Annotated in this window: 201 protein-coding genes, 1 tRNA gene and 1 riboswitch (1 of these 203 cut by a window edge); of the genes, 87 read left to right on the plus strand and 115 right to left on the minus strand. The window is 63.9% G+C overall.

Going from position 1 to position 225,027, the window contains the following annotated elements:
* From ACGYK2_RS05160 to ACGYK2_RS05190, 7 genes are all read right to left on the minus strand, one after another.
* Positions 1 to 1,559, minus strand: the 5' portion of a protein-coding gene (locus tag ACGYK2_RS05160) for an acetyl/propionyl/methylcrotonyl-CoA carboxylase subunit alpha (RefSeq protein ID WP_271687654.1). The gene continues 382 nt to the left of window position 1, outside the view; the window shows 1,559 of its 1,941 coding nt (coding positions 1-1,559); the start codon lies at positions 1,557 to 1,559; the stop codon falls past the left edge of the window.
* A 79-nt stretch (positions 1,560 to 1,638) separates the two neighbouring features.
* Complete coding sequence (locus tag ACGYK2_RS05165) at positions 1,639 to 3,243, minus strand: carboxyl transferase domain-containing protein (protein ID WP_271687655.1); 1,605 nt, start codon at positions 3,241 to 3,243, stop codon at positions 1,639 to 1,641.
* Positions 3,240 to 4,745, minus strand: a complete 1,506-nt coding sequence (locus tag ACGYK2_RS05170) for an AMP-binding protein (RefSeq protein ID WP_271687657.1) — start codon at positions 4,743 to 4,745, stop codon at positions 3,240 to 3,242. The genes ACGYK2_RS05165 and ACGYK2_RS05170 overlap by 4 nt, the downstream gene beginning before the upstream one ends.
* 1 nt (position 4,746) lies before the next feature.
* Complete coding sequence (locus tag ACGYK2_RS05175; RefSeq protein WP_276154892.1) at positions 4,747 to 5,463, minus strand: flavodoxin family protein; 717 nt, start codon at positions 5,461 to 5,463, stop codon at positions 4,747 to 4,749.
* Positions 5,456 to 5,857 carry a DUF1622 domain-containing protein gene (locus ACGYK2_RS05180; RefSeq protein WP_271687660.1) on the minus strand — a complete coding sequence of 134 codons (402 nt, stop codon included), beginning with the start codon at positions 5,855 to 5,857 and terminating at the stop codon, positions 5,456 to 5,458. Before ACGYK2_RS05180 ends, ACGYK2_RS05175 begins: the two co-directional genes overlap by 8 nt.
* Positions 5,858 to 5,899: 42 nt before the next feature.
* Positions 5,900 to 6,385 (minus strand): lysozyme inhibitor LprI family protein, encoded by a 486-nt coding sequence (locus ACGYK2_RS05185; protein ID WP_271687662.1) that lies wholly within the window; start codon positions 6,383 to 6,385, stop codon positions 5,900 to 5,902.
* On the minus strand, positions 6,385 to 7,545 hold the full coding sequence (locus ACGYK2_RS05190) for an isovaleryl-CoA dehydrogenase (protein ID WP_271687663.1): 1,161 nt from the start codon (positions 7,543 to 7,545) through the stop codon (positions 6,385 to 6,387). Before ACGYK2_RS05190 ends, ACGYK2_RS05185 begins: the two co-directional genes overlap by 1 nt.
* 144 nt (positions 7,546 to 7,689) lie before the next feature.
* Between ACGYK2_RS05190 and ACGYK2_RS05195 the strand changes: the two genes are divergently transcribed.
* Entirely contained in the window at positions 7,690 to 8,166 is a 477-nt protein-coding gene (locus ACGYK2_RS05195; protein ID WP_271687665.1) for a pyridoxamine 5'-phosphate oxidase family protein, read from the plus strand.
* A 2-nt stretch (positions 8,167 to 8,168) separates the two neighbouring features.
* On the opposite strand, the gene ACGYK2_RS05200 is transcribed toward ACGYK2_RS05195, so the two are convergent.
* Together ACGYK2_RS05200 and ACGYK2_RS05205 are read right to left on the minus strand one after the other, a co-directional pair.
* Positions 8,169 to 9,362, minus strand: coding sequence for a DegT/DnrJ/EryC1/StrS aminotransferase family protein (locus tag ACGYK2_RS05200; RefSeq protein ID WP_271687668.1), 1,194 nt, complete (start codon positions 9,360 to 9,362; stop codon positions 8,169 to 8,171).
* Entirely contained in the window at positions 9,362 to 10,036 is a 675-nt protein-coding gene (locus ACGYK2_RS05205) for an HAD-IIIA family hydrolase (protein WP_271687669.1), read from the minus strand. The genes ACGYK2_RS05200 and ACGYK2_RS05205 overlap by 1 nt, the downstream gene beginning before the upstream one ends.
* Before the next feature lie 138 nt (positions 10,037 to 10,174).
* Here ACGYK2_RS05205 and glmU point away from each other — a divergent pair, with 138 nt between their 5' ends.
* From glmU to ACGYK2_RS05220, 3 genes are read left to right on the plus strand one after another with little or no spacing between them, the layout of a single operon-like run.
* On the plus strand, positions 10,175 to 11,527 hold the full coding sequence (glmU, locus tag ACGYK2_RS05210; RefSeq protein ID WP_271687670.1) for a bifunctional UDP-N-acetylglucosamine diphosphorylase/glucosamine-1-phosphate N-acetyltransferase GlmU: 1,353 nt from the start codon (positions 10,175 to 10,177) through the stop codon (positions 11,525 to 11,527).
* A 2-nt stretch (positions 11,528 to 11,529) separates the two neighbouring features.
* Positions 11,530 to 13,350: a glutamine--fructose-6-phosphate transaminase (isomerizing) gene (gene glmS, locus ACGYK2_RS05215; RefSeq protein WP_271687673.1), complete on the plus strand. Its 1,821-nt coding sequence runs from the start codon at positions 11,530 to 11,532 to the stop codon at positions 13,348 to 13,350.
* The gene (locus tag ACGYK2_RS05220; RefSeq protein ID WP_271687675.1) at positions 13,347 to 14,045 is read left to right on the plus strand and encodes a DNA alkylation repair protein; all 699 of its coding nucleotides are present in this window, start codon (positions 13,347 to 13,349) and stop codon (positions 14,043 to 14,045) included. The genes glmS and ACGYK2_RS05220 overlap by 4 nt, the downstream gene beginning before the upstream one ends.
* A gap of 4 nt (positions 14,046 to 14,049) precedes the next feature.
* On the opposite strand, the gene ACGYK2_RS05225 is transcribed toward ACGYK2_RS05220, so the two are convergent.
* A complete protein-coding gene (locus ACGYK2_RS05225) occupies positions 14,050 to 14,577 on the minus strand; it encodes a hypothetical protein (protein WP_271687676.1) in 528 nt (175 codons plus the stop codon).
* An 85-nt stretch (positions 14,578 to 14,662) separates the two neighbouring features.
* Between ACGYK2_RS05225 and moaA the strand changes: the two genes are divergently transcribed.
* The 3 genes from moaA to ACGYK2_RS05240 are packed head-to-tail and all read left to right on the plus strand — an operon-like array spanning position 14,663 to position 18,003.
* Complete coding sequence (moaA, locus tag ACGYK2_RS05230) at positions 14,663 to 15,670, plus strand: GTP 3',8-cyclase MoaA (protein ID WP_271687677.1); 1,008 nt, start codon at positions 14,663 to 14,665, stop codon at positions 15,668 to 15,670.
* Positions 15,671 to 15,674: 4 nt separating this feature from the next.
* The gene (locus ACGYK2_RS05235) at positions 15,675 to 16,967 is read left to right on the plus strand and encodes a 3-deoxy-D-manno-octulosonic acid transferase (RefSeq protein WP_271687679.1); all 1,293 of its coding nucleotides are present in this window, start codon (positions 15,675 to 15,677) and stop codon (positions 16,965 to 16,967) included.
* Positions 16,960 to 18,003: a glycosyltransferase family 4 protein gene (locus tag ACGYK2_RS05240; protein WP_271687681.1), complete on the plus strand. Its 1,044-nt coding sequence runs from the start codon at positions 16,960 to 16,962 to the stop codon at positions 18,001 to 18,003. Before ACGYK2_RS05235 ends, ACGYK2_RS05240 begins: the two co-directional genes overlap by 8 nt.
* 60 nt (positions 18,004 to 18,063) lie before the next feature.
* On the opposite strand, the gene ACGYK2_RS05245 is transcribed toward ACGYK2_RS05240, so the two are convergent.
* The 5 genes from ACGYK2_RS05245 to ACGYK2_RS05265 all read right to left on the minus strand — a co-directional run bounded on the left by ACGYK2_RS05245 (position 18,064) and on the right by ACGYK2_RS05265 (position 24,933).
* Complete coding sequence (locus tag ACGYK2_RS05245; RefSeq protein WP_276154301.1) at positions 18,064 to 19,227, minus strand: M20 aminoacylase family protein; 1,164 nt, start codon at positions 19,225 to 19,227, stop codon at positions 18,064 to 18,066.
* Positions 19,228 to 19,294: 67 nt separating this feature from the next.
* Positions 19,295 to 20,461, minus strand: a complete 1,167-nt coding sequence (locus ACGYK2_RS05250; protein WP_271687685.1) for a M20 aminoacylase family protein — start codon at positions 20,459 to 20,461, stop codon at positions 19,295 to 19,297.
* A gap of 23 nt (positions 20,462 to 20,484) precedes the next feature.
* Positions 20,485 to 21,831, minus strand: a complete 1,347-nt coding sequence (locus ACGYK2_RS05255) for an FAD-binding oxidoreductase (protein WP_271687686.1) — start codon at positions 21,829 to 21,831, stop codon at positions 20,485 to 20,487.
* A 95-nt stretch (positions 21,832 to 21,926) separates the two neighbouring features.
* Positions 21,927 to 23,090 (minus strand): acetylornithine deacetylase, encoded by a 1,164-nt coding sequence (argE, locus tag ACGYK2_RS05260; RefSeq protein WP_271687688.1) that lies wholly within the window; start codon positions 23,088 to 23,090, stop codon positions 21,927 to 21,929.
* A 10-nt stretch (positions 23,091 to 23,100) separates the two neighbouring features.
* Positions 23,101 to 24,933 carry an ABC transporter ATP-binding protein gene (locus ACGYK2_RS05265; RefSeq protein ID WP_271687690.1) on the minus strand — a complete coding sequence of 611 codons (1,833 nt, stop codon included), beginning with the start codon at positions 24,931 to 24,933 and terminating at the stop codon, positions 23,101 to 23,103.
* Positions 24,934 to 25,246: 313 nt separating this feature from the next.
* Here ACGYK2_RS05265 and ACGYK2_RS05270 point away from each other — a divergent pair, with 313 nt between their 5' ends.
* The 4 genes from ACGYK2_RS05270 (at position 25,247) to ACGYK2_RS05285 (ending at position 30,398) form a co-directional block, all read left to right on the plus strand.
* Positions 25,247 to 26,968, plus strand: a complete 1,722-nt coding sequence (locus ACGYK2_RS05270) for a peptide ABC transporter substrate-binding protein (RefSeq protein ID WP_168612027.1) — start codon at positions 25,247 to 25,249, stop codon at positions 26,966 to 26,968.
* A 120-nt stretch (positions 26,969 to 27,088) separates the two neighbouring features.
* Positions 27,089 to 28,126 (plus strand): ABC transporter permease, encoded by a 1,038-nt coding sequence (locus ACGYK2_RS05275; RefSeq protein ID WP_271687693.1) that lies wholly within the window; start codon positions 27,089 to 27,091, stop codon positions 28,124 to 28,126.
* The gene (locus tag ACGYK2_RS05280) at positions 28,119 to 29,117 is read left to right on the plus strand and encodes an ABC transporter permease (RefSeq protein WP_067263326.1); all 999 of its coding nucleotides are present in this window, start codon (positions 28,119 to 28,121) and stop codon (positions 29,115 to 29,117) included. Before ACGYK2_RS05275 ends, ACGYK2_RS05280 begins: the two co-directional genes overlap by 8 nt.
* A gap of 207 nt (positions 29,118 to 29,324) precedes the next feature.
* The gene (locus tag ACGYK2_RS05285; protein ID WP_271687694.1) at positions 29,325 to 30,398 is read left to right on the plus strand and encodes a YeeE/YedE family protein; all 1,074 of its coding nucleotides are present in this window, start codon (positions 29,325 to 29,327) and stop codon (positions 30,396 to 30,398) included.
* Here the strand turns inward: ACGYK2_RS05285 and ACGYK2_RS05290 are convergent.
* The 4 genes from ACGYK2_RS05290 to ACGYK2_RS05305 all read right to left on the minus strand — a co-directional run bounded on the left by ACGYK2_RS05290 (position 30,334) and on the right by ACGYK2_RS05305 (position 35,795).
* Positions 30,334 to 31,602 carry a DUF3422 family protein gene (locus ACGYK2_RS05290; RefSeq protein WP_271687695.1) on the minus strand — a complete coding sequence of 423 codons (1,269 nt, stop codon included), beginning with the start codon at positions 31,600 to 31,602 and terminating at the stop codon, positions 30,334 to 30,336. The two genes, ACGYK2_RS05285 and ACGYK2_RS05290, sit on opposite strands and share 65 nt — an antisense overlap.
* Positions 31,603 to 31,812: 210 nt before the next feature.
* Positions 31,813 to 33,246, minus strand: a complete 1,434-nt coding sequence (locus ACGYK2_RS05295; RefSeq protein WP_271687696.1) for an NAD(P)(+) transhydrogenase (Re/Si-specific) subunit beta — start codon at positions 33,244 to 33,246, stop codon at positions 31,813 to 31,815.
* Between the two features lie 13 nt (positions 33,247 to 33,259).
* Positions 33,260 to 34,834, minus strand: coding sequence for a Re/Si-specific NAD(P)(+) transhydrogenase subunit alpha (locus ACGYK2_RS05300; protein WP_271687697.1), 1,575 nt, complete (start codon positions 34,832 to 34,834; stop codon positions 33,260 to 33,262).
* Positions 34,835 to 35,078: 244 nt separating this feature from the next.
* Complete coding sequence (locus tag ACGYK2_RS05305; protein ID WP_168612021.1) at positions 35,079 to 35,795, minus strand: porin family protein; 717 nt, start codon at positions 35,793 to 35,795, stop codon at positions 35,079 to 35,081.
* 236 nt (positions 35,796 to 36,031) lie between these two features.
* Here ACGYK2_RS05305 and ACGYK2_RS05310 point away from each other — a divergent pair, with 236 nt between their 5' ends.
* On the plus strand, positions 36,032 to 36,784 hold the full coding sequence (locus ACGYK2_RS05310; RefSeq protein ID WP_271687698.1) for an SDR family NAD(P)-dependent oxidoreductase: 753 nt from the start codon (positions 36,032 to 36,034) through the stop codon (positions 36,782 to 36,784).
* Positions 36,785 to 36,828: 44 nt separating this feature from the next.
* Positions 36,829 to 37,416, plus strand: coding sequence for a transposase (locus ACGYK2_RS05315; RefSeq protein WP_271687699.1), 588 nt, complete (start codon positions 36,829 to 36,831; stop codon positions 37,414 to 37,416).
* Positions 37,417 to 37,563: 147 nt separating this feature from the next.
* On the opposite strand, the gene ACGYK2_RS05320 is transcribed toward ACGYK2_RS05315, so the two are convergent.
* From ACGYK2_RS05320 to ACGYK2_RS05330, 3 genes are all read right to left on the minus strand, one after another.
* The gene (locus tag ACGYK2_RS05320) at positions 37,564 to 38,346 is read right to left on the minus strand and encodes a gamma-glutamyl-gamma-aminobutyrate hydrolase family protein (RefSeq protein ID WP_168612018.1); all 783 of its coding nucleotides are present in this window, start codon (positions 38,344 to 38,346) and stop codon (positions 37,564 to 37,566) included.
* Positions 38,347 to 38,404: 58 nt separating this feature from the next.
* Positions 38,405 to 40,567 carry a malate synthase G gene (locus ACGYK2_RS05325; protein WP_271687700.1) on the minus strand — a complete coding sequence of 721 codons (2,163 nt, stop codon included), beginning with the start codon at positions 40,565 to 40,567 and terminating at the stop codon, positions 38,405 to 38,407.
* Positions 40,568 to 40,657: 90 nt separating this feature from the next.
* On the minus strand, positions 40,658 to 40,882 hold the full coding sequence (locus ACGYK2_RS05330) for a hypothetical protein (RefSeq protein ID WP_271687701.1): 225 nt from the start codon (positions 40,880 to 40,882) through the stop codon (positions 40,658 to 40,660).
* A 103-nt stretch (positions 40,883 to 40,985) separates the two neighbouring features.
* On the opposite strand from ACGYK2_RS05330, the gene pepN reads away from it, so the two are divergent.
* Positions 40,986 to 43,544: an aminopeptidase N gene (gene pepN, locus ACGYK2_RS05335; RefSeq protein ID WP_271687702.1), complete on the plus strand. Its 2,559-nt coding sequence runs from the start codon at positions 40,986 to 40,988 to the stop codon at positions 43,542 to 43,544.
* Positions 43,545 to 43,566: 22 nt separating this feature from the next.
* Positions 43,567 to 43,998, plus strand: coding sequence for a hypothetical protein (locus tag ACGYK2_RS05340; RefSeq protein ID WP_271687703.1), 432 nt, complete (start codon positions 43,567 to 43,569; stop codon positions 43,996 to 43,998).
* A gap of 1 nt (position 43,999) precedes the next feature.
* Here ACGYK2_RS05340 and ACGYK2_RS05345 read toward each other — a convergent pair whose 3' ends face one another.
* On the minus strand, positions 44,000 to 44,740 hold the full coding sequence (locus tag ACGYK2_RS05345) for a transglycosylase SLT domain-containing protein (RefSeq protein WP_231886321.1): 741 nt from the start codon (positions 44,738 to 44,740) through the stop codon (positions 44,000 to 44,002).
* Between the two features lie 251 nt (positions 44,741 to 44,991).
* Between ACGYK2_RS05345 and ACGYK2_RS05350 the strand changes: the two genes are divergently transcribed.
* From ACGYK2_RS05350 to ACGYK2_RS05365, 4 genes are all read left to right on the plus strand, one after another.
* The gene (locus ACGYK2_RS05350) at positions 44,992 to 46,266 is read left to right on the plus strand and encodes a hypothetical protein (protein ID WP_271687705.1); all 1,275 of its coding nucleotides are present in this window, start codon (positions 44,992 to 44,994) and stop codon (positions 46,264 to 46,266) included.
* A gap of 71 nt (positions 46,267 to 46,337) precedes the next feature.
* On the plus strand, positions 46,338 to 47,852 hold the full coding sequence (gene gatB / locus ACGYK2_RS05355) for an Asp-tRNA(Asn)/Glu-tRNA(Gln) amidotransferase subunit GatB (protein WP_168612013.1): 1,515 nt from the start codon (positions 46,338 to 46,340) through the stop codon (positions 47,850 to 47,852).
* A complete protein-coding gene (locus ACGYK2_RS05360; RefSeq protein WP_271687707.1) occupies positions 47,849 to 48,334 on the plus strand; it encodes a thioesterase family protein in 486 nt (161 codons plus the stop codon). Before gatB ends, ACGYK2_RS05360 begins: the two co-directional genes overlap by 4 nt.
* A 45-nt stretch (positions 48,335 to 48,379) precedes the next feature.
* Positions 48,380 to 48,868 carry a DUF4177 domain-containing protein gene (locus ACGYK2_RS05365; protein WP_271687708.1) on the plus strand — a complete coding sequence of 163 codons (489 nt, stop codon included), beginning with the start codon at positions 48,380 to 48,382 and terminating at the stop codon, positions 48,866 to 48,868.
* Between the two features lie 9 nt (positions 48,869 to 48,877).
* Here ACGYK2_RS05365 and ACGYK2_RS05370 read toward each other — a convergent pair whose 3' ends face one another.
* A complete protein-coding gene (locus ACGYK2_RS05370; RefSeq protein WP_067263286.1) occupies positions 48,878 to 49,135 on the minus strand; it encodes a BolA family transcriptional regulator in 258 nt (85 codons plus the stop codon).
* A 77-nt stretch (positions 49,136 to 49,212) separates the two neighbouring features.
* Between ACGYK2_RS05370 and ACGYK2_RS05375 the strand changes: the two genes are divergently transcribed.
* The 5 genes from ACGYK2_RS05375 to ACGYK2_RS05395 all read left to right on the plus strand — a co-directional run bounded on the left by ACGYK2_RS05375 (position 49,213) and on the right by ACGYK2_RS05395 (position 55,148).
* Entirely contained in the window at positions 49,213 to 49,839 is a 627-nt protein-coding gene (locus tag ACGYK2_RS05375) for a J domain-containing protein (protein ID WP_271687710.1), read from the plus strand.
* Between the two features lie 131 nt (positions 49,840 to 49,970).
* The gene (gene cobS, locus ACGYK2_RS05380; RefSeq protein ID WP_067263280.1) at positions 49,971 to 50,957 is read left to right on the plus strand and encodes a cobaltochelatase subunit CobS; all 987 of its coding nucleotides are present in this window, start codon (positions 49,971 to 49,973) and stop codon (positions 50,955 to 50,957) included.
* 105 nt (positions 50,958 to 51,062) lie between these two features.
* Positions 51,063 to 52,940: a cobaltochelatase subunit CobT gene (gene cobT / locus ACGYK2_RS05385; RefSeq protein WP_209217933.1), complete on the plus strand. Its 1,878-nt coding sequence runs from the start codon at positions 51,063 to 51,065 to the stop codon at positions 52,938 to 52,940.
* A gap of 42 nt (positions 52,941 to 52,982) precedes the next feature.
* Entirely contained in the window at positions 52,983 to 54,773 is a 1,791-nt protein-coding gene (locus ACGYK2_RS05390; RefSeq protein WP_271687711.1) for an aminopeptidase P family protein, read from the plus strand.
* A gap of 30 nt (positions 54,774 to 54,803) precedes the next feature.
* A complete protein-coding gene (locus tag ACGYK2_RS05395) occupies positions 54,804 to 55,148 on the plus strand; it encodes a DUF427 domain-containing protein (RefSeq protein ID WP_271687713.1) in 345 nt (114 codons plus the stop codon).
* Between the two features lie 7 nt (positions 55,149 to 55,155).
* On the opposite strand, the gene ACGYK2_RS05400 is transcribed toward ACGYK2_RS05395, so the two are convergent.
* The 16 genes from ACGYK2_RS05400 to ACGYK2_RS05475 all read right to left on the minus strand — a co-directional run bounded on the left by ACGYK2_RS05400 (position 55,156) and on the right by ACGYK2_RS05475 (position 72,072).
* A complete protein-coding gene (locus ACGYK2_RS05400) occupies positions 55,156 to 56,841 on the minus strand; it encodes a chloride channel protein (protein WP_271687714.1) in 1,686 nt (561 codons plus the stop codon).
* A 62-nt stretch (positions 56,842 to 56,903) separates the two neighbouring features.
* Entirely contained in the window at positions 56,904 to 58,574 is a 1,671-nt protein-coding gene (gene recN, locus ACGYK2_RS05405) for a DNA repair protein RecN (RefSeq protein ID WP_394374259.1), read from the minus strand.
* A gap of 32 nt (positions 58,575 to 58,606) precedes the next feature.
* Positions 58,607 to 59,473, minus strand: a complete 867-nt coding sequence (locus ACGYK2_RS05410) for an outer membrane protein assembly factor BamD (RefSeq protein ID WP_067263264.1) — start codon at positions 59,471 to 59,473, stop codon at positions 58,607 to 58,609.
* Positions 59,474 to 59,714: 241 nt separating this feature from the next.
* Positions 59,715 to 60,638 carry a UDP-3-O-acyl-N-acetylglucosamine deacetylase gene (gene lpxC / locus ACGYK2_RS05415; protein WP_271687716.1) on the minus strand — a complete coding sequence of 308 codons (924 nt, stop codon included), beginning with the start codon at positions 60,636 to 60,638 and terminating at the stop codon, positions 59,715 to 59,717.
* A 207-nt stretch (positions 60,639 to 60,845) separates the two neighbouring features.
* The gene (gene ftsZ, locus ACGYK2_RS05420) at positions 60,846 to 62,456 is read right to left on the minus strand and encodes a cell division protein FtsZ (protein WP_271687718.1); all 1,611 of its coding nucleotides are present in this window, start codon (positions 62,454 to 62,456) and stop codon (positions 60,846 to 60,848) included.
* Between the two features lie 173 nt (positions 62,457 to 62,629).
* Positions 62,630 to 63,964, minus strand: coding sequence for a cell division protein FtsA (gene ftsA, locus ACGYK2_RS05425; RefSeq protein WP_067263257.1), 1,335 nt, complete (start codon positions 63,962 to 63,964; stop codon positions 62,630 to 62,632).
* Between the two features lie 30 nt (positions 63,965 to 63,994).
* Positions 63,995 to 64,876 (minus strand): cell division protein FtsQ/DivIB, encoded by an 882-nt coding sequence (locus tag ACGYK2_RS05430; RefSeq protein ID WP_271687720.1) that lies wholly within the window; start codon positions 64,874 to 64,876, stop codon positions 63,995 to 63,997.
* On the minus strand, positions 64,864 to 65,787 hold the full coding sequence (locus tag ACGYK2_RS05435) for a D-alanine--D-alanine ligase (protein WP_271687722.1): 924 nt from the start codon (positions 65,785 to 65,787) through the stop codon (positions 64,864 to 64,866). The genes ACGYK2_RS05430 and ACGYK2_RS05435 overlap by 13 nt, the downstream gene beginning before the upstream one ends.
* 85 nt (positions 65,788 to 65,872) lie before the next feature.
* Entirely contained in the window at positions 65,873 to 66,820 is a 948-nt protein-coding gene (murB, locus tag ACGYK2_RS05440) for a UDP-N-acetylmuramate dehydrogenase (RefSeq protein ID WP_271687724.1), read from the minus strand.
* Between the two features lie 39 nt (positions 66,821 to 66,859).
* Positions 66,860 to 67,159, minus strand: coding sequence for a hypothetical protein (locus ACGYK2_RS05445; RefSeq protein WP_271687726.1), 300 nt, complete (start codon positions 67,157 to 67,159; stop codon positions 66,860 to 66,862).
* The gene (locus tag ACGYK2_RS05450) at positions 67,156 to 67,422 is read right to left on the minus strand and encodes a DUF2484 family protein (protein WP_067263246.1); all 267 of its coding nucleotides are present in this window, start codon (positions 67,420 to 67,422) and stop codon (positions 67,156 to 67,158) included. Before ACGYK2_RS05450 ends, ACGYK2_RS05445 begins: the two co-directional genes overlap by 4 nt.
* Positions 67,419 to 67,670 carry a DUF2484 family protein gene (locus tag ACGYK2_RS05455; protein WP_067263245.1) on the minus strand — a complete coding sequence of 84 codons (252 nt, stop codon included), beginning with the start codon at positions 67,668 to 67,670 and terminating at the stop codon, positions 67,419 to 67,421. The genes ACGYK2_RS05450 and ACGYK2_RS05455 overlap by 4 nt, the downstream gene beginning before the upstream one ends.
* Positions 67,667 to 69,085 (minus strand): UDP-N-acetylmuramate--L-alanine ligase, encoded by a 1,419-nt coding sequence (gene murC, locus ACGYK2_RS05460; protein WP_276154299.1) that lies wholly within the window; start codon positions 69,083 to 69,085, stop codon positions 67,667 to 67,669. Before murC ends, ACGYK2_RS05455 begins: the two co-directional genes overlap by 4 nt.
* Positions 69,082 to 70,206 carry a UDP-N-acetylglucosamine--N-acetylmuramyl-(pentapeptide) pyrophosphoryl-undecaprenol N-acetylglucosamine transferase gene (locus tag ACGYK2_RS05465; protein WP_271687732.1) on the minus strand — a complete coding sequence of 375 codons (1,125 nt, stop codon included), beginning with the start codon at positions 70,204 to 70,206 and terminating at the stop codon, positions 69,082 to 69,084. The genes murC and ACGYK2_RS05465 overlap by 4 nt, the downstream gene beginning before the upstream one ends.
* Positions 70,206 to 71,372 (minus strand): putative lipid II flippase FtsW, encoded by a 1,167-nt coding sequence (gene ftsW / locus ACGYK2_RS05470; RefSeq protein WP_067261784.1) that lies wholly within the window; start codon positions 71,370 to 71,372, stop codon positions 70,206 to 70,208. The genes ACGYK2_RS05465 and ftsW overlap by 1 nt, the downstream gene beginning before the upstream one ends.
* Positions 71,373 to 71,544: 172 nt before the next feature.
* On the minus strand, positions 71,545 to 72,072 hold the full coding sequence (locus ACGYK2_RS05475; RefSeq protein WP_271687734.1) for a peroxiredoxin-like family protein: 528 nt from the start codon (positions 72,070 to 72,072) through the stop codon (positions 71,545 to 71,547).
* 111 nt (positions 72,073 to 72,183) lie between these two features.
* Here ACGYK2_RS05475 and ACGYK2_RS05480 point away from each other — a divergent pair, with 111 nt between their 5' ends.
* The gene (locus ACGYK2_RS05480) at positions 72,184 to 73,359 is read left to right on the plus strand and encodes an NAD(P)/FAD-dependent oxidoreductase (RefSeq protein ID WP_271687736.1); all 1,176 of its coding nucleotides are present in this window, start codon (positions 72,184 to 72,186) and stop codon (positions 73,357 to 73,359) included.
* Between the two features lie 8 nt (positions 73,360 to 73,367).
* Here ACGYK2_RS05480 and murD read toward each other — a convergent pair whose 3' ends face one another.
* On the minus strand, positions 73,368 to 74,768 hold the full coding sequence (gene murD, locus ACGYK2_RS05485; protein ID WP_271687738.1) for a UDP-N-acetylmuramoyl-L-alanine--D-glutamate ligase: 1,401 nt from the start codon (positions 74,766 to 74,768) through the stop codon (positions 73,368 to 73,370).
* 74 nt (positions 74,769 to 74,842) lie between these two features.
* Between murD and ACGYK2_RS05490 the strand changes: the two genes are divergently transcribed.
* Positions 74,843 to 75,769 carry a glutaminase gene (locus tag ACGYK2_RS05490; RefSeq protein ID WP_271687739.1) on the plus strand — a complete coding sequence of 309 codons (927 nt, stop codon included), beginning with the start codon at positions 74,843 to 74,845 and terminating at the stop codon, positions 75,767 to 75,769.
* A 4-nt stretch (positions 75,770 to 75,773) separates the two neighbouring features.
* Here the strand turns inward: ACGYK2_RS05490 and mraY are convergent, their stop codons facing one another.
* From mraY to mraZ, 7 genes are read right to left on the minus strand one after another with little or no spacing between them, the layout of a single operon-like run.
* Positions 75,774 to 76,856: a phospho-N-acetylmuramoyl-pentapeptide-transferase gene (gene mraY / locus ACGYK2_RS05495; RefSeq protein ID WP_168611989.1), complete on the minus strand. Its 1,083-nt coding sequence runs from the start codon at positions 76,854 to 76,856 to the stop codon at positions 75,774 to 75,776.
* Between the two features lie 39 nt (positions 76,857 to 76,895).
* The gene (gene murF, locus ACGYK2_RS05500; protein WP_271687740.1) at positions 76,896 to 78,329 is read right to left on the minus strand and encodes a UDP-N-acetylmuramoyl-tripeptide--D-alanyl-D-alanine ligase; all 1,434 of its coding nucleotides are present in this window, start codon (positions 78,327 to 78,329) and stop codon (positions 76,896 to 76,898) included.
* A complete protein-coding gene (locus ACGYK2_RS05505) occupies positions 78,326 to 79,807 on the minus strand; it encodes a UDP-N-acetylmuramoyl-L-alanyl-D-glutamate--2,6-diaminopimelate ligase (RefSeq protein WP_271687741.1) in 1,482 nt (493 codons plus the stop codon). The genes murF and ACGYK2_RS05505 overlap by 4 nt, the downstream gene beginning before the upstream one ends.
* 12 nt (positions 79,808 to 79,819) lie before the next feature.
* Positions 79,820 to 81,607 (minus strand): penicillin-binding protein 2, encoded by a 1,788-nt coding sequence (locus ACGYK2_RS05510; RefSeq protein ID WP_271687742.1) that lies wholly within the window; start codon positions 81,605 to 81,607, stop codon positions 79,820 to 79,822.
* On the minus strand, positions 81,604 to 81,978 hold the full coding sequence (locus ACGYK2_RS05515) for a cell division protein FtsL (RefSeq protein WP_168611985.1): 375 nt from the start codon (positions 81,976 to 81,978) through the stop codon (positions 81,604 to 81,606). The genes ACGYK2_RS05510 and ACGYK2_RS05515 overlap by 4 nt, the downstream gene beginning before the upstream one ends.
* A gap of 3 nt (positions 81,979 to 81,981) precedes the next feature.
* The gene (gene rsmH / locus ACGYK2_RS05520) at positions 81,982 to 82,965 is read right to left on the minus strand and encodes a 16S rRNA (cytosine(1402)-N(4))-methyltransferase RsmH (RefSeq protein WP_271687743.1); all 984 of its coding nucleotides are present in this window, start codon (positions 82,963 to 82,965) and stop codon (positions 81,982 to 81,984) included.
* 4 nt (positions 82,966 to 82,969) lie between these two features.
* Complete coding sequence (mraZ, locus tag ACGYK2_RS05525) at positions 82,970 to 83,461, minus strand: division/cell wall cluster transcriptional repressor MraZ (protein WP_082851962.1); 492 nt, start codon at positions 83,459 to 83,461, stop codon at positions 82,970 to 82,972.
* A gap of 777 nt (positions 83,462 to 84,238) precedes the next feature.
* On the opposite strand from mraZ, the gene ACGYK2_RS05530 reads away from it, so the two are divergent.
* On the plus strand, positions 84,239 to 85,006 hold the full coding sequence (locus ACGYK2_RS05530) for a hypothetical protein (RefSeq protein ID WP_271687744.1): 768 nt from the start codon (positions 84,239 to 84,241) through the stop codon (positions 85,004 to 85,006).
* An 18-nt stretch (positions 85,007 to 85,024) separates the two neighbouring features.
* On the opposite strand, the gene ACGYK2_RS05535 is transcribed toward ACGYK2_RS05530, so the two are convergent.
* Positions 85,025 to 86,089 carry an Mrp/NBP35 family ATP-binding protein gene (locus ACGYK2_RS05535; protein WP_271687746.1) on the minus strand — a complete coding sequence of 355 codons (1,065 nt, stop codon included), beginning with the start codon at positions 86,087 to 86,089 and terminating at the stop codon, positions 85,025 to 85,027.
* 601 nt (positions 86,090 to 86,690) lie between these two features.
* Between ACGYK2_RS05535 and ACGYK2_RS05540 the strand changes: the two genes are divergently transcribed.
* The gene (locus ACGYK2_RS05540) at positions 86,691 to 86,903 is read left to right on the plus strand and encodes a DUF1127 domain-containing protein (RefSeq protein WP_271687748.1); all 213 of its coding nucleotides are present in this window, start codon (positions 86,691 to 86,693) and stop codon (positions 86,901 to 86,903) included.
* 237 nt (positions 86,904 to 87,140) lie between these two features.
* Here ACGYK2_RS05540 and ACGYK2_RS05545 read toward each other — a convergent pair whose 3' ends face one another.
* Positions 87,141 to 89,558 carry an ATP-dependent helicase gene (locus ACGYK2_RS05545; RefSeq protein ID WP_394374260.1) on the minus strand — a complete coding sequence of 806 codons (2,418 nt, stop codon included), beginning with the start codon at positions 89,556 to 89,558 and terminating at the stop codon, positions 87,141 to 87,143.
* Positions 89,559 to 89,752: 194 nt separating this feature from the next.
* Here ACGYK2_RS05545 and ACGYK2_RS05550 point away from each other — a divergent pair, with 194 nt between their 5' ends.
* The 5 genes from ACGYK2_RS05550 (at position 89,753) to ACGYK2_RS05570 (ending at position 96,300) form a co-directional block, all read left to right on the plus strand.
* A complete protein-coding gene (locus tag ACGYK2_RS05550) occupies positions 89,753 to 90,526 on the plus strand; it encodes a hypothetical protein (protein ID WP_271687750.1) in 774 nt (257 codons plus the stop codon).
* 96 nt (positions 90,527 to 90,622) lie between these two features.
* Entirely contained in the window at positions 90,623 to 91,771 is a 1,149-nt protein-coding gene (locus ACGYK2_RS05555; protein ID WP_271687751.1) for an alpha-hydroxy acid oxidase, read from the plus strand.
* 101 nt (positions 91,772 to 91,872) lie between these two features.
* Entirely contained in the window at positions 91,873 to 95,313 is a 3,441-nt protein-coding gene (locus ACGYK2_RS05560) for a pyruvate carboxylase (protein WP_271687752.1), read from the plus strand.
* Between the two features lie 50 nt (positions 95,314 to 95,363).
* Entirely contained in the window at positions 95,364 to 95,738 is a 375-nt protein-coding gene (locus ACGYK2_RS05565) for a VOC family protein (protein ID WP_271687753.1), read from the plus strand.
* A 79-nt stretch (positions 95,739 to 95,817) separates the two neighbouring features.
* Positions 95,818 to 96,300: a DUF2244 domain-containing protein gene (locus ACGYK2_RS05570; RefSeq protein ID WP_271687754.1), complete on the plus strand. Its 483-nt coding sequence runs from the start codon at positions 95,818 to 95,820 to the stop codon at positions 96,298 to 96,300.
* A gap of 68 nt (positions 96,301 to 96,368) precedes the next feature.
* Here the strand turns inward: ACGYK2_RS05570 and ACGYK2_RS05575 are convergent, their stop codons facing one another.
* A complete protein-coding gene (locus ACGYK2_RS05575; RefSeq protein WP_271687755.1) occupies positions 96,369 to 96,827 on the minus strand; it encodes a GatB/YqeY domain-containing protein in 459 nt (152 codons plus the stop codon).
* Positions 96,828 to 97,021: 194 nt separating this feature from the next.
* Between ACGYK2_RS05575 and carA the strand changes: the two genes are divergently transcribed.
* Together carA and ACGYK2_RS05585 are read left to right on the plus strand one after the other, a co-directional pair.
* Entirely contained in the window at positions 97,022 to 98,182 is a 1,161-nt protein-coding gene (carA, locus tag ACGYK2_RS05580; protein WP_276154298.1) for a glutamine-hydrolyzing carbamoyl-phosphate synthase small subunit, read from the plus strand.
* A 93-nt stretch (positions 98,183 to 98,275) separates the two neighbouring features.
* Entirely contained in the window at positions 98,276 to 100,219 is a 1,944-nt protein-coding gene (locus tag ACGYK2_RS05585) for a glycosyltransferase family 2 protein (protein ID WP_276154297.1), read from the plus strand.
* On the opposite strand, the gene ACGYK2_RS05590 is transcribed toward ACGYK2_RS05585, so the two are convergent.
* The gene (locus ACGYK2_RS05590; protein WP_209217897.1) at positions 100,170 to 100,823 is read right to left on the minus strand and encodes a GntR family transcriptional regulator; all 654 of its coding nucleotides are present in this window, start codon (positions 100,821 to 100,823) and stop codon (positions 100,170 to 100,172) included. The two genes, ACGYK2_RS05585 and ACGYK2_RS05590, sit on opposite strands and share 50 nt — an antisense overlap.
* Positions 100,824 to 100,924: 101 nt before the next feature.
* Between ACGYK2_RS05590 and ACGYK2_RS05595 the strand changes: the two genes are divergently transcribed.
* Together ACGYK2_RS05595 and ACGYK2_RS05600 are read left to right on the plus strand one after the other, a co-directional pair.
* The gene (locus tag ACGYK2_RS05595; RefSeq protein ID WP_209218181.1) at positions 100,925 to 101,572 is read left to right on the plus strand and encodes a pyrimidine 5'-nucleotidase; all 648 of its coding nucleotides are present in this window, start codon (positions 100,925 to 100,927) and stop codon (positions 101,570 to 101,572) included.
* Positions 101,572 to 102,771, plus strand: a complete 1,200-nt coding sequence (locus ACGYK2_RS05600; RefSeq protein WP_271687759.1) for a UbiH/UbiF family hydroxylase — start codon at positions 101,572 to 101,574, stop codon at positions 102,769 to 102,771. The genes ACGYK2_RS05595 and ACGYK2_RS05600 overlap by 1 nt, the downstream gene beginning before the upstream one ends.
* A 17-nt stretch (positions 102,772 to 102,788) precedes the next feature.
* On the opposite strand, the gene ACGYK2_RS05605 is transcribed toward ACGYK2_RS05600, so the two are convergent.
* The 3 genes from ACGYK2_RS05605 to ACGYK2_RS05615 form a co-directional block, all read right to left on the minus strand.
* A complete protein-coding gene (locus tag ACGYK2_RS05605; protein WP_271687760.1) occupies positions 102,789 to 103,913 on the minus strand; it encodes an aminotransferase class V-fold PLP-dependent enzyme in 1,125 nt (374 codons plus the stop codon).
* A gap of 62 nt (positions 103,914 to 103,975) precedes the next feature.
* Positions 103,976 to 104,431, minus strand: a complete 456-nt coding sequence (locus ACGYK2_RS05610; protein ID WP_271687762.1) for an Lrp/AsnC family transcriptional regulator — start codon at positions 104,429 to 104,431, stop codon at positions 103,976 to 103,978.
* Positions 104,428 to 104,883: an Lrp/AsnC family transcriptional regulator gene (locus ACGYK2_RS05615; protein ID WP_271687765.1), complete on the minus strand. Its 456-nt coding sequence runs from the start codon at positions 104,881 to 104,883 to the stop codon at positions 104,428 to 104,430. The genes ACGYK2_RS05610 and ACGYK2_RS05615 overlap by 4 nt, the downstream gene beginning before the upstream one ends.
* A gap of 134 nt (positions 104,884 to 105,017) precedes the next feature.
* Here ACGYK2_RS05615 and ilvC point away from each other — a divergent pair, with 134 nt between their 5' ends.
* On the plus strand, positions 105,018 to 106,040 hold the full coding sequence (gene ilvC / locus ACGYK2_RS05620; protein WP_168611968.1) for a ketol-acid reductoisomerase: 1,023 nt from the start codon (positions 105,018 to 105,020) through the stop codon (positions 106,038 to 106,040).
* A gap of 76 nt (positions 106,041 to 106,116) precedes the next feature.
* Positions 106,117 to 107,037, plus strand: a complete 921-nt coding sequence (locus ACGYK2_RS05625) for a DMT family transporter (protein ID WP_271687766.1) — start codon at positions 106,117 to 106,119, stop codon at positions 107,035 to 107,037.
* Between the two features lie 6 nt (positions 107,038 to 107,043).
* On the opposite strand, the gene glmM is transcribed toward ACGYK2_RS05625, so the two are convergent.
* From glmM to ACGYK2_RS05670, 9 genes are all read right to left on the minus strand, one after another.
* Positions 107,044 to 108,390 (minus strand): phosphoglucosamine mutase, encoded by a 1,347-nt coding sequence (glmM, locus tag ACGYK2_RS05630; RefSeq protein ID WP_271687767.1) that lies wholly within the window; start codon positions 108,388 to 108,390, stop codon positions 107,044 to 107,046.
* On the minus strand, positions 108,387 to 109,400 hold the full coding sequence (folP, locus tag ACGYK2_RS05635; protein ID WP_271687768.1) for a dihydropteroate synthase: 1,014 nt from the start codon (positions 109,398 to 109,400) through the stop codon (positions 108,387 to 108,389). Before folP ends, glmM begins: the two co-directional genes overlap by 4 nt.
* Complete coding sequence (locus ACGYK2_RS05640; protein ID WP_271687769.1) at positions 109,400 to 110,326, minus strand: dihydroneopterin aldolase; 927 nt, start codon at positions 110,324 to 110,326, stop codon at positions 109,400 to 109,402. The genes folP and ACGYK2_RS05640 overlap by 1 nt, the downstream gene beginning before the upstream one ends.
* A 107-nt stretch (positions 110,327 to 110,433) precedes the next feature.
* On the minus strand, positions 110,434 to 111,075 hold the full coding sequence (locus ACGYK2_RS05645) for a cell wall hydrolase (RefSeq protein WP_271687770.1): 642 nt from the start codon (positions 111,073 to 111,075) through the stop codon (positions 110,434 to 110,436).
* Between the two features lie 129 nt (positions 111,076 to 111,204).
* On the minus strand, positions 111,205 to 113,742 hold the full coding sequence (locus ACGYK2_RS05650) for a putative PEP-binding protein (protein WP_271687771.1): 2,538 nt from the start codon (positions 113,740 to 113,742) through the stop codon (positions 111,205 to 111,207).
* Between the two features lie 74 nt (positions 113,743 to 113,816).
* A complete protein-coding gene (gene glyS, locus ACGYK2_RS05655; protein WP_271687772.1) occupies positions 113,817 to 115,904 on the minus strand; it encodes a glycine--tRNA ligase subunit beta in 2,088 nt (695 codons plus the stop codon).
* 92 nt (positions 115,905 to 115,996) lie between these two features.
* Positions 115,997 to 116,812 carry a DUF1206 domain-containing protein gene (locus ACGYK2_RS05660; RefSeq protein ID WP_271687773.1) on the minus strand — a complete coding sequence of 272 codons (816 nt, stop codon included), beginning with the start codon at positions 116,810 to 116,812 and terminating at the stop codon, positions 115,997 to 115,999.
* An 81-nt stretch (positions 116,813 to 116,893) separates the two neighbouring features.
* Positions 116,894 to 117,409 (minus strand): DUF6446 family protein, encoded by a 516-nt coding sequence (locus tag ACGYK2_RS05665; RefSeq protein ID WP_271687774.1) that lies wholly within the window; start codon positions 117,407 to 117,409, stop codon positions 116,894 to 116,896.
* On the minus strand, positions 117,406 to 118,353 hold the full coding sequence (locus tag ACGYK2_RS05670) for a glycine--tRNA ligase subunit alpha (RefSeq protein ID WP_271687775.1): 948 nt from the start codon (positions 118,351 to 118,353) through the stop codon (positions 117,406 to 117,408). Before ACGYK2_RS05670 ends, ACGYK2_RS05665 begins: the two co-directional genes overlap by 4 nt.
* A gap of 155 nt (positions 118,354 to 118,508) precedes the next feature.
* Between ACGYK2_RS05670 and ACGYK2_RS05675 the strand changes: the two genes are divergently transcribed.
* Positions 118,509 to 120,359, plus strand: a complete 1,851-nt coding sequence (locus ACGYK2_RS05675; RefSeq protein ID WP_271687776.1) for a serine protease — start codon at positions 118,509 to 118,511, stop codon at positions 120,357 to 120,359.
* A 66-nt stretch (positions 120,360 to 120,425) separates the two neighbouring features.
* Here ACGYK2_RS05675 and ACGYK2_RS05680 read toward each other — a convergent pair whose 3' ends face one another.
* The 6 genes from ACGYK2_RS05680 to ACGYK2_RS05705 form a co-directional block, all read right to left on the minus strand.
* The gene (locus ACGYK2_RS05680; RefSeq protein WP_271687777.1) at positions 120,426 to 121,874 is read right to left on the minus strand and encodes a TrkH family potassium uptake protein; all 1,449 of its coding nucleotides are present in this window, start codon (positions 121,872 to 121,874) and stop codon (positions 120,426 to 120,428) included.
* Positions 121,875 to 121,955: 81 nt separating this feature from the next.
* Positions 121,956 to 122,204: a hypothetical protein gene (locus ACGYK2_RS05685; RefSeq protein WP_271687778.1), complete on the minus strand. Its 249-nt coding sequence runs from the start codon at positions 122,202 to 122,204 to the stop codon at positions 121,956 to 121,958.
* A 215-nt stretch (positions 122,205 to 122,419) separates the two neighbouring features.
* Positions 122,420 to 123,511 carry a GTP cyclohydrolase FolE2 gene (folE2, locus tag ACGYK2_RS05690; RefSeq protein ID WP_168611956.1) on the minus strand — a complete coding sequence of 364 codons (1,092 nt, stop codon included), beginning with the start codon at positions 123,509 to 123,511 and terminating at the stop codon, positions 122,420 to 122,422.
* Positions 123,512 to 123,588: 77 nt separating this feature from the next.
* Positions 123,589 to 124,779, minus strand: coding sequence for an O-succinylhomoserine sulfhydrylase (gene metZ, locus ACGYK2_RS05695; protein WP_271687780.1), 1,191 nt, complete (start codon positions 124,777 to 124,779; stop codon positions 123,589 to 123,591).
* A gap of 64 nt (positions 124,780 to 124,843) precedes the next feature.
* Positions 124,844 to 124,920, minus strand: a riboswitch (SAM riboswitch).
* Between the two features lie 62 nt (positions 124,921 to 124,982).
* Positions 124,983 to 125,588: an inner membrane-spanning protein YciB gene (locus ACGYK2_RS05700; protein WP_271687781.1), complete on the minus strand. Its 606-nt coding sequence runs from the start codon at positions 125,586 to 125,588 to the stop codon at positions 124,983 to 124,985.
* A gap of 10 nt (positions 125,589 to 125,598) precedes the next feature.
* On the minus strand, positions 125,599 to 126,501 hold the full coding sequence (locus ACGYK2_RS05705; RefSeq protein ID WP_271687782.1) for a DMT family transporter: 903 nt from the start codon (positions 126,499 to 126,501) through the stop codon (positions 125,599 to 125,601).
* Between the two features lie 63 nt (positions 126,502 to 126,564).
* Between ACGYK2_RS05705 and ACGYK2_RS05710 the strand changes: the two genes are divergently transcribed.
* A complete protein-coding gene (locus ACGYK2_RS05710) occupies positions 126,565 to 127,050 on the plus strand; it encodes an MgtC/SapB family protein (RefSeq protein WP_168611952.1) in 486 nt (161 codons plus the stop codon).
* 33 nt (positions 127,051 to 127,083) lie between these two features.
* On the opposite strand, the gene ftsY is transcribed toward ACGYK2_RS05710, so the two are convergent.
* Both ftsY and ACGYK2_RS05720 read right to left on the minus strand, forming a co-directional pair.
* On the minus strand, positions 127,084 to 128,436 hold the full coding sequence (gene ftsY, locus ACGYK2_RS05715; RefSeq protein WP_271687783.1) for a signal recognition particle-docking protein FtsY: 1,353 nt from the start codon (positions 128,434 to 128,436) through the stop codon (positions 127,084 to 127,086).
* 95 nt (positions 128,437 to 128,531) lie between these two features.
* Positions 128,532 to 130,244, minus strand: a complete 1,713-nt coding sequence (locus ACGYK2_RS05720; RefSeq protein WP_276154888.1) for an NAD(P)H-dependent oxidoreductase subunit E — start codon at positions 130,242 to 130,244, stop codon at positions 128,532 to 128,534.
* Between the two features lie 160 nt (positions 130,245 to 130,404).
* Here ACGYK2_RS05720 and ACGYK2_RS05725 point away from each other — a divergent pair, with 160 nt between their 5' ends.
* On the plus strand, positions 130,405 to 131,403 hold the full coding sequence (locus ACGYK2_RS05725; protein WP_271687786.1) for an alkane 1-monooxygenase: 999 nt from the start codon (positions 130,405 to 130,407) through the stop codon (positions 131,401 to 131,403).
* A 41-nt stretch (positions 131,404 to 131,444) separates the two neighbouring features.
* The gene (locus tag ACGYK2_RS05730; RefSeq protein ID WP_271687787.1) at positions 131,445 to 131,834 is read left to right on the plus strand and encodes a hypothetical protein; all 390 of its coding nucleotides are present in this window, start codon (positions 131,445 to 131,447) and stop codon (positions 131,832 to 131,834) included.
* 6 nt (positions 131,835 to 131,840) lie between these two features.
* Here the strand turns inward: ACGYK2_RS05730 and xseA are convergent, their stop codons facing one another.
* A complete protein-coding gene (xseA, locus tag ACGYK2_RS05735) occupies positions 131,841 to 133,403 on the minus strand; it encodes an exodeoxyribonuclease VII large subunit (RefSeq protein ID WP_271687789.1) in 1,563 nt (520 codons plus the stop codon).
* A gap of 70 nt (positions 133,404 to 133,473) precedes the next feature.
* On the opposite strand from xseA, the gene purD reads away from it, so the two are divergent.
* Entirely contained in the window at positions 133,474 to 134,739 is a 1,266-nt protein-coding gene (gene purD / locus ACGYK2_RS05740; protein WP_271687790.1) for a phosphoribosylamine--glycine ligase, read from the plus strand.
* A 34-nt stretch (positions 134,740 to 134,773) separates the two neighbouring features.
* Here the strand turns inward: purD and ACGYK2_RS05745 are convergent, their stop codons facing one another.
* Together ACGYK2_RS05745 and ACGYK2_RS05750 are read right to left on the minus strand one after the other, a co-directional pair.
* Entirely contained in the window at positions 134,774 to 135,469 is a 696-nt protein-coding gene (locus tag ACGYK2_RS05745) for a VCBS repeat-containing protein (RefSeq protein WP_271687791.1), read from the minus strand.
* Positions 135,469 to 135,792, minus strand: a complete 324-nt coding sequence (locus ACGYK2_RS05750; RefSeq protein ID WP_067266186.1) for a 2Fe-2S iron-sulfur cluster-binding protein — start codon at positions 135,790 to 135,792, stop codon at positions 135,469 to 135,471. The genes ACGYK2_RS05745 and ACGYK2_RS05750 overlap by 1 nt, the downstream gene beginning before the upstream one ends.
* Before the next feature lie 164 nt (positions 135,793 to 135,956).
* Between ACGYK2_RS05750 and ACGYK2_RS05755 the strand changes: the two genes are divergently transcribed.
* Positions 135,957 to 136,508 (plus strand): peptidoglycan-binding domain-containing protein, encoded by a 552-nt coding sequence (locus tag ACGYK2_RS05755; protein WP_271687792.1) that lies wholly within the window; start codon positions 135,957 to 135,959, stop codon positions 136,506 to 136,508.
* 57 nt (positions 136,509 to 136,565) lie between these two features.
* On the opposite strand, the gene ACGYK2_RS05760 is transcribed toward ACGYK2_RS05755, so the two are convergent.
* The 6 genes from ACGYK2_RS05760 to rpiA all read right to left on the minus strand — a co-directional run bounded on the left by ACGYK2_RS05760 (position 136,566) and on the right by rpiA (position 143,043).
* Positions 136,566 to 137,990, minus strand: coding sequence for a Do family serine endopeptidase (locus ACGYK2_RS05760; RefSeq protein WP_394374261.1), 1,425 nt, complete (start codon positions 137,988 to 137,990; stop codon positions 136,566 to 136,568).
* Positions 137,991 to 138,234: 244 nt separating this feature from the next.
* On the minus strand, positions 138,235 to 138,429 hold the full coding sequence (locus ACGYK2_RS05765) for a DUF2065 domain-containing protein (protein ID WP_271687794.1): 195 nt from the start codon (positions 138,427 to 138,429) through the stop codon (positions 138,235 to 138,237).
* Positions 138,426 to 139,493: a protease modulator HflC gene (hflC, locus tag ACGYK2_RS05770; protein ID WP_271687795.1), complete on the minus strand. Its 1,068-nt coding sequence runs from the start codon at positions 139,491 to 139,493 to the stop codon at positions 138,426 to 138,428. Before hflC ends, ACGYK2_RS05765 begins: the two co-directional genes overlap by 4 nt.
* On the minus strand, positions 139,493 to 140,716 hold the full coding sequence (gene hflK / locus ACGYK2_RS05775) for an FtsH protease activity modulator HflK (RefSeq protein ID WP_271687796.1): 1,224 nt from the start codon (positions 140,714 to 140,716) through the stop codon (positions 139,493 to 139,495). The genes hflC and hflK overlap by 1 nt, the downstream gene beginning before the upstream one ends.
* A gap of 68 nt (positions 140,717 to 140,784) precedes the next feature.
* Complete coding sequence (gene gorA / locus ACGYK2_RS05780; RefSeq protein ID WP_168612717.1) at positions 140,785 to 142,164, minus strand: glutathione-disulfide reductase; 1,380 nt, start codon at positions 142,162 to 142,164, stop codon at positions 140,785 to 140,787.
* A 90-nt stretch (positions 142,165 to 142,254) separates the two neighbouring features.
* On the minus strand, positions 142,255 to 143,043 hold the full coding sequence (rpiA, locus tag ACGYK2_RS05785; RefSeq protein ID WP_067266197.1) for a ribose-5-phosphate isomerase RpiA: 789 nt from the start codon (positions 143,041 to 143,043) through the stop codon (positions 142,255 to 142,257).
* A gap of 253 nt (positions 143,044 to 143,296) precedes the next feature.
* On the opposite strand from rpiA, the gene ACGYK2_RS05790 reads away from it, so the two are divergent.
* Both ACGYK2_RS05790 and ACGYK2_RS05795 read left to right on the plus strand, forming a co-directional pair.
* Positions 143,297 to 144,670 (plus strand): L-serine ammonia-lyase, encoded by a 1,374-nt coding sequence (locus ACGYK2_RS05790; RefSeq protein WP_276154295.1) that lies wholly within the window; start codon positions 143,297 to 143,299, stop codon positions 144,668 to 144,670.
* A gap of 94 nt (positions 144,671 to 144,764) precedes the next feature.
* On the plus strand, positions 144,765 to 145,676 hold the full coding sequence (locus ACGYK2_RS05795) for a pirin family protein (protein WP_271687799.1): 912 nt from the start codon (positions 144,765 to 144,767) through the stop codon (positions 145,674 to 145,676).
* Positions 145,677 to 145,695: 19 nt separating this feature from the next.
* Here the strand turns inward: ACGYK2_RS05795 and ACGYK2_RS05800 are convergent, their stop codons facing one another.
* On the minus strand, positions 145,696 to 146,280 hold the full coding sequence (locus tag ACGYK2_RS05800; RefSeq protein WP_271687801.1) for a TetR/AcrR family transcriptional regulator: 585 nt from the start codon (positions 146,278 to 146,280) through the stop codon (positions 145,696 to 145,698).
* 75 nt (positions 146,281 to 146,355) lie between these two features.
* Between ACGYK2_RS05800 and ACGYK2_RS05805 the strand changes: the two genes are divergently transcribed.
* The 8 genes from ACGYK2_RS05805 (at position 146,356) to ACGYK2_RS05840 (ending at position 155,126) form a co-directional block, all read left to right on the plus strand.
* Positions 146,356 to 146,724, plus strand: a complete 369-nt coding sequence (locus tag ACGYK2_RS05805; protein WP_271687802.1) for a hypothetical protein — start codon at positions 146,356 to 146,358, stop codon at positions 146,722 to 146,724.
* Between the two features lie 116 nt (positions 146,725 to 146,840).
* Positions 146,841 to 148,127: a homoserine dehydrogenase gene (locus ACGYK2_RS05810; protein ID WP_271687804.1), complete on the plus strand. Its 1,287-nt coding sequence runs from the start codon at positions 146,841 to 146,843 to the stop codon at positions 148,125 to 148,127.
* A gap of 321 nt (positions 148,128 to 148,448) precedes the next feature.
* Entirely contained in the window at positions 148,449 to 149,411 is a 963-nt protein-coding gene (gene glpX / locus ACGYK2_RS05815; RefSeq protein WP_067266210.1) for a class II fructose-bisphosphatase, read from the plus strand.
* A 52-nt stretch (positions 149,412 to 149,463) separates the two neighbouring features.
* Entirely contained in the window at positions 149,464 to 151,203 is a 1,740-nt protein-coding gene (gene recJ / locus ACGYK2_RS05820) for a single-stranded-DNA-specific exonuclease RecJ (RefSeq protein WP_271687805.1), read from the plus strand.
* Positions 151,204 to 151,320: 117 nt separating this feature from the next.
* Positions 151,321 to 151,395 (plus strand) — tRNA-Glu (locus ACGYK2_RS05825).
* 615 nt (positions 151,396 to 152,010) lie between these two features.
* Positions 152,011 to 152,727 (plus strand): sugar transferase, encoded by a 717-nt coding sequence (locus tag ACGYK2_RS05830; protein ID WP_394374278.1) that lies wholly within the window; start codon positions 152,011 to 152,013, stop codon positions 152,725 to 152,727.
* Positions 152,728 to 152,798: 71 nt separating this feature from the next.
* Positions 152,799 to 153,710 (plus strand): CpsD/CapB family tyrosine-protein kinase, encoded by a 912-nt coding sequence (locus ACGYK2_RS05835; RefSeq protein WP_271687830.1) that lies wholly within the window; start codon positions 152,799 to 152,801, stop codon positions 153,708 to 153,710.
* 114 nt (positions 153,711 to 153,824) lie between these two features.
* Positions 153,825 to 155,126 carry a DUF874 domain-containing protein gene (locus ACGYK2_RS05840; protein WP_271687831.1) on the plus strand — a complete coding sequence of 434 codons (1,302 nt, stop codon included), beginning with the start codon at positions 153,825 to 153,827 and terminating at the stop codon, positions 155,124 to 155,126.
* Between the two features lie 5 nt (positions 155,127 to 155,131).
* Here ACGYK2_RS05840 and ACGYK2_RS05845 read toward each other — a convergent pair whose 3' ends face one another.
* Positions 155,132 to 156,442, minus strand: a complete 1,311-nt coding sequence (locus ACGYK2_RS05845; protein ID WP_271687832.1) for an oligosaccharide flippase family protein — start codon at positions 156,440 to 156,442, stop codon at positions 155,132 to 155,134.
* Between the two features lie 159 nt (positions 156,443 to 156,601).
* On the opposite strand from ACGYK2_RS05845, the gene ACGYK2_RS05850 reads away from it, so the two are divergent.
* Positions 156,602 to 157,807 carry a glycosyltransferase gene (locus ACGYK2_RS05850; protein WP_271687834.1) on the plus strand — a complete coding sequence of 402 codons (1,206 nt, stop codon included), beginning with the start codon at positions 156,602 to 156,604 and terminating at the stop codon, positions 157,805 to 157,807.
* Here the strand turns inward: ACGYK2_RS05850 and ACGYK2_RS05855 are convergent.
* From ACGYK2_RS05855 to ACGYK2_RS05890, 8 genes are all read right to left on the minus strand, one after another.
* On the minus strand, positions 157,804 to 158,658 hold the full coding sequence (locus tag ACGYK2_RS05855) for a glycosyltransferase family 2 protein (RefSeq protein WP_271689981.1): 855 nt from the start codon (positions 158,656 to 158,658) through the stop codon (positions 157,804 to 157,806). The genes ACGYK2_RS05850 and ACGYK2_RS05855 overlap by 4 nt on opposite strands.
* Entirely contained in the window at positions 158,649 to 161,231 is a 2,583-nt protein-coding gene (locus ACGYK2_RS05860; RefSeq protein ID WP_276154887.1) for a hypothetical protein, read from the minus strand. The genes ACGYK2_RS05855 and ACGYK2_RS05860 overlap by 10 nt, the downstream gene beginning before the upstream one ends.
* A complete protein-coding gene (locus tag ACGYK2_RS05865) occupies positions 161,228 to 162,172 on the minus strand; it encodes a hypothetical protein (RefSeq protein WP_271687836.1) in 945 nt (314 codons plus the stop codon). Before ACGYK2_RS05865 ends, ACGYK2_RS05860 begins: the two co-directional genes overlap by 4 nt.
* 4 nt (positions 162,173 to 162,176) lie before the next feature.
* The gene (locus ACGYK2_RS05870; protein ID WP_271687837.1) at positions 162,177 to 162,878 is read right to left on the minus strand and encodes a 4'-phosphopantetheinyl transferase; all 702 of its coding nucleotides are present in this window, start codon (positions 162,876 to 162,878) and stop codon (positions 162,177 to 162,179) included.
* A complete protein-coding gene (locus ACGYK2_RS05875) occupies positions 162,859 to 167,442 on the minus strand; it encodes a MupA/Atu3671 family FMN-dependent luciferase-like monooxygenase (RefSeq protein ID WP_271687838.1) in 4,584 nt (1,527 codons plus the stop codon). Before ACGYK2_RS05875 ends, ACGYK2_RS05870 begins: the two co-directional genes overlap by 20 nt.
* Positions 167,442 to 168,449, minus strand: a complete 1,008-nt coding sequence (locus ACGYK2_RS05880; RefSeq protein ID WP_271687839.1) for a glycosyltransferase family 2 protein — start codon at positions 168,447 to 168,449, stop codon at positions 167,442 to 167,444. The genes ACGYK2_RS05875 and ACGYK2_RS05880 overlap by 1 nt, the downstream gene beginning before the upstream one ends.
* Positions 168,449 to 174,883 (minus strand): type I polyketide synthase, encoded by a 6,435-nt coding sequence (locus ACGYK2_RS05885; RefSeq protein ID WP_271687840.1) that lies wholly within the window; start codon positions 174,881 to 174,883, stop codon positions 168,449 to 168,451. Before ACGYK2_RS05885 ends, ACGYK2_RS05880 begins: the two co-directional genes overlap by 1 nt.
* 169 nt (positions 174,884 to 175,052) lie before the next feature.
* A complete protein-coding gene (locus ACGYK2_RS05890; RefSeq protein WP_271687841.1) occupies positions 175,053 to 176,546 on the minus strand; it encodes a hypothetical protein in 1,494 nt (497 codons plus the stop codon).
* A 150-nt stretch (positions 176,547 to 176,696) separates the two neighbouring features.
* Here ACGYK2_RS05890 and ACGYK2_RS05895 point away from each other — a divergent pair, with 150 nt between their 5' ends.
* Positions 176,697 to 177,443 (plus strand): WecB/TagA/CpsF family glycosyltransferase, encoded by a 747-nt coding sequence (locus ACGYK2_RS05895; protein WP_271687842.1) that lies wholly within the window; start codon positions 176,697 to 176,699, stop codon positions 177,441 to 177,443.
* Between the two features lie 3 nt (positions 177,444 to 177,446).
* Here the strand turns inward: ACGYK2_RS05895 and ACGYK2_RS05900 are convergent, their stop codons facing one another.
* Genes ACGYK2_RS05900 through ACGYK2_RS05915 form a run of 4 tightly spaced genes read right to left on the minus strand, consistent with a single transcriptional unit; the run spans position 177,447 to position 181,118 of the window.
* Complete coding sequence (locus tag ACGYK2_RS05900) at positions 177,447 to 178,379, minus strand: glycosyltransferase family 2 protein (RefSeq protein ID WP_271687843.1); 933 nt, start codon at positions 178,377 to 178,379, stop codon at positions 177,447 to 177,449.
* Positions 178,376 to 179,467, minus strand: coding sequence for a glycosyltransferase family 2 protein (locus tag ACGYK2_RS05905; RefSeq protein ID WP_271687844.1), 1,092 nt, complete (start codon positions 179,465 to 179,467; stop codon positions 178,376 to 178,378). Before ACGYK2_RS05905 ends, ACGYK2_RS05900 begins: the two co-directional genes overlap by 4 nt.
* A 44-nt stretch (positions 179,468 to 179,511) precedes the next feature.
* Positions 179,512 to 180,537 carry a GGDEF domain-containing protein gene (locus tag ACGYK2_RS05910; RefSeq protein WP_271687846.1) on the minus strand — a complete coding sequence of 342 codons (1,026 nt, stop codon included), beginning with the start codon at positions 180,535 to 180,537 and terminating at the stop codon, positions 179,512 to 179,514.
* Entirely contained in the window at positions 180,534 to 181,118 is a 585-nt protein-coding gene (locus ACGYK2_RS05915) for a heme NO-binding domain-containing protein (protein WP_271687847.1), read from the minus strand. The genes ACGYK2_RS05910 and ACGYK2_RS05915 overlap by 4 nt, the downstream gene beginning before the upstream one ends.
* Positions 181,119 to 181,315: 197 nt before the next feature.
* Between ACGYK2_RS05915 and ACGYK2_RS05920 the strand changes: the two genes are divergently transcribed.
* The 3 genes from ACGYK2_RS05920 to ACGYK2_RS05930 all read left to right on the plus strand — a co-directional run bounded on the left by ACGYK2_RS05920 (position 181,316) and on the right by ACGYK2_RS05930 (position 182,697).
* Positions 181,316 to 181,462 carry a hypothetical protein gene (locus ACGYK2_RS05920; RefSeq protein ID WP_271687849.1) on the plus strand — a complete coding sequence of 49 codons (147 nt, stop codon included), beginning with the start codon at positions 181,316 to 181,318 and terminating at the stop codon, positions 181,460 to 181,462.
* 66 nt (positions 181,463 to 181,528) lie between these two features.
* Entirely contained in the window at positions 181,529 to 182,176 is a 648-nt protein-coding gene (locus ACGYK2_RS05925; protein WP_394374262.1) for a DUF998 domain-containing protein, read from the plus strand.
* A complete protein-coding gene (locus ACGYK2_RS05930; RefSeq protein WP_271687850.1) occupies positions 182,176 to 182,697 on the plus strand; it encodes a DUF421 domain-containing protein in 522 nt (173 codons plus the stop codon). The genes ACGYK2_RS05925 and ACGYK2_RS05930 overlap by 1 nt, the downstream gene beginning before the upstream one ends.
* A 7-nt stretch (positions 182,698 to 182,704) precedes the next feature.
* Here the strand turns inward: ACGYK2_RS05930 and ACGYK2_RS05935 are convergent, their stop codons facing one another.
* Both ACGYK2_RS05935 and ACGYK2_RS05940 read right to left on the minus strand, forming a co-directional pair.
* Positions 182,705 to 183,400, minus strand: a complete 696-nt coding sequence (locus ACGYK2_RS05935) for an HAD family hydrolase (protein ID WP_271687851.1) — start codon at positions 183,398 to 183,400, stop codon at positions 182,705 to 182,707.
* Positions 183,391 to 183,675, minus strand: a complete 285-nt coding sequence (locus ACGYK2_RS05940; protein WP_271687853.1) for a DUF3572 domain-containing protein — start codon at positions 183,673 to 183,675, stop codon at positions 183,391 to 183,393. The genes ACGYK2_RS05935 and ACGYK2_RS05940 overlap by 10 nt, the downstream gene beginning before the upstream one ends.
* A 98-nt stretch (positions 183,676 to 183,773) precedes the next feature.
* Here ACGYK2_RS05940 and ACGYK2_RS05945 point away from each other — a divergent pair, with 98 nt between their 5' ends.
* Together ACGYK2_RS05945 and ACGYK2_RS05950 are read left to right on the plus strand one after the other, a co-directional pair.
* Positions 183,774 to 185,168 (plus strand): diguanylate cyclase, encoded by a 1,395-nt coding sequence (locus ACGYK2_RS05945; protein WP_271687854.1) that lies wholly within the window; start codon positions 183,774 to 183,776, stop codon positions 185,166 to 185,168.
* A gap of 243 nt (positions 185,169 to 185,411) precedes the next feature.
* On the plus strand, positions 185,412 to 186,338 hold the full coding sequence (locus tag ACGYK2_RS05950; protein ID WP_271687855.1) for a DMT family transporter: 927 nt from the start codon (positions 185,412 to 185,414) through the stop codon (positions 186,336 to 186,338).
* Here the strand turns inward: ACGYK2_RS05950 and ACGYK2_RS05955 are convergent.
* Positions 186,274 to 186,969, minus strand: a complete 696-nt coding sequence (locus tag ACGYK2_RS05955; protein WP_295037277.1) for a thiamine pyrophosphokinase — start codon at positions 186,967 to 186,969, stop codon at positions 186,274 to 186,276. The two genes, ACGYK2_RS05950 and ACGYK2_RS05955, sit on opposite strands and share 65 nt — an antisense overlap.
* A 53-nt stretch (positions 186,970 to 187,022) precedes the next feature.
* On the opposite strand from ACGYK2_RS05955, the gene ACGYK2_RS05960 reads away from it, so the two are divergent.
* Positions 187,023 to 189,188, plus strand: a complete 2,166-nt coding sequence (locus ACGYK2_RS05960) for a hypothetical protein (RefSeq protein WP_276154885.1) — start codon at positions 187,023 to 187,025, stop codon at positions 189,186 to 189,188.
* Positions 189,189 to 189,245: 57 nt separating this feature from the next.
* Here the strand turns inward: ACGYK2_RS05960 and ACGYK2_RS05965 are convergent, their stop codons facing one another.
* The 5 genes from ACGYK2_RS05965 to nthA all read right to left on the minus strand — a co-directional run bounded on the left by ACGYK2_RS05965 (position 189,246) and on the right by nthA (position 192,465).
* Positions 189,246 to 189,473 carry a DUF2842 domain-containing protein gene (locus ACGYK2_RS05965; protein ID WP_067626583.1) on the minus strand — a complete coding sequence of 76 codons (228 nt, stop codon included), beginning with the start codon at positions 189,471 to 189,473 and terminating at the stop codon, positions 189,246 to 189,248.
* A gap of 4 nt (positions 189,474 to 189,477) precedes the next feature.
* Positions 189,478 to 190,773 carry an adenylosuccinate synthase gene (locus ACGYK2_RS05970; protein ID WP_271687860.1) on the minus strand — a complete coding sequence of 432 codons (1,296 nt, stop codon included), beginning with the start codon at positions 190,771 to 190,773 and terminating at the stop codon, positions 189,478 to 189,480.
* Positions 190,774 to 190,853: 80 nt separating this feature from the next.
* Positions 190,854 to 191,180 (minus strand): nitrile hydratase accessory protein, encoded by a 327-nt coding sequence (locus tag ACGYK2_RS05975; RefSeq protein ID WP_271687861.1) that lies wholly within the window; start codon positions 191,178 to 191,180, stop codon positions 190,854 to 190,856.
* Positions 191,177 to 191,851, minus strand: a complete 675-nt coding sequence (gene nthB, locus ACGYK2_RS05980; RefSeq protein WP_271687862.1) for a nitrile hydratase subunit beta — start codon at positions 191,849 to 191,851, stop codon at positions 191,177 to 191,179. Before nthB ends, ACGYK2_RS05975 begins: the two co-directional genes overlap by 4 nt.
* A complete protein-coding gene (gene nthA, locus ACGYK2_RS05985) occupies positions 191,848 to 192,465 on the minus strand; it encodes a nitrile hydratase subunit alpha (protein WP_271687863.1) in 618 nt (205 codons plus the stop codon). Before nthA ends, nthB begins: the two co-directional genes overlap by 4 nt.
* A gap of 341 nt (positions 192,466 to 192,806) precedes the next feature.
* Here nthA and secG point away from each other — a divergent pair, with 341 nt between their 5' ends.
* The 15 genes from secG to ACGYK2_RS06060 all read left to right on the plus strand — a co-directional run bounded on the left by secG (position 192,807) and on the right by ACGYK2_RS06060 (position 207,014).
* On the plus strand, positions 192,807 to 193,172 hold the full coding sequence (gene secG, locus ACGYK2_RS05990; RefSeq protein WP_067262351.1) for a preprotein translocase subunit SecG: 366 nt from the start codon (positions 192,807 to 192,809) through the stop codon (positions 193,170 to 193,172).
* Positions 193,173 to 193,351: 179 nt separating this feature from the next.
* Positions 193,352 to 194,995, plus strand: a complete 1,644-nt coding sequence (locus ACGYK2_RS05995) for a CTP synthase (RefSeq protein ID WP_067262354.1) — start codon at positions 193,352 to 193,354, stop codon at positions 194,993 to 194,995.
* A gap of 314 nt (positions 194,996 to 195,309) precedes the next feature.
* Positions 195,310 to 196,101: a 23S rRNA (adenine(2030)-N(6))-methyltransferase RlmJ gene (locus ACGYK2_RS06000; RefSeq protein WP_271687865.1), complete on the plus strand. Its 792-nt coding sequence runs from the start codon at positions 195,310 to 195,312 to the stop codon at positions 196,099 to 196,101.
* A gap of 3 nt (positions 196,102 to 196,104) precedes the next feature.
* Positions 196,105 to 196,398 carry a DUF1330 domain-containing protein gene (locus ACGYK2_RS06005; RefSeq protein WP_067261008.1) on the plus strand — a complete coding sequence of 98 codons (294 nt, stop codon included), beginning with the start codon at positions 196,105 to 196,107 and terminating at the stop codon, positions 196,396 to 196,398.
* Positions 196,399 to 196,483: 85 nt separating this feature from the next.
* Entirely contained in the window at positions 196,484 to 196,921 is a 438-nt protein-coding gene (locus tag ACGYK2_RS06010) for a TerB family tellurite resistance protein (RefSeq protein ID WP_271687867.1), read from the plus strand.
* A gap of 36 nt (positions 196,922 to 196,957) precedes the next feature.
* The gene (locus tag ACGYK2_RS06015) at positions 196,958 to 197,398 is read left to right on the plus strand and encodes a TerB family tellurite resistance protein (protein ID WP_209219001.1); all 441 of its coding nucleotides are present in this window, start codon (positions 196,958 to 196,960) and stop codon (positions 197,396 to 197,398) included.
* Between the two features lie 111 nt (positions 197,399 to 197,509).
* On the plus strand, positions 197,510 to 198,286 hold the full coding sequence (locus tag ACGYK2_RS06020) for an ABC transporter ATP-binding protein (RefSeq protein ID WP_209219002.1): 777 nt from the start codon (positions 197,510 to 197,512) through the stop codon (positions 198,284 to 198,286).
* Positions 198,287 to 198,310: 24 nt separating this feature from the next.
* Complete coding sequence (locus ACGYK2_RS06025; RefSeq protein ID WP_271687868.1) at positions 198,311 to 199,048, plus strand: transporter substrate-binding domain-containing protein; 738 nt, start codon at positions 198,311 to 198,313, stop codon at positions 199,046 to 199,048.
* An 80-nt stretch (positions 199,049 to 199,128) separates the two neighbouring features.
* Entirely contained in the window at positions 199,129 to 200,013 is an 885-nt protein-coding gene (locus ACGYK2_RS06030) for an ABC transporter permease (protein WP_271687870.1), read from the plus strand.
* Positions 200,010 to 200,816 (plus strand): ABC transporter permease, encoded by an 807-nt coding sequence (locus ACGYK2_RS06035; RefSeq protein ID WP_067260997.1) that lies wholly within the window; start codon positions 200,010 to 200,012, stop codon positions 200,814 to 200,816. Before ACGYK2_RS06030 ends, ACGYK2_RS06035 begins: the two co-directional genes overlap by 4 nt.
* A 100-nt stretch (positions 200,817 to 200,916) precedes the next feature.
* The gene (locus ACGYK2_RS06040; protein ID WP_209219006.1) at positions 200,917 to 202,251 is read left to right on the plus strand and encodes a glutamine synthetase family protein; all 1,335 of its coding nucleotides are present in this window, start codon (positions 200,917 to 200,919) and stop codon (positions 202,249 to 202,251) included.
* 10 nt (positions 202,252 to 202,261) lie between these two features.
* Complete coding sequence (locus ACGYK2_RS06045) at positions 202,262 to 202,951, plus strand: type 1 glutamine amidotransferase (RefSeq protein WP_271687872.1); 690 nt, start codon at positions 202,262 to 202,264, stop codon at positions 202,949 to 202,951.
* On the plus strand, positions 202,951 to 204,312 hold the full coding sequence (locus tag ACGYK2_RS06050) for a glutamine synthetase family protein (protein ID WP_067260991.1): 1,362 nt from the start codon (positions 202,951 to 202,953) through the stop codon (positions 204,310 to 204,312). Before ACGYK2_RS06045 ends, ACGYK2_RS06050 begins: the two co-directional genes overlap by 1 nt.
* Before the next feature lie 14 nt (positions 204,313 to 204,326).
* A complete protein-coding gene (locus tag ACGYK2_RS06055) occupies positions 204,327 to 205,631 on the plus strand; it encodes an FAD-binding oxidoreductase (protein ID WP_271687873.1) in 1,305 nt (434 codons plus the stop codon).
* 204 nt (positions 205,632 to 205,835) lie between these two features.
* Positions 205,836 to 207,014, plus strand: coding sequence for a DegT/DnrJ/EryC1/StrS aminotransferase family protein (locus ACGYK2_RS06060; RefSeq protein WP_271687874.1), 1,179 nt, complete (start codon positions 205,836 to 205,838; stop codon positions 207,012 to 207,014).
* A 31-nt stretch (positions 207,015 to 207,045) separates the two neighbouring features.
* Here ACGYK2_RS06060 and phaR read toward each other — a convergent pair whose 3' ends face one another.
* The 3 genes from phaR to ACGYK2_RS06075 all read right to left on the minus strand — a co-directional run bounded on the left by phaR (position 207,046) and on the right by ACGYK2_RS06075 (position 210,138).
* Entirely contained in the window at positions 207,046 to 207,594 is a 549-nt protein-coding gene (gene phaR / locus ACGYK2_RS06065) for a polyhydroxyalkanoate synthesis repressor PhaR (protein ID WP_271687875.1), read from the minus strand.
* A 143-nt stretch (positions 207,595 to 207,737) separates the two neighbouring features.
* Entirely contained in the window at positions 207,738 to 208,181 is a 444-nt protein-coding gene (locus ACGYK2_RS06070; protein ID WP_067260985.1) for a phasin family protein, read from the minus strand.
* 151 nt (positions 208,182 to 208,332) lie between these two features.
* Complete coding sequence (locus tag ACGYK2_RS06075; RefSeq protein ID WP_271687877.1) at positions 208,333 to 210,138, minus strand: alpha/beta hydrolase; 1,806 nt, start codon at positions 210,136 to 210,138, stop codon at positions 208,333 to 208,335.
* Positions 210,139 to 210,188: 50 nt separating this feature from the next.
* On the opposite strand from ACGYK2_RS06075, the gene phaZ reads away from it, so the two are divergent.
* Positions 210,189 to 211,520, plus strand: a complete 1,332-nt coding sequence (gene phaZ / locus ACGYK2_RS06080) for a polyhydroxyalkanoate depolymerase (protein ID WP_271687879.1) — start codon at positions 210,189 to 210,191, stop codon at positions 211,518 to 211,520.
* 9 nt (positions 211,521 to 211,529) lie between these two features.
* Here phaZ and ACGYK2_RS06085 read toward each other — a convergent pair whose 3' ends face one another.
* From ACGYK2_RS06085 to ACGYK2_RS06095, 3 genes are all read right to left on the minus strand, one after another.
* On the minus strand, positions 211,530 to 212,240 hold the full coding sequence (locus ACGYK2_RS06085) for an alpha/beta fold hydrolase (RefSeq protein WP_271687880.1): 711 nt from the start codon (positions 212,238 to 212,240) through the stop codon (positions 211,530 to 211,532).
* A gap of 141 nt (positions 212,241 to 212,381) precedes the next feature.
* On the minus strand, positions 212,382 to 213,134 hold the full coding sequence (locus tag ACGYK2_RS06090; protein WP_271687881.1) for an alpha/beta fold hydrolase: 753 nt from the start codon (positions 213,132 to 213,134) through the stop codon (positions 212,382 to 212,384).
* Between the two features lie 51 nt (positions 213,135 to 213,185).
* On the minus strand, positions 213,186 to 214,472 hold the full coding sequence (locus ACGYK2_RS06095) for an MFS transporter (RefSeq protein WP_271687882.1): 1,287 nt from the start codon (positions 214,470 to 214,472) through the stop codon (positions 213,186 to 213,188).
* Between the two features lie 172 nt (positions 214,473 to 214,644).
* On the opposite strand from ACGYK2_RS06095, the gene thrS reads away from it, so the two are divergent.
* From thrS to ACGYK2_RS06120, 5 genes are all read left to right on the plus strand, one after another.
* Positions 214,645 to 216,591: a threonine--tRNA ligase gene (gene thrS, locus ACGYK2_RS06100; RefSeq protein WP_271687883.1), complete on the plus strand. Its 1,947-nt coding sequence runs from the start codon at positions 214,645 to 214,647 to the stop codon at positions 216,589 to 216,591.
* Positions 216,592 to 216,816: 225 nt separating this feature from the next.
* On the plus strand, positions 216,817 to 217,119 hold the full coding sequence (locus ACGYK2_RS06105; RefSeq protein WP_271687884.1) for a DUF2282 domain-containing protein: 303 nt from the start codon (positions 216,817 to 216,819) through the stop codon (positions 217,117 to 217,119).
* A gap of 59 nt (positions 217,120 to 217,178) precedes the next feature.
* On the plus strand, positions 217,179 to 218,024 hold the full coding sequence (locus tag ACGYK2_RS06110; RefSeq protein WP_271687885.1) for a DUF692 domain-containing protein: 846 nt from the start codon (positions 217,179 to 217,181) through the stop codon (positions 218,022 to 218,024).
* The gene (locus tag ACGYK2_RS06115; protein ID WP_271687886.1) at positions 218,021 to 218,779 is read left to right on the plus strand and encodes a DNA-binding domain-containing protein; all 759 of its coding nucleotides are present in this window, start codon (positions 218,021 to 218,023) and stop codon (positions 218,777 to 218,779) included. Before ACGYK2_RS06110 ends, ACGYK2_RS06115 begins: the two co-directional genes overlap by 4 nt.
* Positions 218,776 to 219,309, plus strand: a complete 534-nt coding sequence (locus tag ACGYK2_RS06120; protein ID WP_271687887.1) for a DoxX family protein — start codon at positions 218,776 to 218,778, stop codon at positions 219,307 to 219,309. Before ACGYK2_RS06115 ends, ACGYK2_RS06120 begins: the two co-directional genes overlap by 4 nt.
* Here ACGYK2_RS06120 and ACGYK2_RS06125 read toward each other — a convergent pair.
* Entirely contained in the window at positions 219,306 to 219,626 is a 321-nt protein-coding gene (locus tag ACGYK2_RS06125) for an arsenate reductase family protein (protein WP_271687888.1), read from the minus strand. The genes ACGYK2_RS06120 and ACGYK2_RS06125 overlap by 4 nt on opposite strands.
* Before the next feature lie 168 nt (positions 219,627 to 219,794).
* Here ACGYK2_RS06125 and ACGYK2_RS06130 point away from each other — a divergent pair, with 168 nt between their 5' ends.
* Positions 219,795 to 220,001 (plus strand): cold-shock protein, encoded by a 207-nt coding sequence (locus tag ACGYK2_RS06130; protein WP_271687890.1) that lies wholly within the window; start codon positions 219,795 to 219,797, stop codon positions 219,999 to 220,001.
* Positions 220,002 to 220,055: 54 nt separating this feature from the next.
* On the opposite strand, the gene ACGYK2_RS06135 is transcribed toward ACGYK2_RS06130, so the two are convergent.
* From ACGYK2_RS06135 to ACGYK2_RS06150, 4 genes are all read right to left on the minus strand, one after another.
* Positions 220,056 to 220,349, minus strand: coding sequence for a hypothetical protein (locus ACGYK2_RS06135; RefSeq protein WP_271687891.1), 294 nt, complete (start codon positions 220,347 to 220,349; stop codon positions 220,056 to 220,058).
* 83 nt (positions 220,350 to 220,432) lie between these two features.
* Positions 220,433 to 221,617: a cytochrome P450 gene (locus ACGYK2_RS06140; RefSeq protein ID WP_271687893.1), complete on the minus strand. Its 1,185-nt coding sequence runs from the start codon at positions 221,615 to 221,617 to the stop codon at positions 220,433 to 220,435.
* 43 nt (positions 221,618 to 221,660) lie between these two features.
* Positions 221,661 to 222,140, minus strand: coding sequence for a dihydrofolate reductase (locus ACGYK2_RS06145; protein ID WP_271687895.1), 480 nt, complete (start codon positions 222,138 to 222,140; stop codon positions 221,661 to 221,663).
* Complete coding sequence (locus tag ACGYK2_RS06150) at positions 222,140 to 222,973, minus strand: thymidylate synthase (RefSeq protein ID WP_271689985.1); 834 nt, start codon at positions 222,971 to 222,973, stop codon at positions 222,140 to 222,142. Before ACGYK2_RS06150 ends, ACGYK2_RS06145 begins: the two co-directional genes overlap by 1 nt.
* Before the next feature lie 223 nt (positions 222,974 to 223,196).
* Here ACGYK2_RS06150 and ACGYK2_RS06155 point away from each other — a divergent pair, with 223 nt between their 5' ends.
* Together ACGYK2_RS06155 and ACGYK2_RS06160 are read left to right on the plus strand one after the other, a co-directional pair.
* Positions 223,197 to 223,631: a VOC family protein gene (locus ACGYK2_RS06155; RefSeq protein ID WP_067262125.1), complete on the plus strand. Its 435-nt coding sequence runs from the start codon at positions 223,197 to 223,199 to the stop codon at positions 223,629 to 223,631.
* 106 nt (positions 223,632 to 223,737) lie between these two features.
* The gene (locus tag ACGYK2_RS06160; RefSeq protein ID WP_271687898.1) at positions 223,738 to 224,481 is read left to right on the plus strand and encodes a DUF1194 domain-containing protein; all 744 of its coding nucleotides are present in this window, start codon (positions 223,738 to 223,740) and stop codon (positions 224,479 to 224,481) included.
* Here ACGYK2_RS06160 and ACGYK2_RS06165 read toward each other — a convergent pair.
* Positions 224,475 to 224,975 carry a MarR family winged helix-turn-helix transcriptional regulator gene (locus ACGYK2_RS06165; RefSeq protein WP_271687900.1) on the minus strand — a complete coding sequence of 167 codons (501 nt, stop codon included), beginning with the start codon at positions 224,973 to 224,975 and terminating at the stop codon, positions 224,475 to 224,477. The two genes, ACGYK2_RS06160 and ACGYK2_RS06165, sit on opposite strands and share 7 nt — an antisense overlap.
* Positions 224,976 to 225,027: the final 52 nt, after the last annotated feature.

Below are 225,027 nucleotides of genomic sequence, written 5' to 3' on the forward strand. Positions count from 1 at the left end.
ACCTCGTGATCGCCCACGGTCCAAAGCTGCACATCCTCCGAAAGCACCCGCACCTTCAGCAAATGCTCCTCGCCATCGCGGCCCAGCATCACCTGAAGCCGCAGCGGCCGCCAAAGGTTGAACCCGGCCTCGGCCTGCGGCTGGTCCAGCCCCAAGGCCGCCATCCCCGCCAGCGCAAAATGCCGCCCCGGCACCTCGGGCTGCGCTGTCAGCGCCTCGATGTCGCGCGCGATCAGGCCCGTATCCACGTCGCCCTTGGCAAAACCCTCATGCTCGGCCAGCGCGCCGAGGAAGGCGAGGTTGGTGACCGTGCCACCGACCTCGCACCCCTTGAGCGCCGCGCGCAGCCGCGACAGCGCCACGTCCCGCGTGGGCCCATGCACGATGACCTTGGCGATCATCGGGTCGTAGAAGGGGCTGATCGTATCGCCCGCCCGCACACCGCTGTCGGCGCGGGTCTGGGGCGTAAAGGACAGATGCGTGAGCGTGCCGGTGGCGGGCAGAAAGCCCTTCGGTACGTCCTCGGCATAGAGCCGCGCCTCGAAAGCATGGCCGTCGATCGTGAGTTCATCCTGCGCTTTCGGCAAGGCCTCGCCCGCCGCGACCCGCAGCTGCCATTCCACCAGATCAACCCCGGTGACCAGCTCGGTTACGGGATGCTCCACCTGCAGGCGCGTGTTCATCTCCATGAAGAAGAACCCGTCGGTCGAAAGCCCGCCCGAACCGTCGACGATGAATTCCACCGTCCCCGCCCCGGCATAGCCGATGGCCTCGGCCGCGCGCACCGCCGCCTGACCCATGGCCGCGCGCATCTCTTCCGTCATGCCCGGCGCGGGCGCCTCCTCGATCACCTTCTGGTGGCGGCGCTGGAGCGAACAGTCGCGTTCGAACAGATGCACCGCATGGGTCCCGTCGCCGAAGACCTGCACTTCGATGTGGCGCGGCTTGGTGACAAATTTCTCGACCAAAACGTCCGCATTGCCGAAGGCGGTCTTGGCCTCGGAGCGCGCAGACTCCAGCGCCGCCTGAAAGCCTCCGGCCTCCTCGACCAGACGCATTCCCTTGCCGCCGCCACCCGCAACCGCCTTGATCAGCACCGGATAGCCGATCTTCTCGGCCTCACGCGCCAGCAGCGCATCGTCCTGATCCGCGCCGTGATAGCCCGGGACCACGGGCACGCCCGCCTCGACCATCAACGCCTTGGCCGCGTCCTTCAGCCCCATGGCGCGGATAGCCTTGGCCGAAGGCCCGATGAAGGTCAGCCCGGCGGCCTCGACCGCCTCCACGAAATCGGGGTTCTCGCTGAGAAACCCGTAGCCCGGATGGATCGCCTGCGCGCCGGTATCGCGCGCGGCTTGGATGATCACATCGCCCTTCAGATAACTCTCCGCCGGCGCCGAGCCGCCGATATGCACCGCGGCATCCGCCATGGCGACATGTTTCGCGCCCGCATCCGCGTCCGAGTACACCGCCACGCAGCGCACCCCCATGGCTTGCGCCGTTTCCATCACCCGGCAAGCAATCTCACCCCGGTTCGCAATCAGGATCGTGTCAAACATGCCCTACCCTTTTCATCTCTTTCTGCTCCAAATATTTCGGGGGGTCCGGGGGGCTGCCCCCCCGGTTCCCTCGGCCCGATCACATCCGGAACAATCCAAATTTCGTCGGCTCGATCGGCGCGTTCAGGCTGGCCGAGAGGCTCAGGTAGAGCACGTCGCGGCTCTTGCGCGGATCGATGATCCCGTCGTCCCACAGGCGCGCGGAGGCATAGAGCGGGTGGCTCTGCTCCTCGAACATATCGATCGTGGGCTGTTTGAAGGCGGTCTCTTCCTCCTCGGTCCAAGTCTCGCCCGCGCGTTCCATCGCGTCGCGCTTGACTGTGGCCAAGACCCCCGCCGCCTGTGCGCCGCCCATCACGGAGATGCGGCTGTTGGGCCATGTCCAGAGGAACCGCGGCCGGTAGGCCCGGCCCGACATGCCGTAGTTGCCCGCGCCAAAGGAGCCGCCCACCAGCATGGTGATCTTGGGCACATTGGTGGTGGCCACCGCCGTCACCATCTTGGCGCCGTGGCGGGCGATGCCCTCGTTCTCGTATTTGCGGCCGACCATGAAGCCGGTGATGTTCTGCAAGAACACCAGCGGGATGTTGCGCTGGCTGCAAAGCTCCACGAAATGCGCGCCCTTCTGGGCCGCTTCTGAGAAGAGTACGCCGTTGTTGGCGATGATGCCGATGGGACAGCCTTTGACATGGGCAAAGCCGCAGACCAGCGTCTCGCCGAAGCGCGCCTTGAACTCCTCAAAGCGGCTGCCATCCACCAGCCGCATGATGACCTCGCGGATGTCGTAGGGCGTGCGCAGGTCGGCGGGCACTACGCCCAGCATCTCGGCGGGGTCGTAAGCCGGTTCCTCCGGGCTGGCCCAGTCCACCGTCTTGGGCTTGCTCTTGTTAAGCTGCCCAACCGCGCGGCGCGCCAGTGCCAGCGCATGGGCGTCGTCCTCGGCCAGATAATCCGCCACGCCCGACAGGCGCGTGTGCACGTCGCCACCGCCGAGGTCTTCGGCCGAGACGACCTCGCCCGTCGCGGCCTTCACCAGCGGCGGGCCGGCGAGGAAGATCGTGCCCTGTTCCTTCACGATGATGGTCACGTCCGACATCGCGGGCACGTAAGCACCGCCCGCGGTGCAGGAGCCCATGACCACGGCGATCTGGGCGATGCCCTTGGCGCTCATCCGCGCCTGATTGTAGAAGATTGCGCCGAAATGGTCGCGGTCGGGGAAAACCTCGTCCTGGTTGGGCAGGTTCGCACCGCCGGAGTCCACCAGATAGATGCAGGGCAGATGGTTCGCCTCGGCAATCTCCTGCGCGCGGAGGTGTTTCTTCACCGTCATCGGGTAGTAGGTGCCGCCCTTCACGGTGGCGTCGTTGCAGACCACCATGACCTCATGGCCCTGCACCCGACCAATGCCCGCGATCACCCCCGCACAGGGTGCCGCGCCGCCATAAAGCCCATGCGCTGCTGTGGCGCCGATCTCCAGAAACGGGCTGCCGGGGTCGAGAAGGTTCGCCACCCGCTCGCGGGGCAGCATCTTGCCGCGGCTTTCATGCCGGGCGCGGGATTTTTCGCCGCCGCCTAGGGCGGCGGCCTCGGCGGCCTCGCGGACCTCGCTGAGCGCTTTCAGATGCGCCATCTCGTTGGCCTTATAGGCATCCGAGGATGGCAGGGCTTGCGATGTCAGTTTCATGTTACGTCCTCATTCTCTCGCGCCGCCAGACGCTTCAATTCCTTGCGGATCACCTTGCCGGTGACGGTCATGGGCAAGTCTTCCACGAATGCAATCTCGCGCGGGTAGGAATAGCTGGCGAGCCGGTCCTTCACCCAGTCCTGCAATTCCTTCGCATCGACCACGGCACCCGGTTTCAGCACCACATAGGCCTTCACGATCTCGGTGCGGAGCGCATCGGGCTTGCCGACCACGCCACAGGTCGCCACGGCGGGATGGGTGAGCAGGCAATCCTCGATTTCCGCCGGGCCGATGCGGTAGCCCGCGGAGGTAATCACGTCATCCTCGCGCCCCACGAAGCGCAGGTAGTCGCCCTCCCAGATGCCGCGGTCGCCGGTCAGCAGCCAGTCGCCGTGGAACTTCGCCGCCGTCTCCTCGGGCCGGTTCCAGTAGCGCAGCATCATCGAAGGCGCGCCTTTGCGCACCGCCACGTCGCCCTCCGCATCGGTGGGCTTACCGTTCTCGTCCAGCACAGCCAGTTCGAAGCCGGGGACCGGCTTGCCGATACAGCCGGGCTGCGCGGGAAAATCGACGCCACAGCTCGAGGCGACCATGTTGCATTCGGTCTGGCCGTAGAACTCGTTGATCTCAAGCCCAAACGCCTCGCTGCCCCATGCCAGCATCTCGGCTCCCAGAGGCTCACCGCCGCTGGCGACCGCGCGCAGGCCCGGCAGCGCGACATCCGCCGCTTTCAGCATCCGCAGCGCGGTCGGCGGAAAGAACACGTTGCGCACCTCGCCTTTCGCGATCACCTCGGCGCAGCCCTCGACGGTGAACTTGGGCATCCGGGTGGCCACCACCGGCACGCCGAGCGCCAGCGCGGGCATCGCCACGTCGAATAGCCCGCCGATCCACGCCCAATCCGCCGGGGTCCAAAGGCAATCGCCCGTCTGCCCCAGATGGTCATGGCTGATAGACACGCCCGGCAGATGGCCCGAGAGCACCCGGTGCCCGTGCAACGCGCCTTTCGGCGTGCCGGTGGTGCCGGAGGTGTAGATCAGCACGGCGGGGTCTTCGGGGCCGACCTCGGCGAATTCCACCGCCTCACCGTCCACGCCAGCCTCCGCCGCGATCCACGGGGTGGCCAGATCGCCGAGCAGTTCCGCGCCTTCCGCATCGGTCAGCACGATTTCGCAGCCCGCGTCACCCACCCGGCTGGCCAGCGCGTCATGTTTGAACAGTTTGAACAGCGGCACAGAGATCGCGCCGATCTTCCAGATCGCCAAATGCGCGGCTGCGCACCACGGCGACTGACTGAGCAAAACACCCACGCGGTCGCCGGGGCGCACTTCGGCCTGCAGCGCTCGTGCCAGACCGTTGACCATCTCGTGCAGCGCACCATAGCTCACGTCGCGCCGATCCGGGCCAGTCAGGTCGATGATCGCCACGGCGTCCTCGGGCTGTGCCAGACATTGCGCCGCCATGTTGCCCTGCCAGATGGGCCAGTCGCCTTCGTTCTTCATATCAGCTTCGGTACTCCGGATTTTCGAAATCGAACCGCGCGCCCGCGTCCCAGGCCTCGCGGTCGTTGCCCTCGCGCGGGTAGCCGCCCGCGTGTTTCAGCATCCGTGCCAGATGCAGGGCGTTCCATGTCATGATGGTGGTGTTGCGCTGCGTGAATTCATTGTCGAAACCCGCGCGTTTGCCGTCCACCTCATCGCCGTAAGACGGCCCCGGCCCGGCCTCGCCAATCCAGCCACAATCGGCCTGCGGAGGGATCGTGTAGCCCAGATGGTTCATCGCGAAACCGGTGGTCATGGCGACATGTTTGATGCCGTCCTCGTTACCGGTGACCACCGTGCCGCCGACCTTGCCGTAAAAGACCGACTGGCCTTTGTCGTTGAGCTCACCGCTCATGGCATAGAGCCGCTCGATCAGCACGCGGCAGACACTGCTCTCCTCGCCCAGCCACAAAGGCGTGCCGATGATCAGAATGTCGGCGGCCAGCACCTTCTCCCAGATCGCGGGCCAGTCGTCGCGGTCCCAGCCGTGTTCGGTCATGTCCGGATAGACGCCCGGCGGCACTTGGTGATCCAGCAGGTAGAGATGCTCCACCCCCACCCCCTGCGTCTCCATTATGCCTGCGCTGGCGTTCATCAAAAGCTGGGTGTGGCTGTCGCCGGGGGTCTTCTTGAGCGAGCAATTGACGTAGAGCGCCTTGAGATCGGAATAGTCAGTCACGGCCGAGTTCCTTCTTCAGTTGCTCCAACTCCCGATCAAGGAAGAAAGAGGTGATGGAGCGGATGATGACCAGCATCAGCAAGAAGAGCAGGTCGGCAAACCGCAGGCTGATCGCGGTGTGGATCACGTCCGAGACGATGAAAAGCTCCAGCCCCGCGAGGATGTAGCGCCCCAGTTCGATCCGCTCGCGGTTGGTGCGGCGGACGCGCTCTGGCCCCTTCTGGGCGATCTCGGCGATCGTCACCCCGGTCAGGAAACGTGCCGCACCGATCAGCAGCAGAATGATGGCCGCGATGTCGATGACCGCGGCGAGAATCTCGAAACCTTCGATCAGCCAAGGCAGAAAGTGGTGCAGGACACCGCCTTCTGTCTCCAGTTCTATCAGGTTTTCCATCCTGATCCCTCCGTCCTGTTTGGCCGACACAGCGAGACGCGGTTAATAGGCCGCCCCCAAACGCAGCGCCTGTTCCCCCGTCATCTGCATCAGGCAGGCCAAGGTTGCAGGCCCGCCGCCTGTGCCACCGCCCCATTGGCTGCGTTCATAATCGCAGGCGGCATCACGAAAGGTAATCCACGCGCGCTGCATGTCACGCAGCGCCTCGGCCTGCGAAGGCAGTTGCGGCTGGTAGAGGGCATTCTCCTCATCGGCGGATTTCGCCTGCACCATGCGGGCGCGGTAATTCTCGTTCAGCAGGCCGTCCCAAAAGGTCAACTCAGCATCAAGACACGCGCCCATGCCGACGGTCGAATAGCCGCCCGGCCCTTCCATACAGAGGTTGGCCGACAGGCCAATGCAGGCGCGCTGGTCTGCAAACTCTTCGGCCCCGGCCAGACAGTCAGCCGTGGCGGCATCGGAATAGGTGATGTCCTGCGCGGCCACCGGCCCCGCCAGAAACGCGCAGGCCAGCAGGAGGGCGCGCATCACATTGCCCCCATCATCTCACGGCCCACCAGCATGCGACGAATTTCCGAGGTGCCCGCGCCGATCTCCATCAGCTTGGCATCGCGGAAGATGCGGCCCACCGGATTGTCGCTGAGGTACCCCGCGCCGCCCATCGCCTGCACCGCCTGATGCGCCTGCACCATGGCCTGCTCCGAGGCATAGAGACAGCAGGCCGCCGCGTCCTGACGGGTCACGTCGCCCCGGTCGCAGGCCTGCGCCACGCTGTAGACATAGGCCCGCGCCGAGTTCATCGCGGTGTACATATCCGCCATCTTGCCCTGCATCAGTTGGAAATCCCCGATGCGCTGGCCGAACTGCTTGCGCTCGGCCATGTAGGGCATGATCTCATCGAGACAGGCGGCCATGATGCCAAGGCCGATGCCCGCCAGCACGACGCGCTCGTAATCGAGGCCCGACATCAGCACGCGCACGCCCTTGCCCTCTTCGCCGAGGATATTCTCGAAGGGCACTTCGCAATCCTCGAAAATCAACTCGGCGGTGTTCGAGCCGCGCATGCCGAGCTTGTCGAAATGCTTGGAGGTCGAGAACCCCTTCATCGACTTCTCGATTAAAAAGGCGGTGATACCCTTGGAGCCCGCCTCGGGGTCGGTCTTGGCATAGACCACCAGCGTCTCGGCGTCGGGGCCGTTGGTGATCCAATACTTGTTGCCGTTGAGGCGGAAGTGGTCGTTCCGCTTCTCGGCATGCAGCTTCATGCTGACCACGTCACTGCCCGCGCCCACTTCGGACATCGCCAGCGCGCCGACATGCTCGCCCGAGCAGAGTTTGGGCAGGAACTGCGCCTTCTGCTCCGGGGTGCCGTTCAACTTGATCTGGTTCACGCAAAGATTGGAATGCGCGCCGTAAGACAGCGAGACCGAGGCCGAGGCCCGGGCGATTTCCTCGACCGCGACGGTATGGGCAACATAGCCCAACCCCGATCCGCCGAACTCTTCTTCGACAGTCATGCCCAGAAGGCCCAACTCGCCCATCTCCTGCCAAAGCTCAGCGGGGAATTCGTTCTTGCTGTCGATCTCGGCGGCCATCGGCTTGACGCGCTCTTGCGCCCAGCGGTGCACCATCTCCCGCATGGCCGCGACGTCTTCTCCCAGATCAAACTGCATACTTGCGTTGAACACGGCTTCTCCCCCCGATTTATTGAACGCTTGTTCATTACCTACCGCCCCACCCGCTTTGCGTCAAGCGGCGCGATGTGGAACCGCCCCGCGCCGCGGCGGGTTGGCCCTGCGACCAAGCGAACACTACAACAAAGCGAGATGCAAATGAGCGATGATCTGAAAAAAGAGTTTTGGGACCGTCTGGACGACACCCGCGCCGGGATGCTGATGACCAAGACCGCCCGCGCGATCCCAATGACACACTACATCGACGAAGACGACCGCGCCGCCGTGCTGTGGTTCATCACCGCCAAAGGCACCGATCTGGCGCAATCCGCCGAAGGACGCGCCGCCGCCCAATACCTGATCGCCAGCAAGGACGAATCCCTCTGGGCGCGGATCGACGGCCATGTTTCCGCCGTGACCAACCCGACCGAGCTGGACAAGATTTGGAACGCCATCGCGGGCGCATGGTTCGAGGACGGCAAGCAAGACCCGGATGTGCAATTGATCCGCTTTGACCTCACCGAAGCCGAGGTTTGGGCGACCGATGGTGGGTTCAAGTTCCTCTATGAGATCGGCAAGGCGCAGATGACCGGCCAAAAGCCCGACATGGGCAAACATGGCACCATCCGATTCTAAGCCTACCCTCCCTGAAAAACGGCGCTGACCTCGGCCCGGATGATCCGCGCGATCAGGGCGCAGTCCTCCAGTGAGAAGGTCAGCGGCACACGCATGTCGATCAGCCCCGCCAGCACCGCATCGCTGGCGGGCATTTTCTCAGCCCGCACATAGCGCCACGTGTCGTAGCGGCTGGTGAAGCCCATAGGCTCGGCCCTGCCGAACCATTTCAACTCCACCCCGCGTGCAGCGCAGCGCGCCAGCACTGCCTCGACATCCTCCGGCGACCAACCTTTCAACAGGAATTGGATTGACGAGCCGACGATGCTCTCTGCCTCGGGCCGGTCGATGACCGTGAGCCCCGGCGTGTCGCGCAGCCCCGCCTCGATCACCCGATAACGCTCATTCCAGCGGGCCACCTGTTCCGGCAGCCGTCGCAACTGCGGGCGCAGGACCGCAGCGCGCAGGTTGTCCATCCGGCCCGAGATATTGGGGGTCTCATAGCGGATCGTCTCAAAAGCCTCCGGCCCCGGCGCGGCGGCGTGGCGGTCATAGAGCATGTAAGACCCCGACAACATAATCGCCCGCGCCGCGACCTCGGCATCATCGGTGATCAGCAGCCCACCCTCACCCGCGTTCACATGTTTATAGGTCTGGCAGGAAAAACACCCGATCTTTCCCTGTGTGCCCGATGGTTTGCCGTTCCACGCCGCCCCCATCGTATGGGCGCAATCTTCGATCACCGTGACGCCGCGCGCATCGCAAAGCGCCATTAGGGCGTCCATGTCCACCAGATGACCGCGCATATGGCTGAGCAGCAGCACATCGGCCTGATCCGCCTTGGCGGCGAGGTCATCAAGGTCAATCACCAGTTGCTCCGTCACGCCGACGAAAACCGGGACCGCGCCCAATGCCGCAATCGCCCCCGGCACCGGGGCGAGCGTGAAGGCGTTGGTCAGCACCCGGTCGCCCGGTTTCACCCCCACCGCGCGCAGCGCCGTGGCCATGGCATAGCCGCCCGAGGCCACAGCGAGACAATATTTCGCCCCCGTCATCGCGGCGAATTCCTGCTCCAGCAGGGCAACCTCGGCCACCTCCCCCGGGGCTGTGTTGTAGCGGTGCAACCGTCCGTGACGCATCACCGCCACTGCCGCCTCGATCGCATCTTCGGGGATCGGCTCTTGCTGCGTGAAACTACCGGTAAACCGCTCGGCCATCAGGCGGCTTTGCCGATCAAACGTTCGATGACCTCCGGCAGGTCGGCGAAATCGTCCAACAGCGCTTCGGGCTCCAGCGCAGCCATGTCTTCGCCCGAGGGGCCGAAGGTCACCAGCACGCAAGGAACCCCTGCGGCCTTGGCGGTCTTGCGGTCGGTGTCGCTGTCGCCAATCAACACGCATTGCGCCGGATCGCCCCCGGCACGGCGGGCGGTTTCGAACAGGTGTTCCGGGTCAGGTTTGCGCACGGCCAGCGTATCAGCCCCCAGCATCGCGCCGAATGCATCGCGCACGCCAAGACGGGTCAGCAGCAACTCCGCCAAAGCCTCGGGTTTGTTGGTGCAGATCGCCACGCGGTAGCCCGCGGCTTTGAGCGCGGCCACAGCCTCCATCGCGCCGGGGTACATGATGGTATGGGTGTCGATGTCCCGCCCATAGGCTTCAAGCAGCATCGGGTAATAGCGGTCGATCGTCGCCGCGTCATCGGCACGGCCCAGCTTTTGCATCCCCAAGGTCAGCATCGCCCGCCCGCCGCGCAGCGCGGTGCCCGCATCCTCGGCATGGACCAGCACATCGCCCTCGCCCATGTCACGGAAACAGGCATTGGCGGCGGCGATCAAATCGCCCGAGGTATCGGCCAAGGTGCCGTCGAGATCGAAAACCACTGTCTTCACTGGATACTCCTTGGGCGGAACCCCGCCTTGCAAAATGGCATCGTGTTGCAGTCCGCAACCTAGTTTGATGGGCCGCAACCTTGCGCCTTTGTGCGAAGCGCGTAAAGAGAATGCAAGCTGAAGGACAAAGAGATTTACATGGAAACTGCATTGATCATCCTCGCCGCGGGCAAGGGGACACGGATGAACTCGGACCTGCCAAAGGTGCTGCACCGCGTGGCCTCCGCCCCGATGCTGGAACACGCCATGGCCGCAGGCGCCATGCTCGGCCCGCGCCATACGGTCGTGGTGGCAGGCCACGGCGCCGATCAGGTCCGCGCCGCCGCCACGCTTTTTGACGAAGACGCGCAGGTCGTCGAACAGACCGAGCAATTGGGCACGGCCCATGCGGTGGCACAAGCCCGCCCGGCGCTGGACGGGTTCGATGGCATGGCGCTGGTGCTCTACGGTGACACGCCCTTCGTCCAGCCTGAGACACTTGAAAAGATGCAGGAAGCGCTGGCGACACATGACGTGGTGGTTCTGGGGTTTGAGGCTGCCGATCCCGCCCGATATGGCCGTTTGGTGATGCAGGGCGACGCCTTGGAACGGATCGTCGAGTTCAAAGACGCCTCCGCCGAAGAGCGCGCCATTACCCTGTGCAACTCCGGCGTGGTGGCCTGCAAATCCGAACTGCTCTTCGACTTGATCGACAAGGTCGGCAACGACAACGCTTCGGAAGAATACTACCTCACCGATATCATCGGCATCGCCCGCGCCGAGGGCCGCAGCGCCACGGTTGTTACCTGCGACGAGGCCGAGACCATGGGCGTCAACTCCCGCGCCGATCTGGCGAGGGCCGAGGCCGCGTTCCAATCCCGCGCCCGCGATCTGTTGATGGAAGACGGCGTGACCTTGGTCGCCCCCGAAACCGTCTTCCTGTCGCGCGACACTTTCATCGGGCGCGATACGGTGGTGGAGCCGAATGTCGTCTTCGGCCCGAATGTCACCGTGGAATCCGGCAGCACCATCCGCGCCTTCTCGCATCTCGAAGGCTGCCATGTCTCACGCGGCGGGGTCGTCGGCCCCTACGCCCGGCTGCGCCCCGGCGCGGAACTGGCCGAAGACGTGCGCATCGGCAATTTCGTCGAGGTGAAGAACGCGCAAATCGCCGAAGGGGCCAAGGTCAACCACCTAAGCTATATCGGCGACGCCACCGTCGGCGCGCGAAGCAACATCGGCGCGGGCACGATCACCTGCAATTATGACGGGGTGATGAAGCATCACACGACCATCGGCGCTGGCGCTTTCATCGGGTCCAACACCATGCTCGTGGCCCCGGTGACCATCGGCGAGGGTGCTATGACCGGCTCGGGCTCGGTCATCACTTCGGACGTGGAGCCCGAAGCGCTGGCCCTGTCACGCGCACCGCAGGTCGAGAAGCCCGGCATGGCGCGCAAAATGTTCGAAATTTTAAAGGCCAAAAAGGCAAAAATGCAGAGGGGCAGCTAATAATGTGTGGAATTGTTGGGGTGCTTGGCACCCATGAAGTCGCCCCGATCTTGGTAGAAGCACTGAAAAGGCTGGAATATCGCGGCTATGACAGCGCGGGCATCGCGACCCTGAACGAAGGCAAGCTTGAGCGCCGTCGCGCCTTGGGCAAGCTGGTAAACCTCTCGGACGCGCTGGTGCATGAGCCGCTGGCGGGGAAGTCAGGCATCGGCCACACCCGCTGGGCCACCCATGGCGCGCCGAGCGTCACCAATGCCCACCCGCATCAGGCGGGACCAGTGGCCGTGGTGCATAACGGGATCATCGAAAACTTCCGTGAATTGCGGGCCGAACTGGCCGAACATGGCGCGCAATTCGTGTCTGAGACCGATACCGAGACCGTTGCCCTCCTGACCCAGCATCACATGGCGCAGGGCGCAGGCCCGGTGGAGGCCGCCAACCAGACGCTTGCCCGCCTCGAAGGCGCTTTCGCGCTGGCCTTTCTCTTTGACGGGCACGACGACCTGATGATTGCGGCGCGCAAGGGCTCGCCCTTGGCCATCGGCTATGGCGAGGGTGAAATGTATGTGGGCAGTGACGCCATCGCGCTTGCCCCGCTGACCCACCAGATCGCCTACCTCGAAGAAGGGGATTGTGCGGTCATCACCCGGACCTCGGTCGAGGTCACCGACCGCAACGGGGCGCTCGCCAACCGCGCGATCAAATCCGTGCAGATCGACAATACCCGCATCGACAAGGCGGGGCACAAACACTTCATGGCCAAGGAAATCGCCGAGCAACCCGGCGTGATCGGCGCGGCCATCGGCCATTACCTCACCCCCGAAGGCGAGATCAACATCAGCGCGCAGGACATTGATTTCACGCAATTTGACCGGATCCTCATGGTGGCCTGCGGCACGGCCTCCTACGCCTGTTTTACCGCGAAATACTGGTTTGAGCAGATCGCCCGCCTGCCGGTCGAGATCGATGTTGCCTCGGAATTCCGCTACCGTGAACCGCCGATCCCGCCCCGCACATTGGCGGTTTTCGTCAGCCAATCGGGTGAGACCGCCGACACGCTGGCCGCCCTACGCTATTGCGAGGGCAAGGCCGCGCGTATCCTGTCAGTCGTCAACGTGCCCGAAAGCTCCATCGCCCGCGAAAGCGATCTGGCGCTGCCGATCCACGCCGGTGTCGAAGTCGGCGTGGCCTCAACCAAGGCCTTCACCTGCCAGTTGGTCGTCCTTTTCGCGCTGGTGCTCAAAGCCGCGCGGGACCGCGAGGTGATCAGCACCGATGCCTTCGCCGATCACATCTCAGCCCTGCGGGGGCTACCCGCGACCATCAGCACCGCGCTTGAACAGAACGACGCGATGCAAGAGGCCGCGCTCAAGCTTTCCCATGCCCGCGACGTGCTGTTCCTTGGCCGGGGCCAGATGTACCCCCTCGCCCTTGAAGGCGCGTTGAAACTCAAGGAAATCAGCTACATCCACGCCGAAGCTTATGCATCGGGTGAGCTGAAACACGGCCCCATCGCGCTGGTGGATGAGCATGTGCCGGTGGTCGTCATGGCCCCGCGCGACGCGCTCTTCGACAAGACCGTCAGCAACATGCAAGAGGTCATGGCGCGCAAGGGCAAGGTGATCTTGATCTCCGATGCCAAAGGTCAGGCCGAGGCCAATGACGGCGTCTGGTTCAGCATCGAGATGCCCCCGGTGCCGGATGCGCTGGCGCCGATCCTCTATGCGGTTCCGGCGCAGTTGCTGGCCTACCACACCGCCGTGGCGAAGGGCACGGATGTGGACCAGCCGCGCAACCTGGCGAAATCGGTGACGGTGGAATGACCCCCGAAACCGCTTTGCAGGAGCTCGAAGCGCAGGCCAACCCGGCCCGCGCGGAAGAGATGCGCGCCTATCACAAGGTTGACCGGCGCTATCTCGGCCTGACCAACCCACAGATCGCAGCGCTTGCGCAAAACTGGCGCGCGGCGCTTGACATCGAAGGGCGTGTCGCTCTCTCCTATGGGCTCTGGCAGTCCGACATTTTCGAGGCGCGTGTGGCGGCGGCCAAATTGCTGACCCAAGCGCGGCTGCGCCCCGATGATCAGGCCGCTTGGGCGTTGATTGCAAGTTGGACCGCGGATTTCGACAGTTGGGCGATTGCCGATCATGCCAGCATGGCGGCGCAGAAACGTTTGGTGGCCGACCCCACCCGTTTGGACGAGGTGGAAGATTGGGTCGCCTCAGATCACCTTTGGACCCGGCGCGCCGCGCTCGTCTCTACCCTGCCATGGACCAAACAGAACAATCCTAAGCCTGAGGAACTGGCCGCCCGCGACCGTATCCTCGGCTGGGCCGCGACGATGGTGCCGGATCACCGCTGGTTCATTCAGAAGGCAATCGGCTGGTGGCTGCGCGACCTGTCAAAACACGACGCTGACCGCACCCGCGCTTTCATCGCCACCCATGGGGAGGCGATGAAACCTTTCGCGGTGAAAGAAGCGCTGCGCCTGCTGAAAAAGTCAGAAGGCGCAGGCTGACCCCCTACCCCTCGGTCGAGACTTCGACCGTGGTGAGGTCGGTCAGCGACGCCCCGATTAAACGCAAGGCGGGCAGCGACATGCGGCTGCCTGCGGTTGCGGGCCCCTCCAGCGGGATCAGCGTCACGGCGGCGGATTTGCCCGTCGCGGGGTTGGTCACCCGCCCCGGCTGTTCCGCGTCGACCAGAGGTGTTTTCAACCACAGCCCCGGCTCCGTCGCGCTGCCCAAGCTGACCACGGTCGACCCCAAGGCGGCACCGGCACTGGCAGGCGCGCGGGCGGCCGCTTCGCGCTCTGCCGCCGTGGTGGTATCCAGCGCCTCGGCGCTGCTGCCCGCGGTGGCGATGGGAGAGGCGGCGGGCGGCGATGCAGGGGCCGGTCCGCTCGGCGTTGCAACCTCAGCCGTGGCATCGACCGATGCGGATGCGGGTGCAGGCTCAGCCTGGCTAGCATCCATCCCGAGGCGTTCCGTCAGGTTGCTGCAACCGGCGGTGGCGGCGGCAATGAAAAGCGGTAAGATTATACGTGTCATCCACGCAGCCTATCCGCGCCCTGCCCCCTTATCAATCGCCCAAATGGCGCTTGCCCCGGGTTGGGCGGGGCATTACCTATGAAGCATGACAGCACCCCTCATTGACCCTTTCATGCGCGCGATCACCTATCTGCGCGTCTCCGTCACCGACCGCTGCGATTTTCGCTGCGTCTACTGCATGTCGGAGAACATGACCTTCCTGCCTAAGAAGGAATTGCTGACGCTGGAGGAGCTCGACCGCCTGTGTAGCAATTTTATCGACCTCGGCGTCGAGAAGCTGCGCATCACCGGGGGTGAGCCGCTGGTCCGGCGCGGCATCATGACTTTCTTCGACGGCATGAAACGGCATCTCGACAGCGGCAAGCTGAAGGAGCTGACGCTGACCACCAACGGCAGCCAGTTGGAGCGTTTCGCCGACGATCTCTATGCCGCCGGGGTGCGCCGGGTGAATGTCTCGCTCGACACGCTGGACGAGCAGAAATTCGCGGATATCACCCGCTGGGGCCGGTTGCCGCAGGTGCTGCGCGGAATCGACGCAGCGCAGCGCGCGGGCCTCAAGATCAAGATCAACGCCGTGGCGCTCAAGGGCTTCAACGAGCCGGAACTGCTGCATATCACCGAATGGTGCGCCGAGCGGGGCATTGACCTCACATGGATCGAGGTCATGCCGATGGGCGACTTGGGCAACGAGGATCGTTTCGGCCAATACTGGTCGCTGCGCGCCGTGCGCGCCCGTTATGCCGAGCATTACACCGTCACCGATCTGGCCGAGCGCACCGGCGGCCCCGCGCGCTACGTGCGGCTGGAGGAGACCGGGCAAAAGATCGGCTTCATCACGCCTCTGAGCCACAACTTCTGCGAAAGCTGTAACCGCGTGCGGGTCACCTGCACCGGCGAAATTTTCATGTGTCTGGGCCAAGAGGATGTGGCCGACCTGCGCAAGCCTCTGCGCGATCACCCGGACACGGATCTGCCGTTGCAGGAGGCCATTCGCGCGGCCATCGACCGCAAGCCCAAAGGCCATGATTTCGACTATTCGCGGCAGCGTGTTGACGGGCAGATGCCCCGCCACATGAGCCACACGGGCGGCTGAGCCCTTGGCTGTGCCGTTTCTCTACCGGGCATGGGTCGCGGCGAGCCGTATGATCTTGCCCGTGGCCGGGCGGCGCTCCATGGCCAAACTGCGCCGCGCCGAGGTCACACCGGAACGCGCGCGCGAAAAGCTGGGCCATGCCAGCCAACCCCGCCCCGGGGGGCAGCTAATCTGGTTTCACGCAGCCTCGGTTGGGGAGAGCCTGTCGGTTCTGGCGCTGATCGACCGGATGGGGCGCGCTTTGCCGCAGGCGCATTTCCTCATCACCTCCGGCACCGCCACCTCGGCCCGTTTGGTGGGCAGCCGCCTGCCCCCGCGCACGCGGCATCAGTTCGCCCCGCTCGACGCCCCCGGCCCGCTGAAGCGGTTCCTTGACCATTGGCGGCCCGATGCGGCGCTCTTTGTGGAAAGCGAACTTTGGCCGCAGATGCTGCGGCGGACCCATGCGCGGGGCACGGCGATGGCGCTGATCAACGCCCGCCTCTCGCAACGCTCAATCGAAAGCTGGCAGAAACGGCCCGCGCTGGCGGGGTTCCTCTTTGGCGTGTTCGACCTGATCCTGACGCAGAATGACGCGATGGCCCGGGCCATGGCCACGATCAACGCCCCGGCTGACCGGGTCACGCCGGGGATCAACCTCAAGTCCATGGCAGGCCCCCTGCCGCAGGACGAGGGGACCATTGCCGAAGCGCGGGAGGCCTTGGAGGGCCGCCCTGTCTGGATCGCTTCCTCAACCCACCCGGGCGAGGAGAAAGCGGTGTTAGAGGCGCATCGCCAACTGCTGGAGCGCATCCCCGAGCTGTGCTTGATCCTTGCCCCCCGCCACCCCGAGAGGGGTGACGAAGTCGCCGGTCTCATCGCCAGCTACGGTCTGACGCATGGGCGTAGAACACGGGGCGACATGCCGCGCGAACAGGTCTATCTGGCCGACACTCTGGGCGAGTTGGGCACATGGTACGCGCTATCCGACATCGTCTTTCTGGGCGGGTCGCTGCACCCGATTGGGGGGCACAACCCCTATGAGGTCGCGCAGGCCGGGGCGATGGTGCTCTCGGGCACCCATGTCGCCAATTTTGCCGAGACCTATGCAGAGATGGAAGCCGAGGGCGCCGCGCGTCTGGTAGCGGGCACGCAGGATTTGGCGGACCGTGTGGGGGCTCTGCTGCGCAACGATGTCGCCCGCGCCTCTGGCGTGGCCGCGGCCAAGGCCTATGCCGCCGGGCAGACCGACAAGCTCGACAGTATTGCCGAGCGGCTGATCACGGCCCTGCGCCTGCGAGGGGACAGCGATGCCTGAGCTTTTCGTCACCAACTACAACCGTAATTTCACCGGGGTCTCGGCCACGGCGGCCAATGTGGTCCGGCAACAGGTCGACCGGCATGACTTGACGCTGGTGGGCCAGCCCCTGCCCGGCTGTCCGGTGCCGCTGACCCGCGTCGCGGCGGGGCGGATCACCCGCAAACATCCCCCCCAAGAGCGCCCCTTCGCCATTTGGCATGTGCGCCGCAACACGGAAATGCGCAGCGCGCTTTGGCTGCGCGATGTGCGTGGGGCAAATATCCGGATCGTCTTTACCTCTGCCGCGCAGCGGCTGCATTCGGCCTATCCGCGTTGGTTGATCCGGCAGATGGACGCGGTAATCGCCACGACCGAACGCGCGGCGGAGTTTGTGCCCCATGTCCGCGCCGTGGTGCCGCATGGGGTGGATACCGATGTCTTCTCCCCCGCCACCAACCGGGCGAACGCTTGGGAGCAATTGGGCTTTGGCGGCACCCATGGCATCGCCACCGTGGGGCGCATCCGGCCTGAGAAAGGCACCGACCTTTTCGTCGAGGCCATGCTGCGCCTGCTGCCCCAACGCCCCGGCGCGGTGGCGCTGGTGATTGGCCGGGCGGGCGGCAAACATGAGGCGTTTTTGACCAAGCTCAAGGCGCAGGTCGAGGCCGCGGGCCTTGCCAACCGGCTGCTTTTCATCGGCGAATATCCCGCCGCCGATCTACCGAAACTGATGCGCGCCCTGTCGCTGGTGGTGCAACTGCCACGCTACGAGGGCTATGGCATGGTCCCGCTCGAAGCGCTGGCCTCGGGCGTGCCTTTCGTGGGCAGCGATGCGGGCTATTACGGCGCTTTCTCGAACGGGGGCCGCGTGGGCAAGGTCGTGCCACTGGGTGCGGCAGAGGCTGCGGCCCAAGCCGCGCTCTCCTTGCTAGAGCGCGAGGATCAAGCCGCCCTCTCCGAGGCCGCGCGCCACTGGGCCGAACAGCGTTTCAGCGCCCGGGCCGAGGCTGATGGGATCGAAGCCGTCTACAACGCGCTTTGGGAGCGCGGCTAGCCCCCAAAGCAAAACGCGCCCCCCAAGGGAGGCGCGCTCTAGTCATTACTGAAGGTAGGATCAGGCCGCAGGCATCCGTTGCTCGACGATGCCTGCCCACCAGCTACACCCCGCCGGAATGGCTTCGTCGTTGAAATTATACTCCGGGTGGTGCACCGCCGCCGTGTCGCCGTTGCCGACAAGGATATAGGCGCCCGGGCGCTCCTCCAGCATGAAGGCAAAGTCTTCGCCCCCCATCACGAGCGGCGCTTCCTCGCATTGGCCCGAGATCGAGCGTGCCACGTCGGCAGCAAACTCGGTCTGCTCCTCGTGGTTCACCATGACCGGGTAGCCGCGATGGTAGGTCACATCGGCGCTACCGCCGAAAGTGCCTGCGATGCCGGTGCAGATCTCGTTGATCCGCTTTTCGGCCAGTTCCCGCATCTCGGCGGACATGGTGCGCACGGTGCCTTTGATCTGCACCTTCTGCGGGATCACGTTGAAGGCTTTCGAGGAGGTCTCGAAAGAGGTGACGGAGACCACGATCTGCTCCACCGGGTCGGCGTTGCGCGCGGTGATGGTCTGCAGCGCCAGCACGGCCTGAGCGGACATCACGGTGGTGTCGACGGTCTCATGCGGCTTGGCGGCATGGCCGCCGCGGCCTTCGAAGGTGATGTCGAACTGATCGGTCGCGGCAAAGAAGGAGCCTGCGCGGATGCCGAAGGAGCCGGTGGGCATGCCCGGCCAGTTGTGCATCCCGTAGACTTCCTGGATGCCCCAACGCTCCATCATGCCGTCTTCGCACATTTCGCGACCACCGCCGCCGCCTTCTTCGGCGGGCTGGAAGATCACCACGACAGTGCCGTCAAAGTTGCGGGTCTCGGCAAGGTATTGCGCGGCACCCAAGAGCATGGCGGTGTGGCCGTCATGGCCGCAGGCATGCATCGCGCCGTCGGTCTTGGAGGCATAGTCCAGCCCGGTCTGTTCGTGGATCGGCAGCGCGTCCATGTCGGCGCGCAACCCGATGACCTTGCCCGAGCCGGTCTCCTTACCCTTGATCACGCCAACGACACCGGTGCGGCCGATGCCCTCGACGACTTCGTCGCAGCCGAAGCTGCGCAGCTTTTCGGCCACGGTGGCCGAGGTGCGGTGGGTCTCGAACAGGATCTCGGGGTTTTCATGCAGGTCGCGGCGCCATGCGGTGATGTCGGCGTGCAGCTCGGCAAATCGGTTCTTAACGGGCATTTAGGAAGTATCCTCCGGAGTTGGGTTGGGCGCTGTTTTCATGCAGTCGCATTTATCTGCCATATGCTTACGCCCTTGCCAGCCGGTCCTCAACCACCTGCGCGAACCATGAGCAGCCCGCCGGGATCGCGGCATCGTCAAAGTCATATTCTGGGTGATGGACCGTCGCCCCTTCGCCGTTGCCGATCATAATATAGGCACCCGGTCGCGCATTGAGCATATAGGAAAAATCCTCTCCGGCCATGATCGGCGGCGTGTCCCGGTCGGTGCCGGGAGTGACCTTGTCGGCGGCCTCAGCGGCAAAGCGGGTTTGATCGGCGTGGTTGCGGGTGACCGGGTAACCGCGCTGGTAGTCGATCTCGGCCCGGCATTGATGTGCCTCCGCCGTCAGACGTGTGAGGTCGTGCAGCCGACGCTCGGCCAAATCCTGAACCTCCGGATCCAGCGTCCGCACCGTGCCGCGCAACAGCACCTGATGCGGCAATACGTTGTGGCTGTCGGTGTCGCTGCGCAGGGTGCAGACCGAGACGACGACCTGTTTCAGCGGATCGGTGTTGCGGCTGGCGATGGATTGCAGCGCGATCATCACATGCGCGGCGGCGAGGTTCGTGTCCACCGCCTCATGCGGGGCCGCGGCATGGCCGCCTTGGCCCGTCAGCGTGATGGCAAACTCGTCCGCCGCCGCCAGCAGCGCGCCCTCGCGGATGGCGAACTGCCCGGTCGGGTGGCCGGGCATGTTGTGCATGCCGTAAACCTCATCGATGCCCCAGCGGTCCATCAGCCCCTCCTGCACCATGACGTTGCCGCCACCGCCGCCCTCCTCGGCGGGCTGGAAGATCAGCACCACGCGCCCGTCGAAATTGCGCGTCTCGGCGAGGTATTGCGCCGCCCCCAGCAGCATCGCCGTATGACCGTCGTGGCCGCAGGCATGCATCTTGCCGGGGTTCTTCGAGGCATGCGGCAGCCCCGTCGCCTCGGTGATCGGCAGGGCATCCATGTCCGCCCGCAGCCCGATGGTGCGGCCCGAGGTGTTGCTCTGCCCCTCGATCACCGCGACCACGCCGGTCTCGGCGATGCCGGTGGTGATGTCGGTGATGCCGAAGCTGCGCAGCTTCTCCTCGACAAATTTCGAGGTCTCGGGCAGGTCGAACATCAGTTCCGGATGCTGGTGCAGATGGCGGCGCCAGGCGGTGATCTCGGCGTGGGTCTCGGCAAAGCGGTTCTTGATCGGCATGGAATGTCCTTCTCGAAATATGCTCAGAGCGTCGGACCGAGGCGGATGGCACTGCCATCGCTGAAACGGTCGGCGCGGAATCTGTTCAGATCATGGCCCGGCGCGTCGCCCATGACCAGTGCCGCCAACACCCGCCCCATCGCCGGGCCGATGCCGAAGCCGTGGCCGGACATGCCGGTGCCGATGACAAGGCCGGGGATCTGCGCGCAGGTGTCCACTACCGGCACCATATCGGGCATCACATCGATCATCCCGGCCCATGAGGCGCGGGCGGTGACGGGCGGCAGATCGGGATAAAGCGCGGCAAAACGTTTGCGCGCCCGGCGCAGCGCGCGGTGGTCCGGCATGGGGTCGAGGATGCGCATCGCCTCGAAGGGGCTGTGCGCGTCAGCCGCCCAGTTCCGGGGCGTGCGCCACGCATCGGGAAAGCCGCGCGGGGCCGCGGCACGCAGACGCTGACCGAAGGGGCTTTGGCGCAGTTGCGGCAGGTAGTGCCGCAGCGCGCGGAAGGCATCGGGGCCGACATAGAGATCGGGACGCCCGCCGGGCGCCAGCGTATAGCCGCCATCGGCGCGGCGGCGGAAGGCAAGACCCGCCTCGGCGGCGGCCCCGGCGTGGACCTCGGGCAGCACATTGGTGGCCAGCACGCTCTCGCGCACCGAAAGCTGCGGCAGGCTGACGCCATGGGCGCGCAGGAACAGCGCCGACCACGCCCCGCCCGCCAGCACGACCGATGTCGTGCGGATCGCGCCCGCTTCGGTCACCACCCCCGCAACCCGTCCGGCGGCAAGGTCGAGCTTGCGGACCGCGCAGTTCTCGATAATGCGCACGCCTTCCTTGGCCGCTAAGGCGGCCAGCGCTGGCACCGCCACCCAAGGTTCGGCGCGCATGTCGGAAGGGGTCACCAGCGCCCCGGCGTAGCTTTTGCTCAGCCCCGGAAAGGCGGCGGCGACCTCGCCCGCGTCCATCAACCGGCTGTCGACACCATTGGCCTTGGCATGGGGCAACCAGTCAGCGTAGCCCGGCATTTTGGCGTCCGAGCCTGCCAGATAGGTCACGCCGGTCTGTTGTAAGCCGATATCGCGGTCGAGTTTCGGGGCCAGTTCGCGCCACAGCCGCGCGGCCTCGACCATGATCGGCAGTTCATCCGGGTCGCGCCCCTGCTGCCGTATCCAACCCCAGTTGCGGCTGGATTGTTCGGCGGCAATGCGGCCCTTTTCAAGCAGGGTCACCTGTTTGCCCGCGCGGGCCAGAAACAGCGCAGTGCACACGCCGATCACGCCGCCGCCGATGACGACGACCTCGCTCTCGCGCGGCGGGGTGCGCGGGTAGCTGGCGGGGGTGGCAAGGGTGATAGGAAAGGCGGACATGCGGACCCCGGTGGCTGACGCCGCGCGGCTGCACCGGGCGGCCGTGAAAAGGACTGGCCCCGCCCGGGGCCAGCCACAGGTCTGTCAGGGAAAGCTCAGCCCTGCAAGCGGGTCAGCAGACGGCGCATGAAGTCGTGGCCGGCGTCGAATTGCGCCACCTCGATGAACTCATTAGGCTGATGCGCCTGCGCGATGTCGCCGGGGCCGCAGATCACGGCGGAATAGCCCGCCTCCTGGAACTGCCCGGCCTCGGTGCCGTAGCTCACTTTGTGGCTGGCGTTGTCGCCGGTGATCTGGCGCACAATCTGCTCGGCCTCGCCGTCCTTCTCGGGCTGCAGCGCGGGCACGTCGAAGCGGGTCGAGGTCTCGATATAGGTCTCGGGCACCACGTCCTGCATCTGCTTTTCGACCTCGCGCACCTTTTTGAGGTAGGCGGTGCCCCATTTGTCTTTGTCCTCGCCCGGGACCACGCGGAAATCCATCGCGAACTTGCAGTCCTTGGCGGTGATGTTGTGAGCCGTGCCGCCCTCGATCACGCCGACATGGGCGGTGGTGAAGGGCGGATCGAACATCGCCGCCGTCTCGGTCGGTTTGGCGGCCATGTTGTCGCTGTTCACGTCATTGGCCCATTCGATAAGCTTCGCGCCCGCCATGATCGCATTGACCCCGGTGTGCAGCAACGAGGAATGCACCTCGAAACCCACCAGATGGGTGTTGAAGCCGATGCCGCCCTTGTGGCCGGTCACCGCCTGCATGGTCGAGGGCTCGCCCACGATCACCGCCGAGCCCTTGGGCACCACGCCCTGCATCGCTTGGATCATAGGCGGCGCGCCGGTGCAGCCGATCTCCTCATCGAAGCTGAGTGCGATCTGCAGCGGGCGTTTGACTTCTGCATAATGCGCCTCGACCAGCGCCCAGATCGCCAACGCGTCGAAGCCCTTCATGTCGCAGGTGCCGCGCCCGTAGTAGCGGCCTTCCTTCTCGGTCACGGTGAAGGGATCGGTGTCCCAAGCCTGACCGTCGACCGGCACCACATCCGTGTGCCCCGAGAGCACCACGGCCCCCTCCTCCCACGGGCCCGCATGGGCAAAAAGCGCATGTTTCGGCTGGTCGGGATCGATGTAGCGGTGGCTCTCGATCCCGTGCGAGGCGAGGTAGTCGGCCACCCAGTCGATCAGCGGGATATTGGTGTCGCGCGACACGGTGGGAAAGCTGATGAGTTTGGTCATCAACTCGAGCGGGGTCAGGCGTTCGGTCATGGGTCTTCTTTCAATAGCCGCTGTCGGTGGTCAGCACATGGTGCCCCGGCTCCACCTCACGGTAGACCGAAGGCTCGGGCCGGTAACTGACCGGGTGGATTGGCGAGGGGATCGGCTTGAAGTTCAAATCCTTCTCGGACTTGCGGCGGCGCGGATCGGCAATCGGCACGGCCTTCATCAGCGCCTGCGTATAGGGGTGCTGCGGGTTCTCGAAGACCCGCTGGCGCGAGCCCATCTCGACGATGCGACCCAGATACATGACGCCGACATAGTGGCTGACGCGTTCGACCACGGCCATGTCGTGGCTGATGAAGAGGAAAGACAGTTCCATCTCGGCCTGAAGCTCCATCATCAGGTTCAGCACCTGCGCCTGCACAGACACGTCCAGCGCCGAGACCGCTTCGTCCGCGATGATGAGCTTAGGGTTCAGCGCGAGCGCGCGGGCGATGGCCACGCGCTGGCGCTGGCCGCCCGAAAGCTCATGCGGGAAGCGGCGCATGAAGCTGCGCGGCAGTTCCACGCGGTCAAACAGCATCTCGATCCGCTTGTTGATCTCCCCGCCCTTGAGCGTGCCGAAGTTGTGGATCGGTTCGGCCACCTGATCGGCTAGCTGCATCTGCGGGTTGAGCGAGGCGAAGGGGTCTTGGAAGATCATCTGCATGTCGAGCCGCGCGGTGCGCAGCGCCGATTGGTCCAGCGACATGATGTCGACGCCGTCAAGCTTCACCTCCCCCGACATCGGCTCTACCAGCCGCAGGATCGAGCGCCCTGCGGTAGATTTGCCGCAGCCCGATTCGCCGACGAGGCTGAGCGTCTGGCCCTTGTTGAGCGAAAACGACAGGTCCTCGACCGCATGCACATTGGCCACGGTGCGGCGCAGGAAACCGCCCTGCACCGGGAAGCGCGTGGTGAGGTTCTTGACCGAGAGAAGCGTCTCTTCGCGGCCCTTGATCGGCACGATCTCCTTGTCGGGTGTGCCCAAGAGTTTCATCGGCTCGGGGTATGGCTTGCCCGTCATCTCGCCGAGCTTCGGCACCGCGGCCAGCAGCGCCTTGGTATAGGGGTGCTGCGGGTTCTCGAAGATCTCCTCGACGGTGCCTTCCTCGACCTTCTTGCCGCGGAACATCACGACCACCCGGTCGGCCATCTGCGCCACCACGGCCATGTCATGGGTGATGAACATCACCGCCGTGCCGGTCTCGCGCTTAAGCCGGTCCATCAGGGCGAGGATCTCGGCCTGAATGGTCACGTCGAGCGCGGTGGTGGGCTCGTCCGCGATCAGGAGACGCGGCTCGCAGGCCAGTGCCATGGCGATTACCACGCGCTGGCGCATGCCGCCTGAAAGTTCGTGGGGGTACTGCTTGAGGCGCCGCTCCGGCTCGGGGATGCGGACCTGTTTCATCAGTTCCAGCGCGCGGGCCTCGGCCTGTTTGCGGGTCATGTTCAGATGCAGGCGCAGACCTTCGGTCATCTGCTTGCCGATGGTGAACACGGGGTTCAGCGCGGTCATCGGCTCTTGGAAGATCATGCCGATCTCATTGCCGCGAATCTTGCGCATCAGATTGCCGCCGCTGGCCGCGAGATCAACCTGGCCTTCTTCACCGCGCTCAAAAAGCAGGCGACCGCCTGCAATTTCACCGCCGCCATACTCAACCAGTCGCATCAGCGACAGGGAGGACACCGATTTGCCCGATCCTGATTCTCCGACCACGCAAACCGTCTCACCGGGATTGATGTCGAAACTGACATCCTCAACACCGACCACGGGGCCATCTTTGGTTTGAAATTCGACGCGCAGGCCCTGAATTTGGGCGATTGGCGCCCCATTGGTGTGATCCAGCATCTGTTTCCCTGTTGTTTTTATTGGCGCAGATTTTGCCCGACGCTACGGCGAATGTCACGAGACTGTCAAACCTGACGCGCAGAGTTCGAGCTTTGTCATAATTGCGCCACGTCCGCCCTTGCAATTTCCGGCAAACCTGTTTCGATATAGCCCATGCGGTTTGGAAAGAGCGCTTCGATCACAGGTTGAATATTGCTTGTTTTGTTATGTTTAGCTGGCGAAGCTCATGTTCTTTCCGGGGCGACAACAACAAGGCGGGGAACATCCCGTCGACAATAAGCGGCACGCCCACGTGTCCAACATGGAGTAAGATATGAAATTGAAGACCCTATTGATGGGGGCTGTCGCATCGACGGCGCTTGCCCCTATGGCCTTTGCCGAAGCCCATGAGGGCGAGCGGGGCCGCGACGGCGAAGTCAAGATCATCTATTGGCAGGCGCCTTCGATCCTGAACCCCTATCTGTCGAGCGGCACAAAAGACGTGGAAGCCTCCTCGCTGGTTCTCGAACCGCTGGGCCGCTACGACCAGAACGGCGCGCTGGTGCCCTATCTGGCGACCGAGATTCCGACGCTGGAAAACGGCGGCGTGAGCGAAGACCTCAAGACCATCACATGGAAGCTGAAAGACGGGCTGATGTGGTCCGACGGCACCCCCGTCACCGCCAATGACGTCAAGTTCACCGCCGATTACTGCATGAACCCCGAAGGCGGCTGTGCGCAGCTGGCCAAATTCGAAGGTGTCTCCTCGGTTGACGTGGTCGATGACCAGACAGTCAAAGTTACCTTCTCCGAGCCGATGCCGAACCCTTACGGCCCCTTCATGGGCGGCCAATCCCCGATCATTCAGGCGGCACAGTTTGCCGACTGCACCGGCGCCAAAGCGCCTGAGTGCACCGAGGCCAACTTCAACCCCATCGGCACCGGCCCCTTCACCGTCACCGAGTTCCGCCCGAACGACGTGATCACCATGGCCGCGAACGAGAACTACCGCGACCCGAGCAAACCTGCCTTCGCCACGCTGACCTTCAAAGGCGGCGGTGACGCGACAGCGGCGGGCCGTGCCGTGATGGAAACGGGTGAGTTCGACTACGCCTGGAACCTGCAGCTGGCCCCCGATGTCATCGCCAAGATGGCCGAAGGCGGCAAAGGCAAGCCCATGTCGGCATTCGGCACGTTGGTTGAGCGTCTTGAGCTGAACATGACCGATGCCTCGCCAGACCTTCCCGAAGGTGAACGCGCCACAGCTAAACATCCGCACCCGATCCTGAGCGATGAGAAAGTCCGCCGGGCGCTCTCCATGGCGATCGACCGCGAACTGCTGGTCGAGGTCGGCTACGGCCAAGCGGGCCGCGCCACCTGCAACATGGTGCCTGCGCCTGAGCTCTACGCCTCGGACAACACCGACTGTCTGACCCAAGACATCGAAGGCGCCAAGGCGCTATTGGACGAAGCGGGCTGGGTCGACAGCGATGGCGACGGTGTGCGCGAGAAGGACGGCGAGAAACTGTCCCTGCTCTACCAGACCTCGACCAACGCCGTGCGTCAGGATTTCCAAGCGCTGATCAAGGATTGGTGGAGCCAGATCGGTGTTGAAACCGAATTGCGCAACATCGACTCTTCGGTCTTCTTCGGTGGCGACCCCGGTTCGACCGACACGTTCCAGCGTTTCTATGCAGACGTTGAAATGTACGCCAACAACTTCGACGGCACCGACCCGCAAAGCTATCTGGCTCAGCGGACCTGCGCCAAGTTCCCCAGCCCCGAGACACAGTGGCAGGGCGAGAACATCAACCGCTTCTGTAACGAAGAGTATGATGCGATGGTGGCCGAACTGGGCCGCACCGGCGAAATGGAAAAGCGTGGCGAACTGGCCAAAAAGCTGAACGACATGCTGACCAAAGACAGCTACTCGATCCTGCCGCTGGTTGACCGTGGTCGCGTCTCGGCTGCTTCCAACACCCTTGGTGGCGTTGTGCTGAACACATGGGACTCCGAACTGTGGAATGCCGCCGATTGGTACCGCATGGAAGAGTGATCTAGGACGGAGGCGCGGCTGGCCCGCGCCTCCCTTCAACGACCTTCGGGGGTGTGCGTCATCCGCGCGCCCCCGTCTCGCCCCCACCCCCTCACAGACTGACCTACAAAGGCGACGCCCATGTTGACCTTCACCATCCGACGACTTCTTTTGTCGATCCCGACGCTTTTGTTTATCAGCCTGGTGATTTTCCTGCTGCTGCAACTCGCCCCCGGCGACCCGATGGCCCAAGTGCCGCTGACGGTCCCGCCCGAGGTGAAAGAGAAGATGCGCGAGGCGCTTGGCCTCGGCCAGCCGATCTATATCCAATATTGGAAATGGCTTGTGCAGGTCTTTTGGATCGAGCCGCAGGTTTTCATCGACTACCTGACCAACCGCTCTGCCCTGTTTAGCTGGCTGCCCGACACCAACCTGTCGGACGGCAAGCTGCGCGTGATCTCTTGGCAGACCCGTTCGCCCGTGATGGACATCGTGATCCAGCGCATGCCGCAGACCCTCTGGGTCGTGGGGCTGGCCTATATCGTGGGCATCGTCATCGCCATTCCGATCGGCATCTACTCGGCCTACCGGCACTATTCGGTCTTCGATCAGGCCGGGACGTTCATCACCATGATCGGCTTTTCGATCCCGCCCTTCTTCACCGGTCCACTGCTCATCGTGATCTTCTCGGTCTCTTTGGGCTGGCTGCCGTCGATCTATGATACGACACATGTCGTGAACGATTGGGAGAGCTTCAAGGTGCAGTTCTTCCAGATGATCATGCCGGTGATGGTGCTGGCGCTGCAAACTACGGCGCAGATCAGCCGCTACATGCGCGGTGCCATGCTCGACAACCTCAACCAAGACTACGTGCGCACCGCCCGCGCCAAGGGTCTGAAGGAAAGCGTCGTGGTCATGGTGCATGTGCTGCGCAACTCGATGATCCCGGTGGTCACCGTCATCGCGCTTGGCATGCCCGCGATCTTCGGCGGCGCCATCATCACCGAGAACGTCTTCAAGGTGAACGGCATCGGCCAACTGCTGCTGACCGCGCTACGCGCCAACGACCTGCCGATGGTGATGACCCTAACCTTCATCTTCGCAGTGTTGATCGTGCTGTTCAACCTGATCGCAGATATCCTCTACGGCCTGCTTGACCCAAGGATCCGTTATGACTGAGCAACCCATTCCCGCAAGCCCGGTCGAAGCCGACCTCGAGTTCATGAAGGCCCTGCAAGACAAGGGCCCGCAAAAGCCGCCGCGCAGCCAATGGCGCGATGTTTGGGACCAGTTCCGCAAGCACAAAGGCGCGCTTTTTGGCGGAGGTTTCCTGATCTTCATCACGCTGGCCGTGATCTTTGGCCCCTATCTGTGGGACATTGACGCCAAGAAGCTGGACATCCGCAACAAGAATTGGCGGCCGATCTATACCCTGCTGTGGGATGGCGATGCCAAGGCGGGCTGGGCCCATCCCTTCGGCACCGACCAGTTGGGCCGCGACATCCTTGCGCAGATGCTCTTTGGCGGGCGCGTGTCGATGGCCGTGGGCTGGATGGCAATGGCGCTGGCGCTGATCATCGGCACCGCCGTGGGCGTGCTCTCGGGCTTTTTCAAACGTATGGATTTCTGGCTGATGCGCTTCACGGACCTGATCCTCAGCCTGCCGATCCTGCCTCTGGTCCTGCTCGCCGTGACGCTCTTTGGCCAACCGCTGCGGGCGCAGTTCGGGCCGGAGGGTGGCATGTTCATCCTCATCGTCTCGGTCATCAGCCTGACCTCATGGATGCAGACCGCGCGGATCGTGCGCGGCGATATTCTGGCGCTGAAAGAGCGTGAGTTCATCCTCGCCGCGCGCTCCATCGGCACCACGCCGGGCAAGATCATCCGCCGCCACCTGCTGCCCAACGTGATCTCGCCCATCATGGTCTCGGCGACCTTGGGCCTCGCCACGGCAATCATCACCGAAAGCGCGCTGAGCTTCCTTGGCGTCGGCTTTCCCTCGGACTTCCCCACATGGGGCAAGCAACTGGCCGATGCCGTTGACCGCATGCAGGAGTTCCCCGAGCGGGTGATGCTGCCCGGCATCGCCATCTCGCTGACGGTGCTTGCGGTGAACTACCTCGGCGACGGTCTGCGCGACGCGCTCGACCCGCGCATTCGCGGACGCTGAGCAAAATAAGAACCGACCGGCCCCTGCCCCCTGAGGCGGGGGCCGATTGTTTTGCGCCCCTTGACGCAGGGTGGACAGCGTCGCCCCTTTTCTCATCAATACGGAATTTAATTCACCCCTCTGGGGGTCGGCCCTGTGCGCTTTCACTTGATTGTGACCCGCACCCGCTCCAAATGGGAAATAATTCCGTTTTCGAGGGTTTTCGCGATGTTTGAGTCTTTCGGCTTTGAAGAGACGACAGCAAAAGAGGCGTCCGTTCTGCTGGCGGCCCTCATCGGGCTGGCGTTCGGCGTGCTGGCGCAGCGCACGCGGTTTTGCTTTCGCCGCAGCCTCGTGGGAGAAGACCGGCGCCAAGCGCTTGGCATCTGGCTGACCGCACTGGCGCTGGCCGTGATCGGCACGCAGGCCGCCGTGGCCGCCGGATGGATCAATTTTGACGCGCATCGCTTCATGGCCAGCGACGTGCCGCTTTTGGCGATTGCTGTGGGCGGGCTGCTCTTTGGCGCGGGCATGGTGCTGACACGCGGCTGCATCTCGCGCCTCACGGTGCTGACAGGCGGCGGCAACCTGCGGGCGGCGCTGGTGGTGCTGGTCTTTGCCGTGGTGGCCCATGCGACGCTGAAAGGCGTCTTGGCACCGCTGCGCGTGGCGCTCGGCTCCGTCACCGTAAATATGGGAGAGAACGTGAGCCTCGCCGCCCTGCCCGGCGGTGCGCTGCTCTGGGCTGGTGTGATCGCCGTGGCGGCGCTGGCCTATGCGCTGCGCTCGGGCAACCGTCCGGGGCAATTGGCGATGGCTGCGCTGATCGGACTTTTGGTCCCTGCCGCATGGGTCGGCACCGGGTTCATCCTGCTTGATGAATTCGACCCGATCGCGATGGAAAGCCTCAGCTTCACCTCCCCCTCCGCCGATACGCTGTTCTGGACCATTGCCAGCAGTTCGATCCCCGCGGGCTTTGGCACCGGACTTCTGGGCGGCGTCTTTGTCGGTGCGCTGATTGCCAGCCTTTTCGCGCGGGAGTTCCGGTGGCAGAGCTTTGACGCCCCCCGCCAGACCGGGCGCTACCTGACCGGGGCCGCCATGATGGGCGTGGGCGGGGTGCTGGCCGGGGGCTGCACCTTGGGCGCGGGGCTCTCCGGGGTGCCGACGCTTTCGGTCGCAGCCATCGAGGCCATCGTGATGATCGCTTTGGGCGGCTTGGCCATGCAGGCGCTGCTCAACCGATCTTCCGCCGCAGACGGCGCAGCGTCCACCACACGCCAAGCACAACCGGCAGAGTGACGGCGGCGGTCAGCAGCCCCTTGCTGACCCCCAATGGCCCAGCAAGCGGGTAGAGCAAATAGCCTGCCAGCGACACCGCGTAATAGCTGATCGCCACGACCGACAGCCCCTCTACAGTATGTTGCAGGCGCAGTTGCAGGTCGGCGCGGCGGTCCATACTGGCAAGGATCGCTTGGTTCTGGGCCGAGCGTTCGACATCCACCCGCGTCCGCAAAAGATCCGCTGCCCGCAGTGCCCGCGCGGCGAGGGTGTGCAAGCGCGTCTCGGTCGATTTCACCGTGCGCATCGCGGGCGCATAGCGGCGCATCATGAACTCGCCAAAGCCCTGCCGCCCCAGAAAACGCGCCTCACGCAGGGCCGAGATACGTTCATAGACGATGGCCTCATAGGCCCCCGTGGCGGCGAAACGATAGGCAGTCTCCGCCGTTAGCGCCTCCAGCGCGACCGACACGTCCAAAAGCGCGTGCAGCGTTTCCTCAGCCGCCGTGCCCGCCCCGCTGCGCATCGCTCCCATGAGCGTCGAGAGCTGCCCGTCCAGATCGTTCAACGCCCCGGCCATGTCGCGGGCCTGCATGAACCCCAGCATCGACATCGCCTTATAGGTCTCGATCTCGCAGAGCCGCTGCACGATCCGCCCAATCCGCCGCTGGCCGGTCGTCGCATCGGTGAAAAGCGCGAGGCGCAGATGGCCGGCGGGATCAATCCGAAAGTCACTGGCCACCACCGCCGCCCCGTCCAGCACCTCCGCCACGGCGAGGCTTTCGGGCACGAACCAGTCTTGCAAATGCGCGGCGATCTCATCGTCGGCTTCCGGCTTCGGCAGCACCGCAAGCAGGGCCGAGGTGATCCGCTCCCCCTGCACCTCGGCCAGCCAATCCTCTGGGAAGGCGTCGAAATCCGTGGCGGCGAAGGGCAGGCTCCGCCCTGAGGGGGCGATGACCGTATAGGTGACGAACTCGGTATGCTGCTCCCATTTCAGGGTGAAGCGGCCCATCTCTCCGTAATAATGCGTGGCCGCCGCATCGGCGCTCGGGGCGCCGTAATGGGCCAGCAGCGCGTTCAACTCGGCTTGCGGCACGGCATCGGGCGCGGGTTTCACCGCGAGAAAGGCAACCCGCGAGGGCGCGGCAAGCTGCGGAAACGGGCGCGCGTGCATTTCGCCGGTAAGGGCAAGCCGCTGCGGGTGGTCTTTGATCGGGGCCATGACGGGGTCCGCTGTTGGGTGTATTTCACCGAGAATAGCGCCATTGCCGCCGATGAACAGTGAAAAATCACGCCTTTTCAACGGGTTGATGCATACAGAGGTATACCGCAAGACCATAACGGAAAACGCCCCACCGTTTCCGGCGGGGCGTTCATGGGATGGGCCGGGAATTTTTCAAAAATTCCCGGCCGTTTTCTTTAAAAGAAAACGTTAGTCGATCAGCGGCAGCAGCTTGTCGAGGCTAGCCTTCGCGTCACCGTAGAACATGCGCGTGTTCTCCTTGAAGAACAGCGGGTTCTCAATGCCGGAATAGCCCGTGCCCTGCCCGCGCTTGGAGACGATGACGGTCTTCGCCTTCCAGCATTCCAGCACCGGCATCCCGGCGATGGGGCTGTTGGGATCGTCCTGTGCAGCGGGGTTCACAATGTCGTTGGAGCCGATGACAATGGCGACGTCGGTCTCGGGGAAGTCTTCGTTGATCTCCTCCATCTCCATCACGATGTCATAGGGCACCTTGGCCTCGGCCAGAAGCACGTTCATATGCCCAGGCAGACGGCCCGCCACCGGGTGGATAGCAAAACGCACGTTCTTGCCCTTGGCGCGCAGTTTCTTGACCAGATCGCTGACAGCACCTTGGGCCTGTGCCACCGCCATGCCGTAGCCGGGGATGATGATGACGCTGTCGGCTTCGTTGAGCGCCTGCGCCACACCGTCGGCCTCAATCGCCACCTGCTCACCCTCGACCTCCATCGCGGGGCCAGCGCTGCCGCCGAAGCCGCCGAGGATGACCGAGATGAAGCTGCGGTTCATCGCCTTGCACATGATGTAGCTGAGGATCGCACCCGAGGAGCCGACCAGCGCGCCGACCACGATCAGAAGATCGTTGCCGAGCGAGAAGCCGATCGCCGCCGCGGCCCAGCCGGAGTAGCTGTTCAGCATCGAGACAACCACCGGCATGTCCGCGCCGCCGATGCCCATGATCAGGTGATACCCGATGAAGAGCGCCGCCAGCGTCATGAGGAACAGCGGCAGGAAGCCCCCGGTGTTGAAGTACCAGATCAGGCAGAGCAGCGAGATCACCGCCGCGCCCGCGTTGAGCAGGTGACCACCCGGCAGCTTGGTGGCCGCAGAGCTGACGCGGCCCGCGAGCTTGCCATAGGCGATGACAGAGCCGGTGAAGGTCACCGCACCGATGAAGACGCCGAGAAACAGCTCAACCCGCAGGATCGCGATCTCGACGCTGTCCTTCTTGGCCAGCAGCGCGGCAAAGCCCTCGGTCGCCTTGCGCGCCACATCGTCCATCGCCAGCACGTTGCCCAGTTCGATATGGGCGTTGTAGCCCACGAAGACGGCGGCGAGGCCCACGAGGCTGTGCATCGCCGCGACCAGCTCGGGCATCTGCGTCATCTGCACGCGGGTGGCCAGTTGGTAACCGATGGCCCCGCCCGCGGCGATCAGGATCAGCGAGAGGAGCCACAGCCCCGCCCCCGGCCCGATCAGCGTGGCGATAACCGCCAGCGCCATGCCGGCGATCCCGTACCACACCGCGCGTTTTGCGCTTTCCTGCCCCGACAGACCGCCGAGCGACAGGATGAAGAGAACCGCTGCGACCACATAGGCCGCTGTCGTGAATCCGTATTCCATGATGCTCGCTCCTTCAGGATTTCTGGAACATGGCGAGCATGCGCCGTGTCACGAGGAAGCCGCCGAAAATGTTGATCCCACACATGAAGACCGACAGGGCAGCAAGAAGGATCACCAGCCAAGAGCCCGAGCCGATCTGCATCAGCGCGCCCAGAATGATGATCGAGGAGATCGCGTTGGTCACCGCCATCAGCGGCGTGTGCAGGCTGTGCGCCACGCCCCAGATCACTTGGAAACCGACGAAGACCGCCAGAACGAAGACGATGAAGTGCTGCATGAAGCTGGCGGGGGCCACGAGGCCCACACCCAGCAGCAGTGCCGCACCCACGGCCAGCAGCGTGACCTGGTTCTTGGTCTGCTGCTTGAAGGCCGCCAATTCCTCGGCGCGTTTTTCCTCCGCCGTCTTCTCCTTCGGCTTTTCCTTCTTCGGCGCCGCCGCAATGGCCGCGACCTTGGGCGGTGGCGGCGGGAAGGTCACTTCCTTCTCGTGGGTGATGGTGGCGCCGCGGATGACATCATCTTCCATGTCGTGGTTGATGACCCCGTCCTTCTCGGGCGTGAGGTCCGCCATCAGGTGACGAATGTTGGTGGCGTAAAGCGTCGAGGCCTGCGTCGCCATGCGCGAGGGGAAGTCGGTGTAACCGATGATGGTCACGCCGTTGTCGGTGACGATCTTCTCGTCCATCTTGGTGAGCTTGCAGTTGCCGCCCTTCTCGGCGGCGAGGTCCACGATCACCGAGCCGGGCTTCATCGCCTGCACCATGTCCTCGGTCCAAAGCTCCGGCGCCTCGCGGTTGGGGATCAGCGCCGTGGTAATGACGATGTCCACATCCGGCGCCAACTCGCGGAACTTGGCGAGCTGTGCTTCACGGAATTCGGGAGAGGAAACAGAGGCATAGCCGCCCGAGGCGGAGCCGTCCTGCTGCTCTTCCTCGAAGTCGAGATAGACGAATTCCGCGCCCATCGATTCGACCTGTTCGGCCACTTCGGGGCGCACGTCGAAAGCTAGCGTGATCGCGCCGAGCGAGGTTGACGTGCCGATCGCGGCAAGCCCCGCGACACCCGCGCCGACGACCAGCACCTTGGCCGGGGGCACCTTGCCCGCCGCGGTGATCTGACCGGTGAAGAAACGGCCGAAATTGTTGCCCGCCTCGATCACCGCGCGGTAGCCCGCGATGTTCGCCATCGACGAAAGCGCGTCCATCTTCTGCGCACGGCTGATGCGCGGCACCATGTCCATCGCCATGACGGTCGCGCCCTTCTCGGCAGCGGCCTCCATCAACGCGGTGTTGCCGGCGGGATTGAACATGGAGATCAGCGTCTGGCCTTCGCGCAGGTGCTTGACCTCATCCTCGGAGGGCGGGCGCACCTTGGCGACCACATCGGCAGTCTCGTAAAGCGCGGCGGCGGATTGCACCACCTCGACATCCGCGGCTTCATAGGCGGCATCGTCAAAGCCCGCAGCCGCCCCGGCGCCCCTCTCGATGACGCAGCTATGCCCGAGCTTTTGCAGTTGCAGCGCGCTTTCCGGGGTCATCGCGACCCGGTTCTCGCCCTCAAATATTTCTTTTGGTGTCCCGATCTTCAAACCAAGAGTCCCCCTTTGCTGGCCCGTCGCGCCGCTCTGGCGCAACTTTGTTAGTCAGAGCGATAGCGCGCGCGCAGCAATAGTACAAGCAAACCGCGGGGTGAAACGGTGCAAAATTGCTGCACCGCGACATCGGAAGAACGGTTTGCTGTTTTCGGCGCAGAGATGGAACAGCCGTTCCACCCTGCGCCAATGGCATGGCCCGAGGGCCATGCCGAAGTGTCAAACGACGGCTAAGTCGTGATCAAAGACCGGGGATCAGACGCGCCAAGCCGCGCTGGTCAAAGGTGGTGCCACGATCCGCGCCGAAGTTGATCTCACCGCCCAGACCGACGAAGGGCTCGGACTCGCTGATGCTGCCCACGTCCACCTTGGCAGACCCGACTTCCAAGAACAGATTGGTGGTCGGGGAAACCTCACGATCGAGCCGCATGGCAAAACGCGACAGGTCGTCTCCATCGCTGCCTAGCCGATCATAGGAGCCGCTGATGCCAAAGCCTTCCGCCAGCGCATAACGCGCCTTGATACCGCCAAGCGTGCCGTCACCTGCATCGGTATCGACATGGGCCAGATAGCCTTCGAAGTCCCAATCCAGCATTTCATAGCCTGCTTCGAGACCCAAGATATCCGCATCTCCGCCCAAGGCTTCCTCCCGGGTGTAGAAGGCCCCGAAAGAGGTTGCTTCATCCCAGTGGTAAATGCCGTGCAGGCCCAGCAAATGGCTGTCTTCATCGACAAAGTCGAAGTCGCTGTAACCGGCGTCGAACTGCAAGCTAAGGTTGCGGTTAAAGCCAAGCTCTACCGACCCATCAAGGCCAAGCCGGCTGAAATCGGTGTCGTCCGCGAATGCGGAATAGGAAAGGCCGACCGATCCACCCGTCACTTCGACCGCCTGCGCTGTGGTTGCCCCAAAAGCGAGGGCTGCGGAAAGGGCGAGAACTGAAAATTCTATGTGTTTCATTTTACTGCTCCAATGGTTCTGGCAAGGCCCTGTCATCAGGTTACCCATCCGACCAGTGCGCCAAGGCGGCGAGCGCTGCAATAGTCAGGCGTAAGGCTTCCGCAAATGTGATCGGCGGGCGGCAAGATTTGGCCTATCGCCGTGCCAGCCGCCCCGCACATAACGCCCCGTCATCACAAGCTGCCTATTGTACTGCCGCCCCCTCCGCGCCACCCTGCCCGCAAAGGGGAGGCATTATGACACTAAAAGACAAACACGCATTCATCACCGGCGGCGGCACAGGCATCGGCCTTGCCATCGCGCAGGACTTGGCCGCCAAGGGCGCGAAGGTCACCATCACCGGGCGGCGGCAGGAGGTGCTCGACGCCGTGTCAGGCGATGGCATCAGCGGCATGGCGATCGACGTGCGCGACGAGGCGCAGGTCACCGAGACCATCGCCCGCGTGGTCGAGGCCAATGGCCCGGTGCAAATCTGCGTGGCCAATGCGGGCGTGGCCGAAGGCCGGTCCCTGCATAAAACCGACCTCGATTTCTGGCGTGACATGATGGCGACCAATCTCGACGGGGCCTTTCTCACCATCCGCGAGAGCCTGAAATCCATGCGCCAGACCGATTGGGGCCGGGTCATCGCCGTGTCCTCCATGGCCGGGCTGCGCGGCCTGCCGGGGGCGGCCTGCTACTCGGCCTCGAAACACGGGATGATCGGGCTGATCCGCTCGCTCAGCGAAGATTACATGGGCCAGCCGTTTACCTTCAACGCGCTCTGCCCCGGTTACGTCGATACCGAGATCATCGCGCGCAATACGCAGGCGATCTCCAAACGCGCCGGGCTGTCCGAGGCAAAGGCCCGCGATGTCATGGTTAATGCCAACCGCCACAAACGTCTGATCGCGCCCTCGGAAGTGGCTGCTGCGGCGGCATGGCTGGTTGGCGAAGGCTCCGAAAGCATCAACGGCCAGTCGATCGAAATCGCTGGCGGGCAAATGTAGCGCCGTTAAGGTTGCTTTAACCAAGCTGCGCCAAGCTCAGGGCCATGAGAGACAGCCCTTCACCCCATGGCCCGAACAGCTATTTCTTTACCCTGCGCCTCTCGCGGCGCGATGATGATGCGCTGCTGCGGCATATCACGGCCCTGCGCCAAGCGATGCGTGAGACTTTGGCGCGCAAACCCTTCCGGATCGATGCCATCGCCATCTTGCCAGATGTGCTCCATACGGTCTGGACCCTGCCGCCCGACGATACCGATTACGGCAATCGGATCGGCATGTGGAAGGGGCGGTTTTCCCGCCATCTCCCCCCGGCCCCGCATCGCAGTCTGCGGCAGATCAAACGGGGCGAGAAAGGGATTTGGCAGCGGCGATTCTGGGAGCATCGGATCCGCGACCCCGCGGATTTCGAACGGCATTGCAGTTTGGTGCACCTCAGCCCGGTGCACGCGGGCTATTGTGATCGTCCTGAGGCTTGGCCCTATAGCTCCTATCGCCGCGCCTGCTCAGGTCCGGCAGCGCTTCAGGGCGCAGAGGCGGGGCCGCTAGAGGAGGACGCGGTCTTGGATGATGATGTGACGCCGCTGAACCATGCGGCCCAAGCTGTTGCGCCATTGAGCGGGCTGCACAGTTGAGAGGCGTTGAGATAAGGCACTTGTTGACGGCGCGATCGGGGTCGCGGGGGGCCGACAGAACGACTGCATCGCGATGCAGGTTGCCGCGCCCCGAGAAGCGCGGCGCGCGGTCATCGAGAGTGCAACGCGCGCGCCCTGTGGCCGGCCCTATTGCGCGGCGGTCATCACCGGCATGGCCGATCCATCTGCCGCCCAAGCCCGCACCGCCGCGCCGAAATGTTCGAACAGCGGGCGCGAGACGGGGTCATTGGCCGCGTTCCACTCGGGATGCCACTGCACGGCGAGGGTAAAGCCCGGCGCGTCTTTGATATAGATCGCCTCGGGCGTGCCATCATCCGCGTGCCCGTCGATCACCACGCGCGGGCCGGGTTCCTTGATCCCCTGCCCGTGCAGCGTGTTGGTCAGCACCTTGGACGCGCCCATCACACGGTGGAACACGCCGCCTTCGGTAAAGCTCACGTCATGGCGCAGTTCGAATTTCTCTTCGATGGTGCCATCGGGGGGCATCCGGTGGTTCATTCGCCCCGGCAGATCGCGAATCTCAGGATAGAGCGACCCACCCATGGCGACGTTCACTTCCTGAAACCCGCGGCAAAGGCCGAGGAAGGGTTGGCCCCGCGCCACACAGGCCCGTACCAGCGCCAGCGCGACGGCGTCGCGCGCGCGGTCAAAGGCACCGTGGGCCTCCGTCTCAGGCTCACCATATTCTTCGGGATGCACATTGGGGCGCCCGCCGGTCAGCAGGAAACCGTCGCAGACCTCCAGCAATTCCTCGACCGAGACAAAGCGCGGATCGCTCGGCACGATAAGCGGCAGACAGCCCGAAACCTCGGCAATCGCTTCGGTGTTCATCTGCCCGCCTGCGTGGACGGGGTATTGATCGTTCAGCAGGTAGGAATTGCCAATGATACCAACGACGGGTCGGGCCATGAGTTACCTCTTATTCACCATGGCCCGAACATAGGCGCTTCGCGCCGCGGTCTCAACCTCAGCTCTGCGCCTTCAGCTCCAACCGGCGCGCATGCAGCACTGGTTCGGTATAGCCCGAGGGCTGTTCGCGCCCCTTCAGCACCAGATCGCAGGCGGCCTGAAAGGCCACCCCGTCAAAGCCCGGGGCCATGGGGCGGTAGCTGGGATCGTCGGCGTTTTGACGGTCCACCACGGCTGCCATTTTTTTAAGCGCGGCCTCGACTTCCTCGCGGCTGATGACGCCGTGATGCAGCCAATTCGCCAGCGCTTGGGCCGAGATGCGGCAGGTCGCGCGGTCTTCCATCAGGCCCACATCGTTGATGTCCGGCACTTTGGAGCAGCCGACGCCCTGATCGATCCAGCGGACCACATAGCCCAGAATGCCCTGCGCGTTATTCTCGATCTCGCGGGTGATTTCCTCGGTGCTGAGGTTGCGACCTTCCATCACCGGGATGGTCAGCAGCGCGTCAAGCGTGGCGCGTGCGCCGCCCTCTTTAATCTCCTCCTGCCGCGCCAAGACGTTAACCTTGTGGTAATGGGTGGCGTGCAGGGTAGCCGCGGTGGGCGATGGCACCCATGCGCAATTGGCCCCGGATTGGGGATGGCCGATCTTGGCCTCCAGCATCTCGGCCATACGGTCGGGCATGGCCCACATGCCCTTGCCGATCTGCGCGCGGCCCTGCAAGCCGCAGGCGAGGCCGATATCGACGTTGCGGTCCTCATAGGCGGCGATCCAAGCGCTGTTCTTCATCTCGCCCTTGGGCACCATCGGACCGGCTTCCATACTGGTATGGATCTCGTCCCCCGTACGGTCGAGGAAACCGGTATTGATAAAGGCCACACGGTGTTTGGCTGCACGGATACATTCCATGAGGTTGGCGCTGGTGCGGCGCTCTTCGTCCATGATGCCGAGCTTCACGGTATATTGCGGCAGGCCGAGTGTCTTTTCCACATGGGTAAAAATCTCATCGGCAAAGGCCACTTCCTCGGGCCCGTGCATCTTGGGCTTCACCACATAGACGCTGCCGGTGACCGAGTTGCCGCCCGCGCGTTTGAGATCATGAATGGCGATCAGCGTGGTCACCATGGCATCCATCAGCCCTTCGCCAATCTCGCGCCCTTCGCGGTCGAGTACGGCGGGGTTGGTCATCAGATGGCCGACATTGCGCACCAGCATCAGCGAACGGCCCTTCAGCGTGACCTCCGCCTCCCCATCGGGCGCGGTGTAGCGACGGTCTTCGGCCATACGCCGAGTGACGGTCTCGCCGCCCTTTTCAAATGTTTCCGACAGGTCGCCTTTCATCAGGCCCAACCAGTTGCCATAGGCCAGCACTTTGTCCTCGGCATCCACCGCCGCGACACTGTCTTCACAATCCATGATGGTCGAAAGAGCGGATTCGATGATCACATCCGCAACGCTGGCGGGGTCGTCCTCGCCGATGGCGTGATCGGGGTCGATCCTGATCTCGATATGCAACCCGTTGTTGCGCAAAAGCACCGCGTCGGGCGCCTCTGCCGCGCCCCGGTAGCCCGCAAACTGCGCCGGATCAGCCAAGCCGCAGGGCGCGGCATCCTGCGCCATCACAGCTTCTAGGTGCCCGTCCACAACGCGATACCCCGCCAAATCTGCATGGCTGCCGGCCGAGAGCGGCACGGCGTCATCCAAAAAGGCTTTTGCCCGCGCCACCACCCGCGCGCCGCGCGCGGCGTCATAGCCCTTACCCACCGGCAGATCGCCCAGCGCATCGGTGCCATAGAATGCATCATAAAGGCTGCCCCAGCGCGCATTGGCGGCGTTGAGCGCGAAGCGTGCGTTGGTGATCGGGACCACAAGCTGCGGCCCGGGCACCTGCGCGATTTCGGGGTCTACGTTTTGCGTCTCAATCTGGAACGCCGGCCCTTCGGGCAGAAGATAGCCAATCTCGCGCAGGAAGGCGGTGTAGCTTTCCGCGTCATGGGGCTGGCCTGCGCGCGCGCGATGCCACTCATCAATCTTGGCCTGAATTTCTGCCCGCTTTTCAAGAAGCGCACGGTTCTTCGGCCCGAGGTCATGCACAAGGTCCGACAGCCCCGCCCAAAAGACATCCGCGTCTACACCCGTGCCCGGCAGCGCCGATCCTTCGATGAAGTCGACCAGCGCAGGCTCTACCTGCAAACCGTTCTTGTCAATTCTACCCGTCATTCTCCGCCCTCTCCCGCGCTGGATACCTTGGTGAAAGGTCTAGCAGAAAGGCAAAGCGGCGCAAGCGCGGGCAGGCAGGCGGTAGCGCCGCTAGTCGGCCACCGGCTCCGGGGTGGCGATCGCAGGCTCGGCGTCCGCCGGGGCATCGACGGGCTGAACCTCACCTTCCGGCGAGGGGTCGGTGGCCTGCAACACCGCGTAGACGATGCCGGCAATCATCAAGAGCGCCCCTGCGATGATCGCGGTTTTGATACCGATCAAAGCGGGACGATGACGTTTCTTCTGCGTTTCGGTATCGGTGTCGGGGGCGGACATGGATACACCTCATTGCTCGAAGTTGGGGCAGCTCGGCTTGCAGGCCGCCTTCTGGAGACATAACATTTCCCAGACCAATTACGTTCCCGCGACTGGAGGCCCAATGCGCGACGCCACCCCCCAAACGATCTATCTCAGTGACTACCAGCCCTTCGGCTTTCTGGTGGATGAGGTGGCCCTGACCTTTGACCTCGATCCCCATAAGACGCGGGTTAAAAGCCGCATCGCCTTTCGCCCCAACCCGGCGGCGCAGGAGGCTGACTTTTTCTTGCATGGTGAACAACTCAAGCTTGTCTCTGCGCAGATCGACGGCAAGCCGGTCACCCCGAAGGTGACAGAACGCGGTCTGACCTGCGATGTGCCCGACTGCCCCTTTATCTGGGAGGCCGAGGTTGAGATAGACCCCAAGGGCAACACCGCCCTCGAAGGGCTTTATATGTCGGGCGGCATGTATTGCACCCAATGCGAGGCAGAAGGCTTTCGCAAAATCACCTATTATCCCGACCGCCCCGATGTGATGAGCGTCTTCACCGTGACCATCAACGGCCCGCATCCCGTTCTGCTGTCCAACGGCAATCCCGTGGCGCAGGGGCAGAACCATGCCGAGTGGCATGACCCATGGCCCAAGCCTGCCTATCTTTTCGCGCTGGTGGCGGGCGATCTGGTCGCCCATTCCGACCGTTTCACCACCATGTCGGGCCGCGAGGTCGATCTGAACCTCTATGTCCGCCCCGGCGACGAAGGCAAATGCGCCTTCGGGATGGAGGCGCTCAAAGCCTCGATGAAATGGGACGAAGAGGTTTACGGTCGTGAATACGACCTCGACATCTTCAACATCGTTGCGGTCGATGATTTCAACATGGGCGCGATGGAGAACAAGGGGCTGAACATCTTCAACTCCGCCGCCGTTCTCGCCTCGCCCGAAACCTCGACGGATGATAATTTCGAGCGGATCGAAGCGATCATCGCTCATGAGTATTTCCACAATTGGACCGGCAACCGCATCACTTGTCGCGATTGGTTTCAACTCTGTCTCAAGGAAGGGCTGACCGTCTACCGCGACGCGCAGTTCACCTCCGACATGCGCTCTCCGGCGGTGAAACGCATCGGCGATGTGATCGACCTGCGCGCACGCCAATTCGCCGAGGATCAAGGCCCGTTGGCCCATCCGGTGCGGCCCGAAAGCTTTCAAGAGATCAACAACTTCTACACCGCCACCGTCTATGAGAAGGGCGCCGAGGTGATCGGCATGCTCAAGACCTTGGTGGGCGATGACGCCTATGCCAAAGCGCTGAACCTTTATTTCGAGCGTCACGACGGTGATGCGGCGACGATCGAAGATTGGCTGAAGGTCTTCGAAGACACCACGGGCCGTGATCTGACCCAGTTCGAACGCTGGTATTCGCAGGCGGGCACGCCGCGCCTCTCGGTGGTGGAGGCTTGGGATGCGGGTAAAGGCATCTTCACGCTGACCTTCACACAGCACACCCCGCCCAGCACCGCAACGCCCCAGCCGAAACCGCAGGTTCTGCCGATCACCGTGGGGCTGATCGGCGCGGATGGAGCCGAAGTGGCCCCCTCTCGCGTGTTGGAGATGACCGAGGCCGAACAGAGCTTTACCTTCGACGGGTTGGATGCGCGCCCCGTAGCCTCGGTGCTGCGCGGCTTCTCCGCCCCGGTGGTGCTGGAGCAAGACCGTTCGAAAGAAGAGCGCCTGCTGCTGCTCGCCCATGACAGCGATCCCTTCAACCGGTGGGAGGCCGGGCGCACCTTGGCGCGGCAATCCTTGCTGGCCGTGATCACCGAAGGCAGCGCGCCGGATGACGCATGGCTCGAAGCCCTGCGGGCCGTGTTGGAGGATGAGACCCTTGAGCCTGCCTACCGCGCGTTGATGCTGGGGCTGCCCAGCCATGCCGATCTGGCCAGCACCCTGCATGACGCAGGCAAAACGCCGGATCCGGCGGCGATCCATCAGGCGGTGGAGGCCACCCGCAATGCCATGGCCGAGCGTTTTGCCGCGCTGCTGGGCGATCTTTATGACCGCCACAGGGTCGACGCCCCCTATCAGCCCAATGCGGCGCAAGCGGGCAAACGCGCCTTGACCAATGCAGCACTTGCCCTGCTGACCCGGGTTGAGGGACCGGCGCGCGCGCAGGCGCAGTTCGACGATGCCGACAATATGACCCAACAGCTCAGCGCCCTCGCCGCCCTGCTGCGCGCGGGCCAAGGCGACAAGGCGCTGGCCGCCTTTGAGGCGCTGTGGCGGGAGGACCGTCTGGTGATGGACAAATGGTTCGGGCTGCAAGTCAGCCAAGCCGCGCCGGAAGAGGCGGCCGAAGTGGCGCGCCGGCTTACCGAGCATGCCGATTTCAACTGGAAGAACCCCAACCGCTTCCGCGCGGTCTTTGGCAGCCTTGCCATGCATCACGCAGGGTTCCACCATGAGAGCGGCAAGGGCTACGCCCTGCTGGCCGACTGGCTGATCAAGCTAGACCCGGTCAACCCACAGACAACGGCGCGGATGTGCTCGGCCTTCCAGACATGGCGGCGCTATGACATGGCGCGGCAAGAGATGATTGAGAAGCAGCTCGACCGCATCCTCGCCAGCCCCGACCTCAGCCGGGACACGTCGGAGATGCTCAGCCGCATTCGCGGTGCCTGACGCGCCTGCTCAAACAGAGGGCATGGCGGCCTTCACTTACCGCCGCCGTGCCCGCAGCCGAACGGCCCTGTTGCTGTTGCCCATGATCTGGGCGGCCCTCACGGCGGCGTGGCTCTGGCTCGACGCCTCGGGCTGGATCATCGGGCTGCTGGGGCTTTTTACCCTGCCCGCGCTATGGGAGGTTTTTAGCAATCCGGCCAGCGGCTTGACGCTCGATCAGAACAGCCTGTCGTGGTTCACCGGCAAACGGGATGCGAAAATCGCGCTGGCGCAGGTCGACCGGGTTCGGCTCGATACGCGCCTGGATATGTCCGTGCGCGCCGCGGTCATTCTCCGCACCGGGCGCAAGATCAAACTGCCTTTCGAGGCCACCCCACCGCACCGCGCATTGGAAGCCGCGCTTCAGGCGCGCGGCATCACGACGGAACGGCATCACTTCACGCTGATCCAGTAATCTAGGGACGGCTGCGGGGTCGAGTCGCGTTCAACGGTTTGCAATAGGACTGCCGCCGGAGCCAGCGAGACATATCCGCCCGTTTGGACGCGCTGCGCATCGGCCCCCAATCGGCCCCGACGCCGCGCCGCCCGTTTCCGGCGATCACCCCGTCGCGCGGCACGGTCGTCGCCATGATCCGCACGGCACAACTCAGGTTCGCGGCGCCGTTCTTGAGCGCATCACCGCTGCCGACATTGCATTTGTAGCCCCGCGCGGTGCCCGGCAGGATTTGCAACAACCCGTACCAGCGGCCCCCGCCACCCACGGCCCAAGACCGATAGGTGCTTTCATGTTTTGCCAGCGCCGACATGAAGCCGACCCAAAAAGCGCGGCGCTGGCTGTCGGATGCCGTGGGATAGGCCGGGCACCACTCCGCCACATCGGCGGGCACCATATCCACCAAGGGCTTGCCATGGGATTTCAGCGCCGAGATCGCCGCGCGGGTCCAAAGCGAATGCCCCCGCATATGCTGCCAGCGTGTGCGCGGCAGGTTGCCCGGACGCGCGGGCGGGCGCAGCGTTGTGGTGAAGGGCGCAGTCTCAAGCGCGGGCGGTTCGTCCTCGGCCTCGACCTCATCGGGGAAGGACAAAGACGTGGCGGCGGTCTGCACCACATTATCCACCTCCACCACCGGGGCGGGCTGTTTGGGCAGTTCGGCCCAAATCATGGTGGGGCTGGCGCAGAGCAAGAGGGCAATCATGGCAGGTTTCATGGCGCGTATAAGACCGCCCCAAAACGCGCTTGGCAAGCGCGGCGGGGGCGCGGGGTCGGCAGATTTCCTCTGATCGGGAAACAGCGCCCGCCGCGCCGCCGGATTGTCGCGATGGATCGCACCCGCCTGCCCGACTGCGCTGCAGAATTTTCCCGAAAGCTCCGCACGCCGGACACGGTTCCGCCCCATTGCCCGGTCAAACCTAAATCATCGACAAACAGCAGGCAGGACCGGCCCCGATGAAGAAACTCTCGCATATGATCCCGTCCGCCTTGCAAGGGTTCTTTGCCAAGCCCGCACCGCAAGCGCCCGAGTTCGAGCCGCTGGAAATGCCGCTCCTGCGCCGCCGTGCGCCGCGCGACGCGCTGCTGCGCATTTCCTGCCCCGACCCCACCGCCGAAGAGATGCAGCGCGACCGTCACCAGTACCGCGCGCAATGGCTGGTGCGCCAAGAACGTTGGGAGGAGATGGCAGAGCTTTTGCAGGAGGCCGACGAGAACCGCGAGATGACACCGGGCGCCATGCCGGTGGCCGAGCTGATGGCCTTTGGCGCGCGGGCGGATGTGATTCTCGCCGCGGAACATGCGCTTTACGACGGCAAACCGGCGAGTGACGCGCCCCTCATGGCCGGGATCGAAGCGCTGGAACATGTGCTGGCCGATCACGCCGGGAGCGCCATGATCGCCGCCATCGTAGCGCAGGCGCATATGGACATCGGCTGGGCCTGGCGCGGCACGGGCTGGGACAGCGACGTGCCCGCCCGCAACCATGCGGCCTTCGCCGCGCATTTTGAACGCGCCGAGCAAATCCTCGCGCCATTCGACAAGGACACAGCCGCCTCGCCCCTGCTCGCGGCGACGCACTGTGCCCTGCTTGGGGGAACCGGCGGTGACGCCCGCGCCGTGGCAGACCGCTACGCCCGGCTCATCGACCTGAACCCCGCAAACCCGCGCCCCATGCGGGCCATGGGCAACCACCTTCTGCCGCGGTGGCATGGCTCATATGACCAGTTGGAACTCGAGGCCCGCCGCACCGCCGCGCGGACCCAAGAGACATGGGGCGCGGGCGGCTACACTTGGGTGCAATTCGACGCGATCAGCTGCGATGCGCAGGCCTGTGCCAACCTTGATGTGCCGTTTTTCATCGAAGGGCTGCACGACATCCTCGCCCGCCGCCCCGATCCGCATACCGCCAACCTGCTGGCCGCCTATTGCGCCAGCGCCATCGGTCAGGCCCCAGAGACAGAGGATGCCGCCGGGGCCGTGCGGGCCGAGATTGCCGATTGCGCGCGTTGGATCGTGCGGGATCACATGACCGAACTGCACCCGATGCTCTGGGCCCATGCCGCGCGCGGCTTTGACAACAACCTGCGCGTCCGCTCTGCCCGGCGTTTCGCCGCCTCGGGCCGGGACGAGGCCATGCGCATCATCACCGGCCTGTTCCAACGCGAGATCGAAGCGGGCAAACGGGTCATTTTCACCGAAGGCCGCCGCCAGATTGCCGTGCCGGGCTAAGCCTGCCTCTTGAAGCGCGTGGTGCGCTCCAGTATGACCGGCCAAGTTCCAATTGACCGAAGGCGGCCGCGATGCTTGATCTGAGTTACGACACCCCGAAACCGCGCGTGATTGCCGGTGCCAAACATGACTGGGAACTGGTCATCGGGATGGAGGTGCACGCGCAGGTCGCGTCGAACGCCAAGCTCTTCTCGGGCGCCTCGACCAAGTTCGGCGCCGAGCCCAACAGCAACGTGGCCTTTGTCGATGCCGCGATGCCCGGGATGCTGCCGGTGATCAACGAATATTGCGTCGAACAGGCGGTGCGCACGGGGCTGGGCCTCAAGGCCGAAATCAACCTCAAGTCCGCCTTTGACCGCAAGAACTACTTCTACCCCGACCTGCCGCAGGGCTACCAGATCAGCCAGCTTTATGAGCCCATCGTGGGCGAAGGCGAAGTGCTGGTGGAACTGGGCGACGGCACCGCGCGGCTGGTACGGATCGAGCGCATCCACATGGAGCAGGACGCGGGCAAGTCGATCCACGACATGGACCCGAACATGTCCTTCGTCGACCTGAACCGCACCGGCGTCTGCCTGATGGAGATCGTCTCTCGCCCCGACATTCGCGGGCCGGAGGAGGCCGCCGCCTATCTCGCCAAACTGCGCCAGATCATGCGCTACCTTGGCACCTGCAACGGCGACATGCAGTCGGGCGCGATGCGCGCGGACGTCAACGTCTCGGTCTGCCGTGTGGGTCAGTATGAGAAGTATCAGGAAACGCAGGACTTCTCGCATCTCGGCACCCGCTGCGAGATCAAGAACATGAACTCCATGCGTTTTATCCAGCAGGCCATCGAAGTCGAAGCCAAACGCCAGATCGCGATTGTCGAAGCCGGTGGCGAGGTGGTGCAGGAAACCCGCCTTTTCGACCCCGACAAGCAGGAAACACGCTCCATGCGCTCCAAAGAAGAGGCGCATGACTACCGCTATTTCCCAGATCCCGACCTGCTGCCGCTGGAAATCGAACAGGCATGGGTGGACGACATCAAGGCCAACCTGCCGGAACTGCCGGACGAAAAGAAATCCCGTTTCATCAATGACTTCGGCCTGTCGGACTATGACGCCTCTGTGCTGACCGCCGATCTCGACAGCGCGGGCTATTTCGAAGCCGTGGCGAAGGGCCGCGACGGCAAGATGGCCGCGAACTGGGTCATCAACGAACTCTTCGGGCGTCTGAAGAAAGACGACAAGGGCATCACCGAAAGCCCGGTCACCCCGGCGCAATTGGGCAGCATTGTCGATCTGATCGCCTCGGATGCGATTTCCGGCAAGATCGCCAAGGAAGTCTTTGAAATCGCCTATACAACCGGGCGCGAGCCGGAAGAGATCGTGGAGACCGAGGGCCTCAAGCAGGTGACCGATACCGGCGCCATTGAGACGGCAGTGGACGAGATCATCGCCGCCAACCCCGCGCAGGTCGAAAAGGCCCAGCAGAACCCGAAGCTCGCGGGCTGGTTCGTCGGTCAGGTGATGAAGGCCACGGGCGGCAAAGCCAACCCCAAGGCCGTCAACGAAATCGTGTCGCGCAAGCTCGCCCAGCAATGAGCGACACCCCGGCCCCCTTCCGTTCGGGCGAGATGACGGTTCTCCCCGAATGGATCGACTTCAACGGCCATTTGAACATGGCCTATTACAACGTCCTGTTCGATCAGGGCGTTGACCAAGCCTATAGCGAAATCGGTCTGGGGCCGGAGTATCAACGCACGGGTTGCACCACCTATGTGGCTGAATTCCACGTCTGCTACCTGCGCGAACTGCATAAGGGTGACCGCGTCTATACCACCTTCCAATTGCTCGACCATGACGAGAAGCGGTTTCACAGCTTTCAGGAGCTGTGGCACGTCGACGGCTGGCTTGCCGCCACCGCCGAGGGGCTGACGCTGCATGTGGACCAGTCCGGCCCGCGTGTGGCCCCCATGCCGGAGCACATCCTGACCCGTCTTGACGCGATGCGGCAAAACCATGCCAAACTGCCCAAACCGGCGCAGGCCGGTCGCAGCATCGGCATCCGCCGCAAATCCGTCTGAAACTCACCTGACGCGGCTCATGTCGCCAACCCAGCCGAGGCCCCTATGCGCTACGAATACAAGATCCTTCCCGCCCCCAGCAAAGGGCAGAAAGCCAAAGGTCTGAAGGCCCCCGAAGCGCGTTTCGCCAAAACCTTGGAAGAATGCCTCAACGAACAGGCCGCCGAGGGCTGGGAATACCAGCGGGCCGAGACCTTGCCTTCGCAAGAGCGTTCGGGTCTGACCTCGACCACCACGGAATGGCGCAATGTGCTCGTGTTCCGCCGCTTGGCGACTGCTGCGGGTCCGCAGGAGGATGGCGATCTGCTGCCGCCCGCCACTGCTGCCGCAACGCCCGCCTTGGCCGCCACGATCGAAGGCGAAGATACCGCGCTTCAGGCCGATGCGCCCGCCTCCATCACGCCCGAGGATGACGCGCCCGCGAAAGAGGACCCCGCCAAAGCGGCGACGCCGCCTGCGTTTCTGTCCGGCCCCTCAGCGGATGAAGCTTCGCCGCAAGGCAGCGACGAAGACGACGATAAAACAAAGCCCTAAACGCGGCGCTTATTCGTCCAGGTCAAGCGCCAGCGCGTGAATGCGCCCCATCAGGTCCGGCCCCAACGCGCTGTGCACCGCCCGGTGCCGCGCCAGCCGGTTCTGGCCCTTGAAACGCTCTGACCGGATGCGCACGTTAAAGTGGCTTTCGCCCCCCTCCTGAAATCCGGCATGACCGCGATGGCTTTCGCTGTCATCCACCACCTCCAGTTCACGCGGCGCAAAAGCGGCTTCCAGCCGATCCGAAATCTCTTGTGTTGTGGACATGTTTTTACCCCCGGCCCCCTTCAATCCTGCGACGCAGGGTATATGGTGACCGGCCTGAGTCGGAAAGGTCTATCCACATGCCAAAACCTGATCCCTTCGGATTCGACATGTCCGTGTCGTCCTCCAAAAAGAAAAACCCCCGCGGCCGCCGCGGCATGTCCGGTGCGTCGGAAACCTCGACCCGGATTTGCGACCACGAAGGCTGCGACGAGCCGGGCAAGTTCCGCGCGCCCAAAGCGCCCGATGTGCTGGATGACTACTTCTGGTTCTGCCAGAAACACGTGCGCGAATATAACGCGAAGTGGAGCTTTTTCGACGGTACCACAGAGGCCGAGTTGAACGCGCAGATGTCCAAGGACAAGGTCTGGGAGCGCAGCACCAAACCACTGGGCGACCCCGAGCAGCGCGCATGGGCGCGTCTTGGCATCGAAGACCCCCATCAGGTGCTGGGCAAGAACGCAACCCAGAACCCCGGCAAGGGCCAGCAAGCGGGCCGCCGCCTGCCGCCCACCGAACGCCGCGCGATCGAGATTCTCGAGGCCAAGGACACTTGGACAAAGCCCGAGGTCCGCAAAGCCTACAAAGCGCTGATCAAGGTGCTGCACCCCGATATGAACGGCGGTGACCGCAGTCAGGAAGAGCAGTTGCAACTGGTCGTCTGGGCATGGGACCAGATCAAAGGCAGCCGCAACTTCAAGGACTGATCCCGCGACCGGACCAGCGGCCGGTTGCGGATAATGCCAGTTGCCCCCTTCCCCTTGCGGATATGCACGATATGTTGCACCAGATACGCGCGCGGCCCCGACCGCGCGCCTAAGGAAAAGGATGACGAGCGATGGCCGACGGTGCACTGGAACATGACATGAAACCCACCGAAGAGGTCTCGGTGCGCGATGTCTTTGGCATCGACACCGATATGGTCGTCAAGGGTTTCCCGCAGCGCACCTCTCGCGTGCCGGACATCGACAGCACCTATAAGTTCGACCCTGACACCACGCTGGCGATCCTCGCAGGCTTTAGCCACAACCGCCGCGTCATGATTCAAGGCTATCACGGCACGGGCAAATCGACCCATATCGAACAGGTCGCCGCCCTGCTGAACTGGCCCACCGTGCGCGTCAACCTCGACAGCCACATCAGCCGGATCGACCTCATCGGCAAAGACGCGATCAAGCTGCGCGACGGCAAACAGGTCACCGAATTCCACGAAGGCATCCTGCCTTGGGCGCTGCGCAACCCGACCGCGATTGTCTTCGACGAATACGACGCGGGCCGCGCCGATGTGATGTTCGTGATCCAGCGCGTGCTGGAGCATGACGGCAAGCTCACGCTGATGGATCAGAACGAGATCATCACCCCGCACCCCTATTTCCGCCTCTTCGCCACGGCCAACACCGTGGGCTTGGGCGACACCACCGGGCTTTACCACGGCACACAGCAGATCAACCAAGCGCAGATGGACCGTTGGAGCCTTGTCGCCACGTTGAACTACCTCAGCATCGACGCCGAGACCGCCATCGTGCTGGCCAAGAACCCACATTACAACACCGAGAAGGGCCGCAAGACCCTCAAGCAGATGGTCACCGTGGCCGACCTCACCCGCACCGCCTTCATGAACGGCGAGCTGTCGACCGTGATGAGCCCGCGCACCGTGATCGCTTGGGCGCAGAACGCCGAGATCTTCCGCAATGTGGGCTATGCCTTCCGGCTGTCCTTTCTCAACAAATGCGATGAGCTGGAGCGTCAGACCGTGGCCGAGTTCTATCAGCGTTTGTTCGACGAGGAACTGCCCGAAAGCGCGGCCAGCCTGAGCTTGGGCTAAGCCGCCCCGGCGGGTTCGCCCGCCGCCCTGCAGGACGCGTTTCGGCACGCAAAGGCGCCCTGCCCTTCCCAGACGCGCGCCTGCCTGACAGACAAGGGGACCGGCATGAGTAAACAAAGCGACAACCCCGCTGACGCGTTCAAAAAGGCGCTGGCCGAGGCGACCAAGGTCATGGCCGATGACGCCGAACTGACGGTCAGCTACTCGGTCGACCCTTCGGGGCTTTCGGGCGATGCGATGCGCCTGCCGCAAGTGAGCCGCCGGATGACCCGCGAAGAGGTGCTGCTGGCGCGCGGCACCGCCGATGCGCTGGCGCTGAACCGCCGCTACCACGATGCCGCGACCCACGCCCGTTATGCGCCCCAAGGCGACATGGCGCGCGAGCTTTACGAGGCGATGGAGACGGCGCGTTGCGAGGCCATGGGCGCACGCGACATGCCCGGCACCGCCGGCAACATCGACGTCAAGATCAAGCACGAGGCCCTGCGCCGCGGCTACGATCAGGCCAAACAGGCCAGCGACGTGCCGCTCTCGGTCGCGGCGGGCTATATGGTGCGCCATCTGGCCACCGGGCGGGACCTGCCCGCGGGGGCCGAGAACGCCATGGAACTCTGGCGCGGCTTTATCGAAGATCAGGCGGGCGGCACGCTCGAAGGGATCGACGGCAGCCTTGCCGATCAGGCGGATTTCGCGCGGCTGGCCCGCAAGATGATCTCGGACCTCGGCTATGGCGATCAGTTGGGCGACGATCCCGACAGCCAAGACGAGGATCAAGAGGATCAGGCCGAAGAGGGCACCGAAGAGGAGCAGGATCCCGACAGCACCGGCCAAGACGATCAGGACGAGGAAGAGGCCGAAGGCACCCCCGAAAACAGCCAAGAGCAGCAGCAGGACGAAAGTCAGGCGCAGGTCTCGATGGATGACGAGGCCGATCAGGAGCTAGGCGACGAGGCGGAGATGCCCGAGGGCGACGCGCCGATGGACCCGCCGCCCCCGCCGCCCGTCTCGGACGCCGACCCGGAATACCGTGTCTATCAGGGCGAGCATGACGAGGTGATCGGGGCCGAGGAACTGGCCGAGCCGATCGAATTGGAACGCCTGCGCGCCTATCTGGACCAGCAGCTCGAGCCGCTGAAAGGCGCTGTGGGCCGTCTGGCGAATAAATTGCAGCGCCGCTTGCAGGCGCAGCAAAACCGCTCGTGGGAATTTGACCTTGAAGAGGGCACGTTGGACGCGGGCCGTCTGGCGCGGGTGGTGGCCAACCCCACGACGCCGCTAAGCTTCAAGATCGAAAAGGACACCGAGTTCCGCGACACCGTGGTGACGCTGCTCTTGGACAACTCCGGCTCCATGCGGGGCCGCCCGATCTCCATCGCCGCGATCTGCGCCGACGTGCTGGCCCGCACGCTGGAGCGCTGCAACGTGAAGGTCGAGATCCTCGGCTTTACCACCCGCGCGTGGAAGGGTGGACAGGCCCGCGAGGCTTGGCTGAACGATGGCCGCCCCGCGCAGCCCGGTCGGCTGAACGATCTGCGCCACATCATCTACAAAAGCGCCGACGCCCCGTGGCGCCGGACGCGCGACCACTTGGGTCTGATGATGAAAGAGGGTCTGCTGAAAGAGAATATCGACGGCGAGGCGCTGGAATGGGCGCACCGGCGGATGCTGGCCCGGCATGAGGCGCGCAAGATCCTCATGGTGATTTCCGACGGCGCGCCGGTGGATGACAGCACCCTGTCGGTGAACCCGGCCAACTATCTGGAAAAACACCTGCGCGACGTGATCGCAATGGTCGAGAAACGCCGCGCGGTCGAGCTTTTGGCGATCGGGATTGGCCATGATGTGACGCGTTATTACGACCGCGCCGTCACGATCACGGATGTGGATCAGCTTGCCGGGGCGATGACGGAACAGCTTGCAGCGCTGTTTGACAGCGATCCGCGGAAACGGGCGCGTGTCATGGGCATGCGCCGCGTCGGCTGAACCGTCGGATCGGTATTTGAAAAAGGATGAAGGAGGGGCCGCGTGTTCCAGAGTTTCGAGGTCACCGCGCGTCCGGAACAGGGTCCCCCGCGTTTGGCGGCGCTGCGGGCGGAGTTGCAGGCGGCGGGGTTGGATGGGTTTCTCGTGCCGCGCGCCGATGCGCATCAGGGTGAGTATGTCGCTCCGCGGGATGATCGGCTGGCTTGGCTGACGGGGTTCACCGGCTCTGCCGGGTTCTGTGCGGCGCTGCGCGATGTGGCCGGGGTTTTCATCGACGGGCGCTATCGGACGCAGGTCAAAGCGCAGGTGGCGGATGTCTTTACCCCGGTGCCTTGGCCCGAGGTGTCTTTGGCCGATTGGTTGAAAGATCAATTGCCCGCGGGCGGTGTGGTTGGTTTTGATCCGATGTTGCATACGCCCGCGCAGATGGATCTTTTGTTCGAGGCCTTGGCGGGGTCTGGTATCGAGATGCGGCGCGTCTCGAATATGGTCGACCGTATTTGGGAAGACCAGCCCGATGCCCCGATGGGCAAGGTGGCGGCGCATCCTGAGCGTTTTGCCGGCGAAAGCCATGAGGCCAAGCGCCGGCGTTTGGCCGCGGATTTGCGCGCGGCTGGGCAGAAGGCGGCATTGATCACCCTGCCCGACAGCCACAACTGGCTGCTGAACATTCGCGGGCAAGACATTCCGCGCAACCCGGTCGCGCATGGGTTTGCCGTATTGCATGACGATGCGCGGGTCGATCTTTTCATGGCGGCTGAGAAACTGGTAGATGTGGAAGAGCATCTGGGGCCAGAGGTGGTGCAGCGGGATCCTGAGGGGCTGCCCGATTACCTGCGCGCGCTTGAGGGGCCGGTGCGGCTTGATCGGCAGTCGGCCCCGCTGTTGTTCGCGGATTTGCTGGGGGATCGGGCGCAGGCTGGTGAAGACCCCTGCGCCTTGCCCAAAGCCTGCAAGAATGACGCCGAGATTGCCGGGGCGGCAGAGGCGCATTTGCGCGATGGTGCCGCGATGGTCGAGCTGCTCGCTTGGCTGGATGCACAGGCGCCCGGCACGGTCACTGAGACGGAGGTGGTGCAGCAGTTGGAAGGCCTGCGCCGCCGCGATCCCGCCCTGCGTGACATCAGTTTCGAGACGATTTCGGGCACCGGGCCCAACGGGGCGATCATCCATTACCGGGTGAATGAAGAGACCGACAGCGTGTTGCAGGAGGGGCATCTTTTGGTGCTCGACAGCGGCGGTCAGTATCTGGACGGCACCACCGATGTCACCCGCACCATCGCCATCGGCAGCCCCGATCCGGAGGCGCGCGCGGCTTTCACGCGGGTGCTTTCAGGGATGATCGCCATGAGCCGCCTGCGCTGGCCGCGCGGGCTCGCAGGGCGGGATATCGAGATGCTGGGCCGTTTGCCGCTTTGGATGGCGGGGCAGGATTTCGATCACGGTTTGGGCCATGGGGTGGGCGCCTATCTGTCGGTTCATGAGGGGCCGCAGCGGTTGAGCCGGATGAGCCATGTGCCGCTGGAGCCGGGTATGATCCTCAGCAACGAGCCGGGCTATTACCGCGAGGGGGCTTTTGGCATTCGGATCGAGAACCTGTTGGTGGTGCAAGAAGCCCCCGCCCTGCCCGGCGGTGATGCGCATCGCAAGATGCTTGATTGGCGCACGCTGACGCTGGTGCCGATCGATCGGCGTTTGATTGATGTGGAGGCGCTCAGCCCCGAGGCGCGGGACTGGCTGAACGCCTATCACCGCGACGTGGCGGAAAAGATCGGGCCGCGGGTATCACCTGTTACAAAACTGTGGTTGGATGCGGCAACGGCGCCCCTGTGAGCGTCCGATTTAAGTAAAGGGGGGTACGGCATGGCCGACCATATCAAGATTACTCCGGCTGAGGGCACATGGGTTGTTCGCGCTGGCGGGGCCGTATTGGGCGAGTCCACGGGCGCGCTGGAACTGCGCGAGGGGGACTATCCGCCGGTGATCTATTTCCCGCGTGGCGACATCGCCATGGCTTTCCTCGATGGCACTGAGAAGACCAGCCATTGCCCGCATAAGGGCGATGCGACCTATTTCTCGGTGGTGACCAAGAGCCGGACCTTGCAAGACGCCGTCTGGTCTTATGAAGACCCGAAGGCGGATGTGGCCGAGATCAAGGGCTATCTGGCCTTCACCCCGATGGAGGAAATCGCCATCGAACGGATCTGAGCGCGGCTCAGGAATGCTCCTCAGCTGCCGTGGCGGCGAGGGCGCGGTTATAGGCTTTCAGCGCATCGACGTGGAACAGCGCGCCCAGCAATTCGGGCGGCGCATCCGCGCTGAGGGTGACCACCGGGATAAAGTCGGAATGGGTCTGGTCGAACAGCGGCAAAGCGGCCTCTAGCGTAGCGCTGCCGTCGATATAGGTACCCTTGTCGATCAAATCCCAACAGGCGTCTTCCGAGGCCGCGTCTTCATCATCGGGGCGGCGCATGATGCGGCCCACCATGAACATCGAGAGCAGATAGGCCTGCGGACCTGCGGCCAGATGGATGCCGCGCCGCTCCATCTGGGTGAGGAAGAAGGACCGGTCGACCAGCCGGGAGGCCAGCGCGGTCGACATGCTGACGGCGACCATCACGGCCAGACCGGTCTGCCAGTCGCCCGTCATCTCAAATACGATGAGTGTGGTTGAAATCGGCGCGCCCAGCACGGCGGCGGCCACCGCGCCCATCCCCGCCAGAGCGTAGAGCGAGGAAGAGCCCGAAATCTCGGGGAAGACACCGGTGGCGATGATCCCGAAGCCAAGCCCGGTCAAAGCGCCCAGCATCAGCGAGGGCGAGAACACCCCGCCGCCCATCCGCCCGCCAAGCGTGATCGCCACGGCGGCGACCTTGAGCACGGCAAAGATGATCGCCTCATGCAGCACCAGTTCGCCGACCAGCGCACGGGAAGTCGTCTCATAGCCCACGCCGATGATATGCGGGAACCAGAGCGCGATGACGCCAAGGATCGCCCCCGCCACCGCCGGGCGCAGCCAGCGGGCAAGGCCGGTGCGGGCTTGCAAGTAGTTGCCGAAATCCTCGGCCCAGAAGATCGCGCGCATCAGCACGACCGAGACCAGACCGCAGGTCAGCCCCAAAAGCAGGAAGGCGGGCAGTTCGACGTAGAATTGCACGTCGCCAAGGCCCGGTAGGACGAATTCCGTGAGCCCACCGAACTCCAGCCGGTTAATGACCGTGCCCGCGGCGGAGGCGATGACGATGGGGGCAAAGGCATGGACGGCGAAATGGCGCAGCACCACTTCGAGGGCGAAAAGCGCGCCAGCGATGGGGGCGTTGAAGCTGGCCGAGACTGCCGCCGCCACGGCGCAGCCCAAAAGATCCCGCCCGGTGATCCCATCGGCCTTGATAAAGCGGCTAATCTTGGTCGAGATCACGGCGGCGAGATGCACCACCGGCCCTTCGCGCCCCGATGAGCCGCCCGTGGACAAGGTGATGAGCGAGGCCAGCGCCGAGGCCACCCCGGCCCGCGTCTCGACCCGACCGTCGTGCATGGCAGCGCCGAGGATCACATCGCCCACGCTGCGCGCGCGCCCGTCGCGGGTGAAACGGTGCAGGATCAATCCCACAAGCAACCCACCCAAGGTGGGGATCAGCACCACCCAATACCACGGCAGCCCGGCAAGGAAGCTGTGCAGGAATTGCACATCGTCCGTGCCATAAAGCGTGGCCTGCAACCAGTTGATCCCCTTGCGAAAGAACAGGGCGGCAAAGCCCGCGGCGATGCCCGCCAGCAGCGCGATAAACCAGAATGTGACCTTCCCCGGCCCGCGGGTGCGCAGCACCGTCCAGCCCTGTTTGCAGCCGCCGAGCGCCTGCTGAAGTTGTTGGGAAAAGAATGCGTTATCTTGCAGGGGCATGGGACTAAGACCAGTTGAACCCTTTCTGTCTAGGGCAAGCTGACCTTGGGTAAAACCGCCATTTAAGAAGTCGTCGCGCCCTGTTGCCCGTTAAGCAATGCCTCCGCCGCCGCGCGGGCCGCATCGGTGATCGTATCGCCCGCGAGCATTCGTGCGACTTCATCAACGCGCTCTTCGGCGGCAAGGGGGGTGACGGTGGAGGTGGTCATGCCCTTAGTCACCGATTTCGCCACACGCCAGTGATGCGCGCCAAGGGCTGCGACCTGCGGCGAATGGGTGACGACCAAGACCTGCCCCTCGGCGGCCAGCGCCTTCAGGCGGCGGCCCACGGCGTCGGCGGTCGCGCCCCCTACCCCGCGGTCGATCTCGTCAAAGATCAGGGTGAGGCCGGATTGGGTCTGGGTCAGGCAAACCTTTAGCGCCAAAAGGAAACGGCTGAGTTCACCGCCCGAGGCGATCTTGCCCAAGGGCCCGGCAGGCGCGCCGGGGTTTGTGGCGACGGTGAAAGAGACCGCATCGCGCCCCTCGGGGCCTGCGGGTTCTTCGGTCAATTGCGTCTGGAACACTGCGCGTTCCATCTTGAGCGGGGCAAGCTCTGCCGCCACGGACTTGTCGAGCTTGGCCGCTGCCTTGCGGCGCTTCTCGGTCAGCGCAGTGGCCCGTTCGTCGTAAAGCGCCTGCGCGTCGCGAACCGCTTTCTCCAGCCCCTCCTGCGCCGCTTCGCCTGCATCGAGCGCGTCGAGCTTGGCGCGCAGCATGTCGGCGAAACCGGCCAGTTCATCGGGCTGCACGTCATGTTTGCGCGCCAAGCCGCGGATTGCAAAGAGCCGCTCTTCGCAGGCTTCCAACTCATAGGGGTCGAACGACATGCCGTCGATCGCATCGGCCACGCCAGACATCGCTTCGTCCAGCTCCACCATGGCGCGGTTGAGCGCGGCGAGCGGGCCCTCCAGCGCGCCTTCGGCCTTGTCGGCCACCCCGTCGAGCCAGCGCAGCGCGTCGCCCATGGCGGTCTCTGCCCCGCCTTGGCCCAACAACTCATAAGCGTTGACCACGTCACGGCGGATTTTCTCGGCCCCCTGCATCTGGCGGCGGCGGGTGTCGAGGGTGGCCTCCTCCCCCGCTTCGGGGTTGAGCTTGTCCAACTCGGCCACGGCGTGGCGCAGGAACTCTTCCTCAGCGGCGATGGCCTCGCGTTCGGCGGCAGCGGCGGCGGCGGCTTTGCGGGCGGCGCCGAGGGCGTTCCACGCCTCGCGCACCTTGGCAATCGCAGCGGCATTTCCGGCGTAGTCGTCTAAAATGGCACGGTGGCCGCGTGGGTTCAGCAGGCCGCGGTCATCATGCTGGCCGTGCAGTTCCACCAATGTCTCCGACAGGCGGCGCAGCACCTCGCCCGAGCAGCGGCGGTCATTGACCCAAGCGGTCTTACGCCCGTCGGAAGTGTTGATGCGCCGCAGGATCAACTCATCCCCGGCGGGCAGCCCCGCATCTTCGAGCACCGCATGGGCCGGATGGTCGGGCGCCAGATCGAACCATGCGGTCACCTCGCCCTGTTCGGCCCCTTGACGCACCAGATCGGCACGACCGCGCCAGCCCAGAACAAAGCCGAGCGAATCCAAAAGGATGGACTTGCCCGCGCCGGTCTCACCGGTCAGCACGTTCAGCCCCGGCTGGAAGCCAAGCTCCAGCCGGTCGATGATCAGCATGTCTGAAATATCAAGTCCGCGCAGCATCTAGAACCGTTGGATGGGCGACCCCACCCCCCTTAAAGCCACTCGCCCTTGATGGTCTGGCGATAGGCTGCACCCAGCCAATTGTCTTTGTAGAAGGCAGGCTCAAGGCCGCGCCCGGTCAGCAGTTTGTAGCTGTCCTCATACCACTCAGACCCCCGGTAGTTGTGGCCAAGGATGGCCCCCGCCGTCTGCGCCTCATGGTTCAGGCCGAGCGAAAGATAGGCTTCGACAAGACGGTGCAGCGCTTCGGCAGTGTGTGTCGTGGTCTGGAAATCCTCGACCACGACGCGGAAGCGATTGATCGCGGCGGTATAGTGATCGCGGCGCAGGTAGTAGCGGCCGATCTCCATCTCCTTGCCCGCCAGATGGTCGAAGGCGAGGTCGAATTTCAGGATCGCAGAGCGGGCATATTCGCTGTCCGGGTAGCCTTCGATCACGGCGCGCAGGGATTGCAACGCTTGGAAGGTCAGCCCCTGATCGCGGCCCACTTCGTCGATCTGATCGTAATAACTCAGCGCCAAGAGGTACTGCGCATAGGCGGCATCGTCATCGGCGGGGTAGAAATCAATGAAGCGCTGCGCGGCGGAGCGGCTATTGGGATAGTCCTGATCCTTGTGATAGGCGAAAGCCTGCATGATCAGGGCGCGTTTGGCCCATTCGGAATAGGGATAGAGACGCTCGATCTCGGCGAAATAAAATGCCGCTTCGCCGGGGTTGTTGTTGGTCAGCTCATATTCGCCACGCTCGAAAATCTGCTCAGCCGAATAGGTTTCAAGCGGGATTTCCTGCGGGTTAAAGAAGTTCCCGTCAGAGCGTCCGTCACCACCGCCGCAGGCTGCCAATGTCGCGACCAGAAGCACCGCACTGATCGTCCGCTTGCGCGATCCCGCTACCGTCATGCCCGCACCCCTTGCATCGTCCAACCCATGGTCTTTGACCCTCTTGCGCATGTGACTAGCACAATAAACTGCGTTGCAAAACGCCCATTCCGCCCCCGCCCGCAGGCGGCTGCGCGGCGGCGCATCGCTGGGTCAGGCTTGTCACTTCGGCTTAGTGAATACAAGGCATTGGCAGGGCGTTCAATGGCACTTCGCCGCCTAAGCGCCCTGCGCTTCGCGGTGCTGTTCCCCTTCCCCGGGATCAGGCAACCTGCGGGATTTCATCCCAGATCAGGCCGGAGCCGGGCAGCCGCGCCGTTTGCGCCGCATCGCAGGCCACCAGACGCACGGCGTCCGGCGTGGCAAAGAGCGCGCGCAGCAGCGTGTTGGTCAGCGAATGGCCCGCGCGTTTGCCTTCGTAATGGCCCAAGAGCGGTGCCCCGGCCAACGCCAGATCGCCGAGCGCATCGAGCATCTTGTGGCGCACAGGTTCGTCCGCGTGGCGCAGGCCGCCGGGGCTGACGACGGCATCGCCGTCAAAAACCACCGCGTTCTCACCCGCTTCGCCACCAAGCGCCAGACCATTGGCCTGCATGGCCTCGACATCCGCCTGACGGCAGAAGGTGCGGCTGTCGCAGAGTTCGCGCGCGAAAGAGCCATTGTTCATCACCAGCGACTTGCGCTGCTGGCCGATGGCGGCATCGGCAAAGTCGATCTCAAAGTCGATGCGCAGCGTATCGGCGGGCGAGATCGTCGCAACCGCGTCGCCATCCTGCACGGTGACGGTTTTCAGCACTTCGAAGGCCATCACGGGGGCTGCAAGCTGGCGCAGACCGCGCTGCATGATGCCGCGCACGAAAGGCACGGAGGAACCATCGAGGATCGGCACTTCGGGGCCGTCGATCTCAATCAAAAGGTTGTGGATGCCGCAGCCCGCCACGGCGGCCATCAGATGCTCGACGGTCGAGATCGACAGGCCGGTGGGGTTTTCCAGCTTGGTGCAGAGCGGCGAGCGGTTCACCGCGTCCCAGCGGGCGGGGATCAGACGGTCACCGACCGCCACATCGCTGCGCGAGAACCAGATGCCGTGATGGGCCGACGCCGGGCGCAGTGTCACCGTCGCAGGCAGACCGGAGTGCAGGCCTGTGCCAGTAAAACTTACCGCTGATTTGATCGTTGTCTGCACCGGGTCATCCTCAAGCTTCGAACATCTTCTTGTGTGTTGAACTCTGGATTAAGGGGCGGGTTCGTTTTGCTCAACTCAATCTTTGCAACGGTCTGAAACATCACTGCAACATTTGAGCGCGGCTGCGCTTATCCGGGAGCAAGGCGTTGTTCTAAAAAGAAAAAGGGCCGCCCTAAGGCAGCCCTTTCGTCATCTATCGTGATCAGTTCAGTTGGCCTGACGGCGCAGGAACGCGGGGATTTCGATGCGTTCTTGATCGGGATCGTTGTTTTCCTGCGGCTGCGGCGCGGCGGCAGAGGCGCGGGTTTGCACCGGCGGCTGCTGACGCGCGGGGCGGGCTTGCGCCTCGCCTTCGGCGTGGCCGGTCATCCGGTTGATCAGGGAGTTGATGCCGAAACGGCCCTTGTCGCCCTGCTCACCCTGCTGCTGCTGGGCCTGACGGTGCTGCTCAGGCGCGGCCTTCTGAGCGGCGGCGCGCAGACGGGCCAGCGCTTCGGGGGACGGTGTGCCGGGGGTCGGCGCACGCGGTGCGACGAAGGCTTCAGGCTCCGCTTCGATGTTCTCTTCCTGACGCGGCTCGAATGCGGCCACTTCGGGCTGGTAGGCCGGTGCGGGCAGACCGTCGTCATCTTCGACAACGTTCTCGTCCTCATACTGGTCCTGCTCACGCTGTGTCGGCTGGAGGTCTTGGAACAGGGCAGCCTGTTCAACTTCCTGCGGCGCTTCGGCAGTAACTGATGCGGCAACCGGTGCCTGCGCGGCGGAAACCTGTGCCACATCGTCAACCGATACGTTCTGACGCAAAGGCTGGCTCATGGAGCGGCGCGGGACCGGGATTTCGGTGTTCACATCGGTGGCGTCGATGCCAGTGGCGACAACGCTGACGCGCATCAGGCCACCAAGGCTTTCGTCCAGCGTGGAGCCGACGATGATATTCGCTTCGGGGTCCACTTCCTCGCGAATGCGGTTGGCCGCTTCGTCGAGTTCGAACAGGGTAAGGTCCTGACCGCCGGTGATGTTGATGAGCACGCCCTTGGCACCGCGCAGGCTAATTTCGTCCAGCAGCGGGTTGGCGATGGCTTTCTCGGCAGCTTGGATGGCGCGATCTTCGCCCTCGGCCTCGCCCGTTCCCATCATCGCCTTGCCCATCTCGTCCATCACGGCGCGGACATCGGCGAAGTCGAGGTTGATGAGACCCGGACGGACCATCAGGTCGGTCACGCCCTTCACACCTTGGTACAGCACGTCATCGGCAAGCGAGAAGGCTTCGGTGAAAGTGGTCTTTTCGTTCGCCAGACGGAAGAGGTTCTGGTTCGGAATGATGATCAGCGTGTCGACGACCTTTTGCAGCGTCTCGACGCCGTCTTCGGCTTGACGCATGCGCTTGGCGCCTTCGAATTGGAAGGGCTTGGTCACGACGCCGACGGTCAGCACGCCCAGTTCACGCGCGGCCTGCGCGATGATCGGAGCCGCCCCGGTGCCGGTGCCGCCGCCCATGCCAGCGGTGATGAAGCACATATGCGCGCCCGCAAGGTGGTCGACGATCTGCTCGATGCTCTCTTCGGCAGCGGCGGCGCCGACAGAGGCGCGCGCGCCTGCGCCCAAACCTTCGGTCACTTTGATGCCCAGTTGCACGCGGTTCTCGGCCTGCGCCTGTTGCAGCGCCTGCGCGTCGGTGTTGGCCACGACGAAATCAACACCGTCAAGTTGCTTTTCGATCATGTTGTTGACCGCGTTGCCGCCTGCCCCGCCAACACCGAAGACGGTGATACGGGGTTTCAGATCATCATGTCCTGGCATTGAAAGGTTGAGTGTCATGTGCTGTCCGCCTGTCCAGTTATCCGCGTTCTGCGGGAGTTTTTCGACCAAATTTACCCGACCCTACCGGGCTAGGGCCGCATCGTCACCTAAAAAACATCGTTTTGACGCTAAATATGGGCAGAAACTTGCCAGTTTCCGCCTTATCTCGGGCTTCTCACCCGATATTGGGGTCACCAGTTGTCTCTAAACCATTTCACCGCGCGTTTGAGCGAGCGGGACGGGTAGCGATCGGCGGGAATGTCGAAATCCCACCATTCGTCCTGCGGATGCGCCGCGAAAAGCGCAAGCCCCACGGCAGAGGCGAAGCCCGGCCCCGTCGCGGCCTGCGGCAGACCATGCACGCGCAGCGGGCGCCCCAGACGAACCTGCTGGCCCAGGATCTTGCTGGCCAGCCCGTCAAGGCCCGGTATCTGACTGCCCGCCCCGGTAAGCACAATCTGTTGGCTTGGCAAGTGGTCGAAACCGGCGGCATCCAGCCGAACGCGGACCTCTTCAAGGATCTCTTCGACCCGGGGGCGCATGATGCCGATCAACTCCGCCCGGCTGGCGGTGCGGCGGTCGTGTTCGTAATCACCAGTCTCGCCGCCGATCTCGATCATGTCGCGGTCGTCCATGCCGGTGGCATGCACCCCGCCGTAGAAGGTCTTGATCCGCTCGGCATTGGCCATCGGCACTTGCAGGCCCATGGAGATGTCGGAAGTGACGTGATCCCCGCCCATCCGCACCGTATCGGCATAGATCATATGTTTCTTGATAAAGATCGACAGGCCGGTGGTGCCACCGCCAAAGTCGATACAGGCGGCACCGAGCTCCTGCTCATCCTCGACCAGCGCCGAGATGCCCGAGGCATAGGATGATGAGGCGATCCCGGCAAGTTCCAGATCACAGCGCTTGATGCAATGGGCCAGATGCTGCACCGTATCGGCGTCGACGGTGAGCATATGCATGTCCACCGAGAGGCTGTTGCCCAACTGGCCGCGCGGGTCGGCCAAACCGCTGCGGTGATCCAGCGCGAAGTTCACCGGCTGGGCGTGCAGCACCTCGCGGCCCTCGCCATATTCCGGCACGTCGCAGCCCGCCAGCACCCGCGCCACGTCTTGCTCCGAGACCGATTGCCCCTCCAACTCGACCGAGGCGTCGAGCCCATAGCTGCGCGGCTCCCCGCCCGAGAAACAGGCGATGACGTGATCGACGCGGATGCCAGCCATTTTCTGTGCGGCCTGAAGCGCGGTGCGGATCGCGCGCTCGGTCTCGCCCATGGCGCAAATTTCACCAAAACGGACCCCGCGTGAGCGGGTGGTGGCCGCCCCGATAACCCGGAACCCCGACTGCCCGGCCAAGGACCCGATGTCGCCGCTGTCGCTATCAAGCCCCGCACCGTCAAAGCGCAGCACCAAACAGGCGATCTTGGAGCTGCCCACATCCAAAATGGCGACCACCCCGCGTTGGATCGCCAATTTGCGCATGTGCCGCATCGAACGCTGACTGTCGTATAGGTCCATCATTTCGTTACTGTCCCGAGTCCAATGGCCATCTTACTGGCCGGAAAGCTGCCTGATGTGCCACCATTCGCGGGTGGCATCTTCGTTCATTCTAAGGGTCGGTCTTGCCGCCAACCGCATGTCCACACGCGCCACATCCCGCGTAAGAACCTCTTGTGCGCCTTCCAGCGCGATCACCCGTTCCAGCGCTTGCAGCGCGTTTTCTTCGGGCAACATGATCGTTTGATCGCGGTCCAGCACCACGTCCCAGCGGCGCTGGCCGACGCGGACCAAGCCGCGCAGCCGGTCGCCCAAGACATTCGCGGCCCCGATCAGCTTGAGCGCCTCGGGCACCGCTTTGTCGGCCCCTGCCCCGGCGATCAGCGGCAGGTTGGCATGATCGCGCCGCGCCTCGATCCGTGCCACATGGGCACCGGTATTGTCCACCAACGCCAGCCCCGTTTCACTGCGCCATACGGCTACGGGCACGCGCGGGGTCACGTCGATTTGCAGCACGCCGCCGGGGCGGATGCGCACATTGGCCTGTTTTACCCCGTCGATGCCGGTGATCTTCTCGCGTATCTGCGGCAGGTCGAGATCGAAGGAGGACAGCGGAAATTCCAGCGGCAGCGCGGTGCGGATTTCGGACGAGAGCATGTCGCTCGCCCCGTCGATGGCCATGAGTTTGACCATGAACTCGGGCCGCTCTTCGATGCTGGCGCGCACGTCGGCGATGGCCTGCACCACGGTGCCGCGCCGCTCTTCGTCCGCCATATAGATCGTGCCCGCCAGCAGGCTCAGCGTGAAGGGCAGCCCCACGCGGAGGGCAAAGCGGAAACCCGGCGTCAGCATCAACCGCTGCATGCGCCATGACCACCGCGATGGGGCGGGATCGGCCTTGACCGTTTCCGGGCGGCGGCGGATCAGCGATCGCATGTAGCATCCTCCACCATCCAAGCGCATAGCTCAGGGAATGAAATGCCGCAGGCTGCGGCCTGCTCGGGCGAGAGCGAAGTGGCGGTCATGCCGGGCTGGGTGTTGGTCTCCAACAGGATCAGCCCCTCGGGCCCGCGCGCTTCGTCCCAGCGAAAATCGGTGCGGCTGATGCCCCTGCAGCCAAGCGCCGCATGGGCGCGGCGGGCATAATCGAAACACAGATCGGTGATCTCTTGCGGCAGATCGGCGGGCACCACATGGCGCGAGCCGCCGGGCTTGTATTTCGCGTCATAGTCATACCAGCCGGTGGTGATGATATCCGTCACCGCCAACGCCCGGTCGCCCATCACGGTGGTGGTCAGCTCACGCCCCGGCGCGAAAGTCTCGACCATCACCTCGGCGGGCATGTCTTCGGACAGTTGCGGCGGGCCGTTGTTTTCCTCAGCCACGAGGTACACCCCGACCGAAGAGCCTTCGTTATTGGGCTTCACCACATAGGGCGGCGCCATGACATGGGCGGCCATCACATCGGCCTTGGGCGCGATGACGCTTTCCAACACAGGCAGCCCCGCGTGGCGGAAGACATCTTTGGAGCGCTGTTTGTCCATCGCAAGCGCCGAGGCCAGCACGCCGGAATGTGTGTAGGGCAGCTTGAGCCATTCCAGCAGCCCCTGCACGCAGCCATCTTCGCCCCAACGGCCATGCAGGCAATTCAGAACGGCATAGGGGTTGAGATCGGCCAGAACGGCTGGAAGATCGCGGTCGGCTTCGACCTCGATCACGTTATATCCGCCATGTTCCCGCAAGGCAGCGGCGCATGCACGCCCACTGGACAGGGACACCTCACGCTCGGCCGAGGGGCCACCCATCAATACCGCCACTGTCGGGGTCTGTCCGCTCGACTTACCCACCAAAGTGCCTCTTCGCCTCGGACCGTTTGCGGCCCCTATCGTTGTTTTCTTTGCTTCTGCCGTGGCTTAGCTGCTGCGCCGCGGCTTAGCTTTGCGGCGCCGGATCGCCCAATTTCTCACCGACGCGCTTAATTTCCCATTCTAGCCTTATACCGCTTGAAGCGTAAACCTTTTTTCGCACCTCTTCGCCCAATGTCTCAAGATCATGGGCCGTAGCGCCGCCGGTGTTGATCAGGAAGTTTGAGTGTTTCGGGCTCATCTGCGCGCCGCCTACGGTGGCCCCACGCATCCCGGCGTCGTCGATCACTTTCCACGCCTTCAGATCATGCACATCATCCGCCTTCCCGGTCGAAGAGAAGCCCGCCGGGTTGCGGAAGGTGGATCCGGCGCTGCGGTCTTTCGTGGGCTGGCTCTCATCCCGTTTGGCAAGCTGCTGCTCCATCCGGGCGTGCAACTCCTCCGGCTCTCCCTTAAGCGGCGCAAATGTTGCCCCGATCAGCACCGCGCCGGGCGACAGATCGCTCTGCCGGTAGCGGAAGTTGAGGTCATCCGCCGTAAGGGTCACCACCTCGCCCGCGCGGGTCACAGCCTGAGCCGAGACGAAGTGATCCGCCGTGTAGCTGCCGTAACAACCCGCATTCATGCGCAACGCGCCGCCGATGCTGCCGGGAATGGTGCGCAGAAAGGTCAGGTTCAGCCCCGCATCCGCCGCCTTGCGTGCCACATGGGCATCGAGTGCCGCCGCCCCCGCCGTCACCTGATCGCCGTTAATCTCAATCCCGTTGAAACCGCGGCCCAGCCGGATCACCACCGCCCGAAGCCCGCCATCGCGCACGATGAGGTTGCTGCCCACCCCCATGGGGAAAACCGTCACCCCTTGCGGCAAACGCCGCATGAAAAGGCACAGGTCCTCCACATCGGCGGGTTGGAACAGGTAATCCGCAGGGCCGCCGACGCGTAGCCATGTCAGGTCGCTCAGGGCGCGATTTGGGGTCAGCCTGCCGCGCAGGTCGGGAATGTTCAGCTTAATCATGGCGCCGGACTTAGCGCATTTATAAGGCAGGGCAAACCATCAAGAAGACGGCGGATCGACACGGCTCTCGCGCCAGCGTTTCGCCACCCGTCCGGCGAGCCAGCCCAGACCGAAACCGCCCACGGCATAGAACAGGACGGAAAGCTGCGCCAAAAGCGCATGGGGCTCGAACACCCGTGCGTTCAGCCCGAAGACCATCCATGTGGCATTCAGCGCAAGACCGATCGCCAGCACGAGAAAGAACCACAGCACACGGGCGCGAAAACCGGTCCAGATACAGGCGATCATCCAGACGGCAAAGACCGACAGCAGCGCCACAAGGGTTGGCGTCAGGGTCATTCCGCCGGGCCTTTGACCCGGCCTGCCCCGCGGCGCAGCCAGCGCACGAAATAGACCACGGGCCAGCGCAGCACCGAACAGCCCCCCGCCAGCACCAATAGGCCCAGCCACGGGCCGTGCTGCGCAGTGACGAAACCGACGATCGGTATGCCCACGGCGATCAGCAGATAGGCGCTGCGCCAATGGGAATCCTTGCTGGGCGTCATGGCAAGGATGTTCGCGATCACGAACCAGAAACAGGCGAGGATGAGAGAGAGGCTCATTTCGGCAGCTCCGGCTTTTGGCCCCGCAGCCGCGCCCAGAGATAGCGCAGCGGGTTGCGGAACATCGACAGGAACGCCAGCAGCGCCAAAAGCGCATAGGCCCAAGACTGGGTCACACCGATGGCGATGATCAGCAAGGGCGCGGCAATCAGCAGAACCACCCCCGGCAGGTATTGAGAGCGCAGCGGCAGCATGGCCACGGTCACGGCGGCGAAGACCCAGAGGATCGACAGCCAGACGAGGGTCACGCAGCCGCCCCCTTGGCCGCGCGCAGCGCCTCGGGCAGGTCATTGGCCCAGCCGCTGATCGTACCCGCCCCAAGGCAGACCACCATATCGCCCGGGCGCGCCTCGCGCAGGACGAGCTGCGTCAGCGCCTCGGCATCCTCGACCGCATAGGCATGGCGATGGCCGTGCTGGATCAATCCTGCGACCAGCCCGTCACGGTCGGCACCGGGAATGGGCTCTTCGCCCGCGGCATAGACATCGGCAATGCCCACGACATCGGCATCGTTGAAACAGGCGCAGAACTCGTCAAAGTGATGCGACAGTCGAGAGTAACGGTGCGGCTGGTGAACGGCGATCACGCGGCCCGCGCTGGCCTGCCGCGCGGCTTTCAGCACGGCGGCGATCTCAACCGGGTGGTGGCCGTAGTCATCAATGATGGTCACGCCGTCCACCTCGCCCACGCGGGTAAAGCGGCGGTTCACCCCGCCAAAGCTGCCCAAAGCGTCGCGGATTTGCTCAAGCTTCATCCCAAGGTGCCGCGCCACGGTCACCGCCGCCAGCGCGTTCGATACGTTGTGATCGCCGGGCATCGGCAGGGCGCAGTTTTCGATCACCTTGTCTTCGGACTGAAGATGCACGTCGAAATGCGCCACCCCGTCTTTGTAATGCAGCCCCACGGCGCGCACATCGGCCTGCGCGTTGAACCCATAGGTCATCACGCGGCGGTCAGTGAGCTTGCCCACAAGCGACTGCACCTCCGGGTGATCGGTGCAACAGACCGCCAGCCCGTAAAAGGGGATGTTCGAGACGAAGTTCAAGAACCCCTGCCGCAGCGTGTCGAAGTCGCCCCAATGCTCCATATGCTCGGGGTCGATATTGGTGACGATGGCGATGGTGGCGGGCAAGCGGTTGAAACTGCCGTCGCTTTCATCCGCCTCAACCACCATCCAGTCGCCCTGCCCCATGCGCGCGTTGGAGCCGTAAGCGTGGATGATGCCGCCGTTGACGACGGTGGGGTCAATGCCGCCCGCGACCAGCAGTTCTGCGACCAGCGTGGTGGTCGTCGTCTTGCCATGGGTCCCCGCCACCGCGATGTTGGACTTGAGCCGCATCAGCTCGGCCAGCATCTCGGCCCGGCGGACGACGGGCAAGCCACGGCGACGGGCCTCGTCTAACTCAGCATTGCCCGGCTTGATCGCCGAGGAGATCACGACCACAGCCGCGCCTTCGATATTCTCAGCCGCCTGCCCCTCGAAGATGCGCCCACCCAATTCGGCCAGCCGCACGGTGATCTTGGTGGTTTTGAGGTCCGACCCCTGCACCTTGTAGCCGTGGTTCAAAAGCACTTCGGCGATGCCGGACATGCCGATGCCGCCGATGCCGACGAAATGGATCGGGCCAACATCGGTCGGCAGTTTGGTGGCGGCGGCGTTCATTGCGGGTGTTCCTCTTCTGCGGGGGTGAGCGTGCCTTGGGCGGCAAGCTGCTCAACCATATCGGCCAATGTCTCGGCCGCGTCGGGTTTGCCGACCGAAAGCGCGGCGCGCGCCATCTGCATCGCCCCTTCGGGCATCTCAAGCACGGCGAGGATCTGGTCGGTCATGATATCTGGATTGGCTTTGCGTTCGGGCACCATGATCGCTGCCCCGGCCTCAACCAAGCCGCGGGCATTGGCGCTTTGGTGATCCCCCGCCGCGGCGGCAAAGGGGATCAGGATCGACGGACGCCCGATCACCGATAGGTCGGCCACGCTGGAGGCCCCGGAGCGGCTGATCACCAGCTGCGCCTCGGACATGCGGCGGGGCACATCGTCAAAGAAGGGGCGCACATCGGCGCTGATGCCGGATTCGGCGTAGTAGTCCGCCACCCGCTGGCCGTCTTCGTCGCGGGCCTGATGGCTGACACGGATGTTGCGGATCATGTTCATCGGCAGGGCTGCAAGCGCCGGGGGCACCACGTCCGAAAGGATGCGCGCGCCTTGGCTGCCGCCCATGACCAAAACCTCCATTGGGTAGTCACCCGGCGGGATATAGGCGGCACCGGCGCGGTCCAGCACGGCGGCGCGAACCGGATTGCCCACATGCCAGCCCTGCACGCCCTCGGGCAGTTTCGTGGGCCAGATGCCACAGGCCACGGCGTGGACCCGTTTGGCAAAAATCTCATTCACGCGGCCCAGAATGCCGTTCTGCTCATGGATCATCCGCGGCATGCGCAACGCCCAAGCGGCGCCGAGTGCGGGGATCGACGGGTAGCCCCCAAAACCCACCACAGCCGAAGGCCGGTCGCGCAGCATGTTGAGGCCCGAGCGGACCACACCGGCGGCGATGCGGAAGGGCACCAGCGCCTTGGCCACCACCCCGCCCCGGGCAAAGGTGGCGCTGCTGATCTGGGTGATCTCGACCGCTTCGGGAAAGCCGCCGGTATAGCGCGCGCCGCGCGCATCGGTGCTGAGCTTCACCCGCCAGCCGCGCTTCAACATCACCTCGGCCAAGGCCTGCGCAGGAAACATATGCCCACCGGTCCCCCCGGCGGCGATGATCAACAGTGGGGCGGCCATCAGCGGCGGCCCCGGCCCAGAATATCGCTGATCTCACCCTGCGGGCGGGTCCGGGTAAAGGCCAACAACATGCCCACGGCGATGCCGCTGGCGATCACCGAAGAGCCGCCGTAGCTCACGAAAGGTAGGGTCATGCCCTTGGCAGGCAAAAGCCGCACTGCCACACCCATGTTGATCATTGCCTGTACTCCGAATGTGCAGGCCAGCCCGGTTCCAGCCAGCCGGATGAAGGGGTCACGCTCGCGCACCAGACGCAGCAGCGACCGGACGACCACGACAGTATATAGGGCGATAATGCAGACGACCATGATCAGGCCATATTCCTCGGCGGCGACGGCGATGATGAAGTCGGTATGCGCATCGGGCAGCGACCATTTTACCTCACCCTCGCCGACGCCAACGCCGAAAAGCCCGCCCTCGCGGATGGCATTGGTGGCATAGCCAAGCTGGGTGGTCGGATCGACATCGACGCTGAGAAAACCGTCGATGCGCCGCGCGAAGTGTTCGGAATTGGAATAGGCGAATGTGCCCGCCAGAACCACCAGCCCCGCCATGCCGACCAGCAGCACCATCGGCGCACCGGCGACGAAATACATCACGCCCCAGCCGAACAGCACGAGGCAAGCCTGCCCGAAGTCGGGCTGCATCGCCAGCATCAGCACGATGGAGATACACAGCGCGAAGGACCAAGATTTGCCCGGAGGGCCATTAATCTCGGTCGCAGCAGCCATCATCCATGCGGCGGCGACCATGAAACCGGGTTTCAGGAATTCGGAAGGCTGGAACGAGGCGAAGCCCAGCGAATACCAGCGCGTCGCCCCCTTGCCGAAATCGGTGCCGAAGAAAGGCAGCAACGCCAACGCCACAAAGGCCACCACAAAGCCCAGCACGGCCAGACGCCGCACCAGCACCGGGGACATCATCGAAGTCAGCAGCATCGCGATCAGCGCCAATCCGCCGAAGAACGCCTGCCGCTGCACATAGTGGAAAGCATCAAAGCCGTTTTTCGCAGCCAAGGGCGGGGATGCGGCCAGCCCCAAAAGCATGCCGACGGCAAAAAGGATCAACACGCAGGACAAAGCCCAACGGTCGACCGTGCGCCACCATTTTGGAAGGATCGGTTCACCATCCCGCACCGGGACCGCGCCATAGACCATCTCTGTCATGGGTATCTGCCTTAACTGCCTCAACGGCCCCTTTGCGGGGTCTCATCCGGGCAGAATAGCCCGAATTGTCATATGAAGCTAGTGCATTTCACCCCGCTAAGGCGGGCGGGGTCAGCGGGGCTTTGCCAAGCCCCGCTGACGGGCGATCAGCTCGCCCCTTCAACGCGCGCGATCAGGCGGCCTTATGGGTGCCGCGCACCGGGTAGCCCTTGTCGCGGACGAATTTGAGGCCGTTCAGCAGACCTTCCAACTCAGGCCGCGCGAAGGGCGCGTTGGAAATGTCGATGATCTGCACCTTGCCTTTGTCGTTGATGACAAAGGTCGCAGGTTCGGCGAAGGGCCGGTCGGTCTCCTGCGGGCTGCGCGGGTCAGAAATGTAGAGCCCCAGGTCCGCCATCTGGTCGAGGCTCAGATCATAGCCGATGGGCAGGGTCAGGCTGTCTTCCTCGGCCATGGCCTTGGCCTTCTCTTCGGGGTCGCCGGAAACGGCGATCACATCGACGCCGATCTCATGGAACTGGCTTTGCAGCTTTTCCAATTGCGCGAGGTATTTCTTGCAAATCGGGCAGTGCAGGCCGCGGTAGACCACCACCAACTGCCAATCGCGCCCCTCTTGTGGCTGGCCCAAGGTCAGCGTGCCGCCGCCGAGCTTGCTCACGTCCATCTTCGGAAAATCCTGTTCTGCGGTCAGTTTGGTCATTCTCTGCTCCTTTCGTCAGTTGCGTTGCACCCCAGCTATGGCGCCTTGGCAAAGCGGCAACCGGTCTCACGTCTTCTTGACCGGGGCGGCACATTGAGGCAGAGCGCGCCCATGCAAGTCGATACAGCCATTATCGGAGCCGGTGCCGCGGGCATGATGTGCGCTGCCCATGCGGGCGGGCGGGTGCTGGTGGTGGACCATGCCAAAGCCGCGGGCGAGAAAATCCGCATCTCTGGCGGCGGGCGCTGCAATTTCACCAATATGTATTGCGAGCCGCAGGCGTTTCTGAGCCAGAACCCGCATTTCGCCAAATCCGCTTTGGCCCGCTATACGCAGTGGGATTTCATTGAGTTGGTCGACCGTCACGGCATCGCGTGGCATGAGAAAACCCTAGGCCAGCTTTTCTGCGACACCAGCGCGAAAGAGATCATCGCCATGCTGCGCGGGTTGATGCAGCAGGCCGGGGTCGATCTGCAACTGAAGAGCAGTGCCAGCAATTTCACGAAGGTCGATGGGCAGTTCAGCTTCGACCTGCAAACGCCTGATAAGTCGGTGAAAGTCACGGCCCGAAACCTCGTGATCGCCACCGGGGGCAAGTCGATCCCCAAGATGGGCGCGACCGGGGTCGCCTATGACATCGCGCGCCAATTTGGGCTGAGCGTCACCGATACGCGGGCCGGGCTGGTGCCCTTTACCTTTGCTGAAGGCCGCTTCGCGCCGCTGGCCGGTGTGGCCACCCCGGCGCGTATCACCGCCGGAGAGGCCGCGTTTGACGAGGCACTGCTCTTCACCCATCGCGGCCTCTCTGGCCCCGCCGTCTTGCAGGCGTCCTCCTACTGGCGCGAAGGCGAGGCAATCACCGTGAACCTTGCCCCCGAAGGCACCCTGCTGGACGCGCTCCGCGACCAGCGGCAACGCGCGGGGCGGCGGAACTTCACCACCGTGCTCGCCCAACATCTGCCCGCGCGGCTGGTGGAACATCTGGGGCAGACGTTCGACCTGTCGGGCAATCTGGCGGATTGGTCCGACGCACGGCTTTCCGCATTCATTACAGGCATCGAGAACTGGCAGCTTCACCCCGGCGGGACCGAAGGGTATCGCACGGCAGAGGTCACACTGGGCGGGGTCGATACCGACGGGCTATCTTCCAAGACCCTGGCGGCGAAAGGGGTGCCGGGGCTCTATTTTATCGGCGAGGCCGTGGATGTGACCGGTTGGCTCGGCGGCTATAACTTTCAGTGGGCGTGGTCTTCGGGCATGGCCGCCGCGCGGGCGATTGCGGGCTAGGCACCGCCCTACTCCGCCAGCACCTTCTGCACCTGCGCCACGAAATCCTCACCGCGGCGCTCGAAACTGTCGTATTGATCGAAACTCGCCGCCGCCGGGGCCAGCAGGACCACATCGCCCTCTTCGGCCTCTGCCGCCGCCCGCGCCACGGCCTGTTCCATCGTGCCGCAGACTTCGGTCTCTGCGGTGAGTTGCATGGCGAAATGCGCGGCTTCGCGCCCGATCACATAGGCTTTGCGGACCGATCCTTGCGCCTCTGCCAACCCTTTCAGACCGCCCTCTTTCTCAAGCCCGCCGCAGATCCAGCGGATGTTCTTGAACGCCGCCAGCGCCTTGGCCGCACTGTCGACATTGGTGGCCTTGCTGTCATTGACGTAGCGGACGCCATGCGCCTCGGCCACGGTCTGGCTGCGGTGCGGCAGGCCACCGAAACTGTGAAACGCCGCCTCGATCACCCGCGGGGCAAGGCCAAGCGCGCGGCAGGCGGCATAGGCGGCGCAGGCGTTCTGGTGGTTATGCGCGCCCGGCAGCCCTTGGATGCCGCGCAGGTCGATCGCGCCGACCTGCTTGCCGCGCCGATATTCGCTCAAGAACCCTTTGCGGGCAAAGACATGCCAGCCGGGGCCGGAAAGCTTGGTCTCGGCGCTGATGCGGATCACACGGTCGTCGCTCGGCCCCTCGCTGAGTTGCCCGGCAAGGAAGCGGCCCTCGGCCTCATCCACGCCGATCACCGCGCGGTCCGGGCCACCTTCGGCAAAGAGGCGACGCTTCGCGGCATAGTAGCCCCCCATGCCCGCATGGCGGTCCAGATGGTCGGGGCTGAGATTGGTGAAGACCGCCACATCGGGTGTCAGCGCGCGCGCCAGTTCGGTCTGGTAGCTGCTAAGCTCCAGCACCACGACCTCCCCATCCACGGCGGGGTCGAGGTCCAGCACCCCGCGCCCGATGTTGCCCGCCAATTGGCAAGGCCGCCCGACATGCTCAAGGATATGATGGATCAGCGCCGAAGTCGTCGATTTCCCGTTCGAGCCGGTCACCGCCACCACACGCGGGGCCACGTCGTAATGATCCCATGCCAGCGTGGCGAAGCTTTGGAAGAAAAGGCCGATGTCATTGTCCACCGGCACCCCTGCGGCAAGCGCCGATGCCACCACCGGGTTCGGCGCGGGGTAGAGATGTGGGATGCCGGGGCTGACAATCAGCCGGGCGATCTTGTCCAAGGCACCGGGGGCGTTCAGATCAACACAGGCGAAGCCTTCCCGCTCGGCCCGTGCTCGTGCGGCGGGGTTGTCGTCCCAGCAGCTGACCTTGGCCCCGCCCGCTTGCAACGCGCGCGCCGCACTCAGGCCCGAGCGGCCCAATCCCAGCACCGCCACGCGTGTGCCTTCCAAGCCCTGTACTGGAATCATCTGCAATCCCCTGCTACCCGTTGACCCCAGAATGGGGGCATGATGCGCCCATCACAAGCCAGAGGCCGCCGAAGATGTCCAGCCCCGCCAAACCTGACCTTGACGATGTGTTGCCGCGCCTCAATGCCATGATGCGCGAGGATGACCGCTGGGGTGACGTGGCGGCCTATATTCCGCAACTGGCCAAGGTGGACCCGGCGCAATTCGGCATCGCCGTGGTGACGGCGGATGGCAAATGTCATGTGGCGGGCGACACGCAGGTGCCCTTTTCGGTCCAGTCCATCACCAAAGTCTTTACGCTGGCCATTGCGCTTGGCCGCTCGGGCGACCAACTGTGGCACCGCGTCGGGCGCGAGCCTTCGGGGCGGGCCTTCAACTCCATCGTGCAGTTGGAGCAGGAACAGGGCCGCCCGCGCAATCCCTTCATCAACGCAGGTGCGATCGTCACCACGGATGAAGTCTTGGGCAACCGCGAGCCGCGCGAGGCGCTGGCCGAGATCCTGCGTTTCGTGCGCGAAGCGGCGGGGACCGACGACATCCACATCAATGACACCGTCGCCGCGTCAGAGACCGATTTTGGCCACCGCAATTTTGCACTGGCGCATTTTCTGGCGAGCTACGGGAACCTCATCAACGCGCCGGAACGGACGCTTGGCACCTATTTCCACCATTGCGCGATGGAGATGACGGTGGAGCAACTGGCCATGGCAGGCCGTTTCTTGATCGAAGCGCCGGACGTGCCGCGCTTGGTGGCCCCCAGCCGCATCCGACGGCTCAACGCGCTGATGCTGACCTGCGGGCATTACGATGGCTCAGGCGATTTCGCCTATCGCGTTGGCCTGCCGGGGAAGTCAGGTGTGGGCGGCGGTATTCTGGCGATCGTGCCGGGGCGCGCCAGCATCGCGGTCTGGTCACCGGGGTTGAACCGCTATGGCAACAGCCAAAAGGGCACCGAAGCACTGGCCCTTTTGGCGCGTCACATGGATTGGTCGATTTTCTAAGGGCTTAGCGCACCTTCAGCGTCGCCAGACCCAGCAGGGCGAGGATCAGTGAGATGATCCAGAAACGGATCACGATCTGCGGTTCGGCCCAGCCCTTTTTCTCGTAATGGTGGTGGATCGGCGCCATCAGGAAGACCCGTTTGCCGGTGCGTTTGAAGTAGAGCACTTGCACAATCACCGAAAGCGCCTCAACCACGAAGAGCCCGCCAACGACCGCCAGCACCAGCTCGTGCTTGGTGGCCACAGCGATGGCGCCCAAGGCCCCGCCAAGCGCCAGCGAGCCGGTGTCGCCCATGAAGACGGCGGCGGGCGGCGCGTTGTACCACAGGAACCCGAGGCCCCCGCCAAAGAGACCGGCGGTGAAGATCAGGATCTCGCCCGTGCCCGGAACGTAATGCACGTCAAGATAATCGGTGAAATCAACCCGTCCCACGGCATAGGCGATGACGCCAAGCGCTCCGGCGGCGATCATCACCGGCATGATGGCCAGACCATCAAGCCCGTCGGTCAGGTTTACCGCATTGGCGGAGCCGACGATCACGATGATGGCGAACGGCACGAAGAGCACGCCGAGGTTGATCAGCGTGTCTTTGAACACCGGCAGCGCCAGCTGGTACTGCAACTCTGCCGGATGGTATTGCGCGGCCCAATAGCCCGCGATACCCGCGATCAGAAAACCTAGCAAAAGCCGCAGCTTACCCGGCACGCCATCGGTGTTTTGCTTGCTGACCTTGGCGTGGTCGTCGGCATAGCCGATGGCGGCGAAACTCATGGTGACGAAAAGCACCAGCCAGACAAAGGGATTGTCGAGCCGCGCCCAAAGCAGGGTCGAGGTCAGCAAGGCCCCCACGATCAGCAGCCCGCCCATGGTGGGCGTGCCCGCCTTGGCGAAATGCCCCTCTGGCCCGTCATCGCGGATCGGCTGGCCCTTGCCCTGCCGCTTGCGCAGCACTTCGATCAGCGGTTTGCCGAAGATAAAGCCGAACACCAATGCCGTCAGAAACGCCCCGCCCGCGCGGAAGGTGATATAGCGAAACAGGTTAAAAAAATCGCCGCCATCCGACAGCAGCGTCAACCAATAGAGCATATATCGCGTCCTAACTCATCATGTGGGGTGAATCGCCGATCAGGCGGTCGGGACCGGATGGCCCATTTTGCGGATGGCGTCAACAATACCGCCCAGCTTCATCGAAAGCGACCCTTTGATCAGCACGACATCGCCGGAATCGAGCCTTGCGCGGAGTCCTTGCAACATCTCTTCGGCGGTTTCCGTCCAATCGCCGCGCTGATGTTCGGGTAGATTGTCGTAAAAGGCTTTCATCAACGGGCCGACGCAATGCACCACGTCAAGCGCGCGGGTGGCTTCGAGATCGGCGAGACCGGCGTGCAGCGCCACAGCCTCGGGGCCGAGTTCTTTCATATCGCCGACAAAGGCAATCCGCCGCCCCTTGCTGACGCGCCCAATGTCATGTGTCACTTCCGAGGCGGCCAGCACCTCAAGCGCGGCGGCCATGGAGGTCGGGTTGGCGTTATAGCTGTCGTCGATCAATTCCAGCGCCAGATAGGTGTCTACGGGGTCGAACTGGATACGCTCGCGCACCCCGCGCCCGGCATAGGGCGACCAGCGGCCCAGCGATTGTACGGCCAGCGCCCGATCCGCGCCAAGCGCCTCGGCCACTGCCAGTGCGCCAAGCGCGTTCATCGCGAAATGCCGCCCCGGCGTGGCGATCTTGAAGATCAGCGGTGCGCCTTCGACCTCGGCCTGTGCCACGGTGGCATCGCCCTGAACCTTGACCTCGCCCAGCTTGTAGTGATGCCCTGCCTGCCCAAAGGTCGTCTCGCGCAGGCCGCGCTCCAGCGCTTTGGCCAAGACGATATCGCTGTGCTCGTGGTCCGCGTTGATCACCGCCACGCCACCCGGCTCCATCCCGTCAAAGATGCTGGCTTTTTCAACCGCAATGGCGGCGACATCCTTAAAGGCTTCGAGGTGGACGGCGGCGACATTGGTCACCATCGCCGCATCGGGCCGCGCCTGTTTGGCGAGGGGGGCAATCTCGCCGGGGTGGTTCATGCCGATCTCGATCACCGCGTAATCGGTATCGCGCGGCATCCGCGCTAAGGTCAGCGGCACGCCCCAGTGGTTGTTATAGCTGTCGACGCTGGCATGGGCCCGGCCTTGATCGCCAAAGATCGCCAGCAGCATTTCCTTGGTCGAGGTCTTGCCGACGCTGCCTGTCACCGCCGCCACCTTTGCCTGTGGGCCGAGGCGGGCGCGCCCTGCCCGGCCAAGCGCTTCCAGCGCCTGTTGCACATCCTCAACGATCAGCAGCGGCGCATCAGTGGCCACGCCTTCTGGGATATGGGTCACGAGCGCGGCAGCGGCCCCTTTGCTGAGCGCTTGGGCCACAAATTCATGCCCGTCCCGCGCGGCCTTGAGTGCGACGAAGAGATCGCCGGGCTGCAAGGTCCGCGTGTCGATCGAGACACCGTTGCAAGCCCAATCGCCCTGCGCCTGCCCGCCCGTGGCCTCCGCCGCTTCGCTCGCTGTCCAAAGGCTCATGCCAATCTCCCGTCCAGTGCCGCCACGGCCACGCTGGCCTGTTCCACATCGTCGAAAGGCAGCACGTCGTCGCCCACGGTCTGCCCGGTCTCATGCCCCTTGCCCGCGATGAGCAGCGCGTCGCCCGGCTCCAGCGCGTCCACCCCACGCAGGATGGCTTCGGCCCGGTCGCCGACTTCCCAAGCCTCGGGTGCGCCGCCCAGCACGGCGGCACGGATGCTGGCCGGGTCTTCGCTGCGCGGGTTGTCGTCGGTGACGATGACCATATCCGCATGTTGCGCCGCCGCCTGCCCCATCAAGGGGCGCTTGGCCCGGTCCCTATCACCGCCCGCGCCGACGATGGCGACAAGCCGGCCCATGACATGCGGGCGCATGGCGGCGAGTGCGGTGGCCACTGCATCGGGCGTATGGGCGTAATCGACGAAAACCGCAGCGCCATTGTCGCGGGTGGCGGCAAGCTGCATCCGGCCCCGGACGGTGGTGAGATGCGGCAGCGTGTCAAAAACCTCCTGCGGGTCGGCGCCGCAGGCGATGACCAGCCCTGCGGCCAGCAAGACGTTATCGCCCTGAAAACCGCCGATCAGGTTGAGCCGCTTTTGATAGGTCTTGCCGCGCCAGCTAAAGCGCAGGTCTTGGCCCGTCGCATCGAACCGCTGGCCTTGCAGATGCAGATCGCCCCCGTCGCGGCCCACGGTGATCACCTCACAGCCCCGCGCGCGGGCGATGGCCGCGATGTCGACGCCTTTTTCATCGTCGATATTGACCACAGCCGTGCCATCTTCAGGCAGGACACGGGCGAAAAGCGCGGCTTTGGCGGCGAAATAGGCCTCGAATGTCTCGTGATAGTCCAGATGGTCTTGGGTGAAGTTGGTAAAGCCCGCCGCCTTGAGCGTCACCCCATCCAGCCGCCGCTGGTCGAGCCCATGGCTGGACGCTTCCATCGCGGCATGGGTGATCCCATTCGCCGCCGCCTCGGCCAGCGTGCGGTGCAGGGTGATCGGCTCGGGCGTAGTATGGGTCAAGGGGGCGGCCCATGCGCCTTCGACCCCGGTGGTGCCAAGGTTCACGGCAGGCAATCCCATCTCAACCCAAATCTGGCGCACGAAGGTCGAGACCGAGGTTTTCCCATTGGTGCCCGTGACCGCGATCATCGTGGCGGGCTGGCCGCCGAACCAAAGCGCCGCCGTGCGCGTCAGCGCCTCACGCGGGAGGTCGGAGACCACCAGCGCGGCATCCGAGCCTGCCAGTTCCTCGGCGGCGAGTTTGGCGCCCGCCGCATCGGTCAGCACCGCCGCCGCGCCCATGCGCAGGGCGTATTGAATGAACTCGGCCCCATGCACACGGCTGCCGGGCAGAGCCGCAAAGAGCGTGCCCTCGCGCACCTCACGGCTGTCGACCGCGATGCCGGTGATCATAGGGTTGGCCCCCGCCCGCGCGGTCAGCCCGAGAGAGGAAAGCGGTACGGCCCGGTCGGTCATAGAAATGTCTTTTCAGTTGCTGCTGGTCAGCGTTAGCACAGCGTCGCTCACCGGTTCAACAGCGGGGCGCAGCCCCAGCAAAGGCGCGATGCGGCGCACCATCTCGGCGGCCACGGGCACGGCGGTCCACCCCGCCGTGCGGCGCGGTTTCGGGCCCGAGGTCTCGACCGGTTCGTCCAGCGTGACGATCAGCACATATTTCGGATCGTTGATCGGAAAGATGCTGGCGAAAGTGTTGATCACCTTGTCGTCGTAATAGCCGCCCGTGGGCTTGGGCTTGTCAGCGGTGCCGGTCTTGCCCGCGATTTGATAGCCCGGCACCTCGGCAAAGCTGGCCGTGCCATCGGTCACCACCTTGCGCAGCATCATCCGGGCCTGCGCGGCGGTCTCTTCGGACATGACGCGGGGGCCGAGTTGGGGGGCGGATTGCTTCAGCAGCGTGGGCTTTACCGCCCGCCCGCCATTGGCGATGGCGGCATAGCCCGCGGCAAGGTGCATCGGCGTGCTCGACAGCCCGTGGCCGTAGGAGATCGTCACGCTGGACAATTCAGTCCAACGGCTCGGCAAGAGCGGCTTGCCGCCCGAGGCTTCGACGATCTCAAAGGGGGTCGGCTCGAAGAAACCGAGGCTTTTGAGGAACTCTTGCTGCCGTTCGATACCGATTTCCAGCGCCATCCGGCCCGTGCCCCGGTTCGAGGAATGCACGATGATGTCGGCGACGCTCAGCTTGCCGTAGTTCTTGTTCCGGAACTCACCGATGCGGAAGCCACCAACCTTCATCGGGCCGGAGGTGTCGATGATCGTGTCGGCGTTGAACAGCCCCAGTTCCACCGCCTGTGCAGCGGCGAAAATCTTGAAGGTGGAGCCCAGTTCATAGACCCCCTGCACCGCGCGGTTGAACAGCGGGCTGTCGGAGGCATCGCCTTGGGTCAAGGGCCGGGGCCGGTTGTTGGGGTCGAAATCCGGCAGCGAGGCGACCGAGATCACCTCGCCCGTGTGCACATCCATCAGAATGCTGGTGGCCCCTTTGGCGTTCATCAGCTTCATGCCGCCATAAAGCACCCGCTCCGCCGCGGCCTGCACGGTGAGGTCGAGCGACAGCTCTAGAGGTTTGTTGCCATTGGCCGGGTCGCGCAGATAATCGTCGAAATACTTCTCGGCCCCCGCCACGCCGATCACCTCGGCGGCATGGACGCCTTCCTTGCCATAACTCGCTCCGCCCAGCACATGGGCTGCAAGCGAGCCGTTGGGGTAAAGACGCATGTCGCGCGGCGCGAACAAAAGCCCCGGATCGCCGATATCATGCACGGCCTGCATCTGTTCGGGGCTGATTTTCTTCTTGATCCACAGGAACTTGCGCTTGCCTGTGAAATCCTTAATCAGGCGCTCTTCTTTCAGATCGGGAAAAATTTTGACCAGCTTTTTCGCGGCCATCTCCGGGTCGATCATGTGGCGCGGCTGCGCATAGAGCGCGTGGGTCTCGAAATTGGTGGCCAGAAGGTTGCCGTTCCGGTCCGTGATATCGGCACGCGAGGCCGAGATCACGGCCCCCGGCGCATGGCCGCGCGGCTCAGACGGTTCCGACATCGCCAGCAGCCCCATGCGTCCGCCAATCACGGTAAAGGCACAAAGAAAACAAACCCCCAGCACCAGAAGCCGCCCCTCGGCGCGCATCCGCGCCTTGTCGCGCATCTGCTCGTGGCGGATGCGCTTGTTCTCACGTTCGATCGCATCGGGGTTTTCCCCCTTCTCGCGGGCCTCGAGGATGCGGGCCAGCGGGCGCAGCGGGGTGCGGATCATTCAACCTTCTCCTCGGAAAGACCGTTCAGCGCCTCGTAATTCATCGTCGAGACATCCACAGGATCGGTGATCGGCAGCATGGGCTGGGGCGGATAGGCGACTTGATCGACCTGACCAAACTGGCCGGGATGCAGCGGCAACAGGCCCAGACGGTCAAAGTTCAGATCCGCCAGATCGCGCAGCCGGTCCGGGCGGTTCTGAAAGGCCCATTCGGCGCGCAGGACGGCCAGACGGGCATGGGCCGCGCGGATATTGGCATGCAGCCTGTCGGCATCGCTCAGCGCCTGCTGGGTCGCGTAATTCTCGCGGTAGGCCCAGAAGGCCAATCCAACCACGGCAATGGTGGTGAGGATATACATCACCGTGCGCATCACTCAGATCCCCCTGACCATCGGCATGCCGATGGTTTTCGCGTCAATCTCACCACTGGGCGCATCGGTGCGCGTGGCGACCCGCAGCTTGGCCGACCGGCTGCGCGGGTTCTCTTCCAATTCCTGCGCGTCAGGGCCAATCGCCTTGCGGGATTTCAGGGTGAACTGCGGCGGCGCTTGCTCAAGCGCGGGGGCGAAACGGTTGGCATTGCCCCCGGCCCCGGCACGCGCGGTGAGGAAGCGTTTGACCATGCGGTCCTCGACCGAATGGAAGGTTACCACGGCCAGCTTCCCGCCCGGCTTCAACGCCCGCTCGGCGGCCATAAGACCCTGAAAGAGTTCGCCATATTCATTGTTCACCGCAATCCGAAGCGCTTGGAAACTGCGGGTTGCCGGATGGCTCTGACCGGGCTTAGCGCGCGGCAGGCAGCCTTCGACCAGCTTTGCCAATTCCAACGTGGTGGTGATCGGCGCTTCTTCCCGGGCACGGACAATCGCCTTGGCGATCCGGCGCGAGGCGCGCTCTTCACCGTATTGAAAGAGGATATTGGCGATTACCTCTTCCTCGGCCTCGTTGACCAGATTGGCAGCCGAGGGGCCATCTTGGCTCATCCGCATGTCGAGCGGGCCATCTTTCATGAAGGAAAAGCCACGCTCCGCCTGATCGAGCTGCATGGAGGAAACGCCGAGGTCCAGCACCACACCATCGAGGTCTTGGGCATATTCATCCATGCGCGAGAAGACGCCCTGCTGCATGGTGATCCGATCGCCATAGTCACCGGCCCATGCCGCCGCCATCTCAAAGGCCAGTGGATCGCGGTCGACGGCCACCACACGCGCGGCACCGGCCTCAAGCAAGCCACGGGTGTAGCCGCCCGCGCCAAAGGTGCCATCCAGCCAAACCCCCTCCACGGGCGCCACGGCAGATAGGATCGGGCGCAGCAGAACGGGGGTGTGAGGGGCGGAAGGGTCAGAGGCAGCAACCATTCCCTCAGATCTCCATATCACCATCAAGGAACGAGAGCGGATCGACATCGTCGGGCAGTTCTTGCTGCCACGCCTCTTCCTCGGTCTCGTAGGTTTCGGGCTTCCAGATTTGGAAGGTGTCACCGGCGGCGATAAAGAACGCCTCGCCGTTGAGTTCAATCTTGTTGCGCAGCTTGGCGGGCAGCACCAAACGGCCTGTCTCATCTACCGTCGTGGGGAAAGACTGACCATGGAACAGACGCTGAAGCGCCTTGCGCTGCATGGAGCCACGCGGCATGCGGTCGATCTTGGCGTCAACCTCTTCGATGGCTTCCATGGTATAGCATTCAAGGTAGTTCCGGCGGTGGTCGCCATAGACGATGACCAGTTCGGGATTGTCGCCGTTCTTCCAGTTCGGGTCGCCAGCCTCCAACACACGCCGAAAAGAGGCTGGGATAGACACCCGCCCCTTCGTATCGACCTTGTGGTGGCTTTCGCCTCTGAACCTGCGGCTCACTTGTTGTCCCTGCCTCTTGCGCCTTTGCGCTTAAACTCGTTGTCCGCCTCAATCCCCTGCCCCGGAAATGGAAACGGCGGGTTGATCTGCTGCCACTGATCAACCCGCCGCCCACGTCCCGCAGCTTGGCGGGGGAAGTCCGACTGCGCGCGCCACCTGGGGGGATGTCTGCTCGCTCGCGCGCCGGATCTCTTTGGTCTGATGAAAGCGAGGTGCCTGTATGAAACCTGCTAGGTTTTGATTTATTTTGGGGTCGTTTGCTGCCCCGTGTCCCGTTCTCATCCGATGCATTAGGGATGCCATGGGAATTGATGGGCGTCTAGATATTTTTTGGATTTCCGCCCAATATTTTGTTTTGCACAGGCTGTGAGAACAACATCTGGTATAACTTTTCGGGCGCAGCGTGGCTTAATTTGGGATCGCTTAAGCCTGAAACACTATATCTTGTTAACGAATTGCGACCTGCACAATATCCCACAGTTTCCCACTAAAATTTGCTCACATAGTTATCCACAGGACGTGTTCGTTGCCTGTTCCGCAGAATGCGTCCAGGGCGTTCGAATTGCACGCCAATTCCCGTGGCTGCGAATCGGGCAAGCCCCCCAATGGCGCAAGGGGCGCCCATGATTTCCCAGACGTCCCATGCATTCCCGCGACTTTTCCCATGGCCTCCCAGCGGCCCATGCCTTCCCAGCCGCATAGCCCCTCCTGACAGCGGTATCTTGTCCTTTCGGCCCACGCACGGCATGTAATGGCGCGAAACGGAGGGAGTGCTTCATGATCCAAGCCACGGCTCTATTTACCCACGCGCTGAACATGCTTTTTCACGCGCCCTCAACCACGCTGCGGGTGATCCTGCCTGCCGTGCTTTGGGTGATGGGGGCCGCCGCTGCCGCGGGCCTGCTGGCGGGGGATGCGCTTGGGGCCATGGATCAGGTGATCGAGAACGCCGCCCCGCCGCCTGCGGGTCAACTTCTGATCCTGATCGCCTGCGGGCTGGCGGGCATCCTTGGCTATGCGCTGATGGCCATCCTCTGGCACCGCTATGTCTTGCTTGATCACGACGGGAGCGCCCTGCGCCCGGGCATGGGGCTGTTCTGGGCCTATGTCTGGCGGGCTATCGTTCTGGGCTTCGCGCAGTTTCTCGCGGCCATTCCCATCGGCCTTGCCATGCTACTCTTGGGCGGGCTGACCGGGTCGAGCCCGGCGGCACTGCTGTTGATCGGGCTGGTGGCGGGGGTGGCCTTCCTTTGGCTGGCGCTGCGGCTCAGCCTCGTGCTGCCCGCCGCCGCTCTGGGCCACGTCATGTCGGTCCGCGACAGCTGGCGCGCGACCGAGCCTTTGGCCGGCACGCTTTGGGCGCTGGCCGTATTGCTGGCGGTGGTGAATACGTTGCTCGGCGTGATCGCCAGCATGTTGCTGCCCGCCGACCCCGGCCTGCGGCTGATGCTGGATTCCCTGCTCTACCTTATAGAGGGGCTGGTTTTCGTCTCGATGCTGACCACACTTTACGGCCACCTGATCGAAGGGCGCGAGCTGGGTTAACCGCCCGCGCCGCCCTCCTCAGGCCATGCCACCCTCGATCAAGCCCTTCGCGAGCCGGGCATAGGCATCGGCCATCGGCCCCTCGCCCGTGGCGACCGGCGTGCCGCTGTCCCCGGCCAAACGGGTATCGAGATCAATCGGCAGACTGCCCAAAAGCGGCACGCCCATCTTCTCGGCCTCCGCCGCCACACCGCCTTGGCCAAAGATCTCATGCTGAGAGCCACAATCGGGGCAGACGAATGTCGACATATTCTCGATCAGTCCCAGCACCGGGGTTTTTAATGTGGCGAACATGTCGAGCGCCTTGCGCGCGTCGATCAAGGCCACGTCTTGCGGAGTGCTGACCACGATGGCGCCCGAAAGCTCGGACTTGGTACAGAGCGTCAGTTGCACATCGCCGGTGCCGGGGGGCAGATCGACGAGCAGCACGTCAAGCTCACCCCATTCCACTTGCCCGAGCATCTGCTGCAGCGCGCCCATCAGCATTGGCCCACGCCAGACGACGGCCTTGCCCTCTTCCAACATGAAGCCGATCGACATCATGGTGACGCCATGGGCCTGCAAGGGAATGATCGTCTTGCCGTCGGGGCTGGCGGGGCGCTTGTTGACCCCCATCATGCGCGGCTGGCTGGGCCCATAGATATCGGCGTCGAGCAGCCCCACCTTGCGCCCGGCCCGCGCCAGCGCCACGGCAAGGTTGGAACTGACGGTGGATTTACCCACACCACCCTTGCCAGAGCCGATGGCGAGGATGCGCTTCACGCCGCTGGGTTTCATCGGCCCCTCTTGCGGCTTGGGATGCCCACCGACCTTGAGACTGGGCGCTTTCGGTGCGGGGCCATGCGCGGTCAACGCGACCGACACATCACCCACCCCCGGCAGATCGCGCACCACCTGCTCTGCCGCGTCGCGCAACGGTGCCATCTGCCGCGCCACATCGGCATTGGGCGCTTCGATGACGAATCGCACCTTATCACCTTCGACCACCAGCGCGCGGACCAGATCATGGGACAGCAGGCTTTTGCCGTCGGGCAGTTGCACCCGCGCCAGCGCCGCTTCGACTTCTGCTTTGGTCACAGACATGCGCAAATTCTCCTCTATTACGGCTTCTGAAATGGCAGGTTCTGCGCCAAGCGCAAGGGGACGGCCCTTTTTGCATAGGAAAGAGGCGCAATGCCCAAGGATTACGCAGGGGTACCATGTTTTTGCCGCATAGCAGCATTGCAAAAAGAAATATTGTGCACGCGCAGCAATTAGCGCTAACTTGGGTTCATAGGCAGGGCCAAGCGCCCCGCTTTCGGAAAGACCAGACACATTCTTCCTCCTCCCGAATGTGTCTGATTTTACCAAGACTTGGATGCATCCACTCCTCCTCCCGGATGCAGGCAAGTTTGGAAAGACCAGACGCGTCCATCCTCCTCCCGGATGTGTCTGTTATTGGCGGCGACATCTACCTCCTCCCAGATGTTGTCGCCCCCTTTCCCCCCTCCCCATATATGACAGCTTTATGACCCTGCGCCCTTTTGCCGCGCGGGCAAAACCGTTTTTTATCAACAAGTTGCGCCACTCAGAACCTATGCGCTTTCTGCATAGCGGCATTGACTTTATGCCCGTTGTGCAAATGCAGAAAGGGCGTAAATAGCAGGCAACGAGATGATCCACAGATGAAAAAAGAGGCGCCGAAATGGCTTACATGAACACAACCACTGCAAACACAACTTCCGTCTTTGCCCGTATCGGCGGCGTATTCGAAGCACTGGCAACCCGCTACAAACAGCACCGTCTTTACCGTGAAACTTTCGACGGTCTGAGCGCGTTGAGCAACCGCGAACTGGCCGACCTTGGCCTGAGCCGTTCCGAACTGCGCCGCGTCGCGTGGGAATCTTCCCGCGGCTAAGCAGAGATAGAGATCGGACGTCAGAACCCCTCCCTGTTCTGCCGTCTGAAAGCCGGGGTGCGCGTCACTTTCCTCCTCCCTGAATGAGGCGGACCCCGCAAGGAGACCCGAAGCCGACCCTCCCTCGACGCTTCGGGCCGACATAGAAACGGCGGCACCTTCCTCCCAAGGTGTCGTCGTTTTTGTTTGTAAGGTCCTGTGCAGGCAGGCTTTTGGCAGCCCGCCACAGGGTGCAATTTAGAAGGGCACGTCTTTCCCGCCGGTCAAAAAACGTGAGACGACCTTTTTGGTCCCGGCCTTCTCAAAGGCGACTTCCATCTTGTCACCTTCGATGCCAATCACTTCGCCATAGCCGAATTTATCGTGGAAAACGCGCTCGCCCATCTCAAACGCGGCGACCGCCTGCATATCGATCGTGACATTGCGGCTTTCGCGCGGCTGGCTGGTGCCCCGCGCCCCGCTGCGTGATTGCAGGCGTTTCCAACCCGGTGAATTATAGACATTCGCGCTTGCGACACGGTCATGTAGGTCCGATTGCGGCATGGCCGCGCCAAAGCCACCGCCGTAAAGCCCCGGCGGAGTCAGCACATCCACATGTTCTTCGGGCAGCTCATCAATGAAACGCGACGGCATCGCATTCTGCCATTGGCCAAAGACCCGGCGATTGGCGGCGAAAGAGATGGTGCAAATCTGCTCCGCCCGGGTGATGCCGACATAGGCCAGCCGCCGCTCCTCTTCGAGCCCCTTCATCCCGCTTTCATCCATCGAACGCTGCGAGGGGAACAGCCCATCTTCCCAGCCTGGCAGGAAAACCATGGGGAATTCCAAGCCCTTGGCCGCGTGCAGCGTCATGATCGAGACCTTCTCGCCATCGCCTTCCTGCTCATTATCCATGATCAGGCTAACATGTTCGAGGAAGCCCTGCAGGTTCTCGAACCCCTCCAAGGCTTTGACGAGTTCCTTAAGGTTTTCCAGCCGCCCCGGCGCTTCGGGCGTTTTGTCATTCTGCCACATGCCGGTATAGCCGCTTTCGTCGAGAATCATCTCGGCCAGTTCGACATGAGACACTTCAGGCGGGCCGTAATCCACCCGCAGCGGTGCGGCACCATCATCGAGCACCGAGTCGTCCTCGCTGATCTCAATCCGAGGACCTTGCAGCATGGACGACCAACGGTCGATCCCGTCGATCAAAAGCCGCAGTTGCGCCGCCCCTTTGCCGCTGATCCCGCCATGGGCGAGAAGGATTCGCGCACCTTCGACAAGGTTCACCCCATGATCCCGCGCCGTGCGCTGGATTTTCTGCTGCGCCTTTTCGCCCAAACCCCGCTTGGGCGTGTTCACAATCCGCTCGAAAGCCAGATCATCATCGGGGCTGGTGACCACGCGGAAATAGGCCATGGCGTCGCGGATTTCCAAACGCTCATAGAATCGCGGGCCGCCAATCACCTTATAAGGCAGGCCGATGGTCAAAAACCGGTCCTCAAAGGCGCGCATCTGGTGGCTCGCCCGGACGAGAATCGCCATATCGTCAAGCGAGAAGGGGTCGAGCCCTCTTGTGCCGCGCTGCGCGGATTCAATCTCATCCCCGATCCAACGCGCCTCTTCCTCGCCATCCCAATGGCCGATCAGGCGGACCTTTTCGCCCTCGGTCTCTTCGGTCCAGAGCGTCTTGCCCAAGCGCCCCTCATTGCCCGCGATCACGCCCGAGGCGGCGGCGAGGATATGGGGGGTGGAGCGGTAATTCTGCTCAAGCTTGACCACATGGGCGCCGGGGAAATCCGTTTCAAACCGCAGGATGTTGCCCACTTCAGCCCCGCGCCAGCCATAGATCGACTGGTCGTCGTCGCCCACGCAGCAGATGTTCTTGTGCCCCTGTGCCAAGAGCCGCAGCCACAGGTATTGGGCCACGTTGGTATCCTGATATTCGTCAACGAGGATGTATTTGAACCAACGCTGATACTGCGCCAACACATCCGGGTGCGCCTGGAAAATCGTCACCATATTGAGCAGCAGATCGCCGAAATCGGTCGCGTTCAATTCGATCAGACGGCGTTGATATTGCGCGTAAATCTCCGGCCCGCGGTGGTTGTATGCCCCGGCATCCGCGCTCGGAATCTTGTCCGGGGTCAGCGCGCGGTTCTTCCAGCCGTCGATGATCCCCGCCAGCATCCGCGCGGGCCAGCGCTTGTCGTCAATCCCTTCGGCGGCGACCAATTGTTTGAGCAGGCGCAACTGGTCATCCGTATCGAGAATCGTGAAGTTGCTTTTCAGCCCCACCAATTCCGCATGCCGCCGCAGCAGTTTGACGCAAATCGCGTGAAAGGTGCCGAGCCATGGCATCCCCTCAACCTGCTGGCCCAGCATCTGGCCCACGCGGGTTTTCATTTCCCGCGCGGCCTTGTTGGTGAAGGTGACCGCCAGAACCTCATGCGGGCGCGCGCGCCCGGTGTTAAGCAGATGCACGATTCGCGCCGTCAACGCCCGCGTTTTGCCGGTGCCCGCCCCGGCGAGCATCAGCACGGGGCCATCCAACGTCTCGACCGCGGCCCGTTGGGCGGGGTTCAACCCCTCCAGATAAGGCTGCGGACGCGCGGCCATGGCGCGGGCGGACAGGGAGGCGCCCTCAAAGGCGTGCATTTCGTCAAAATCACTCATGCCCGCAATCTAGCGCGTCCGGGGTACGAGATAAAGAGACGTTCCTCAAATGTTCTTTCGAAAGATATTCAAGTCCCGATTTGGCGTCGCTGCGGGCAAAACCGGGTGAATTTAAAATGCGGGGGAAATCTTTACCCGTTGATAATGCTTTGGCGGCAATGTGCTGACACAACGATAAACGAGAGGAACCGCTCATGTTCAGAAACGATGATACTTCGGTACTGCGCCGAGAGATTGACCGGTTCAAACTGCCGATGTTCATTGCGGAATTGAACGCCGACAGCGGGCATTTCGAACTTTTGGCCCTCAACACCGCCCATGAGGCGCATAGCGGCATGGTGATGAGTGAGGTGATAAACCGCCCCCTGCACAGTTTCATGCCCCATGAAGAGGCTGAGGCGGTCAATGAACGCTATGCGCGCTGCGTCTCGAACGCGGGGCAAATCCGCTATCGCGAGATGCTGCATATGCCCCGCGGGCCGCTCATTTGGGACACCACGTTGCATCATGTGCAATCCTACCGCGGTCTTGACCGGGTGGTGGGCAGCGCCATCGTTGTGGAGCGGGTGCAGCGGGACAACCGCGATACCCTCGCTTTTGAAGATGTCCGCTATTTCGCGGCGACATCCTCGTTCAAACTCGAACAAATCTCGACGGTGCTGGATGCCGCCGAAAAAGGGCTGATCGATCCGGCGAAGCTTACCGGGTCGGCAGGGATGCTGGCCGGGCTCTGCCGCGCCATCGACAGCACCATGCAAGAGCTACGCTCCATCGCGCAGGAACGGCTGGATGCCGAGGCCAATCCGACCGTCCACCTGATCGACATGGAAGGCGCCGCCGCCAGCGAAGGTGACGAAATCGAAGCAGCCATCGCGGCGCTTGTGGATATGGCCGACAACCTACCGACACCGCCGGGCCGCAAGGTAAGCGAGGCCGCACCGCTCGCCCGGTCCATTTTCCGACAGTAACTGGTTGCGCCCCACCCGGACGGCAGCACCCTCACCCCGGCTCCGACGCAGCCACGCCATCTGGACAATCCGTAACCCTTTGGCGCAAATGCCGCCATGGACCTACATGCAACCTACCCCGCCCTTTCGGACCTTCGCAGCCGCGCGCAGTCGCGCCTGCCTAAATTCGTTTGGGAATACCTTGATTCCGCCACCGGGACGGAGGCCACCAAACACCGCAACCGCGCGGCCCTAGACCGCGTCGGGTTGATGCCCTCGGTGTTGCACGGCGAATTCACGCCTGACCTCAGCGTTAATCTGATGGGGCAAAAACTCCCCCTGCCCTTCGGCATGTCCCCCTTGGGCATGTCCGGCCTGATCTGGCCCGATGCCGAAGCCCATCTTGCCCGCGCGGCGGATCGCGCCGGCATTCCTTTTGGCCTTTCCACCGTGGCCGCGACCTGCCCGGAAGATGTAGCGCCCCATTTGGGCGCGCATGGTTGGTTCCAACTCTACCCCCCGCGCGACCCGGAAATTCGGACCGATATGCTGGCGCGGGCCAAGGCTGCGGGTTTCACGACTTTGGTCCTGACCGTCGACGTGCCGGTCGCCTCGCGCCGTGAGCGGCAGACCCGTTCGGGCCTGACCAGCCCGCCCAAATTGACCCCACGGCTGATGGCGCAGGTTGCGATGCGCCCGGCTTGGGCAATGGGCATGGCCCGCCGGGGTCTGCCGCATATGAAAATGCTCGACAAATACACCGACGGCACGGCCACCGCGAACCTGCCGCCCACCGCCCATGTGGGCTATCTGCTGCGCACCGCGCCCGATTGGGATTATCTGCATTGGCTGCGCGACCACTGGCAGGGTCCGCTGGTGATCAAAGGCGTGCTGCGCCCCGAAGACGCCACGAAAATGGAAAAGGCCGGGGCCGATGCGATCTGGGTCTCGAACCACGCGGGCCGTCAGTTCGACGCGGCCCCCGCCAGCGCCGAGGCGCTGCCCGCCATTCGTGCCGCCACGAAACTGCCGGTGATCTTTGACAGCGGCGTGGAATCGGGCCTTGATATCCTGCGTGCCTTCGCGCTCGGCGCGGATTTTATCATGCTGGGCCGGGCCTTCCACTTTGCCCTCGCCGCCCTTGGGCCGCGCGGGGTCGATCACCTGATTGATGTGCTTGCCCGCGACCTGACCGCCAATATGGGACAGCTGGGCGCGCAGAACCTGCGCGACCTCCCTCCCCCCTTTGATCTGTCGCCGCTCTGATCGGAAAGCTTGCAGAAATGTGACAAAGACGGCCACAGCCCTCTTGCGCTGCACCGCAGCATCCCTAAGCTGCCTTTAAAACCAGCAGGGGAGACCAGCCAGTGACCGATTTTAAAAAGATCCTGATCGCGAACCGTGGTGAGATCGCGATCCGCATCATGCGCGCCGCCAATGAGATGGGCAAGAAAACGGTCGCGGTCTACGCCGAGGAGGACAAGCTGGGCCTGCACCGTTTCAAAGCGGATGAGGCCTATCGCATCGGTGAAGGCCTCGGCCCCGTCGCGGCCTATCTCAGCATTGACGAGATGATCCGCGTGGCCAAGGCGGCGGGTGCCGATGCCATCCACCCGGGCTATGGCCTGCTGTCGGAAAACCCGGAATTCGTCGATGCCTGCGAGAAGAACGGCATCACCTTCATCGGCCCGCGGGCCGAGACGATGCGCGCCTTGGGGGACAAAGCCTCTGCCCGCCGCGTCGCGATGGAGGCGGGCGTGCCGGTCATCCCCGCCACCGAAGTACTGGGCGAAGACATGGACGCGATCCGCGCCGAGGCGGCCGAGGTCGGCTACCCGCTGATGCTCAAAGCCTCTTGGGGCGGCGGCGGGCGCGGGATGCGACCGATCATGTCCGAAAAGGAACTGGAGGAGAAAGTGCGCGAAGGGCGCCGCGAGGCCGAAGCCGCTTTCGGCAATGGCGAGGGCTATCTGGAGAAGATGATCCTGCGCGCCCGCCATGTCGAAGTGCAGATCCTCGGCGATAAACAGGGCGACATTTACCATCTGTACGAGCGCGACTGCTCGGTCCAGCGCCGCAACCAAAAGGTCGTCGAACGCGCCCCCGCCCCCTATCTGAGCGAGGAGCAACGCGCCGAAATCTGCGAATTGGGCCGCAAAATCTGCGCCCATGTGAACTATGAATGCGCGGGCACCGTCGAATTCCTGATGGATATGGAAACCGGCAATTTCTACTTCATCGAAGTAAACCCCCGCGTGCAGGTCGAACATACCGTCACCGAAGAGGTCACCGGCATCGACATCGTCCGCGCCCAGATCCTCATCGCCGAGGGAAAACCGCTGGCCGAAGCGACGGGCAAGGCGCGGCAGGAGGACATCACCCTCACCGGCCACGCCCTGCAAACCCGCGTCACCACCGAAGACCCGCAGAACAATTTTATCCCCGACTATGGCCGCATCACCGCCTACCGCTCGGCCACCGGCATGGGCATCCGCCTCGACGGTGGCACTGCTTACGCGGGCGGGGTCATCACGCGCTATTACGACAGCCTGCTGACCAAGGTCACCGCCAAGGCGCCGACGCCCGAGATGGCCATCGCCCGGATGGACCGCGCTCTGCGCGAGTTCCGGGTGCGCGGGGTCAGCACCAACATCGCCTTCGTCGAGAACCTGCTGAAACATCCGACGTTTCTGAGCAATGAATACACCACCAAATTCATCGACGAGACGCCCGAGCTGTTCCAGTTCGAGCAACGCCGCGACCGTGCGACCAAGGTGCTGACCTATATCGCCGACATCACCGTAAACGGCCATCCAGAGACCAAGGGCCACGCCCTGCCCGCCGCCCATGTCCGTGACCCGAGGCCGCCCGCGCTGCGCGGCGAGCCGCAGATGGGCACGCGTAACCTCTTGGAACAAAAGGGCCCCGAGGCGGTGGCCGAGTGGATGGGCCAACAGCGTCAACTGCTCATCACCGACACTACCATGCGCGATGCGCATCAGTCGCTCTTGGCCACGCGGATGCGCAGCCTCGATATGATTAAGGTGGCCCCCGCCTATGCCGCCAATCTGCCGCAGCTCTTCTCGGTCGAATGCTGGGGCGGGGCGACTTTCGATGTGGCCTATCGCTTCTTGCAGGAATGCCCGTGGCAACGCTTGCGCGACCTGCGCGCGGCCCTGCCCAATGTGATGACCCAAATGCTGCTGCGCGCCTCCAACGGGGTGGGCTATACCAATTACCCCGACAACGTGGTGCAGAAATTCGTGGCCACGGCGGCCAATACCGGCGTCGATGTGTTCCGCGTGTTCGACAGTCTCAACTGGGTTGAGAACATGCGCGTGGCGATGGATGCGGTCGTCGAATCCGGCAAGATTTGCGAGGGCACGATCTGCTACACGGGCGACATCTTTGACCCGGACCGCGCGAAATACGACCTTCAGTATTACGTCAACATGGGCAAGGATCTGAAAGCCGCCGGCGCGCATGTGCTGGGGCTGAAAGACATGGCAGGCCTGTTGAAACCCGCCCAAGCCCGCGCGCTCGTCAAGGCGTTGAAATCCGAGGTTGGTCTGCCAATCCATTTTCACACCCATGACACGGCAGGCAGTGCCACGGCCACCATCCTCGCCGCCTCCGAGGCGGGCGTCGATGCGGTCGACTGCGCGATGGATGCGCTTTCGGGCAACACCTCTCAGGCGACGCTCGGCACAGTGGTTTCGGCCCTGCAACATACCGACCGCGACACCGGGATCGACATGAAAGCCGTGCGCGAAATCTCTGATTACTGGGAAGAAGTGCGCGGCCATTATGCCGCCTTTGAGACCGGGATGCAGGCGCCCTCCTCCGAGGTTTACCTGCACGAGATGCCCGGCGGCCAGTTCACCAACCTCAAGGCGCAGGCCGCCTCTATGGGGCTGGAGGACCGCTGGCCCGAGGTGGCGCGCACCTATGCGGACGTGAATCAGATGTTCGGCGACATCGTGAAGGTCACGCCCTCGTCCAAAGTCGTAGGCGACATGGCGTTGATGATGGTCTCCCAAGGGCTGACCCGGGCGCAGGTCGAAGACCCGAATGTCGATGTCTCCTTCCCCGACAGCGTGATCGACATGATGCGCGGCAACCTCGGCCAGCCGCCGAATGGCTTCCCGGAGGGCATCGTCAAGAAGGTGCTGAAAGGCGAGACGCCGAACACCGAACGCCCCGGCAAACATCTGGAACCCGTCGATCTTGAGGCCGTTCGCAAGGAACTGTCCGAGCAGTTGGACGGCATGCAGATCGACGACGAAGACCTTTGCGGCTACCTGATGTATCCCAAGGTGTTCCTCGACTACATGGGCCGCCACCGCATCTATGGCCCGGTGCGCACCCTGCCCACGCATACCTTCTTCTACGGCATGGAACCGGGGGCGGAGATCTCGGCCGAGATCGACCCCGGCAAAACCTTGGAAATCCGTCTTCAGGCCGAATCCGAGGCCGGAGAGGATGGCGAGGTGAAGGTCTTCTTTGAACTCAACGGCCAGCCGCGGGTGATCCGCGTGGCGAACCGGCTGGTCAAGGATGCCACGGTGCAGCGCCCCAAGGCCGAGGCGGGCAATCCCGACCACATCGGCGCGCCAATGCCGGGGGTTGTGGCCTCCGTCGGGGTGAAGGCGGGCCAGCCGGTCAAGGCGGGCGACCTGATATTGACCATCGAGGCGATGAAGATGGAGACGGGCCTCCACGCGGAACGCGATGCAGTGGTAAAGGCTGTGCATGTGCAGGCCGGTGGCCAGATCGATGCGAAGGACCTGCTCGTCGAGTTAGAGTAAATCACCCCCCGGGCGCGGTCCCTTGCCGCGCCCCCACCAGGAGCGAGCCGATGCACCTCTCTGCGATAACCCTGATCGTCCCCGACTATGACGCCGGCATCGCCTTTTACTGCGGCGTCATGGGGTTCGAACTGACCGAGGACGTCGACCAAGGCCGCAAACGCTGGGTCCGCGTCACCCCGCCCGGCGGCGAGACGGGGTTCGTTCTGGCCCGGGCGGACGGAGAGGCGCAGCGCGCCGCCATCGGCAATCAGGGCGCGGGGCGTGTTTGGCTGTTCTTGAAGGTTAAGGATTTCGCGGCGGAATTCGACCGTCTGACCGCTGCGGGCGTGACCTTCGAAGAAGAACCGCGTCATGAGCCCTATGGCAAAGTGGCCGTTTTTCGCGATCCTTTCGGAAACCGCTGGGATTTGCTGGGTGATTGACCCCGCCCGCGGCTCCGCGCCGCATTGCCATTGCCCGCCCGACCGCTATCTTGGCCCTTGACTGAGCCTGAGCGATCCCATGCCCTACGAATGGACCACCCCGCCCCGCGCCACTCCGCAGCAGATGCGCCTTTGGCCGCATCAATCCCTGCCTGCGCGCGGTTTTGCGGCCTTCATGCTGGCCACTTTTACGCTGGCGATGATTCCGTTTTTTGCCATGCTCGGCACCGCCCTGCTCTGGGGGCTGCTGCCCTTCGTGCTTCTGGCCTTGGGGGCGGTCTATTGGGCCTTGCAACACAATCACCGCGCCCGCCAGATCGAAGAGGTGCTGACCCTCGACGACACCACGGCGCGGCTGGTGCACACCACCGCCAAGGGCGAGGTCAAGGATTGGGACTGTAACCGCTACTGGACCCAAGTGAAGAAATACGACGATGACGGCCCCGTGCCGCATTACGTCACCCTACGCGGCGAGGGCCGCGAGGTTGAGATCGGCGCCTTTCTCAGCGAAGAAGAGCGCATCGCGCTCTACGACGATCTGGCGCGTCATCTGCAAAACTGAAAAGGGCCAGACACTAAAAAGGGTCAGACCTTGCGGCCCAGCCCTCTGTTTTTCAACTCAAGCGCGGCTCAGCTCAGGCGGTCTTTAATGACCGGGCCCACTGAGCCGAAATCCATCTGGCCGGTATACCGCTCTTTCAACAGCCCCATGACCTTGCCCATGTCGCGGATCGAGGTCGCACCGACATCGGCCACGGCCTTATCCACGGCGGCGGCGGTTTCGGTGACGCTGAGCTGCCTTGGCAGGAATTCTTCGATCACCTCGACCTCTTCGCGCTCGCGCTCCGCAAGGTCCAGCCGTCCGCCCTCTTCATAGGCGCGCGCCGATTCCTGACGCTGTTTGGCCATTTTGCTGAGGATGCCCAGCACCTCGGCATCCGACACGCCCTCATCCTTGCCGTTGGCCCGGGCGGCGATGTCCTTGTCCTTGATCGCGGCATTGATCAGCCGCAGCGTCGAAAGCCGGTCCGCCGCCTTGTCTTTCATGGCCTGTTTCAAAGCATCCGAGATGCGCATCCGCAATGACATGGTGGTTTCCTGTGTTTCGCTAAATCCAAGGGTCGCAGCTTAGCGGCTCTCTGGCTGCGGAGCAATGGGGGGCGACCACAGGTAAACCCCTGTTCTGAAACGATATCTCATTTCCCTCCGCCTATTGACCCCGCGCCCGCGCGGGATTAGGTTGCCACCCGTTTACCCGCCCCTTTCTGCCCGGAGACTGCCCCATGTCCGCGCCCGCTCGCCCACGCCCAACCGCCTGCCTTGCCCTTGCGGATGGATCGATTTTCTACGGCATGGGGTTTGGCGCGACCGGCCAGACCGTGGCGGAGTTGTGCTTCAACACCGCGATGACCGGCTACCAAGAGATCATGACCGACCCGTCCTATGCGGGCCAGATCGTGACCTTCACCTTCCCGCATATCGGCAATGTCGGCACCAACCCCGAAGATGATGAGACCGGCGATCCGGTCGCCGCGGGCATGGTCGTCAAATGGATGCCCACTACGCCCAGCAGCTGGCGCAACATTCAGCCGCTGTCGGATTGGCTGGCATCGCGCGGCCGCATCGCCATCGGCGGTGTCGACACCCGCCGCCTGACCCGCGCAATTCGCCAGCAAGGTGCGCCGCACGCCGCCCTCGCCCACGACCCGGATGGCAACTTCGACATCGAAGCGCTGGTCGCCGCCGCGCGCGATTTTGCCGGGCTCGAAGGGATGGATCTGGCCAAGGACGTGACCTGCGCCCAGACCTATCGCTGGAATGAGATGCGGTGGGCATGGCCCGACGGCTACGCGCCACAGACCGAAGCCAAGCACAAGGTCGTCGCCGTGGACTATGGCGCGAAACGCAACATCCTGCGCTGCCTCGCCTCTGCGGGCTGCGATGTGACCGTTCTGCCCGCCACCGCGACCTATGAGGACATCATGGCCCATGAGCCCGATGGCGTCTTCCTCTCCAACGGTCCCGGCGATCCGGCGGCGACGGGCGCCTATGCCGTGCCGATGATCCGCGAGGTTCTGGACAAAACCGATCTGCCGGTCTTTGGCATTTGCCTTGGCCACCAGATGCTTGCGCTAGCGCTTGGGGCGACCACCGTTAAGATGAGCCACGGCCATCACGGCGCCAACCACCCGGTCAAGGATTACGACACCGGCAAGGTCGAGATTACCTCGATGAACCACGGTTTCGCTGTCGACGGGCAATCCCTGCCCGAGGGCGTGCGCGAGACGCATGTCTCGCTCTTTGACGGGTCGAACTGTGGCATCCGCGTCGATGGCCGCCCGATCTGGTCGGTCCAGCACCACCCCGAAGCCAGCCCCGGCCCGCAAGACAGCTACTACCTGTTCGAACGGTTTAGCGAGGCGATGGCTGAGCGCGGCGCGTAAAATTCTCTACATGCACTGATTGCACAGGCGACTTTTAACTCTCGATTAACGGTCGCCTGCCAGTCTCAATCCGGAACCTCGACGGGGCACGGAATGAGCAACCTTCGCCTGAAACTCTCAGCGCCGCGGATGGCCACCGCGCCCGCCCGCCGGATGCGGTTGGGCCAACATTTGATCGCCGCAGGGGTCATTGGCCCGCGCGATCTGCTGCACGGGCTTGACCTACAGCGCCGCATCGACGCCCCTCTTGGCGAAGTTCTGGCCACCGAAGGCTTGGTCGCCCCCGATGACATCGTCAAAGCGCTTGCCCGGCAGTATGGCGCCCAACCTGTCGACCTGTCCCGCAGCCCCTGCGATCAACGCCTTGCGGCTCGGATACCCGCGCGTCTCTGTCTGCAATACGGCGCCGTGCCATGGCTGGAACTTGGGGACCGGCTTTTCGTGGCCAGCGGTCGCCCCGGGGAATTTCCTCGGCTTTGCAAGGCTTTGGGGGAGCGTGGGAAAACCTTGGTGTTGGTCGTCGCCGACCCCCGGCAGGTGCGGACCCAGATCGGCAGGCTCTATGCCGCGGAACTGGCGGAACATGCCGTCACCCGCGTCACGGATGCGGAAAGCTGTCGGAACTGGGGCGTGCGCAGCTGGAAACGACGGTTTGCGCTGCGAGCTGTTTTGCTGTCGCTCTTTGCGCTACTGATGTTCTCCCCCTCCGCCGTTCTTATCCTCGCTCTCCTCTGTGGCGCGCTCACTCTGCTGCTAACCAGCGGGCTCAAAGCCGCGGCCCTTTGGGCCTCACTCACCCGGCCCAAGCCCCCACGGTCGCCGCCGAATGCCGCAGAGATTAAGGGATTTCGCCTGCCCCGTGTCTCGGTCCTCGTGCCCTTGCTGCATGAGGAAGAGATCGCGCAGGCGCTGATCGCGCGGCTTTCGCGGCTCACCTACCCGAAATCGCTGCTGGAGGTGGTTCTGGTCCTCGAAGCGAGCGATAAGCTCACCCGTGCGACCATCGCACGCACGCCCTTGCCGCCATGGATCAGCGTGATCGAAGTGCCCGATGCCGGCGCGCTCAAAACCAAACCCCGCGCCCTGAACTACGCACTCGATTTCTGCCGCGGCAGCATCATCGGCGTTTGGGATGCGGAGGATGCGCCGGAGCCCGACCAGATCGAACAGATTGTCACCCGCTTTCACAATGCACCCGAAAATACCGCTTGTTTGCAGGGGGTTCTGGATTTCTACAACGGCCGCGGCAATTGGATGGCCCGCTGTTTTTCGATCGAATATGCGACTTGGTGGCGGGTGGTCCTACCGGGCGTGGCCCGGCTGGGGCTGGTCGTCCCGCTGGGCGGCACCACGCTGTTTTTCCGGCGCGACATCCTCGAACGGATCGGGGCTTGGGACGCCCATAACGTGACCGAGGATGCCGATCTGGGCCTCCGGCTGGCGCGGCGCGGCTATGTGACCGAACTGATGCGCACCACCACTTATGAAGAGGCCAATTGCCGCCCCTGGCCTTGGGTGCGGCAACGATCCCGTTGGCTGAAGGGCTATCTCATCACCTGGGCGGTCCATATGCAAAGACCGCGCGCCCTGCTGAAAGACCTCGGCCCCCTGCGGTTCATCGGCGTACAGGCGATCTTTCTCGCCACGGTTTCGCAATTCGCCCTCGCGCCACTTCTCTGGTCGCTGTGGCTGAGTTTTTTCGGGCTGTATCACCCGGTCACGGACTGCCTTGCGCCACCCGTCCTGACGGCGATCTTCGCGCTGTTCATTATGGCGGAATTGCTGAACTTCTGCGCCGCCACCATCGCGGTCTCAAACCGGGGTCAACGGCATCTGCTGCCTTGGGTCATCACCTGCCCGCTCTACTTCGCATTAGGCGCCTTAGCCGCCGCCAAAGCACTGTTTGAGCTCTATCGCAGCCCACATTTCTGGGACAAAACTGCCCATGGTCACACCCTGCCGCGCTATGTGAAACCGCGCAAAAGGCTCAAAAATCATCCTCGCGCCGGGCCGCTTCCTGCTTCAACCGGGTCATGAAAGCGACGGAGATATGCGTGCGCAGCGCCTCATCCGCGCCATCCTCATCCCGGGCTTCGATCATCTCCACGATGCGGTTATGTTCGGCCTGCGCAATCTCCCCCCGCCCCTCCACCGCGAGCGATGAGGTCGCCATCAGGGCCATGGAGCGATGCACAAGGTCAAGCTGCTGCACCAAATAGCGGTTGTGCGACGCCAGATGGATCTGCTTGTGAAACCGTTTGTTCGCCCGTGCCAGCGCATTGGGATTGCCCGCCAGCGCATTGTCGGCATCCACCATCTCACGCAGCACGCGCACCTCTTCGGCGGTGGCATGGCGCGCGGCCAGACGCGCGGCCAGCCCCTCCAGCTCGCCCCGGACGACGTAAAGCTCGGCCATCTGGTTGTGATCCAGCGAGGCCACGATCAGGCTACGCCCGTCCCGCATGAGCAGAGACTGCGTCTCAAGCCGTTGTAATGCCTCACGGATCGGCGTGCGCGAGACGCCGAAACGCTCGGCCAATTCGCTTTCCACCAAGCGGTCACCGGGGCGATAGGTGCCAATGTCGATGGCCTCCAGAATCATCGAATAGGCGTCGGTCGGGCCGGTCTTGGGGTCGGGCATCAGCTATCAGTCCTTGAAAGTTGCGCCACCTTACTCACCGCGACCATTTGCGCAACCCGGCAGGGCTTGCGCGGCTGCGCGTCTCGGCCTACCTCTGCGCCATGCCGCGCGATGCTTTTTCTCATGTCACCACCTGGGTCTTCGACCTCGACCAAACGCTTTACCCGCCCGAGGCGCGGCTTTTCGACCTGATCGAAGCCCGTATGGTCGATTGGGTGATGCGCGCGATCAAGGTCGACCGCGCCGAGGCCAACCACCTGCGCCAGCATTATTGGCAGACCTATGGCACCACGCTGGCCGGCTTGATGCGCGAACACGGCGTCGACCCCGGCCCCTACCTGACCGAGGTGCACGACATCCCGATGGATCGGCTCACCCCCGACCCGCTGCTCGCTCAGGCCATTCGCGTGCTGCCGGGGCGGCGGATCGTCTACACCAACGGCTGCGCGCCTTACGCCGAACGGGTGCTTGAGGCCCGCGGCCTTTCGGGGCTTTTCGACGCGGTCTATGGTGTCGAACACGCCGATTTCCTGCCCAAACCCGAAGCCGCCGCCTATGACAAGGTCTTTGGCATCGACGGGTTCCAGACCGCATCCGCCGCCATGTTCGAGGATGATCCGCGCAACCTCGCCGCGCCCCACGCTTTGGGGATGCGCACGGTGCATGTGGCCCCGGAACGTGGCGAAGGCGATCACATCCACTACCATACGCAAGACCTTTGCGAATTCTTAACACGGGTGGCGGGCTGATGACCTTCGATTGCGATATCCTGATTTCCGGCGGCGGCATCGCCGGGCTGACCGCGGCGGCTGCCTTTGGCGCGGCGGGCTTCGATGTGATCTGCGTCGACCCCACCCCGCCCGTCACCGATGGCGCCGCCAAGGGGGCCGACATGCGCTCCACCGCGCTGCTGCAACCGGCGCGGCGCCTGCTGGAGGACGCGGGTCTTTGGGACCGTCTTGCCCCCCATGCCGCCGCGCTGCAAATCATGCGGATCGTCGATGCGGGCGGCGAAGACCCGACGCCGCGGGTCACGCGCGAGTTCGACGCCGCCGATATCTCAGATGCACCCTTCGGCTGGAACTTCCCAAATTGGCTGCTGCGCCGTGAACTTCTCACCCGCCTAAACGAGCTGCCCAACGTCGATTTTCGCCCCGGCACCGGCACCACGACACTTTTCACCCGGCAAAGCGAGGCCCGCGTGGGCCTGAGCGACGGCAGCCGGATCAGAACACGCTTGGTGATCGCCGCCGACGGACGCAACAGCCCGATGCGCGAGGCCGCCGGGATCGAGGTCACCACCCGCCGCTACGGGCAAAAGGCGCTGGCCTTCTGCGTGACCCACCCGATCCCGCATGAAAATGTCTCGACCGAGGTACACCGCTCGGGCGGGCCCTTCACCCTCGTACCCCTGCCGGATCGCGACGGGATGCCCTGTTCCGCCGTGGTCTGGATGGACGATGGGCCCGCAACCCAAGCCCGCGCCACGCTCGATCCCGCCGCCTTTGAGGCCGAGGCGACCGCCCGGTCGGCCAATCTCTTCGGCCCGCTCACCCTCGCCAGCCCCCGTGCCCTCTGGCCCATCATCAGCCAAGAGGCCAAACGTCTTTCTGCCGAACGGCTGGCTCTCGTGGCGGAAGCCGCCCATGTGCTGCCCCCCATCGGGGCACAGGGGTTGAACATGTCGCTGACCGATATGGCGACTCTGCTGGAGCTCGCCCGCGCCGCGCCCGAACGCCTCGGCGATGCCGAGATGCTGGAGGCCTATCACAAGGCCCGCCACGCCGATATCGCGCTCAGGGTCCGGGGCATCGACCTGCTGAACCGCGCCAGCCAAGCCAGCAGCCCGCTCGCCCGAGACGCGCGCGCGGCGGGGCTCAACGCGCTCTACGCCCTGCCCCCGGTGCGTAAGATGTTGATGCAAATGGGGCTTGGCCTGCGCCGCTGACCGCGGCGCAGAGGGTCTTACAGAACCTCGTCCAACACCGCTGTCAGCCGAGCCACGGTCGCGTCGACGTCATAGAGCTTGTCCAATCCGAACAGCCCCAGACGGAAGGTTCGGAAATCATCCGGCTCCCCCACCTGCAACGGCACCCCGGCGGCGATCTGCATGCCATGGGCGGCGAAAGCCTTGCCGTTTTGCACATCGGGATCAGCAGTATAGCACACGACCACCCCCGGCGCGGCGAACCCCTCTCCGGCGACGGATGTCACACCGCGGTCGGCCAAGGCCTGACGCACCGCTTCGCCCAAACGCCACTGCGCCTCTTTCAGCCGGTCGAACCCATAGTCCCGCGTCTCTTTCACCGTATCGCGGAAAACGCGCAGCGCGTCCGTCGGCATGGTGGCGTGATAGGCATGACCGCCCGCCTCATATGCCTTCATGATGTCGCGCCATTTGCGCAGGTCGATGGCAAAACTGTCCGACGTGGTCTCATTCAGCCGCGCCTCGGCACGCGCCGACATCATCACCAAACCGGCCGAGGGCGAGGCGCTCCACCCCTTCTGCGGGGCCGAGATCAGCACATCGACCCCAAGCGCCTTCATATCCACCCAGACACAGCCCGAGGCGATGCAATCCAACACCATCAGCGCGCCCACCTCATGGGCCGCCGTGGCCATTTCCTTGATATAGTCATCCGGCAGGATCATGCCCGAGCTTGTCTCCACATGCGGGGCGAACACCACCTGTGGCTTCTGCGTGCGGATCGCGGCGGTGACCTCGTCGATCGGGGCGGGCGCGAAGGGCGCGGGGCTGGCATTGCCCTGCATCCGCGCCTTCATCACCTCGGCACTATTGGTCAGATCGGCACTCTCGATGATCTGGCTCCAGCGGTAAGAAAACCAGCCGTTGCGCACCACCAGCACATCCTGCCCCCGCGCGAACTGCCGCGCCACGGCCTCCATCGCATAGGTGCCGCCACCGGGCACCAGCGCCACGGCATCGGCGTTATAGACCTCACCCAGCCAGGTCGAGAGGTCGCGCATGACCTGCTGAAACTCCGCCGACATGTGGTTGAGCGATCGGTCGGTAAAGACCACGCTGAATTCATCAAGCCCCGAAGGGTCTACCGTGTCGAGCAATGCCATTGTTCTTCCTCCATCATTCGAAGCAAAGGCATATGGCCCGCCACGGCAAAAGGCAAATACGGCTAGAGCGGCCCCGGCAGGCGCTCTTCGCTCAACAGCACATTGGCCTCCACCTCGCCCGCGCCGGGCAGGGTCATGATCCGCCGCCTGAGAACACGTTCGAAATCCGGCAGGTCTCGCGCCACGACCCGCAGACGATAGTCGAACAGCCCCAAAACATGCTCCACCGTCTGCACCTCGGGAATGGCCGAAACCGCCCGCTCGAAATCCTCCAAGCTGACCCGCCCGCGCGTGGCCAGCTTGATCCCCAGAAACACCGTAACGCCAAAGCCCAAAGCCTCGGCATTCAAGCGCAACCGCCGCCCGGCAATCGCGCCGCCCTCCTCCAGCCGTTTGATCCGCCGCCATGTCGCAGGCTGCGACAGGCCCAAACGGCGCCCCAAGGCACTGGCACTTTGATTGGCGTCCCGCGCCAGCGCCCGCAGCAAGGCGCGGTCAATATCATCAAGATCGATCACAGCGGCAGCCCCTCCTGCGTCTTGATCCGCGCGACATGCATCAGCGCCTCGATCTCGGCGATATGCGGCAGGGTCAGGATGCGACTGCGGTAAATCTGCTGATAATGTCCCATGTCCCGCGCAATGATCGACAGCCGCAGATCGACCCGCCCCAAAAAGGTCTGCAACTCGATCACCTCAGGCACCTGTCGCGCCTCGGCCATGAAAACATCAAAAGCATTCGCCTGCGTCTTGTCCAAGGTCACCCGCAAGGACACCTCCAAAGCATAGCCAAGCGCCGCCCAATCAATCACCACCCCGCTGCCCTGCACGATCCCCTGATCTTGGACCCGCGCAATCCGCCGCGCCGCTTTGCCGGAGGTGATATTGCACCGCTCCGCCAACTCCCCGGGGCTGAGACTCGGCTCCGCCTGCCAATAGCGCAGAATACGGCGATCCAGATCATCAAGCATGATTTTTCCGTTTTATAGCGATACCACGAATAACTATCTTCATCCTTTCACAAATACCTCTGCGATGACAATGGCCACTAAGCACAACTTCGCTATGGTGAGACCCAGAAAGAGACAAACCAAAGGACAAGATCATGCGCGTTTACTACGACCGCGACTGCGACGTGAACCTCATCAAGGACAAGAAGGTGGCGATCCTCGGCTACGGCTCCCAAGGCCACGCCCACGCGCTGAACCTGCGCGATTCGGGTGCCAAGAACCTCGTCGTGGCCCTGCGCGAAGGCTCCGCGTCCGCCGCCAAAGCCGAGGGCGAAGGCCTCAAGGTCATGGGCATCGCCGAAGCCGCCGCTTGGGCCGACCTGATCATGTTCACCATGCCCGATGAACTTCAGGCCGAAACTTACAAGAAATACGTGCATGACAACATCCGCGAGGGTGCCGCCATTGCCTTTGCCCACGGTCTGAACGTCCACTTCGGCCTGATTGAGCCGAAAGAAGGCGTGGACGTGATCATGATGGCCCCCAAAGGCCCCGGCCACACCGTGCGCGGCGAATACACCAAAGGCGGCGGCGTGCCCTGCCTTGTGGCCGTCGACAAAGACGCCTCCGGCAAGGCGCTGGAAATCGGCCTCTCCTATTGCTCCGCCATCGGCGGCGGCCGCTCCGGCATCATCGAGACCAACTTCCGCGAGGAATGCGAGACCGACCTCTTCGGCGAACAGGCCGTGCTCTGCGGTGGTCTGGTCGAACTGATCCGCATGGGCTTCGAGACACTGGTCGAGGCGGGCTACGCCCCCGAGATGGCCTATTTCGAATGCCTGCACGAGGTGAAGCTGATCGTGGACCTGATCTACGAAGGCGGCATCGCCAACATGAACTACTCGATCTCGAACACCGCGGAATACGGCGAATATGTCTCCGGCCCCCGCATTCTGCCCTACGACGAGACCAAGAAGCGCATGAAAGACGTGCTGACCGACATCCAGAACGGCAAATTCGTGCGTGACTTCATGCAGGAAAACGCTGTGGGCCAGCCTTCGTTCAAAGCGACCCGTCGCATCAACGACGAGCACCGCATCGAACAGGTCGGCGAGAAGCTGCGTGAGATGATGCCGTGGATTTCCGCAGGCAAGATGGTGGACAAGGCCAAGAACTGAGCCAAATCTCCCCAAAGATAAGACGACATCGACCCCGGCCTCGCGCCGGGGTCTTTGCCTTTACGCCGGAGCCCCGATGAACACCACGCCTCAAATCACGCTGACAAGCTGGCTGCTGATCGCCCTTTTGGGGTTTGTTTGGGGGGGCACCTTTCTTTTTACCGAAGTGGCGCTCACCGGGATCACGCCCTTCTGGCTCGCCGCCTCGCGGATCGGGTTGGCGGCGGTGGTGATGCTGGCGCTCTGGGCCCTGCGGGGGTTCGCGCTTTTCACCGCGCGCCCCTCGGCCTCCGACATCCTCGTGCTGGTGACGATCGGCATCATCAGCTCGGCCCTGCCCTTTTCGCTGCTGGCATGGGGGCAGCAATATGTGACCTCGGGCTTTGCCGGGGTGACCATGGCTTCTGTCGCACTGATCGTCCTACCCATGGCCCATTTCCTGCTGCCGGGAGAGCGCATGACCCCGTGCAAAGTCGGCGGCTTCGTCATCGGTTTTGTCGGTGTCGTCGTGTTGATCGGCGGGCAAGCCTTTGAAAGCACTGGCGCTGCGATGGAAACGGCGGGGCGGATGGCCTGCGTCGCCGCGGCCTCTTGCTATGCGGTCAGCTCGATCCTCATGCGCCGGCTGCCTTCTGTGGATCCGATTGGGCTGGGGACGGTGCTGATGCTGATCGGCGCCGCGGTGATGCTGCCCGCAGCCTTCCTCAGCGAGGGTCCGCCGCCCCTGCCCACGCCCAAGATACTGGCCGTGCTGGCCTTTCTCGGCCTCATCCCCACCGCAGGCGCGGCGTTTTTGCGGGTCTATGTGGTGCGCACCGCGGGGCCGGTCTTCATGTCACTGGTGAACTACCAAGTGCCGGTCTGGTCGGTCCTTCTGGGTGCGCTGGTCCTGTCAGAGCCGCTGCCAATGTCGCTGCTTTACGCGATGGCGCTGATCCTTGCGGGGGTCGGGCTCAGCCAATACGGCGCGCTGAAACGGTTGTTCCAGCGCGGGTAGAACAGCTTAGCTGCCCACCGCCGTATTCACCGCTTCGACCACGCTATCGACCGCACGCTCCATCAGTGCCGCGTCCTCATGTTCGGCCATGACGCGCACCAAGGGTTCCGTGCCCGATTTGCGGATCAACAGCCGCCCACCCTGCGCCAGATCGGCTTCGGCCTGCGCGATGGCGGCTTTGACCTGCGCGTCTTCCAGCGGGGTCTGCCCGGCGGAGAAGCGCACGTTTTTCAGCAGCTGCGGCACCGGGTCGAATTGGTAGAGCAGTTCCGAAGCAGGTTTGCCCGAGCGGACCATCTCGGCCAGAAACTGCATTCCAGCCATCAGCCCGTCGCCCGTGGTCGCATAGTCGGTCATCACGATATGGCCCGACTGCTCCCCCCCGAGGTTAAAGCCTCCTTCGCGCATCCGCTCCACCACATAGCGGTCGCCGACTCCGGTCCGCTCCAGCCGCACACCACGGTCGTTCAGGAAACGCTCCAGCCCCAGATTGCTCATCACCGTGGCGACAAGCGCCTTGCCCGCAAGACGCTCCTCCTCGGCCCAACGCGCGGCCATCAGCGCCATGAACTGATCGCCGTCGCCGATGCGGCCATTCTGATCAATCAGGATCACCCGGTCAGCGTCGCCGTCAAGGCAGATGCCCACGTCGGCGCCATTGGCCACCACAGCCTCAGCCGCCGATTGCGGCTGGGTGGAACCGCAGCCGTCGTTGATGTTGAACCCGTTCGGGTCCACGCCCACGGGGATCACATTCGCGCCCAATTCCCACAGCGCCATCGGCGCCACATGGTAGGCCGCGCCATGGGCGCAGTCGATCACCACCTTGAGCCCATCAAGACGCATCTGCCGCGGGAAAGAGGATTTCACCCGTTCGATATAGCGAAAGCGGCTGTCGTCGATCCGCTTAGCCCGGCCAATCTGATCCGGTGCCGATGGCTCGACCCCTTCGGCAACCAGCGCTTCGATTTCCTGCTCGACCTGATCGGAGAGTTTGAACCCATCCGGGCCGAAGAACTTGATGCCATTGTCGCTGGCCGGGTTGTGACTGGCTGAGATCATCACCCCCAGATCGGCCCGCATGGAGCGCGTCAAAAGCCCCACCGCCGGTGTCGGCACCGGCCCCAGCAGCAACACGTTCATGCCGGTGCTGGTGAGGCCCGCAGTCAGCGCGTTCTCGAACATATAGCCCGACAGCCGCGTGTCTTTGCCGATAACCACACGGTGCACGCCGCGTTTCTCACGCCGGAAATAGCGCCCGACGGCGGCACCGATGCGCAGCGCCATGTCGGCGGACATGGGGTGAATATTGGCGGTGCCGCGCACGCCGTCTGTACCAAAGAGCTTTGTCATATCTCTTTTCCTGCCAATGCCGAACGATAAAGTAAAATGGATTGAATGGTTTGCGCCACATCGTGGACGCGCAAGACATGGACCCCGTGGTTCAGTGCCGCCAGGGCCACCGCGATAGAGCCGGGCGCGCGATCTTCCCCCGCCGCGCCGCCGCCGATCGTGCCGATGAAACGTTTACGCGACGCACCGAGCAAGATCGGCACCCCGAGGCTGTGGAACAGGCTCAGCCGCGCGAGCAGCGCAAGGTTGTGCTCCAGCGTCTTGCCAAAGCCGATGCCCGGATCGGCGATGATATTTGCGCGCGGGATGCCCTGCGCCTCAAGCGCCGCGATCCGCTCGACCAGATAGTCATAGACGTCGAGCAGCACGTCATCATAGCGCGGGTCGCGCTGCATCGTGGCCGGGTCGCCTTGGGCGTGCATCACACAGACCGGCAGCCCCCGCGCCGCGCAGAAGGGCGCAAGCGCCGGGTCGAAGGTCAGCCCTGCCACGTCATTGACCAGATCCGCCCCCGCCGCCACGGCGGCTTCGGCCACGGCAGCTTTGCGGGTGTCGATGCTGATCGCCCCTTCCCCGGCCGCCCGCAGCCCTTCGATCACCGGCCGGACACGCGCGATTTCTTCCTCCTCCGGCACGGTCTCCGCGCCCGGGCGGGTGGATTCCCCGCCGATGTCGAGCATATCGACCCCCGCCGCCCGCATCGCCACCCCCGCGGCGACCGCGACCTGCGGGTCGACATGGCGGCCCCCGTCGGAGAAACTGTCAGGCGTGGCATTGAGGATGCCCATCACGCGGGGGCGGTCGAAACTTAACCCCGCGATGGCCGGGCGCGGCGCGGTTAGGGCATCGCGCGCGGCGGAGGGGAGCGCATCTGCCGGGATCACGCGCGGCGCCTGCCCCCGCGACAGGACTTCAACATGGGTGAACCAGCCCCAACCGCCCGCGAGGGTCAGCGCGCCTTCGGGCCGTGCGGGGCCGATCTGAACCAAGGGGCGATGGTACTCGGTCATCAAACGATCTCCGCGCTGTCGACGTCAATCAGGCGCATAGGCAGCGCCGTGCCCTCGGGCCGCTCCGCGCCAATCAGCACCAATTCGCAGGCCGATGAACTCTCCGCGAACCATGCGGCCAAGGCGGGTGCCGCGCTTGGCGGGGCGGCGGGGCCGTCCACTGCGTCGAGCACGATCCGCGCAGGCGCCCAGATGCTGATCTGGCCGTTTTTCGTCGCCCAATCCAACTCCGTCCGGCTGCCGACCACCGCGCCGCGCGGATCGCGGGTTGAAAGCATCCAAGCGTTCTGTTCGATGGCTAAGAGGTCAATGTGGCGCTGCGCTTTCTCATCCTCGGCCTGTGGCAAAGGGGTGTCGGGGGGGCCGACACAGAGGATTACCGGCTCCGCCGCCCCTTCCAATTGATCCAGCCATTCCGCCAAACGCGTCGAGGCAATCGCCGCATTGGAGAGGTATACCACGCGCGGCTGCGGGGACTTTTGGGCTGCGTCATGCGCTGCCGCCTCCTCCCGCGCGCGGACGATCTCGACGCCAAGCGCACCGGGGCCCCGGTCGAGCTTTTCGATCCGCACGAAAACCCGCATCGCTTGCGGCTCGATCAGAATACGGTCGGCCACCCGTTCGGCCAGCGTTTCCAAAAGGTTGAGCCGTTCGGCGGCAAGCTCGGCGGCGATGGCTTCGGTCACGCGGTCGTAGGACAGGATACGGTCGACATCGTCGTCCACCACACCCGTCAGGGGGGCCACCTCGACCACCACGTTGAAACAGACCCGCTGGGTGACGTCCCGCTCGGCCTGAAAGGCACCGATCTCAACCTCGACGATATGATCGCGCAGGGAGATACGATCACGCGGCTCGGGGCCGGCCATCGTCTCTGCCCGCTCGGAAGGGTGGGCAAAGGCAAGTCGAATTTCGTCGTCGGACATCGGCAGCGCCTATCGGATCAGGGTAACGGGCCCCGTCGGGGGCGCTTCGTTGCACATTTAGCAGGCCCACCGGCGGCAGGCCAGCACCCGAAGGCACATCCCGGACCTTAGTTCGAAGCGGTCTTCCATGTGTGGCGATAGAAAAGATGCTGCCCGATCCGCGCGGTCTTGGTATAGACCCGCGCCCAGTTGGGGTTCACTGCGGTGGTGTGGTAGTGGGTCGCGCCATTGGTCAGCTTCGGCGCGCTGCCGTCGATGATCGCACGCGCGACTTTTGAGACACGGGCAAAGGCACGCGGCTCATTGATGACCTCTTTGTGGCCGTCGCAGGTGTAGGTGAACTGGCACTGATACTTGCGCCCCGTCCCTTGATTGATCACGCCACAGAGCGTGCCGGGGAAACGGGCGGATTTCACCCGGTTCATGATCACTTCGGCCACGGCGAACTGGCCTTTGACCGTCTCACCGCGCGCCTCGAAGTAAAGCGCTTCGGCAAGGCACTGCAATTCGGCGTTGCCTTCGGCCTTGGGCTGGCTGTCGATCCAAGCCGTGGAGAATTTCACATCTGTCTCGCTGGCCGACACGGGCTGTGCGACCATCTCCTGAAGCCGCGCCGCACCGGCGGACTTCAGACCTTGAATTTCAATCTGCGCAAGATCGCTCGCACTTTCAGAGCTGGCCTGAACCGCCAGCGGGCTGCTGCACAGCGCCACGGAAAGAGCAAAAGAGATCGACCGGATAAAACGCATTATGCGCCTCGCATCATTGTTAGGGCTGCGGGGCGGATAGCCAAAAGGTTCCCGGCGGTAAACCCAATCAGACGTTATGTGCAGAAACTCGCCGAATTATGGTATAAATTGGGCTGGCGCCCGCCGCCCCTACCCGATCTTGTGGGCAATGGCGAGCTGGGCGGCGGCCAAACGTGCAACTGGCACGCGAAATGGCGAACAGGAAACATAATCGAACCCCGATTCGCGACAAAAGGCAATGGATTCGGGGTTGCCGCCATGCTCCCCACAGATGGAAAGGGTGATTCCGGGCTGCGCCCTGCGCCCTCTTTCCGCCCCGAGTTGCAGCAATTCGCCGACCCCATCGGTGTCGAGCACATGGAACGGATCCTCCGGGTAGACCCCCTGTTGCACGTAGTTCGACATGAAGCGCCCCGCATCGTCGCGCGAGAGTCCGTAGGTCATCTGCGTCAGGTCGTTGGTCCCGAAGCTGAGGAAGGCGCAATGCGGCGCGATATCATCGGCGCGCAGGCAGGCGCGCGGGGTCTCCACCATGACCCCAAGGCGGTAGGTAAAGCTCGCGTCACGCTCGCTGCGCACTGCGGCGGCCACGGCATCAACGCTGGCTTTGACCAGTTCCACCTCGCGCCGGGCGCTGACCAGCGGGATCATGATCTCGGGCACCACCGGCTCGCCATCGCGGCTGGCCTCAATCGTGGCCTCGAAAATGGCGCGGGCCTGCATCTCGTAGATCTCGGGCACCGTGACCCCTAAGCGCACGCCGCGCAGGCCCAGCATCGGGTTATACTCCGTCATCGCCGCCACACGCCGCGTCACGTCGGACATCTGAAGGCCAAGCGCCTCGGCCAATTCGCGCTGCCCGGCTTTGTCGGAGGGCAGGAACTCATGCAGCGGCGGGTCGAACAGGCGGATGCAGACCGGCTGACCCTGCATGATGCGGAAAAGCTGGGTAAAATCCTCGCGCTGCATGGGCAGCAGACGTTCCAGCACCGCGCGGCGGTCTTCGCCGCTTTCGGCAAAGATCATCTCGCGCATCACGGTGAGGCGGCCCGGCTCGAAGAACATATGCTCGGTCCGGCACAGGCCGATGCCATGGGCATTGAAGTTGCGCGCGGTCTGCGCATCGGTCGGCGTGTCGGCATTGGCGCGGATGCCGATGTCGGCCACATCCTCCGCCCAGCCCATCAGCCGGTTAAAGGTATCGTCAAGCGCGGCCTCCTGCATCTTGGCCACCCCCGCCAGCACCTGCCCGGTGGAGCCATCGACAGTGACCTGATCGCCTTCGACAAAGACCCGCCCGTCGGGGGCAATGATCTGCCGTTGGGTCACCACAAAGCGCATGTTCGAGGCACCAACCACGCAAGGCAGCCCCATGCCGCGCCCGATCACCGCCGCATGGCTGGTGATGCCGCCGCGTTCGGTCAGCACGGCGGCGGCGGCATGCATGCCGCGAATATCCTCGGGCGACGTCTCACGCCGGACGAGGATGCAAGGCTCACCGCGTGCAGCACTTGCCTGCGCGTCGCTGGCGGAAAAGACGATCCGCCCGGTGGCCGCGCCGGGGCTGGCGGCGATGCCGCGCCCGATCACGTCCCGCTTGGCACTTGGGTCGACTTGGCGGTGCAGCAGTTCCGACAGCGTGCGCGGCTGCACCCGCATGAGCGCTTCCTCGCGGCTGATGATCCCCTCATCGGCCAGCGCCACGGCGATGCGCACGGCAGCCCGAGAGGAACGCGCAACCTTCACACCGTCCAAGATATGCAGCTTGCCCTGATCGATCACAAACTCGACCTGCATCTCGGCCCGCAGCCTCTTGCGCATCAGCGCCGCGTGATCCTTCAACTCGGCAAAGGCTTCGGGCACCAATTCTTCAAGCGATGGCCCGCGCGGATCACGGGTGAGATACATCGCCGCCGCATCGCCTTCGAGCGCATCGCGCCCTTGGCTTTGGCTGAGGTATCGCCCGGTGATCTGCGGCAGGCCGGTATCGCTATCGACCAGTTGCAACACGCCCGAACCGCACTGCCCCTGCCCCACGCCAAAGGCCATTTCCTGAACCACCAGCCCCAGCCCCGCATCCGCAGGCGCGCCCTTAGCCTGCCGGAGCAGCCGCGCCGAGGTGCCGTTCCACGCCCGCGCCATGGAGCGCAGCACAGCAGCAAGCTGGGTCGCCGGGTCTTGGGGAAAACGCTCTTCGGTCTCGGCCTCATAGGCGCGTAGTGATTCCATCAGCGCCGCGCGACCATCGCCGTTCACCTCGTCGAACATATCGGGATCCAGCCGCGCGACATTGACCGCATAGGACTGCACGAAACGCGAATAAAGCGCCGCCGCCGGCCCTTCGCCGATGGTGCCAGCATAGCTTTCAAACAGCGCGTCGTTGATCCCGATGTTCAGCACCGCCCCCGGCCCGCCCCAATCGGGGTCTTGGCTGGAGGGTCGCACGCAAAGCAGCGCACCCTTGGGAAACTGATCGACCACCGCTTGCACGTCGGGCATCTGGCCCCGCGCGATCTGCTGCACCGCGTCAAAGGACAGCGCAATGGTGCGCGGCACCGGCAGGTCGAGCCGCACGAGACGTTGCAAACATTTGGCCCGCCCGCCGTGGGTGGTATTGGCAATCGGCGCGGTGGGGGTCACCAGCGTGGTATGGGGATCGTTCTGCACTGCAGCACCTTAATCGTTCCGATGCAGCATAGGGGTTGAGGCAGAAGGGGCAAGGGATCTCGCCCCCTCTGGGGTCAGCCGTCCAGTTTGGTCAAGTCCGCCACGGCGCTACAGATCGTGCGGATGCGGCTCAGCAGATTAAGCCGGTTGCGCCGCACCGTGGGGTTCTCGGCGTTGACCTGTACCGCCTCAAAGAAGGCATCGATCGGCCCGCGCAATTCCGCCATGGCCGCCATCGCGGTCGAGAAATCCTGCGCCGCCATTGCCGGGGTGATCTTGGCCTCTGCCTTGTCGAGTGCGGCGAAGAGGTCTTTTTCGGCCTCCGTCTCGGCAAACTTCGGATCGGCGCCAAAGGAGTATTCCACGCCATCGGCCTCTTCGGCTTGGCTGAGGATGTTGTTGGCTCGTTTGAAGCCTTGGATCAGGTTTTCGCCATCGTCGGTTTTGAGCGTGTCCGACAAGGCGCGGGCGCGTTTTACCAAGAGGGTCAGGTCGTCGCTGCCGTCCATGGCGATGCAGGCGTCGATGACGTCGTGACGGATGCCTTGGTCGCGGAGGTAGACTTTGAGGCGGTCGTGGATGAAGCCCAGAATGTCGGCAGTGTCAGCCCGGCCCGCGTCACGGTCGCCGACGATCTCGGCGCTTTGGCCCAGTACGTCGTTCAGTGACAGCGACACATCATTCTCCACCAAAATCCGGATCACGCCCAAGGCCGCCCGGCGCAGCGCGAAGGGGTCCTTGCTACCGGTCGGCTTCTCGTCGATGGCCCAAAAGCCGGTAAGCTTGTCGATCTTCTCGGCCAGCGCCACGGCGATGGAGATCGGCGCGGTCGGCACGTCGTCGGACGGCCCCAACGGCGCGTAGTGGTCCTTGGCCGCATCGGCCACGGCATCCGACATCCCCGCCTTGCGCGCGTAGTAGCTGCCCATTAGGCCCTGCAACTCGGGGAATTCGTAGACCATCTCGGAGCTGAGGTCGGCCTTGGCGACGCGGGCGGCCTTCTCGGCCTCGTCAGCGTCAGCACCTACCAGCGGCGCCAATTCGCGCGAGAGCGTCGCCATGCGGTCGATCAACTCGGCCTGCGTGCCGAGTTTGTTGTGGAAGGTCACGTTTTCCAGCGCTTTGACCCAAGTCTCCATCCCGCCCCCGGCGGTGACGGTGCGCAGGTCGTTGTCCCAGAAGAATTTCGCATCCGAGAGCCGCGCGCCCAACACCTTCTCGTTCCCGGCAAGGATCGTGGCGCCCTCGTCGGCGGTGGTGCGGTTGGCGACGGTGATGAACCGCTCGATCTGCCCCGACTTCGGGTTGCGGACCGAGAAGAACTTCTGATGCTCTTTCATCGAGGTTTGCAGCACCTCTGGCGGCAGGCCAAGGAAATCCTCGCCGATCCGGCCCATCAGCACGACGGGGTATTCGACCAGTCCCGCGACCTCGGCCAGAAGCCCTGCGTCCTCAACGACTTCGAGCCCGGCGGCGAAGGCCATGTTGGTGGCGTCATGCCAGATCGTATTGGCGCGCGCGGCGGGGTTGAGCACGACGAAGGCGCGGCTGAGCTTGTCCTGATAATCCTCGAAGCCCGCGACTTCGATCTCGGCGGGGGCGAGGAAACGGTGCCCGCGCGTGGTGTTCCCGGCGGTGATCCCGTCGATGGTCAGCGGCACCACCTCGGCCCCGGCCTCGTCGCTGATCACGCAGAGGATGGAATGCAGCGGGCGGACCCATTTCAGGCTACCACTGCCCCACCGCATGGACTTGGGCCAGGGGAAGTTGCGGATGGTCTGTTCCAGCACCTCGGCCACGATCTCGGCGGCGGGGCGGCCCGGTTTCTCGATCTTGGCAAAAAGCACTTTGCCCTTGGGTGTCTCGCGTTCCTCAAGCTGGTCGCGCGTCAGACCCGCGCCGCGCAAAAAGCCTTCGATGGCTTTCTCGGGCGCGTCCGCCTTGGGGCCCTTGCGCTCTTCCACCTGTCGGGGGCTGGCGGCGAGCATGTCGCCAAGCGCCAGCGTCAGGCGGCGCGGGGTGGTGAAGACGGCGGCGGAGCCATAGGTCAGACCGGCCTCGACCAAACCATTGGTCACTAGCTTTTGCAGGTCTTCGCCCGCGCGTTTCTGCATCCGCGCGGGAATTTCTTCGGAAAAAAGTTCAATCAGCAGATCTGGCACGGGGGGCCCCCAATTCTTGCCGCGACGGCGGCGTCTCATCGGGCGCTTGGATAACGAGTGCTAGGCGGAGGGTCTAGCCCCCCGCCCCGCGTTTAATCCAACAAGGTGCGGATATCCGGGTCGGAGAATTTCGGCACCACGCGGTAGCCCGCCTCGACGAAGTTATAGACCGCGAAACCGATCAGCCCCAGCCCGGCCCCGCCCAGAAGGAAGCGCCCAAAGGCCATGCCGCGCAGGTCTTGCAACGCCTCGCCCAGACCGCCCGCCTGTTCGGGGTTGGCCGTGAGCGCCGCATAGCCCAGCGAAAAGGCGACGAGCGCGAGAATGCCGCCATAGATGACAAGGCCGATTTTCACGATGGGGTCGATGCTTTCGGTGAAATGGGTGCGGGCCAGATGGCCCTTATACTTCCCGCTCAGCCCTTTGTAGGCGTAGTAAATCCCTGCGCCCAGCAGGATCAACGCCCCCGCGGCCACGATATAGCGCCCGGCGGGCATGGCCATCAGCTTTTGCGTCCAGTCCTGCGCGGAACTGCCGCCGGAGTTCTTGCCGCTCAGCGCCAGAGCGAGAACCGAGACGCCGATACCGCCGTGGATCAGCCCGGTCGTGATCTGCCCCAGCCGCGCGATCAGCCCCTTGGCGTCGGTGCCGTGGTCTTCGACATCCTTCACACCCGCGGCCACACGCCAGACCAGATAGGCCAGCAGCCCGATGCCGATGGCAAATAGCGCGGGGATGCCATAGGGCTCATCCCGCAGTGCCGCGAGGGCGTCTTTCGTACCCGAGGCTTGGGTGCGTTTCAGGGCGGCCAAAAGCGCCAGCCCCCCGATGATCGTATAGATCACCCCGCGCGCGCCATAGCCTGCGCGCATCACCCATTTCAGCCCCTCATGTGTTTTCTCTGACATTTTCGCCCCCGTTCTATGTGGGGACAAGCGTTCGGCAGCGTCAAAAGGTTCCGCCGAAAGGGTCCGCGCGCGGGGATAAGATCAGTCGGCGGGGCGTTCCGGGCAGGCCTCGCCCACCACGGTGCCGTCATAGGACTTCTCACCACAGTCGTTCAGCTCATGCCAGATATAGCCGCGCCCGTCGTCGGTCAGTGCCACGATCCGGTCGACGCCGTAGTGCACGTTTTTGCCGCCGAGGAAGGTCAGCGCGCTGCCCGCCTCGATCTCAGCCGCGATGGCGGGGGCGTCGAAACAATCGAACCAGCCCGGCGCGTTGCGCGGATCGGTATGGTCGGTCATCTCATAGGTCTCGGTCGCCATGGCGAGACTGATGTCATGCTCGAAACAGGCGCGAAACCGGATCGGGGAACTGTCGGCGTCGATGGCCTGTAGGTTCTCCGCCGCGATCTCCTCCGGCTCCTCCGTCGTCAGAGAGACGAGTTCAACCTTGGCCTCGGGCACATCGTGGTAAAAGCCGTAGATCTGAAGGTAATAGAGCGCCGCACCGGCGATCACTGCGGAGACGAGGATCACGATGCCAACAATCTTGCCGCTCATGCCGCGCTGTCCGCCTCGGGCGTCCAGCCGCCCGCACGTGTTTGCACGAAGGCATCCGCGCATTGCTTGGCCAGCGCCCGCACCCGCCCGATATAGGCCTGCCGCTCGGTGACCGAGATCACGCCGCGCGCATCCAGCAGGTTGAAGATATGGCTCGCCTTGATGCATTGGTCATAGGCCGGATGCGCCATGACGATGCGCTTGCCGGTCTTGGGGTCTTCGGCGGGCTGTTCGAGGATGAATTTGCAATGCGCCTCAGCCTCATTGAACTGATCGAGCAGCACCTCGGTGTTGGCCGTATCGAAGTTCCAGCGCGCGAACTCCTCTTCGGTCTGTTTGAAAACATCGCCGTAGGTCAGCGGGATCGGCGCGTCGGGGCTGTTGAAGGGCATGTCCATGACGTGATCGACACCCAGCACATACATCGCCAGACGTTCCAGCCCATAGGTCAGCTCGCCCGAAACCGGGTGGCAGTCATGGCCGCCGACCTGCTGGAAATAGGTGAACTGCGAGACTTCCATGCCGTCGCACCAGACCTCCCAACCCAGCCCCCAAGCGCCGAGCGTCGGGCTTTCCCAGTCGTCCTCGACAAAGCGGATGTCATGCAGCGCCATGTCGATGCCGATGGCTTCGAGCGAGCCGAGGTACAGGTCTTGCAAATTGGGGGGGCTGGGTTTGATCAGCACCTGATACTGGTAGTAATGCTGCAAACGGTTCGGGTTCTCACCATAGCGCCCATCCGTGGGGCGGCGCGAGGGCTGGACATAGGCTGCGGCCCAAGGCTGCGTGCCAAGGCTGCGCAGCGTGGTGGCCGGGTGAAAGGTGCCCGCGCCCACTTCCATGTCGTAGGGTTGCAGCACCGCGCAGCCCTGCCGCGCCCAATAGCTCTGCAAAGCAAGGATGATCTCTTGGAAAGAGCGTGGTTTCTGCGCTGCGTCAGACATGGTGATTGCCCCTTAATGATGCGCGCCTTTCCTACGTCTGCAAACCATGGGGGTCAATCACAGCTTTATCAGAATTTCGCCCCCTTTGGCATGGCATTTGCGCCGCTTTCCGGCGTAATCTGGCTCGGATTTGGTTTTGCGAGAGTTGAGTGACGATGAAGCGAATTCTACCTGCCCCCGTGGCGATCTTCTTGGCCCTGAGCCTGACCTGGGCGGGCCTTGCGCGGGCGCAATCGGCAGAGGATGTCGTTTGGGTTCAGATCGAGGCGCAGCCGTCCTTGGCCGAAGCCACGGACCGGGCGCGCGCCTATGAGACCCTGTTGGATGACGTGAATGGCTTTGCCTTGGGCGGTGGCTGGTACGGCATCGCCGTGGGCCCCTACCGGCGCGAGGATGCGGAACTGGTGCTGCGCAGCTATGTGCGCGACGGTCTGGTGCCGCGCGACAGCTTCATCCAGCAATCCAACCGTTTCCAGCAGCAGTTCTGGCCCGTTGGTGACAACGTTCTGGAAACCGGCGTGATCGACGCCCCCGTGGGCGTGGATGGCATTGCGCCAGAGGAAGCCGCCGCGGGCAGCAGCACCCCCGATGTCACGACAACCCCGCTTGATCCGGCAGGGACGGAGGGTGAAACCCAAGCCGCAGAGGCCGAGACCGCACCGGCCCCCACCCCGCCCGAACCGGATGAAACCCCAGCAGAGGCGCGCCGCTCGGAACGCGCCCTTTCGGCGCAGGAGCGCAAGGACCTGCAAATCGCCCTGCAATGGGCGGGCTTTTACGATGCCGCGATTGACGGTGCCTTTGGCCGGGGCACCCGTGCCTCCATGCGCGCGTGGCAAGGGGCCAACAGCTATGAGCCGACCGGTGTGCTGACCACGCGCCAGCGCGCCGCGCTGATGGCGCAGTATAACGCCGTGCTCGACGGGCTGGGGCTGCAACTGGTGCGCGACGAAAAGGCCGGGATCGAGATCATGATGCCCACCGCCGAGGTCGACTTCGCCCGCTACGAGCCGCCCTTTGCCCATTACGACAGCAGTGGCAACATCGGCGCGCGGGTCTTGTTGATCAGCCAGCCGGGCAATCAAGATACGCTCTATGGCCTTTATGACATCATGCAAACGCTTGAGATCGTCCCCTTGGATGGCCCGCGCGAGCGCAAGCGCAATTCCTTTGAGTTGATCGGCGAGAACGGCAGCATCATCAGCCAGACGCAGGTCTCGCTGGAGAACGGTCAGATCAAGGGCTTCACGCTGATCTGGCCCGCCGGGGACGAAGACCGCCGCCGCCGCGTGGTGGCCGAGATGTCGAAAAGCCTCACGCGCCTGCCCGGCGTGCTCGACGCCGGCGCAGGCAACAGCGACGCGCAGGCGATTGATCTGGTCGCCGGTCTGCAAATCCGCCAGCCCAAGATCGCCCGCAGCGGCTTTTTCATCGATGGCAATGGCGCAGTGGTCACCACCAGCGAAGTCGTGGCCTCTTGCGGGCGGGTGACGCTGGACGCCGATACCGATGCCACGGTGGTCGCCACCGATGAGGCGCGCGGCCTTGCCCTGCTCAAGCCCGAAAGCCGCCTCGCCCCGCTGGCGGTGGCCGAGTTCAGCAACGCGGCCCCGCGCCTGCAATCGGAAATCTCCGTCGCGGGCTACTCCTACGAGGGCGTGCTGAGCGCCGCGACACTGACATTTGGCGCGCTGTCGGACCTCAAGGGGCTGAACGGGGATGAGACCCTCAAGCGCCTGTCGGTCAAGGCCCAGCCCGGCGATGCCGGGGGTCCGGTATTCGACGAGAATGGCCATGTCGTGGGCATGTTGCTGCCCCAGACGGAAGCGGACCGCAAACTGCCCGAAGACGTTAGCTTTGCCCTTGATGGCGATGTGATCCTAAAGGCAGCGCAGGATGCCGGGTTGGGCAGCAAACAGGCGCAGGGGGCCACAGGCCCGATCGCGCCGCGCGACCTGACGCTGCGCGCGCAGGGCATGACCGTCTTGGTCAGCTGCTGGGAATAACGCGGGGGGCTCAGCCCCTAGCGACAAAGACAAAGGGCGGTGCCATCAGCGCCGCCCTTTTACGTTTCAAGCGCGCCAGAACTTGGCGGTGAACATGACGTAGACCGCCATCAGCTCCAGCCGCCCGATCCACATGGCGATGATCAAAATCCACTTCGCCGTGTCGTTGAGGCTGCTGAAGTTCCCCGCCGGGCCGATGATCTCTCCCAAGCCCGGGCCGATGTTCGCCAGCGCCGCCGCCGCCCCCGAAACCGAGGTGACGAAATCCAACCCCGTCAGGCTCAGCGCGACCGAGATCAGGCCGAGCGATACGACGAAGAACATAAAAAAGGACATCACCGAGCTTAGCACGTCCGCCCCCACCGGGCGGCCATCGTAGCGCGGGGTAAAGACACCGTGGGGCGAACGGATCCGCCGCAGCTGCGCGCGGATCGACGCAAAGAGCAGTTGATAGCGGAAGATTTTGATCGAACAGGTAGTCGAGCCCGCGCAGCCGCCGATCAGGCCGATAAAAAAGAACAGCGCCACGGCAAAGCTGCCCCATTGCATATAGTCCGCCGAGGCATAGCCGGTGCCCGAAATGATCGAGGTGATGTTGAACAGCGCTTCGCGCAAGACCCGCTCGGATTCATAGGTCGTGCCGCTGCGCAGAACGAAAAAGACGATCACCACCAGAAAGGTCATCGTCATGAAAAAGCCGCGCACCTGCGGGTCGCGGTGCAGGGCCACGGGGTTGCCGTTGATCAGCTGCACATAGCGTACGAAGGGCAGCGCGGAGAGGATCATGAAAATCACGGCGACATATTCGGCGGGGCCGGAAAAGGTGCTGAAGGAGGCGTCGTAGTTAGAAAACCCACCTGTTGAGACCGTGGTCAGCGCATGCACCGTCGCGTCAAAGGTAGACATCCCAAGGGCCAGATAGCTCAGCATGCAGGCCAGCGTGAGCCAGAGGTAGATCACCGAAATCTGCGTTGCGATCTGCCCCGCGCGGGGCAGGATTTTCCCGAAAGTGTCGAAGGATTCGGATTTGAAGATCTGCATACCACCGACCCGCAGCTCGGGCAGAAAGACCATGGCGACAACGACGATACCGATGCCGCCCAGCCATTGCAGGATCCCACGCCAGATCAGCAGACCTTTGGGCAGGTCTTCCAACCCGGTCAGCACCGTGGCCCCGGTGGTCGTCAGCCCCGACATCGCCTCGAACATCGCGTCGGTCACGCTGGCCTCGGTCGCGCCCAGCACGAAAGGCAAAGCCCCGAACAGCGGCAGCATCAGCCAGACGCCGGTGGTCAGCATGAATGTCTGTTGAATGGTGAGCCCTTCGCGGACTCCATTGGCGCTAGCGAGGGCGATCATACCGCCACCCAGCGTCGTGATCAGCGCGCTTTCGACAAAGACCCACCACTGGCCCCGGCCTTCGGCCAGATCGACCAAGATCGGGATGATCATGGCAAGGCCGAGCACGGCCACCAAAAGGCCCACGACATATCCGACAGGTCGTATATCCAACATGCGCGCAGCGTTGGCTTGGCCGCTCGTCGCTGTCAAGCCGAGACGGGACCGGGGCGCGATTTGGCCCCGGTCCGTGTCGTCTTAGATGTAGTAGAGGTCTTTGAAAACGTGGTGAACGATGTCGTCACGCTTGATGCCCATGGCGGCCAGTTCTTCGTCGCTTTTCACTTGCAGGCCTTGGACCTGCTCAAAACGGCGTTGGGCGGTGGAGCCCATCATGATGCCATGGCCGATCCCCGCGAAAAAGCGGCGCAGACCGGCGCCGGCGCGCCGCAGCCCTTCGAGGGGAGAGACGGAGTGGGCGGGGTGAGCAGTGCTCTGGTAGGTCATCTGATTGCCTTTGCAATTTCCAGTATTTCGATGACCGTTAGATAGGCAATGCTGCGCCGCAGCAGAACCGACGTTTTCGCATAGCCGCTGGTCGGGAGTTGCAGGGCTGACAGGGCGACATTCGCAGATTGTGCGCTAAGACAGGCGGAATACCCCGCAAAGAGGCGCGGCGCGGGCTGCGAACAACCGTCGCGCGATTGCCGCGCCGTGCGGGGTCAGCCGACGTGGAAGAGGGTGTTGAAAAGCTTGGGGTCGATGCTCTGCGCGGCAAAGGTCTCACCTTGGGTCAGCACGCTGATCGCATCGTGGCTGTGCAGGCTTTCTTGATGGCTGGCGACGATGCGGAAATCGCCCACCCGGTCATCGGCCAAAAGCTGTTCGCAAAACAGCCGCGCGGCATCCTCGACAAAGATCGGATTGGCGGCGTTAAGCTCTGCAAACGCCTGTTCGTCTTCGCGTTTGACCATGACCTGCGTCTCGGTCGGCACGGCGCGGCGGCAAATCTCGATCAGGTCTTCGAACCACAGGCAATCGCCCTCGTCCCGCGTCTCGACCGATATCCGCGCGACGGAGCGTTGCGAATGCGGCGTCGCCAATTGCCCGCGGGTCTGGCGCGCGTGTTCGCTCAGTTCCAGCGAACAGGGGCAGGTGCTGGAATAGACATAGTCGAGATGCACGATCTTCTTGCGCTCGCCGTTCTGTTCGACCAACTCCAGCGCGATGTCGTAATACTGATAGCCCGTGAGGCCCGAGCGCAGGCTACCGATCTTCATCGGGAAGGAAAAGCGCATCTGAATTCGCGCGTCCAAGCTCTCAAGATCGGCCTTGTAATCGTCCAGCGCCGCTTCGATCACCTCGAAGCTGAAGGTCGCCTCGGCATGGCGGTAGAAACTGCGCATGATGCGGGACATGTTGATGCCCTTCTTCTCCGCATCGAGCGAGACCGAGCCGGTCACGGAAGTCTCAAGCCGCAGATCCCCGCCCTCTCGGCTGCGATAGCGGATCGGCAGGCGAAAGTTCGAGATACCGACATGCTGGATCAACTGCTGCGCGCCGCGGATCAGGCTGGAGGGGCCGTTTTGCAGATCCGGCAGGCTGGCGCGGTAGTTGTCGCCCGCCGTGAAATCTTCGGGATAGGCGCGGCTAAGGGCGGGATATTCGGCGGGCGCGAGCATCCGGGCCATGGCCGGGTCCAGCGCCGCAATCTCAGCCGGGGTGGCCGTTTCGGCCCAAGCGCGCAGCGTGGCGAGCGCGGATTGCGCCGCCTCCCGGTCCGGTGTCTCGGACATCTCAGTCACGATGTTCATTGCGCGGCCCTCCGGTCTGTCGCTCTCAATGTATGATGCGCGGGGCCAAAATGCCACCGCGCCCGCGACACATCAGGTCAGGCTTGCGCCGCCGCATCCAAGGCTTGCAGCAAATCGGCCTTGAGATCGCCGCTATATTCCAGCCCTACGCTGATCCGCACCAGCCCCGGCGTGATGCCCAAAAGGTCTTTGGTGTCCTGCGGCAGACGCTGGTGGGTGGTGGTGGCCGGATGGGTGACGATGGTCTTGGCGTCGCCAAGGTTGTTTGAGATTACCCCCACCTGCAACGCATTCAGGAAAGCGAAAGCCGCCGCCTTGCCGCCCTTGAGGTCAATGGACAGCACCGTGCCCCCTGCCCCCATCTGGCGCATCGCCAGTGCGTTCTGCGCATGGCCCGCAAGGCCCGGGTAAAGCACCCGCGCCAATGCCGCGTGACCTTCCAGCGCCTCGGCCAATTCCTGTGCGCTGGCCGCCTGCGCCCGCACCCGCAGGTCAATGGTCTCCAACCCCTTAAGCATGATCCAAGCCGTGAAGGGGCTCATCGAGCCGCCGGTATGTTTCATGTAAGGCTCAAGCGTGCCGCGGATGAACTCGCGGCTGCCCAGCACCACACCGCCAAGCGCACGGCCCTGCCCGTCGATATGTTTAGTCGCGGAATAGACGACCACATCCGCGCCCTGCGAGATCGCGCGCGAAAAGACCGGCGTGGCAAAGACATTGTCGACCACCACCAGCGCGCCCTTGGCATGGGCGAGTTTGGCAACGGCCTCGATGTCGATCACTTCAAGCGTGGGGTTGGCGACGGATTCGAAGAAGACCGCGCGGGTGTCCTCGCGAATCGCGGCCTCCCAAGCGGAAAGGTCGCTGCCGTCGACGAAAGTGACCTCTACCCCGTAGCGGCCAAGGATCTCTTCCAGCACATAGATACAAGACCCGAATAGCGCCCGGGCCGAGACGACATGATCGCCCGCCTTCAGCATCGAGATCAGCGCACCCGAGACAGCTGCCATGCCGCTGGCCGTGGCAAAAGCATCCTCGGCGCCTTCCAGCGTGGCGATACGGTCTTCGAACATCGCCACCGTCGGGTTGCCGTAGCGGGCATAGATGAACTCATCCGGGCCGATCTCTTCAAACCGGGCTTCGGCCTGTTCGGCGCTGTCGTAAACGAAACCTTGGGTCAGGTAGATCGCCTCGCTGACCTCGCCATATTGGCTGCGGCGGGTGCCTGCGTGGATCGCTTGGGTGCGCGCGTGACGGTCGTTGTTCATCAATCTCATCCTTCCGGCCCGGACTCGCGGGCATAAAAAAACCCCAGACGCGGCCAAGCGAAAGGGGTCTTTCATCCTGACCTTTTAGCGGCATGTTTAACGTGGCCCACAATCCGGTAACAAATCGCCACGCGGGGTGGATTACGCCGCGCGACGCTACAGGTCAACAGTTTCGCGCGGGGCCTTCGTTAAATTTGCGCGGATCAGCCTTGGTCTTTCTTTTCGCCGTAGGCTTCGAACAGCTTGCCCTGCGCCATGAAGAAAACGAAAATCGCCGCCGTCAGGCCGAAGGTTTTGAAGTAGACCCATGTGTCGGTCGAAAAGAACCGCCAAATCACCTCATTCGCCAGTGCCAGCCCAAAGAAGAAATACATCAGCCGTTTGGTCAGCAGCATCCAGCCCTCATCGCGCAGGGGCATCATCTCTTCCATGACGTATTTCAGGTAGGACTGCCCGCGCAGCAGGCCGACGGCCAAAAGGCCGCCGAAGAGCACATAGATCAGCGTCGGCTTCATCTTGAAGAAGCGGTCATCGTTCAGCCAGACCGACAACCCGCCAAAGATCACCACCAGCACCACGGTGGCGACCTGCATCCGGCTAAGCTTGCCCGTCAGCGCCCAAAGCGCGCCGGTCGAGAGCACCAGCAGCGGCACAAACATCGCGGTGACGACGATAAAGCCGTCATACTCCGTCCCGCCGAAAGTGTAGGTGTTATCCTTGAGCCACAGATAGGCCACGAGGAAGGCCAAGACCGGCCCGTATTCCAAGCCTGCCCGCAGCACTGGGTTGATCTCTCTTGGTTCTGACATGCCTGTTCCTTCAGCCGCCCATTTCAACAATCACCGCCCCGGCTGCGATCAGCGCCATCAGCGCGATGCGGCGCGGGCCGACGGTTTCTTTCAGCACCAGCACCCCGATCAGCGCGGCAAAGACGGTCGAGGTCTCACGCAGCACCGCCGCCTCGCCCACCTTGTCGAGCCGCGTGGCCAGCATGACCGACCCAAAGCTCGCGAATGCGATGATCCCGCCAATAAAGCCGCGCAGCATCAGCGGGGCAACTTCGGGCGGGTTCTCCATCCTATGCCAGCGCCGCCATGCGATCACCGGCATCACCAGCCCGTCGATCATGAAAAACCATGCAAGGAAGGTGAAAGGATCCGCCGTGGCGCGAATGCCGTAAGCGTCATATGTGGTGTAAAGCGCCACGAACAAGCCCGTCAGCACCGCCAGCCCGAGCGCTGCGTGCAGCGTGTCGCGCGCGGCGACCAGATTGCGCAGGTTATAAAGAGCAAGGCCAAAGATGCCGCTTAGCAGCACCGCCACGCCAAGCCATTGCACCGCGTTGAACCGCTCACCAAAAATCAAATATGCGCCGACCACGGCAAAGAGCGGCCCCGTGCCGCGCACCACCGGGTAGACCACCGTATAGGCGCCCTTGGTATAGGCCCATGCCTGCAACAGCTTGTAGATCACATGGATCACGAAAGCGCCGAGGAAGATCACCCACATATGCGGTTCGGGCCATGGCACGACGAAAAGCGCAAAGGGGGCCGCCATCACGCCATAAGAGACATCGATCGCCCCGCGCGTGAGCCAAGGATCATGCCGCCCCTTTTGCAGCGCGCCGAAAACCGCGTGCAGGAAGGCTGCGGAAAGCGCCAGCCACAGGGCCGCGGTATGGCCCGCGGGGGTGCCTTCGATCGACAGGATCCAATCGGTCATCGCGGAACCACCACCGCGGCGAGAGGTTTATACTTCAAAGCCTTTATAACCAACGGAAATTCCATGTTTGAAAGCCTGATCGCGGATCTCACCCACAGTTTTTCCAAAGTGCCGGTTACCGTGGCCGCGGCGCGGCTGCTCATGGCGGCCTTTCTGGCGGGTATCGTCGGGTATGAACGCGAGCGGCGCGACAAACCTGCGGGTCTGCGAACGCACATCATGGTGGCCATCGCCGCCTGTCTCTTCATCATCATCGGACAAGAGCTGGGCAGTTTGGAGTTCGGCGAAGGTGACCAGATGCGCTTTGATCCGCTGCGTCTGATCGAAGCGGTGACCGCAGGTGTCGCCTTCCTCGCGGCGGGGATCATTTTTACCTCTAACGGCGAGGTGCGCAACATCACCACCGGCGCGTCGATGTGGCTGGCCGGGGCCATCGGCCTGTCCTGCGGCGCGGGGCAAATCCTGCTGGCCTGTCTGACCGCAGGGGTCGTGGTGCTGGTTCTGACCGTTCTGCGCTGGATCGAACGAAAGCTTGGCACCCATGACTGAACAGGGCCGCCACTCTCGGCGGCCAGTGTACTCTCAGCCATCCGTGCCCACCAAGGCGGCGGCGAATTCATCCGGGTCAAAGGGCGACAGATCGTCAATCTGCTCACCCACACCCACGGCATGAATCGGCAGGCCAAAGCGGTCCGCCAGCGCCACCAGCACCCCGCCCTTGGCGGTGCCGTCGAGCTTGGTCATCACCAGACCGCTGACATCGGAGATCTCTTGGAAAACCTTCACCTGATTGACCGCATTCTGCCCCGTCGTCGCATCCAGCACCAATAGGGTGTTATGCGGCGCTGTCTCATCCTTCTTGCGGATGACGCGGACGATCTTGGCCAATTCCTCCATCAGGTCGCCCCGGTTTTGCAAGCGGCCTGCCGTGTCGATCAGCAGCAGATCGGCCCCCTCTTCCTGCGCGCGGCCCATGGCATCAAAGGCAAGGCTCGCCGGGTCGCTGCCCTCAGGCGCGGTGAGTACTGGCACGCCTGCGCGTTCGCCCCAGACCTGCAATTGCTCCACCGCGGCGGCGCGGAAGGTATCCCCCGCGGCGATCACGACCTTCTTACCCGCCGTACGAAATTGCGAGGCCAATTTGCCGATGGTCGTCGTCTTGCCCGAGCCGTTCACGCCGACCACCAGCACCACTTGCGGGGTCTTGGCATAGAGCGGCAGGGGCCGCGCTACAGGCTCCATGATGCGGCTGACTTCGCTGGCGAGCAGCTGTTTGATCTCTGCCACCGAGAGTTTTTTGCCAAAGCGCCCCTCGGCCATATTCGCGGTGACCCGCAGCGCCGTGTCGACGCCCATGTCGGCGCTGATCAGCAACTCTTCGAGCTGTTCGAGCATCTCGTCATCCAGCGTCCGGCGCACCACGGGCTGCGCGGCGCCGCGCCCCATGAGACGGCCCAAAAGGCCCGGTTTGGCGGGGGCGGCCTCGGCTGGGGTTTCGTCCAGCGCCGGGGCGACGGGTGTCATCGCTTGGCGCAGGTCGGTCGCCGCGGGAACTTCCTCCGTGGCCGGGGCGGGCTCAGGATCAGCGGCGGGTGGTTCCTGCGCGGGTGTGGGGTCCGGCTGGGGCTCAGTCGGTTCGGGCTGCGGTTCAGGCGCAGGCTGCGGCTCGGGCTCTGGGAGCGTCTCGGGTTCCGGGGCGGGTTCAGGCGCGGGGGTCGGCTCTTCCGCCTCCCGCTCTGCCGCCAACATTGGGCCGCTGTCCTCCTGCCTATCGGGCATCACGTCAGAGGCCGCGCCGGGCTGGTCCATCACCGCATCCACGGGGCCCGCTTCGGCCTCCGCCTCCCCGCCATCGCTGACGATTGCCTCCAACCCCTCGTCGAGTTTGGACGAGGATTTGAACAAGCGGTCCTTGAGCTTCGTGAAGAAGGCCATCGGCGTCTCCCATGCAGTTTCGTCTTGATCTATAGGCTTGCCCGCGCAGATGGAAGGGCGCCCGGGCAGATCAAGCCCGCCGGGAGGGGGCGGGGTCAGATTTCATCGGGGAAATGCTGCATCACCAGCCGGATCGGGTTCGGCGCCGCCTGCCCCAGCCCGCAAATCGAAGCATCGACCATGGCGGTCGACAACTCTTCCAGCAGAGCTTGGTCCCAGCGGTCCTCCTGCATCAGCTTCACCGCCTTTTCACAGCCGACCCGACAGGGCGTGCATTGGCCACAGCTTTCATCCTCGAAAAACCGCAGCATGTTGAGGGCGGCGGCCCGTGCGCTGTCGTGTTCCGACAGGACAACCACCGCCGCCGAGCCGATGAAAGACCCATGCGGCTGCAACGTGTCAAAGTCCAGCGGCAGATCCGCCATCGACGCGGGCAACAGCCCCGAGGACGGGCCACCCGGTTGATAGGCTTTGAACAGATGGCCCTCTGCCATGCCCCCCGCCGTGGCGATGATATCGGTGATGGTCGAGCCTGCGGGCAGCAGATACATCCCCGGGCGCGCCACACGGCCCGAAACGGAATAGCTCCGCAGCCCCTTGCGTCCATTCTTTTCGACCCCGTTCAACACCTGCGGCCCCTCGCGGAAAATGCGGGCGATCCAATGCAGAGTCTCCACGTTATGCACCAAGGTCGGGCGGCCAAAGACACCGACCTGCGCCACATAGGGCGGGCGGTGGCGCGGCAAGCCGCGCTTGCCTTCGATGCTTTCGATCATGGCGCTTTCCTCGCCGCAGATATAGGCGCCCGCCCCGCGGCGCAGATCGACATAGCCGGGCGCGATGAGGCCCGCGCTTTCCAGAGCGGCGATCTCACGGCGCAGGCTCTCCAGCACCGCCGGGTATTCATCGCGCATGTAGAGAAAGACCTTCTCCGCCTCCACCGCCCAAGCGGCGATCAACATACCTTCGAGGAAGAGATGCGGCCTGCGTTCGAGATACCAGCGGTCCTTGAAGGTGCCCGGCTCGCCCTCATCGCCATTCACCGCCAGATAGCGCGGGCCGGGATTGCCGCGCACGAAGCCCCATTTCTTGCCCGAGGGGAAACCCGCTCCGCCAAGACCGCGCAGCCCGGCCTCTAACAATTGCTCCTGCACCGCTTCCCAATCGCCCCCCTGACGCAGGTTCAACAGCGCGTCGTAACCCCCTGATGCCGCGTAGGTTTCGTAAGCCTCATAGTCGGGCAGCTGGGCATGGGTATCTCCGGCGCCAATTGCCGCGAGGACTTTCTCGGGCGTCGCGTGGTCGATATGGTTATGCCCCAGTTCCAGCACCGGCGCCGTGTCGCAGCGCCCCATGCAGGGCGCGCGCAGGACGCGCACTTCGGTCGGGTCCAGCCCCTCTTCCAACGCGGTTTTCAAGGCCTGCGCCCCGGCCAACTCGCAAGACAGCGAATCGCAGACCCGGATGGTCAGCGCGGGCGGCGGGGTCTCGCCCTCTTTCACCACGTCGAAATGGGCGTAGAAACTGGCGACCTCATAGACTTCGGCCATCGACAGGCGCATCTCTTCGGCCAAGGCGCGCAGATGCGCGGCCGACAGATGGCCAAAGCGGTCTTGGATCAGATGCAGAAACTCGATCAGCAGATCGCGGGCGCGCGGACGGTCGCCCAACAGCGCGCGGACCTCCTCCCACGCCGTATCCTGCAACTGCCGCCCCTTGGGGTGATGACGCCCCTTGCCCTTGCCGGATTTCCAAACGCCCTTTCGCGGCGCCCCCGCCGCAGCCTTGCCGTGATCGTCCAGCGCCATGTCTCTCCCCCCCGCCTTGCTTTCCGCCTTGGTAACAAATCCAAAGCCCGAGGCGCGATCAAAAAGCGACAATCGCGCGGGTGTTTGCGTTGTGCACGGCCCCTGCGGCGGGCAGAATACGGGTGCCGAGCCGATTGGCCGGGGTCGCAGGGGAAAACGCATGCTGTGGTATGTGATCGCAAGTCTGACACCGGCGGTGCTGATCGCCGCCGCCCTCTGGGGCGGGGTCTGGCCCGTGCTGGCACTGTTGTCGATCACGGTGCATGTGGTCTTCATGGACCGATTGGGCCGCGCGCTGCGCCTTTCCGACAGTTCAGGCCGCGCCCTGACGCTGACCTTGGCCGCCGCGCATTTCCTGCTGCTGCCGCTCGGGGTCTGGGCGATTGGCGCAGCCCCGCATCTTGAGGGGTTGGACCGCGCCCTGATCTTTGCCGCCCTTGGCCTGTTTCTGGGCCAGATCAGCAATTCCAACGCCCATGAGTTGATCCACGCCAGCCGCCGCCTGCCCCGGCGGATCGGCACGGCGATCTATATCTCATTGCTGCACGGGCATCACGTCTCGGCCCATCTGCGGGTGCATCATCCCGCCGCCGCCACCCCGGCTGACCCCAACTCCGCACCCAGGGGCATGGGGTTCTGGCGGTTTCTGCTGAGCGCAAGCTGGGGGGAGTTTCGCGCCGGGTGGCAGGCCGACAGCGCGCAGCGGGCGCGCAAGAGGGGGGCGCAGGGGCTGCACCCTTACACGCTCTACCTCGGGGGTGCGGCGCTGGCGCTGCACACGGCGCTGCTGCTGGGCGGGGTCGCCGTGCTGCTCGCCTATATCGGGCTGGCGGCCTATGCGCAGATGCAACTGCTGCTGTCGGACTATGTGCAACACTATGGGCTGCGACGAGAGCAGCGCCCCGATGGCCGGCTTGAGCCGATGGGCCCGCAGCACAGTTGGAACGCGCCCAAATGGTACTCCGCCGCGATGATGCTGAACGCCCCGCGCCATTCGGATCACCACATGCGCCCCGCCCGCGCTTTTCCAGCGCTGGAAGTGACGCAGGAGATGCCGAAACTGCCCTATTCCCTGCCTGTCATGGCGGTGATCGCCCTCGTCCCCCCGCTCTGGCGGCGGGTGATGGACCGCCGCCTCGCCCGGTGGGGCCAGCATTGATCCCACTGGCGCGGCGCGCGGGCTTCTGGCAGGCTGAGAGTATGAGACATGCCCTCGCCCTGATCTGCGTCTTCCTTCCGCTGCCTGCCTTGGCAGAGATGTCGGCGGCGGAGTTCGAAGCCTATACTGAGGGCAAAACCCTCTACTTCGGCCAATCCGGCGCGCCTTATGGGGCGGAAATCTACCACGAGGACCGGCGCGTGCAGTGGTCCTTTCTCGATGGCCACTGCAAAGAGGGGCGCTGGTATGAGGCCGATGGGCTGATCTGCTTTGTCTACGAAGACGACCCCACCCCGCAATGCTGGAGCTTTACCGAAAGCCCGACCGGGCTGGTCGCGCGGTTCGAGAATGACCCGACCGAGACCGCGCTCTATGAGGCGCGGGAAATGACCGAGCCGCTGCTGTGCCTTGGGCCGCAGGTCGGGGTCTAGGCCAGTTCAGCCCTCGCCTTTGACGGGCAGCCGACCGTCGGCGAATTCGATCTCCAGATGCGCCGCCTTCTTGGCAGCCTCCGCACTGGTCACCACATCCCCATCGCCCCGCACCACGGCGAAACCACGGGCCAGCGTTTCGCGATAGCCGAGCGTGCCGAGCGTGCGGCCCATCGCGTCGATCTGGCGGCGGCGGCGGTCCTGATCGGCGCGGCCTGCGCGCGCCAGCCGGGCCAACACCTCTTTCAACCGTTGGTCTTGGCGCGACAGGTCGCGGCGCAAAACCTCGGGGCGGAAGGTTTGCGTGCGATCGACCAACCGCTCGCGCCGGCGGAGGATCTGACGGTGCAGCACCTCGGGGTGGAACCGGTCAATCCGCGCGGCCAGCCGCTCGCGCTGCCCGGCCAAATTGCGTTGCCACGCAGGGTCGATCCGTGCCGAGAGCTGCGCCAGACGTTGGCGATCCGCCTCTAACTGGCGGCGCAGGGTGCCGGGGCGCAGAGCGCCAGACATATCAGCCAGCTTGACGCGGCGGCCTTGGACGCCCGCAATCAGCGCGGGGGCCAGTTTCTCCCCCCCGCGATCAAGACGCTGGCGCGGCCCCTCCAGCAGCGTGTCGGCCCGGGGCAAGGCCCGCGCCAGATCCCGCATCCGCTGGCTGCGACGGGTCAATCCTTGGCTCAGCGCCTGACGCATCCTTGCACCCTGCCCCTCCAGCCATGCCGCCAATTCATGCCGCACGGGCACCGCCAATTCCGCCGCCGCTGTCGGCGTGGGCGCGCGTTTGTCCGAGACGAAGTCGATCAGCGTCGTGTCGGTCTCATGCCCCACGGCAGAGATCAGCGGAATGTCCGAAGCCGCCGCCGCGCGGGCGACGCTTTCCTCGTTAAAGCCCCAGAGGTCTTCGACCGAGCCACCGCCACGGGCCACGATGATCAACTCGGGCCGGGGCAACGCGCCACCGGGGGTGAGCCGGTTGAACCCTTGGATGGCGCGCACCACCTCGGGCGCGCATTTCGCGCCCTGAACGGCGACCGGCCAGACCAACACCTTGCGCGGGAAACGATCCCGCAGCCGGTGCAGAATGTCACGGATCACCGCCCCCGAGGGCGAGGTCACAACGCCGATGATCTCAGGCAGATAGGGCAGCGGGCGTTTGCGTTCGGGGGCGAACAGCCCCTCCGCCGCCAGCGCCGCCTTTCGTTTCTCCAACAGCGCCATCAGCGCGCCCATGCCCGCCGGTTTAATGTCCTCAATGACGATCTGATATTTCGACTGACCGCCAAAGGTGGTGATGCGCCCGGTGGCGATGACCTCCATCCCCTCTTCGGGCTGAGTCTCAAGCCGCGCGGTCACGCCTTTCCAGATCACGCCCGAGATGACCGAGCGGTCATCCTTGAGGTCGAGATAGACATGCCCCGAGCGCGGGCGGCTGACGCGGCCCACTTCACCGCGAATCCGCACATGGCCGAACTCCCCCTCGATCACCCGTTTAATCGCGCCCGAAAGCTCGGTCACCGTGAATTCGGGGCTGTTGCCACCGGGGGCGGGGTCGTCGAACAGATCCATCTGGGCACCTTGTGTCTGTGGGCCCCCCAGCTTAGAACGCGGAGCAACGAAGTCCAAGGGAGTGCGCGGCATGAATATCCTGATCCTCGGCAGCGGTGGCCGCGAACATTCACTTGCTTGGGCGGTCATGCAGAACCCCAAATGCGACAAGCTGATCGTGGCACCGGGCAATGCGGGGATCGCGGCCATCGCGCAATGCGCCAAGCTCGACATCATGGATGGCGCGGCGGTTGTGGCCTTTTGCGAGGGCAATAACATCGATTTCGTCATCATCGGCCCCGAAGCGCCCCTTGCCGCGGGTGTGGGCGACGATCTGCGCGCGGCGGGTTTCGATGTCTTTGGCCCCTCCAAAGCAGCGGCGGCACTGGAGGCTTCCAAAGCCTTCACCAAGGAAATCTGCGACGCCTGCAATGCACCCACGGCGGGCTATGGCCATTTCACCGATGCCGCCAGCGCCCGCGCCTATGTCGAAAAGCAAGGCGCGCCGATTGTGATCAAGGCCGACGGTCTGGCGGCGGGCAAGGGTGTCATCATCGCCATGAGTGACGCCGAAGCGCTGGCCGCCGTGGATGAGATGTTCGACGGTGCCTTTGGCGAGGCAGGCGCGGAAGTGGTGATCGAAGAGTTCATGGAGGGCGAAGAGGCGTCCTTCTTCGTGCTCTGCGACGGGGAGACGGTGCTGCCTATCGGCACGGCCCAAGACCATAAGCGCGTCGGCGACGGCGACAGCGGCCCCAACACCGGCGGCATGGGCGCCTACTCCCCCGCCCCAGTGCTGAGCGACAAGATCGCCAAACGCGCGCTAGATCAGATCATCCGCCCCTGTATGGCCGAGATGGCCAAGCGCGGAATGCCCTATCAGGGCGTGCTCTATGCCGGTTTGATGATCAAAGACGGCCAGCCGCGTCTGGTGGAATACAATGTCCGTTTCGGTGATCCGGAATGCCAAGTGCTGATGATGCGCCTCGGCGCGCAAGCGTTCGACCTGATGCAGGCCACGGCCAAGGGGGCGCTTGCCGATATGCAGGTGAACTGGGCCGAAGATCACGCGCTGACCGTGGTGATGGCCGCCAAAGGCTACCCCGGTGACTATGAAAAGGGCAGTGAGATCAAGGGCCTCTCCGCCCTCCCAGAGGACAGCGCGAATATGGTGTTCCACGCAGGCACCAAGGCGCAGGACGGGGCGATCTTGGCCAATGGCGGGCGCGTGCTGAACGTCACCGCGCGCGGGGCCACGCTGGCCGAGGCGCAGGAACGTGCCTATGCGATGGTCGATGGGATCGATTGGCCCGAAGGGTTCTGCCGCCGCGACATCGGCTGGCGCGCGCTGAGCTGACGGGTGGCGGCTCTACCAGAGCCGCAGCCGCCCCTCATTCACAGGCCAGCGCCTTGGCAAAGCTCTCGGCCCACGCGAAGGGGCCGATATCGCGCCTCGTCAGCTGTCCGCCTGTCAGGCGCACCCCCACCACACGTTCCCAATCGGCATCCGCCAGCACCATCTCCGGCCCTGCCCCACAATCGCGCAGACCGCCTGAGATATGCCGCTCTCCGATGCGATGATTGGTCAGCCCCGTCATTTGCGCGACTTCGCTGAGATGCCCATCGGCAAAGCGCCAGACCCGCAGCACCCGCGCCAGATGCGGCCGGTCGACATAGGCGATCTCAATCGCGCCATCGCCATCCAGATCAGCGGCACCTATGGGGGCGAGCCACCGGTTGCTTTGGCCGATATGCGGGGTCTCGGTGATCTTGCCCTCGGGGCCGTAGATCGCCAGCGCCGCGCCACGATTCACGTCCGTCTCGACCACCAGAACCTCGGGCGCGCCATCGCCGGTCACATCTACAAGCCGGGGGGCGATATCCTCGAAAACATGGTCGCGCGGCAGATGGAAGCGCCGCGCACCGCCATTTGCCAGAGAGACCTGCAAGCCGCCCCATTCCAGCGCGTCGCCAAGAATGCCGTGGGCGTAGCGCCCCGTGGGCGCGATGTAATGCGCGGCGGTGATCGTCTCCGCCGCCGCGCCCGTTGCGATCAGCGCCAGCAGTGCCGCGCCGACCGCTCGCATCAGATTTGCTTTTCCGGCATCTGCACGCGCAGACCGTCCAGCGCATCGGTGACCTTGATCTGGCAGGTCAGACGCGAGCGCGCGGGATCGGGCTCAAAGGCGAAGTCGAGCATGTCTTCTTCCATGTCGTCCATCGGCGGCAGTTTTTCGGCCCAAGCCGGATCGACATAGACATGGCAGGTGGAGCAGGCGCAGGCCCCGCCACAGTCGGCTTCGATGCCGGGAATGTTATTGTCCCGCGCGCCTTCCATGACGGTGAGACCATTGGCCACCTCGACCACATGTTCGGTGCCGGAGTGTTCGACATAGGTGATTTTGGCCATGATGATGCCCTTTCGTCCTAAAAGTTCGGCCTTGTTTAACGGGCTATTGCAGCCGGTTCCAGCCCCCTTTTCGCAAGGTCACGGCGCGCCCGACATTGCGGTGGGCAAGGCCTGCGCATCCGGCTAGTCTGCCCGCGAACAACAGGCGAGCCCGAGAGACCGGCATGACACAGCCCCTCCCCCCCAGAACCGCGCGGCGCTGCGCCGCTTTGCTGCTGACCGTCGCGGCCTTGACGGGTTGCGAGACAGCGGCACCGGCTACGCCCCGCCCCGAGCCGGGGGTGCTAGAGGCCACCCGCAACGGCCCCGCAGGCGCGCCGGAGGGAAGCTGCTGGGGCCGCACGGTCAGCCCTGCAGTGATCGAGACGGTGACCGAACAGGTCGAAGTGACCCCGGCCAAGATGAACCCCGATGGCAGCATCGCCAAACCGCCCGTCTATAAGACAGAAACCCGGCAAGAGATTGTGCGCGCGCGGGTCGACAATTGGTTCGAAACCCCCTGCCCCGATGTGCTGACGCCCGAGTTCAACAGCAGCCTGCAACGGGCGCTAGAGGCGCGCGGGTTCTACGCGGGACCGATCACGGGTGAAATGGACGCGGCCACGCGGCAAGCGGTGCGGCGCTATCAGGCGCGGCAAGGGCCGAACAGCGAGGTGCTGTCGCTCAACACCGCCCGCGCGCTTGGACTTGTGGCGGTGCCGCGTCAGGGCGGCTGAACCCGCAACAAAAAAGGGCGCCCCGTAGGCGCCCCTTCCCCAAACCTTGATGCAAGGTCACTCTGCCAGTGAGAGTGCCACAAAGCGCGGGTCGCCTCCGCGGCGGACCAACAGCAGCAGAGACCGGCGGCCCGCCTCTTTTGCCGCCTCGATCCGGGCTTCGAGATCGGCAATGCTCGACACCTGCTCCTGCCCCGCTTCGGTGATGATATCGCCCATGCGCAGGCCCTTCTCGAAGGCCTCCGATGTTTGATCCACATCCGTCACGGCAAGACCGGTCATATCGTCATCGGCCCCGAGTTCTGCGCGCAGCTCGTCTGTCAGCGGCATCAGGGTCAGGCCCATCAGCATAGTCGACTGCGGCTCGGCCTCGGCCCCCTCATCGGCGTTGTCATCCATACCGGCAGGAACCGCGCCATCAGCCTCTTCGCGGCGGCCAAGTACGACCTTGATGGTCTGGGTCTTGCCGTCACGCAGCACGGTCACGCGCACCGTCGCGCCCACGGGGCTGTTGCCCACCTGACGGACGAGACCACGGGTATCGACCACTTCGACACCGTCGAAGGATTTGATCACGTCGCCGGTTTTGAGCCCCGCTTCACGCGCAGGCCCCTCGGGCACATCGGTGATCAGGGCGCCGACGGCTTTCTTGAGGCCCATGGCATCGGCCACGTCATCGGTCACGTCCTGAATGCGCACGCCCAGCCAGCCGCGGCGGGTCTCGCCGTATTCCTGCAACTGGTCGATCACGCGGGTGACCACATTCGACGCCATCGAAAAGCCGATGCCGATAGAGCCGCCGTTGGGCGACAGGATCGCGGTGTTCACCCCGATCACCTCGCCATCCATGTTGAACAGCGGCCCGCCGGAGTTGCCGCGGTTGATCGCGGCGTCGGTCTGAATGTAATCGTCATAGGTGCCCGACAGCGCCCGGTTGCGCGCTGACACGATGCCAGCCGAGACCGAAAAGCCCTGCCCAAGCGGGTTGCCCATGGCAATCACCCAGTCCCCCACCCGCGCGGCGTTGCTGTCACCGAAAGAGACGAAGGGCAACGGCGCGTCCGCTTCGACCTTCAAAAGCGCGATGTCGGTCTTGGGGTCGGTGCCTATGACCTCGGCGACCAATTCCTCGCCTGAGAAGAATTCGATGGTGATCTCATCCGCGCTTTCGATGACGTGGTTATTGGTCACCACATAGCCGTCTTCGGAAATCACGAAACCCGAGCCAAGGGCCGAGGAACGGCGGGGCCGGTTGCCCTCACCATTGTTGCGGTCCTGAAACTCGCGAAAGAAGTCTTCGAAGGGCGAGCCTTCGGGCACGATGCCCTGCGGCCCGGTGCGGCCCTCAACCGTGGTGGAGGTGGTGATATTGACCACCGAGGGGCTGATTTTCTCGGCCAGCGGGGCGAGGCTTTCGGGTTTGGCCAGCGCCATGCTGGCTTGCAGGATCAGGAGGGTCAGCGCCATCACCCCCATTGCCATCGCTCGCATCCATTGGGTGTGTTGTGCTGTTGTGGACAGGGAAACCGCCTTGGCCTGCATTCATCGTCTCCTGATTGTTCCTGTTGTTGCCAACGTGGGCAGAGTGCATTCCGAAAGGACGCGCTGCAACAGCAAAGATGGGGCCGATCACGGGCATTTCAACGGGTGGGCGTGTGACGATTTGCGACCCCGCCCTGCGAGGTCGTGGGCAAAACGGACGCCGTTTCACCCCGCCCGCGCGGCGTCAAAACCCCAGTTGAAAGGCGAGCCAAACCAAGATCAACCCGACCACCACCGCCAGCGCGCCAAGCTGGCGCAGCGCGGCCTCTGGGATGCGGCGGAGCATTTCGAGCATCTGTTCCAAAAACGAAGGGGCCAGTGCGTACACCAGCCCCTCGAAAATCAGAACCGACCCTAAAGCCAGTAGAACCAGCGTCATTCTTCTAGTGCCGCTGGCAGATCAGTCTCAGCCTCCGGTGCGGCGGGGGCTGGCGTGGAAGGGGCCGCGGGGGTAGCCTCCTCCTGCGTATCCTCTGCCGCGGTGGTGTTATCTGCCTCCGGCGCAGGATCAGCCGCGGGCGCATCGGCGGCGGGGGTCTGCGGTGGTGCAACCGCATCGACCGAGGTCGTGGCGCTGCGATCCGACCGCAGGTAGTTAAAGAACTCACTATCCGGCGACATCACCATAGTGGAGTTCTGCCCCTGCAAAGCCTGCTCATAGGCGCTGAGCGAGCGGTAGAATTCAAAGAATTCCTGATCCTTGCCATAGGCCTGCGCGAAGATGTTGTTCCGCTGCGCGTCCGCCTCACCTTCGATGATCCGCGCGTCACGACGGGCCTCCGAGAGGATCTCTTCGTAGGTACGATCAGCAAGGGCGATGACACGCTGCGCGGCTTCGCGGCCACGGGCGCGTTCGTCGGTCGCTTCACGCTCACGCTCGGCGATCATCCGCTGCAGGGTCGCGTCGAAGTTCTGCTCGGGCAGGTTTGTCTGACGCAGACGCACATCCACAACCTTGAGGCCAAGCGCCTGCGCGCGGGCATCAGCACGGACGCGGATCTGCTCCATCAGGTCGGCCCGTTCGGGCGACAGGATGGTGTTTGAGGTCACGCCCTGCGAGCCGAGCACGGCACGAATTTGGCTTTCCATGATGCCGCCCATCTCGCTTTCGGCCTGACGTTCGCCGCCCGCACCCAAAGCTTGCCGGTACTGCACCATATCGTCGATGCGGTAGAGCACGAAGGCGTCTATCTCAAGGCGCCGGTCATCGGCGGGGGTGACTTCGATCACCGGGGTTTCCAGCGACAGAATGCGGTCTTCGTAGCGCACGACTTCATCCAAAAGCGGAACTTTGAACCCGATGCCCGGCTCGTTGCGGACCTGTTTGATCTGGCCAAAACGCAGCACCAGCGCTTTTTCACGCTCGTCCACGACAAAGACAGCCGACAGGATTCCCACGATGGCGATCACCACGATGGGGATGATAAGACTTGTTTTCCGCATCAGTTCGACCCTCCGCCGCGCCGCAATTCATTGAGTGGCAGATAGGGAACGACGCCCTGCCCACCTTGGCCGCTGCCGTTTTCGAGGATGATTTTATCCACGTCGCCCAGCACCTTTTCCATGGTCTCAAGATACAGACGTTTGCGCGTCACATCGGGGGCGTTGCGGTATTCTTCCAACACGGCTTCAAAGCGGCTGGCCTCACCCACAGCGTCGTTCACGACGCGGGCGCGGTAACCTTCGGCTGCTTCCAGAAGCTGCGCGGATTCACCGCGCGCCTCGGCAGTGCGCCGGTTGGCATAGGCGTCGGCCTGACGCTCCACCCGGTCACGCTCCTGCTCGGCGGCTTGCACGTCGCGGAAAGCATCGACGACCGACTGCGTGGTGGTGTTGCCATTGGCATCGGTGACCTGCACGGTCTGGCTGGGCGGGTCGACCTTGTTCACGTTGACACGCAGCACGTTGATGCCGGTATTGCGATTGTCGAGGGTGTTCTGGATCAACTCCTTCACCCGATCCGCCACCGCGCCACGATCCCGGTTGAGGATCGGCGCCAGTTCGGATTGCGCAATGACTTCACGCATGGCGGATTCCGAGATCGCCCTGACCGAGGCTTCGGGATCGCGCAGCGAAAATTTGAAGTCGCGCGCGTTCTTGATGTTCCAGACCACTTGGAAGTCGATGTCGACGATGTTCTCGTCCGTGGTCAGCATCAAGCCTTCGTTGCCGCCGCCGCCGCGCCGCACGCCCAACTCCTCGGTGCGGTTGGTGGTGACGTCGAATACCTCTGCCGTGACCAGCGGCCATGGGGCAAAGTTCAGACCCTCGGTGCCGATGCCGGAAAATTCACCCAAGAACAGTTCGATCGACTGCTGTTCGGGCCGCACGGTGTAAAAGCTGGCAAAGCCCCAAAGCGCCACACCGGCCAAAAGCGCGATGCCAATGGTCGAACGTGTCACGCCCGGCCCACCAGTGCCGCGGCCGCCGCCGCCGGTGCCATTGCCCCGGTCGCCGCCACGGCCCCCCATCAGAACGCGCAGCTGCTCTTGGCCCTTGCGCACCAAATCGTCGATCTCGGGCATCTGCGGGCGGTCACCGCCCTGCCCGCGTGGACCCTGCGGGCCCTGCGGCCCGTCGTTGCGGCCCCCGTTGCCCCGGTCTCCGCCGTTGCCCCGGTTGCCGCCTCCGCCGCCCCCCCAGGGGCCTTGCGAATTTCCTGCCATTGATATGTTCCCCTCTGGGCCGCCCATGCGGCCTATCGTTCCAAAAATTGTACGCTTTCGCGTGATATTCAAGCCGTGCGAGTCGGATTACGCATGGTCACCAGTTCTTCGGACATGGTCGGGTGCACCGCACAGGTGGCGTCGAACTGCTCTTTCGTGGCGCCCATCTTGACCGCGATGCCGACCATCTGGATCAATTCGCCCGCATTGGGTGCGACGATATGACAGCCCAGCACCACCCGCGTGTCGGCGCAGACGATGAGCTTCATCAGCACCCGGTCAGCCTTGCCCGCAAAAGCGCCCTGCATCGGTTTGAAAGAGGTCGCATAGACCTCGATCGGCCCCGCCTCCCGCGCGGCCTCCTCGCTCAGCCCTACGGTGCCCATCTCGGGTTGGGTGAAGATCGCCGAAGGCACCAGATCATGATCCACCGGCGTCGGGTTGCCGCCAAAGACGGTCTCGACAAAGGCCATGCCCTCGCGGATCGCCACCGGCGTGAGGTTGATGCGGTTGGTCACGTCGCCGATGGCATAGACGGAAGGCACCGCCGTCTGGCTGTATTCATCCACCTCGATCTCACCGCTGCGGCCCAGTTTCACGCCCAAGTCTTCCAGCCCCATGTCATCGCTGTTGGGGCGACGGCCTGTGGCAAAGAGCACCTGGTCGAACATCTTTTCGGTGCCGTTGGTCGGCTTGACCTTCATCGGGCCGCTGCCGTCTTCGTGGCTCGGCGTCATCTCCAGAATGTTGGTGCCCAGATGCAGGTCGATCCCCTTTTCCTGCATCATCTCGGCCACCATGCCGCGGGCTTCGTCGTCAAAGCCGCGCAGGATCTGCGCGCCGCGGTAGTATTGCGTCACTTCGACACCCAAACCATTGAGGATACAGGCGAATTCACAGGCGATATAGCCGCCGCCGATGATCAGGATCGACTTGGGCAGTTTTTCTAGATGGAACAGATCGTCAGAGACCAGCCCCAGTTCCGCATTCTCGATCTCGGGGCGCACGGGGCGGCCGCCGCTGGCGATAAGGATGTGTTTCGCGGTCTTCTCGGTCCCGTCGGACAGGGCCACGGTATGGGGGTCTTTGATCCGCGCGCGGGCGTCGAATGTGTCAACGCCGGAGTTCTTCAGAAGCTTGCGATAGACCCCTTCGAGACGGTCCAACTCGGTGTTCAAACGGCCCTTGAAGTCATGCCAGTCAAACGGCCCAGCCTTGAGATCCCAGCCAAAGCATTTCGCCTCATCCACCACATCGGCATAGCCCGAGGCGAAGACCATCAGCTTTTTCGGCACGCAGCCCCGGATCACGCAAGTGCCGCCATAGCGGTCTTCCTCGGCCAGACCGACCTTGGCATCATGCTCGCCCGCCGCGACACGCGCCGCGCGCACACCGCCCGAGCCGCCACCGATCACAAACAGGTCGTAGTCGAATTCATTCTTGGCCATTTGGCGCCTCTCTTAGTCGTTTTGGGTCTTGCGCGGGATCGCGCATATTTCGGTGTTGCGCGGGGTCGCGCGTGTCTCGCTTTGTCGGCGTTAATCGCTCAGGTCGGAAAACAGGTTGTCGGTCTCGACGAATTCCAAACGGTCGGTCGCCACGGTGCCTTCATTTATGTCGCGCACCTCTACCCTGCCATCCCCGTAACCGATCACAACCGCGTCACAGATATCTATGAACAGGCCGTTTTCCACCACGCCGGGCATCTGGTTCAGCACCAGCGCCAATTGCCGTGCGTTGCCGATGCGCCCCAGCCGCAGGTCTAGGATATAGTTCCCCTCGTCGGTGATAAAAGGCACCTCGCCATTCATCCGCAGGGTCGAGCTTTGGCCAAGCACATCCATCGAGATCAGCGTCTCTTCGACCAGCGCCTGCGTGGTCTGCCAGCCAAAGGGAATCACCTCGATCGGCAGGGGGAATGCGCCCAGATGATGCACCTCTTTGCCGATATCGGCGATCACCACCATCTGATCGCTGGCCGTCGCCACGATCTTTTCTTGCAGCAGGGCCCCACCGCCGCCCTTGATGAGGTTCAGGTCACCGTCAAATTCATCTGCCCCGTCAATCGTCAGATCGAGCCATTTCGCCTCATCGAGGGAGATCACCTCGATCCCCACATCCCGCGCCAGTTGCGCGGTGCGCGAGGAGGTCGGCACGCCTTTGATCCGCAGCCCATCGTCGCGCACCATCTCACCCAGACAGCGCACCAGCCACGCCGCCGTCGATCCGGTGCCAAGCCCCACGCGCATCCCGTCTTCCACGAATTCGCACGCCCGTTTCGCGGCCACGAATTTGGCCTTGTCGATCGGTGATAGGTCTCCGGACATCGGGTGCTCCCTTGCAGGCGTTTGCCGCGTTATAGGGCGAATTGGCATAGGGTGCGAGGGGCAAGTCGGCGGTTTTTGGCGGTGCCGCACGCCGACAGGACGGGCAGAGCGCACGGCCTGTCGCTTTCGGCGCGCCGCGGGGCGGCGGGAAATGGTTGGATCGGGCCCAGGCCGCTTGCAATGCGCCAAAGGTCTGGGCGATACCCGTCCCACCGCGCCCGCCACCCGCAACCATAAAAGGGTCCGCCACCTGATGTTTCTTTCGGTTTTCGACATGTTCAAAGTGGGCATCGGCCCTTCGTCTTCGCATACCATGGGGCCGATGGTGGCGGCGGGGCGTTTCCTTGACCAGATGCGCGCATCGCCCTTCCAATTCGCCGGGCTGCGCGCCTCGCTGCACGGCAGCCTCGCCTTTACCGGCGTCGGCCATGCGACCGACCGCGCCACGATCCTCGGCCTCGCCGGGTTCACGCCCGAGGACTATGACGCCGATGCCGCCGAAAAGGTGTTGGAAGAGATCAAACAGACCCGCCGCATCAGCGTCGACGGCCTGCCCGAACTGCGCTTTGACCCTCAGCGCGACATGATCTTTGACTACGACACCAAGCTTGCGGGCCATGCCAACGGCATGATGCTGATGGCCACCGATGCCCAAGGCGACGTGACACTGCGCGAGACCTATTATTCCATCGGCGGCGGCTTCGTGATGACCGAAAAGGAACTCGCCGCAGGCAAGGACACGGATGAGGGCGCGCCGGTGCCCTTCCCCTTCAAGTCCGCCGCGGAAATGCTTGAGATGTCGGCCAAATCCGGCAAAACCATCGCGGGCATGAAACGCGCCAATGAAGAGGCGCGTGGCGGGGCCGAGAACCTGCGCGCCGGGTCGAAACGGCTGTGGCAGGTCATGCGCGACTGCATCGACCGGGGCCTAACCTCCGAGGGCACTCTGCCCGGCGGGTTGCAGGTGAAACGCCGCGCGAAGGGCATCTACGACGCGCTGATGGCGGAGCGCGGACAGAACCAATCCGCCCCGCATACGATCAACGATTGGATGAGCGTCTATGCCATGGCCGTCAACGAGGAGAACGCCGCCGGCGGGCAGGTCGTGACCGCGCCGACCAACGGGGCCGCAGGCGTGATGCCGGCGACCTTGCGCTATTACCTCGACCATGTCCCCGGCGCGTCTGAGGCGCATATCGAAGACTTCCTGCTCACCGCCGCCGCGATTGGCGGGCTGGTGAAATACAACGCCTCGATCTCAGGCGCCGAAGCAGGCTGTCAGGCCGAAGTCGGCAGCGCCGCCGCCATGTCCGCCGCCGGGCTCTGCGCCGTGATGGGCGGCACCCCGCAGCAGATCGAAAACGCCGCCGAAATCGCGCTGGAGCATCACCTCGGCATGACCTGCGACCCCGTCAAAGGGCTGGTGCAGGTGCCTTGTATCGAGCGCAACGGCCTGGGCGCGATCAAGGCGGTCTCGGCGGCCTCTCTGGCGCTGCGCGGCGACGGCACGCATCTTGTGCCGCTCGATGCCTGTATTGAGACCATGCGCCAGACCGGCGCGGACATGAGCGAGAAATACAAGGAAACTTCCCTCGGCGGGTTGGCGGTGAATGTGCCGAACTGCTGAAGCTGCGCAAATTTGCACAGGCCCCGTTCGCCGGGGCGAATTGTTGAGGTGACCGCCGCCCCCTATCTTCTGAGCAACTGCAAAGGAGAGCATCATGTCCCTCAGACCCACATTGGAAACCCGCCGCGCCACGCCCACGATGGAAGGCGCCGGGGTGAAACTGCACCGCGCTTTCGGCTTCCACGACCCGTCGGAGCTTGACCCCTTTCTGCTGTTCGACGACTTCCGCAACGAGCATCCGCGCGACTTCGAGAAGGGCTTCCCTTGGCACCCGCACCGCGGGATCGAGACGATCACCTATGTGCTCGAAGGCACTGTGGCCCATGCGGATTCGCTCGGCAATACCGGTGATCTGAACGCGGGCGACGTGCAGTGGATGACCGCCGGATCGGGCATCCTGCACCAAGAAATGCCGCGCGGGAATGCCAACGGGCAGATGCACGGCTTCCAGCTTTGGGGCAACCTGCCCTCGGCCCAGAAGATGACCGCGCCGCGCTATCAGGATATGAAATCCGCCGACATCCCGGTGGTGACCGATGACGACGGCACGAGGGTCAAAATCATCACCGGCGAGTTCTGGGGCAAACGCGGCCCCGTCGATGGCATCGCCGCCGATCCGCAGTATCTGGATATCTTCGTGCCTGCGGGCGTGAAAAAGACCTTTCGCATCGACACCTACCGCCGGGCCTTTGCCTATGTCTTCCAAGGCGCGGGCGCTTTCGCCGATGCTTCCGCCCCGTCGGGCGTGCTGCTGGAGAAAGAGGTCGCCGGCGAGGAGGTCAACATCCGCGACATGTCCGGGGACCGCACGCTCATCCGCTTTGGCACCGGCGATGAGGTCACGGTGCAGGCCGGTGAAGAGGGGGTGCGTTTCCTGCTGATCTCGGGCGCGCCGATTGAAGAGCCGGTGGCGTGGCACGGGCCGATCGTGATGAACACCCGCGCCGAGATACAACAGGCAATGCGCGACCTCAACAACGGGACCTTCATCCGCCCCGCCCATTGACCCAAAGGGCCGTGGCCGCTCAGACGGTCACGGCCTTGCGCACCATGTCCCAATACTGTGCGACGACCTCGTCAAGCGAGAGCCGTCCGCCCGCGCGGTACCAAGTGTTCACCCCGGTCAGCATGGCGATGATCGCCAGCGTCACGATCTTGGTGTCGGCGACGGCGAAATCGCCGCTCGCCACCCCGGCGCGCAGGATCGTCTCCAACCGGTCCTCATAGTCGCGGCGCAGCCGCTCGATCACGGCGAAATTCTCCTCCGTCAGATTGCGCAACTCCATATAGGCGATGAAAACCTCATCGGGCCGATCCGCGTGAAAACGGATATGGAAGGCCACGAAATCCTGCAACTGCTGCATTGCGGGGCGGCTCGGATTATGGGGCGTTTCGGCCAGCAGGTCGGTCATATGCGCCTGCATCAGGTCGAACAGCAGGCTCTGCTTGTCGGGCGTGTAGTTATAGAGCGCCCCGGCCTGCACGCCGACTTCGGCGGCAATGGCGCGCATCGACACGGCGGCATAGCCGCCCCGCGCAAAAAGCCGCAGCGCGGCTGCGCGGACACGCGGGCCGGTGATATCGGAGTGGGAGCCTGTGGTTCTTGCCATGGCGGCAATTTAATGAACAAGCGTTCAAAAGCAAACCCCGCTTGCGCGAAGATCACGGCTGGGGCAGAACGAGGCATGACCCAAGCGCGCCCGCCCCGCCCCCTCTCGACCATCGCCCTGCTTCTGGGCGTCTCGCTGCTGGCGGGCTGCACGCAGTTTCCCGAACTCGACCGCACCATCACACCCGCGTTGGAGGCCGCCCCCTACCCCGATCTGGTCCCGATCGACCCGCTTCTGGCCAAGGCCACCGCCGGGCGGATCGACCCGGCGCGGACCGAAGCGGCCCTCACGGGGCGTGCGGCCAATCTTGAAGCCCGCGCGGCGCGCGTCAGCCGCACAAGCGCCCAATCCGCCAGTGCCGCGCGGGTGGCGCGGCTCAGGGCGCGTGCTGCCGAACTCCAGCGCGCCCGCCAAGCCGCCGAGGACAGCGAAAGCGCTGAATAAACGGGCATCCCCGTGATGCGTATGCGCGTTGCACGCAGGCGCCGAACCCGCTACATCGCGGCTATGCCCGGCCTCGCCTGCCGGGCCTTTCGGATCAGACCAGAAGGACCACCGCCATGTCTAAGCCGCTTCGCCTCGGGATTGCCGGATTGGGAACCGTGGGCGTGGGTGTGCTGCGCATTCTGCGCCAGCAGGCCGCCCTATTAGAGGCCCGCACCGGCTGCGCGATGACGGTTTCTGCGGTCTCGGCCCGCACCCGGAACAAGGACCGCGGGCTGTCACTCTCTTCCTATGATTGGGAGGATGACCCCGTCAAATTGGCCACCCGCGATGACGTGGATGTGTTCGTCGAACTCATGGGCGGCGCGGACGGCCCCGCCAAGGCCGCGACCGAAGCCGCACTAGCGGCCGGCAAACATGTGGTCACCGCCAACAAGGCAATGCTGGCGATCCATGGCCAAGCGCTGGCCGAACAGGCCGAGGGCGCGGGCGTAGCCCTGCGCTATGAGGCGGCTGTGGCGGGCGGCATCCCGGTCATCAAGACGCTGATGGAGGGGCTTGCCGGGAATGAGATCACCCGGATCATGGGGGTGATGAACGGCTCGTGCAATTACATCCTGACGCGGATGGAGGACTCGGGCAAAACCTATCAAGAGATTTTCGCCGAGGCCGATGGGCTGGGCTATCTCGAAGCCGATCCGCAATTGGATGTGGGCGGCATCGACGCGGCGCATAAGCTGGCGATCTTGTCCTCCATCGCCTTTGGCACCAAGATCGACTTTGACGGCATCCAGCTTGAGGGGATCGAGCGGGTCGCCATCGAAGACATCCGCGCCGCCGCTGACATGGGCTACAAGATCAAACTGCTGGGCGTGACCCAGAAAACCGGCCGCGGGCTGGAGCAGCGGATGATGCCCTGCCTCGTGCCGCATACCTCGCCTTTGGGGCAACTTGATGGCGGCACCAATATGGTGGTGATCGAAGGCGATGCCGTGGGCCAGATCGTGTTGCGCGGTGCCGGTGCGGGCGAAGGGCCGACGGCCAGCGCCGTGATGGCCGATGTCTGCGACATCGCGCGCGGGTTGCGCGGGCCGGTCTTTGGCCAGTCTGCCGGAACGCTTGAGCAAACCACCCCCGCCAGCAGTCAGCGCCCTGCCCCCTACTACCTGCGCATGGCGCTGGTCGACAAACCCGGCGCTTTGGCGAAAATCGCCACGGTGCTGGGCGAAGCGGGTGTGAGCATCTACCGGATGCGCCAGTATGAGCATTCCGACACTTCTGCCCCGGTTTTGATCGTGACGCATAAGACCAGCCGCAATGCGCTGCTGGAGGCACTGGCGAATATGGACAAGACGGGCGTGCTGGCCGGTGAACCGGTGGCGCTGCGGATCGAAGAGGTCTGAGGCTGAGGGCCATCTCCTGCCCGCGGGTCGGCGATGAGACGGTGCTTCGTGCCACGTTATGGCTTAACCATGGTGTGCGCCCGCGGGGGCGCACCCAGCCCCACCAAATCGCCTACCCGGTCGCACCAAAGGTGCACCTAGATAGACCGGCACGCCTTCGGCGTGACGAGGCGGGCAGCCGATGGCCCGGCGCCTACGGCTTGATTCCGGGCCGGGGTGGCAGTTTCGGCCGAAGGGGCAGCCGCTCCCCCAACCCAAAACTTGCCCCGAGGCCCGCGCGAGGGTACAGGACAGGAAACACATTGCACCCAAGGATACTCCATGACCGCTTCCGCCGAATTCCAAGACCGCATGCTCTCTCTGGGCCTCGCCCGCGTATCCGAAGCCGCCGCGCTGGCCTCGGCCAAGCTGATCGGCAAGGGTGACGAGAAAGCCGCCGACCAAGCCGCCGTGAACGCCATGCGCGAACAGCTCAACATGCTCGACATCGCGGGCGTCGTGGTCATCGGCGAAGGCGAGCGGGACGAGGCCCCGATGCTCTATATCGGCGAAGAGGTCGGCACCGGCAAAGGCCCCGGCGTAGACATCGCACTGGACCCGCTCGAAGGCACCACGCTGACCGCCAAAGACATGCCCAACGCACTGACCGTGATCGCCATGGGCCCGCGCGGCTCCATGCTGCACGCGCCCGACACCTATATGGACAAGCTCGCCATCGGGCCGGGCTTTGAGACCGATGTCGTCACCCTCGACATGAGCCCCGGTGAGCGTGTCGAAGCGCTGGCCCGCGCCAAGGGCTGCGCGGCGTCCGACATCACCGTTTGCATCCTCGAACGCCCCCGCCACGCCGACATGATCGCCGAGGTCCGCGCAACTGGTGCGGCCATCCGTCTGATCACCGATGGGGACGTGGCGGGCGTGATGCATTGCGCCGACCCCGAAACCGGCATCGACATGTATATGGGCCAAGGCGGCGCGCCCGAAGGCGTGCTGGCCGCCGCGGCGCTGAAATGCATGGGCGGGCAGATGTATGGCCGCCTGCTGTTCCGCAACGAAGACGAAAAGGGCCGCGCCGCCAAGGCCGGGATCACCGAATTCGACCGCGTCTATTCGCGCGACGAGATGGTCACCCAGGACGTGATCTTTGCCGCGACAGGCGTCACCGGCGGCAACATCCTTCCGGGCGTGAAACGAGAGCCGGGCTGGCTGACCACCGAGACGCTGATCATGCGCTCGCGCACCGGTTCGGTCCGCCGCATCAACTACCGCACCCCGGCGGAATGAGGGCCAGACTGGCCCTTCCCACCCTATTCCATAACGGCCAAATGAGGTCCGCATGAGCTTTCTCGGTGTCGAAACATCTTTGACCGGGCGGCGCTGGATCGGTCCTGACGTGGAACTGACCCGCGCGGCGGAACTGCTGGTGCAGCGCGCGGGCCTGCCCGATCCGGTGTGCCAAGTGCTGGCGCGCCGCGGCGTGGTCGATACCCAAGCGGCGGGCTTTCTGGCCCCCGCCCTGCGCGACCTGCTGCCCGATCCCCGATCCCTGCGCGATATGGAGGCGGCAGCGACGCGGTTTCTTTCGGCCCTGCAAAACCGCGAACGCATCGCGATTTTCGCGGACTATGACGTGGACGGCGGCTCTTCCGCCGCGCTGCTGCTGGTCTGGCTGCGCGACATGGGCCACCGTGCGACGCTCTATATCCCCGACCGTATCGACGAGGGCTATGGCCCGAATGACGAGGCGATGTCGGCCCTCGCCGCCGAGCATGACCTGATCGTCTGCGTCGACTGCGGCACGCTGTCCCATGGCCCCATCGCCGCCGCCAAGGGCGCGGATGTCATCGTGTTGGACCACCACCTTGGCGGCGAAACGCTGCCCGATGCGCTGGCCGTGGTGAACCCCAACAGACAGGACGAAGACGGCACGCTGGCGCATCTCTGCGCCGCTGCCGTCGTGTTCTTGATGCTCGTCGAAGTGGGGCGGCAATTGCGCGAAGCGGGGCGCAAGGGGCCGGATCTGATGACGATGCTTGATCTGGTGGCGCTGGCCACCGTCGCCGATGTGGCCCCACTCACCGGCGTCAACCGTGCTTTCGTGCGTCAGGGGCTCAAGGTCATGGCTCGGCGCGCGCGGCCCGGCCTTGCCGCCCTGTCGGATGTGGCGCGGATGGACACGGCCCCCACGGCCTATCACTTGGGCTTTCTGCTTGGCCCCCGCATCAACGCGGGCGGGCGCATTGGCCAAGCCGACCTTGGCGCACGGCTTTTGGCCACCGCCGACCCGCATGAGGCCGCCGCATTGGCCGAACGCCTCGACCAGCTCAACACCGACCGCCGCGAGGTTGAGGCCGCCGTGCGCGCCAGCGCCATGGCACAGGCCGAAGAGCGCGGCTTTGACGGGCCGCTGGCATGGGCCGCTGGCCCCGGCTGGCATCCCGGCGTGGTGGGCATCGTCGCCTCACGCCTGAAGGAAGCCGCCAACCGCCCCTCTATCGTTATCGGCGTCGAAGACGGCATCGGCAAAGGCTCAGGCCGCTCGATCAGCGGCATCGACCTCGGCGCGCCGATTCAGCGTCTGGCTGCCGAAGGGCTGCTGATCAAGGGTGGCGGGCACAAGATGGCAGCCGGCCTGACCGTGGCGGAAGACAAGATCGACGCGGCGATGGCGCGCTTGGGCGAATTACTCACCAAACAGGGCGCGCATTTGGCAGGCCCCGCCGACCTCAACCTCTGCGGCATGATGATGCCCGGCGCAGCCACCGTGGAGCTGGCCGAGATGGTCGACCAAGCCGGCCCCTTCGGCGCCGGCGCCCCTGCCCCGCGCTATGCCTTTGCGGACATGCAAATCCGCTTTGCCAAACGCGTGGGCGAGAACCACCTCAAAGTAAGTTTCGGCGACGGGCTGGGCGCGAACCTCGAGGCGATTTCATTTGGCGCTTACGACGGCCCCCTCGGCCCCGCGCTGGAAAACCACGGCGGCGCGCGTTTCCACCTCGCGGGCCGTCTCGACATTAACAATTTCCGCGGTCGGCGCACCGTTCAACTGCGTTTGGAGGACGCCGCGCGGGCCTGAAAACTTTTTCTGAAGAAACTTCATTTTTCCGCTTGCAGCCCCCCGCAGTATTACTTAAACGTCCGCTCACAGACAGAGCAGCACACACCAAACGCTGCACTGGACTGACAAAAGAGTGGCCCGTTCGTCTATCGGTTAGGACGCCAGGTTTTCAACCTGGAAAGAGGGGTTCGATTCCCCTACGGGCTGCCACTTTTCTTCTCCAGAATACATAGACAAGCCTTTAGAGGCACCGAAGAATATCCCCGGAATTGCGCTGCCGATCCGGGGTTTCTGGCGTTCGCCCACCTGCGCCCTGCGCCCAACTGTCGCCCATTTATCGCCCTGACATTATTGTGAGAATTGCGCGACGGGTGGTGGCTTGCGCCTAGATACCCTCGCTATCCGAAGGCGCACAGGCTTAGCGGCCGAGACCTGAGGCAGATGATCATCCGGAACTCCAGCGCCCCATAAGACCCTTTTTATCAATGACTTGACACCCGATCTACGCCTGCGCACGCCCTCCCCTCCACCATCGAACGCCACACATCTGCACCCCATGGCGCCCCCATAACGCCCTCAACTCACTCCTAAATCTCCACCTGCCCGCCGCCCCGCGAAACAGTCTGTTTCTGAGAAAAAGGATCGAATAAGGCGAAAAGGTGGTAACAAATGATACATATCCTACCTGAACGTATAGGCCGGATAGGTCGTTGAGACGGAGCGGTGCGAAGGCGCCGTGGGCCGAAACGGTCCGAATGAATGCGATTCAACCCTGGGGGGTTTGGAATGAAGTACTTTGACGCACACAGCCATGCCTATGGCTCGATGGAAGTGATCGCCGGTCCTGTGCTGGGCCGTGCACAGCCTGTCATGGCGGGGACTGCGGTGCTGCCCGCGCCGCGCGCGCTGGCGGCCCTTCGTCTGCGTCCGACCGGCCTTTATGGCCGCTACGCGAAACCGCTTCTCGACCGGCTGCTGATCCTCGCGTCCCTGCCCATCGCCCTGCCGATCATCGCGCTTTGCGCGCTGGCGCTGTGGATCGAAAGCGGTCAGCCCTTCTATACGCAAAAGCGCCTTGGCCGGAGCGGCAAAGGATTCTCCATCCTGAAGCTGCGCACCATGGTGCGCGATGCCGACGCGGTGCTGGAGAGCTACCTTGCCGCGAACCCGGCAATGCGGGCGGAATGGGATGAGATGCAAAAGCTGAAGGACGATCCGCGCATCACGCGGGTGGGCGCTTTCCTGCGGGCAACCTCGCTGGATGAGCTGCCGCAGCTTTGGAACGTGTTCAAGGGTGACATGAGCCTGATCGGCCCGCGCCCCATGATGCCCGACCAGCTTAAGATGTACGGCGATGCGAAAGCCTATTTCGCGCTGCGCCCTGGCATCACTGGGCTGTGGCAGGTCTCGGCCCGTAACAACAGCCGTTTCACCTATCGCAATGAGGTCGACGCCGCCTATCGCCGCAATCTGTCGCTGCCGATGGACCTGACCATTTTGCTGAAAACCGTCGGCGTCGTCTTGCGCCGGACCGGGTGCTGAGCGATGCTCGCCGCGCCCGGCAATAACGAGAAATTCAGCGCCTTATGTTCAAGAAATCGAAAGGGAAGACGATGAGAGACCTCTACGCATCCGATGCCCTCGGCGCGGACAACAGCGATGTGACGGCGCAGTTCGGCGGCCCGGGGATGCGCCACAGCATCCGCCCGCGCCGCACCGTGATCGACCATGAAGATGAGTTCGACGGCGATTTCTCCGAAGGCGACCTGACCGTTGAAGACAGCCTGCCCGCCGCCCCTGCCGTTTCCCGCTACATCGGTGACGACCGCGCGCCGCGCTGGCAAGATCTGCCCATCGCCACACCCGGCCCCGGCGGAGACATGCCGCTGGTCGACGATCACCGCAACAGCGCCGCCGCGCGGGCCTTTGACCTGCTGCGTACGCGCCTGCGTCAAACCACGTTAGAGCATCGCTGGGTCAATATCGCAATCACCGCCCCCACCTCGGGCTGCGGTAACAGCTTTTCCGCGACCAATCTGGCGCTGAGCCTGTCGCGTGTGCCGGGATCGCGCACCGTGCTAATGGACATGAACATGCGCAGCCCCGGTCTGGCCCGTGCGTTCGACATGCAGGCCCCCGGCGCGATGAGCGATTTGCTGAGCGGTCGCGCCGACCTTGGCAAAGGCATGCTGCGGGTGAGCGACACGTTGGCCCTCGGTCTGAATGACCGGGCCGAGGTGAATGCCGCCGAAATCCTGCAAGACAGTGCCACGGCGGAAACCCTGCTGCGCCTGCGTGCTTCGCTCCAGCCTGAAATCGTCCTCTACGACATGCCGCCGATGCTTGAGCATGACGATCTCTCGGCCTTCTTGCCGCAATTGGACGGGGTCTTGCTGATCTCAGACGGCAGCCAAACCATGGCGCGTCACCTGCGCGAATGCGAACGGATGCTCGAAGGTCAGGTGCCGCTCTTGGGCATCGTGCTGAACCGGGCGCGGGCCTCTAGCCTGCCGAAATATGCCTGACACCCCCTGTCGCCGTCCTTGCTTGCGCCCTATTATCGCCCAAGTCATCTGATCTAGGCAGGGAAACTCCGCCGGGCAACGGTCGGGGGCTTTGGGCAGGTTGGAAAGAGGCACATGGGACCGATCTATACATTCGATGACTTCATCGACATGATCCGCCGCCGCGCGGGCGTGATCATTTTGATCACGCTTCTGGGCTGTATCGCCTCGGTCTACTGGGCGCTTGCGACCCCGCATGTCTACCAATCCTCCGAAGTCATCCAGATCGAGCAGCCCAAGATCGCCAATGATCTGGCCCCCTCCACGGTCGAAGGGTCTTCGGCGCGGCGTTTGCAATTGATCGAACAGCAGTTGATGGCGCGCGGCACCTTGGTCGATATCATTCAACGCTTTGATCTTTATGACGATCTGACCGCGCTGCGCATGTCCGAGAAAGTCGATCTGCTGCGCCGTTCGGTCACCATCACCGGCGTCGCCGCCCCGCGCGAAGGCTATGCGGATGACGGGACCATCTCGGTCATGACCTTCACCGCCGAGATGGACAACCCCGCCGATGCGCAGGCCGTGGCCCGCGAATTCGCCGACCGCACGCGCCAGATGTCCGCCGCCCGACGCCAGAGCCAGACGCAAGAAACCTTGGAGTTTTTCCAGCGCCAAGAGCAGAACCTGATCCGCGACATTTCGGAGCTTGAGGCCGAACTGGCCGATTACCGGGCCGAAAACGACCTGTCGCTCGAAGGCAGTCTTGAGTTTCGCCGCGGCGAGATCAGCAGCCTCAATGACGCCATTCTTGAACTTGACCGTGAAATCATCGCCACGCGGCTGGCGCGCGATCGGGTCAACCCCGATGCCCGCGCCGCCACCATCGCCCGCGAACAGGCCGAGTTGGATGCCACGCTCGAAAGCCTGACCACGCAGCGCGACCTGCTGCAAGAACAGCGCGAAACCCTGACCGCCAGCCTGCAAACCTCGCCCGAGGTCGAGCGGGAGCTGGCCCGGTTCGAACGCCGTCTGACCCAGTTGCAAGACCAGTTGGAGGTGATCACCGCCCGCCGGAATGAGGCGGAGGTGGGATTCTCTCTCGAATCCGATCAGCGGGGCGAGAAGCTGATCACCTTGGAGCAGGCCGAACTGCCTGATTACCCCGTATCGCTCAGCCGCAAGAAACGCGCGGCGGTGGGCGGGATGGCCAGCTTGGCGCTGGCGCTGATCGTGGCCTTCCTGCTGGAACTGCGCCGCCCGGTGATCCGCTCGGCCCGGCAGATGACGCGCGAGACGGGGTTGATCCCAGTCGTGTCGATCCCCGACCTCAGCCCGCGCGAAAAGCGCCGGACCTTGGGCAAGGTTTGGCAGGAGCGCTTGAAGGCCGGGAAAGAAGGCCGCGCCGCGCGGATGGCCCGCAAGCAAAAGAGCTGAACCGCTCAGACCGTGGCACTCAGCCCCAGCACCCGGTCCCAATGCAACCAAAGCGCCAGCGCGCCGAGCGCCAGCCCCAAGAGGGCGAAGGTCAGATCATGCCGCGCGTCCCAGACGCCATGCGCCCTTGCGAGCCAGATCAGCACCAGATGCGACAGCACCATCGCAGCCCCCAACCCGATCAGCGCCCCCGGCAAACCGGCGGTGACCACCCCCGCCAGCAGCAGCCCCACTTGCAGGCTGGCCCTTGAGGCAGAAGAGATGAAGAACCGCCGCGAATCCCCCGCGGCAAGGGCCGCTTGGTCATAGGTCATCCCGATCACCTGCGGCATCAGCGCCAGCGCCAGCATCACCAGAATCGCGCCGCTTTGCAGATAGCGCGGGTCATAGAGGACCGAGACCAACCACGGCCCCGCCAGCGCCATGACCACCAAAAGTGCCAGCAGCCCGCCGCTCAGCCCATAGCGCATCCGCTTGAGCTTGGGATGGTCGCCGCCCCCCGCCTCTCGGTAGATCGGGATCATCACCCGCCCGGTGACATTCTGCCCCAGCAGCAGCGGGAAACTCGCCAGGAAATAACCGATGTTGTAGATGCCCAACCCTTCGAGCGATAGGAACTTGCCCAAGATCGCCTTGTCACCCTGACTGGCAAAGAACCAGAACATGGTCGACAGGAAGATCCATTTGCCGAAATGAACCAACTCGCGCACCGCCGGACGCTCCCAACGAAAGCGGTTGCCCGGCCCCGGCAGGAAAGCATGGGTCAGCGCCAGTTTCGCCAAGGCGCCCACGACGCCGCCGACCACCAGCGCCGCCACCGATTGATACAGAGCCGCGCCCAGAATCATCACCACGATGCCGATCACCTGCGATGTCAGGTCCAGTAGCGTCAGCCGCCCCATTTGCAAATGCCGATGCGCCGTCTCGATCCGCGTCGGATTGAACCCGGCGACCACGAGGCTTAGCGCGGCGATGGGCAGATAGGTCAGCAGGAGCGGCTCGCCGTAAAACGCCGCCACCGGCCATGCCAATGCAGAGGCGACGAGCCACAGACACGCCCCCCGGATCGCTTGGATTGTCCAAGCGGTGTTCAGAAAGTCCGGATCATCGCCACGCTTGCTCTGCGCGATGGAGGGGGCGATGCCCACGTCCGAGAACAGCGTCAGCCCGACAATCACCACCTGTATTAACGCCATCAGACCAAAGGCTTCGGGAAAGAGCAGCCGCGTCAGGATCAGGTTCGACGCCAGCCGGATCGCCTGCGACCCGCCATAACCCAAGACGATCCAAGAGGTCGAGCGCAGCGCCCGTGCCATCAGGCGATTGCCCGTTACCGCTTGGGAAAGCTTGGAAAACACCCGTTGCTGCGCCTCTGCCAGTTCTCTGTGAAAGCCTAAAGCCTTGCCCGCCCTTGTGCCAGTGGCAAGCGGGCGGGTAACAAGGTTTATCAGCCCCAAGCCAAGGCCGCACCGCCCGTGAAGATCGCCTATATTCTCAACACCTATCCGCAGCCCTCGCATTCCTTCATCCGGCGCGAGATCGCGGCGCTAGAGGCGGCGGGCCATGAGGTGGACCGTTTCGCCATGCGTGGCCCCGATGTGCCGCTGGTTGATCCACAAGACAAGGCCGAGGCGGCAGCGACCCAGTATGTGCTGGCCGCCGGTGGCAGCGCCCTCGCCCGTGCCAGTCTGCGCATGATGCTGCGCGCGCCGCGGCGGTTCGGCCAAGCGCTGCGCGATGTCCGGCAAGCCGCCCGCCGGGCCGAGACGGGACTGGCCCGCCATCTGATCTATCTGGCCGAGGCCTGTTATCTGCGCGCCCGGCTTGAGGGGAGTGGCATCCAACATCTGCACGCCCATTTCGGCACAAACGCCGCGATGGTCGCGATGCTTTGCCACAGGTTGGGCGGGCCGCGCTATAGTTTCACCACCCACGGGCCCGAGGAATTCGACAGCCCGCGCGCCCTTTCGCTCGGTGCGAAAACCCACCACGCGGCCTTTGCCGTGGCGATCAGCCAGTTCGGGCGCAGCCAGCTGTGCCGTTGGGCCGCCCCGGCGGATTGGCCGCGCATCAAGGTCGTGCATTGCGGCATCGAGCTTGCCAAATTCCCGGCCCCCGCCCCCCTGCCCGATGGCCCGCGCCGCCTCGTCTCCATCGGACGGTTTGTAGAGCAGAAAGGCCAGCTTGCCCTGATCGACGCCATGGCCCGGCTGCGCGAGAGCCACCCCGATCTGCATCTCACCCTGATCGGCGACGGCCCCCTGCGCGGCGCGATCGATGCCGAGATCGCCCGCCACGGCCTGCAAGAACGCATCACCCTGACCGGCTGGGTCGATGAGGCCCGCGTGACGGCGGAACTTGGCGCCGCCCATGCACTTGTGATGCCCAGTTTCGCCGAAGGTCTGCCCATGGTGGTGATGGAGGCGATGGCCGCCGCCCGCCCCGTGATCGCCACCTATATCGCAGGCACGCCGGAATTGGTGCAGCCGGGCGAGACCGGATGGCTGGTGCCCGCAGGCGATGTGGCGGCCTTGGCCGAGGCGATGGCCGCCCTGCACGACGCCCCCCTCCCCGCGTTAGAGGAAATGGGCACGAAAGCCCGGACGCGGGTCTTTGCACGCCATGATGTCGCCCGCGAGGCGGCGAAACTGGCCCAGCACATGCAAGAGGCCGCCCGCTAGCGCCCCCGCACCCAGCGGTTGGCGCTGCGCAAAACCGGCGCATGGATCGTAAGCCGCACGGCAACAAAGACTAGCGCGCCCAAGGGATCGGCCAGCGCCCGCCGCCAAAAGGGGCGCAGTCGGTCATGGGGGTCGTCATTGCGCATCAATTCGGGGAACAGCCGCGCCACCTCGGCCACGCCTGCGTCCTGCCGCCGGCGCACCCGCACCAACGGCGCGAAACCTTCGATCATCGGCCAGTCATAGCGGGCGGGCACGGCGATGCGCTCCTCGGGGCGAAAGTTCAGCCGCGCGAAAGTGTCGTCCGAGATGATATCGGGCCACGCCCCCCACCGCGCCCGCCCGGCGCGGTTCATCGCAAAGGCCCCAAAGCCCGGGACGCCATGGGTCATGAAACCGGTCGTCCGCCAGAACCGCGTGTAATGGCGCGTCACCCAATCGCCCGAGGTCGTCACCCGTGGCACCCCGCTGCCATAGCGCGGCGCGTCCCCCGCCAGCGCCTCTTGCAACTGGCTCAGCAAGGGCGGTGAGACCAGCACATCGGCGTCGAGATAGACCAACACGCCCCCCCGCGCCGCCGCCTCGCCTGCGTTCCACGCGCCCAGCTTGCTGCCTTGGGCCAGTTCCAGCACCCGCAAGACCCAGCCCCGCGCCTCGAATGAGGGGATCGCTGCACGGGCGCGTTCGGCGGTGTTGTCCGAACAGCCATTGGCCACGACGATCACCTCGACCGGCCCCGCCAGCGGCGCGGAGGCGCAGAGCGCATCAAGGCAGGCGGGCAGCCAGTCGGCTTCATCATGGGCGGGGATCAACACGCTCACCCCTTGGAACGCGCCATTGGTCACTTCCATGCGGTCAAAGCGTCCCACCGCGGATTGTCGTCCGCCAGATAGCGCAGCGCCCCCCAAGAGCCCCATTTCGTCGGGGCGTAGACGTCGGCGTAATGGGTGAAAAGCTGCCCGCCCACGGCCAACCAGCCCGCCATCAGATCGGTATAGAGCGCGCCCATCTCGGGGGCGTAGTTCAGATGGTGAAAGAACTCGGTCAGTCCTTCGTCATTCACCTGCGCCCCAAGCCCGACCACATGGCTGCCGCCTTCGTACATCACCAGATCGAGGTCATGCGCCCGCGCCACGGCGGCGTGATGGGGCCAAACCCGGCCAATGAGATCGGCCAGCGTGTCAGTCTCCAAACCGCTGGTGCCACCGTGGCGCAGGTCCTGCGCCGCAAGGGCTGTGGCCGCATCGAAGCGGTGGGCCGCGATATAATCGGCCAAAGCGCCGCCGCTCAGCCCCAGCGCCTCCCCCTCGGCGCGAGCCTCAGCAAGGCTGTCCGACAGCCAGCCGCTGACCAACTCGGCATTCTCCTCCAACCCCAGCACGCCGCCGAAATACCCGGTGATCGCATAGGCATCGAAGGCCGTGGCGGGGGCGCTGTTGCCCGCCTGCTCGGCCACGTAAAGCGGCGCGTCCAAGGCTTCGCGCTCAAGCCCCAGCCACCCCGTTTGGCTCGCGATCACATTGCGCAACCGCGCCTCGGCCTCTCCGCCGAAAACATCCGTCCAGATGCGCGCCACTTCAGCGGCCCGCAGACCGTAGAACTGCATCCCCTTCTCGGCCTCATCCCAGCGGGCCTGCGCCATCTCATCGGCCCATTGGGTCTGGGCGAATTGCCAGTTCCACACCTCGTTCGAGAACTCCACATAGGCTTTGCGCTCGCCCTCCAACGCCTCTTCGACATAGGTCGCAAAGGCGGTCACATAGCCATCATCCGCCAGATGCGGCATGTTGAACCATGGGTCGATCCCCAGTTCATTGGCCAATGCGACCATCACCTCCACCGGGACGCCGCGCAGGGCATAGGTCACGTCCTCGGGGCGCGGGCGGTCTTCCCAACTGGCGATGGGGCTGTCGTTGGTGGCCATCCAATCCATGAAGCGCAGTACCTTCATCCCCGTCAGATGCCGCGTCCAATCGGGGTTGAAACGCGCCCCGGCGTCGTAATCGGCCACGCGGTCTTCGCGGACCACGGTGATCTCACGCGGCGGGTCGCTGCGGTGCATGCGTTGAATGCGAATGTCGACACTGCCCGGCCCCGGCGCATAGTCGAACCGCACCTCGTTCTTGCCATAGCGCACATTCTCGGCCCGGCCCGTGACCTCAATCACGCCCTGCCCTTTGAAGCGGAGCAGATAGCGGCCTTTAAGCGTCGCCGCCTGCGCCGGCATATCGGTCAGGATCAGCGTGCCAATGCTGCCAAGTTCGCGCGGCATCTTCACCGGCCAGCCCTCGGCATTGAGATAGCCGCCTTGGACCAGCTGCGCATATTCCATCCCGCCAAAGCGCCCGGCCACATGGCCAAGCCACGGGCGGGCGGTTTTCATCAAGTCGAGGAAGGGCGCTTGCACGCTCCAATCCGCGATGGCGGCGAGGCCGATGCCCATGTCGCGGGTGCCCGCAACGGCCTCCTCGGGGGCGGTAATCTTAAATGGGGCTGGCGGATCGAGAGGTTTCGCCGCCTCGGGCGCATCGCTGTCCGGGCTGGGCGCGGGCGGGCCGGTCGGGGCTATCGGCGCGGTCTGGGCGTTGTCCTCGGCCACGGGCCGCGTCGCGAGGGGCGCCGGCATCACGGCACCGCCCTGATAGTCCTGCACCGCCTCCCAGGCCACCCGCTGCAGGGCGCGGGCAAGATCAGGCTGGGGCGTGTCGAAAGCCTTGCCCCAGCGATCGTTAAAATCCGTCGGCAGCCCCAGCGGGTCTTTGCCCGTCAGCGTGGCATATTGTACCATGGCGACGAAGTAGTGGCCGAGGTCGTTCAAATGGATGTCATCCGCGAAGAGCGCGTCGATCCCGGTCAGCCCGGAAAGGTTCTCGGCAGCGATTTCATCATAGAGCCGGGCCATCGCTTGCCCGGCTGGGATCACCTCGATCGTCGCGTTCTCCGAACTGCGCACCGCCGATGCGATCCCCTCCCACGCGGGCAGATCGCTCTCCAACCTCTCGCGCCACGGGATATGGGCGTGATCGTCATAGGCCACCGCCTCCCCGCTGCCGCTTTTCAGCGAATGCCAAGTCTCTTGCAGATAGACTTTCACTTCCGGATTGGCCGCCGCAGCAAGCCCAAAGAAGGCCTGCGCATAGACTTCGGTGTCCGACCAACGGGTATGATTGGCCAGCGGGATCGCCTCGGTCAGGATGAGATGGGTGATGTCCCCCTCGGGCAGCAGCGCACGGGCATCCACGCCCTCGGCCCGGTCCGATTCATCCCAATTGTAGCGCAGGGGCGCGCCGTTGATGATCTGCGCGCGCACCTCGCCTTGGCCCACCCCGGCGCGCAGCGCCTCTTGCAGCATATCCGGCCCGTCGGCCCCAAAAAGACTGTGGCCCACCATCAGGACCGAGAACAGCCCGCCCAGACCGCTCATGCCGCGACCCCGCTGTCGGGATGGGCGCGGACCACGTCCCAGACCACCCGCTGCATCAGCCGCGCGGCCTCCGCGCTTGGCGCCTGCGCCGGGGTGCCGTCGGCGCGCAGCAATTCGTGCGGCAGCCCTGCCGGGTCGCGGTGATAGAGGGTCGCGTAATGGGTCAGTGCCACGAGGTAAGCCCCCTGATCGTTAAAGTGGATCGTATCGGGGCGGCCATTCTCATCGCGCGAAAAGAGGTCATGCAGGCTGATGATACCGCCCACCCCGCCAGCGGCGTCGACCGCCCGGACAAAGGCCGCCATGACCTGCCCCGCGGGGATCAGATGAATGGGCACCTCCGCTTCCTGCAAGGCGGGGTAGATCACCTGCCGCCGCCAGTATTTATCCAAGTCCCGGTCGATGCGCTTCAGCCAGCCTTGGCCGTCATCCGTATGGTGCCAAGTCTCATAGAGGTAGACGCGGGTGTCGGGCCGGGCGGCATGGGCCAGCCGCGCCCAATGGGCAAGGTAGTCAGGGCTGTCGTGATAGCGGATGGCATCGGCGATCTCGACCATTTCGGTCAGCACCACCGCGTCGTAATCGCCCGAGCCGATGGCCGCCCGGGCGGGCCGGTGCTGCGCGTGATCGTTGGACCGCTCGAACCCGTTCACCGGCACATCCGGCTCCCAATGGTCGCGCAGCGAACTGCCCCAGCCGGTCTGGCTGTGATAGCTATGCCCCGCCCCTGCCAACTGCGCCAACATCGCGGGCATGTCGCGGCCCACCAGTGAATGCCCCAGATGATAGACCTGCATCGGCCCCGAAGGCGCGCTCAGCGGCGTGGCATAGAGTTCCTCCGCCCGGTCCTGCAACTGCGCCCGGCGAAAGACCCAAGACCCGCCGCCGAGGCTGGCAAGCGCGGCGCCCCCCAGAAAGAGACGGCGTGAGAGTGCGACCATGAGATCAAGCTCCTTTGCGATCAATCTGCCCAATCGCCACCCCGCTGACAAGGTGGCCCGCCACCGACGCGATCCGCCCCGGCAGCTTATCGCCGCGGCTAAAGCCCTCTGTGTCTTGGGTAAATCGCGCGTCGAAGGTGGTATTACCGCCAGATAGGGTGACCTCAAGCCGATCAAAGCCAAAAAGCGCCTTGGTCGCTGGGTACTGCGCCTTATAGGCCGCCTCCTTGGCGCAAAAGATGCGTTTCGCAGCCGCTAGGTCCGCGCCGCCGAGGCGGGTGATTTCCGCCGGAAGGCAGATTTCGGTGAGCAGGTCTGCGGGCAGTGGGCTGTCGTCTTCGATGTCGACGCCGAGGGTCTCCACCTCTGCCCTGCGCGCCAGAACCGCGATGCACCAGTCGTCACAGTGGCTGATTGAGCCGGTCAGGGCGGGTGGCCAAATCGGCGCGCGGTCGGCGCTGGCCAGCACCGGCGCGGGCGGATGGCCAAGCGCCTGCATCGCCTCCCGCGCGGCGTGGCGTCCGGCGGTAAACTCGGCGACCCGTTTTGGCTGTGCCCGTGCGATGAGGGCGGCTTCGCCCGCCAGCAAGGGCGGATAGGCTCTGCCGGGGCGGGTCACAGCGACGGCGACCGGCAGATCGAAAATAGCCTGAACAGCCGCCCTGATCTCGCCCTCCGTCGTCACCTCACCCCCGCCCGCGGCCACGCGCGGCCCGCATGAGGCGACGTTTCGACATGGTCTCGGACCGTGCGGGCGTCTCGGCGGCGGAGGGTGCCTTGGCCGGTGCGGCGGTCTTGCCCCCCAGCCCGTCGATATGTGCCGCCAGTCCGGCAAGGGTAGGGAAACGGAAGATATCGGTGATCGACAGCGCGCTGACGTCCAAAGCCGCCTTGATGTCGCGATGCGCCTGTACCGCCAGCAGCGAGTGGCCGCCGAGGGCAAAGAAGTTATCCTCGCCGCGAATGTCCCCTAGCCCCAAAAGCGCGCTCCAGACCTGCGCGATCGCCGCTTGGCTGCCGCCCGCGGGCGTCTCGGCCTGCGGCGCGGCAGGGGTCGGCGCGCTTTGTCGGATCGGGGCGGGCAGCGCCTTGCGGTCGATTTTCTTGTTCGGCGTCAGCGGCATGGCAGAGAGGGTGACGATGGCCTGCGGCACCATGATATCGGGCAGATGCGCGGCCAATTGCCGCCGCGCGGCGTCGCTATCAACCGTCTTTTCCGCGACCACATAGCCGATCAACTGCGCGCCACCCTGCCCGGCATCCTCGCGCAGCACCGCCACGGCTTGGCGCACGCCCGGCAATTCGGCGAGACGCGCCTCAACCTCGCCCAGCTCAATCCGATGGCCGCGTATCTTGACCTGCGCATCGGCGCGGCCCTCGAAATGCAGCACGCCCTCGGCGTCCATCCGCACCAGATCGCCCGTGCCGTAAAGGTGGCCCCTGCCGGTGAAAGGATCGTCGATGAAACGCGCCGCTGTCATCTCGGCCCGTTGCCAATAGCCCTGCGTGACGCCATCGCCCCCGATCCAAAGCTCCCCCGAAGCACCGATGGGCAGCGGCTGCCGCGCGGGGTCGAGGATATGAACCTGCGTATTGGCAATTGGCCTGCCGATGGGCGCGGTGGTGGCCTCGGCACTGTCGAGCATATGGGTCGTGGACCAGATCGTCGTCTCGGTCGGGCCATACATGTTCTGGATCTGCGCCGAGGTCGCACCGCGCAGGGTGCGCAGCAGGGTGCCGGGCAGCGCCTCCCCCCCGATCATCAGCGATTTGATCCGCGCCAAAGCGCCGCGCGCCTCGTCGTTCATCACCATCATCTGCGCCATCGAAGGCGTGCATTGCAGATGGGTCACCCCGTGGCGGATGATCTGCGCGGCGATGGAGTGGTCATCCGCCGCCGGTTGCCCGCCCGCATTGGCGCGGTGCAACACCTCGGCCAAGGGGGCAAGCCCCGCCATCACCTTGTCGGTCGGAATGCCATAGTCGATCAGACAGGCGATCTCATCCACGCCGATCCGCTTGAGCTGCTCGGCTCGCGCCAGACCATCGGCCACGGTGCCGAACATGCCGCTGTCGTTGAAATAGCGCTGAAAGGCAAACTCAAGGATCGCATCCATTTCCTCGGGCGAGAGACCTTCGAGGTCGATCTCAAACGGGTTCGTCGTCCCCGCCGGTTTCTTGAAGGCCGGGAAGGCCCATGCGTATTGTTTGATCAACCCCGCCGCCGAGCGCAGGTAGTCCTTCATCGGCCCGCGCGCCGTCTCTTCGGCCTCGGCCCGGGTGGCGGCGAGATAGCTGTGCAGCATGACGGTAACCCGATGGCCCGCCGGATCATGGCCCGCCGCGCGCAGGGCGTCATGGTAAATCTTGATCTTCTCGGCAACCTCCTCCACCGACTGCCCCAGTAGGTGGGTCAGCACGTTCGCCCCGATCTCCCCCGCTTCCTTCCAAGTCTGCGGATTGCCCGCCGTGGTCACCCAGATCGGCAGTTTGTCAGAGACGGGGCGCGGCTGGGTCACCACCGCGTGGGGCATGCCATCGGCGCGGGGGAACTCTACCGGCTCCCCGGCCCAGAGCCTGCGCAGCTGGTCGATGGCGTCATACATCGCGGGCTTGTTTTCGGGCGGCGTGTTCTCGGGGCGCAGCACGAAATCGTCGGGCTGCCAGCCGCTGGCAATGGCGAGACCGACGCGCCCATTGGTCAGATTGTCGATCACCGCCCATTCCTCGGCAATCCGTGCGGGATGGTGCAGCGGCGCCACGCAAGACCCTGCCCGCACGTCGAGGTTCTGCGTCACCGCCGCCACCGCCGCGCCGGTGACGGAGGGGTTGGGGTAAGGGCCGCCAAAGGCATGAAAGTGCCGCTCGGGCGTCCAGACCGCGTTGAACCCGTGGGCGTCGGCGAATTTCGCCCCTTCAAGAAGCAGTTCGTATTTCTTGGGGCCGACACCATCGTCATTGCCCCAATAGAACAGGTTAAAGTCGATCCTGCGGTCGCTCGTGGCAATTGGGCCGTTCGACATGAGCGCCCGGCTGTCATCGCCCGCCAGCACCAGTTTGAACCCCCGCGCGAGGGTCCAAAACAGTTCCAACACCGAAATGTCGAAGCTGAGGCTTGTCACGGCAAGCCAGACCGCCCCCGCCTCATGGTCGATCCGGTCGTCCATCCCGGCAAAGAAATTCGCCACATTGCCATGGCTGACCATCACCCCCTTGGGCGTCCCGGTCGAGCCGGAGGTGTAGATCAGATAGGCGAGGTCATCCGGCCCGGCGCTGGCGGCGGGGTTCGCCCTCGGTGCCGTGGCAAGGCGCGGGTCGCGGTCGATCTCAACCACCTGCGCGCCATGCGCGGGCAGGCTGGCGGTGAGGGCCGATTGCGCGACCACAATAGATGCGCCGCTGTCTGAGAGGTAGTGCGCCAGACGGTCTGCCGGATAGGCCGGATCAAGCGGCACATAGGCGGCCCCGGCTTTCAAAATGCCAAGCGTGCCGACCAGCAGGTCTACGCCCCGTGCGACGCAAAGCGCCACCGGCATCCCCGGCCCCGCCCCCCTATCGCGCAGCAGATGCGCCAATTGGTTGGCGCGGGTGTTCAATGCGGCGTAGCTCAGCGTCTCACCTTCAAAGACCAGCGCGGGCGCGTCGGGGGTGCGCTCCACCTGCGCCTCGAAAGCGGCGTGGATGGTGTGGGGGTCATAGGCGCGCGTCGTCGCGTTGACGCGGGCCAAGGTCTGCGCCTCAGTCTCTGGGAGCGCCCAGACGGTGCCGCAGTCCGAGGCCTCGATGATCTTGGCAAAGGCCGCCTCAAGGCGTGCGGCGAGGAGGTCGACCGCGGCGTCGGACAGCCGCGCACCGTCGGCAAAAAGCCGCGCGCCCTGTGGTGTGAGGCAGAGGGTCAGCGCCGACCCCGCAAGCGGTTCATCGTCAAAGGAGATCGCGAACTCCGGAGTGGCAGCCACATCAATCGCCGGATCGCGCAGCGGCAGGTCGCGGGCGAAACCGACGGCATCTTTCGCGCGGGTAAGTTGCGGGTCCAACTGAGCCAGCAGTTCCGCCACCGGTGTCTCCGCCTCTGCCGAGATGGTGATCGGCAGCCAATCGGCGATGAGCAGCGCGGGCGCGCCTTTACGCCGCATGGCGATGCCGCCTTCGGTGGCCCCGGCGCTGCGCAGCGCGACGAGGGCGGCGGCGGCGACTTGGTGCAACGGGTCGCTTCCCTGCGGCAAGGTGATCTCCCGCGCCACCCATGCCTCCGGCGTTTCGGTTGCGGTGGCCAAGGGGACCGGCAGCGCGTCGAAGCTGGTCAGAGCGCGCCGCCAATATACCTCATCAGCCGGAGCGGGAACCGGGCCTGCCGTCTGGGGCAACATATCCCCGGGGGCGAAAAACTGCGCAGGTGCAACGCTTTCGCCCGCCATATCGCGCAGGTCATGGAGGGCGATATGCCCGTCCTGCGCCGCCACGATCACCCGCGCCTCGTCGACCTCGACAACCTCGCCGGGCGTGCCGCCCTGCCCCGCCGCGCGTTCCACGCGGGACACGGCCAGCACCGCGCCATCCGCGCCTAGGATTTTCGCCGTGGTCAGCGGGTTCCAATAGCTTCCGAAATCAAGGCCGCGGGCCAGCGCACCGATCTCCTCCGCCGTTTTGGTAAAATCGATCAGCCCGCCGTTTTCGGGCCGTTTGTCCTTCGCGAAATAGCTGCGCTGGCTCAGGTCTTGGGCGGTGCCTTGCAGGCTGCCGCTTTCCAACTGGGCCAGAACCTCGCCAAAGCTTTCCATCCCGGCGGCGTAGCATTTGGAGTTGAGGCTAAAGGCCGTCTCATCGGCTGCGATATCAACCTTGCGCTGCGCCAGTAGGTCGCCGGTATCGACGCCGGTCTCGATCAGATGCCAACTGACCCCATGCCGCGCCTCGCCATTGATGATTGCCCAAGCGGGTGTGTTGAGCCCGGCATAGCGCGGCAGCGGACCATCGTGAAAGTTGACCGCCCCGCGTTTGGGCAGCGCCAGAACCGTGTCGGGGATCAGCCGCAGGTTGGCGATGCTTAACAGCCAGTCGGCGGACAGCCCCATCGGCAAGAGTTCCTCGGCATCGCGGCAAAGCGCCAGCCCCTGCCCCTCGGCCCAAGCGCGCACCGCGTCGTCGCGGGTGATCACGGCAGCGATCCGGTGCCCGCCCGCCAGCAGCATGTCGCCGCAGGCGATGGTCAGGGATTCGTCGCCCATCAGGAAGGCGGTGAACGGGTCTGTCTTGAAGCTGACGGTCATCAACGGTCCTCCGTGGCGGGGCTACGGCTTGGGTCTTGAACGGCGGGGGCCGCGCGCCGCGCGGTGCGCGCATGGGCCGCAAGGTCGCGATAGAAACCCGGCGCGTCTTCCGGGCGGCGCCCGGTGAGCAGGCAGCGCAGATGGTGCAACCCGCCCCCGGCAAGCCGGGCGAGCGTGGCCAGTGCCGCATAGGCGCGGCCATGGTTCTTGGCGAAATAGCGGTGGCGGCTGTCGAACCAATAGCGCGGCATGCGCCGCCATTCCTTCATCCCGGTGGAGACCGAGCCGACATGCACGCAGCGCGCCTGCGGGACATACCAGCAGTCCCAACCCGCCCGCGCGGCCCGAAGGCAAAGGTCGGTTTCTTCGTAATAGAGGAAATAGGCTTCGTCGAAGAGGCCGATCTCGGCCAGCATGTCCCACCGCATCATGACGCTGGCACCGGCCACCCAATCGACCTGCGCCGCCTTTTCAGGCAGGGGCGGCGCCACGACCGAGGCAGAGAGCAGCCGCGTCAGCGGGCCAAAGCGCGCAGCGGCCTCCAACTCTCCGGCGGCTGAGGGGAAACGAAAGGCAGTCGCATGAGGCACATCATCCTCCCCGCGCACATGGCTTCCGGCCAATCCGGCGCGGGGGTGGTTTTGCAGGTGGTCCAAGAGCGCCCCGATACAGCCGCGATCGAGGAAGGCATCCGAGTTCACCACATGCACGAAATCCGGCGCGGACCCGTCCGACATTCCCGCCCGCATGGCCAAGTTGTTGCCCGCGCCAAAGCCGCCGTTGCGGGGCGATGCGATCAGCCGCACCCGGTTGCCCGCGCCCCAGCCCCGCGCGGCGATCTCCTGCGCCAGTAGCGCGGCAGAGCCATCGCCGCTGTCATTGTCGACGATCACCAATTCGGCACCCGCATCGGGCATATCGGCCAATGCGGCCTCAGCCGCGCGCAGGGTCATCTCTGCGGTGCGGTAATTGAGGATGACGACCAGAAGGCGGGGCGGTTTTTGCATCATTCCGCCGCCGTGGCTTGGGTGTGGTCTTGGCCTGCGCCTTCGGGCAGGGCTGCCACAATCACCTCGGCCAGTTCTTGGGCCAGCACGGTCACATTCGGGGCCAGCACCATGCTGACGTGATCGCCCGGCACTTCGATCACCTGCAAGCGCGGCGCGTATTGCCGCCACTGGTTGTCCTCATAGACATATTCCTTTTCCGCCGTGACATACTGCCCGTCAGAGACCGCCCAATGCCGATCCAGCGGCGGGCGGAACAGGGTCATCGGCCCGTCCCACTGCGGGGTTTCATACCGTCCCACCGCGCGGAGGAACGCCGCCTGAATGCGCAGGCTGTTAAAGGAAACCCCCTCGCCCTCGCCGCTCGTCTCTTGCGGCGCCCGGCGCCGCTCACGCTCCCACGCCCAGCGGTTGCGCGCCCATTCCAGCAGATAGACCGGGCCTTTGCGCCGCAGTTCGGCCAGCTTGATATGCGCCTTGTCGATCTTGCTGAGCGACGGGCGTACGGGCAACGGCGTGTCGAGCATCGCAAGAACGGCCACCTCCTGCCCCGCGGCTTTCAACTGCTGCGCCATCTCATAGGCCGTGATCCCGCCGCCGGAGTATCCGGCCAGCAAATAAGGCCCTTGGGGCTGCAAGGCGCGGATTTCGGCGATGTAATCCGCCGCGGCGGCTTGCACCTCTTCATGGGGGGCCGCGTCCCCGATCAGCCCACGGGCCTGCACCCCATAGACCGGGCGCTCATTGCTAAACGGCAAGGCAAGGTGGCGCAGGTTCAGCACATTGCCGAACATCCCTGCGACCACGAACAGCGGCGTCGCGTTCTGCGAGGACTGGTTGAGCGGCACCAGGTAGTCAAAGCGCTGTTGCGAGCCCGCCGCGTCTGTCTCGACCGCCTCCGCCTGCGCCAGATCCCCGCGTTCCGCCGCGATCAGGGCTGCGCATTTGGCGATGGTCGGCGCTTCGAAAAGGACGGAGATCGGGAACTCCACCTTGAACTCACGTTTGACCGCCGCGAAGAGGCGCACCGCGATCAGGGAATGGCCGCCGAGGTCAAAGAAACTGTCCTCGACCCCCACGGGGCTGACACCCAAAAGGTTCGACCAAATCTCGGCCAATCTCTCTTCGATCCCATTGCGCGGGGCCACGAAGGAGCCGTCGAGATCGGGCCGCTCAAAGCTCTGCCCTTGGGCGGCGGCATCGGTCAGCGGCGCATCGGCCTGCGCGATCAGCCCTTGCAAGGGCAGCGGAGAGACCATGACCTGCGGTGCCTCCAGCGCCAGCGCGCGGCGCAGCGCCTCTGGCCCCTCCTGCGCGCGGATGCCTTGGCGCACCAGACGGGCCAGACGCTCTTCGGCGGGGCTGAGGCTCTCGCTGTTGTCGGCATCCTCAAAGATCACTTCGCGGGCGTCGGGCGGGGGCACATCGGCAAAGGCCCCTTCGAGCCGCTTCATCGCGAAATCGCGAACCTCGACCAGAACCATGCCCTGCGGATCGGTGATCGTCACGTCGAAACGGGCCAAACCCTCGGCCCCCGTGCCCTCGGCCAGCCGGACATGCGAGCGGACTTCGGCAGGCAGCGGGGCGTGGAGCGTGATCTCCCCATAGGACAGCGGCACCCAAAGGTGGCGCGCGGCATAGCTGGGGATCAGCGCCATGGCCCAGCCGGTGGCGATATCCATCAGACCGGGGTGCATCAGGTAGCCATCGGTCAGATCACCCTGTGCTGCCTCGGGCAGGTGCAACGTGGCGATGCCCTCACCCTGCCCGAGGGCGGTGCATTGCAGCACATGCCAGCGCGGGCCGAACTTCAAATGCGCTTCTTGAACCGCGGGCAGATGGCGCCCGGGGGCGGCCTCGGCCACATCCTCGCAACGGGCGGCGATGGCCGCGAGGTCAAGCGATTCGGCACTGTCGCCCGCCCGAGACAGCCGCGCTTGGACATGCAACTGCCACGCAGGCTTGCCGTTGACCACGCAAGCGCTGTGCAACTCGGCGGCGAAACCTTTGCCCTCCGGGGTCAGGGTGATCTTGATCCTGCGCCGCGCCCCATCGGCCAGCGGCAGGGGGCGCAGGAAATAGAGGTCTTGCAGGGTGAAGCCGCCTAGCCCTTGGGCCGCCGCCGCTTCGGCCAAAAGCTCGATATAGCCCGTGCCGGGCATGATCGCGCGGCCATCCAAGGTGCGGTGTTGGTCAAGCAGCCAATGCGAGGCTGCAACCTCGGTCGTGAATTCGGGCGCGCCGCTCTCGCCCGACCCGGCGGTTTCCAGCAGCGCCGCCTTGATCGGGCGGGCCGGCAGCGCCACGGCACCGCCGCCGCCAAGGCTTTCTGCCGCCATGCCGACATCGGCCCAAACGCCCCAGTTCACCGCCACCACGCGGGTCTGCGCCGCGCGCCGCGATTGGGCAAAGGCGTTGAGCCAGGCATTGGCCGCCACATAATCCACCTGCCCCGCCGCGCGGGTCGCGGTGGAGGTCGAGGAAAAGAGCACCATGAGGTCGAGCGTGCCATCGGGCAGCAGTTGATCCAAGACCCGCAGCCCCTGCACCTTGGGCGCAAGCACCGCGTCGATATTCGCATCCGTTTTGGCCAAAAGCGGCGCGTCATCCAGCACCCCCGCGGCATGGATCACCCCCGTCAGCCCGCCGTGGCGCGCGGCCAGGTCGTCGATCACCCGGCGCATCTGCGCAAGGTTGGCGACATCCGCGCGGGCCACTTCGACCGCGCCGCCCGATTGCGCCGCCTTGGCCTCAAGCCGCAGGACAGCCCGCAGGCGGCGCGCTGTGGCATCAGCCGGGCCGTGGCTGGCAAGGTAGCTTTCCCATTCATGGCGCATCGGGAGGGCCGCGCGGCTCAGCAGGATCACGCGGGTGCCGGGCGTGTCAAGAATATCCGCCGCGAGGGTCATGCCGATGCCCCCGAAACCGCCGGTGATGAGGTAGCTTCCCTGTGACTTCCAGCCCGGCAGATCAGCCTCGGGCAGCGCGGCGGCGCGGTAGCCCAACTCATAGCGGCGGCCAGCACGATGGGCGACTTGGGGGTTGGCGGGGGTCGCCAAAAGCTCTTCGATTAGGTCCGAGGGGTCAATCACCGGCGCGGGCGTCACCGGCTTCGCGAACCACCCGGAAAGCGCGACAGGGGCGGCCTCGGGCAGGTCAATCTGCGCCGCCGTCAGCCCCGGCACCTCGCGCGCCATGACCCCGACGGGGCCGGAAATGAGCGTTTTTTCGGGGTAGGCCAGCCCCTCCTCTGCCACCTGCGCGGCACCGGTTGTGAAGACGCTGAGGTGCATCGGCGCGGGGTTCTCGGCTTCGGCCAAGGACTGGGCGAGCCACGTCAGGCTCCAGAACCCCTGTTCGACGTTGCGGTCAAACCGGCTGGAGCCGGGGCGCGGGGCGGCCTGATCATCGGTCAGCCAGAAATGCGCGATCCGGTCGGGCCTCCGCCCATCGGCCTCAAGCGCTGCGATCAACTGGTCATAGCCTGACCGCCCCTGTTCGGCGGCAAGCGTGAAATGATCGGCGCTGACGCGGTCAAAGGCATCCCCCGCCGTGACCTCTGCCACCCGGTGCCCTTCGGCCCGCAACCGTGCCGCCGCCTCGGCCCCCAGCCCCGCCGTATCGGCAAAGACAAGCCAGTTCAGCGGGCCGGACAGGTCCAAATCCCGTTCGGCATAGCGCGGTTGCCAATGCGGCAGCGCGCCCCAGTCGCCGATATCCTCCAGCCGTTGCAGCGGTTGCTCGGCAGGGCGCGCCGCCGCCTCACCCGGCGCGATGAAATAGCGCGCGCGTTGGAATTGATAGGTCGGCAGCACCACGCGGTTGCGCCGTGCCTCGCCCCAAATCTGCGCCCAATCAGCCTCGACCCCGCAGGCCCAGAGCCGCCCGATCACCCCGAGGAAATAGGCATCATCCGCGATCTCTTGCTCGGGGTGGCGCAGCGAAGACATCACCTGCCCCGGGGCCACATCCGCGTGCATCTGCGCCAAGGCGGAAAGCGCCTTGCCCGGCCCGACCTCAAGGAAAACCCGCGGCGCATCGCGGCTCAAAGTGTTGATGCAATTCGCGAAATTCACCGTGTGACGGAGCTGTTCGACCCAATAATCGGGGTCCGTCGCCATCTGCGCCGTGATCACCTCGCCGCTGCGGTTCGACAGGAAGGGCATCTGCGGCGCGCGCAGGTCAAGCGTGGCGAGGAAGGCGCGGTATCGGTCAAGGATCGGGTCCAACATCCGCGAGTGCGCGGCGATGTCGATGGCGATGCGCTGATGGTCAAGACCGGCGGCGTCGAGCCGCTCTTGCAGCGCCTTTAGCGCGTCTTCGGGGCCGGAAACGGCGATCAGTTCCGGGCCGTTCACGCTGGCGATATCAAGGGCCTCGCCCAGAAGCGGCGTGATCCGGTCCAGCGGCGCGGCAATGCTGATCATCCCGCCCGACGGCACCTCGTCAAACAACTGCCCGCGCAGCAGCACAAGGTCGATACAGTCCTCAAAGCGCATCACCCCGGTAAGGCAGGCGGCGACATTCTCGCCCATGGAATGCCCGACCATTGCGGCGGGTTTCACGCCCCAAGACAGCCAAAGCTGCGCCAGCGCATATTCAACGATCATGATCAGCGGCAGTTGCACCGAGGGGCGTTTCAGCTTGGCCTCGGCTGCTGCGCGGCCCTCAGCCTCCGGCAGCCAGATCGCGCGAATGTCGTAGTCGAGTTGCGGGGCCAGATGGTCCAGCCCCCGGTCCATCCATTCGGCAAAGACCGGCTCGGTCTCGTAAAGATCGCGGGCCATATCGGCATATTGCGCGCCGCCGCCGGGGAACATGAAAACGACTTCGGGATCAGGGCCGAGGTGGTCATGGGTAAAGACACGGCGGCTGTCGCCCGCCTCCAGCAGGGCCGCGGCTTCCTCATGGCTTTCGGCCACCAAGACGCGGCGTTTGTCAAAACCGCGACGGCCCTCTTTCAGGGTGAAAGCCACATCGGCCAAAGGCTGTTCGGGATGGGCGCGCAGATGTGCCGCGAGCGCGGCGCTATTGGCGTCCAAGGCCGCTTTGCTGCGCCCCGAAAGGCAGAGCACATGGAAAGGGAAATCGCTGTCTTCCGAGGCCGCGCGGGCCGGTGCCTCTTCCAAGATCATATGCGCATTGGTGCCGCCCACGCCAAGCGCATTGACGGCAGCGCGGCGCGGGGTGTTTTGCCCGGGCCAGTCATAGAGCCGGTCATTGACGCGGAAGGGCGAGCCCTCAAAAGGGATCGCCGGGTTCGGCGCTTCATAGCCTAGCGAGGGCGGGATCTGCTGGTGGTGCAGCGACAGCGCCGCCTTGGCCAGCCCCGCCACCCCCGCCGCGGTGTCGAGATGGCCGATGTTGGTCTTGACCGATCCGATGCGGCAGAAATCTTCGGCCTGCGTCTCGGCGCGGTAGGCTTGGGTCAGCGCGGCCACCTCGATCGGGTCGCCCAGATAGGTGCCGGTGCCGTGGCATTCGACCATGCCGATGCTCTGCGCCGCCACGCCCGCATCATCGAGCGCGCGGGCAATGGCGGCGGTCTGCCCGTCCACCGAAGGTGCCAGATAGCCCGCCTTTGCCGCCCCGTCGTTGTTCACCGCCGAGCCTTTGATGACCGCCCAGATGTGGTCACCATCGGCGATGGCATCCTCCAACCGTCTGAGCGCCACGGCGCCCGCGCCGGAGCCAAAGACGGTGCCCTGCGCGCGGTGGTCGAAAGCGTGGCATTCGCCGTCGGGCGAAAGGATCTCGTTTTCCTTGAATTCATAGCCGCGCCCCTGCGGCAGTTCGATCGTCACCCCGCCTGCGAGCGCCATGTCGATCTCACCCGCGCGCAGCGCTTGGGCCGCGTAGTGGATCGCCACCAGCGAGGTCGAACAGGCGGTTTGCAGGTTGATCGACGGACCTTTGAGGTCAAGCACATGGCTCACCCGGGTCGAGAGGAAATCCTTGTCGTTCCCGGTATGGCGCAGCAGGAACATGCCCACATCGTCGACGAGGTCTGGGTTCGAGCAGATGTTGAAATAAAAATAGCTCCCCATGCCGCAGCCGGCATAGACGCCCACCGGGCCGGAGAGGCTTTCGGGCATATGCCCCGCCTGTTCCATCGCCTCCCAAGCGATCTCAAGAAACTTGCGGTGCTGCGGGTCGAGGATGGCGGCGTCTTTTGGCGAAAAGCCAAAGAACTCCGCATCGAACATGTCATAGCCGGGCATATCGGCGGTGACGGGCACATAGTTTGGCCGGGCCATCCGCTCGGCGCTCTCTCCGGCGGCGCGCAGCTCTGCCGCCTCGCGGCGCTTGAGCGCGCTCACCCCGTCGCGCAGGTTCGCCCAATAGGCGTCTATCCCTTCGGCGCCCGGCACCGTCACCGACATGCCGACGATCGCGATGTCACCGCGCGAAAGAGTGTTGTCCGTGCTATTCATTGCGACACATGTCCCACCGCCCGCTTGGCCAGAGTGCGGCACCCTTGAGGTTCAATTTAAGCTTCGGGTGAAGCATACAACAGGCAAATCTGGCGAAAATGAGCCGATAACGTGCCCTAGGGTCACTTTCGGCCCAAATCACTTCACAGCGCCGTGAATGGGACGCGGTTTAGAAAACCGTCCGCTTTGCGTTCAACGCGGGGGCGTCGATCCTGTTCCGCCCCTTGCGCGCCGCCGCCAACCCTTCGGCATGGCCAAGGATCGCCCCAGCCGTGAGCCAAGTAAGCGGCGTCAGCGTGGCATTAAGCAACATGTCCATCATGGTAATGCCAAGGATCAAAAGCAGCGGTGCGAGCCATGGGGATAGGCCCGCATCGCCCATCCGGTAGAGGTGCAGCCCCACGAGGATGATCGGCAGCGCCAGAAGGCCCATCTCGCATAGGTAGCCCAGCCAGCCGAAAGTGCCGAAAACGATGATCCAGCGGCCATCGGGGATCGACAGGATATTGCCGTTCGTCGCATCGCGGATCAGGTTGCGCCCCCATCCGCCCCAGCCGAACCACGGTTTCTCGGCGGCCCGTGCCAACAGTTGCTCTTCGTTCATAAAGCGGTAGCCAAGCGATTGCGCCCGGTCCGCGCTGATCGCCTCGGCCTGTGCAAGGATCGCATCGAGCGGCACCAGACCGGCATTGCGCAGCATCGGATAGATCACCGCCACGATGGCAAAGACCACCGCCAGACGGATCTGCCACCGCGCCGGGGTCAGCAGCACCATCGGCACCAAAAGCAGCGCATAGGCCAGCGAGGCAAGGCTTTTGCACAGCAGCAGAACCACGGCGAGATAGGCCGCCAGCAAGAGCATCTTCCAGCGGTCGATCACCGGGGTCTGCCGCGCCAGCGCCACCGCCGACAGCAGCGCGATACACATAAACAGCGCCAGCCACAGCGCATGGGGCAGAAACACGATGGGGCGAAAGCCCCCATTGCGCATCATCTGTTCAAAGGAGTGCTGGAAGAACCCGTAGATCCATGTGTTGAGCTGCGGTGAAAAACGGATCTCGAACAGCGAAGGCACGGAGTAGATCACCCCGCCTACCATGAAGGCCAAGAGCAATTCCCGCAGCCCCTTTTCATCCGCAAGGAACTGCCGCGCCAGCAGGAAGGGCACCAGCATCAGCACCTGCCCGATCAACACCGACCCGATGTCCCGGATCGAAAGCCCCGGCAGCGTGTCGACGGGGAAAAGGATCGGCTCAAAGCCGCGGATCGACTGAAACAGGATCGGATCGCCATTGGTCAGCACCGTGGGCACCGCCGAAAAGACCAGCCCCAGCACCAAAAGCCCCGCCACACGGGAGGCGGGCCAAAGCTGCAATTTCTCCTGCCTGCCCAGCCAGATGATCAGCAAAACGCTCAGGTTCGGGATCGACACTTTGTCGAGCCCCGGCACCAGCGGCAGGTTGAACTCCGCCAGCGGGGGCAGGAACAGATAGCCGCCGAGGATCGACCAGATCAGCGCCCGCTGGAGCGGCAGGTTGCGAAACAGGGCCAGACAGACGAAGGGCCAGATCAGCAACATCAGATAGGCGACGGGATTTGGCATGACGTCCTTCGCGAAAGCCGCGTCGGGGCGCGGCAGGATGGGGCCGGGCGAAAATACCATCTGGCCCCAGCCCTGTCATCCCGCTAGTTTTGCCGCAGGTTCACTTTGGTGCGGGCGTGGCTGACAGATGGCACATGAAATCAATGGAATAGATCGCGCAGTTTATGCTCATTCGCCTGCCCGTGGTGGTGCGACAGCGGAAGGCGCGGCATGAAGTATGGCACGGGCACTGCCGCCGTGGAGGTCAATGTGGCGACGCGGGCCGCATTGTTTCAGGCCCTGCGCGCCCGCTTTGCCACGGGTCAGGGATTCGCCCTTGCCACGCTTAACCTCGACCATCTGACCAAATTGCCCCGCGATGCGGGCTTCGCCGCCGCCTATCGCGCGCAGGATTTCATCGTGGCCGATGGCCGCCCCGTGGTCTGGCTCTCGCAACTCGCCAAACAGCCGGTCGAGCTGATGCCCGGCTCCGATCTGATCCTTCCGCTTTGCGAATTGGCCGCCGCACACTCGCTGCCTGTCGCCTTTTTCGGCAGCGATAAAGACGCGCTGCAAGGGGCCGCAGTGGCCCTGCGGACCCGCCTGCCGGGGTTGGAGATATGCCATATCGCCGCCCCGCCCATGGGCTTTGACCCCGAAAGTGCCGAGGCGGATACCGCCCTGCGGGAGATCGCCCAAAGCGGCGCGCGCCTGTGTTTTCTGGCCCTTGGCGCGCCTAAGCAAGAAATCCTTGCCGCTCGCGGGCGCGACATAGCGCCGGGGGTTGGCTTTGCCTCGATCGGGGCGGGGTTGGACTTCCTCGCCGGGCGGCAGCGCCGCGCGCCGAAATGGATGCGGATGCTGGCTTTGGAGTGGCTTTGGCGGGCTATGCAAAGCCCGGCGCGGATGGTGCCGCGCTATGCCCGTTGTTTCGCGATCCTGCCGCGGTTGACTCTTGCAGCATGGCGGGCGCGCTAGCCCTCAGCGGTATTCGATGATCCGCCCGTCGCGGCGCATGTGGTATTTGAGCACGCCCAAGGCTTCGGGAAATTTGCCCAGCAGGGTGAAGAAGCCCCAAGCCGCCCCGCCCCGCCGCATCAACCGCAACAGTTGCAGCGGATAGATCAGAGCCAGCCCAAGCCCGGCCCAAGGGAGCATCAGCGCCAAGAGCAGGATCACGGCGGGCAGAAGCGCCCCCCAGAGCAGCGCGCGGCGCGTTTCGGCCACCCAATGCCGATCCGGCCCGCGGCCATGCAGCGCGGCTCCTTCGGCAAAGGCATGGCCCGCACGCAGGCTGCGCCACCACCACTGGCCAACCTTTGTGATCTGCGCGTCGTGCCATGTCATCTCGGCGTCGAGCCGCCATATCTGCCAGCCCGCGCGGCGCAGCCTTTGGCAAAGCTCCGGCTCTTCCCCGGCGATCATCTCGGCCCGGTAGCCGCCCAGGGCGCGCAGCGCCTCCAACCGCATCAGCGCGTCACCGCCACAGGCGCGCGCCTCGCCCACGGGCGTATCCCATTCGCGGTCGATCAGCCTGTTGTAGACAGAGGTCTCGGGGTTTTCCTCACGCCGCCTGCCGCAGACCACGGCAACCTGCGGATGAGCGCTCAGATGGGCCTCCGCCACCGCCAGCCAACCGTCTCGAAGGATGCAATCCCCGTCAAGGAACTGCACCAGCGTGATCCCCTCACCCAATGCCGCCATGCCCGCATTGCGCGCCCGCGCGGCGGTGAAGGGCTGCTGCATGTCAAGCTCGATCACCTCGGCCCCCAGCCCCCGCGCCATGGCGACCGAGCCATCGGTCGAGCCGCTGTCGACATAGACGATCTGCGTCACCTGCCCTGCCAGTCCTTGCAAGGACCGCTCCAACCGCGCGCCCTCATTCCGGCCGATGACGACAGCACCGATGCTCATGCGGCATGCTCTTCACGCCAAGCGGCGACATGGGCGCTATAGGCCTCCGACGGCACCAGAAAGCCCGCGCGATAGAGAAGTTCGACCCGGTTCCAGCGCCGCGCGTCCAGCGAGAAGAGCGAGACATCGGGGTTCTGCCCGATCACCGCCATCCGCCGCGCATCCTCGCCGTGAGACAGGTTGCCCGCGCCCAGCGTCTCGGCATCCCGCGCGGCGGCGTCATTGGCGAATTTATAGTGTTTGATCACCGCCGTCATATCCGCCACCCGCACCCCCGAAGAGAGATGCGGATGCGGCGCGGGCGTGACCTCTGTCCCATTGAAAATCAGCGGATGTTTCGTCAGGCAGCAGTCTTCGCCAAAGACCTTGCCACGCACGCCGCCGAAGGCGAATTTCACTGCGTCGTTGGAAAGTTCGTTGTCTGCCAGCAGGGCGGAAAACGGAATCTCTGGGCTGTGGTAATCGATTTTGCGCACCGCGCTGATGTCGTAATAAAGGAAGGATTGCAGCGCCTGTTTGTAGGGCATCCCCGCCGCCGCCGCGAGGCTGGTTTTGGGAAACATCTCAAGCATTTGCGCGGCCAAGGCGGTATAGCCCTGTCGGTCGAGATAGGCGGTCAGCCCCTTGATGCCGATCTGGCTGCGCCCTTCGAAATCGAAAATCTCGTCCATATCGACATAGAGACACCAGCGGTCCTTACCATAGGTCTGCGCGGGGTATTGGCGGATCAGGTCTTCGTATTCGGCCAATGGCAGGGTGCAACGGTCGATCACCGTGCCCTTTTGGGCCTTGATCCGGGCGATGGTGTCATCGCGTGAGCCGTTGTCGATAAAGACGAAATGCTGCACCCCCATCGCGCGGTAATGGCGAAAGAAAGCGTCGAGGTAATAGCTGCCGTCGCGCACCAAGGCGATCAGCACCACCTCGCCCGGGGCGGTGTCGAGTTTGCTCGGCCCATGCAGATGCTGCAAGGAAGCGGCAAAGCGCGCGCGACGGCGGGCGTTGATCAGGCGTTGGCGCAGGCGGCGGAACAGATGCAGGGGCGATTTCATGCCCTTGTGATACGCCAGCCGCTCTGCGCGGTCCACTGTCCCCGTGCCCTTCCGCCCTGCCCCGCAGCGCCCCCGAGCGATTAGCCGCCGCCCTTTTCGACAGGTGCGGCGACCATCCCGCCCCTCGCACGCAGGGCCGGGTCAAAGAAGGTATGCCGCGCCCGGCCTGCGTGTTTCGAGGCATAGAGCGCGGCATCGGCATTGGCCAAGACCACGTCGCGCGATCGCCGGTCCCCCCGCTGAATCCAGACCGTGCCGATGCTGGCGGAGACTTTGCAGACCTCGCCCTTGAAATGAATGGGCTCTTCCAGCCGGTCGATGATCCGCTGGCCGATCCCGCGCAGGATGCCCTCGCTGCGCACATCGGGTAGAACCACGGTGAACTCATCCCCGCCCAAACGCACCACCATGTCAGAGCTGCGCGTCTCTTGCTGCATGATCCGGGCGACGACTTGCAGCACATGATCGCCCGCCGCATGGCCCAAACGGTCGTTCACCGCTTTGAAATAGTCGAGATCGACATGCATCACGGCAAACCCCTCACCGGCGGTGATCAACCGCTCCAGCACCGCGTTGAGCGCGCGCCGGTTTTTCAGCCCCGTCAGCGTATCGGTAAAGGCCTGTTCCTCCGCCGCGATCCGCGCCTCTTGCAGACGCAGGTTCAAACGGCGCGAGGCTTCCATCGCGGCGGATTTCGCCTCCATCAGGTACAACATCTCGATCGCCAGATCGGTGGCGGCGAAATCCGCATTGGTCAGCGCATAGTCCTGCACCCCGTCGAAAATCGAAATCCCGAAAGAGAGGTTCACGATCAACCGCCGATCCCCCAGCGGCACCAGCAGGCCCTTCAACTCGGTTCGCGGCGCATCGCGAAAGGCGAGGTGTAGTTTGACCCCGGCGGCCCGGCGCAGGTCTTCCATTCCCGCTATGCCACGGGGCCGTTTGACGGTGACCGTATCCAGAAACCGCCGCCCCGCCAGCGGCGCCTGCGGGCGCAACTTCTGGATCGTGGGCCCAGCGTGGCGAATTCTGCCGCTGGCCGAGAGCAGCAGATGCATCGGGCAGAGCTTGTCCAGAACCGCCGGATCGTGGCCTGCGCCACTCATGCCCGCGCCCCAAGCTCAAACCGGCGCCCTTCGGAGAATTCGGCTTCGACCAGAATGATCTTCAACGCCTCGGCGCCTTCGGATCGCCCGCAATGTTCCAGCAGCACCAGCGCGCCATAGTCGTCGGCCATGGCCCGCAGAACGCCCATCATCAGATAGCCGTATCCCACCAGCGGCGCCTCACAGATCAGGGAATATTGGCCATCAGGGTCTTCGCGCAGTTCGACCGGGGGCAGATGCAGTTCCGATAGGGCAAGGCGGGTCCGGTCCGGCAGATCGTCGAGCGATTGCAGGAAATCGCTGAAGCTGACCCCGCCGAACCGTAGCAAGCGCCGCACAGCCTCATAGCCCGGCTGCGCCACGAGAAAGGTGCCGACATCCTCCATCACCTCGGCCAGGGGCCGGTCCAGCACGGCACAGACCGCTTCGAGCACCGCCGGGGTGACGTGATCCGGATAGGTCAGCATCGCCTCGAATTCGGTGAAATCCAACCCGGCCCGCGCGGCCACATCGGCCCAGAGCCTCTGCCCGTAGTTCGCGCAAAAGTAGTTTTGTATGCTGCGGTTGATAAGCCCGTGCATGATTGCCTCATTCCCATTTTCCCAACCCCAGATTGCGGGGGCAGTGGTTAAGATTGACCTGATGAATACAGTTGTCGGGAAATTGCCTTGGCCCCGCCCCGCCCCGCGCCGCGCGCGGAACCGCCGCTATATGCTGCGCGTTCGGTAAAGGAAGAAGAGGCGATGCCCCGCCTCTCCCCAGCCTGAGGAGACTTTTCATGAGCGATGATCCCAAACACCCCAAGCACGAGAACAAGACACCGCCCAAGAAACCTCAAGAAGACCTGCACCGCCCCGAGGCCACATTGGACGAAGCCCCCGCCGGCAGCCCCAACGCCGAAGAACGCTCGCGGCTTTCGGATTGATGCATTGGGTCCGACCAAGGGGTCGGACCTTTGACCGACCAAGGCGGCCAAGAAGGGTTACGCAACATGAACAATGACGTCACAGCACCCCGGCAGCACAGCGCGCCGGGGTTTATGGTCTGTCTGGGCTGGGTGGCCATCCTTGGCTGTGTGATATTCGCCATATCGATCCTGATCGCGGATTTCGTCGTGCCGGATCACGATTGGATCGCCGACACGATCAGCGATCTGGGCGCGGGACGGTATGAGTTCATCGTCGACATCGGCATCTATGCCTTCTCCGCCGCGCTCATCGCCTGCGCCCTGCTTTGCGCTCACGTACATTTTGGCGACCGTTGGTGGAGCATCGCCACCATCGGGCTCGCCCTGTTGGGGCTCATCGTCTTTCTCGTCGGCGCGCGCAACGAGTACGGAGACCGCGATTCCGACGGTGTGGTGATCCATATCTATCTGGTCTACGCGCTCGGCCTGATCATGCTCACCGTGCCTTGGCTGCTGTCGAAGGGGTTCGCCGATACATCAAGCTTCCTTGCCAAATCGCTCAAGGTGATCTCGCTCCTCTGGCTGGTCTCGGCCCCGCCGTTCTTTTTTCTGCCCACCGGCATTGATGGCGTCTATGAGCGCTATCTGGGCCTGATTGCCATGGCGATGGTGGTGCTGCTGGGGCGGTTCTTTATCCAACGGGGCCGGGCATTGAACGGGGGGCACGGCTGATGTTCTTTGATCACGTCCCGCTGGACATCCTCGCCCGGGCGCTGCTGCTTTCGGCCATTGCGCTGACTTGGGTGATCATCGTGGTCCGGGTCATCGGGCTGCGCACCTTCTCAAAAATGACCGCTTTTGACTTTGTCGCCACGGTCGCCACCGGCTCGCTGCTTGCCGGCGCCTGTCAGGCCACCACTTGGCCGGAATTCGCCCAGCCGACCTTGGCCATCTCCGCCCTGCTCGGCGCGCAATTCGTCATCGCGAAGATACGGCAGGCTTCCGACAGCTTTGAGCAGGCCGTGCAGAACGAACCCGTGATCCTGATGCGAGAGGGTGAGATTTTCGATGCCGCCCTCAGCGAGACCCGCGTCGCGCGCGCCGACCTGATCGCCAAGTTGCGAGAGGCCAATGCACTGCGCTTCTCTGATGTGCGCGCCGTGGTGTTGGAGACCACGGGCGATATCTCGGTCCTCCATGGCGATACTCTTGAAGAGGGGCTGCTCGAAGGCGCGCGCATGGTCGAAAAATAAAGCGCCCTCAAGCCAAGCGCTGCGCCAAATGGCCGATATCCGGCAAGACCAGATCGGCGTATGGGGCGAGGTCTTCCGCCGTGGCGGGGCCGGTCAGCACCGCGACCCGCAGCATCCCCGCCACCCGCGCGGCTTCCAGATCGTGAACACTGTCTCCAATCATCGCGACATAGGCGGCCGGAAGGTTCACATGGGCGGCAAAGGCGTGCAACTGCCCCGGCGAAGGCTTGCCCCCATGGCCGCTGTCAAATCCTGCCATAAAGTCGAACATATCGACCACCCCCGCCGCCAGCAGATGGGCCCGCGCGGGGTGTTCGGCATCGTTCGTCGCCACGCCAAGGCGCAGACCCCGGTCGCGGAGCCCTTGCAGAAACGGTCTTAGCGGCACCGCCTCGCGCTGTGGCGCGGCGCTGGCTTCGGCATTGATGATGTCCAACAGGTCCGCTGGCAGGCGGTCAGGAAAATGCGGGGCCAAGGCATCGACCACCTGCTGCGGCGTGCCGGCGATGGCGATACTGTCCGGGGCGAAACGGCGCGTGGCGAGGTCAAAGCCGATGCCCGCGCCCACCCGTGCGGCCAGCCCGCGATCCCCCTCACAGACCCGCAGCAAGAAGGCCTCGGCCCAAGGCTCCCAAGTCGCGGCAAAGTCGAAAAGCGTGCCATCCTTGTCGAACAGCAGCGCTTTAACATTTCTTAAGTCCAATGCACCTGCTCCCCCCCGGGCAGCGCCGCGCGGGCTTGCATGATCCGCTCATAGGGGATCGCCAGATGGTCGCAAAACCCGATCACCCACGCGTCGTCCATCATCAGGAAATCCAGCACAGCGCCCAGAAAAATAGGGTCGCTGGCCTGTGTTTTGAGGTCCGCTTCGGAGGCACCGGTGCTGCCCAGAAACACCGGCAACAGATCATCATTCGCCGCCAGCCAGCCCAGCGCCTGAAGCGCCAAAGTCTCAGCGGTGTCTTGGGTATAGGACATTGGAAAACCGTCTTTTGCTGAAGGTTGGAAACCCTTTGTTAACCATTAGGGGGCAAAGACTCTCGCATCAAACTGATTTGTACGGTGAAGGAGTTGTCGTGCAAGGGACCATCCTTATTGCAGATGCGATCGCGACCAATCGCATCGCCCTCAAGGTCAAGCTTTGTGCGGCATACTATCACGTCGTTCAGGCCGAAGACATGGAAGAGGCTTTGGCCTGCCTGGGGGAAAACCCGCCGGATCTGGTGATCTGCGCGCTGACATTGCCGGGTGGCGGGGCGGCGGACCTCTGTCGCGTGCTCAAAGCCACTCCCGATACCGCGCAGCTCCCGGTTTTGGCCATCGGGAATAGCGATCAGGCCGTGGATCGGTTCACCGCGCTCGAAGCGGGAGCGAGCGATGTGTTGCTGAAACCGCTCGATTGCACGTTGCTGTTGGGCCGGACCCGCAGCCTTATCCGCGCCCGCAACGCGGCGGACGAATGGGAAATGCGCGAGGATACGTCCCGCGCGCTCGGGCTGGCGGAGCCTGCGGCGGAATTCACCGCCCGCAGTCACTGTGTGATCATCCATTCCGACAGCGCGGTAAGCGTGAATTGGGCGAAACAACTCCGCCCTCAATTGCGCGCGCGCCTCACCCTCGCCAATCCGGAGGAGGCCATTCGCGCCGCCGCCGCCAATGGACCGCCCGACGCTTTCGTTTTGGTTCTGCCAAAAGACCCCGTGCCCGCCACGGCAGCCTTGCGTCTGATCTCGACGCTCCGGGCCAACGCCCAGACCCGCCATACCGGGCTGCTGGTGGTGCAACTGGCCCCGGATGCGGCGCTTGCCGCCACCGCCCTTGATCTGGGGGCGGATGATTTGATGACCGAAGGTTTCAACCCGGCGGAAATGGCGCTGCGCCTGCATGCGATCTTGCGGCGCAAGCGGATGACGGACCAACTGCGCGACACGGTGCGCACGGGGCTGAAGGCCGCCGTTTTCGACCCGCTGACAGGGCTGCACAACCGCCGCTATGCCCTGCCCCATCTGGACCATATCGCGGAACATGCCGTCGCGACTGCCCGCCCCTTTTCGGTAATGGTCGCCGATCTGGACCACTTCAAAGGCATCAATGACCGTTACGGCCATGCCGCGGGGGATTCCGTTCTGGTGCAAACGGCGGAACGGCTGCGCAATAACCTGCGCGGCATGGACCTCGTCGCCCGGATCGGGGGGGAGGAATTTCTGATCGTCATGCCCGGCACCGGCCTTGCGGATGCAGAGAAGACGGCGGCGGCCATCTGTGCCGATATCGGCAACCGCGGCTTTGTCGTCCCCGACACGCCCCAGCCGATCCATGTGACCATCAGCATCGGCCTTTCCGTCGGCCCTATGGAAGAGGAAGGCCACCCGCTTTCGGCCGAGGCCCTGATGGCGCGAGCGGATCGTGCGCTTTACACGGCGAAAACCCATGGCCGGAATCGGGTGAACCTGAGCCGCCCCGCGGCCTGAGGTTCGGATAGGCGGGGCGCGTTGCCGCTGGAAGGTGCACAGCGTTGACTGCCTTCAAGAGCGGGTGCTGATCGGACCCTTGCCTCTGCCTCTGCCTCTGCCTCTGCCTCTGCCTCTGCCTCTGCCTCTGCCTCTGCCTCTGCCTCTGCCTCTGCCTCTGCCTCTGAGAACAAACACGAGACAACAGCAATCAAACTTCAACCAAAGATTGCATTTGCAACAAAGCTTCCTTAGCGTAACGCAATGCAACAGGATCGGCCCCTCATTGGAATAGCCCTCATGATGGGCTTCTGCATCGTCGCCCCCGTGGGCGATGCGGTGGCCAAATTACTGGGCGCTTCGGTCCCCTTGGGGCAGGTGGTGCTGCTCCGCTTTGCCATTCAGGCGCTGATCCTGATCCCCATCGTCTGGTACTCCGGGCGCATCTGGCGGATGCGGGGCCGGGTGTTACGGCTGACCTTTCTACGCACCCTTTTGCATATGGCGGGCATCGCGGCGATGTTTACCGCGCTGAAATACCTGCCCCTCGCCGATGCGGTCGCCATCGCATTCGTCATGCCTTTTTTCATGCTGCTGCTCGGCAAGTTCATCCTGAACGAAGAGGTCGGCCCCAGACGTTTGGGCGCGAGCATCGTGGGCTTTCTCGGCACGCTTTTGATCGTGCAGCCGAGCTTTGCCAATGTCGGCTGGCCCGCGCTGCTGCCCGTCGTCGTGGCGGTCGTCTTTTCTTTCTTCATGCTGGTGACGCGCCAGATCGCGAAAGAAACCGATCCGATCAGCCTGCAAGCCGTCAGCGGGGTCATGGCGGTGGTGATGATCCTGCCGCTCCTCGCGCTTGGCACCATGACACAGATCGCGCCGCTTCGGCTCATCCAACCCGATGCGCTCGACTGGACCCTCCTGCTCGGCATCGGGGTGCTCGGCACGGTGGCGCATCTTTTGATGACCTGGTCCCTGCGCTTTGCCCCCTCGGCCACTTTGGCGCCGATGCAATATCTGGAAATTCCCTTTGCCACGCTGCTTGGGCTGTTGATCTTCTCCGACTTGCCCAACCCATTGGCGGGCCTCGGCATTCTGATCACCGTGGGCGCGGGGCTTTACATCGTCATGCGCGAGCGGGCCACGGCGCGTGCTCTGGCCGCAGCAGTTGCGCCGCCAGTGGCGCCATAAGACGGCGCGGCAGAATCAGCAGCATATCAGGGCCATCGATCTCAAGCGTGACCGGCCCCAAGGCGCGGTTCGACGTGCCGGTCCGGCCACCCGGCGCGAAATCCAGCCCGTCGATCGACCATTCCAACCCTTGGCTGCGCCCCGTCACCGGGGCCAGAGGCATGAGAGAGACGACATCCCCCGCCGTCGTCGGCAGCGTGATCCGCGGCGGGGCCAGCAGCACGATCTCATGCGCGCCCAACAGGATGCAGGAGCGATGCGGATGGGTGGCGAGCGTGTTGAAAGCCGCAAGCTGATGATCCAACCGCGCCCCGGTAAAACCGACCCCGAGCACCAGCGGCGCGTCGATCCGCGTCAGCGCCTTGTCGAAATCGGTGCTCTCTTGCTCGGTGATGCGGTGGCGTCGCGCGGCCGGGATCTGGGCCAAGACCTCTGCCGGGGCGGAATCAAGATCGCCGATGACCGCAGCCAGTTCCACCCCCGCCGCCACGCCCACCGCAACCCCGCTGTCTGCCGCCACGCAGGTCGGGGCCAACGCCAGCGCCGCTTCAATGTCCCCTGCAAAGACCTCTCCGCCGCCGAGCAGCGTGACTGGCCCCTCCTCCCTTACGATATGCTCTGAAGTGGTCAATTAATGCCCCTTTTGGAAATCTGCCTTAATCTTGCCTTGAAATCATACGTTGAATGGCACAGATTCGAGCCGCTTTGGTCTTGGACATCGTGGTAAACGATACCTGCAACACCGCAGAGGACGAGCATCCGATGATGAACAGCAACAAAATCTTGACGGTCTCCTATGGCACTTTTTCGTGCACGCTGGAAGGCTTCGACGATTCCTTCGGCACGATGAAGGCCATTGCCGAGTATTTCCGCGATCTGGCCTCGGATGACCGCTACTTCGGTGCCGAACCACCGCAACCCGATGCCGAGATGCTCGCCCGGATCGCGCAGCGCGAAGTTTCCCGCCGGGTGCAAGCCCGTGAGCAGGAAGGCAAGATCGTACTGAGTGCGCTGGAGAACCAAAGCGCCGAAGCTCCAACCCAAGCGCCCCCAGCGGCGGCCCCCGCCGCCGCGCCGGCTCAAACCGAGGCCGCAGCGCCGCAAGCCCCCGTCGCAGCACAGCCTGCGCCGGTAGAGGAAGAGGCCCCCGCCCCCCTCAAGGCCGAGATCGCCGACACCGCCGCGGTGGAAGCGCCCGCCACGCCGGAACCCCAGATCGCAGAGACCGCTGAAGAGCCCGCGCCTGCCGAAGAGCCCGCGCCTGCCCCAAAGCCTGCACCGGCTGCCGAAGCCGGGGACACCAGCGAAGCCGAAGCCTTCTTTGCCGCCAGCCCGCAGCCGCAGACTCATTTCGAGGACGAAGCGCAGGATGCCAGCGTCGAAGAGCTGCCCGCCGCAAGCGCCGCCCCTGCCGACAGCATCGCCGCGAAGCTGCAGCGCATCCGCGCCGTCGTCGCCCAGCAGGACGAAGACGAAGCGGCTGGCTATGACGAGGAAGAAGCCGCGCCCGTGGCCCGCGCCACCGCCGAAACGCAAGCAACGCCGGAAGAGAGCCATGCCGCCATCGCCGCCGCCCGCCGTGACATCGTAGACGCGCTGGAGGCCGATGAAGCGACCGAAATGACGCAGGAGGCTGCGGAGGATGAGGACGACGATCTCGCCGATATCCTCAACCGGCTTGAGGCCGAAGAGGAGTATGAGGCGGAAAGCGCCGAGACCGACGAGAGCCTGTTCGACGCCGAGGCCGATGAACAGCCTGAGGCCGAAGCCCAAGCCGAAGCCGCACCCGAAATCGACGCTGCCGACCTGCCGCGCAAAGGGCGCGTGATCAAGGTCAAGCGCGCGCATCTCGAAGCCGCCGTGGCGCGGGGCGATCTCGAAGAAGTCTCGGACCCGGCACCGCAAGAGGCACCTGCCGCGAAGACAGAGGAAAAGCGCAGCTCTTCCCTGTCGCCCGAGGATGAAGACGAGCTGGCCCGCGAATTGGCCGCTTTGGAAGCCGAACTCGGTGCCGCCGCCCCGGAAGAGGCTGAAGAGACGCCTGCGCCTGCGGTTGAGATGGCCGAGGCGGAAGCGGCGCCCGCTCAGGAAGAGCCCGAAGAGGTCGAAGCCGCAGCGGAGCCGGTCGAAGAGCAGCCCGAGCCAGCTCAAGCGGCCCGCCACAGCCTGCCCACCATCGACGATGAGACCGGCCCCGACATGTCGCGCCTGATGGCGGAAACCGACAGCAAGATGGACGAGGCCGAAAGCACCACGCGCCGCGATGCCTTTGCCCATCTGCGCGCCGCCGTAGCCGCCAAGAAAGCCGACGAAGCGATGGGGGGCCGCGCCACCACCGCGACCTCGGATGACGCCTACCGCGAAGACTTGGCCGATGTGGTCCGCCCGCGCCGCCCCGTCACCCGCCCGGCCCGGACCGAGCGGCCCAAGGCCGATGCCCGCTCCGCGCCGCTGAAATTGGTGGCCGAGCAGCGCATCGACGTCGACAAGCTGCGCAGCGCGGGCCCCGTGCGTCCGCGCCGGGTGGCCGCCGTGGTAGAGCCGGTCAAAACCAACCCCGACGCGGAAAGCTTTGCCGATTTCGCCGCCGACATGGGCGCCACCAAACTGCCCGAACTGCTTGAGGCGGCGGCGTCTTACATGTCCTTTGTCGAGGGGCGCGACCAGTTCTCCCGCCCGCAGTTGATGGGCAAGGTCCGCTCGATCGGGCTGCCGGACTTCACCCGCGAAGACGGGCTGCGCTCCTTCGGTCAACTGCTGCGCGCAGGTAAGATCGAGAAAATCAAAGGCGGGCGGTTCACCGTTTCGGATGAAATCGGCTACCGCCCCGATCACCGCGCCGTGGGTTAAACCCAGCCACAGTGCTGATACGAAAAAGCGCCCCACGGGGCGCTTTTTTATTGCGTGTTACTGGTCGTCGTCCGCGTCCGGGTCCGCCTGTCCGATGCCTTTAAAGACAAATTTGAACGGCAGTGCCCAGACGATGCCAAGGGCGACATAGATGCCAAGCTCAAGCAGCACCGGCGGGCGGTCGAATTGGGCCACCGTCCAGACCGCCACCGCGATATAGCTCGGCAGCCCGATCAGCAGGATCACCAGCGCCCAACGGCGACGTGCTTTGTAGCTCAGCGCCATCAGATCAGTCCGCGAAAGGGTCGGTCACCAGAATGGTGTCCTCCCGCTCCGGCGAGGTCGAGACGAGGGCCACGGGGCATTGGATCAACTCTTCGACCCGGCGCACATATTTGATCGCATTGGCCGGAAGATCGGCCCAGCTGCGCGCGCCTTCGGTCGATTCGGACCAGCCCGGCAGCTCTTCGTAGATGGGCGTGCACCGCGCCTGCTGCTCGGCGGCGGTGGGCAGATAGTCCAGCCGTTCACCGTCCAACTCGTAGCCCACGCAGACCTTCAGCGTCTCGAAGCCGTCAAGCACGTCGAGCTTGGTCAGACAGATGCCAGTGATACCGGAGGTCGCGCAGGTCTGGCGCAGCAGCGCCGCGTCGAACCAACCACAGCGGCGTTTGCGCCCGGTGGTGGTGCCAAACTCATGGCCGCGTTCGCCCAGACGTTGACCGTCGGCGTCTTCCAATTCGGTCGGAAAAGGGCCTTCGCCAACGCGTGTGGTATAAGCCTTCACGATGCCCAACACATAGTCGATGGCGGTGGGGCCAAGGCCCACACCGGTCGCCGCTTGCCCCGCGATCACGTTCGAGGAGGTGACGAAGGGATAGGTGCCAAAGTCGATGTCCAAAAGTGCGCCCTGTGCGCCCTCAAAAAGGATGCGCTTGCCCGCCTTGCGCTTCTCGGCCAGCACCTTCCAGACGGGGGCGGCGAAACGCAGGATTTTCGGAGCGATTTCTTGCAGTTGCGCGATCAGCGCGTCGCGGTCGATGGCCTCGACCCCCAGCCCCTTGCGCAGCGGGTCGTGGTGCTGCAGCGCGCGGTCGACGCGGGCTTCCAGTGTCGCGGCGTCGGCCAGATCGGCCACGCGGATGGCGCGGCGGCCAACCTTGTCCTCATAGCACGGACCGATGCCGCGTCCGGTGGTGCCGATCTTGGTGCCCTTGCTCGCCGCCTCTTCGCGGGCGCGGTCAAGCTCACCGTGGAAGGGCAGGATCAGCGGCGTGTTTTCCGCGATCATCAGGTTCTCGGGATTGATCACAACCCCCTGCCCTTCGATCGTTTCGATCTCTTTCAGCAGGTGCCACGGGTCCAGCACCACGCCATTGCCGATGACAGACAGCTTGCCGCCGCGCACCACGCCCGAAGGCAGCGCATGCAGCTTGTAAACCTTGCCGTCGATGACCAGAGTGTGGCCCGCGTTATGCCCGCCTTGGAAGCGTGCGATCACATCGGCGCGTTCGCTGAGCCAGTCAACGATCTTGCCTTTTCCCTCGTCACCCCATTGGGCGCCGACAACGACGACATTGGCCATGATATATTCCTTTGCGATGTCCCGCGCCCGTATAGCGACAGTGGCAGGCGTGTGAAACTCGAAAAAACGCGGGAGCGGATTTAGACGCTTTGCCCCGCCTTCAGATGCACCGGCTCGCCATGCGGGGTGCTGAGATAGGCGGCCTCCCACCCGTCGCGCAGAGCGCGCAGATCACCCGGGCGGGCATGGCCCGCGTCGATCAACAGGGTTTCGAGGGTTTCGAGCCAAGCGTTGAAATAGTCCTCCCCGCCGTTCAACGCCCGCGTCAGTCCGTGGCGCGCCAAGGTTGCGCCAAAGCGGTCGGCCCAGAAGGGCCAGTCGAAAAGGCCGCTTTCGTTCAGATGCACCGTCAGCGCGAAAAGCTGCGCGTGCCATGGCGCCTCGAACACGGGTTCCGGGGCGCTCATGGGGCCTCCAGATAACTTTGCCAGAGATCAAGCACGACCTCATCGCGGGGATGTTCAGGGTGCGCCCAAAGTTCAGAGGCCGGGAAGGCCACCGCGTAAAGCGGCTCAGGCGCTTCGCCCAGATCATGGGCGTTGCTATCAGGCAGAACATGCGCGCCATGCAACCGCAGCACCCGCCCTGAAGCGCCCGCGGCATAGGCGGGCAGCCGGGTGTGCCCGCCCGGAACAATGGTGTTTTCCGGCTGCTTGCGGGTGACGACCCTGTCGCCCGGCGAAAAGAGCGGCGTGATGTCCGAAGGGCGGTCCGCCGGACCACCACGGGCCAGCACCCCGGCCACCTGCGGCGGTTTCAGCGCCTTTTCCGCTAGCGGGCTGGGCGTGGGCGCGGCTTCGCCCGAGAGTTCCTCACGGCTGACCACCCCGCGGGCGACCAGCATATCGGCCACCCCGGCAATCCATTTCTCGTAATAGCTGAACCGCATGTAATCGGTCGGGGCCAGACATTCGCGGGCATGGCGCGACACATCGATATTCCATTTGCCCAACGTCCCCGTGGCCAAGGTCAGCGCCAGCGCGCGGCGGTGCCAATCGGCGTGAAAGACCACATCTTCGCCCTCGGGCACTACCGCGCCATCGCCGAAACGTCCGCCCATGTCATGCACGCGGGTCATGGCGCTTTCGCCAATCCGGTGCCGATCATACTGTCGCGGGTGACAAGATCGGCCAGCGCGGCGACATCCATGCCGTCGCTCCCCGCCGGGCGTTGCGGGATCACCAGATAACGCACCTCAGCCGTCGAATCCCAAACGCGCACGGCGGTCTCTTCGGGCAGGTCGACGCCGAATTCAGCCAGCACTTTGCGCGGCTCGCGCACCACGCGGGCGCGGTAGGCATCGGATTTGTACCAGCCCGGCGGGATGCCCAAAAGCGGCCAAGGGTAGCAAGAGCACAAGGTACAGACGACAATATTATGCACCTCATCCGTATTTTCGACCGCGACCATATGTTCGCCCTGCCGCCCGAAAAACCCCATCTCGGCCACCACGGCGGTCGCGTCCTCAAGCAGCGCCGCGTGGAAATCAGGATCGCTCCAGGCGCGGGCGACGACCTCGGCCCCGTTGCGCGGGCCGATGCGGTTTTCATAGGTGTCGATGATCTCATCCAAGGCGGCGGGGTCGATAAGCCCCTTGGCCGTCAGCAGCGTCTCCAACGCTTTGACCCTGAGCGCAGGCTCGGGCGGCAGCAGGGCATGGGGGTGGTCGTGGTCCGAATGATCATGTGGCATGGCGGCAGACTGCCCCAGCGGCACTCGGCTGTCCATCGCCGATCACGGGCAATCCCTTCATTTCTCTGCAAAGAATATGGGCGAATTTGCCCGCATTTCATGCTATAGTGAATGTACGAAGCGAGTCTGCACCACCTTAATTCCAGGATAGCCCTCTTACATATTGTGGTTGAGTACTGCTTCAAAAGACCGTCGCCCCCATGCGGCGGTCTTTGCGCGTGCCTTTGATCCCTTAGGCCGCCCCCTCCTGATCCGATCGCCACCCGGCGGCAATCCACCCTTGCCCCCATGGGCAAAGACGAATAGATACCCGCCAACCAAAACCGAAAGCTGTCGTACCCATGGAAAATGTCGTTCTGATCATTCACCTGATTCTGGCTCTTGGCCTGATCGCCGTGGTACTTCTGCAACGGTCCGAGGGCGGCGGCCTTGGCATGGGCGGTGGTGGCGGCGGTGCCGTTTCGGGCCGCGCGGCGGCCACGGCATTGGGCAAGGTGACTTGGGCGCTAGCAGCCGGTTTCATCGCCACATCGATCACGCTGACCATCATCGCGGCGGAAAAATCCGCAGGCTCGTCGGTCATCGACCGGCTGAGCGCGACACCGCCCGCCCAGAGCCAAGATGGCAGCCCGGCCCTGCCCGCGGGCGACGATCTGCTGCCGCCTTCCGCGGATGGCAACACACCGCTGGTCCCTGCGGCCGATTAAGCTAACGAACACAAAACCTTGAGGCACGGCCAGGTTCCGCAACTGTATGTTGCGGCAGGCCTTGCCTCACACGCACGAATCCTGTAAGGCTTAAATCCCGTGGCGTTGCGGTTTTCCGCAGCGCGTTTGGCTGGTTTTTGCCTGCAACAAACTTTGAATTCACGGGAGTCTCCGATCACATGGCACGCTATATCTTCATCACAGGCGGTGTGGTCTCGTCGCTGGGCAAGGGTCTGGCCTCGGCGGCTTTGGGTGCCTTGCTTCAGGCACGCGGTTTTTCGGTACGTCTGCGCAAGCTGGACCCCTATCTGAACGTCGATCCCGGCACGATGTCGCCCTTCGAGCATGGCGAGGTCTTCGTCACAGATGACGGCGCAGAGACCGACCTCGACCTTGGGCATTACGAACGTTTCACCGGTGTTGCTGCGCGCAAGACCGACAGCATCAGCTCGGGCCGGGTTTACTCCACCGTGCTAGAGAAAGAGCGCCGCGGCGATTATCTGGGCAAGACCATTCAGGTGATCCCCCACGTTACCAATGAAATCAAAGACTTCATCGACATTGGCGATGATGAGGTCGACTTCATGCTTTGCGAAATTGGCGGCACCGTGGGCGATATCGAGGGGCTTCCCTTCTTCGAGGCGATCCGCCAGTTCAGCCAAGACAAGCCGCGCGGCCAGTGTATCTTCATGCACCTCACGCTGCTCCCCTACGTCAAGGCCAGCGGCGAATTGAAGACCAAGCCGACGCAGCACTCGGTCAAAGAACTCCGCTCTATCGGCATCGCGCCCGACATTCTGGTTTGCCGCTCCGAAGGGCCGATCCCCGCCAAAGAGCGTGAGAAGCTGGCGCTCTTCTGCAACGTGCGCCCGGACTCGGTGATCGCCGCGCAGGATTTGAAATCGATCTACGAAGCCCCGCTCGCCTATCACCGCGAGGGGCTGGATCAGGCGGTTCTGGATGCCTTCCAGATCACCCCCGCGCCCAAGCCGAACCTGTCGCGTTGGGAAGATGTGGCCGACCGCATTTACAACCCCGAGGGCGAAGTCAAAGTCGCCATCGTCGGCAAATACACTCAGCTTGAAGACGCCTATAAATCCATCGCCGAGGCACTGACCCATGGCGGCATGGCGAACCGGGTGAAGGTCAAAGTCGAATGGGTCGATGCCGAGATTTTCGACAGCGAAGACCCCGGCCCGCATCTCGAAGGGTTCCACGCGATCCTCGTCCCCGGCGGCTTTGGTGAGCGCGGGACCGAGGGCAAGATCAAGGCCGCGCAATATGCCCGCGAGCATAAGGTGCCCTATCTGGGCATCTGCCTTGGCATGCAGATGGCCGTGATCGAAGCGGCGCGCAACGTGGCGGGTCTGAAAACGGCAGGGTCGGAGGAATTCGACCATGAAGCCGGGAAAAAGCGTTTTGAGCCGGTGGTTTATCACCTCAAGGAATGGGTTCAGGGCAACCACAAGGTGGCGCGCAAAGTCGATGACGACAAGGGCGGCACCATGCGTTTGGGCGCCTATGACGCGACGCTGGTCGAAGGGTCGCGCGTGGCCGAAGCCTATGGCACCACCACCATCGACGAGCGCCACCGCCACCGCTACGAGGTCGACATCGCCTATAAGGACCAGCTTGAGAAGGCCGGGCTGAAGTTCTCGGGCATGTCGCCCGACGGCAAGCTGCCTGAGATTGTCGAATGGTCGGATCACCCGTGGTTCATCGGCGTTCAGTTCCACCCTGAGCTGAAGTCCAAGCCCTTCGACCCGCACCCCCTGTTCAAGGATTTCGTGCGCGCCGCCAAGGATGTGTCGCGGTTGGTATAAGCTCTTGAGGCCCGTGCGTTTTGCGCCGGGCCTTTTTTCTGCCGGGCAACCACTAAAAGGCCCGGAATCAAGCCGCAGGCGCCGGGCCATCGCCTGCCCGCCCGCCACGCCGTAGGCGTGCCATCATTCATTCGGCGCACCTGCGGTGCGTCGGGTAGGCGATTTCGCGACGGGCGCGTACTTCTGCGAGAACACATCACGGTAGCACCATAAAGTGGCATGGATCGCGGTTTGGTTCGCCCACCCGCGGACAGGCGCTGGCCCTCCCCCCTCTTTCACGTTGCACCCGCCAACCACTCCGCTACAGCTAGGCCATGCTGAGCTATCAACACATTTACCACGCCGGAAACCTTGCAGACGTGCAGAAACACGCGCTTTTGGCGTGGATGCTGTCCTATCTTACCCGCAAGGACAAACCGCTCACCTATCTGGAAACCCATGCAGGCCGGGCGCTCTATGACCTGTCGGATGCGGCGGCGGAAAAGACCGGCGAGGCGCGGCAGGGCATCGACAAGGTGCGCGATTGGTTCGCCCCAGATCACCCTTACAGGCAGGTTCTGGAAGCGCTGCGCGAGGCCCACGGCCCGCGCGCCTACCCCGGCTCTCCCCTGCTGGCCGCGAAACTGCTGCGCCCCGATGACCGCATCCATCTGGCCGAGTTGCACCCGCAAGAACACAGCGCCCTTGATCTAGCGATGTCGCCCTACCCCGCGAAATGCCACCTCAGCGACGGGTTCGAGATGGCCTTTGCCCTCACCCCGCCAACACCGCGCCGGGGGATGCTGCTGATCGACCCCTCTTACGAGATCAAAACCGATTACGAGACCATTCCGCGCCAGATCGCCAAACTCAACCGCGCTTGGAACGTGGGCATCATCGCGCTGTGGTATCCGATCCTGACCAATCGCGCGCATGAGCCGATGCTCGACAAGCTCACCGCCAACCACCCCGATGCGCTGCGCCACGAAGTGCGCTTTCCCCCCGCGCGGCCCGGGCATGGTATGGTCGGCTCGGGCATGTTCGTGATCAATCCCCCCTACGGGCTCGACAATGAGGCAAAGAACCTCACCGCCCGTTTCGCCACCTTGACCCAACAGGAGAGATAACAGATGCCAAAGGGCTATTGGATCGCCACCATGGATATCCACGACACTGCGATTTACGACAAATACCGTGCTGCCAATGCCAAACCCTTTGCGGATTACGGCGCACGCTTCCTTGTTCGCGGCGGCACCCAGCAGATCCGCGAAGGGCAGATGCGCGCCCGCACCGTTGTTTTGGAATTCGACAGCTACGCCGATGCGGTCGCTTGTTACGAAAGCCCCGGCTACCAGCGGGCGAAAGACATTCGCCTGAACGTGGCGGACGGGTCTTTGGTGATCGTCGAAGGCTATGACGGCTAAGCCGATGCGGCCCCCTGCAGGAACCCGCGCCCCCGGTGCGCAGTTTCCTCTATGGCGACCCTGTTTCCTGCGATAAGTGAGCCCCATGCTGAACCGACTTTTCCCCCGCCGCAAGGCACAGCCGAAACCTTTGCCGCAGCCCAATGCCCAACTGGCACTGGGCGCGCTTTTGGTGCGTGTGGCCTTTGCCGATCGCAACTATCGCGCCTCTGAGATTGGCCAGATCGACCTCATTCTGGCGCAGACCTTTGGCCTCAAACCCATCGAGGCGGCGAAACTGCGTGCCACTTGCGAAGCGCTTGAGCGCGACGCCCCCGGCACGCCGGAGTTCACCCGCATCCTGCGCGAAGAGGTCGACTATGCCGACCGCAAGGCATTGGGCGAAGCGATGTGGCAGGTGGCCCTTTCGGACGGGGCGCGCAATGATGACGAGGAGATCCAGCTTGTCGCCATCGAAACCGCGCTTGGCCTGTCGGATGAGGATATGGCCGCGGCCCGCGCCAACGCTTTGAACGAGCTATGACATTCCCTTTTCCCGCAGCAGGATGATGACGCATATATGTTTGGTGACTTTCTCAAACGGCTTACCCAGCCCGAACCCGATCCATTGGCCGATAATGACGCCCGCCTCGCGCTGACCGCGCTTTTGGTGCGCATCGCCCGGTCTGACAATGACTACGCGATGAGCGAACGGCGTCTGATCGACCGGATCGCCGCCGAGCGCTACGGCCTGAACGAGGCCGACGCCACCGCCCTGCGTAAAGAGGCCGAGGCGCTGGAGGCCCAAGCCCCCGACACCGTGCGCTTTACCCGCGCGATCAAGGATGCGGTGCCCTATGAGCACCGGCTGGAGGTCATCGAGGCGCTTTGGCAGGTGGTTCTGGCCGACGGCAGCCGTTCCGACGAAGAAGACGCGTTGCTGCGGCTGGTGTCGAACCTCCTGGGCGTCACAGATACCGACAGCGCCATGGCCCGCCAGCGTGTTGCCAAAGAAAACTGACCTAGCGTCAGCACCGGGACTGTGATGCAACCCGGGGCAAACTCTGCGTTGCAATTTCCGTCGATTCGTCGCTTTATAGCGCACTGAAATGACAGATTGGCGACAGTTTCCGTGACCACAGACACCCCGGTTATCCAGATCAAGAACCTCCACAAGGCCTATGGCGCGCTGGAGGTTCTCAAAGGGGTCGATCTGACCGCCCCGCGTGGCCATGTGATCTCGCTCATCGGGTCCTCCGGCTCGGGCAAATCGACCCTGCTGCGCTGCTGCAACTTGTTGGAAGACAGCCAACAGGGCGAGGTGATCTTTAAGGGCGAACCGGTGCGGTGGAAGGGCGACGGCCACCAGCGCTGCCCGGCGGACGCCAAACAGGTGCTGCGCATCCGCACCAACCTGTCGATGGTGTTCCAGCAGTTCAATCTCTGGGCGCATATGTCGATCCTGCAAAACGTGATGGAAGCGCCGCTGACCGTACTGGGCCGCGACCGGGCCGAGGTGGAACGCGCCGCGCGCGGCTATCTGGAAAAGGTCGGGATCGGCGACAAATGCGATGTCTACCCGGCGCAGCTTTCCGGTGGCCAGCAACAGCGTGCCGCGATTGCCCGTGCACTGTGCATGGAGCCCGAGGCGCTGCTGTTCGATGAGCCGACCAGCGCGCTCGACCCCGAGTTGGAACAGGAAGTCGTCAAGGTTATCAAGGATCTGGCCGCAGAGGGGCGCACGATGGTGATCGTGACCCATGACATGAAGCTGGCCGCCGATGTCAGCGATCATGTCGTCTTTTTGCACCAAGGTCTGATCGAAGAACAAGGGACGCCCGAAGAAGTCTTCGGCGCGCCCAAATCGGAACGTCTGCGTGGGTTCCTTTCGGCAACCCAGCCTGCGTAAACAAGAACCAAAGGGAGTTACCAAATGAAAAAGATCCTACTGGCAAGCGTCGCGCTCAGCATGACCGCTGGCTTCGCGATGGCCGAAGCCCATGGCAAAACCATCCGCATGGGCACCGAGGGCGCCTACCCCCCCTACAACTTCATCAACGACGCCGGCGAAGTCGACGGGTTCGAGCGTGAGCTGGGCGACGAGCTGTGCGAGCGCGCTGAGCTGACCTGCGAATGGGTCAAGAACGACTGGGACAGCATCATCCCCAACCTCGTGTCGGGCAACTACGACACCATCATGGCGGGCATGAGCATCACCGACGAGCGTAAGGAAGTCATCGCCTTCACGCAGAACTACTATCCGCCCACCGCCTCGGCCTATGTGGCGGCATCTGAGGACGCGGATCTCGAAGGCGGCGTTGTCGCCGGTCAGACCGCGACCATCCAAGCGGGCTATGTCGCCGAAAGCGGCGCCACGCTGATCGAATTCGCGACCCCGGAAGAGACCGTCGCCGCCGTGCGCAACGGTGAGGCCGACGCGGTCTTCGCCGACAAAGATTACCTCGTGCCGATCGTCGAGGAATCCGGCGGTGAGCTGATGTTCGTGGGCGACGATGTGCCGCTCGGCGGTGGCATCGGCATGGGCCTGCGCCAGTCCGACACCGAACTGCGCGACACCTTCGACGCCGTCATCACCGAGATGAAGGAAGACGGTACCCTCAACGAGATGCTCAAGAAGTGGTTCGGCGAAGACACCACCACCTACGAGTGATTCCATCTCAGGCGCGCCCGTCGCGGCGCGCCTGACCACGCCTGCGCGGGCCCCGCGCGCAGATCAGCCCACGGGGGCCCATGTTCTCTTTCTGCACCGATCCGTCGACCCTGAATGACTGGCTCTGGACCGCCTGTTACCTGACCACCGGCGTCCATATGTCCTTCTACCTGTCCTTCCTGAAGGTCCTGCTGCTTTTGGCGGTTACCGCCCCCGTGGCACTGGCCTTCGGCTTTGGCGGGGCCATGATGGCACGCGCGCGTTTCGCGCCGCTCAGCTGGGTCGGCAAGGGCTATATCGCGCTGGTGCGCGGTGTGCCGGATATCGCCTTTTTCCTGTTTTTCGTGATCGCGCTCGATCAGGGCATCGAGTATCTGCGCCACAAGGTGCTTTGCCCCGATTGGGATATGCCGATCCGCCAAGGCAGCGACTTCGTCGTCTGCCAAGAAGCCAAGATGCCCTTGGGCAATGCCGCCCAATGGGTGCATGAGACCTATGGCTTCGGCCTCGCCGTCTTTACCTTTGCCATCGTTTTCGGCGCCTTTGCGGCCAATGTGCTGTTCGGTGCGATGCGCGCCGTGCCACAGGCGCAGCTTGAAACAGCCGAGGCTTACGGCATGAACCATCGCCAGACCTTCTGGCGGGTACTGGTGCCGCAGATGTGGGTCTATGCCCTGCCCGGCCTCAGCAACCTGTGGATGGTGTTGATCAAGGCCACGCCGCTGCTGTTCCTGCTGGGGGTCGAAGATATCGTCTATTGGGCGCGTGAACTGGGCGGCACCAAGACGCCGCGCTTTACCGATTACCCGCACCCTGACTGGCGCATGTGGTACTTCCTCGCGCTGCTGGTGTTCTACCTGCTCTTCACCCGCATTTCCGAGATCACGTTGGACCGTCTGATGAAACGACTGACACGCGGCCAAGCCACCACCGGCGGCGAAGCCCAGCGGAGGGCCGACGCATGAGCTGTCTGCAAACGATTCAGGACTACGGCCTGCGGTCCTTGGGCTATGGCGAGCGGCTGCTGCCGCGCGACGGTTTCACGCTTTGCGAGCAGTTCACGCTGATTGGCTCGGGCATGATCTGGAACGTATATTTTGGCGTCGTCGCTTTGCTGACCGGCTTTTTCTTTGCGACGGCGCTCGGCGTTGGCAAGGCCAGCGCGAACCCGTGGTTCCGCAAACCGGCGGAGTGGTTCATCTTCATCTTCCGCGGCTCGCCGCTCTTCATCCAGTTCTTCTTTGGCTACTTCCTGTTTCTGTCGCTGAAATCGGAATACGCCTTCTTCGCCCCCTTCACGGCGGCATGGCTGGGCGCGTTGATCGTGCTCTTTCTCAACACTGCCGCATATTCGGGCGAAATTTTTTACGGCGCGCTGCAATCCATCCCCAAGGGCGATGTGGAGGCCGCGGATGCCTATGGTCTGTCGGGCTGGTCGCGCTTTCGCCGGGTGATCTGGCCCACCTCGCTGCGGCTCGCTTGGCCCGCCTATACGAATGAGGCGATTTTCCTGTTTCACGCCACGACACTGGTGTTTTTCAGCGGTTTCCCGGCATGGCAACAGCGCGGTGACGCGCTTTATTACGCCAGCTATTTCGCGGATAAGACCTTCAACCCCTTCGTCCCCTATCCCATTCTTGCCGGTTATTTCATCCTTCTGACGCTCTGCATCATCGGCGTCTTCGGTTTGATCAATTCCCGCCTCAACCGCCACCTGCCCCAGGCGCAACGCCGTAAAATTCGCTTGCGTCCTAATTTGATCCGGTAGTATCCATTATTTGATCAAATTACGCGGCGCGTGGGCGCCAACCGCTTTTGCCCCCGGGCGAACCGCTTTGTGACATGCCCACCGCCCTTTCAGGTGATGTATGAACAACTGGCTTCGCAAAAATCCTCAGGTCCGCACCATTCGTGTGGCCGCCGCAGACCTCAATGGCCAAGCCCGGGGCAAGCGCATCCCCTCGCGTTTTGCCGATAAGGTCACGACCGAAGGCACCCGCTTTCCCGTCTCAGTGTTGAACCTCGACATCTGGGGCGAGGATATCGACGACAGTCCGCTGGTGTTCGAAACGGGCGATGCGGATGGCGTGCTGAAACCGACCGAGCGGGGCTTCATGCCGATGCCATGGCTCGACGCGCCCTCGGCCCTGCTGCCCATCTGGATGTTCCGCGAAGATGGCCGCCCCTATCCCGGCGATCCGCGCCATGCGCTGCGCGCGGTGCTGGATCGCTACAAGGCGCGCGGGCTGACGCCGGTCTGCGCCGTTGAGCTGGAATTCTTCCTGATCGACGATTCGGGCCGCAACCTTCAGGTGCCCGTCTCCCCCCGGTCGGGCAAGCGGCGCAAAGCGGCCGAGACGATGTCGATCCGCGCGCTCGACCAGTTCGATCTGTTCTTCACCGATCTTTATGACGCCTGCGAAGAGATGGACATCCCCGCCGACACCGCCATTTCCGAGGCGGGTCTGGGTCAGTTCGAGATCAACCTCATGCATTGCGATGACGCCCTGCGCGCCGCCGATGACGCATGGCTGTTCAAGATGCTGGTCAAGGGTCTGGCACGGCGGCACGGCTTTGCCGCAAGCTTTATGGCGAAACCTTACGAGGATTACTCCGGCTCCGGCCTGCACACCCATTTCTCGGTGCTGGATGAAAATGGCGACAACATCTTCGACGATGGCGGACCGAAGGGGACCGACACCTTGCGCCATGCTGTGGCGGGCTGCATGAACGCGATGCAGGGCTCGGCGCTGGTCTTTTGCCCGCATGCCAATAGCTTTGACCGGATGGTGCCGGAATCCCATGCGCCCACCGGGGTTTGCTGGGCCTATGAGAACCGCACCGCCGCGATCCGCATCCCCTCGGGCAGCCACAAGGCGCGGCGCATCGAACACCGCGTCTCGGGCGGGGATGTGAACCCCTATCTGATGCTCGCCGCCGTGCTGGGTGCAGCGCTCAACGGGATCGAAGATGCGCTTGAGCCGCCCGCCCCGATCACCGGCAACGCCTATGCCGCCGAATTGCCGCGCATGCCGAGCGATTGGAAAACCGCCATCGACCTGTTTGAAAGTTGCCCCCATGTGGCGCGCATCTTCGCGCCCGAGATGATCCGCAACTTCGTGCTGACCAAACGCCAAGAATTGCATTACATGCAGGAATTGACCCCAGAGGAACAGGTCGAGATCTACCTCGACACTGTGTAACAGGTGACACATGAAAATCGGCATTCTGCAAACCGGCCACTCCCCCGATGACTTTCGCGAACAGCTCGGCGACTATGGGGAGATGTTCACCAAACTGCTGGATGGCCAAGGGTTTGACTTTCAAATCTGGTCGGTCGTCGATGGCATCCTGCCCGACAGCGTGACGCAGGCCGACGGCTGGCTGATCACCGGATCGAAACACGGCGCCTATGAGGATCACGATTGGATCCCGCCGCTGGAGGAGTTCATCCGCCAGACCTATGCCGATGGCCGCCCCCTGATCGGCGTCTGCTTTGGGCATCAGATCATCGCCCAAGCGCTTGGCGGCAAGGTCGAGAAGTTTACCAACGGCTGGTCCATTGGCCGCACCGAATACGATATGGACGGTGACAAACTAGCGCTGAACGCATGGCATCAGGATCAGATCGTGGAACTGCCCGAAGGCGCGCGTGTCGTCGCCTCATCTGACTTTTGCGCCTATGCAGCGCTGGCCTATGACGACCGCATCTGGACGGTGCAGCCGCATCCCGAATTCGGCCATGACTTCATCGACGGCTTGATCAAAACCCGTGGCAAGGGCGTGGTGCCCGAGCATCTGCTGGAGCAGGCGACAGCCGCCTTGGGCGGCCCCATCGACAACCAAAAAATCGCGGACCAAATGGCCGCATTCTTTAAAGACAACAGGAAAGAGAGGGCCTGATGGCCGAGGATTGGACAGAAGCACTACCCGAAGCGGCGCGCGCCTATCTTGAGGGCCGGCGTCTGGACGAAGTGGAATGTATCATCCCCGACCTGCCCGGCATCGCCCGGGGCAAAGCCGTCCCGGCGTCGAAATTCGCGCGGCAAGAATATTTCCACCTGCCCGACAGCATCTTCTACCAGACCATCACCGGCGAATGGGGCGAAGCGGCGGGCGATGACGGTTTCATCGAAAAAGACATGATCCTGCGCCCGGATATGGACACGGCCACCGCCGCACCTTGGACCGGCGATTGGACGCTTCAGGTCATCCACGACGCCTATGACCGCAACGACAAGCCGGTGGCCTATTCGCCGCGCAATGTGCTCAAACGCGTGGTGCAGCTTTACCGCGACAAGGGGTGGGAGCCGGTCGTGGCCCCCGAGATGGAATTTTTTCTTGTGGCCCGCAACATCGACCCGGCCAAGGAAATCCTGCCGATGATGGGCCGCTCGGGCCGTCCGGCAGCGGCGCGTCAGGCCTATTCGATGACCGCGGTGGATGAATTCGGCCCCGTGATCGACGACATCTACGACTTTGCCGAGGCGCAGGGTTTCGAGATCGACGGCATCACCCAAGAGGGCGGCGCAGGCCAGCTTGAGATCAACCTGCAACATGGTGATCCGGTGCGGCTGGCCGATGAGGTGTTCTATTTCAAACGGCTGATCCGCGAAGCGGCGATGCGGCATGAATGCTACGCCACCTTCATGGCCAAACCCATCGCCGATGAGCCGGGCAGCGCCATGCATATCCACCATTCGGTGCTGGATGTGAAAACCGGCGAAAACATCTTTGTCGATGCCGAAGGCGAAGAGACCGCCCCCTTCCGCCATTTCATCGCCGGTTTGCAAAACCACATGCCGAGCGCGCTCGCCGTGATCGCGCCCTATGTCAATTCCTACCGTCGCTACGTCAAGGATCACGCCGCGCCGATCAACCTTGAATGGGGCCGCGACAACCGTACCACGGGCATTCGCGTGCCGCTCTCGGGGCCAAAGTCGCGCCGGGTGGAAAACCGTCTCGCCGGGATGGACTGCAACCCCTACCTCGGCATCGCCGCCAGCCTTGCCTGCGGCTATCTGGGGCTGATCCAGCAGAAAGACCCGCTGCCCGAATTCAAGGGCGATGCCTATGTCGGCGAAGGGGATATTCCGCAAGTTCTGGGCCAAGCGCTCGACCTTTTCGAGGAGGCGACAGAGCTGCACGAGGCTTTGGGCCCGGATTTCGCCCGCGTCTATTCCATTGTGAAGCGAGCGGAATATGAGGAGTTCCTACAGGTCATCTCGCCTTGGGAACGTGAACATCTGCTGATGAACGTCTAACGCCCGGAGGCCCGATGAACCTGCTCTACGCCAATGACACGCCCGGCCAGTACCCTACCAGCTGGTACGCCGCCACCGCCACGAAACATGCGGCCTACCCGCCGCTTCAGGGCGATACCAAGGCCGATGTCTGTGTTGTTGGCGGCGGCTACACCGGGCTTTCCTCCGCACTGCATCTGGCCGAGGCAGGTTACGACGTGGTGCTTTTGGACGCGCAGCGCGTGGGTTTCGGCGCTTCGGGGCGCAATGGCGGACAGTTAGGCTCGGGCCAACGGGTCGAGCAAGATGGGCTCGAAAAGATGCTGGGCGAAGACCATGCCGCCAAGCTGTGGCAGATGGGCGAAGAGGCGAAGGAACTGGTCAAATCCCTCATCGCGAAACATGAGATCGACTGTCACCTGAAGCCCGGCGTGGCCTGGACCGGCTCCACCACATCTGACGTGCGGCATCTGCACGATTATGCAGAGCATCTGCAAAAGCGCTATGGCTATGATGAGATCGAAGTGTTGGATCACGCCGCGCTGCAATCGGTCTGCCCCTCGCCCGACTACAAGGGCGGCGTGCTCGACATGGGGGCCGCGCATTTGCACCCATTGAACTACGCCCTCGGCCTTGCCCGCGCCGCTGCCGCCGCAGGCGTGCGCATTCATGAGACAAGCCCCGCCGAGAACATCGTCGAAGGCAGCAAGGCGCTGGTGCAAACCGCCACCGGCAGCGTCAGCGCCGATCATGTGGTGCTGGCCTGCAACGGCTATCTGGGCAAGCTCAACGGCGACGTGGCCGCCAAGGTCATGCCGATCAACAATTTCATCGCCGCGACCGAACCCTTGGGCGCGCGCGTGAAAGACGTGCTGCCCCGCGACGTGGCCGTGGCCGACAGCCGCTTTGTGGTAAACTATTTCCGACTGTCGCACGACGGACGGCTGCTGTTTGGCGGCGGCGAGAGCTATGGCTATCGCTTCCCGCAGGACATCGCCGCCAAGGTGCGCAAACCGATGTCGCAGGTCTTTCCGCATTTGAAGGACGTTAAGATCGACTACGCTTGGGGCGGCACTCTTGGCATCACGATGAAGCGCCTGCCCTATGTGGCCCGGCTCGCGCCGAACATCCTCTCGGCCTCGGGCTATTCCGGTCACGGGGTTGGGACCGCGACCCATGCGGGCTATCTGATGGCCAAGGCGATCGAAGGCGATGCCGCGGGTTTCGACACGATGGCCGCGATCCCGACGCAGGCTTTCCCCGGCGGGGCCTCTCTGCGGAGCCCGCTTTTGGTGCTTGCGATGCTTTGGTATGCGACGCGGGATCGGTTGGGGCTTTGACTTCGCTCTGAGCGGTCGCGCGGGTTTGGCTGGTGGTGGAGTGCGGGGGCTCTGCCCCCATCGCGCCTTTGGCGCGATTCCCCCGAGGGTATTTGAGAAAGGATGGAGGGGAAGAGGGGGTGGCCTGTTGTGGGGGCATCCCCCCTTGGTTTGCGCGGGCGTTTGTTTTACTATTCTGGAAATCATTATTCAGGATTTTGAAATATGGCTTTGCCCGACATGCACCGTGCCGAACCGATCCCTGCCGAAGCGGAGGCCGCCATTGCGGAGCTTTTGCAAAGTGGCGATCTTTTTCGCTATACTGCGGCCAAGGACGCGCCTGTTTCCCTGTTGGAGGTCGAATTTGCGCAGATGATGGGCAGTGAATATGCGCTGGCCGTGTCCTCCTGCTCGGCCGCGCTGTTTCTGTCCTTGCTTGCTTTGGACTTGCCGGTTGGGGCGCCGGTGTTGATCCCGGGTTTCACCTTTGCTGCCGTGCCTTCTGCAGTGATCCACGCAGGCTGCAAGCCGGTGCTTTGTGAGGTGGGCGAGAATTACCGTGTGGATTTGGAGGATTTCGCCGCCAAACTGCCGGGCGTTCGGGCGGTGATCATCAGCCATATGCGGGGGCATACTTCGGATATGGATGCGATCATGGGGCTTTGCGAGGCCGCTGGCGTGCCGGTGATCGAAGACGCGGCCCATTCGCTGGGCACGCTTTGGCGGGGGCGGAAAATCGGGACGATTGGCAAGATCGGCTGTTTTTCCTTCCAGTCCTACAAGATGATTAACGCGGGCGAAGGCGGTATCCTGATCACCGATGACGCCGATCTGGTGGCGCGGGCGATCATCATGTCGGGCGCTTATGAGCATAATTGGAAGAAACACGCGGCCCTGCAAGACAGTTTTGCCAAATGGCAGAACCGGCTGCCGCTGTACAATCTGCGCATGTCCAACCTTTCGGCTGCGATCATCCGGCCGCAATTGCCGCATTTGCCGCGCCGGGTGGCCGATGGGCTGCGCAATCACGATCACATGGCGGCGCGGCTGGCGGCCTCCCCCTTGATCGAGGTGCCGAGCCCCCTGCCCGGTGAGACCCGGGCGCCGGATTCGATCCAGTTCAATCTGGTGGGCCTCTCTGATGCCAGCATCTGCGCTTTCGCGGCAGCGGCGGAGGCGGTGGGGGTGAAGGTGCAGGTCTTTGGCCAAAGCACCGACAACGCCCGCGCTTTTTGGAACTGGCAATTCATCGAAGACCTGCCCGAGCTGCCGCGCACCCGCGCCATGCTGATGCGGGCCTGCGACGTGCGGCTGCCGGTGCAGTTGACACTGGAGGAGATCGACGCCGTGGCGGATGTGATTTTGGGCGCGCTGAGGGATGTGGCCGAGGCGCAGGCGGCCTGAGGCGGGCGCGCGACGCCCGCGTCTTCTGGGGTTAGTTCAGCTTTGACAGTTTATCCTGCAACTCTGCCAACTGCTTTTTGATCGCGTCCAGATCGTCGCCCTGTTCGGCCTGCTGTTTGGGCGGCTCTGGCGTGGTGGATTTGGCCCAGCCGCCGGTCATCGCCTTCATGAAGGCTTCTTGCTGCGCCTGCATCGCTTCCATGCCGGGCATCTTGGCCATCGGGTTCATCGCGCTCATGTTTTCGATCGCCTTGGATTGGCCATCGCGCAGCATGTCGAAGGAGGCCTGCAGAAACTGCGGCACCACCGAGACATTGCCTGACATATAGCTGCGCACCAGATCGGTCAGCACATCGACCGGCAAAACGGCTTCGCCCCGGCTTTCGTGTTCGGCGATGATTTGCAACAGATACTGCCGTGTCAGGTCATCGCCGGATTTCAGATCGACGATCTGAACCTCGCGGCCATCGCGGATGAAACCGGCGATATCCTCCAGCGTGACGTAATCGCTTGTTTCGGTGTTGTAGAGCCTGCGGCTGGCGTAGCGTTTTATCAGCAAGGGCTTCGGTTTGTCCGCCATGATGTTACTCCCGACCAATGGTGCTGCATCGCAGCTTAGGACAGCGATCGGCAAATAGAAAGAGCGCATGACAAAAGGGCAGGCCCGTCTGGACCTGCCCTTTCTTTAAGCATTCCCTGGCGCTGGAAAGCCCAGCGTCAGATTTACTTCACTGTCGCTTTTTTAGCGGCAGCCTGTGCGGTGGCCACGCCTTCGGTGGTCGCGGCTTTGGCGTCGCTTTGCAGGTCTTTGCCAGCCGACATCATCAGCTCGACGGTGTCCATCTGAACCTTTTTCGCGATCTCGGCGAAGGCGGCCATATGCTCGGCAGCGGATTCGGCGGAGGCGGAGGCGAAATCGGTCATCGCTTTGGCATAGTCCGTGGGCTCGGCTTTGACCTTGGTCATCTCGGTCAGGCGGGCCAGCGTCTCTTTGGTCCAGGCTGTGGAGATGTCGGCGGATTTTTCAGCCGCGTCGAAGGCAACGCCGGAGAGTTTCTCGTTCAGGGTGGCGGTGTTTTTGAATGCGTCTTGCATGGCGGCGTTATCCACCGGGAAAGCGCCCAGAACGTCTTTGAACATCGCGGTCATGTCAGGTGTCTTGGTCATGTCTCAATCCTTTTAATGCTACTGTGGCAAGGGAGCGGGGAGACCCGTCCGTTTCGCGTCTGACCACAACATAGATGCCGCAGCGCAGCATTTCAAGGTTTTTTCTGCATTGCAGCATGAGCCCGAAGGGTGTTTGGATTACCTAAGGTAATCAGTCGTTTGCCTTGCGGGTCACATAGCTGCCCGGGGCATCGGCGAGAATTTCCCGGCCATCGTCGCCGGGAAACCGTGCGGGAATCATTGCCCCTGCCCGTTTGGTGAGCCACTTGCCCCACCGCGGCCACCAAGACCCTTCGTGAAAGGCGGCGGCCTCGCGCCATGCGGCGTAGTCCTGCGTGAGATCGCCGTTCACATAGTGGCCGTATTTCTTCCGATTGGGTGGATTGACGATGCCCGCGATATGGCCCGATTGCGCCATGATGAAGGTCTTGTCCTTCGAGCCCATCTGCTGCACCCCGCGGTAGCAGTCTTTCCACGGCGCGATGTGATCCGTCTCACAGGCCACGGCGCAGAGCGGCACCTCGATATCATCCAGCGTCAGCCGCTCTCCGAGAAGTTTGAAACCGCCCTCGGCCAATTCGTTTCGCTGGCAGAGACCGCGCAGGTATTGCATTGCCATCTGCCCCGGCAGATTGGCCCCGTCGCCGTTCCAATAGAGCAGGTCAAAGGCCGGGGGCGTCTCGCCCATCATGTAGCTGCGCACGGCGGGGCCATAGACCAGATCGTTGGAGCGCAGGAATGAGAAGGTGCGCGCCATGACGACCGAGGGCAAAATGCCCTTATCCGCCGTCTCGGCCTCGATCCCGTCGATGAAGTCATTGGTGAGGAAGGGCTGAAACTCCCCCTGATCCGAGAAATCGGTGAGCGCGGTGAAGAAGGTCGCGGATTTGATCGAGCTATCGCCACGTTTTTTCAACAGCGACAGGGTCAGCGCCAGTGTGGTGCCGGCGATGCAATAGCCCACCACGTTGAGGCGCTTTTCCTGAGTGATCGCCTTCACCTCTTCAATCGCGGCGAGGTAGCCCTCTTCGACGTAATCCTCCATGCCGATCTGGGCATAGCTGGCATCGGGGTTCACCCATGAGACGATGAACAGCGTGTGCCCCTGATCGACCAGCCATTTGACGAGACTGTTCTGCGCCTTGAGGTCGAGAATGTAGAACTTGTTGATCCACGGCGGGAAGATCAACAGCGGGGTTTTATGGACCTCTTCGGTGCTGGGGGAGTATTGGATCAACTCGAACATGCGGTTGCGAAACACCACCTTGCCCGGCGTGGTGGCGATGTTGCGGCCCAGCTCAAAGGCGCTGTCATCCGCCAGTTTCACGACCAGCTCGCCGTTATTGGCCTCCAGATCCGCGATCAGGTTCTCCAGACCTTTCACGAGGCTCTCGCCCTCGGTCTCCACCGCGCGTTCCAACACATCGGGATTGGTGGCGAGGAAGTTGGTCGGGGACATCATCGCGATGATCTGCTGGCTGAAATAGACCAGCCGCTTCTTCTCGGCCGGGTCCATGTCTTGGGCATCTTCGACCGCTTGGCGCAGCGCCTCGGCGTTGATCAGATACTGCTGTTTGATGAAGTTGAAATAGGGATGCGTTTGCCACAGCGGGTTGGCGAAACGTTTGTCGGTCGGCGCGTCCTCTTCAACCGGGGCCAAACCGCCCTTGGCCAGCGCCTGCTGCGCCTCGACGAAATGCGCGACCGATTTGGTCCAATAGCCCATCTGATGCTCCATCAAACGGGCCGGATTGGTCATCGCCTCGGCCCAGTAAGACTGTGCCGCCTTGGCGAAAAGCTGTTGGTTCGGCGCGTCCAACGCAGGCTGATGTCCTTCGCGCTGCGCCATCACACGGGTCAGGCGCTGGCTTAATTCTTCAACCTTTTTCAAGTTTTGCGCCATACGAGACAGGGCTTGAGGCTCGGCAATCTCGGGATTCTCGGATTCTGTTGTCATCTTAACCCTTACCTCCTATCTTCGCAGGTGCAGCATAAAGGAGCCCCCACATGCGCTATATGGCCACCTACGACATGATGGAGTCCATCCGGAACACCAATCAATGGCTCGGCGCTTCTGCGCTTGCTATGGCATCCTACCCGGCTTTCTCTCTGTTTCCAAACCCTGCGATGGAATGGCTCGCCGCTTGGGGTGAGGTGACGGAACGGACCTTTGCCCGCATGGTCGTGAAACCCGATTGGGACATCCCCCCGGTGGTCGGCCCCACGGGGCAGGACTGTCTGGTCAGCATCGAGCCTGTGATGGAACGGCCCTTTGGCGATTTGCTTAAATTCTCGGTCCAAGGCCGCAAAGAGACGGGCCGCAAGGTTCTTTTGGTCGCGCCGATGTCGGGTCATTACGCCACGCTGCTCCGTTCCACTGTGATCTCCCTGCTGCCTGATTGCGACGTCTATGTGACGGACTGGCACAATGCGCGTGATATTCCAGTTAGTGCGGGGAAGTTCGACATCGAGGATTATACGCTCTACCTCGTTGATTTCATGCATCACCTTGGCCCTGACACCCATGTGATCGCGGTCTGTCAGCCTGCGCCGCTGACGCTGGCCGCCACTGCCTATCTGGCCGAGGAAGCGCCCGAAGCACAGCCGCGCACGCTGACGCTGATCGGCGGACCGATCGATCCCGATGCTGCACCTACAGACGTGACCGATTTCGGCCATAGCGTGACCATGGGCCAGCTTGAGCAGATGATGATCCAGCAGGTCGGCTTCAAATACGCGGGCGTGGGGCGCAAGGTCTATCCGGGGCTGTTGCAGCTTACTTCTTTCATTTCGATGAATAATGACACCCACCGCGATGCCTTTGCCAATCAGATCACCCGCGTGGCGCAAAAGACGGCGCATGAGCATGACAAGCACAACAAGTTCTACGACGAATACCTCGCCGTGATGGACATGCCGGCGGAGTTCTACCTCTCGACCGTCGAGCGGATTTTCAAAGAGCGCGAGATCGCGCGCAACGTCTTTACCGTGGCGGGCCGTCAGGTCGACATCGGCAAGATCACCACCGTGGCGGTCAAGACGGTCGAGGGCAGCAAGGACGACATTTCGGCCCCCGGCCAGTGCATCGCGGCGCTTGATCTGCTGACCGGGCTACCGGATGCCAAGAAGGCCAGCCATCTTGAGCAGGGGGCGGGCCATTACGGGATCTTCGCGGGCAAAAGCTGGCGCAACAACATCCGGCCCTTGGTGCTTGACTTTATCGACGCGAACAACGGCACGCCTGAGCCACAGAGCCCTGCGCCCCAAACCCCCGAGCTGCAAAAGCCCGCCTCTCAGAAACCCGAGGCCAAGAAAAGCGATAAACCCGCAGCGGCCTGACCCGCTGCCCTATTGCAGCACCAGAGGTTGATGCAGCCAGTCGCGCAGCGCGGCGGTGGTCGCCTCTGGCTGCTCTAGGCTGGGCAGATGGCCCGCGTCTTCGAGCACCGTCAGCTTGGCATAGGGGATCATCTCGGCCATGAAGGCATGGCGTTTGACCGGGCAGAGCGCGTCATGCTCCCCACAAAGCACCAGCGCGGGCACCTTGCACTTGCGCAGCACCGCCTGTTGATCGCGCCGCCGTTGCAAAGCGCGGGATTGGCGGACGAAGACATCGCCGCCCAGCGTCTCGGCCATCTCCATCGCGCGGGTCAGCACCTCGCCCCGCCCCTTGCCGGGGGCGAGGAAACCATTGGCCATCCGTGCCTGCATCGCCTCCCCCAGCTTGCCCGATTGCGCCATGATGATCTGCGGTTCACGGTCCGCGGCAATGGCGGGCAATTCGGCCAGCACTTGGGTCGCCAAGAGGGCGATACGGCTGATCCGGTCGGGCGCGCGGCGCAGCAATTCCAGCGCCACCACACCGCCCATGCCCTGCCCCACCAGCGCGAAACGCGGCGGCAGTTGATCCAACAGGCCCGAGGCAATCTCTTCGATCCGTTCGCCTTGGGTGATCGGGGCCAGCACCACGGTCCCGCGCGGGGAGAGCGCTTGGATCTGCGGCGTGAAGACACGCGCGTCGCACATCATGCCGGGCAGCAGAACGATCGGCTCAGCCATTGGGCAGGCTCCGGTGCGGTATGCGATTGAAATAACGTGGTTTCATGCCGTCCCCCTTGGGTTTGGCGGTCTCTTAGCATGGGTGGTTTCGGGGGGCAGCGGGACGCGGGCGCGTCGGCGGTTCCATGCCCGCGCCCTTGGTCACCCCGCGATGCCGGAGACCGTGTTGATCGCCTCGACGATCATCGCCAGACAGCGCGCGTCCGAGAACCGGTGATCGGCATCCTTGACCAGCGTCAGTTGCATATCGGGGCTCTGCGCATGCTCCAACAGCCGCACCGCCGTGGCCGTGCTGACGGCGGTGTCCGCCGTGCCCTGCAACAGGCGCACGGGGAACGGCAGGCTCAGCGGGTCGCGCAGCACCAACCGCGCGCGCCCGTCCTCGATCATCCGGCGGGTGATGACGTAGGGCTCCATATAGTCCGACGGCAATTCGACCAGCCCGACCTCTTCCAACGCCTGTTTTTGCGCCTCGGTGAAATTCGCCCAATAGCCATCTTCGGTGAAATCGGGCGCCGCGGCGATGCCGACCAACCCGGCGATCCGCTCGGGCAGATGCCGCGCCAAGAGCAGCGCCTGCCAGCCGCCCATGGAGGAGCCGACGACGATCAGCGGCCCCTCGGTCAGCGCCGCGACCGCGGCCAGCGTGTCTTCGTGCCAATCGCCAATGCACCCTTCGGTGAATAGGCCCGACGATTCCCCATGGCCCGAATAGTCGAAGCGCAGAAAGGCGCGCCCCTCGGCCCGGGCCCAGTCTTCAAGATAGACCGCCTTGGTCCCCATCATGTCGGACTTCAGCCCGCCCAGAAACACCACGCAGGGCCCCGCCCCTTCGGTCTTGTGATAGGCGATGCGCCGCCCCTGCGGCGTGTCGATGAATTTGCTGTCTGCCATGCTGCCTCCGTCGTTCGTCCAATCATGGGCATCGCGGCGGATGAGGGCAAGTCAGTCCTCGGCCAGATGCTCAACCTCCGGCAGCCAATGGGCCAACACGGCGGCGGCCAGCGCCATGACGGCAAAAAGCATCAGCGTTGCTTGCGCCCCGATCAGCGCGGCCCCGCCGCCCAGCACGCCCGCCAGCAGCAAGAGCAGCCCGATCACCGTATTGCTGACGGCAGCATAGGCGGCGCGTTGGTCTTTCGGGGCCATATCGACCAGATAGGTCGACCGCCCCTGCCGCACGCCGTGATAGGCGATCATCAGGATGAAGAGCACGGCAGGCATCGCCCAGACCGCCTGCGCCAGACCAAGGAACCACAGCCCCACCGCCAGCGCCATCGCCACTGCGCCAACGATGCCGGTCAGCATCAGCACACGGCGGCTCGACATATCCGACAGCCGCCCCCAGACGTAGGAGCTGACCAAAGACGCCAGCGCCGAGGCCAGCACCAAGGCCCCCAATTGGCCCAACTGCTCACTCTCTGACGAGCCCGCGAGCACCACCAAATAGGGCGGCGCCAGCGCGGTAGAGACCAAGAGCCCGCGCACCAGAATGAAAAGCCACAGTTCCCGGTTGCCGCGCAGCAGTTTGAAATCCACGCCATCGGCCTCTTCGGTCTCGCTCGGCGTTTCCATGATTGTCGAGAACAACAGCGCCGCGCCGATCCATAGCGCCGCCGCCAGCGCGATGGCCGCCACGACGACACCCCGACTTTGAAAAAGGCCCGACATCAAAAGCCCCGCAAAGATCACCACCCCGACCGAGGAGACCGACCCCGCCAAGCCGGTCACCGATCCGCGCCGGGTCTTGCCCACTGTCTTGCCTAGAATTTCCTTGAACGACACCGAACAGGCCGCGCGGCAAACGGCGAGCAGCGCCAGCGCGGCGCAGACCGCATAGCCCGCCGTGCCCCCCTCAAGGCTCAGCGCAGCAAGGGCGATCAGCCCCGCCGCCACCCCCTGCCCGACCGATCCCCAGACCCAAGCCCATTTGCGCCGCGCCATGCGCTGCACCACGCCCGCCAGCGCGATCTGCGGCAAAAGCGACCCGGCCTCGCGGATCGGCACCAAGGCGCCCGCGAAAACCGCAGGCGCGCCGAGGGCGCTCAACAGCCAAGCCAAGACCAGTTTCGGGTCGATCAGACCATCGGCCACTTTGGTCATCGACAGCGACACGATATGGCGCAGCCCGTTGCGCGCCTCGGCCTGCTGCGCCTTGTCGTCCAACCCCGGTGCCGGGTCGTCCGCCCCCGAAATCGTCTCGAATGCGCGCTGCGCCGTGTCGTCTTGCATCTGACCGATCCTCGTTGTTGCCCGCCTGACATAGCGCGCCATCGCCATGCCGCAACTTTCCCCAAGTGGCCCCGCTTGCATTGACAAGCCGCGCCCGCCCCGCCACATAGGCCCAACACATAACCCGCAACCGGGCGTCTCGTAGGCGCCAAACCGACGAGGAGCGCCCAAGATGGCCCAAATCTCCCTCACCCTTCCCGATGGCAACAGCCGGCAGTACGACGCCGGGATCACCGCTGGTGAAGTGGCTGCCGATATCTCTAAATCGCTCGGCAAAAAGGCCATCAGTGCCACCGTGAACGGCGCGCATTACGATCTGGCTTGGCCGATCGAAACCGACGCCAGCATCGCAATCCACACCATGGCCGACGAAGAACAGGCCAACGAGCTGGTGCGCCACGACCTTGCGCATATCATGGCCCGCGCCGTGCAGGAAATCTGGCCCGACACCAAGGTCACCATCGGCCCGGTGATCAAGGATGGCTGGTATTACGACTTCGACCGCGCAGAGCCCTTCACTCCTGAGGATCTCGGCCTCATCGAGAAAAAGATGAAGGAGATCATCAACAAGCGCGACCCAGTCCGCACCGAGGTCTGGGACCGCGCCCGCGCGATCAAACATTACGAAGACCTGAACGAGCCCTATAAGGTCGAGCTGATTGAGGCGATCCCCGGCGACGAGCCTCTGCGCATGTATTGGCACGGCGATTGGCAAGACCTCTGCCGTGGTCCGCACCTGCAACACACCGGCCAAGTGCCGGGCGACGCTTTCAAACTGATGTCCATCGCCGGCGCCTATTGGCGCGGCGACAGCAGCCGCGCCATGCTCCAGCGCATCTACGGCGTGGCCTTCACCGGCAAGGAGAAACTGCGCGCCCATCTCAACATGCTGGAGGAAGCCGCCAAACGCGACCACCGCAAGCTGGGCAAGGAAATGGGCCTGTTCCACATGCAGGAAGAGGCACCCGGTCAGGTCTTCTGGCACCCCAACGGCTGGCGCATCTACACCACCCTGCAAGATTACATGCGGCGGATGCAGGACCGCGACGGCTATGTCGAGGTGAACACCCCGCAGGTCGTGGACCGCAAGCTGTGGGAAAAATCCGGCCACTGGGACAAGTATCAAGAGAACATGTTCATCGTCGAAGTCGACGAGGACCATGCCCGCGAAAAGGCGGTGAATGCGCTCAAGCCGATGAACTGCCCCTGCCACGTTCAGGTCTTCAACCAAGGTCTCAAATCCTACCGCGACCTGCCGCTGCGCATGGCCGAGTTCGGCTCTTGCGCGCGCTACGAGCCTTCGGGCGCGTTGCACGGCATCATGCGGGTGCGCGGCTTTACCCAAGACGACGGGCATATTTTCTGCGCCGAGGATCAGATCACCTCGGAAACCGCGAAGTTCATCGCCTTCCTGTCCAAAGTCTATGCCGACCTCGGCTTCCATAACTGGACCATCAAACTCTCCACCCGCCCCGAAAAGCGGATCGGCTCGGACGAGACCTGGGACCACATGGAACAGGCGCTTGGCGATGCCTGCAAGGCCGCGGGCTATGACTTCGAGGTGCTGGAGGGCGAAGGCGCCTTCTACGGCCCGAAGCTGGAGTTCACCCTGACCGACGCCATCGGGCGCAACTGGCAATGCGGCACCCTGCAAGTCGACGCGAACCTGCCCGAACGGCTGGAGGCGAGCTTCATCGGGCAGGACGGCAATAAGCATCGCCCCGTGATGCTGCACCGCGCCACCCTGGGCAGTTTCGAGCGGTTCATCGGTATCCTGATCGAGGAACACGCCGGCAAGCTGCCCTTCTGGATCGCGCCGCGGCAGGTCGTTGTGGCCTCCATCACGTCCGAGGCTGATGACTATGTGGCAGAGGTCGTGGAGACATTGCGCGCCGCCGGCGTCCGCGCCGAGGCGGACATGCGCAACGAGAAGATCAACTACAAGGTCCGCGAGCATTCGCTGGGCAAGGTGCCGGTAATCCTCGCCGTGGGCGCGCGCGAAGTCGAAGAGCGCACGGTCTCGGTGCGGCGTCTGGGGCAAAAGCAGACATCCGTAAAGCCGCTCGACGCACTCACCGCCGAACTGGCACAGGACGCGACCCCGCCTGACCTGCGCTAAAGCGCTGTAACAAACATGCGCTCCGGCGGGTTTGCGGGCAATATGCCCCCTGCCTGCCGGAGCGTTTTTGTAACAATCCCTCCCTTCCTGCGCGGGATCATTACAACTTTCGCCGTTTTTCCGCGTGAATTCTGACGGGACTGTGACACACTCGCTCGTGACTGGCTTGTGAGCGAACGGGCTGCTCTAGTAAGCCTGTCAACACCGTCAGGAAGGGAAATGACAATGTCCAATACACTCAAGACCGCCGCCATCGCAGGGGCCGTCGCGGCCGCACTCGGCAGCCACGCCACCACCGCAACCGCCGCCTCGCAAGAGAAATGCTACGGCGTGTCGCTGGCTGGTGAGAACGACTGCGCCGCTGGCCCCGGCACGACCTGCGCCGGCACCTCCGTGACCGACTACCAGGGCAACGCATGGACCCTCGTCGACGAAGGCACCTGCGCCGAGATCGACCTGCCCGCCATGGCCGACGGGACCGAGCGGACCGGCTCTCTGGAGCCGCTCGACCGCGACCTGCCCGCTTAATCAAAGCGGTCCGGGCGGCACCCGCCCGGACCCTGCCCCGCCCCATGCCGGAGGCCGATATGCGCGACGATACCCCCCCTCTCACCACGCTGCCCAATGCCCCCGGGGTCGGATATAAATCCCGGCACTTCGATGGTTTGATGGCCGATCCCGGCCAGGTCCGCTGGATCGAGGTGCATGCCGAGAACTACATGGGCGACGGTGGCCGCCCCCATGCGCAGCTGCGTGCCTTGCAGGAACGTTTTGCCCTGTCGGTTCATGGCGTCGGCCTGTCGATCGGCGGCGAAGGCCCCCTCGACACCGACCATCTCGCGCGGCTCAAGACCCTCTGTGACCGAACCCAGCCCGCGTCCTTCTCCGAACATCTGGCGTGGTCGACCCATGGGATGGAGTATCTCAACGACCTCCTCCCCCTGCCCTATACCGAGGAAACGCTGACACGCGTCGCCGCGCATATCAATCAGGTGCAAGACGTCTTAGGGCGGCAAATGCTGCTCGAAAACCCCTCCAGCTACCTCGCATTCGAAGAATCTGACTTGTCCGAAACTGACTTTTTGGCAGAGGTCATCGCGCGAACCTCCTGCGGGCTCTTGCTGGATGTCAACAATGTCTTCATTTCGGCCACCAACCTCGGCCTATCGCCGCAGGGCTACATCGACGCCTTCCCGACAGACCATGTGGGGGAGATCCATGTGGGCGGCCATGACGACGACACCGACGATCACGGCGCGCCGCTGTTGATCGACAGCCATGGCAAAGAGGTCGTCGATCCGGTCTGGGACCTGCTCAGCTACACGCTGGCCCAAACCGGTCCAAAGCCGGTACTGGTCGAGTGGGACAATGACGTGCCCGACTGGCCCGTCCTGCGGGCCGAAGCCAATCGCGCCGCCGAGGTTCTGGCGTGACCGACCAGCACAGTTTTCGCGCGGGGCTGCTTGACCCCGCACGCCCCGCCCCCGCGGGGCTGCGCGATGGCAAGGGGCAACCGGCGGGCGCGCGTTATGGCGTCTATCGCAACAATGTCACCCATTCCCTGATCGCGGCCCTCGAAGTGGCCTTTCCGCTGGTGCGCAAGCTGATCGGTGCCCGCAATTTTGCCGAACTCGCGCCGCGCTATGTCCGAGCGCATCCGCCGAAATCGCCGATGATGATGCATTATGGCGCGGATTTCCCGGGGTTCATCGCAGGTTTCGCGCCACTGGCGAGGATCGGCTATCTCGCCGATGCCGCAAGGCTCGACCTCGCGCTGCGGTCCTCCTACCACGCCGCCGACGCGGCACCGCTGGATCCGCAGACCTTCGAGGCGCTCCCTCCCGATGCGCTGATGGGGGCCAAGCTGACCCTCGCCCCCGCGACCCGCCTTCTGCGATCAGATTGGCCGCTTTTTGACATCTGGCGCTATAATTTCACCGAGAACGCGCCCAAGCCGCGCAACGTGGCGCAGGACGTGGTGATCACCCGCCCCGCCTATGACCCCGCCCCGCATCTGACACCGCCCGGCGCGGCGCAATGGTTCGGTCACCTTGCCGAGGGGCGGACCTTCGGGGCGGCCCATGAAGCCACAGTCGGTGCCGCACCTGAGTTCGACCTCGCCGCCGCCCTAGGCTTTGCCCTGAGCCACGGCGTCTTCAGCGCGATTTCCGTGGAGGAAAGCCAATGACCCGATTTCTGCCCCTTTACCGCACCACCGCCGACCGACTGGAGCGGGCCGACTGGCTGCTTCCGACCCTTGCCCGGTTCCTCTTTGCCGCGGTGTTGCTGGTCTACTTCCTGAACGCCGGTCTAACCAAACTCGGCCCCGGCCCTTTAGGCATCTTCACCCCCTCCACCGGGGCCTACGCCCAGATCTTCCCTCGCGTTTTCGAGGCGGTCGGTTATGACAGCGACGCGCTTGGGCTGTTTCACTGGCTCGTCGTCGTCGCCGGAACAGTGGCGGAGTTCATCCTGCCCCTGCTTATCGTCATCGGCCTGCTGACCCGGCTGGCCGCGCTGGCGATGGTGGGCTTTGTCGTGGTGCAATCGCTGACCGATCTCTACGGCCACGGCAGCGCCCTCGGCGCGTGGTTCGACCGTTTCCCCGACGCCCATATCCTCGACCAGCGGGCGCTCTGGGTCTTCTTGCTTTTGGTGCTGGTCATCAAAGGGGCCGGCCCCCTGTCACTGGACCGGCTCATGACGGGCCGCGGTTAAAGCATCGCTCGAACGTCAGCTTCTATCTCTTTGTTCCACCCCAGAAATAGCCGATCACCCACCGCAATCAGGGGCCGCTTCATCAGGGCCGGATGGGCTTTAATCAGGGCCAGCGGCTCTTCCTTGCGGGCCGCGCCATCCAGCCCGCGCCAGGTTGTCGAACGGGTGTTGAGCAAGGCCGCACCAAACTGCGCGTGGGCCTTCTCCAAGACCGCTGTGGGCACGCCCTCCTCCCGCACATCGACCAATTGCGCCTCTGGCAGCGCCTTTTTCGCCTTGCGACAGGTGTCGCAATTTTTCAGCCCATAAATTAGCACATCCGTCTCCCTCAGCCTCGCGATCCCGCGCCCATTTGCGGATCTCGCAGCTGATCGCTTGATTTTTTTCCAGTCCGCGCGATCTTTCTATTATGGCGGGTCGCAATTCAATCGCTTTCGCCATTCTGCTGGACGCAGAGACGCAAAGACAAAGGAGGCGCGGAGATTATGCCAACTGGCACCGTGAAATGGTTTAACACCACCAAAGGCTACGGGTTCATCGCCCCCGAAAGCGGCGGTAACGATGTATTTGTTCATATTTCGGCGGTCGAACGGTCTGGCCTGACCGGCTTGGCGGACGATCAAAAGGTCAGCTATGAATTGACCGAAGGCCGCGACGGACGGCAGATGGCCACCGACCTCGCGCCGCTCTAGCCACGATATTGCAAGAAAATACCCGGCGTCCCGCGCCGGGCGTTGCTTGAAAGATCAGTTATACGAACAGCCCTTGGTCCCAACCGGGCAAGGCACGCGGGCTGAACGGCGCGGTGTGACCACGCGGTGACGGCGCTGCACGGGGTGCGCCTTGACCTCAGCATAGGTCATGGTCTGGTTCGGCGTGCCGCAGCAGATCGCCCCGCCAAGGGACACCGGCTGCAGCCCCGCCGGGCAATAATTTGCGGAACTGGGATAGGCGTAGACCTTGGGCTCTGCCGAGACCTGACCGGCCAGCCCGGCTGAAAGCAGCCCTGCCGCCACTGCAATAGCTGTCGTTACACGCATGATAACCCTCGTAATTATGTATAATATTAACGAAGATTGCCGGGGCGATTTCTTTTAGTCCAGTCTTTTATGGCAGGCCCGCTTTAGTTCAGCCGGGCCGGAAGGGTTGCATAGCCGTGAAAGCGGATGCGCCCGCCCCCTTGGCGCGCCGCGCTAATTTCATAATCCGGGTAGCGGTTCAGAAAGCGTTGAAGCGCGATCTTCCCTTCCATCCGCGCCAAGGTCAGCCCCACGCAGACATGCGGGCCACCGGCAAAGGCCAGATGCCGATTGGGCTTGCGCTCGATATCGAATTTTGTCGGCGCCTCAAAGACTTCCGGGTCGCGGTTCGCAGCGCCGATACAGAGATGCAGGTTGCTGCCCGCGGCAATCTCGACCCCGCCGATGGTGACCGGGGCCGTGGTTTCCCGGTTGCCGAATTGATTGGGCGAGCGGAAGCGCAGCACCTCTTCGATACAAGGCCCGATCAGAGCAGGCTCGGCCAGCAGCCGGGCCTTTTGGTCGGGATGGTCATGCAGCAGCGCAAGGGCGCTGCCGATCAGATTGGTCGTCGTCTCATGGCCCGCGTTCAGGATGAAAATACAGTTTTGGATCAACTCGATCTCGGTCAGCTGCCCCCCGTCATCCCCCGCGATCAACCGGGTCAACACATCGGTTTCAGGATCCCCCGGCGCGGCCCGGCGCCGCGCGATGAGGTCTTGCAGATAGGCTTTGAACTCGCGCACCGCGGTATGGCCCGCCTCAAGTTCTGCATCGCTCAAGGTCGGCTCCAGCGCGCCGAGGATCGCCAGCGACCAATTGCGAAGCGGGCCACGCTCTTCCATCGGCACGTCCAGCAGGTTGCCGATGATCTGCACCGGGATGCAACTGGCATAGTCCTCGATCAGGTCCGGCGTGGGGCTCAGCCCCTCAAGCAGCCGGTCTACCGTGTCGATCAACCCCGGCTCCATCCGCGCCAGCGCCTTGGGCGTGAGGGCCGAGGTCATGATCCGCCGCACGCGGGTATGCAAAGGCGGGTCATTGAAAACGAGGCTGGTGGTGTGATGTTCGAACAAGGGGCTGCCGGGGCCGAATTTCGGGGCAAAAGCGAGTTTCTTGTCCGAGATATAAAGCGTGGTGTCGCGGTAGATCGCGTTCAGATCCGCATGGCGGCAAATCAGGACCGAGCCGTCAGGCTGGCGCAGCATCGGGGCCTCGCGCAGCAGGCGGTCGTAATGGGGGAACGGGTTCTCGACAAACCCTTCGGGCGGTGCGGATAGATCAAACATGGCCCGCAGTGATGCCCGCCGCGCGGCCTATGTCAATGGCCGGTCAGCAGCGGCGCAGCCACTCCCGCGCGACGGCACGTGGACCGGATGTGCGCAGGCAAAGGTTGCCCAATTCGATCCATTCGTCTGGGTCGAATTCGGGAAAGAACGCATCGGCGCCGTCGATTTCCACATCCACTTCGGTCACCAAAAGCCGGTCCGCAAGGGGCAAAAGCGCACGGTAGATGCCTTCGCCGCCGATGCCGTAGACCCGGCGATAGCCCTCTGCCGCGCAATAGCCCAAAGCGGCTTGCGGGTCGCGCGCCACATGGACGCCCTCGACCTCGCTGCTGGAGACGACGCAATTCAGCCGGTTTTTCAACGGCTTGAAGGGCAAGCTCTCCCAGGTACGGCGTCCCATGATGATGGCCCCGCCGGTGGTTTCACGCTGAAAGAATTTCAGGTCTTCGGGCAGCGACCAAGGGATATCCCCGTCTTTGCCAATGGCTCCGTTGCGGGCGCGGGCGACGATCAGGCTCAGCATCAGACGGCCACCGGCGCTTTGATCGCGGGGTCGGGGTCATAGCCTTCGAAAGTGAAATCCTCATAGCGGAAATCGAAGATCGAACTGACCTCGCGGTTGATCCGCAGCTTGGGCAGCGGTTTTGGCGTGCGCGCAAGCTGGGTCTCTACCTGTTCCAGATGGTTGGAGTAGATATGCGCGTCGCCCATGGAATGCACGAAATCACCCGGCGCGTAGCCGGTGACATGGGCGAGCATTTCCAAGAGCAGCGCGTAGGAGGCGATGTTGAACGGCACGCCGAGGAACATATCCGCCGAACGCTGGTAAAGTTGCAAATGCAGCTTGCCGCCCGCGATACGCACCTGCCAGAGCGTATGGCAGGGCGGCAGCGCCATCTGGTCCACCTCGCCGGGGTTCCACGCCGAAACGATCAGGCGGCGGCTGTCGGGGGTCTTGCGGATCGCCTCGACCAGTTTGGCGATCTGATCGACCTGCCCGGCCTGATGCAGCACCGTGCCATCGGGCTGGGGCATCGGTTCGCCCACCATCGGGAAACGCCGCCACTGGTGGCCGTAAACCGGGCCGAGATCGCCGTTTTCATCGGCCCATTCATCCCAGATGCGTACACCGTTTTCCTTGAGATAGGCAATGTTCGTATCCCCGGCGAGGAACCACAAAAGCTCATGCACGATGGATTTTAGATGCAGCTTTTTCGTGGTGACCAGCGGAAAGCCATCGGCCATCCGGTAACGCTGCTGCATCCCGAAATGAGAGATCGTCCCCGTTCCCGTGCGATCGGTCGAGGTCACCCCCTGCTCCAGCACTTCGCGCAGCGCATCATGGTACTGTTTCACGCGGGCTTCCTCATCATTCGTGGCGGTTGCTTCTGCATAGCCTTCCGGGCCCTCGGCCTCAAGCCGATCAACAGACATCGCCCGCCCACTTTGACACCGCCGGTTTCGCCCCTAAACTCCACCGCGAAGCGCGAAGGGTTGATTTGCCCCCGCCCGCTTTGAACGACATTCAAGCTTGGAAGGGGCGCCGCCCCGTTCAGGCCAGCCAACCAAAGGAAAACCGATGCCCATCAAATACCTGCACACCATGGTGCGCGTGAAAGATCTCGACGCCTCCATCGCATTTTACAAACTTCTGGGCCTTGTCGAGCGCCGCCGCATCGACAACGAAGGGGGCCGTTTCACGCTGGTTTTCCTCTGCCCCCCGGGCATGGACGACGGTCACGCCGATGTTGAGCTGACCTACAATTGGGACGGCGACGACGCGCTGCCCAGCGACAGCCGCCATTTCGGCCACCTCGCCTATACGGTCGAGAACATTTATGAGACCTGCCAGCACCTGCAAGACAACGGCGTGACCATCAACCGCCCGCCGCGCGACGGGCGCATGGCCTTTGTCCGCTCGCCCGACAATATTTCCGTCGAACTGCTGCAAGAGGGTGACGCCCTGCCCGCGCAGGAGCCATGGGCCAGCATGGAAAACACCGGCCATTGGTAAGGGGTAGCCCCCGCGCCGCCCCGGCGCTGGTGATTGTAGCGCGGAGGGCTTTTCCGCCTCCCGCGCACGAGCCGCGTTTTTCTGATGCCCTGCCGAAGGCAGAGAGATGATCCGCGCCGCCCTCGCCCTTTCTCTCACCCTATCAGGCTCGCAATGGGCCGAGGCCGCCTGTCGGCAGGCGCTGGCCTTGGGGCTGGACGTTTCCGGTTCTGTCGATGCGCGGGAGTATCGGTTGCAGATGGGCGGTTTGGCCGAGGCGTTGGACGATCCGCGCCTGCGGGACGCTCTGCTGGCGCAGCCCGGAGATCACGTCGATCTGATGGTCTATGAGTGGAGCGGGTCCAGCGATCAGCGGGTGATACTGCCTTGGACGTCTCTGCGCGATGCGGCTACGCTTGACGATGCCATTACCCTTTTGCGCAGCACCGAGCGGATTGCGGCCTCTCCCGGCACGGCCTTGGGCGATGCGATGCAATTCGGCGCGCGGCAGTTGGCGACGCGTTCGGACTGCCGGAAACACACGCTGGATATTTCGGGCGATGGTATCTCGAACTTCGGCCCGCGGCCCCGGGATATACGCGACAGTCTGCAAAACACGCCCCTTGGGCCACAAGGGCTGATCATCAACGGCTTGGTGATCGGCGCGAAATACGCGGGCCTTGACGACGATGGGCAAGCCGAGGTCGGCGCGTTGGCGTCATACTACCGGGCCGAAGTCGTCCTCGGCCCCGGGGCATTCGTTGAGAAGGCAGAGGGGTTCGAAGATTACGCCCGCGCCATGACGCAAAAACTGCTGCGTGAATTGGACGGGCGGGCCTATGCCCACCTCCCCCCTGCCCGCGATCAGTAGATATAGCGGATCTGGTCCGTCCAATACCGCTCCATCCGTTTGAGCGAGCGGGTGATATCCTCGATCCCCGCATCCCCCAAGACGCCCTTGTTTTCCATCCCATCCGCATGGCGCGAGAAAAGATCGGCGACCACATCGCGGATATAGCGCCCCTTTTCGGTCAGCCGCACGCGCACGGATCGGCGATCAATCTCGCAGCGCTGGTGGTGCATATAGCCCATTTCGACCAGTTTCTTGAGGTTGTAGCTGACGTTGCTGCCCTGATAGTAACCGCGGCTTTTAAGCTCTCCCGCGGTCACTTCATTATCGCCTATATTGAACAAAAGCAGCGCCTGCACCGCGTTGATCTCCAACACGCCGACGCGTTCGAATTCGTCCTTGATCACGTCCAGCAGCAAGCGGTGCAACCGCTCGACCAAAGACAGGGACTCAAGATAGCCTGCCATGAAACCCTTTATGGCCATCGGCTGCGTGGCGGGGTCTTGAATGCTCATGCGAAATCTCCGGTTCACTTTGTTTGAACCGGAAACTCGCTAAAAAATCAGA

Origin of the sequence: Sulfitobacter sp. 1A10359 (genome assembly GCF_043558145.1) — a bacterium.
In the GTDB taxonomy this organism is placed as follows: domain Bacteria; phylum Pseudomonadota; class Alphaproteobacteria; order Rhodobacterales; family Rhodobacteraceae; genus Sulfitobacter; species Sulfitobacter faviae.

What these genes read in the sequence shown, in the direction of transcription:
- rpiA (WP_067266197.1), bottom strand. Translation starts at nt 143,043, where the DNA reads ATGTCCGGAGACCTATCACCGATCGACAAGGCCAAATTCGTGGCCGCG.
- ACGYK2_RS05265 (WP_271687690.1), bottom strand. Translation starts at nt 24,933, where the DNA reads ATGCTGGATCACACCAATGGGGCGCCAATCGCCCAAATTCAGGGCCTG.
- ACGYK2_RS05255 (WP_271687686.1), bottom strand. Translation starts at nt 21,831, where the DNA reads ATGTCCGCCTTTCCTATCACCCTTGCCACCCCCGCCAGCTACCCGCGC.
- ACGYK2_RS05710 (WP_168611952.1), top strand. Translation starts at nt 126,565, where the DNA reads ATGTTTGAAAGCCTGATCGCGGATCTCACCCACAGTTTTTCCAAAGTG.
- murF (WP_271687740.1), bottom strand. Translation starts at nt 78,329, where the DNA reads ATGAGCCTTTGGACAGCGAGCGAAGCGGCGGAGGCCACGGGCGGGCAG.
- gatB (WP_168612013.1), top strand. Translation starts at nt 46,338, where the DNA reads ATGCTTGATCTGAGTTACGACACCCCGAAACCGCGCGTGATTGCCGGT.
- phaR (WP_271687875.1), bottom strand. Translation starts at nt 207,594, where the DNA reads ATGGCGGACAAACCGAAGCCCTTGCTGATAAAACGCTACGCCAGCCGC.
- ACGYK2_RS05350 (WP_271687705.1), top strand. Translation starts at nt 44,992, where the DNA reads ATGAAGAAACTCTCGCATATGATCCCGTCCGCCTTGCAAGGGTTCTTT.
- ACGYK2_RS05410 (WP_067263264.1), bottom strand. Translation starts at nt 59,473, where the DNA reads ATGACGGTAGCGGGATCGCGCAAGCGGACGATCAGTGCGGTGCTTCTG.
- ACGYK2_RS06025 (WP_271687868.1), top strand. Translation starts at nt 198,311, where the DNA reads ATGAAAAAGATCCTACTGGCAAGCGTCGCGCTCAGCATGACCGCTGGC.
- ACGYK2_RS05225 (WP_271687676.1), bottom strand. Translation starts at nt 14,577, where the DNA reads ATGACACGTATAATCTTACCGCTTTTCATTGCCGCCGCCACCGCCGGT.
- ACGYK2_RS05965 (WP_067626583.1), bottom strand. Translation starts at nt 189,473, where the DNA reads ATGGCGCTGAGCTACAAAGCACGTCGCCGTTGGGCGCTGGTGATCCTG.
- ACGYK2_RS06085 (WP_271687880.1), bottom strand. Translation starts at nt 212,240, where the DNA reads ATGGCTGAGCCGATCGTTCTGCTGCCCGGCATGATGTGCGACGCGCGT.
- ACGYK2_RS06000 (WP_271687865.1), top strand. Translation starts at nt 195,310, where the DNA reads ATGCTGAGCTATCAACACATTTACCACGCCGGAAACCTTGCAGACGTG.
- ACGYK2_RS06070 (WP_067260985.1), bottom strand. Translation starts at nt 208,181, where the DNA reads ATGACCAAGACACCTGACATGACCGCGATGTTCAAAGACGTTCTGGGC.
- ACGYK2_RS05845 (WP_271687832.1), bottom strand. Translation starts at nt 156,442, where the DNA reads ATGGCACGGGCGCTGCGCTCGACCTCTTGGATCGTCTTGGGTTATGGC.
- ACGYK2_RS05490 (WP_271687739.1), top strand. Translation starts at nt 74,843, where the DNA reads ATGTCCAGCCCCGCCAAACCTGACCTTGACGATGTGTTGCCGCGCCTC.
- ACGYK2_RS06015 (WP_209219001.1), top strand. Translation starts at nt 196,958, where the DNA reads ATGTTTGGTGACTTTCTCAAACGGCTTACCCAGCCCGAACCCGATCCA.
- ACGYK2_RS05725 (WP_271687786.1), top strand. Translation starts at nt 130,405, where the DNA reads ATGCTGTGGTATGTGATCGCAAGTCTGACACCGGCGGTGCTGATCGCC.
- ACGYK2_RS05545 (WP_394374260.1), bottom strand. Translation starts at nt 89,558, where the DNA reads ATGAGTGATTTTGACGAAATGCACGCCTTTGAGGGCGCCTCCCTGTCC.
- ACGYK2_RS06060 (WP_271687874.1), top strand. Translation starts at nt 205,836, where the DNA reads ATGGCTTTGCCCGACATGCACCGTGCCGAACCGATCCCTGCCGAAGCG.
- ACGYK2_RS05320 (WP_168612018.1), bottom strand. Translation starts at nt 38,346, where the DNA reads ATGGCCCGACCCGTCGTTGGTATCATTGGCAATTCCTACCTGCTGAAC.
- ACGYK2_RS05755 (WP_271687792.1), top strand. Translation starts at nt 135,957, where the DNA reads ATGACACAGCCCCTCCCCCCCAGAACCGCGCGGCGCTGCGCCGCTTTG.
- ACGYK2_RS05640 (WP_271687769.1), bottom strand. Translation starts at nt 110,326, where the DNA reads ATGTCCGACGACGAAATTCGACTTGCCTTTGCCCACCCTTCCGAGCGG.
- murB (WP_271687724.1), bottom strand. Translation starts at nt 66,820, where the DNA reads ATGATTAAGCTGAACATTCCCGACCTGCGCGGCAGGCTGACCCCAAAT.
- ACGYK2_RS05615 (WP_271687765.1), bottom strand. Translation starts at nt 104,883, where the DNA reads ATGCTTGATGATCTGGATCGCCGTATTCTGCGCTATTGGCAGGCGGAG.
- ACGYK2_RS05790 (WP_276154295.1), top strand. Translation starts at nt 143,297, where the DNA reads ATGTTTCTTTCGGTTTTCGACATGTTCAAAGTGGGCATCGGCCCTTCG.
- ACGYK2_RS05950 (WP_271687855.1), top strand. Translation starts at nt 185,412, where the DNA reads ATGCAACAGGATCGGCCCCTCATTGGAATAGCCCTCATGATGGGCTTC.
- ACGYK2_RS05340 (WP_271687703.1), top strand. Translation starts at nt 43,567, where the DNA reads ATGGCGGCCTTCACTTACCGCCGCCGTGCCCGCAGCCGAACGGCCCTG.
- ACGYK2_RS06010 (WP_271687867.1), top strand. Translation starts at nt 196,484, where the DNA reads ATGCTGAACCGACTTTTCCCCCGCCGCAAGGCACAGCCGAAACCTTTG.
- ACGYK2_RS05510 (WP_271687742.1), bottom strand. Translation starts at nt 81,607, where the DNA reads ATGATCCGCACCCCGCTGCGCCCGCTGGCCCGCATCCTCGAGGCCCGC.
- glpX (WP_067266210.1), top strand. Translation starts at nt 148,449, where the DNA reads ATGACCGCTTCCGCCGAATTCCAAGACCGCATGCTCTCTCTGGGCCTC.
- cobS (WP_067263280.1), top strand. Translation starts at nt 49,971, where the DNA reads ATGGCCGACGGTGCACTGGAACATGACATGAAACCCACCGAAGAGGTC.
- ACGYK2_RS05370 (WP_067263286.1), bottom strand. Translation starts at nt 49,135, where the DNA reads ATGTCCACAACACAAGAGATTTCGGATCGGCTGGAAGCCGCTTTTGCG.
- ACGYK2_RS05760 (WP_394374261.1), bottom strand. Translation starts at nt 137,990, where the DNA reads ATGGCAATGGGGGTGATGGCGCTGACCCTCCTGATCCTGCAAGCCAGC.
- ACGYK2_RS05540 (WP_271687748.1), top strand. Translation starts at nt 86,691, where the DNA reads ATGGCTTACATGAACACAACCACTGCAAACACAACTTCCGTCTTTGCC.
- ACGYK2_RS05680 (WP_271687777.1), bottom strand. Translation starts at nt 121,874, where the DNA reads ATGTTGGATATACGACCTGTCGGATATGTCGTGGGCCTTTTGGTGGCC.
- ACGYK2_RS05295 (WP_271687696.1), bottom strand. Translation starts at nt 33,246, where the DNA reads ATGGAATACGGATTCACGACAGCGGCCTATGTGGTCGCAGCGGTTCTC.
- ACGYK2_RS05170 (WP_271687657.1), bottom strand. Translation starts at nt 4,745, where the DNA reads ATGAAGAACGAAGGCGACTGGCCCATCTGGCAGGGCAACATGGCGGCG.
- ACGYK2_RS05765 (WP_271687794.1), bottom strand. Translation starts at nt 138,429, where the DNA reads ATGACGCTGGTTCTACTGGCTTTAGGGTCGGTTCTGATTTTCGAGGGG.
- rsmH (WP_271687743.1), bottom strand. Translation starts at nt 82,965, where the DNA reads ATGGTTGCTGCCTCTGACCCTTCCGCCCCTCACACCCCCGTTCTGCTG.
- ACGYK2_RS06055 (WP_271687873.1), top strand. Translation starts at nt 204,327, where the DNA reads ATGAACCTGCTCTACGCCAATGACACGCCCGGCCAGTACCCTACCAGC.
- mraY (WP_168611989.1), bottom strand. Translation starts at nt 76,856, where the DNA reads ATGCTCTATTGGTTGACGCTGCTGTCGGATGGCGGCGATTTTTTTAAC.
- ACGYK2_RS05865 (WP_271687836.1), bottom strand. Translation starts at nt 162,172, where the DNA reads ATGGTCGCACTCTCACGCCGTCTCTTTCTGGGGGGCGCCGCGCTTGCC.
- ACGYK2_RS05275 (WP_271687693.1), top strand. Translation starts at nt 27,089, where the DNA reads ATGTTGACCTTCACCATCCGACGACTTCTTTTGTCGATCCCGACGCTT.
- ACGYK2_RS05445 (WP_271687726.1), bottom strand. Translation starts at nt 67,159, where the DNA reads ATGACCCTGACGCCAACCCTTGTGGCGCTGCTGTCGGTCTTTGCCGTC.
- ACGYK2_RS05535 (WP_271687746.1), bottom strand. Translation starts at nt 86,089, where the DNA reads ATGTCTGTGACCAAAGCAGAAGTCGAAGCGGCGCTGGCGCGGGTGCAA.
- ACGYK2_RS05285 (WP_271687694.1), top strand. Translation starts at nt 29,325, where the DNA reads ATGTTTGAGTCTTTCGGCTTTGAAGAGACGACAGCAAAAGAGGCGTCC.
- ACGYK2_RS05430 (WP_271687720.1), bottom strand. Translation starts at nt 64,876, where the DNA reads ATGCGATCGCTGATCCGCCGCCGCCCGGAAACGGTCAAGGCCGATCCC.
- glmM (WP_271687767.1), bottom strand. Translation starts at nt 108,390, where the DNA reads ATGACAAAGCTCTTTGGTACAGACGGCGTGCGCGGCACCGCCAATATT.
- argE (WP_271687688.1), bottom strand. Translation starts at nt 23,090, where the DNA reads ATGACCGAACGCCTGACCCCGCTCGAGTTGATGACCAAACTCATCAGC.
- ACGYK2_RS05185 (WP_271687662.1), bottom strand. Translation starts at nt 6,385, where the DNA reads ATGCGCGCCCTCCTGCTGGCCTGCGCGTTTCTGGCGGGGCCGGTGGCC.
- ACGYK2_RS06160 (WP_271687898.1), top strand. Translation starts at nt 223,738, where the DNA reads ATGATCCGCGCCGCCCTCGCCCTTTCTCTCACCCTATCAGGCTCGCAA.
- nthA (WP_271687863.1), bottom strand. Translation starts at nt 192,465, where the DNA reads ATGCCACATGATCATTCGGACCACGACCACCCCCATGCCCTGCTGCCG.
- ACGYK2_RS05605 (WP_271687760.1), bottom strand. Translation starts at nt 103,913, where the DNA reads ATGGCATTGCTCGACACGGTAGACCCTTCGGGGCTTGATGAATTCAGC.
- ACGYK2_RS06140 (WP_271687893.1), bottom strand. Translation starts at nt 221,617, where the DNA reads ATGTTTGATCTATCCGCACCGCCCGAAGGGTTTGTCGAGAACCCGTTC.
- ACGYK2_RS06040 (WP_209219006.1), top strand. Translation starts at nt 200,917, where the DNA reads ATGAACAACTGGCTTCGCAAAAATCCTCAGGTCCGCACCATTCGTGTG.
- ACGYK2_RS05245 (WP_276154301.1), bottom strand. Translation starts at nt 19,227, where the DNA reads ATGCCCGTTAAGAACCGATTTGCCGAGCTGCACGCCGACATCACCGCA.
- ACGYK2_RS06095 (WP_271687882.1), bottom strand. Translation starts at nt 214,472, where the DNA reads ATGCAAGACGACACGGCGCAGCGCGCATTCGAGACGATTTCGGGGGCG.
- ACGYK2_RS06005 (WP_067261008.1), top strand. Translation starts at nt 196,105, where the DNA reads ATGCCAAAGGGCTATTGGATCGCCACCATGGATATCCACGACACTGCG.
- ACGYK2_RS05505 (WP_271687741.1), bottom strand. Translation starts at nt 79,807, where the DNA reads ATGACCGACCGGGCCGTACCGCTTTCCTCTCTCGGGCTGACCGCGCGG.
- ACGYK2_RS05555 (WP_271687751.1), top strand. Translation starts at nt 90,623, where the DNA reads ATGGACCTACATGCAACCTACCCCGCCCTTTCGGACCTTCGCAGCCGC.
- ACGYK2_RS05995 (WP_067262354.1), top strand. Translation starts at nt 193,352, where the DNA reads ATGGCACGCTATATCTTCATCACAGGCGGTGTGGTCTCGTCGCTGGGC.
- ACGYK2_RS05665 (WP_271687774.1), bottom strand. Translation starts at nt 117,409, where the DNA reads ATGAGCGGCAAGATTGTTGGCATCGTGATCCTCGTCTCCGCAGTGATC.
- phaZ (WP_271687879.1), top strand. Translation starts at nt 210,189, where the DNA reads ATGCGCTATATGGCCACCTACGACATGATGGAGTCCATCCGGAACACC.
- ACGYK2_RS05290 (WP_271687695.1), bottom strand. Translation starts at nt 31,602, where the DNA reads ATGGCCCCGATCAAAGACCACCCGCAGCGGCTTGCCCTTACCGGCGAA.
- ACGYK2_RS05250 (WP_271687685.1), bottom strand. Translation starts at nt 20,461, where the DNA reads ATGCCGATCAAGAACCGCTTTGCCGAGACCCACGCCGAGATCACCGCC.
- ACGYK2_RS05900 (WP_271687843.1), bottom strand. Translation starts at nt 178,379, where the DNA reads ATGAGCATCGGTGCTGTCGTCATCGGCCGGAATGAGGGCGCGCGGTTG.
- xseA (WP_271687789.1), bottom strand. Translation starts at nt 133,403, where the DNA reads ATGGATCTGTTCGACGACCCCGCCCCCGGTGGCAACAGCCCCGAATTC.
- ACGYK2_RS05920 (WP_271687849.1), top strand. Translation starts at nt 181,316, where the DNA reads ATGAGCGATGATCCCAAACACCCCAAGCACGAGAACAAGACACCGCCC.
- ACGYK2_RS05450 (WP_067263246.1), bottom strand. Translation starts at nt 67,422, where the DNA reads ATGAGCCTCTCTCTCATCCTCGCCTGTTTCTGGTTCGTGATCGCGAAC.
- ACGYK2_RS05670 (WP_271687775.1), bottom strand. Translation starts at nt 118,353, where the DNA reads ATGTCTGACGCAGCGCAGAAACCACGCTCTTTCCAAGAGATCATCCTT.
- ACGYK2_RS05855 (WP_271689981.1), bottom strand. Translation starts at nt 158,658, where the DNA reads ATGGAAGTGACCAATGGCGCGTTCCAAGGGGTGAGCGTGTTGATCCCC.
- ACGYK2_RS05890 (WP_271687841.1), bottom strand. Translation starts at nt 176,546, where the DNA reads ATGGTATTTTCGCCCGGCCCCATCCTGCCGCGCCCCGACGCGGCTTTC.
- ilvC (WP_168611968.1), top strand. Translation starts at nt 105,018, where the DNA reads ATGCGCGTTTACTACGACCGCGACTGCGACGTGAACCTCATCAAGGAC.
- ftsY (WP_271687783.1), bottom strand. Translation starts at nt 128,436, where the DNA reads ATGGCCTTCTTCACGAAGCTCAAGGACCGCTTGTTCAAATCCTCGTCC.
- ACGYK2_RS06030 (WP_271687870.1), top strand. Translation starts at nt 199,129, where the DNA reads ATGTTCTCTTTCTGCACCGATCCGTCGACCCTGAATGACTGGCTCTGG.
- ACGYK2_RS05345 (WP_231886321.1), bottom strand. Translation starts at nt 44,740, where the DNA reads ATGATTGCCCTCTTGCTCTGCGCCAGCCCCACCATGATTTGGGCCGAA.
- ACGYK2_RS05530 (WP_271687744.1), top strand. Translation starts at nt 84,239, where the DNA reads ATGATCCAAGCCACGGCTCTATTTACCCACGCGCTGAACATGCTTTTT.
- ACGYK2_RS05700 (WP_271687781.1), bottom strand. Translation starts at nt 125,588, where the DNA reads ATGTCAGAACCAAGAGAGATCAACCCAGTGCTGCGGGCAGGCTTGGAA.
- ACGYK2_RS05330 (WP_271687701.1), bottom strand. Translation starts at nt 40,882, where the DNA reads ATGTCCGCCCCCGACACCGATACCGAAACGCAGAAGAAACGTCATCGT.
- folP (WP_271687768.1), bottom strand. Translation starts at nt 109,400, where the DNA reads ATGACCGAGTACCATCGCCCCTTGGTTCAGATCGGCCCCGCACGGCCC.
- thrS (WP_271687883.1), top strand. Translation starts at nt 214,645, where the DNA reads ATGGCCCAAATCTCCCTCACCCTTCCCGATGGCAACAGCCGGCAGTAC.
- ACGYK2_RS05660 (WP_271687773.1), bottom strand. Translation starts at nt 116,812, where the DNA reads ATGTCAGAGAAAACACATGAGGGGCTGAAATGGGTGATGCGCGCAGGC.
- ACGYK2_RS05675 (WP_271687776.1), top strand. Translation starts at nt 118,509, where the DNA reads ATGAAGCGAATTCTACCTGCCCCCGTGGCGATCTTCTTGGCCCTGAGC.
- ACGYK2_RS06120 (WP_271687887.1), top strand. Translation starts at nt 218,776, where the DNA reads ATGACCCGATTTCTGCCCCTTTACCGCACCACCGCCGACCGACTGGAG.
- ACGYK2_RS05195 (WP_271687665.1), top strand. Translation starts at nt 7,690, where the DNA reads ATGAGCGATGATCTGAAAAAAGAGTTTTGGGACCGTCTGGACGACACC.
- secG (WP_067262351.1), top strand. Translation starts at nt 192,807, where the DNA reads ATGGAAAATGTCGTTCTGATCATTCACCTGATTCTGGCTCTTGGCCTG.
- ACGYK2_RS05720 (WP_276154888.1), bottom strand. Translation starts at nt 130,244, where the DNA reads ATGGCGCTGGACGATCACGGCAAGGCTGCGGCGGGGGCGCCGCGAAAG.
- ACGYK2_RS05360 (WP_271687707.1), top strand. Translation starts at nt 47,849, where the DNA reads ATGAGCGACACCCCGGCCCCCTTCCGTTCGGGCGAGATGACGGTTCTC.
- ACGYK2_RS05570 (WP_271687754.1), top strand. Translation starts at nt 95,818, where the DNA reads ATGCCCTACGAATGGACCACCCCGCCCCGCGCCACTCCGCAGCAGATG.
- ACGYK2_RS05270 (WP_168612027.1), top strand. Translation starts at nt 25,247, where the DNA reads ATGAAATTGAAGACCCTATTGATGGGGGCTGTCGCATCGACGGCGCTT.
- ACGYK2_RS06105 (WP_271687884.1), top strand. Translation starts at nt 216,817, where the DNA reads ATGTCCAATACACTCAAGACCGCCGCCATCGCAGGGGCCGTCGCGGCC.
- ACGYK2_RS05830 (WP_394374278.1), top strand. Translation starts at nt 152,011, where the DNA reads ATGGAAGTGATCGCCGGTCCTGTGCTGGGCCGTGCACAGCCTGTCATG.
- ACGYK2_RS05750 (WP_067266186.1), bottom strand. Translation starts at nt 135,792, where the DNA reads ATGGCCAAAATCACCTATGTCGAACACTCCGGCACCGAACATGTGGTC.
- ftsZ (WP_271687718.1), bottom strand. Translation starts at nt 62,456, where the DNA reads ATGACACTCAACCTTTCAATGCCAGGACATGATGATCTGAAACCCCGT.
- ACGYK2_RS05860 (WP_276154887.1), bottom strand. Translation starts at nt 161,231, where the DNA reads ATGAGCGGTCTGGGCGGGCTGTTCTCGGTCCTGATGGTGGGCCACAGT.
- ACGYK2_RS05280 (WP_067263326.1), top strand. Translation starts at nt 28,119, where the DNA reads ATGACTGAGCAACCCATTCCCGCAAGCCCGGTCGAAGCCGACCTCGAG.
- ACGYK2_RS05575 (WP_271687755.1), bottom strand. Translation starts at nt 96,827, where the DNA reads ATGTCATTGCGGATGCGCATCTCGGATGCTTTGAAACAGGCCATGAAA.
- ACGYK2_RS05930 (WP_271687850.1), top strand. Translation starts at nt 182,176, where the DNA reads ATGTTCTTTGATCACGTCCCGCTGGACATCCTCGCCCGGGCGCTGCTG.
- glmU (WP_271687670.1), top strand. Translation starts at nt 10,175, where the DNA reads ATGGAAACTGCATTGATCATCCTCGCCGCGGGCAAGGGGACACGGATG.
- ACGYK2_RS06050 (WP_067260991.1), top strand. Translation starts at nt 202,951, where the DNA reads ATGGCCGAGGATTGGACAGAAGCACTACCCGAAGCGGCGCGCGCCTAT.
- glmS (WP_271687673.1), top strand. Translation starts at nt 11,530, where the DNA reads ATGTGTGGAATTGTTGGGGTGCTTGGCACCCATGAAGTCGCCCCGATC.
- ACGYK2_RS06110 (WP_271687885.1), top strand. Translation starts at nt 217,179, where the DNA reads ATGCGCGACGATACCCCCCCTCTCACCACGCTGCCCAATGCCCCCGGG.
- ACGYK2_RS05800 (WP_271687801.1), bottom strand. Translation starts at nt 146,280, where the DNA reads ATGGCAAGAACCACAGGCTCCCACTCCGATATCACCGGCCCGCGTGTC.
- ACGYK2_RS06155 (WP_067262125.1), top strand. Translation starts at nt 223,197, where the DNA reads ATGCCCATCAAATACCTGCACACCATGGTGCGCGTGAAAGATCTCGAC.
- ACGYK2_RS05475 (WP_271687734.1), bottom strand. Translation starts at nt 72,072, where the DNA reads ATGACCAAACTGACCGCAGAACAGGATTTTCCGAAGATGGACGTGAGC.
- ACGYK2_RS05365 (WP_271687708.1), top strand. Translation starts at nt 48,380, where the DNA reads ATGCGCTACGAATACAAGATCCTTCCCGCCCCCAGCAAAGGGCAGAAA.
- cobT (WP_209217933.1), top strand. Translation starts at nt 51,063, where the DNA reads ATGAGTAAACAAAGCGACAACCCCGCTGACGCGTTCAAAAAGGCGCTG.
- ACGYK2_RS05795 (WP_271687799.1), top strand. Translation starts at nt 144,765, where the DNA reads ATGTCCCTCAGACCCACATTGGAAACCCGCCGCGCCACGCCCACGATG.
- ACGYK2_RS05940 (WP_271687853.1), bottom strand. Translation starts at nt 183,675, where the DNA reads ATGTCCTATACCCAAGACACCGCTGAGACTTTGGCGCTTCAGGCGCTG.
- ACGYK2_RS06045 (WP_271687872.1), top strand. Translation starts at nt 202,262, where the DNA reads ATGAAAATCGGCATTCTGCAAACCGGCCACTCCCCCGATGACTTTCGC.
- ACGYK2_RS06145 (WP_271687895.1), bottom strand. Translation starts at nt 222,140, where the DNA reads ATGCTGAGCCTGATCGTCGCCCGCGCCCGCAACGGAGCCATTGGCAAA.
- ACGYK2_RS05960 (WP_276154885.1), top strand. Translation starts at nt 187,023, where the DNA reads ATGGCACAGATTCGAGCCGCTTTGGTCTTGGACATCGTGGTAAACGAT.
- ACGYK2_RS05805 (WP_271687802.1), top strand. Translation starts at nt 146,356, where the DNA reads ATGACCCAAGCGCGCCCGCCCCGCCCCCTCTCGACCATCGCCCTGCTT.
- ACGYK2_RS05925 (WP_394374262.1), top strand. Translation starts at nt 181,529, where the DNA reads ATGAACAATGACGTCACAGCACCCCGGCAGCACAGCGCGCCGGGGTTT.
- nthB (WP_271687862.1), bottom strand. Translation starts at nt 191,851, where the DNA reads ATGACCCGCGTGCATGACATGGGCGGACGTTTCGGCGATGGCGCGGTA.
- ACGYK2_RS05915 (WP_271687847.1), bottom strand. Translation starts at nt 181,118, where the DNA reads ATGCACGGGCTTATCAACCGCAGCATACAAAACTACTTTTGCGCGAAC.
- hflK (WP_271687796.1), bottom strand. Translation starts at nt 140,716, where the DNA reads ATGGCAGGAAATTCGCAAGGCCCCTGGGGGGGCGGCGGAGGCGGCAAC.
- ACGYK2_RS05200 (WP_271687668.1), bottom strand. Translation starts at nt 9,362, where the DNA reads ATGGCCGAGCGGTTTACCGGTAGTTTCACGCAGCAAGAGCCGATCCCC.
- ACGYK2_RS06035 (WP_067260997.1), top strand. Translation starts at nt 200,010, where the DNA reads ATGAGCTGTCTGCAAACGATTCAGGACTACGGCCTGCGGTCCTTGGGC.
- ACGYK2_RS05305 (WP_168612021.1), bottom strand. Translation starts at nt 35,795, where the DNA reads ATGAAACACATAGAATTTTCAGTTCTCGCCCTTTCCGCAGCCCTCGCT.
- folE2 (WP_168611956.1), bottom strand. Translation starts at nt 123,511, where the DNA reads ATGAACATCGTGACTGAGATGTCCGAGACACCGGACCGGGAGGCGGCG.
- ACGYK2_RS06130 (WP_271687890.1), top strand. Translation starts at nt 219,795, where the DNA reads ATGCCAACTGGCACCGTGAAATGGTTTAACACCACCAAAGGCTACGGG.
- murC (WP_276154299.1), bottom strand. Translation starts at nt 69,085, where the DNA reads ATGAACGCCGCCGCCACCAAACTGCCGACCGATGTTGGCCCGATCCAT.
- ACGYK2_RS05375 (WP_271687710.1), top strand. Translation starts at nt 49,213, where the DNA reads ATGCCAAAACCTGATCCCTTCGGATTCGACATGTCCGTGTCGTCCTCC.
- ACGYK2_RS05325 (WP_271687700.1), bottom strand. Translation starts at nt 40,567, where the DNA reads ATGACGGGTAGAATTGACAAGAACGGTTTGCAGGTAGAGCCTGCGCTG.
- gorA (WP_168612717.1), bottom strand. Translation starts at nt 142,164, where the DNA reads ATGGCCAAGAATGAATTCGACTACGACCTGTTTGTGATCGGTGGCGGC.
- ACGYK2_RS05730 (WP_271687787.1), top strand. Translation starts at nt 131,445, where the DNA reads ATGAGACATGCCCTCGCCCTGATCTGCGTCTTCCTTCCGCTGCCTGCC.
- recN (WP_394374259.1), bottom strand. Translation starts at nt 58,574, where the DNA reads ATGCTGCGCGGACTTGATATTTCAGACATGCTGATCATCGACCGGCTG.
- ACGYK2_RS06135 (WP_271687891.1), bottom strand. Translation starts at nt 220,349, where the DNA reads ATGCGTGTAACGACAGCTATTGCAGTGGCGGCAGGGCTGCTTTCAGCC.
- ACGYK2_RS05970 (WP_271687860.1), bottom strand. Translation starts at nt 190,773, where the DNA reads ATGGCCAATGTCGTCGTTGTCGGCGCCCAATGGGGTGACGAGGGAAAA.
- metZ (WP_271687780.1), bottom strand. Translation starts at nt 124,779, where the DNA reads ATGAACAACGACCGTCACGCGCGCACCCAAGCGATCCACGCAGGCACC.
- ACGYK2_RS05835 (WP_271687830.1), top strand. Translation starts at nt 152,799, where the DNA reads ATGAGAGACCTCTACGCATCCGATGCCCTCGGCGCGGACAACAGCGAT.
- ACGYK2_RS05840 (WP_271687831.1), top strand. Translation starts at nt 153,825, where the DNA reads ATGGGACCGATCTATACATTCGATGACTTCATCGACATGATCCGCCGC.
- ACGYK2_RS05810 (WP_271687804.1), top strand. Translation starts at nt 146,841, where the DNA reads ATGTCTAAGCCGCTTCGCCTCGGGATTGCCGGATTGGGAACCGTGGGC.
- ACGYK2_RS05705 (WP_271687782.1), bottom strand. Translation starts at nt 126,501, where the DNA reads ATGACCGATTGGATCCTGTCGATCGAAGGCACCCCCGCGGGCCATACC.
- ACGYK2_RS05625 (WP_271687766.1), top strand. Translation starts at nt 106,117, where the DNA reads ATGAACACCACGCCTCAAATCACGCTGACAAGCTGGCTGCTGATCGCC.
- ACGYK2_RS06075 (WP_271687877.1), bottom strand. Translation starts at nt 210,138, where the DNA reads ATGACAACAGAATCCGAGAATCCCGAGATTGCCGAGCCTCAAGCCCTG.
- ACGYK2_RS05645 (WP_271687770.1), bottom strand. Translation starts at nt 111,075, where the DNA reads ATGCGTTTTATCCGGTCGATCTCTTTTGCTCTTTCCGTGGCGCTGTGC.
- ACGYK2_RS06090 (WP_271687881.1), bottom strand. Translation starts at nt 213,134, where the DNA reads ATGGCAGACAGCAAATTCATCGACACGCCGCAGGGGCGGCGCATCGCC.
- ACGYK2_RS05975 (WP_271687861.1), bottom strand. Translation starts at nt 191,180, where the DNA reads ATGAGCGCCCCGGAACCCGTGTTCGAGGCGCCATGGCACGCGCAGCTT.
- murD (WP_271687738.1), bottom strand. Translation starts at nt 74,768, where the DNA reads ATGATTCCAGTACAGGGCTTGGAAGGCACACGCGTGGCGGTGCTGGGA.
- ACGYK2_RS05745 (WP_271687791.1), bottom strand. Translation starts at nt 135,469, where the DNA reads ATGCGAGCGGTCGGCGCGGCACTGCTGGCGCTGATCGCAACGGGCGCG.
- ACGYK2_RS05395 (WP_271687713.1), top strand. Translation starts at nt 54,804, where the DNA reads ATGGCCGACCATATCAAGATTACTCCGGCTGAGGGCACATGGGTTGTT.
- pepN (WP_271687702.1), top strand. Translation starts at nt 40,986, where the DNA reads ATGCGCGACGCCACCCCCCAAACGATCTATCTCAGTGACTACCAGCCC.
- carA (WP_276154298.1), top strand. Translation starts at nt 97,022, where the DNA reads ATGTCCGCGCCCGCTCGCCCACGCCCAACCGCCTGCCTTGCCCTTGCG.
- ACGYK2_RS05910 (WP_271687846.1), bottom strand. Translation starts at nt 180,537, where the DNA reads ATGAGTGGCGCAGGCCACGATCCGGCGGTTCTGGACAAGCTCTGCCCG.
- ACGYK2_RS05600 (WP_271687759.1), top strand. Translation starts at nt 101,572, where the DNA reads ATGACCTTCGATTGCGATATCCTGATTTCCGGCGGCGGCATCGCCGGG.
- ACGYK2_RS05875 (WP_271687838.1), bottom strand. Translation starts at nt 167,442, where the DNA reads ATGACCGTCAGCTTCAAGACAGACCCGTTCACCGCCTTCCTGATGGGC.
- ACGYK2_RS05585 (WP_276154297.1), top strand. Translation starts at nt 98,276, where the DNA reads ATGAGCAACCTTCGCCTGAAACTCTCAGCGCCGCGGATGGCCACCGCG.
- ACGYK2_RS05315 (WP_271687699.1), top strand. Translation starts at nt 36,829, where the DNA reads ATGAGAGACAGCCCTTCACCCCATGGCCCGAACAGCTATTTCTTTACC.
- ACGYK2_RS05515 (WP_168611985.1), bottom strand. Translation starts at nt 81,978, where the DNA reads ATGCGCACGGTGATGTATATCCTCACCACCATTGCCGTGGTTGGATTG.
- recJ (WP_271687805.1), top strand. Translation starts at nt 149,464, where the DNA reads ATGAGCTTTCTCGGTGTCGAAACATCTTTGACCGGGCGGCGCTGGATC.
- ACGYK2_RS05895 (WP_271687842.1), top strand. Translation starts at nt 176,697, where the DNA reads ATGAAGTATGGCACGGGCACTGCCGCCGTGGAGGTCAATGTGGCGACG.
- purD (WP_271687790.1), top strand. Translation starts at nt 133,474, where the DNA reads ATGAATATCCTGATCCTCGGCAGCGGTGGCCGCGAACATTCACTTGCT.
- ACGYK2_RS05595 (WP_209218181.1), top strand. Translation starts at nt 100,925, where the DNA reads ATGCCGCGCGATGCTTTTTCTCATGTCACCACCTGGGTCTTCGACCTC.
- ACGYK2_RS05685 (WP_271687778.1), bottom strand. Translation starts at nt 122,204, where the DNA reads ATGACCTACCAGAGCACTGCTCACCCCGCCCACTCCGTCTCTCCCCTC.
- ACGYK2_RS06165 (WP_271687900.1), bottom strand. Translation starts at nt 224,975, where the DNA reads ATGAGCATTCAAGACCCCGCCACGCAGCCGATGGCCATAAAGGGTTTC.
- ACGYK2_RS05465 (WP_271687732.1), bottom strand. Translation starts at nt 70,206, where the DNA reads ATGGCCGCCCCACTGTTGATCATCGCCGCCGGGGGGACCGGTGGGCAT.
- ACGYK2_RS05165 (WP_271687655.1), bottom strand. Translation starts at nt 3,243, where the DNA reads ATGAAACTGACATCGCAAGCCCTGCCATCCTCGGATGCCTATAAGGCC.
- hflC (WP_271687795.1), bottom strand. Translation starts at nt 139,493, where the DNA reads ATGCGGAAAACAAGTCTTATCATCCCCATCGTGGTGATCGCCATCGTG.
- ftsA (WP_067263257.1), bottom strand. Translation starts at nt 63,964, where the DNA reads ATGATGGACCTATACGACAGTCAGCGTTCGATGCGGCACATGCGCAAA.
- ACGYK2_RS05885 (WP_271687840.1), bottom strand. Translation starts at nt 174,883, where the DNA reads ATGAATAGCACGGACAACACTCTTTCGCGCGGTGACATCGCGATCGTC.
- ftsW (WP_067261784.1), bottom strand. Translation starts at nt 71,372, where the DNA reads ATGACAGAGATGGTCTATGGCGCGGTCCCGGTGCGGGATGGTGAACCG.
- ACGYK2_RS05590 (WP_209217897.1), bottom strand. Translation starts at nt 100,823, where the DNA reads ATGCCCGACCCCAAGACCGGCCCGACCGACGCCTATTCGATGATTCTG.
- ACGYK2_RS05550 (WP_271687750.1), top strand. Translation starts at nt 89,753, where the DNA reads ATGTTCAGAAACGATGATACTTCGGTACTGCGCCGAGAGATTGACCGG.
- ACGYK2_RS05240 (WP_271687681.1), top strand. Translation starts at nt 16,960, where the DNA reads ATGCCTGAGCTTTTCGTCACCAACTACAACCGTAATTTCACCGGGGTC.
- ACGYK2_RS05880 (WP_271687839.1), bottom strand. Translation starts at nt 168,449, where the DNA reads ATGCAAAAACCGCCCCGCCTTCTGGTCGTCATCCTCAATTACCGCACC.
- ACGYK2_RS05180 (WP_271687660.1), bottom strand. Translation starts at nt 5,857, where the DNA reads ATGGAAAACCTGATAGAACTGGAGACAGAAGGCGGTGTCCTGCACCAC.
- ACGYK2_RS05310 (WP_271687698.1), top strand. Translation starts at nt 36,032, where the DNA reads ATGACACTAAAAGACAAACACGCATTCATCACCGGCGGCGGCACAGGC.
- ACGYK2_RS05565 (WP_271687753.1), top strand. Translation starts at nt 95,364, where the DNA reads ATGCACCTCTCTGCGATAACCCTGATCGTCCCCGACTATGACGCCGGC.
- moaA (WP_271687677.1), top strand. Translation starts at nt 14,663, where the DNA reads ATGACAGCACCCCTCATTGACCCTTTCATGCGCGCGATCACCTATCTG.
- ACGYK2_RS05400 (WP_271687714.1), bottom strand. Translation starts at nt 56,841, where the DNA reads ATGCCCCTGCAAGATAACGCATTCTTTTCCCAACAACTTCAGCAGGCG.
- ACGYK2_RS05220 (WP_271687675.1), top strand. Translation starts at nt 13,347, where the DNA reads ATGACCCCCGAAACCGCTTTGCAGGAGCTCGAAGCGCAGGCCAACCCG.
- ACGYK2_RS05480 (WP_271687736.1), top strand. Translation starts at nt 72,184, where the DNA reads ATGCAAGTCGATACAGCCATTATCGGAGCCGGTGCCGCGGGCATGATG.